This is a genomic window from Bacteroides sp. 1001136B_160425_E2 (assembly GCF_015559655.1).
Taxonomy (GTDB): Bacteria; Bacteroidota; Bacteroidia; order Bacteroidales; family Bacteroidaceae; genus Bacteroides; species Bacteroides luhongzhouii.
Genome location: NZ_JADMQH010000014.1, coordinates 1 through 174,111, shown reverse-complemented (window position 1 = coordinate 174,111; position 174,111 = coordinate 1). Strand labels below are relative to the sequence as shown.

The 174,111-nt window shown below is 43.0% G+C and carries 138 protein-coding genes, 4 tRNA genes and 3 pseudogenes; 82 read left to right on the top strand and 63 right to left on the bottom strand.

Annotation, left to right across the window (positions count from 1 at the left end; genetic code table 11):
* The coding region (locus I2I04_RS15435) for a transposase (protein ID WP_195655395.1) at positions 1 to 1,157 on the top strand (1,157 nt) is incomplete at its 5' end.
* Positions 1,158 to 1,429: 272 nt separating this feature from the next.
* On the opposite strand, the gene I2I04_RS15430 is transcribed toward I2I04_RS15435, so the two are convergent.
* Entirely contained in the window at positions 1,430 to 2,197 is a 768-nt protein-coding gene (locus I2I04_RS15430) for a LuxR C-terminal-related transcriptional regulator (RefSeq protein WP_195655394.1), read from the bottom strand.
* Between the two features lie 146 nt (positions 2,198 to 2,343).
* On the opposite strand from I2I04_RS15430, the gene I2I04_RS15425 reads away from it, so the two are divergent.
* The 3 genes from I2I04_RS15425 (at position 2,344) to I2I04_RS15415 (ending at position 3,988) form a co-directional block, all read left to right on the top strand.
* Positions 2,344 to 2,835 (top strand): hypothetical protein, encoded by a 492-nt coding sequence (locus I2I04_RS15425; protein WP_143260065.1) that lies wholly within the window; start codon positions 2,344 to 2,346, stop codon positions 2,833 to 2,835.
* Positions 2,836 to 2,866: 31 nt separating this feature from the next.
* Complete coding sequence (locus I2I04_RS15420; protein WP_143260064.1) at positions 2,867 to 3,508, top strand: RteC domain-containing protein; 642 nt, start codon at positions 2,867 to 2,869, stop codon at positions 3,506 to 3,508.
* A gap of 156 nt (positions 3,509 to 3,664) precedes the next feature.
* Entirely contained in the window at positions 3,665 to 3,988 is a 324-nt protein-coding gene (locus I2I04_RS15415; protein ID WP_143260063.1) for a helix-turn-helix domain-containing protein, read from the top strand.
* A 68-nt stretch (positions 3,989 to 4,056) separates the two neighbouring features.
* Here I2I04_RS15415 and mobA read toward each other — a convergent pair whose 3' ends face one another.
* A complete protein-coding gene (gene mobA, locus I2I04_RS15410; RefSeq protein WP_143260062.1) occupies positions 4,057 to 4,506 on the bottom strand; it encodes a conjugal transfer protein MobA in 450 nt (149 codons plus the stop codon).
* A 491-nt stretch (positions 4,507 to 4,997) separates the two neighbouring features.
* On the opposite strand from mobA, the gene I2I04_RS15405 reads away from it, so the two are divergent.
* The 6 genes and pseudogenes from I2I04_RS15405 (at position 4,998) to I2I04_RS15380 (ending at position 7,943) form a co-directional block, all read left to right on the top strand.
* The gene (locus I2I04_RS15405; RefSeq protein WP_008777164.1) at positions 4,998 to 5,297 is read left to right on the top strand and encodes a DUF3408 domain-containing protein; all 300 of its coding nucleotides are present in this window, start codon (positions 4,998 to 5,000) and stop codon (positions 5,295 to 5,297) included.
* Positions 5,294 to 5,611, top strand: coding sequence for a helix-turn-helix domain-containing protein (locus I2I04_RS15400; RefSeq protein WP_143260061.1), 318 nt, complete (start codon positions 5,294 to 5,296; stop codon positions 5,609 to 5,611). The genes I2I04_RS15405 and I2I04_RS15400 overlap by 4 nt, the downstream gene beginning before the upstream one ends.
* A gap of 10 nt (positions 5,612 to 5,621) precedes the next feature.
* Positions 5,622 to 5,918, top strand: a pseudogene (locus tag I2I04_RS15395) (DUF3876 domain-containing protein); the annotation flags it as partial.
* Between the two features lie 42 nt (positions 5,919 to 5,960).
* Positions 5,961 to 6,253, top strand: a pseudogene (locus I2I04_RS15390) (helix-turn-helix domain-containing protein).
* A 587-nt stretch (positions 6,254 to 6,840) separates the two neighbouring features.
* The gene (locus I2I04_RS15385; protein WP_102408099.1) at positions 6,841 to 7,071 is read left to right on the top strand and encodes a hypothetical protein; all 231 of its coding nucleotides are present in this window, start codon (positions 6,841 to 6,843) and stop codon (positions 7,069 to 7,071) included.
* 23 nt (positions 7,072 to 7,094) lie between these two features.
* Positions 7,095 to 7,943, top strand: coding sequence for a reverse transcriptase family protein (locus I2I04_RS15380; protein WP_152288010.1), 849 nt, complete (start codon positions 7,095 to 7,097; stop codon positions 7,941 to 7,943).
* Positions 7,944 to 7,951: 8 nt separating this feature from the next.
* On the opposite strand, the gene I2I04_RS15375 is transcribed toward I2I04_RS15380, so the two are convergent.
* A complete protein-coding gene (locus I2I04_RS15375) occupies positions 7,952 to 9,175 on the bottom strand; it encodes a site-specific integrase (RefSeq protein ID WP_195655393.1) in 1,224 nt (407 codons plus the stop codon).
* Between the two features lie 243 nt (positions 9,176 to 9,418).
* Positions 9,419 to 9,492 (bottom strand) — tRNA-Asp (locus tag I2I04_RS15370).
* A gap of 158 nt (positions 9,493 to 9,650) precedes the next feature.
* Here I2I04_RS15370 and I2I04_RS15365 point away from each other — a divergent pair.
* Positions 9,651 to 10,967 (top strand): pyridoxal phosphate-dependent aminotransferase, encoded by a 1,317-nt coding sequence (locus I2I04_RS15365; protein ID WP_143257608.1) that lies wholly within the window; start codon positions 9,651 to 9,653, stop codon positions 10,965 to 10,967.
* Between the two features lie 94 nt (positions 10,968 to 11,061).
* Positions 11,062 to 11,652, top strand: coding sequence for a YqgE/AlgH family protein (locus I2I04_RS15360; protein WP_143257607.1), 591 nt, complete (start codon positions 11,062 to 11,064; stop codon positions 11,650 to 11,652).
* A 4-nt stretch (positions 11,653 to 11,656) separates the two neighbouring features.
* Here I2I04_RS15360 and I2I04_RS15355 read toward each other — a convergent pair whose 3' ends face one another.
* The 3 genes from I2I04_RS15355 to recR are packed head-to-tail and all read right to left on the bottom strand — an operon-like array spanning position 11,657 to position 13,292.
* Positions 11,657 to 12,193 carry a GNAT family N-acetyltransferase gene (locus I2I04_RS15355; RefSeq protein ID WP_195470497.1) on the bottom strand — a complete coding sequence of 179 codons (537 nt, stop codon included), beginning with the start codon at positions 12,191 to 12,193 and terminating at the stop codon, positions 11,657 to 11,659.
* Positions 12,190 to 12,648 (bottom strand): hypothetical protein, encoded by a 459-nt coding sequence (locus I2I04_RS15350; RefSeq protein ID WP_195655392.1) that lies wholly within the window; start codon positions 12,646 to 12,648, stop codon positions 12,190 to 12,192. The genes I2I04_RS15355 and I2I04_RS15350 overlap by 4 nt, the downstream gene beginning before the upstream one ends.
* A gap of 26 nt (positions 12,649 to 12,674) precedes the next feature.
* Positions 12,675 to 13,292: a recombination mediator RecR gene (gene recR / locus I2I04_RS15345; RefSeq protein ID WP_143257604.1), complete on the bottom strand. Its 618-nt coding sequence runs from the start codon at positions 13,290 to 13,292 to the stop codon at positions 12,675 to 12,677.
* A 91-nt stretch (positions 13,293 to 13,383) separates the two neighbouring features.
* On the opposite strand from recR, the gene I2I04_RS15340 reads away from it, so the two are divergent.
* The 7 genes from I2I04_RS15340 to I2I04_RS15310 all read left to right on the top strand — a co-directional run bounded on the left by I2I04_RS15340 (position 13,384) and on the right by I2I04_RS15310 (position 21,252).
* A complete protein-coding gene (locus tag I2I04_RS15340) occupies positions 13,384 to 14,838 on the top strand; it encodes a sodium:solute symporter (protein WP_195655391.1) in 1,455 nt (484 codons plus the stop codon).
* 124 nt (positions 14,839 to 14,962) lie between these two features.
* Positions 14,963 to 15,568: a ribosome biogenesis GTP-binding protein YihA/YsxC gene (yihA, locus tag I2I04_RS15335; RefSeq protein WP_143257602.1), complete on the top strand. Its 606-nt coding sequence runs from the start codon at positions 14,963 to 14,965 to the stop codon at positions 15,566 to 15,568.
* A 13-nt stretch (positions 15,569 to 15,581) separates the two neighbouring features.
* Positions 15,582 to 16,181, top strand: a complete 600-nt coding sequence (locus tag I2I04_RS15330; protein ID WP_143257601.1) for a DUF4923 family protein — start codon at positions 15,582 to 15,584, stop codon at positions 16,179 to 16,181.
* Between the two features lie 98 nt (positions 16,182 to 16,279).
* Complete coding sequence (locus I2I04_RS15325; protein ID WP_143257600.1) at positions 16,280 to 16,675, top strand: DUF1573 domain-containing protein; 396 nt, start codon at positions 16,280 to 16,282, stop codon at positions 16,673 to 16,675.
* A gap of 105 nt (positions 16,676 to 16,780) precedes the next feature.
* Positions 16,781 to 18,769 carry an OPT family oligopeptide transporter gene (locus I2I04_RS15320; RefSeq protein WP_143257599.1) on the top strand — a complete coding sequence of 663 codons (1,989 nt, stop codon included), beginning with the start codon at positions 16,781 to 16,783 and terminating at the stop codon, positions 18,767 to 18,769.
* A 6-nt stretch (positions 18,770 to 18,775) separates the two neighbouring features.
* Positions 18,776 to 20,332 carry an N-acetylmuramoyl-L-alanine amidase-like domain-containing protein gene (locus I2I04_RS15315; protein WP_195655390.1) on the top strand — a complete coding sequence of 519 codons (1,557 nt, stop codon included), beginning with the start codon at positions 18,776 to 18,778 and terminating at the stop codon, positions 20,330 to 20,332.
* A 2-nt stretch (positions 20,333 to 20,334) separates the two neighbouring features.
* Positions 20,335 to 21,252 (top strand): PorV/PorQ family protein, encoded by a 918-nt coding sequence (locus I2I04_RS15310; protein WP_195655389.1) that lies wholly within the window; start codon positions 20,335 to 20,337, stop codon positions 21,250 to 21,252.
* Here I2I04_RS15310 and lipB read toward each other — a convergent pair.
* The gene (gene lipB, locus I2I04_RS15305; protein WP_143257596.1) at positions 21,209 to 21,892 is read right to left on the bottom strand and encodes a lipoyl(octanoyl) transferase LipB; all 684 of its coding nucleotides are present in this window, start codon (positions 21,890 to 21,892) and stop codon (positions 21,209 to 21,211) included. The two genes, I2I04_RS15310 and lipB, sit on opposite strands and share 44 nt — an antisense overlap.
* Before the next feature lie 66 nt (positions 21,893 to 21,958).
* On the opposite strand from lipB, the gene I2I04_RS15300 reads away from it, so the two are divergent.
* Positions 21,959 to 22,798: a helix-turn-helix domain-containing protein gene (locus I2I04_RS15300; protein WP_074636520.1), complete on the top strand. Its 840-nt coding sequence runs from the start codon at positions 21,959 to 21,961 to the stop codon at positions 22,796 to 22,798.
* A 130-nt stretch (positions 22,799 to 22,928) separates the two neighbouring features.
* Here the strand turns inward: I2I04_RS15300 and I2I04_RS15295 are convergent, their stop codons facing one another.
* From I2I04_RS15295 to I2I04_RS15280, 4 genes are all read right to left on the bottom strand, one after another.
* Positions 22,929 to 25,139, bottom strand: coding sequence for a heavy metal translocating P-type ATPase (locus I2I04_RS15295; protein WP_195655388.1), 2,211 nt, complete (start codon positions 25,137 to 25,139; stop codon positions 22,929 to 22,931).
* Positions 25,140 to 25,237: 98 nt separating this feature from the next.
* Positions 25,238 to 25,561 carry a heavy-metal-associated domain-containing protein gene (locus I2I04_RS15290; RefSeq protein ID WP_195470502.1) on the bottom strand — a complete coding sequence of 108 codons (324 nt, stop codon included), beginning with the start codon at positions 25,559 to 25,561 and terminating at the stop codon, positions 25,238 to 25,240.
* A 72-nt stretch (positions 25,562 to 25,633) separates the two neighbouring features.
* Positions 25,634 to 27,856, bottom strand: a complete 2,223-nt coding sequence (locus I2I04_RS15285; protein ID WP_195470503.1) for a TonB-dependent receptor — start codon at positions 27,854 to 27,856, stop codon at positions 25,634 to 25,636.
* 124 nt (positions 27,857 to 27,980) lie between these two features.
* Positions 27,981 to 28,379 (bottom strand): hypothetical protein, encoded by a 399-nt coding sequence (locus tag I2I04_RS15280; RefSeq protein WP_195470504.1) that lies wholly within the window; start codon positions 28,377 to 28,379, stop codon positions 27,981 to 27,983.
* A 285-nt stretch (positions 28,380 to 28,664) separates the two neighbouring features.
* Here I2I04_RS15280 and I2I04_RS15275 point away from each other — a divergent pair, with 285 nt between their 5' ends.
* The 6 genes from I2I04_RS15275 to gcvP all read left to right on the top strand — a co-directional run bounded on the left by I2I04_RS15275 (position 28,665) and on the right by gcvP (position 35,435).
* Complete coding sequence (locus I2I04_RS15275; RefSeq protein ID WP_195655387.1) at positions 28,665 to 29,750, top strand: metallophosphoesterase; 1,086 nt, start codon at positions 28,665 to 28,667, stop codon at positions 29,748 to 29,750.
* 73 nt (positions 29,751 to 29,823) lie between these two features.
* The gene (locus I2I04_RS15270; protein ID WP_143257590.1) at positions 29,824 to 30,057 is read left to right on the top strand and encodes a YecH family metal-binding protein; all 234 of its coding nucleotides are present in this window, start codon (positions 29,824 to 29,826) and stop codon (positions 30,055 to 30,057) included.
* 144 nt (positions 30,058 to 30,201) lie between these two features.
* A complete protein-coding gene (locus tag I2I04_RS15265) occupies positions 30,202 to 31,053 on the top strand; it encodes an RsiV family protein (protein ID WP_195655386.1) in 852 nt (283 codons plus the stop codon).
* Positions 31,054 to 31,167: 114 nt separating this feature from the next.
* The gene (gene rsmG / locus I2I04_RS15260) at positions 31,168 to 31,788 is read left to right on the top strand and encodes a 16S rRNA (guanine(527)-N(7))-methyltransferase RsmG (protein WP_143257588.1); all 621 of its coding nucleotides are present in this window, start codon (positions 31,168 to 31,170) and stop codon (positions 31,786 to 31,788) included.
* Between the two features lie 43 nt (positions 31,789 to 31,831).
* Positions 31,832 to 32,470, top strand: coding sequence for an MBL fold metallo-hydrolase (locus I2I04_RS15255; protein WP_004311627.1), 639 nt, complete (start codon positions 31,832 to 31,834; stop codon positions 32,468 to 32,470).
* Positions 32,471 to 32,585: 115 nt separating this feature from the next.
* Positions 32,586 to 35,435 (top strand): aminomethyl-transferring glycine dehydrogenase, encoded by a 2,850-nt coding sequence (gene gcvP / locus I2I04_RS15250; RefSeq protein ID WP_195655385.1) that lies wholly within the window; start codon positions 32,586 to 32,588, stop codon positions 35,433 to 35,435.
* Between the two features lie 212 nt (positions 35,436 to 35,647).
* On the opposite strand, the gene I2I04_RS15245 is transcribed toward gcvP, so the two are convergent.
* The 16 genes from I2I04_RS15245 to I2I04_RS15170 all read right to left on the bottom strand — a co-directional run bounded on the left by I2I04_RS15245 (position 35,648) and on the right by I2I04_RS15170 (position 52,216).
* Positions 35,648 to 36,217 (bottom strand): nitroreductase family protein, encoded by a 570-nt coding sequence (locus I2I04_RS15245; protein ID WP_195655384.1) that lies wholly within the window; start codon positions 36,215 to 36,217, stop codon positions 35,648 to 35,650.
* A gap of 59 nt (positions 36,218 to 36,276) precedes the next feature.
* The gene (locus I2I04_RS15240; RefSeq protein WP_143257585.1) at positions 36,277 to 37,362 is read right to left on the bottom strand and encodes an HpaII family restriction endonuclease; all 1,086 of its coding nucleotides are present in this window, start codon (positions 37,360 to 37,362) and stop codon (positions 36,277 to 36,279) included.
* 72 nt (positions 37,363 to 37,434) lie between these two features.
* A complete protein-coding gene (locus I2I04_RS15235) occupies positions 37,435 to 38,238 on the bottom strand; it encodes a C39 family peptidase (protein WP_185911476.1) in 804 nt (267 codons plus the stop codon).
* Positions 38,239 to 38,258: 20 nt separating this feature from the next.
* Positions 38,259 to 38,876, bottom strand: coding sequence for an IMPACT family protein (locus I2I04_RS15230; RefSeq protein WP_143257584.1), 618 nt, complete (start codon positions 38,874 to 38,876; stop codon positions 38,259 to 38,261).
* Between the two features lie 284 nt (positions 38,877 to 39,160).
* Complete coding sequence (locus I2I04_RS15225) at positions 39,161 to 40,408, bottom strand: DUF1015 domain-containing protein (RefSeq protein ID WP_143257583.1); 1,248 nt, start codon at positions 40,406 to 40,408, stop codon at positions 39,161 to 39,163.
* 185 nt (positions 40,409 to 40,593) lie between these two features.
* A complete protein-coding gene (locus I2I04_RS15220; RefSeq protein WP_195655383.1) occupies positions 40,594 to 41,514 on the bottom strand; it encodes an NAD(P)-dependent oxidoreductase in 921 nt (306 codons plus the stop codon).
* Between the two features lie 99 nt (positions 41,515 to 41,613).
* On the bottom strand, positions 41,614 to 42,681 hold the full coding sequence (gene serC / locus I2I04_RS15215) for a 3-phosphoserine/phosphohydroxythreonine transaminase (RefSeq protein WP_143257581.1): 1,068 nt from the start codon (positions 42,679 to 42,681) through the stop codon (positions 41,614 to 41,616).
* Between the two features lie 205 nt (positions 42,682 to 42,886).
* Entirely contained in the window at positions 42,887 to 44,221 is a 1,335-nt protein-coding gene (locus tag I2I04_RS15210; RefSeq protein ID WP_143257580.1) for a DEAD/DEAH box helicase, read from the bottom strand.
* A gap of 46 nt (positions 44,222 to 44,267) precedes the next feature.
* Positions 44,268 to 44,447: a hypothetical protein gene (locus tag I2I04_RS15205; protein WP_074557187.1), complete on the bottom strand. Its 180-nt coding sequence runs from the start codon at positions 44,445 to 44,447 to the stop codon at positions 44,268 to 44,270.
* A 250-nt stretch (positions 44,448 to 44,697) separates the two neighbouring features.
* Positions 44,698 to 45,972 carry an NADH:ubiquinone reductase (Na(+)-transporting) subunit F gene (gene nqrF, locus I2I04_RS15200; RefSeq protein WP_143257578.1) on the bottom strand — a complete coding sequence of 425 codons (1,275 nt, stop codon included), beginning with the start codon at positions 45,970 to 45,972 and terminating at the stop codon, positions 44,698 to 44,700.
* 17 nt (positions 45,973 to 45,989) lie between these two features.
* Positions 45,990 to 46,616 carry an NADH:ubiquinone reductase (Na(+)-transporting) subunit E gene (gene nqrE, locus I2I04_RS15195; RefSeq protein ID WP_143257577.1) on the bottom strand — a complete coding sequence of 209 codons (627 nt, stop codon included), beginning with the start codon at positions 46,614 to 46,616 and terminating at the stop codon, positions 45,990 to 45,992.
* A gap of 20 nt (positions 46,617 to 46,636) precedes the next feature.
* The gene (locus tag I2I04_RS15190) at positions 46,637 to 47,278 is read right to left on the bottom strand and encodes an NADH:ubiquinone reductase (Na(+)-transporting) subunit D (protein WP_143257576.1); all 642 of its coding nucleotides are present in this window, start codon (positions 47,276 to 47,278) and stop codon (positions 46,637 to 46,639) included.
* An 18-nt stretch (positions 47,279 to 47,296) separates the two neighbouring features.
* Positions 47,297 to 47,971 carry a Na(+)-translocating NADH-quinone reductase subunit C gene (locus I2I04_RS15185; protein WP_143257575.1) on the bottom strand — a complete coding sequence of 225 codons (675 nt, stop codon included), beginning with the start codon at positions 47,969 to 47,971 and terminating at the stop codon, positions 47,297 to 47,299.
* 13 nt (positions 47,972 to 47,984) lie between these two features.
* Positions 47,985 to 49,157 (bottom strand): NADH:ubiquinone reductase (Na(+)-transporting) subunit B, encoded by a 1,173-nt coding sequence (locus tag I2I04_RS15180; RefSeq protein ID WP_195470510.1) that lies wholly within the window; start codon positions 49,155 to 49,157, stop codon positions 47,985 to 47,987.
* 133 nt (positions 49,158 to 49,290) lie between these two features.
* A complete protein-coding gene (locus tag I2I04_RS15175) occupies positions 49,291 to 50,640 on the bottom strand; it encodes a Na(+)-translocating NADH-quinone reductase subunit A (RefSeq protein ID WP_143257573.1) in 1,350 nt (449 codons plus the stop codon).
* Positions 50,641 to 50,821: 181 nt separating this feature from the next.
* Positions 50,822 to 52,216, bottom strand: coding sequence for a C1 family peptidase (locus I2I04_RS15170; RefSeq protein ID WP_195470511.1), 1,395 nt, complete (start codon positions 52,214 to 52,216; stop codon positions 50,822 to 50,824).
* A gap of 213 nt (positions 52,217 to 52,429) precedes the next feature.
* Between I2I04_RS15170 and I2I04_RS15165 the strand changes: the two genes are divergently transcribed.
* The 19 genes and pseudogenes from I2I04_RS15165 to I2I04_RS15080 all read left to right on the top strand — a co-directional run bounded on the left by I2I04_RS15165 (position 52,430) and on the right by I2I04_RS15080 (position 75,859).
* The gene (locus tag I2I04_RS15165) at positions 52,430 to 53,701 is read left to right on the top strand and encodes a BamA/TamA family outer membrane protein (protein WP_195655382.1); all 1,272 of its coding nucleotides are present in this window, start codon (positions 52,430 to 52,432) and stop codon (positions 53,699 to 53,701) included.
* A 137-nt stretch (positions 53,702 to 53,838) separates the two neighbouring features.
* Complete coding sequence (locus I2I04_RS15160) at positions 53,839 to 54,585, top strand: TolC family protein (RefSeq protein WP_195470513.1); 747 nt, start codon at positions 53,839 to 53,841, stop codon at positions 54,583 to 54,585.
* A gap of 12 nt (positions 54,586 to 54,597) precedes the next feature.
* On the top strand, positions 54,598 to 56,823 hold the full coding sequence (locus I2I04_RS15155) for a GumC family protein (protein WP_195655381.1): 2,226 nt from the start codon (positions 54,598 to 54,600) through the stop codon (positions 56,821 to 56,823).
* Complete coding sequence (locus I2I04_RS15150; RefSeq protein ID WP_195655380.1) at positions 56,813 to 58,141, top strand: O-antigen ligase family protein; 1,329 nt, start codon at positions 56,813 to 56,815, stop codon at positions 58,139 to 58,141. The genes I2I04_RS15155 and I2I04_RS15150 overlap by 11 nt, the downstream gene beginning before the upstream one ends.
* Entirely contained in the window at positions 58,131 to 59,048 is a 918-nt protein-coding gene (locus I2I04_RS15145; protein ID WP_195470516.1) for a glycosyltransferase family 2 protein, read from the top strand. The genes I2I04_RS15150 and I2I04_RS15145 overlap by 11 nt, the downstream gene beginning before the upstream one ends.
* Positions 59,049 to 59,061: 13 nt before the next feature.
* Complete coding sequence (locus tag I2I04_RS15140; RefSeq protein WP_195655379.1) at positions 59,062 to 60,255, top strand: glycosyltransferase; 1,194 nt, start codon at positions 59,062 to 59,064, stop codon at positions 60,253 to 60,255.
* A 79-nt stretch (positions 60,256 to 60,334) separates the two neighbouring features.
* A pseudogene (locus I2I04_RS23280) lies at positions 60,335 to 60,490 on the top strand (glycosyltransferase family 1 protein); the annotation flags it as partial.
* Between the two features lie 658 nt (positions 60,491 to 61,148).
* Entirely contained in the window at positions 61,149 to 61,406 is a 258-nt protein-coding gene (locus I2I04_RS15135) for a hypothetical protein (protein WP_195655378.1), read from the top strand.
* 65 nt (positions 61,407 to 61,471) lie between these two features.
* Positions 61,472 to 62,590, top strand: a complete 1,119-nt coding sequence (locus tag I2I04_RS15130) for a glycosyltransferase family 1 protein (RefSeq protein ID WP_195655377.1) — start codon at positions 61,472 to 61,474, stop codon at positions 62,588 to 62,590.
* Between the two features lie 35 nt (positions 62,591 to 62,625).
* On the top strand, positions 62,626 to 63,573 hold the full coding sequence (locus I2I04_RS15125) for a glycosyltransferase family 2 protein (RefSeq protein ID WP_195470519.1): 948 nt from the start codon (positions 62,626 to 62,628) through the stop codon (positions 63,571 to 63,573).
* Between the two features lie 17 nt (positions 63,574 to 63,590).
* A complete protein-coding gene (locus tag I2I04_RS15120) occupies positions 63,591 to 65,045 on the top strand; it encodes a lipopolysaccharide biosynthesis protein (protein WP_195655376.1) in 1,455 nt (484 codons plus the stop codon).
* A gap of 2 nt (positions 65,046 to 65,047) precedes the next feature.
* On the top strand, positions 65,048 to 65,959 hold the full coding sequence (locus I2I04_RS15115; protein WP_195655375.1) for an SP_1767 family glycosyltransferase: 912 nt from the start codon (positions 65,048 to 65,050) through the stop codon (positions 65,957 to 65,959).
* 66 nt (positions 65,960 to 66,025) lie between these two features.
* Positions 66,026 to 67,150: a glycosyltransferase family 1 protein gene (locus I2I04_RS15110; RefSeq protein WP_195655397.1), complete on the top strand. Its 1,125-nt coding sequence runs from the start codon at positions 66,026 to 66,028 to the stop codon at positions 67,148 to 67,150.
* 69 nt (positions 67,151 to 67,219) lie between these two features.
* Positions 67,220 to 68,377, top strand: a complete 1,158-nt coding sequence (locus I2I04_RS15105) for a glycosyltransferase family 4 protein (RefSeq protein WP_117683744.1) — start codon at positions 67,220 to 67,222, stop codon at positions 68,375 to 68,377.
* A gap of 11 nt (positions 68,378 to 68,388) precedes the next feature.
* Positions 68,389 to 69,243: a glycosyltransferase family 2 protein gene (locus tag I2I04_RS15100; protein ID WP_195655374.1), complete on the top strand. Its 855-nt coding sequence runs from the start codon at positions 68,389 to 68,391 to the stop codon at positions 69,241 to 69,243.
* Between the two features lie 4 nt (positions 69,244 to 69,247).
* Positions 69,248 to 70,675 (top strand): hypothetical protein, encoded by a 1,428-nt coding sequence (locus I2I04_RS15095; RefSeq protein ID WP_195655373.1) that lies wholly within the window; start codon positions 69,248 to 69,250, stop codon positions 70,673 to 70,675.
* Positions 70,676 to 70,739: 64 nt separating this feature from the next.
* On the top strand, positions 70,740 to 71,954 hold the full coding sequence (locus I2I04_RS15090) for a glycosyltransferase family 2 protein (protein WP_195655372.1): 1,215 nt from the start codon (positions 70,740 to 70,742) through the stop codon (positions 71,952 to 71,954).
* Between the two features lie 71 nt (positions 71,955 to 72,025).
* Entirely contained in the window at positions 72,026 to 74,695 is a 2,670-nt protein-coding gene (locus I2I04_RS15085; RefSeq protein WP_195655371.1) for an ATP-binding protein, read from the top strand.
* A 63-nt stretch (positions 74,696 to 74,758) separates the two neighbouring features.
* Entirely contained in the window at positions 74,759 to 75,859 is a 1,101-nt protein-coding gene (locus tag I2I04_RS15080) for an endonuclease/exonuclease/phosphatase family protein (RefSeq protein WP_195655370.1), read from the top strand.
* A 192-nt stretch (positions 75,860 to 76,051) separates the two neighbouring features.
* Here the strand turns inward: I2I04_RS15080 and I2I04_RS15075 are convergent, their stop codons facing one another.
* A complete protein-coding gene (locus I2I04_RS15075; protein ID WP_195655369.1) occupies positions 76,052 to 79,357 on the bottom strand; it encodes a carboxypeptidase regulatory-like domain-containing protein in 3,306 nt (1,101 codons plus the stop codon).
* A 216-nt stretch (positions 79,358 to 79,573) separates the two neighbouring features.
* Complete coding sequence (gene ettA, locus I2I04_RS15070) at positions 79,574 to 81,265, bottom strand: energy-dependent translational throttle protein EttA (protein ID WP_004311592.1); 1,692 nt, start codon at positions 81,263 to 81,265, stop codon at positions 79,574 to 79,576.
* 120 nt (positions 81,266 to 81,385) lie between these two features.
* Here ettA and I2I04_RS15065 point away from each other — a divergent pair.
* Positions 81,386 to 81,458: transfer RNA gene (locus I2I04_RS15065), tRNA-Lys, on the top strand.
* Between the two features lie 73 nt (positions 81,459 to 81,531).
* Here I2I04_RS15065 and I2I04_RS15060 read toward each other — a convergent pair.
* Complete coding sequence (locus I2I04_RS15060; protein WP_195655368.1) at positions 81,532 to 83,403, bottom strand: PAS domain-containing sensor histidine kinase; 1,872 nt, start codon at positions 83,401 to 83,403, stop codon at positions 81,532 to 81,534.
* Between the two features lie 191 nt (positions 83,404 to 83,594).
* A complete protein-coding gene (locus tag I2I04_RS15055) occupies positions 83,595 to 84,980 on the bottom strand; it encodes a GDSL-type esterase/lipase family protein (RefSeq protein WP_195655367.1) in 1,386 nt (461 codons plus the stop codon).
* 91 nt (positions 84,981 to 85,071) lie between these two features.
* On the opposite strand from I2I04_RS15055, the gene I2I04_RS15050 reads away from it, so the two are divergent.
* The 3 genes from I2I04_RS15050 (at position 85,072) to mtgA (ending at position 88,025) form a co-directional block, all read left to right on the top strand.
* Positions 85,072 to 86,424 carry an MATE family efflux transporter gene (locus I2I04_RS15050; protein WP_143257553.1) on the top strand — a complete coding sequence of 451 codons (1,353 nt, stop codon included), beginning with the start codon at positions 85,072 to 85,074 and terminating at the stop codon, positions 86,422 to 86,424.
* Positions 86,425 to 86,587: 163 nt separating this feature from the next.
* Entirely contained in the window at positions 86,588 to 87,304 is a 717-nt protein-coding gene (locus tag I2I04_RS15045) for an OmpA family protein (protein ID WP_185911474.1), read from the top strand.
* Positions 87,282 to 88,025: a monofunctional biosynthetic peptidoglycan transglycosylase gene (gene mtgA, locus I2I04_RS15040; protein ID WP_143257552.1), complete on the top strand. Its 744-nt coding sequence runs from the start codon at positions 87,282 to 87,284 to the stop codon at positions 88,023 to 88,025. The genes I2I04_RS15045 and mtgA overlap by 23 nt, the downstream gene beginning before the upstream one ends.
* Positions 88,026 to 88,138: 113 nt before the next feature.
* Here the strand turns inward: mtgA and I2I04_RS15035 are convergent, their stop codons facing one another.
* The gene (locus tag I2I04_RS15035; protein WP_143257551.1) at positions 88,139 to 88,642 is read right to left on the bottom strand and encodes an RNA polymerase sigma factor; all 504 of its coding nucleotides are present in this window, start codon (positions 88,640 to 88,642) and stop codon (positions 88,139 to 88,141) included.
* A gap of 240 nt (positions 88,643 to 88,882) precedes the next feature.
* Between I2I04_RS15035 and I2I04_RS15030 the strand changes: the two genes are divergently transcribed.
* The 3 genes from I2I04_RS15030 to I2I04_RS15020 all read left to right on the top strand — a co-directional run bounded on the left by I2I04_RS15030 (position 88,883) and on the right by I2I04_RS15020 (position 91,131).
* Positions 88,883 to 89,443 carry a LemA family protein gene (locus tag I2I04_RS15030; RefSeq protein WP_143257550.1) on the top strand — a complete coding sequence of 187 codons (561 nt, stop codon included), beginning with the start codon at positions 88,883 to 88,885 and terminating at the stop codon, positions 89,441 to 89,443.
* Between the two features lie 45 nt (positions 89,444 to 89,488).
* Positions 89,489 to 90,451 (top strand): M48 family metallopeptidase, encoded by a 963-nt coding sequence (locus I2I04_RS15025; protein WP_143257549.1) that lies wholly within the window; start codon positions 89,489 to 89,491, stop codon positions 90,449 to 90,451.
* Positions 90,452 to 90,633: 182 nt separating this feature from the next.
* A complete protein-coding gene (locus tag I2I04_RS15020) occupies positions 90,634 to 91,131 on the top strand; it encodes a DUF4251 domain-containing protein (RefSeq protein ID WP_143257548.1) in 498 nt (165 codons plus the stop codon).
* A 124-nt stretch (positions 91,132 to 91,255) separates the two neighbouring features.
* Here I2I04_RS15020 and I2I04_RS15015 read toward each other — a convergent pair whose 3' ends face one another.
* Entirely contained in the window at positions 91,256 to 91,879 is a 624-nt protein-coding gene (locus tag I2I04_RS15015; protein ID WP_128858696.1) for a trimeric intracellular cation channel family protein, read from the bottom strand.
* Positions 91,880 to 91,971: 92 nt separating this feature from the next.
* Here I2I04_RS15015 and wecB point away from each other — a divergent pair, with 92 nt between their 5' ends.
* The 4 genes from wecB (at position 91,972) to I2I04_RS14995 (ending at position 98,374) form a co-directional block, all read left to right on the top strand.
* Entirely contained in the window at positions 91,972 to 93,057 is a 1,086-nt protein-coding gene (gene wecB / locus I2I04_RS15010) for a non-hydrolyzing UDP-N-acetylglucosamine 2-epimerase (protein ID WP_143257547.1), read from the top strand.
* 366 nt (positions 93,058 to 93,423) lie between these two features.
* Positions 93,424 to 96,000, top strand: coding sequence for a DUF5686 and carboxypeptidase-like regulatory domain-containing protein (locus tag I2I04_RS15005; RefSeq protein WP_195655366.1), 2,577 nt, complete (start codon positions 93,424 to 93,426; stop codon positions 95,998 to 96,000).
* 6 nt (positions 96,001 to 96,006) lie between these two features.
* Entirely contained in the window at positions 96,007 to 97,278 is a 1,272-nt protein-coding gene (locus tag I2I04_RS15000; protein ID WP_143257545.1) for a replication-associated recombination protein A, read from the top strand.
* 139 nt (positions 97,279 to 97,417) lie between these two features.
* Positions 97,418 to 98,374: a D-2-hydroxyacid dehydrogenase gene (locus tag I2I04_RS14995; RefSeq protein WP_143257544.1), complete on the top strand. Its 957-nt coding sequence runs from the start codon at positions 97,418 to 97,420 to the stop codon at positions 98,372 to 98,374.
* Between the two features lie 276 nt (positions 98,375 to 98,650).
* Here the strand turns inward: I2I04_RS14995 and cydB are convergent, their stop codons facing one another.
* From cydB to I2I04_RS14980, 3 genes are read right to left on the bottom strand one after another with little or no spacing between them, the layout of a single operon-like run.
* Positions 98,651 to 99,793 carry a cytochrome d ubiquinol oxidase subunit II gene (cydB, locus tag I2I04_RS14990; protein WP_195655365.1) on the bottom strand — a complete coding sequence of 381 codons (1,143 nt, stop codon included), beginning with the start codon at positions 99,791 to 99,793 and terminating at the stop codon, positions 98,651 to 98,653.
* Positions 99,794 to 99,826: 33 nt separating this feature from the next.
* Positions 99,827 to 101,374, bottom strand: a complete 1,548-nt coding sequence (locus I2I04_RS14985; RefSeq protein ID WP_143257542.1) for a cytochrome ubiquinol oxidase subunit I — start codon at positions 101,372 to 101,374, stop codon at positions 99,827 to 99,829.
* A 20-nt stretch (positions 101,375 to 101,394) separates the two neighbouring features.
* A complete protein-coding gene (locus I2I04_RS14980) occupies positions 101,395 to 101,631 on the bottom strand; it encodes a DUF4492 domain-containing protein (protein WP_143257541.1) in 237 nt (78 codons plus the stop codon).
* 218 nt (positions 101,632 to 101,849) lie between these two features.
* On the opposite strand from I2I04_RS14980, the gene I2I04_RS14975 reads away from it, so the two are divergent.
* The 7 genes from I2I04_RS14975 to I2I04_RS14945 all read left to right on the top strand — a co-directional run bounded on the left by I2I04_RS14975 (position 101,850) and on the right by I2I04_RS14945 (position 109,079).
* Positions 101,850 to 103,247, top strand: a complete 1,398-nt coding sequence (locus I2I04_RS14975; protein ID WP_195655364.1) for a TolC family protein — start codon at positions 101,850 to 101,852, stop codon at positions 103,245 to 103,247.
* 47 nt (positions 103,248 to 103,294) lie between these two features.
* Positions 103,295 to 104,518: an efflux RND transporter periplasmic adaptor subunit gene (locus I2I04_RS14970; protein WP_195655363.1), complete on the top strand. Its 1,224-nt coding sequence runs from the start codon at positions 103,295 to 103,297 to the stop codon at positions 104,516 to 104,518.
* A 48-nt stretch (positions 104,519 to 104,566) separates the two neighbouring features.
* The gene (locus I2I04_RS14965; RefSeq protein ID WP_195655396.1) at positions 104,567 to 105,310 is read left to right on the top strand and encodes an ABC transporter ATP-binding protein; all 744 of its coding nucleotides are present in this window, start codon (positions 104,567 to 104,569) and stop codon (positions 105,308 to 105,310) included.
* 177 nt (positions 105,311 to 105,487) lie between these two features.
* A complete protein-coding gene (locus I2I04_RS14960; RefSeq protein ID WP_195655362.1) occupies positions 105,488 to 106,708 on the top strand; it encodes an ABC transporter permease in 1,221 nt (406 codons plus the stop codon).
* Between the two features lie 38 nt (positions 106,709 to 106,746).
* Positions 106,747 to 107,808 (top strand): sensor histidine kinase, encoded by a 1,062-nt coding sequence (locus tag I2I04_RS14955; RefSeq protein WP_195655361.1) that lies wholly within the window; start codon positions 106,747 to 106,749, stop codon positions 107,806 to 107,808.
* Between the two features lie 96 nt (positions 107,809 to 107,904).
* On the top strand, positions 107,905 to 108,603 hold the full coding sequence (locus tag I2I04_RS14950; RefSeq protein WP_004313366.1) for a LytR/AlgR family response regulator transcription factor: 699 nt from the start codon (positions 107,905 to 107,907) through the stop codon (positions 108,601 to 108,603).
* 263 nt (positions 108,604 to 108,866) lie between these two features.
* Complete coding sequence (locus I2I04_RS14945) at positions 108,867 to 109,079, top strand: hypothetical protein (protein ID WP_087323879.1); 213 nt, start codon at positions 108,867 to 108,869, stop codon at positions 109,077 to 109,079.
* 35 nt (positions 109,080 to 109,114) lie between these two features.
* Here I2I04_RS14945 and I2I04_RS14940 read toward each other — a convergent pair whose 3' ends face one another.
* From I2I04_RS14940 to gnd, 4 genes are all read right to left on the bottom strand, one after another.
* Positions 109,115 to 110,065: a Dyp-type peroxidase gene (locus I2I04_RS14940; RefSeq protein ID WP_087318372.1), complete on the bottom strand. Its 951-nt coding sequence runs from the start codon at positions 110,063 to 110,065 to the stop codon at positions 109,115 to 109,117.
* Between the two features lie 40 nt (positions 110,066 to 110,105).
* Positions 110,106 to 110,837 carry a 6-phosphogluconolactonase gene (gene pgl, locus I2I04_RS14935; RefSeq protein ID WP_185911472.1) on the bottom strand — a complete coding sequence of 244 codons (732 nt, stop codon included), beginning with the start codon at positions 110,835 to 110,837 and terminating at the stop codon, positions 110,106 to 110,108.
* The gene (gene zwf, locus I2I04_RS14930) at positions 110,834 to 112,330 is read right to left on the bottom strand and encodes a glucose-6-phosphate dehydrogenase (RefSeq protein ID WP_143257537.1); all 1,497 of its coding nucleotides are present in this window, start codon (positions 112,328 to 112,330) and stop codon (positions 110,834 to 110,836) included. The genes pgl and zwf overlap by 4 nt, the downstream gene beginning before the upstream one ends.
* 148 nt (positions 112,331 to 112,478) lie before the next feature.
* Positions 112,479 to 113,954: a decarboxylating NADP(+)-dependent phosphogluconate dehydrogenase gene (gene gnd / locus I2I04_RS14925; RefSeq protein WP_143257536.1), complete on the bottom strand. Its 1,476-nt coding sequence runs from the start codon at positions 113,952 to 113,954 to the stop codon at positions 112,479 to 112,481.
* 109 nt (positions 113,955 to 114,063) lie between these two features.
* Between gnd and I2I04_RS14920 the strand changes: the two genes are divergently transcribed.
* The 6 genes from I2I04_RS14920 (at position 114,064) to I2I04_RS14895 (ending at position 121,200) form a co-directional block, all read left to right on the top strand.
* Positions 114,064 to 115,233 (top strand): dicarboxylate/amino acid:cation symporter, encoded by a 1,170-nt coding sequence (locus tag I2I04_RS14920; protein WP_143257535.1) that lies wholly within the window; start codon positions 114,064 to 114,066, stop codon positions 115,231 to 115,233.
* Between the two features lie 93 nt (positions 115,234 to 115,326).
* Positions 115,327 to 116,397, top strand: coding sequence for a GDP-mannose 4,6-dehydratase (gene gmd, locus I2I04_RS14915; protein WP_143257534.1), 1,071 nt, complete (start codon positions 115,327 to 115,329; stop codon positions 116,395 to 116,397).
* A 100-nt stretch (positions 116,398 to 116,497) separates the two neighbouring features.
* Positions 116,498 to 117,568 carry a GDP-L-fucose synthase family protein gene (locus I2I04_RS14910; protein WP_143257533.1) on the top strand — a complete coding sequence of 357 codons (1,071 nt, stop codon included), beginning with the start codon at positions 116,498 to 116,500 and terminating at the stop codon, positions 117,566 to 117,568.
* A gap of 301 nt (positions 117,569 to 117,869) precedes the next feature.
* Entirely contained in the window at positions 117,870 to 119,528 is a 1,659-nt protein-coding gene (locus I2I04_RS14905; RefSeq protein ID WP_195655360.1) for an AMP-binding protein, read from the top strand.
* 52 nt (positions 119,529 to 119,580) lie between these two features.
* Positions 119,581 to 120,729 carry an LA_2272 family surface repeat-containing protein gene (locus I2I04_RS14900; RefSeq protein WP_195655359.1) on the top strand — a complete coding sequence of 383 codons (1,149 nt, stop codon included), beginning with the start codon at positions 119,581 to 119,583 and terminating at the stop codon, positions 120,727 to 120,729.
* Positions 120,730 to 120,753: 24 nt separating this feature from the next.
* Positions 120,754 to 121,200: a GNAT family N-acetyltransferase gene (locus I2I04_RS14895; RefSeq protein WP_195655358.1), complete on the top strand. Its 447-nt coding sequence runs from the start codon at positions 120,754 to 120,756 to the stop codon at positions 121,198 to 121,200.
* A 119-nt stretch (positions 121,201 to 121,319) separates the two neighbouring features.
* On the opposite strand, the gene I2I04_RS14890 is transcribed toward I2I04_RS14895, so the two are convergent.
* The 3 genes from I2I04_RS14890 to I2I04_RS14880 form a co-directional block, all read right to left on the bottom strand.
* Positions 121,320 to 123,314, bottom strand: coding sequence for a fructose-1,6-bisphosphatase (locus I2I04_RS14890; RefSeq protein WP_143257529.1), 1,995 nt, complete (start codon positions 123,312 to 123,314; stop codon positions 121,320 to 121,322).
* A 51-nt stretch (positions 123,315 to 123,365) separates the two neighbouring features.
* Positions 123,366 to 125,030, bottom strand: coding sequence for a putative transporter (locus tag I2I04_RS14885; RefSeq protein ID WP_195655357.1), 1,665 nt, complete (start codon positions 125,028 to 125,030; stop codon positions 123,366 to 123,368).
* Positions 125,031 to 125,292: 262 nt separating this feature from the next.
* Positions 125,293 to 125,736 (bottom strand): hypothetical protein, encoded by a 444-nt coding sequence (locus tag I2I04_RS14880; RefSeq protein ID WP_143257527.1) that lies wholly within the window; start codon positions 125,734 to 125,736, stop codon positions 125,293 to 125,295.
* 214 nt (positions 125,737 to 125,950) lie between these two features.
* Between I2I04_RS14880 and I2I04_RS14875 the strand changes: the two genes are divergently transcribed.
* From I2I04_RS14875 to I2I04_RS14860, 4 genes are all read left to right on the top strand, one after another.
* The gene (locus I2I04_RS14875) at positions 125,951 to 127,525 is read left to right on the top strand and encodes an AAA family ATPase (RefSeq protein ID WP_195655356.1); all 1,575 of its coding nucleotides are present in this window, start codon (positions 125,951 to 125,953) and stop codon (positions 127,523 to 127,525) included.
* Complete coding sequence (locus I2I04_RS14870; RefSeq protein WP_185911471.1) at positions 127,500 to 128,927, top strand: hypothetical protein; 1,428 nt, start codon at positions 127,500 to 127,502, stop codon at positions 128,925 to 128,927. Before I2I04_RS14875 ends, I2I04_RS14870 begins: the two co-directional genes overlap by 26 nt.
* Positions 128,928 to 129,357: 430 nt before the next feature.
* A tRNA-Ser gene (locus tag I2I04_RS14865) sits at positions 129,358 to 129,444 on the top strand.
* Positions 129,445 to 129,510: 66 nt separating this feature from the next.
* A tRNA-Glu gene (locus tag I2I04_RS14860) sits at positions 129,511 to 129,582 on the top strand.
* A gap of 27 nt (positions 129,583 to 129,609) precedes the next feature.
* Here the strand turns inward: I2I04_RS14860 and I2I04_RS14855 are convergent.
* Positions 129,610 to 130,431 carry a DUF3845 domain-containing protein gene (locus I2I04_RS14855; protein ID WP_195470540.1) on the bottom strand — a complete coding sequence of 274 codons (822 nt, stop codon included), beginning with the start codon at positions 130,429 to 130,431 and terminating at the stop codon, positions 129,610 to 129,612.
* 15 nt (positions 130,432 to 130,446) lie between these two features.
* Between I2I04_RS14855 and I2I04_RS14850 the strand changes: the two genes are divergently transcribed.
* Positions 130,447 to 131,031, top strand: coding sequence for a Crp/Fnr family transcriptional regulator (locus I2I04_RS14850; protein WP_143257494.1), 585 nt, complete (start codon positions 130,447 to 130,449; stop codon positions 131,029 to 131,031).
* 2 nt (positions 131,032 to 131,033) lie between these two features.
* On the opposite strand, the gene I2I04_RS14845 is transcribed toward I2I04_RS14850, so the two are convergent.
* The 3 genes from I2I04_RS14845 to I2I04_RS14835 all read right to left on the bottom strand — a co-directional run bounded on the left by I2I04_RS14845 (position 131,034) and on the right by I2I04_RS14835 (position 135,705).
* Positions 131,034 to 131,936, bottom strand: coding sequence for a helix-turn-helix domain-containing protein (locus I2I04_RS14845; RefSeq protein ID WP_195655355.1), 903 nt, complete (start codon positions 131,934 to 131,936; stop codon positions 131,034 to 131,036).
* Between the two features lie 95 nt (positions 131,937 to 132,031).
* Complete coding sequence (locus I2I04_RS14840) at positions 132,032 to 133,774, bottom strand: bifunctional metallophosphatase/5'-nucleotidase (protein ID WP_195655354.1); 1,743 nt, start codon at positions 133,772 to 133,774, stop codon at positions 132,032 to 132,034.
* Positions 133,771 to 135,705 carry a sensor histidine kinase gene (locus I2I04_RS14835; protein ID WP_195655353.1) on the bottom strand — a complete coding sequence of 645 codons (1,935 nt, stop codon included), beginning with the start codon at positions 135,703 to 135,705 and terminating at the stop codon, positions 133,771 to 133,773. The genes I2I04_RS14840 and I2I04_RS14835 overlap by 4 nt, the downstream gene beginning before the upstream one ends.
* Positions 135,706 to 135,823: 118 nt before the next feature.
* On the opposite strand from I2I04_RS14835, the gene I2I04_RS14830 reads away from it, so the two are divergent.
* Positions 135,824 to 137,956 carry a Tex family protein gene (locus I2I04_RS14830; protein WP_195655352.1) on the top strand — a complete coding sequence of 711 codons (2,133 nt, stop codon included), beginning with the start codon at positions 135,824 to 135,826 and terminating at the stop codon, positions 137,954 to 137,956.
* On the opposite strand, the gene I2I04_RS14825 is transcribed toward I2I04_RS14830, so the two are convergent.
* Positions 137,928 to 138,824, bottom strand: coding sequence for a CPBP family intramembrane glutamic endopeptidase (locus I2I04_RS14825; protein WP_143257489.1), 897 nt, complete (start codon positions 138,822 to 138,824; stop codon positions 137,928 to 137,930). The genes I2I04_RS14830 and I2I04_RS14825 overlap by 29 nt on opposite strands.
* A 103-nt stretch (positions 138,825 to 138,927) precedes the next feature.
* Here I2I04_RS14825 and I2I04_RS14820 point away from each other — a divergent pair, with 103 nt between their 5' ends.
* Positions 138,928 to 139,977, top strand: coding sequence for a leucine-rich repeat protein (locus I2I04_RS14820; RefSeq protein ID WP_143257488.1), 1,050 nt, complete (start codon positions 138,928 to 138,930; stop codon positions 139,975 to 139,977).
* A gap of 621 nt (positions 139,978 to 140,598) precedes the next feature.
* On the opposite strand, the gene I2I04_RS14815 is transcribed toward I2I04_RS14820, so the two are convergent.
* From I2I04_RS14815 to I2I04_RS14790, 6 genes are all read right to left on the bottom strand, one after another.
* Complete coding sequence (locus I2I04_RS14815; protein ID WP_195655351.1) at positions 140,599 to 140,823, bottom strand: hypothetical protein; 225 nt, start codon at positions 140,821 to 140,823, stop codon at positions 140,599 to 140,601.
* Positions 140,824 to 140,988: 165 nt separating this feature from the next.
* Positions 140,989 to 145,359 carry an RHS repeat-associated core domain-containing protein gene (locus I2I04_RS14810; RefSeq protein ID WP_229126999.1) on the bottom strand — a complete coding sequence of 1,457 codons (4,371 nt, stop codon included), beginning with the start codon at positions 145,357 to 145,359 and terminating at the stop codon, positions 140,989 to 140,991.
* A 10-nt stretch (positions 145,360 to 145,369) separates the two neighbouring features.
* Positions 145,370 to 148,393 (bottom strand): hypothetical protein, encoded by a 3,024-nt coding sequence (locus I2I04_RS14805; protein ID WP_195655350.1) that lies wholly within the window; start codon positions 148,391 to 148,393, stop codon positions 145,370 to 145,372.
* Positions 148,394 to 148,488: 95 nt separating this feature from the next.
* The gene (locus I2I04_RS14800; protein WP_151874894.1) at positions 148,489 to 148,590 is read right to left on the bottom strand and encodes a smalltalk protein; all 102 of its coding nucleotides are present in this window, start codon (positions 148,588 to 148,590) and stop codon (positions 148,489 to 148,491) included.
* Between the two features lie 149 nt (positions 148,591 to 148,739).
* Positions 148,740 to 149,198: an N-acetylmuramoyl-L-alanine amidase gene (locus I2I04_RS14795; protein WP_195655349.1), complete on the bottom strand. Its 459-nt coding sequence runs from the start codon at positions 149,196 to 149,198 to the stop codon at positions 148,740 to 148,742.
* Positions 149,199 to 149,248: 50 nt separating this feature from the next.
* The gene (locus tag I2I04_RS14790; RefSeq protein WP_008022053.1) at positions 149,249 to 149,761 is read right to left on the bottom strand and encodes an HU family DNA-binding protein; all 513 of its coding nucleotides are present in this window, start codon (positions 149,759 to 149,761) and stop codon (positions 149,249 to 149,251) included.
* A gap of 295 nt (positions 149,762 to 150,056) precedes the next feature.
* Between I2I04_RS14790 and I2I04_RS14785 the strand changes: the two genes are divergently transcribed.
* A complete protein-coding gene (locus I2I04_RS14785) occupies positions 150,057 to 150,302 on the top strand; it encodes a DUF4248 domain-containing protein (protein WP_143257486.1) in 246 nt (81 codons plus the stop codon).
* Between the two features lie 464 nt (positions 150,303 to 150,766).
* On the opposite strand, the gene I2I04_RS14780 is transcribed toward I2I04_RS14785, so the two are convergent.
* On the bottom strand, positions 150,767 to 150,991 hold the full coding sequence (locus I2I04_RS14780; RefSeq protein ID WP_120068281.1) for a hypothetical protein: 225 nt from the start codon (positions 150,989 to 150,991) through the stop codon (positions 150,767 to 150,769).
* 283 nt (positions 150,992 to 151,274) lie between these two features.
* On the opposite strand from I2I04_RS14780, the gene I2I04_RS14775 reads away from it, so the two are divergent.
* Positions 151,275 to 153,467 carry a VapE domain-containing protein gene (locus I2I04_RS14775; protein WP_195655348.1) on the top strand — a complete coding sequence of 731 codons (2,193 nt, stop codon included), beginning with the start codon at positions 151,275 to 151,277 and terminating at the stop codon, positions 153,465 to 153,467.
* 115 nt (positions 153,468 to 153,582) lie between these two features.
* Positions 153,583 to 155,331, top strand: a complete 1,749-nt coding sequence (locus tag I2I04_RS14770) for an ATP-binding protein (protein ID WP_195655347.1) — start codon at positions 153,583 to 153,585, stop codon at positions 155,329 to 155,331.
* An 83-nt stretch (positions 155,332 to 155,414) separates the two neighbouring features.
* Here I2I04_RS14770 and I2I04_RS14765 read toward each other — a convergent pair whose 3' ends face one another.
* Complete coding sequence (locus tag I2I04_RS14765; RefSeq protein WP_143257483.1) at positions 155,415 to 157,037, bottom strand: ABC-F family ATP-binding cassette domain-containing protein; 1,623 nt, start codon at positions 157,035 to 157,037, stop codon at positions 155,415 to 155,417.
* A 291-nt stretch (positions 157,038 to 157,328) separates the two neighbouring features.
* On the opposite strand from I2I04_RS14765, the gene I2I04_RS14760 reads away from it, so the two are divergent.
* The 3 genes from I2I04_RS14760 (at position 157,329) to I2I04_RS14750 (ending at position 160,478) form a co-directional block, all read left to right on the top strand.
* A complete protein-coding gene (locus tag I2I04_RS14760) occupies positions 157,329 to 157,910 on the top strand; it encodes a nucleotide exchange factor GrpE (protein WP_143257482.1) in 582 nt (193 codons plus the stop codon).
* Between the two features lie 108 nt (positions 157,911 to 158,018).
* The gene (gene dnaJ, locus I2I04_RS14755; protein WP_122138192.1) at positions 158,019 to 159,206 is read left to right on the top strand and encodes a molecular chaperone DnaJ; all 1,188 of its coding nucleotides are present in this window, start codon (positions 158,019 to 158,021) and stop codon (positions 159,204 to 159,206) included.
* Between the two features lie 132 nt (positions 159,207 to 159,338).
* Positions 159,339 to 160,478, top strand: a complete 1,140-nt coding sequence (locus tag I2I04_RS14750) for a DNA alkylation repair protein (RefSeq protein ID WP_195655346.1) — start codon at positions 159,339 to 159,341, stop codon at positions 160,476 to 160,478.
* A 9-nt stretch (positions 160,479 to 160,487) separates the two neighbouring features.
* On the opposite strand, the gene I2I04_RS14745 is transcribed toward I2I04_RS14750, so the two are convergent.
* From I2I04_RS14745 to I2I04_RS14720, 6 genes are all read right to left on the bottom strand, one after another.
* The gene (locus tag I2I04_RS14745; protein WP_195655345.1) at positions 160,488 to 162,146 is read right to left on the bottom strand and encodes a RagB/SusD family nutrient uptake outer membrane protein; all 1,659 of its coding nucleotides are present in this window, start codon (positions 162,144 to 162,146) and stop codon (positions 160,488 to 160,490) included.
* Positions 162,146 to 164,890 carry a SusC/RagA family TonB-linked outer membrane protein gene (locus I2I04_RS14740; protein ID WP_195655344.1) on the bottom strand — a complete coding sequence of 915 codons (2,745 nt, stop codon included), beginning with the start codon at positions 164,888 to 164,890 and terminating at the stop codon, positions 162,146 to 162,148. The genes I2I04_RS14745 and I2I04_RS14740 overlap by 1 nt, the downstream gene beginning before the upstream one ends.
* Before the next feature lie 97 nt (positions 164,891 to 164,987).
* Entirely contained in the window at positions 164,988 to 167,063 is a 2,076-nt protein-coding gene (locus I2I04_RS14735; RefSeq protein WP_195655343.1) for a family 20 glycosylhydrolase, read from the bottom strand.
* Positions 167,063 to 169,387, bottom strand: a complete 2,325-nt coding sequence (locus I2I04_RS14730; protein WP_143257476.1) for a family 20 glycosylhydrolase — start codon at positions 169,385 to 169,387, stop codon at positions 167,063 to 167,065. The genes I2I04_RS14735 and I2I04_RS14730 overlap by 1 nt, the downstream gene beginning before the upstream one ends.
* 34 nt (positions 169,388 to 169,421) lie before the next feature.
* Positions 169,422 to 172,034, bottom strand: coding sequence for a beta-mannosidase (locus I2I04_RS14725; protein WP_195655342.1), 2,613 nt, complete (start codon positions 172,032 to 172,034; stop codon positions 169,422 to 169,424).
* Positions 172,035 to 172,322: 288 nt separating this feature from the next.
* Complete coding sequence (locus I2I04_RS14720; protein ID WP_195655341.1) at positions 172,323 to 173,954, bottom strand: sialidase family protein; 1,632 nt, start codon at positions 173,952 to 173,954, stop codon at positions 172,323 to 172,325.
* Positions 173,955 to 174,111 lie beyond the last annotated feature (157 nt).

Below are 174,111 nucleotides of genomic sequence, written 5' to 3'. Positions count from 1 at the left end.
AAATAGCCTTGATGGTCCTGAAGTCCTATACCAACTTTTCAGATTCACAACTGATTGAACATTTAAACGGTAATATTCATTACCAGTTATTTTGTGGTGTTCAGATTGATCCGCTTCATCCACTGACCAATCCTAAAATCGTCAGTGCAATTCGTCAGGAACTAGCGGAACGCCTTGATATTGAGTCCCTCCAGCCTATTCTGGCTGACCATTGGAAACCTTATCTTGAGAACCTTCATGTCTGTATGACCGATGCCACCTGTTATGAAAGCCATCTGCGTTTCCCTACTGATGTCAAACTCTTATGGGAAGGTATTGTATGGCTTCATCGTCATCTGTGCAAACATTGCCGGACATTGTACATACAACGTCCCCGTAATAAATATCTTGATGTAAGCCGTGCCTATCTTGCTTACAGTAAACTGCGTAAACGCAGGAAATCACAGACTCGTATGATTACACGCAGGTTACTTCAGTTATTGGAAAAGTTGCTTGACCAGCTGGAGCAGCTTCATTCATCCTATAGGAACAGGCTTACACTATCCTCTGATTACCAAAGACGTTTCTCGGTCATACAGACAGTCCTTGAGCAAGGGAAGAATTTATTTGCAGGCAAAAAAGTGTCCAACCGTATCGTGAGTATCGACCGGCATTACCTTCGCCCCATTATCAGAGGCAAGGAAACCAAATCCGTTGAATTCGGAGCCAAAGTCAACAATATACAGATAGACGGAATCTCCTTTATAGAACATATCTCCTTTAAGGCTTTTAACGAAGGAGTACGTTTGAAAGACTGTATTCATCTGCACCGACAACTGACCGGGGTTAGGGTCAGGGCGCTTGCGGCGGATTCAATCTATGCCAATAATGCCAACCGGAAATTTTGTACAAAATATCATATAAGTACTTCCTTTAAGCGTAAGGGCAGAGCTGCCAAAGATGAGCCGCTTCGTAAGATCTTACGGTCGGAACTCAGCCGTGAAAGAGCTACCCGCCTGGAAGGAAGTTTTGGAACGCAGAAACAACATTACTCACTGGCCAGGATAAAAGCTAGAAACAGGAAAACGGAAGTACTTTGGATTTTCTTTGGGATACATACAGCCAATGCGGTATGTATGATAGAAAAGGTCGAAAAGAAAAAAAGAAAGGCAGCATAATCTGACTAAAATAACAGGAAAAACAGGAGAGGTTTTAACTTCCCCTGAAAAAGACATGTACATAATGCATGGGTGGGAAGGAAAAAACAAGAATATGTAAACAATATTCTACAAAAAAGATAGAAGACTGGGAGAGTTGAACGAAAAAATCAAGAGAAAAGCTCACGTAAAGCAAAGCTTTTCTCTTGATTTTTTAGAAAGAGGAACATTTACTGAATATCCCTAAATAATCAGATTATGACAAAACTTGTCTTTTCATTTCATAAATACTCTTATTTATTAAACAAACCTAATCTTTGAGCAAAATTTACAGCCTCAATCGAATTATTAGCTTTTAGCTTTTGCAATATATTCTGTCTATGGCTATTTATGGTATTTATACTAACTTTCAAAGTATTTGCTATCTCTTTACTTAACAAGCCTTGCTTCATCAAACGCAAAACCTCCAACTCTCTATTTGTTAAAGGTTCATCCAATGTATCAGATAAATCTATAAAAATCTGTTCTCCAGTTTTAAAGTTATATAGGTGGCTTTTAATAATTTCTGATTCATGGCTTGCGTCAACATCAATAACTGACAACATAAGCCAAATATTGCCTGATTTATCTAACTCAACAATCTGTTCCTGCTCTATTATACGGATATACTCACCTCGTAGATTCCTCACCCGCATTTCATGAATGGCTTTATAGTTCATTTTTTCTTCATTGGAGAACGAACTCAATATCGAATAGATTTTCTTTCTTACAAGTAATCCGTAGTATATATCATCCGGATGTATAACCTCTACTACTGGCTGATGCCCGTCTATAAACAATCTATGGGAATCAAGCCCATATAATTCAGGAATATTATCAGAAACAAATACGAATTTTTTTGTGTAGCAATCAAACGCCAACACTATACTATGCGTAACTTCCGAGAGTTTTTTCCAGTCTTTTTTCCTTTCTTCGAGAATGGAATAATCTACCTCATCAAGTAGTATGTTTGATGTTGGAAGTAAGTTTATTATTTGCTTCTCAATTTCCTCAATTTTCATATTTTAAAACATCTGATTATTAGATATTTGCACGTTATCTCATTATAAATAACTATTGCCTTTAGAGTCTATTGCTTCTATCTTTGCACAAAGATAATGAAATCAGTATAAGATAAATAGATATTTAATATTTTAATTTATGTAGTATGATAAAGAAAATTTGTTTAATGACACGTAACGGAAAAGAGGTTGTAGGACGTAGAGTAGTTGTTACTTCTGAGTTTGAAGCTAACAGGGAAAATATTTGGTGTAAAATTCAGGATATTGATACCTTAAGAGAAATTTGCAAGCCAAAAGCCAGTTTTGTATCTTATGATAATACTTCTCCTACTTGGAAAGAAGGAAAATCCTTTTGCTTTAAAATGTTCCTACATGGATTTATTCCAGTAGGAAAACATACAATAAACGTAATCAAAATGGATAAAAGCACAGGAGAGATAGTAACAAATGAGTATAATAAAAAAGTAACTATATGGAATCATTATATCAACATGGAAGAAATTTCTCCTAATGTAACAAGATATACAGATATGGTCGATTTATATGCAGGAGGTTTAACTGCTCTTGCCGCTTGGTGGACGCTTAAATTTTATAAACATAGGCAGAGAAAATGGCAGAAGATAGCAAGAAACTTATAAAACAATTACAATTTGTCTTCTAAGAAAGATTATGCCAAAATGGGATTTAACAGAAAAGCAAATATATAAATTGCTAAAGCATCCTTGCCAAAAGGAAAAATCTGTGATAGAAGAAATAACTTCTGCATATCTTGAATTTGTTGAAGATTTATTCGATTATCTCAATAAAGAGCATGATAATAAAATACGTATCAGGCAATTAAATATGAGTTATATAGATTTCGGAACAATAAAAGCATTAGATGAAACTTCTCCTACTGAAAATAGTAAACTGAAAATTATATATCTTGATAAACTCTTGTCTTTAATAAATATGGAACAAGAACTAATCTATCGCCAAATGGAATATCCAAAATTTTTCATCAATATAGAATCTGATTGGAAATCTCCATTCTACTTAAACAATGAGGTTATTAAAATCGTAGATATAATGGAATTGGTTTGTGGTATTTTTTATATCAGAGATGGAATAGTTCGGATTGATAACAAAGACATCTTTTTAAGCGATATTGCCCGGATTTTTGAAAAGATGTTCAACATTAATTTTGGAGATATATACAAAAAAGAAATTGCGGTTATCAAAAGGAAACCTACTAAAATAACAGAATTTTTAGATAGCTTAAAAGTTGCTATTCTAAAAAAGAGCAGAGATAGTGGTTATAACCATTTATAAAAATGAATTTTCTGTTATATTGATAATCAACATGCTACGAATGATTTATGGGGGATTAGGTGTACCATTCCCCCATTTTCTTTGCTTCCCTTTTCCGAACTTTGCTTCATCAATCGATTGGTAAGCATTAGTGTATAACCTGAAAAATGAAGCAATATGTATGTAGATAGTTACGAGTTCAAAGACTGGATGCAAAAGCTACTTGATAAACTGGAAGAAGTCGGCAAAGATGTAAAGAGTTTGCAAACCAACCCAAAAGTAATGCCGAATGACAAACTTTTGGATAATCAGGATTTATGCCTGCTGTTCAAAGTCAGTACCCGGACATTACAGAGATTAAGAAGCAAAAAACTGCTGCCCTTTATGATGATTAGCGGAAAAGCCTACTACCGGGCTTCCGATGTGCGTGAGTTCATAAAGGAACGGTTCGATGTGGGCACGCTCCGAAAGTTCGAGAAAGAACACAGAACGAATAAGTAAGAGTGAAATTCATCCCGGAGCTGTACACGTGGCAGTTTCGGGATGTTTTTCTTTTGGCAAGTCTGTATTTACTTCCCTGATGATATTGTTCCCTCTTCCCTATAAGATGCTTCAAACTGTTTGGTAAGCGCAATAATCTGCTGGTTCGTCTTTACCAGTTCAACAGTGTATCGTTCCAGTTTGTAAAGCAAGGCAAGTGCTTTCTTTTCCGCAAAATTGGAATGGAGTTCTTTCACCGTTTGGTTATACAGTATGCCTATGCTCCTGAATTGTGAAAACAATTGGGAGAGTTGGATGTAATAATCTACCTTGCTTTTATCAATTCTAAGCACCTTAAACGATTTCCCGAAAATACAGTTCTTAATGAAATGCGCCTTTACCTTGTAGCCTGATTGGTCGTAAAAGGCTAAGAACTTAGCGTTCTCCACATCGTCTAAATTAAGAGAATAGCGGTGTGTTCGTGGGTCAAGTTTAGGCTTGCGCCCACCTTTGTTAAATGGCTTCTTTTTCTGTTCCATAATGATAATTATTTACTGGTTTTACGACTTTGGAGTAAAACCAACCACCTTAAAAGGTGGCAAGGTTTTGAGGCACAAAAAGCGAAGCGCGGGCCTCAAAACACAACTTGCTGTTCTCATGTGATAACAAAAATCTTCCCTATAGTCAGATTGCAAAAGCAAGCGGTTTGGCTTTATCCTCTGTCTGTTTATCAGTTGCAAAATTACAGACAGTAATTCCCTCCCGAAATATAGGCGGTTGCGCCAAATTGTAACATAAACAGACAAAGTAACCCCATTTTTAAAAGCGTTTGTTTTTACCTCTTTCTTTGCTGAAAAATGATTGAGTGGTGGCAATATATAAGACAGTAAAACAAGGTCTGAATATAGTTTTAAACCATGTTTGAAAGCTATTTAAAGATAAAGGGACATAGTTATAAAACTGGCTTGCATTTTTTCAATCAGTATCGGGAATCAATCATCTTATTTATAAATCATTAAAAATTAAATGTATGGAAGAAGTAAAACAATCATTACAGGAAACAGCAAGTAAGGAACGGGAAAGTTATAAATCGGTGTTCCTTAAAAAACGGTCGGTTTGCAACCGTCAAAGCGTGTACATAAGCGGAGAGATACAAAAACGTATCGTTCAGATTGTAGGCGTGATTACAAACAAACAAGTAAGCATCGGAAATTTCATTGATAACGTACTGGAAGAACATTTAGGTGCGCATAATGATGTCCTTTCGGCTCTCTACCGGGAAGAAATACAAAAAGGAATATTCAACCAGCCAAAAGAGAAAGACGTATGAATATTGTAACTATTGAGGAACAGACTTTTAAACAAGTATGTGGGAGGTTCTCCGGTTTCGTCAGTCAGGTGGAACGGATTTGTAAAGAGAATACCCACCAGCCGGAGAAATGGTTGTCAGGTCGTGAAGTGTGCGCCTTGCTCGGTATCAGCATCCGAAGTTTGCAGAACTACCGGGACAGTGGCAAATTGGGTTACTCCCAAATCGGTAATAAACTGTACTATAAATCTGCCGATATTGAAAGACTGATTGCAGAATGTACGATAAACGATGTTTTAGGAAGGAAAAACAGCTATATATCAACCAACAAATAAGTATCGCCTTATGAAAAGAAAACAAGATGTCAATTCAGAAGCAAATCAATCTTTCACCCTACCGGCTATTGTCGGCACATGGGAAAGTCTAAATCTTCATCCTACGGTAATGATATACCAAAGTGGGAAAAAGTATCTCCTTTCGATGCTTCATGTATCGGATAACGGACAGGCGCAACCCGCTACTTACGAGATACAGAAAGAAGATAGCCGTTACTTTATTGTTTCAGCCTTTAAGCGGCTTTATATCGATTATGACAAGGCAAAAGACAGCCTTTTCATTTCTTACTATGGCGATTACCTGCGTATATACCAATCATTCAAGCTAACTATAAATGAATATGTCAATATGGAACTGATAAACAGCAATAGTGAACTAATAAACGAGTTCTTTCAATCTATGGATAGAATGTTAGACGGCATCAGCCGACTGGCAAAGGAAAGCAGACCGCATTTGAACGGTGATAAGTTTCTAAGCAACCAAGAAGCGTCCAAATATCTGAAAGTAAGCATCCGTATCCTGCAAGAATGGAGAGATACGGGCGTTATCCCTTACATTCAGATAAAAGGCAAAATAATCTATCGCCAAAGCGATATAGAACGGCTTTTGCAGACCTACTAAACAAGGAACGGCAGGAATAGCTTATTACCCTAAAACACATTTTTTCCGAAACTGACTAAGAACATTAACTCTATCAGTGTAGTAGTCCGTCTGTGCAAGCCTTTGGAAGAAAATACTACCCGGAGCGGAGCGCAGGTGTGGAGATTTTCTTTCAAACCCGTAGGGCTTGGGCTTGAACGGACGGAATACGGAGCTTACCTTTGTTAATGTTTTATTCAGCTTGGGAAAATTACATAGCATTTTTCTTTGGTAATACTATTTTATTCTATACTTTTGCAAAGTATTCGTTCTTTGAAAGAATGTGGAAGAAGGTACAATTGAACCAATAGTACTACAAAATTAAAGTGATTTATCACACCAATATGGTTTTATGGGACGAGCATCTGTGTTCATCTATATTAATGATAAACATCAGAGATAGCGGTCTATCCATTTATAGTTTGTTGGCATTCTATATAGGGATTCCTCACTTGTAAATCGTCTCTACGTCTGTTAGGACATGAAAATAGAGAGCAAAAGAAGGTAATGTATATAGTATTATTGGTTATTAGTAATATTGATTGAGGACATGGCGATATTGCCATATAATCATTTAATATTATATATCATGAAAAAGGTTATACCTTCAAAAGGAGGAAAAATAAAAACCTCCCATTGCTCTTCGAAGATAGGAAGAATGACAAAAAAAATAGATGAGTTTTCTCAACTATTAAAGTCTATTCAAAAATGTGGAAGCACCTTATATCTACTTTTTAAAAGTTTGTTTAAGGTAATTCCAGTTATTTCAAAAATATACAGTTTTTTGAAAACCGTTTTTGATATTCTATCGGCTCTCTAATTTCTTTTATACATTTTAGTAGGATGATTACAACCGAAAAGCATTTGCTATATATACTAAAAGTTTCTCGTCAACAATTGGATTCAATTATAGAGAATATAGATAAATATTACTCTACATGGGAAAAGCCTAAATTGAATAAAGACACCAATGAACCTTTATATAATTCTGATGGAACAATAAAAAAACGCACAATTAACTCCACTAATAAAGATTTGAAAGTTATACAAAAAAGATTGTATAACTATTTACTTTTAAAAACAACTCTTCCTAATTATTTTTTTGGAGGTATTCCTAAGAAGGATAATATTCTTAACGCTAAATATCATCAAGGTAATAAATATGTATTTACTACAGACTTGAAATCCTTTTTTCCTTCCATTAATCATAAAATGGTGTTTTATATGTTTTTAAAATTAGGATGCACCCCTGAAATTGCAAGAACTTTAACTAAACTTACTACACATAATTATCAAGTTCCACAAGGTGTTCCAACATCAACATTAATAGCTAATTTGGTATTCAAGCCTGTTGGCGATAGAATACAGGCATTAGCAAAAGAGAATAATATTAAATTTTCAATATTTGTTGATGATATAACAATGTCTTCTTCTATAGATTTCCATAAAAAAATCCCTGAAATATTATCTATTATAACTACTTCAGGATATAAAATTAGTCATTCTAAAACTTTTTATAAAACAAAAAATCCAATAGTTACTGGTGTAATATGTCAAAACAATAAACTTAAAATACCACAATCATATAATAAAAGAATAAAGCGAATCAAGGCGGACATTCAAAACAATGAACAAGCATTCTTAAAGATAAAAGGACTAACTATGTATCGTCAAAGAATAAAGCAAGCATAATTCTTTTTCTATTTAAAATTCTTCTCCACATTCAACATATCACGCATAATAGAGCTATCTAAAACTTTTGCATAATGCTGTGTCATTCTGATATTGGAATGTCCCAAAATCTTAGAGACATTTTCCATTGACACATCATTGGCGAGAAAAACAACGGTAGCCGCAGTATGCCGGGCAACATGTGTAGTTAAGCGTTTGGTAATGCCGCATAAATCAGCGATTTCTTTTAAGTAGGCATTCATGCGCTGATTACTGATTACGGGTAAAAGCACACCTTTCTTTATACACTCTGCATTATCTTCATATTTCCCCAATATCCTTTGGGGAATGGATAAAACGGGAATGTTGCACATCTGATTGGTTTTCTGCCGTGCCTTGCGTATCCACAAAGCACCGTTATTGTCTTTTATCAGGTGCTCACGGCTTAACTGCTGCACATCAACGAAAGCAAGTGCGGTAAAACAGCAAAAGACAAAAATATCCCTTACCTGCTCCAAACGTTTGATAGTAAATTCTTTGTTCATCAAAACATCCAATTCTTCACGTGAAAGGAACTCTACATTAACTTCTTCCTGCTTGAAGTGGATGCCGTAAAACGGGTCTTTCTTTATCCAGTCGTTAGCCAAAGCAATACGAACAACTTTTTTCAAGTTCTTCAAATGCTTCAATGCGGAATTATTTTGACAATGCTTATCCGTTTTCAGCCAAAAATCAAAATCACGAATAAATTGCCCATCCAGTTCTGCCAGCATTATATCATCACGGTGGTAGCAACTACGGATATATTCTTTCAAGCGGTTTATTGAAGTATCAAACTTGGTAACTGTGCTTTCCGTATATTCTTTGCCAATCAGGGCACGACATTTTTCGTTATGCTCTGCATACACTTCCAGCAAGGTGCGCTGTACCTTGTCCCGCCCGTAGAAACAATCCTTTATAATATCGGCTGTTATCGGTTTGTTGTCTATCTCCAATTCACGGTGTATCTGCAATACTTTAGCACGAACCGTATTGATATAGTGGTTTAGTTCGGTGGCTACACGGTCTTTTCCTTTGGAACATTCCTTTTTCTGATTCCATAAGTCTATGGGAATACTCCGTTTAATCATAACTTCGGCTACTCGCTTGTTTACGGTGATGCGCATACAAACAGGAGCTTCACCGTTTTTCAGAAGTTTTGATTTCTTAATGATGAACAATACGCTTAGTGTGTTTCTTTTCACTGCTCCCATAATTCTTTGATTTTTAAGTGGTACAAAATTAGTTTGCTACACTCAAAAACCAGCTACGCAAAAAGCTGACAATCAAAGACAAAAGCGTCAATTCGTGGGAGCAAAAACGGCTTTCAAAAAGTCCCACGGATAAGCCACGTGAGAACTGCCTGAAACCGCTGTTTTTTGCCTAAGCGAGGAAAAAGAAAAAGCTCTGAAATTCTTGAATTTCAGAGCTTTGCTTTAATTTACTATTTGCTTTCGCGGTGCGTACGGGACTCGAACCCGTGACCCCATGCGTGACAGGCATGTATTCTAACCAACTGAACTAACGCACCAGAACTTCAATTTATTAATCTGCATCTCTCTCGATTGCGGATGCAAAGGTAGATATTTTTTTGAGATCTGCAATAGCTTCAGTATCTTTTTTCTGAAAAAGTGGGTTTATTAAGAATTATCGTGTACATTTGCAGATACTAATAAAATAGAAAATAGAATGAAAAATACACCAATTGAACGACATCTGATTGATGAAACTATAAATGAGTTTCAAATTGTCGATTTTTCAAAAGCTACCATTCGAGAAGTGAAAGCTATTGCTTCGAAAGCAGAAGCTACATCGGGAGTTGAATTTATTAAAATGGAAATGGGCGTTCCGGGGCTTCCTCCTTCCGCAGTAGGTGTGAAAGCAGAGATTGAAGCATTACAAAATGGCATTGCCAGCCTATACCCCGATATCAACGGATTGCCGGAATTGAAAAAAGAGGCTTCCAACTTTATCAAAGCATTTATCAATGTAGATTTAGGCCCGGAAGGTTGTGTACCTGTCACCGGCTCCATGCAGGGAACATTCGCTTCATTCCTTACTTGCAGTCAATGTGACGAAAAGAAAGATACGATTTTATTCATCGATCCCGGATTCCCGGTACAGAAACAACAGTTGGTAGTAATGGGACAAAAGTTCGAAACGTTTGATGTATATGACTACCGCGGAGACAAACTGAAAGAAAAACTGGAAAGCTATCTGAAAAAAGGAAATATATCAGCTATCATTTATTCGAATCCAAATAACCCCAGCTGGATTTGCCTGAAAGAGGAGGAATTGCAGATTATCGGTGAATTAGCAACGCAATATGATGTAATTGTTTTGGAAGACTTGGCTTATTTCGCGATGGACTTCCGCCAAGATTTGAGTAAACCATACCACCCCCCCTTCCAGCCATCAGTAGCCCATTATACAGATAATTATGTATTACTGATTTCCGGATCGAAAGCATTCAGTTATGCCGGACAGCGTATTGGCGTGAGCTGTATCTCTGATAAATTATACCACCGAAGCTATCCGGGACTGACCAAACGATATGGCGGCGGTACTTTTGGAACAGTTTTCATTCATCGCGTACTTTATGCACTTTCATCGGGAACCAGTCATTCCGCACAATTCGCCATGGCTGCCATGCTGAAAGCTGCCAACAAAGGACAATATAACTTCCTCAACGAGGTGAAGATCTATGGTGAAAGAGCGCAAAAATTGAAAGAAATCTTCCTCCGGCACGGTTTCCACCTAGTATATGACAACGACTTGGGAGACCCGATTGCGGACGGATTCTATTTTACCATCGGATATCCTGGAATGACCAGCGGCGAACTGGCCAAAGAACTGATGTACTACGGAGTGAGCGCGATTTCATTGGTTACAACAGGCAGCCATCAAGAAGGGTTGCGCGCGTGTACCTCTTTTATTAAAGATCATCAATATGCGCAATTGGATGAAAGAATGAAACTATTTGCTGAAAATCATCCGATAACCTGATTATTTGACATAAGATATTCATAAAAGCCATTCTTAAAATGAAAAAAAACGGAAAGAACGATTGTTATTCCGTTTTTTTTCTTACTTTAGTGGCATGAATATCGACTCTGACATATTTAAGATTCAATCGAATAATGTGTTACCATCAAGAGGAAGGATTTTAATATCTGAACCTTTTCTGCGTGACGCAACGTTTGGCAGATCCGTAATTTTACTGGTCGATCATACGGACGAAGGAAGTATGGGATTGGTTATCAACAAACAACTACCATTATTTCTGAATGATATCATTATGGAATTTAAATATCTGGACGAGATTCCTCTATACAAAGGTGGACCTATTGCCACTGATACTTTATTTTATCTCCATACACTATCAGACATCCCTGGCTCTATCTCTATCAGCAAAGGACTTTATCTGAATGGAGATTTTGATGAAATAAAAAAATATATATTACAAGGGAATAAAATCAGCGAATGTATCCGTTTCTTCTTGGGATATTCCGGATGGGACAGCGAACAGTTGAGCAATGAAATCAGAGAAAACACATGGTTGGTGTCTGAAGAAGAGAAATCATATCTGATGAAAAACAATATCAAGGATATGTGGCGGACTGCTTTAGAGAAGCTAGGCAGCAAGTACGAAACGTGGTCACGCTTCCCACAAGTGCCTACTCTCAACTAATATTTTATTTCTTAGGATTCAAACATTGGAGGAGCAATGCATCTTTGTAGCAACCCTCCACTTGCAGCCAATTTTTTAATAATCCGCATTGAACGAAGCCACAAGATGTGAACAGTTTTACACAAACTTCATTATCTGTCGTGACATGCGCATAAAGCTGACTTAAAGACAGAAAATCAAAAGCGTATTCACAAAGAAGTTTCAATGCGTCGGTAGCACAACCTTGTTGCCGATAATCCTTATGGATAGCAATTCCTACTTCTCCCCGCGAATGAAGGGGAACGAAATCCGTAATATCAATCGTACCAAGTATACACTGGTCAGATTTACGTACAATCATCAGACGTAATTGCTTATCCGCAAACACATCACACTGTGAACCTTCAATATATTGGCGCAACACATAACGGGAGTAAGGAACCGTAAAGTTACTGATGTCCCACATGGAAGGGTCATTTTCCATCTCATACATTATATCCATATCTTCCGGCTCGACCGCACGAAGATAGATACGCTCGTTCATCAAGAAAGACTGTCTCATAGCTTTTCATCTTTTGCAATGTGAAGCTCATTACGCAATCTTTTCTCGCTAGGCAGGCAGAAAAGCGACGCTGTCAGGCCAATTAGCATACAGAGATTACCCGTACTACTCAACGTCAGATAGTAACACAAAAGGTTCACCACAATAGCTACTTCAAGCATTCCCAAGCGTACAATATTCCATTGCACATATCGCTTCAAGGCAAGCGTAATAGTCATGTGATCTATCTTTTTCTTAAGCACCAAGCTAAATAATTTGAGAGAAAGAGGCACACACAAAGCAGTGAGCAAAATGCCGACTGTCTCAAAATAGTAGATAGCCGGCGCATTATCTACCAAACCTCCTACAGGAAAGAGTTCAAACTCTCCTGCCCCAAACAAAAATGCCGGGAGTACCCAAAAGAAAACATAACTGATATTCAAATTTCTAACAGCTCGTTTTATCTGTTCTTCCATGTTCGTTCTTAAATGATTAATAATGATTATACAATTCCGGTAAAAAGCGTCCGGTTCACAATACTGCGTCCTAAAGTCACTTCATCAGCATATTCAAGTTCATCACCAACCGATATACCACGGGCTATCACACTTAGTTTAACCCCTAGTTTATCTAACTTGCGATAGATATAGAAGTTGGTAGTATCACCCTCCATCGTGGTACTCAATGCCAAAATAACTTCTTTGATTCCACCTTCAGCCACCCGCTGTACCAAACTTTCAATTTGAAGGTCACTCGGTCCGACTCCATCCATTGGAGAAATAACTCCGCCCAAAACATGATAAAGCCCGCGATACTGCTGGGTTGCCTCTACCGCCATTACATCACGAATATTTTCCACCACACAGACAGTGGAAGCATCCCGTTGCGGATTAGCACAAATCTGGCAAGTTTCAGTATCGGATATATTATGACACACTTTGCAGTATTTCACTTCACGCTTCAACGTTATGATAGAATTTCCGAAAGCTTCCACAGTAGCCGTATCCTGACGAAGCAGATGCAGAACAAGCCTCATAGCCGTCTTACGCCCGATACCCGGAAGTTTGGAAAATTCGCCGACTGCTTTTTCAAGCAGTATAGAAGGATATTGTTGATTCATAGATAATAATTGCTGTTCTATCGATAAAACCTTGCAAAGATACAGATTATTGTTTTTAATACCTACAAAAATTGCTACCTTTGCATCTGTTATGATGATACTAGTCACTATTCTTTGCTACTTCGCAGTATTATTACTAATAGCCCATATCACTGGACGTAAGGGCGGATCGAATGCAGCGTTCTTCAAGGGAGAAAATCAATCACCTTGGTATATAGTCTCTTTTGGAATGATTGGCGCCTCTATTTCCGGAGTCACTTTCGTCTCTGTACCGGGAATGGTGCGCGGAATGGATATGACCTATATGCAAACAGTACTCGGGTTTTTCTTCGGATACATGGTCGTAGCCCACATTTTACTTCCTTTATATTATAAGTTGAATCTGACAAGTATCTACGGTTATCTCGGCACCCGTATCGGAGTGCGTGCCTATCAAACCGGTTCCTTTTTCTTTCTGCTGTCACGTATGTTGGGAACCGCAGCCAAACTTTATCTGGTATGCCTTATTCTCCATACTTATGTATTTCAGGAAATGCACGTTCCCTTTTGGCTGATTGCTGTCGGTTCGGTTGCATTGGTATGGATATATACTCATAAAAGCGGAATAAAGACCATCGTATGGACAGATACCTTACAAACATTTTGCCTGATTGCCGCCCTGATTTTTATCATCTATTTTACGATCCAAAGATTAGACCTTAACTTCAGTGGCATTGTCCAAACAATCCAAAACAGTGAACACAGCCGTATTTTTGTATTTGACGACTGGGTATCCCGGCAGAACTTCTTCAAACAATTCTTCAGTGGTATCTTCATCGTAATCGTAATGACCGGCCTGGATCAGGATATGATGCAAAAGAATCTTTCTTGCCGTAACCTCCGGGAAGCACAAAAAAACATGTACTGCTATGGTTTCTCATTCATTCCACTAAATTTCCTTTTTCTATGTTTGGGAATTCTATTGATAGCACTAGCAGGACAAATGCAACTCGAACTGCCAGCTATGAATGATGATATACTGCCCATGTTTGCAACCCAAGGTTATCTGGGACAATCCGTATTGATACTTTTTACAATCGGCATTATCGCAGCAGCTTTCAGCAACTCGGATTCCTCCCTGACAGCCATGACAACCAGTGTATGCGTAGATCTGCTGAATACGGAAAAAGATACAGAAGAAGTGGCACGTCGCAAAAGAGACAAAGTACATTTATCGTTATCAGTCTTATTGGCATTCTTCATCTGTCTGGTAGAGATACTTAATAATAAGAGCGTTATTGATGCCATATATATCATCGCCTCCTACACATACGGCCCCCTGCTCGGAATGTTTGCTTTCGGGCTTTTTACACGTAGGCAAACGACCGACCGATGGGTTCCTCTCATAGCCATCCTTTCACCACTGCTCTGCTATCTTGCCGACTGGTGGATTGGAAAAGAAACCGGATATAAATTCGGTTATGAATTGCTAATGTTAAATGGAACGCTTACCTTTGCGGGGTTAATCTGTATGTCTAAAAAAGGGAAAACGCTGAAAGTACCATAGAAACAAGTACTCCGAAGTTTATAATAAATAATGGCAGAGTTTATTATAAACTGCGCAATAGTTTATTATAAACAATGAGCAAGTTTATTATAAACAATTTTACAAAGAAATAAATGACAAGAAAATGGAAATAACAAGTGCTGAATTTGTGATTAGCAATACGGACGTGAAGAAATGCCCGTCCGGTATTTTTCCTGAATATGCCTTTATAGGACGTTCGAACGTGGGAAAATCAAGTCTTATCAATATGTTGACTGGTCGTAAAGGTCTGGCCATGACCTCCTCCACTCCGGGAAAAACGATGTTAATCAACCACTTCCTTATCAATAAGAATTGGTACCTCGTCGACCTTCCGGGATATGGCTACGCCCGACGCGGACAAAAAGGAAAAGACCAGATACGTACCATAATTGAAGACTACATTCTGGAACGAGAGCAAATGACCAACCTCTTTGTCCTGATAGACAGCCGGCTGGAACCCCAAAAAATAGACCTCGAGTTTATGGAATGGCTGGGCGAGAACGGTATCCCCTTCTCTATCATCTTTACCAAAGCCGATAAACTCAAAGGTGGACGTTTAAAAATGAATATCAATGCCTATTTACGTGAGTTGAGCAAACAATGGGAAGAGCTCCCTCCTCACTTCATTTCTTCCTCGGAAGACCGCACAGGACGTATTGACATACTCAACTACATAGAAAATATAAACAAGGATCTCAATATTAAATGAAAGAAGAATGAAAATGAAAAAGAGTTTTTTATCTATTGCCTTTATGGCAGTATTTATGCTAACGGCGACTAACAGCCAGGCGCAATCGTGGTCCGACTTACTTAATAAGGACAACATTTCAAAAGTAGTAAATGCCATCACTGGAGCCACCGAATCAATCGACATGACCGGAACATGGAACTACAAAGGTTCGGCGGTAGAGTTCGAATCGGATAACTTACTAATGAAAGCAGGCGGAGCTGCCGCAGCTACTATGGCTGAAAGCAAACTGAACGAACAATTAAGCAAAATTGGTATTAAAGATGGCCAAATGAGCTTCACTTTCAATGCCGACAGTACTTTCACCAGCACAGTGGGCAAGAAAACATTGAAAGGCACTTATTCCTACAATGCTTCAACCAAACAAGTTGATTTGAAGTATTTGAAACTTCTGAATCTGCACGCTAAAGTAAATTGCAGTTCCAGCTCACTGGAGTTGTTGTTCAACTCGGACAAACTGTTGAAACTAATGGCTTTCATCGGCAGCAAAAGCAGTAGTACCGCACTGAAAACAGTCAGTTCACTGGCCGAAAATTACGATGGAATGATGCTGGGATTCCAACTCTCAAAATAGCAAAAGAGAATCGTTTAATACTATTTCGCACTCCATAAAGTATATTTTAGGGGAAAAAGCATTATCTTTGGCATTTGTAATCAAAAAGAGAAGGAAAAATGAAAAAGATACTTTTTTTAATGACCCTGTTAGTAATGGGCGTAAGCTTTACATTTGCGCAAACAAATGCAGATATCAAGTTTGACAAAACGACTCACGATTTCGGTAAGTTTTCTGAAAACAGCCCGGTTGTCAGTTGCACATTTACCTTTACTAATATAGGTGATGCCCCTCTGGTGATCCATCAGGCTGTAGCCTCTTGCGGATGTACAGTACCCGAATATACAAAGGAGCCCATCATGCCGGGTAAAAAAGGAACAATCAAGGTGACTTATAACGGAACAGGCAAATATCCGGGACATTTCAAGAAATCAATCACCTTGCGTACCAACGCCAAAACAGAGATGGTAAGATTGTATATTGAGGGCGATATGACAGCAAAAGATGCAAAGTAGGAGAAAATAGACTATTACATAAAGGAGAATCTTTCGGTTCTCCTTTTTTTTTGTTTACTTTGAGGACGGAAATGTAAATTGACACATTAGCAAATTATAAAAACTATGAAACAAGAAGAAGACAAATTCACCGGATTACCCGAGAATGCGTTCAGAGAGTTGAAACCCGGAGAAGTGTACAACCCGTTGATGGGTCCCTCAAAAAATTATCCGGAAGTTAATATCTGGTCAGTAACATGGGGTATTGCCATGGCAATCCTTTTCTCAGCCGCCGCTGCCTATCTAGGATTGAAGGTCGGACAGGTATTTGAAGCAGCTATTCCAATTGCGATCATTGCCGTAGGGGTTTCCGGAGCTGCCAAAAGAAAAAATGCGTTGGGAGAAAATGTGATTATCCAGTCTATCGGAGCTTGTTCCGGAGTAATCGTTGCCGGAGCTATCTTCACCCTCCCCGCTCTTTATATTCTCCAAGCTAAATATCCCGAGATGACAGTTACTTTCATGCAGGTATTCATCAGCTCTTTATTGGGTGGCGTATTGGGTATTCTATTCCTTATTCCTTTCCGTAAATACTTCGTCAGCGACATGCATGGAAAATATCCTTTCCCTGAAGCAACAGCCACGACACAAGTGTTGATCTCCGGAGAAAAAGGCGGCAGCCAGGCTAAACCGTTATTGATGGCAGGTATGATCGGCGGATTATATGACTTCATCGTAGCAACATTCGGATGGTGGAACGAGAACTTTACTACCCGTGTTTGCAGTGCCGGAGAAATGCTGGCAGAAAAGGCGAAGTTGGTATTCAAGGTAAACACCGGTGCTGCTGTGCTTGGTTTGGGATATATCGTCGGACTGAAATATGCTTCCATCATTTGTGCCGGTTCACTGGCTGTGTGGTGGATTATCATTCCGGGAATGTCTGCTATCTGGGGAGACAGTGTACTGAATGCCTGGAATCCGGAAATTACCTCTACCGTAGGAATGATGAGTCCGGAAGAAATATTCAAATATTATGCTAAGAGTATCGGTATTGGTGGTATCGCTATGGCAGGTGTGATCGGTATTATGCGTTCCTGGAGCATCATTAAAAGTGCTGTCGGACTGGCAGCAAAAGAGATGGGCGGTAAAGGGAATGTAGAGAAAAGCATTATCCGTACCCAACGGGATCTTTCAATGAAGATTATTGCCATCGGTTCCATCATCACACTGATATTAATTGTATTATTCTTCTACCTCGATGTCATGCAAGGAAATTTGTTGCATACATTGGTAGCCATTGTTCTGGTTGCCGGCATCTCTTTCCTGTTCACCACAGTAGCAGCTAATGCCATTGCGATTGTTGGTACTAATCCTGTTTCGGGAATGACATTGATGACGCTGATTTTGGCTTCCGTAGTGATGGTAGCCGTCGGACTGAAAGGTCCTTCAGGCATGGTTGCCGCATTGGTAATGGGTGGCGTAGTATGTACCGCACTGTCGATGGCAGGAGGTTTTATCACCGATTTGAAGATTGGTTACTGGCTCGGAAGTACGCCTGCCAAACAGGAAACATGGAAGTTCTTGGGAACGATCGTATCAGCTGCAACAGTAGGCGGTGTAATGATTATCCTGAATAAAACATACGGATTTACAAGTGGCGCACTGGCTGCTCCGCAAGCAAATGCGATGGCGGCCGTTATCGAACCGCTAATGAGTGGTGTAGGTGCACCCTGGTTGTTATATGGCATTGGTGCTGTCTTAGCAATTATTCTGACTCTTTGTAAAATTCCTGCATTAGCTTTTGCATTGGGTATGTTTATTCCATTAGAACTGAATGTGCCGCTGGTAGTGGGTGGAGCAGTGAATTGGTTTGTTACAACGCGCAGCAAAGATGCAACTCTGAATACGGAAAGAGGTGAAAAAGGAACTTTACTGGCATCCGGTTTCATTGCCGGAGGTGCATTGATGGGAGTAATCAGTGCCGCGATGCGCTTTGGTGGAATCAATCTGGTTAATGAGACATGGTTGAACAATACTTGGTCAGAAGTGTTGGCATTAGGAGCATATGCATTATTGATTCTTTACTTTATAAAGGCTTCAATGAAAATTAAATAAATAATTATGAGGAGACTATTATCCATTATAGTATCGCTTGTAACTGCCATATCATTTGCGCAGCAACCCGTCGAGCTACCCTTGTGGCCCGACGGCGCTCCCAACTCCAGTGGACTAACCGGAGAAGAGCAGGAAACGCGTCCTCATTTTGTCACTAATGTCACGCATCCCACCATGACGGTCTACCACCCGGAAAAGCCGAATGGAATGGCTATTATCATGTGCCCCGGAGGCGGTTATCGTGGTCTAGGTATGGATGGAGAGGGGTATGATATGGCTCCCTGGTTCTGCGGACAAGGTATTACCTATATTGTATTAAAATACCGGATGCCGAACGGACATTGGGAAGTCCCCGTATCAGACGCCGAACAAGCCATTCGCATGGTACGTCAACATGCCAAAGAATGGAATGTCAATCCTTATAAGGTAGGATTAATGGGAGCCTCTGCGGGAGGACATTTAACTGCTACACTCGCCACTCACTATAATTCGGAAACACGTCCGGACTTTCAGATATTACTTTATCCAGTGGTTACGATGATGCAAATTACCCGTGGAAATACAAGAACTGCATTGCTTGGCAAAAATCCCACAATGGAACAAATACAGAAGTTTTCTGCCGAATTGCAAGTAACTCCCGATACTCCACAAGCATTTATCGCTCTTACCTCCGACGACCCTTCCGTAGCACCTTATCACGGAGTGAACTATTACCTCGCTTTACAAAAAAACAAGGTTCCGGCAACTCTCCATGTTTATCCTACCGGAGGACATGGCTGGGGATTTCAGGACCATTTTAAATATAAGCAACAATGGACACAAGAATTGGAAAAATGGTTGCGCGACGGTGTTGCATTCCCGGAAAATCCCGAGCCCATGTTACGAATCGGGAAATCATACCTGGGAACTAAATACGTGGCTAACACATTAGACCAAGACGGAGAAGAATCATTAATAATCCAGACTAATGCCGTAGATTGCCTCACTTTCGTAGAATATACGCTAGCACAAGCATTGGGCTCTTCCTTTGCTGACAATCTGCAAAAAATACGTTATCGAGACGGCATCATCAACGGATATCCTTCCCGGTTGCATTATACTTCCGAATGGATTGAGAACGGGATCCGCCATGGATTCCTCACCGATATTACTGCCCAAAACAGTGCACATACTCAAAAATTATCTCTTTCGTATATGTCTACCCATCCCAAGCAATATAAAAAATTGGCTGATTCGCCAGAAAATGTACGACAAATGGCCGAATATGAAAAAGCAATCTCCGGAAAAGTCGTACATTGGTTACCGAAAAGCGAACTGCCGGAAACGGGATTGCCCTGGATCATGAATGGAGATATCATTGCTATCACAACGAAGATGCCTGGACTGGACATCTCTCATGTGGGAATAGCAGAATATAAAAATGGGAAACTGCACCTGCTGCACGCTTCTTCTACATTGGGGAAAGTAGTTGTCAGCCACGAACCTCTCAATCACATGCTAAACAACAATAAATCGTGGACAGGCATACGTGTTGTCCGGATGTCTCACTCTAAAAATAACTGATTATGAAACGAGTAAAACATTTCCTTCTCGCCTCGTGCTTATTCCCCACTTTGCTGGGAGCACAAAAAATGGCAAGCGCCTACTTTCTGGAACTTACTCCGGACGCCCAATCGGCAGGTATGGCAGGTACAGGATTAGCTACCACCGATAACGGTAGTACAGCTATTTTTCATAATGCTTCTACCATCGCTTTCTCACAAGAAGTGATGGGTGCAAGTTATTCATTTGCTAAAATCAACAAAGATTATGCGTTACATAGCGCCTCCCTTTTCTACCGGATCGGAAGGGAAGGCATACATGGATTTGCTGTAGGTTTCCGGCATTTCAAAGATCCCAAAGTGTTCGATTACCGTCCTCATGCATGGGACTTAGAAGCTGCTTATTTCAGAAATATAGCCAAAAATCTGTCTCTTTCATTAACCTTCAGATACCTGCAAGCCAAAGCCGCAGAAGGTGCAGACAGCAAGAATAGCGTTTGTCTGGACTTCGGCGCGACCTACTATCGCAATATGGCTATATTGAACGAAATGGCTTCCTGGAGCATTGGTTTCCAAGCTGCCAACTTAGGCAAGAAGCTGGACGGACAAAAGTTGCCCGCCAGATTAGGATTGGGAGGTACAATCGACCTGCCATTCAGCATAGAAAATCGTTTGCAGGTTGCGCTCGACTTCAACTATCTGCTCCCCTCTGAAATCCGTCATCTCCAGGCTGGCGTAGGAGCCGAATATAATTTCCTGAAATATGGTGTTGTCCGTGCAGGATACCATTTTGGAGACAAAGACAAAGGGGTAGGCAACTATGGCACTCTAGGTTGCGGAATAAACTTCTGGCCAATACGTGCAGACTTCTCTTATGCCTTGGCTGATAAGGATTGCTTTATGCACCGCACCTGGCAACTGGGAGTTGGAATAGTTTTCTAAGCTCCTCTTCGAGGCGTTGCTTCACTTCGTTCATAGACACATCATGCTTTAATTCCTGACGAAGAGAAGTAACGCCTTTATCTATAAATCCGCAGGGGTGGATATAACTGAAATAACGTAAATCGGTATTCACATTCAAAGCCAGTCCATGCATCGTGACATAATGACTGCTTCTCACTCCGATAGCACAAATCTTACGCGCACGAGGCGTATCACCTTCCAACCAGACACCTGTCGCTTTCTCCAAACGACCAGCTTCAATACCATAAGAAGCACATACCCGAATCACCGCTTCTTCCAGCAAATGAACGTACTCTTTCAATCCTAACTGAAACTCTTCAAGGTTCAATATTGGATAGCATACCAGTTGCCCGGGACCATGATAAGTAATATCCCCTCCCCGATCAATATGATAAAGAGTAGCATCAATTGCTTTCAGTTGTTCATCACTCAACAACATATTATTTTCTTTCCCGCTACGTCCTAAAGTATAAACGTGGGGATGTTCACACATCACAATACGGTTTTCATAACTCTCGCCCTGAACTTTTGCCTGGACAATGTTATCAAACCATTCCGTCTGCCGTTGCCATGCTTCGGCATATGGTATTAAACTCCAATCAATAAAAACAGTTTTCATGAAAACAAAGGTAAGAAATAAAAAGAAAATGTGTACATTTGTTGGCCCAATATAACAAACACAACTATGAAAATGGACTTTCCACAGGTAGACTTGCCTACCGAAGTATTAGCATGGACGAATGTAACGGAAGACATTCTCAATATTTACAAGCAATCTTGCAGGTTGCAGGCATGTATTGTTGCCATCTGTACCGAAGGTTCGATGAAAGCCTCTATCAATCTGCTTGATTATGAAATTCGCCCCAATGACCTGATTACATTGTTACCGGGAACAATCATTCAGTTTCGGGAGAGAACAGAAAAGGTATGTCTTTGTTTTGCCGGTTTCTCTGCCCATTGTGCCGGACGAATCAATCTGATGAAGAATATTGGTAACGCATATCCCAAACTGATAGAACAGCCGGTGGTTCCTCTTAATGAAGAAGTAGCCAGTTATCTGAAAGATTATTTTGCTCTATTATCACGGGCCAGTTGCAATGAGAACTTCGAAATGGATTCTGAATTGGTTGAATTGTCTCTTCAGACCATCCTGACAAGCATACGACTGATATATCATAAATTTCCGGGCGAAAACAGTAGTTCGAACCGCAAAAAGGAAATCTGCCGGGAACTGATTCAGGCCATCACCGAAAATTATAAAAATGAGCGTCGTGCACAGTTCTACGCAGATAAATTAGGTATATCTCTTCAACATCTAAGCACGACTGTGAGACAAGTGACAGGTAAAAGTGTATTGGATACCATTGCTTATATTGTTATCATGGATGCTAAAGCCAAACTAAAAGGTACCAATATGACTATCCAAGAGATAGCATATTCTCTAAACTTCCCCAGCGCCTCTTTCTTTGGCAAGTATTTCAGACGATATGTAGGAATGACGCCATTGGAATTTAGAAATAGATAATTTTTACGAAGAGTGATAGAAAACATAAATGGTGAGTTGCAAAACAATGAACGGTGAATAAATTGCGTATTATCCGCAAAGTATTCACCGTCTATTATTTACAGTTCGCTATTTTTTTACAGTTGCTTACTCATTTTCGTCCCAAGCTCAAGGAATTGAGTACTACACTCACACTGGAGAACGCCATTGCAGCACTTGCCAGCATCGGATTCAATAACAAGCCATTCAACGGGAACAAGATACCAGCAGCAATAGGAATACCAATCAGGTTATAAATAAACGCCCAAAAAAGATTCTGATGAATCAGTTTGACCGTCTGCTTTGACAGTTGGAAGGCTTTAGGAAGCAGTAATAAGTCCGATGTCATCAAAGTCACCATAGCCACGTCCATAGCAATATCAGTTCCTTTTCCCATGGCAATGCTGACATCAGCCAACGCCAACGCCTGCGAATCATTGATACCATCGCCCACCATAGCAACCTTCTTTCCCTGCATTTGAAGCTCACGTACAAATTCGGCCTTGTCGTCCGGTAGAGCGTCGGCAACAAAACGCTCTATTCCTAAACGGGAAGAAACGGCTAATGCAGTCCGTTGCCCGTCACCCGTCAGCATACAGATGTCAATCCCTTGACGTTTCAGTTCCTTCACCGCTTCGGCAGAAGTAGCCTTTATCGGATCGGAAACAGCAATGATAGCCAACAACTCGTTTTCACGTCCAAAGTAAATGATGCCGTTACCGTCCGATTCATAGTGAACCAGCATTTCAGCCATCACATCGCTTACTGTCGCACTGAAATCTTTCAGGAGTTTATGACTGCCTACCCAATAAGTATGTCCCTCATAAGAGACTTTGATTCCTTTTCCCGTAATGCTTTCAAAGCTATCCAATACGGCAGGTTTTATTTTTTCCTCGTCCTGAAGCGCAGAGACAATAGCACCGGCAAGCGGATGCTCTGATTTCATTTCCGCAGCTAAAAGTACATCTTTGAAATGTGACTCCTGCGACTGCGCCCATAACCATCCGGTAGCCGTAGGATGGCCTTCGGTCAGTGTTCCCGTTTTATCCAGTACAACGACATCCACTTTGCGCATTTGTTCCAAAGCCACTGCATCTTTAATCAAAATATGCTGGCTGGCAGCTTTACCTATACCCACCATCAACGCAGTAGGTGTAGCAAGCCCCAAAGCACATGGACAAGCAATGACAAGAACAGATACAGCTGACAAAATACCATAAGAGATATATTCACTACCACCGATAGTAACCCACAATACAAATGTCAGAATGGCAATGCCTAACACTACAGGTACAAAAATTCCCGTAATACGATCAACAATGCGTTGCACGGGAGCTTTGCTGCCCTGTGCTTCCTGCACCATAGAGATGATACGGGCAAGCACTGTTTCACTGCCTACCTGTGCGGCACGAATGATAAATGAGCCACGCTGGTTGATCATTCCTGCCAATACTTTATCACCTTTCTTCTTTTCTACCGGAACCGGTTCACCGCTAATCATACTCTCATCGACATACGAGTCGCCTTCGGAAAGCTGACCGTCCACAGGAATTTGCTCTCCCGGACGTACAACCACCAAATCACCTACCTGAAGTTTCTCAATCAAAATCTCCTCCTCCACTCCATTGCGCAGAACGCGAGCCACTTTTGGCTGCATTCCCATCAACTTACGAATGGCTGTCGAGGTATTTCCTTTGGCACGTTCCTCCATCAACTTTCCGGTGAGAACGAAAGCGATAATCACCGCAGAAGCCTCATAATAGACATGCGGTTCCAATCCGCGGTCATACCAGAATTCGGGGAAGAAAGTGTTGAACAGACTGAACAGAAAAGCAATAGAAGTACTAAGTGCAACCAAAGTATCCATATTGCTCCGTCCCAATTTAGCCTGTTTCCAGGCTCCGGTGAAGAAACCACCTCCGAAAAAGACCATGACAGGGATAGCAAATACCATTTGAATCTCATTAGAGTATGGTACATGCATCAGTATCATGGAATATACCAATAACGGTACAACCAAAATCCACGCACCAATCACCTTCCACTTCAAACGAATGTAACGCTTATGCTGTTCCTCTTCCCGGCGTTCTTCTTTGTGGGCTTCTTCCACAATCAGATCATAACCTGCTGCAAGCACAGCCGCACGAATTTCTCCGGGGGTCAGCTGATCTTTCTCATAAGAAACGGTCAATGTATTGGTAGCAAAATTAACGGAAGCCTCAATGACTCCCGGCAATTTTTTTACTGTTTTTTCTACATTATTGGCACATCCTGCACAATGCATATTAAGCACAGGAAATACCTTTTTTGTTGTGTTACCCATATAATTATTGTTTACGGCCCTCCCCTCCTCTCGAAAAAGAAGTTGGGGAAGAACCATTGTTTGTTTATAGAAACAAGCTAATACAGGTATTTGTTCAATTACTTCTTATCAGTCTTCTGATCGTCTTTCTTTGTTTCTTTTACAAATTCGGCTTCATAACTGAACTTATTAAATCCTGCCTGCAACTTCTTTACATTTGTTTTTTCAGCATCATACGTAATGGTTACCATTTTCGTTTTTACTTCGGTCGAAATATCCTTCAACCCTTTCTCAAAACGCATATTGTCCTTTACTTTCTTTTCGCATTTCTCACAGTGCATCTGCGGCACTTTAAATACAACGACACGAATATCTTTTGCCAATACAGCTGTTACACTCAAAAGAGCCACCACGCAAGTGGCTATCCATCTTTTTGTTCTCATTTTTCTTATCAGTTTAAAATTAATATTCTTTCTTTATTATGCGATCGTTTCTTCGCCCGCTATTTCCTGTATTTACTCACTATTTCTAGCTAAGTTAAAACGTATTCCGATATATCCTTTTGCTCCGTGCACCGGTCCCCAAATCATGGTAGAATCAAAATTGTTCCCCCAGGGATTTGCTGCATCGATAATCGGATTCTTTTGTTTGAAATTTGTCAGGTTCTCGCCTCCTACGTAGATAGACCAACGACGGAAGTAACGGGTCACCTGCAAGCTCAACTGCTCAAAACTACCATAACGACGTTCCCAAGACAACTGTCCGTCTCCCAAGTCATAAGGAGTAGGCATCCTACCGCCACCATTCAGTTGTAGCGTAGCGTCGAACTGCCAAATTCCTAGCGGAGTCTGGTAAGAAGCCGTAAGTAATCCTTTGTATTTGCTCGTCAGCGGTTTCTCCATTCGTTCACCTTTGTAGGTCGTTTTTGCATCCGTGAGCCGGTAAGCACCTGTCAGAGTGAACCCTTTGAAGAAAGGATAACTTGCTTCCACCTGGAACACATGCGAATAAGAACGTCCATCCAAATTGTAGAAAGCTACTTCGTGAGGGTTGCTATCCATATCCACTATCACTTGTTTCAAGAAATCCGTATAATAGTATTCCGCATTCACATTCAGCGTTTTGCCGAATATAGGGATATAAGTAGAGACGCTGGCACCATAATTCCATGCTTCTTCCATATCCAGGTTCTTTGCAATTTCCACCTTACGGCTACTGGAAAGCAAGTAGTTATTTTCCGCCAACACATGATTGGTACGATATCCTTTTCCGGCAGAAAGACGGAAATTCACATAATCATTCGGATTGTATTTAAGATGTGCACGCGGAGTCACGAAGAAACCATGTTCATTACTGTAATCGCCACGCAGACCGGCCATTATCATCCATTTATCATTCAAGTTCAACGTATATTGCACGTAAGCACCGGGAACAGCTTCCTTTTCAAAGGCTTTGAGAGGATTGTCCGTAGTATTTTCCAAACGATAATGTTGGTCATAAGCGTCATAATTAAAGCTCAATCCTGCGGAGAAACTATTTTGCGAATTAAATTCTGTTTCAAACATCAGCGAAGCATAGACGTTGGTTTGATCCACATTATACAGTTTGCGCCCATACGTAGCATCCTGATTGTGTAAAGTGGTGGAAAGAATCAAAGCCAGGTTTGTATTCTTCTCCTTATTAAAGATATAGGCGTTCTTGGTGAAGAATTCATAGCGTTCTGTATCGATCCCTACTTTATACAGATCACCGGAGTGCATTGCCCCTCCGTGATTAGCCTGCCCGCTGGTACGTGTTTCAGAAAGAGCTTTAATACCTGCCTGGAAAACATAATGGTCGCCCATATATGCCCATCGGTTCCACACATTATACTGTTCCACCTGTGGAATATCCACAAATCCGTCATCGTTACCATCATGCGCCTTGGTCTCATTTTCGTAATGCGCTAGCAGAGAAGTACTCCATCGTTTGGAAAGTTTCAATGTAGCGTCCGCATTGGCTTCATACCGGTTGGTAGTGCTTGCAAAAAGATTGGCAGACACCCAATCAGCTTCCGGCAACTGCGGTTTCTTAAATTCTACGTTTATCTGTCCTGTAATGGCTTCATAACCATTCTTCACCGAAGATGTTCCTTTGGAGACCTGTATACTCTGCATCCATGGGCCGGGAACATATCCCAATCCATAAGGAGCGGCGGCTCCCCTATAATTCGGAATGTTTTCCGTCAACATCTGCACATAGGTGCCGGACAGCCCCAACAATTTAATTTGTTTGGCTCCTGTTGCCGCATCGGAATAACTCACATCTACTGAAGGGTTCGTCACAAAACTTTCACCTAGGTTACAACAAGCAGCTCTACTCAATTCGGCACTACTTATCATGTCTTCATTCATCACGCTGCTACGCAATTTCATCGTTCCCAGTTTCCGAGTGACAATATTCACCTCATTCAGCTCCACTCCATCACGAAGCACAATATCCAATTGCTGATTTCTACTGCTCACATGAATCGTGTCGTTCTGAAAACCAATAAAACTGACAATCAGCATATGGCTTTTGGAAGGTTTAGTGATAGAAAAACTACCATCTTCCTTGGTTGTCACTCCTTGTCCTGTATTCATCCAGAACACATTGGCACCCGGAATAGCCTCCCCGGTACTATCTTTCACTGTTCCCCGTACTTGCGCATATGTATTGCCGGCAAATAACAGGAACAGGCCTATTATCATATATTTCATTCTTTCTAAAGTTACTTTCGAGATACAAAATTAATTCATTTCTCATGCAACTTAGTTGCATTCAGTGTTGCTTTACTTTCATGTTCTATAGAAAGCAAAGGATTAAATAAGAAAGAAATAATGGCTAAATAATGTAAGTGGAATATAACGCCAGCATCTGCCTTGAGCAGAGAGGTGGCGGAGAGGTCAGACTATCATATTCTACTGGTTTATCCGCATAGGTCGGAGTCAACAGATAGCAGAAATGCTCACATAAAAGATCGACTGCCAAAACTGATACGGTCAATTCGGTAGTATGTTTCATCAGGTCGAGCTTATAAATAGTAGCCGTACAACCTTTTTCTTTGCAGTTTTTCTTTGAATCGCAAGTATGAGACTTTTTACACTTCGGACAGCCTGTATCACAGCAGCTCTGCACTATCTCACAACGGGCACAGCAATAACGTACAATAGAAACCCCGCCTCCTGAATAGATAATCAGGAGAGAAAGGATTAGTGCTGTTATGTAGGCTAGTCTTTTCATTTCAGAGGACAAAGATAAGAATAAAAACAGATTTTCCTATCTATTTTCGTAATTAAGATTCAATCATCATTCAAAACTATAGATTTACATGCATTTCTTACCGGTTATTTTCCCGGTAACCTCATATTCATCAACAGTAGATTGAATACCAATTTATTGCAGGCATATTTCCGGTCCATTATTTGGCTATTTTAGAGTCATATCAGCACTATTAACTCTTTTTACTCAACAATAAAACCTATCTTTGCCCCGAATAAATTTACTGTTTTTTTTTAAGTAAACGCTATGCTTACATATCTACTCCTCATTATCACTCTTTATCTGGCAGGGAATGTCTACATATTTATCAGAGCGGCGCAGACTCTGAAAGTAAAACCGCTTGGAGTAAAAATACTCTTAACCGTTTTATTCTGGATCTGTGCCTTATCTTTATTCGGCACGATGTTGGCCCGCAATCTGGAGATGTCTGTCTTTATCTCCCATTCAATGTACATCATTGGAACAAGTTGGCTGATATTTACCCTATATATGGCATTGTTCCTGCTGTTGTTTGATATCTTGAAATTATTCAAAGTTGTCTGCAAGTATCGGTTCTATCTATCTTTAGTGTTCACGTTGGGATTACTGGGATATGGGATGTACAACTATTATCATCCGGAAATCAATGTTGTCAGTATTTTAACTAATAAACAGAACGGAGATACTTCCCACGCAGTTAAAATCGTTGCCATAAGTGATGTTCATCTGGGAAACGGTACAGGGAAAGCTTCACTGAAGAAGTATGTGGAAATGATAAATGCACAGCATCCCGACTTGATACTGATTAGTGGCGATTTGATTGATAACAGTGTTGTACCTCTTTATACAGAGAATATGGCAGAAGAACTGGCCGAGTTGAAAGCTCCTATGGGGATCTATATGGTTCTTGGTAATCACGAATATATTAGCGGAATCGATGAAAGTATCCGATATATAAAGAATACTCCAATACAACTTTTGCGCGATTCAGTAGTGACACTCCCCAACGGCATACAACTGGTAGGACGCGATGACCGACACAACCGTAAACGCAGTTCCCTGCAAGAATTGATGGCGAACGTCGATAAAATCAAACCTATCATCTTGCTGGATCATCAGCCCTTTAACCTGAAAGAAACAGAAGCGGCCGGCATCGACCTGCAATTCAGCGGACACACACATCACGGACAGATATGGCCTATCAACTGGATGACCGATTATATATTCGAGCAAAGTCACGGTTACCGCCAATGGGGAAACAGCCATGTGTACGTTTCCTCCGGATTGTCTCTTTGGGGACCGCCTTTCAGAATAGGAACACATAGTGAAATGGTTGTTTTCAACTTCCAATGAATATTATGCAGTTTTGTCACATATGTTACAGTTTCTAAGAAATCTCTGCCCTATCTTTGCAGAAAAAAAGATTATGGAACAATTACATGCTCATGAAGTCCTCCACATGATGGAAGGAAACAGCTATTCGGAATCATCATTGCGGGAAGCAATCATTAAAAAGTTTGGTTCACAGCAACGCTTTTATGCCTGCTCGGCAGAAGACATGGACGTAGATACCCTCATCGAATTTCTGAAAATGAAAGGGAAATTTATGCCTGCTGAAGATGGATTCACCGTAGATATCACTAAAGTATGCAAGCATTGATGAGCGGATGCTATCCGGCAATCCTGTTTTAGAGGATAAATAGCTGCAAATTTTTCTGTTTTTATTAGCCCGATTCACGAATTTCATCTATATTTGTCAATAGTGAATGATAAAACAAATGTTGAATTTACAGAAAAAACGGGTATGAAAAAACAATATGTCAGTCTGCTTGCAATTATACTTTCGGTAAGCGGCTTTTTGTTTTCTTGTCATGACAAGATGAACAAAAACACAGGTGCGTTACAGTTTGACAGCATTCAAGTGAATGAGACAGCACACCTCTTCAGCGATACAGCCAAACCGGCTTGCAATATTATTATTAATTTTGCTTATCCGGTCAAGTCATCAGATGATATGCTGAAAGACAGTTTGAATGCTTATTTCATTTCGGCCTGCTTCGGTGATAAATACATCGGCGAAAAGCCGGAAGAAGTTGTAAAGCAATACACTGAGAATTATATCAGCGAATACCGCCGCGACCTTGAGCCGATGTATACCGAGGATGAGAAAGACAAGGAAGACGAATCTTCCATCGGTGCTTGGTATTCTTATTATAAAGGTATAGAAAGCCACGTGCAACTGTATGATAAAGACCTGCTTGTATATCGTATCGACTATAACGAATATACCGGAGGCGCGCATGGCATTTACATGGCAACTTTCCTGAACATAGATCTCACCTTGATGCGTCCGCTCCGTCTCAATGATATTTTTGTCGGAGACTACAAAGACGCATTGACCGACCTGATCTGGAACCAGCTCATGGCGGACAACAAAGTGACGACTCACGAAGCATTGGAAGATATGGGATATGCTTCCACCGGGGACATCGCTCCGACAGAAAATTTCTATCTAAGCAAAGAAGGAGTCACCTTTTATTATAATGTATACGATATCACTCCTTATTCTATGGGCCCTGTAAAGGTAACAATCCCATTTTCTATGATGGAGCATTTACTAGGCAGTAACCCGATTCTGGGAGAACTGAAAAATTAAATTTCATAAAAAACTGAACACCAATGAATATCCTATTGTTATCACTCCCGTGTGACAGAATTAGGATATTCATCCACTTATATCATTCAAAACTTATAACTCAAAACTCAAACAGTGGAAATCATACTGAAATATTTTCCTGATCTGACGGAAGAACAGCGCAAACAGTTTGCTGCTCTATACGACCTCTACACTGACTGGAATTCAAAAATCAACGTAATCTCCCGCAAGGACATCGAGAATTTATATGAGCACCACGTGCTCCATTCGTTAGGCATTGCCAAAGTAATCCAATTCCGTCCCGGAACCAGCATTATGGACCTGGGTACAGGAGGAGGTTTCCCCGGCATTCCTTTAGCCATCTTATTTCCCGAAGTAACATTTCACCTCGTGGACAGTATCGGCAAAAAAGTACGTGTAGCAACCGAAGTGGCAAACGCTATCGGACTGAAAAATGTAACATTCCGCCATGCCCGCGCAGAAGAGGAAAAAAGAACGTTCGACTTTGTTGTCAGCCGTGCTGTAATGCCTTTGGCGGATTTGATTAAGATTATCAAAAAGAATATCTCTTCGAAACAACAGAATGCATTACCCAACGGACTGATTTGTCTCAAAGGTGGCGAATTGGAGCATGAAACGATGCCGTTCAAGCATAAAACGGTCATTCATAACTTGAGCGATAATTTCGAAGAAGAGTTCTTTCAAACTAAGAAAGTGGTATATGTTCCGATTTAAACAAGACTATATGTTCTGATAGATGATAAATCATAAAGAAACCATGAAAATAAAGAGATTTGAATTTAATATGTTTCCCGTAAACTGCTACGTATTATGGGATGATACTAAAGAAGCAGTCGTAATTGATCCCGGCTGTTTTTATGAAGAGGAAAAGCAGGCTCTAAAAAAGTTCATTCTTACCAATGAACTGAATGTGAAGCATCTGCTGAATACTCACTTGCACTTGGATCATATTTTCGGAAATCCGTTCATGCTGAAAGAATTCGGATTATCGGCAGAAGCAAATAAAGCGGATGAGTACTGGATTGACGAAGCTCCGAAACAAAGCAGAATGTTTGGTTTTCAGTTGCAGGAAGAACCTGTGCCACTGGGCAAATACCTGCACGACGGAGATATTATCACTTTCGGACATACCAAACTGGAAGCGATACACGTGCCCGGACATTCACCCGGTAGCTTGGTATACTATTGCAAGGAAGACAATTGCATGTTCTCCGGCGACGTCCTGTTTCAGGGCAGCATTGGCCGTGCCGATCTCACAGGAGGCAACTTTGATGAACTGATAGAGCACATTTGCAGCCGTCTGTTTGTTCTCCCCAACGAAACTGTCGTTTACCCCGGACACGGTGCTCCTACGACGATCGGAATGGAGAAAGCTGAAAACCCATTTTTTAGATAATAAAAAATAAGTATTAGGTATCAAGTATTAATTATTACCGAAGCTAACGGGCAATTCCCCCTACGATACTTAATTCCTGATACTTAATACTTGATACTTAATACTTGAAATTATTATGAAAACCGATTTGTTAGCTAGCCGTCACATCGGCATCAATGAACAAGACACAGCCATCATGCTCCGCAAAATTGGCGTGAACTCACTGGACGAACTGATTGATAAAACAATTCCCGCCAATATACGGCTGAAAGAGCCACTGTCATTGCCTAGTCCGCTGACGGAATACGAATTTGGAAAACACATCGCCGAACTGGCAAATAAAAATAAACTATATACTACGTATATCGGTTTGGGATGGTACAACACGATTACCCCGGCTGTTATCCAACGGAATGTATTCGAAAACCCGGTATGGTACACTTCTTACACTCCTTATCAGACAGAAGTGTCGCAAGGACGCCTAGAGGCTTTGATGAATTTCCAGACAGCCGTGTGTGACCTTACTGCTATGCCGCTCGCCAACTGTTCACTTTTGGACGAAGCAACTGCCGCTGCCGAAGCTGTAAGCATGATGTATGCCTTACGTTCCCGTGCGCAACAGAAAGCCAATGCAAACGTAGTTTTTGTAGACGAAAATATCTTTCCACAGACATTGACTGTTATGACTACACGCGCCGTGCCGCAAGGCATCGAACTGCGTGTTGGTAAATATAAAGATTTTGAACCTTCATCGGAAGTGTTTGCCTGCATTCTGCAATACCCGAACTCGAATGGAAACGCTGAGGACTATTCCGAATTTACAGAAAAAGCTCATGCCGCAGATTGCAAAGTAGCTGTCGCCGCAGATATTTTAAGTCTTGCCTTACTGACTCCTCCGGGAGAATGGGGAGCAGATATTGTATTCGGAACCACACAACGTTTGGGTACTCCAATGTTCTATGGTGGTCCGTCGGCTGCTTTCTTTGCTACCAGAGACGAATACAAACGGAATATGCCGGGACGAATCATCGGATGGTCTAAAGATAAATATGGCAAACTCTGCTATCGGATGGCTTTGCAGACACGTGAACAGCATATCAAGCGGGAAAAAGCAACTTCAAACATTTGTACCGCGCAGGCATTATTAGCTACTATGGCAGGCTTTTACGCTGTTTATCACGGTCAGGAGGGTATCACAACAATTGCGTCGCGCATCCACAGTATTACTGTATTTCTTGAAAAGCAGCTGAAGAAATGTGGATATACACAAGTCAACGCTCAATATTTTGACACTTTACGTTTTGAGTTGCCCGAACACGTTTCGGCACAACAAATCCGTACAATAGCGCTTAGTAAAGAAGTAAATCTGCGTTATTATGAGAATGGCAATGTAGGTTTCAGCATTGATGAAACAACAGATGTGGCAGCCGCCAATGTATTGCTATCTATCTTTGCCATCGCTGCCGGAAAAGATTATCAGAAAGTAGACGATATTCCGGAAAAAAACAATATCGACAAGGCTTTGAAACGTACAACTCCTTTCCTGACGCACGAAGTATTCAGCAAGTACCACACGGAAACAGAGATGATGCGTTATATCAAACGTTTGGATCGCAAAGATATTTCTCTTGCACAATCGATGATTTCTCTCGGTTCATGTACCATGAAGCTGAATGCAGCTGCGGAAATGTTGCCTTTAAGTCGTCCTGAATTTATGAGTATGCACCCACTGGTTCCGGAAGATCAGGCAGAAGGATATCGGGAATTAATCAAGAATTTAAGTGAAGATCTGAAAGTTATCACCGGATTTGCAGGAGTCAGCCTGCAACCAAATTCGGGGGCTGCGGGGGAATATGCAGGGCTTCGTGTGATTCGTGCTTATCTCGAAAGTATCGGTCAGGGACATCGGAACAAAGTCCTGATTCCGGCTTCAGCCCACGGAACAAATCCTGCGTCAGCTATACAGGCAGGATTTGTGACTGTCACCTGTGCATGCGACAAACAAGGAAACGTAGAAATGGATGACCTGCGTGCTAAGGCTGAAGAAAATAAGGATGAATTGGCAGCACTGATGATCACTTACCCTTCTACACATGGTATCTTCGAAACAGAAATAAAGGAAATTTGCGACATCATTCATGCCTGTGGCGCACAAGTATATATGGATGGAGCCAATATGAATGCCCAAGTGGGATTGACCAATCCGGGATTCATCGGTGCGGATGTCTGCCACTTGAATCTTCATAAAACATTCGCCTCCCCTCATGGTGGCGGAGGTCCGGGAGTCGGTCCTATCTGTGTGGCCGAACATCTGGTTCCTTTCCTTCCCGGACATGGAATCTTCGGTAATTCACAGAATCAAGTATCAGCTGCCCCATTTGGTAGTGCAGGTATTTTGCCTATCACGTACGGATATATCCGTATGATGGGTGCAGAAGGATTAACGCAGGCAACTAAGATTGCAATCTTAAATGCTAATTATCTGGCTATTTGTCTGAAAGATACGTATGGAGTTGTTTATCGGGGAGCCAATGGTTTCGTAGGACACGAGATGATTCTGGAGTGTCGGGAAATACATGAAGAAACAAGTATCTCGGAAAATGATATTGCCAAACGTTTGATGGATTATGGTTATCATGCTCCTACCCTCTCTTTCCCTGTTCACGGTACGTTGATGATTGAACCGACAGAAAGCGAGAGTTTGGCAGAACTGGACAATTTTGTAGATGTCATGCTGAATATCTGGAAGGAGATTCAGGAAGTGAAAAATGGCGAAGCAGATAAGGATGATAATGTATTGATTAATGCTCCGCATCCGGAATACGAAATTGTTAGTGATCGTTGGGAACATTCGTACACACGTGAGAAAGCGGCTTATCCGATAGAAAGTGTACGTGATAACAAATTCTGGGTCAATGTAGCTCGTGTAGACAACACGCTGGGAGACCGTAAGTTACTACCAACTCGTTATGGTACGTTTGAATAAAAGTGATTTATTGGAGAAATCAATTCATTAGAAAGGATAAAGAAGCATCTCTATAAGAAATAATCCCGGGACTCACACTCATTGAGCCCCGGGATCAATCAGCCAAGGGCTGAATAAACAGAAGCCCTGGAGATACATCAACTATCTCCAAGGCTCAAATTTCGTGATATGGAATGTAAATCCCAATAAATATATATATCTGAATTTTATTTCTACTTGACAATGGTTACTGTATCAGCTTTCACCTTTTTCTCTTTCATTGAAATCTTCGAATCAGCATATCCCAAAGCTACGCAACCATAGACTTTATGATTGGCAGGAACACCTAAAGAGGTAATATACTCACGAACTTCAGGATCATCACATGTTGTACCCAACTGGTTGATCCAGCAAGAGCCGATTCCTAAAGAATGAGCAGCCAGAAACATATTTTCTATTGCACAAGCACAATCCATCCCAGCCCACCATTGAGTAGGTTCATTAGATACAATCACCAAAGTCGGAGCATGATAATAACAACAATAAGTCTTGCTATGTCCACGCTCTTGTAAACGGGAATCATCGCTTTTTGCAAAAGCCCCTTTAATGTGCTCATTCAGTTCTGTCAATTTATCAACATTCTGAATAGCTGTAAAATGCCATGTTTCCAAATGCATTCCACTTGGTGCATAAGTTGCAGCTTCCAGAATAGCCTGCAAATCTTCTTCTGAAACTTGCTGACTAGTATAAGCCCGTACACTACGCCGTGCTTTAATGTTCTCTAAAACTTCATTCGTTTTCATGGATAACAAGTTTTTATATAAGTATGTCAAAGATTGCCGCATCAGTACCTTGTAGTTCTCTATCTTTTAACTAATCCAATCTTTGCGTTCAGTTTAAAATAATAGATTCCATTTTCTCTCTCCAAAAATCCGTACTTATCTTTCTCCAAAGCCCCTTTTTCCAAACGAGTATTTTGAAACAAAAAATCCTCCATCACTTGTTTTTCTGATTTATGATAACAGAGTACCTCTCCACTTCCGCCCACCAACAGAATCCCTTCCACAGCCGAATCCAATCCATTATAGATCTTTGCCGGACGCATTCCTAAAGCTAACGCCATCAAGAATTGCTTCATCTTGAACTCATAAAACTTGTGCTTGTTTATCAGTTCGTCTTTTATTTTCAATGGATTCATTTGTTTGACTATTTCCGTCAGATCGCTAATGCGGGAGATACCATCCAAATGCATAATACGGACCATTTCTGTCAATACACGTGGAAAATGCAAATCAATCATCAGAAGATTGCTACGGAATACCCGGTCGGCTACATCAGAATATTTGAGTACACCACCCAAACGCTCGATCATCATCATTCGCTCAGCAACTTCATTCGGAGATTCAGGCAAAGCATTGATTTTATTCACTGTGGGAGTGGCAAATTTGACTCCACTCTGTTCCAGTTTTAGATTTGCAGCACGTCCTCCGTCCAGTAACGGATTCATTACACCCAACCGTGAACGGACATTAAAACCTCTCAACGGGGCTTCCGGATGCCAAAATGCAATGGAGAAATCGGTACGATCTTCTGTTTTTGCTTCCAAATCGAAAATGGCAGCTTCGTCTAAAAACGCTTCTACTCCTTCCGGAGAGGTTACATCATTTTCCGAAGAAGTTTTCACAGCCTGCAATATCAGATCTGCTACAATACCAAAATCCTCACGAGGCATCGATTTTACCCCGCTCTCTCCCACTATACGGATCGTATCTTCTTCAATATAATATTGACGTGTCCCGTCATGTTCTTCGCGTTGAATCATTGCAACAGGCCAGAATCTTTCTCCCGCCTTTGCTTCTGCTGTGCCTAACACTACTTTCCCGTCTGCCAGGAGACGAAAGAAAGAATAGAGTTCGCACCATTCTTTTTTGGTTGCTTCAAATGCCATATGTCTTTATTTTACTAATGGTTCTTTTTATCCTAATTTTACTAAGAAATTTCTATCTTCACCATGAGTTGCTTACTGATTGATAACCTGCGGTAAGGTTGCAGACGACACAATAGGAGGAACTATATGAGTCACCTCTTCCAATGGAGGAAGCTTGCCTATTTGTGCAAACAGAGAGTTTCGAATCCATTCTCTGGGAGTAACTATGATAAATCGTCCTGTCCAACAACCATCAAAATAGGAAGGATTGCCCGGCTGTTTCTTTATAGGATAACAGATATTTTCTCCTTTACTCCGCATCTCCGGCGAACGCCCGGGATCATTTACCCACACATGTTTATCATCAATACCACGAAGCACCATCCAGTGCCCTCTCGGACCGGGACGCAAACCACGAACAGCTCCTGTATATCTCACATTGACAAGCACAGGTATACCACGATCAATATAATCTTTTAATACCCGGTAATCTTTCTGCTGAAAATGTTCGGCACTTATCATGTTTTCATAATAACGTGTCAAAGAATCAATTTCAAAAGAATAGTATCCTCCCTGCCCTATCGATGTACGACGACGGAAGGGAGCACGTTTTTTCAGAAAGTAGTTGCGTTGATATTCAATCAATTTCTTTTCTGCATCCTGAGCTGTACGTTGTGTATCGGTCGTCATACCCTTGAAGTAATCAAATACCATTAGCGAAGAAGCCAGAGAGCAATGCGAATAAGGACATCCCGTGATTTTCTGCGAATACCACGGAACAGGAATATTATTAGGAGCGAGCTTTTGAGTCTCCTGTGCTTGTACTTGCGTCTGAACGCTTATCAAAGCAAAGAAGCTTAAAAACAGATTGAAAATTATATGATATTTATTTCTCATGCAATATTTAAATATCTTACTTACAATACATTCTCATCATCAAGAATCCGCGCTGTCTCCACCTTTTCCAAACGGGCACGCAACTTAGGCATCATCGAACGACGAATACGTAACGTCATACTACAATCCATCTCATACGACTGATTGAGAATTTCAGGTTCCTCTTCTTTCACAATGCGCATTACGTCATTCATGAAGGGATATTCAAACATTACCGTCACGTCTTCATCTACCGTTTTTTCTATAATTGTAGCAGCAGCAATAGCTTCAGCAGCGGCAGCCTTATAAGCCACGATCAATCCGCTTGTCCCTAACTTGATTCCTCCAAAATAACGGACTACTATAATCAGGATATTCGTCAGTTCATTTGAGTTTATCTGTCCGAGAATGGGTTTTCCCGCTGTTCCGGAAGGTTCTCCATTGTCATTGGCACGGAAATCCTTTCGTGCAGCTCCCAACATATAGGCATAACATACGTGTCGTGCGTCATAATACTTCTTCTGATACGTTTCAAGATGTATTTTTATTTCATCGAGAGTACGCACAGGAAGGGCGATAGCAATAAACTTGCTTCGTTTTTCCGTATAAATACCTTCGGAAGGTTCAATGATGGTTTTATAAGTATCTTCAGCAGTCATACTGCAAAGATACGGCTTTAATAAGAAAAGTCAATCTATCGTTTGGAAATATTAATGTTCCATTTACCGATGAGATGTAGTTGGGAATATAAAATCTTTGTTGACAGATTTTCATCTACAAGATAGTGACGCTATCCTATAAAAATAGTGACGGTATACCACAAAGATACCGTCACTATCCCGGGCATATACCGTCACTATTTTTTTTATCTTAATCGGGTGTTACATTGATTGATATAGCTCACATCAACAACGTCTTTTTTGCATCATCCGATAGATGTTTCCTAATCCAATTTATGAATTACCAAGCCCGAACGAAGTTTCGGTTCAAACCAAGTAGTCTTCGGTGGCATAATATTACCTGTATCTGCAATATCCATCAATTGTTTCATAGATACGGGATAAAGAGCCAGAGCCACTTTCATTTCACCGCTATCCACACGCTTCTTGAGCTCTCCCAATCCACGGATACCACCAACAAAATCAATTCGTTTGTCCGAACGTAAATCCTTTATGCCCAAAACTTCATCCAGAATCAGGTTGGATGAGATGGTAACATCAAGCACACCAATAGGATCATTGTCATTGTATGTACCAGTTTTGGCTGTCAGACTGTACCATTTGCCCCCCAAATAGAGTGAGAAGTTATGTAATCCGGATGGTTTATAGATATCCGCACCTTTCTCTTCCACTATAAAGTTTTTATCAAGTGCAGCCAGGAATTGTTCGGGAGTCAAACCATTGAGATCTTTCACTACACGGTTATAATCGATGATGGTTAACTGGTTGGCTGGGAAACAAACAGCCATGAAGTAATTATATTCTTCATCACCACGATGATTCGGATTTTGCTTTGCTTTCTCTGCTCCCACCAGTGCAGCAGCGGCAGAACGGTGATGTCCGTCGGCAATATAAAGAGCCGGCATTTTAGCAAATTCGGCAGTAATGGTAGCAATATCCTCATCTTGATCGACAACCCAGAAAGTATGTCCAAAGCCATCACCCGGAGCGATGAAGTCATAAACAGGCTTGCTTGTCGTATACTTCTTGATAATAACATCCAGTTTCTCATTATCCGGATAAGCAAAGAAAACAGGTTCGATGTTAGCGTTGTTCACACGGACATGCTTCATACGGTCTTCTTCCTTGTCACGACGGGTAAGCTCATGTTTTTTGATAATCCCATTCATATAATCGGGAACGTATGCGCCAACTACCAATCCGTATTGTGTTTTCCCGTTCATCGTTTGGGCATAGATATAATAATTTTCCTTATTATCCTGCACCAACCAACCTTTGTCCTGGAACAGTTGGAAATTCTCGGCAGCTTTAGCATACACCTGTTCGTCGTGTTCATCCGTACCGACAGGGAAATCTATTTCCGGTTTAATAATATGATAAAGGGACTTTTCGTTACCTTCCGCTTCTGTGCGGGCTTCTTCTGAATTCAATACATCATAAGGACGTGAAGCGACCTGTTCTACTAGGTCTTGTGGAGGACGAATGCCCTTGAAAGGTTTAATTATTGCCATGATATTAGTATTTAATACGTAAAAAATTAAAGCCACAGACTTATTGAAAATCTGTGGCTCAAATATACTACTTATTTCTAAAAAAGACATTCTGTGACGGACTGTTTTTATTCAGATACAATCATAGTTGTTCTGGAGGAACGGTTATTGTTATTCTGAAAGGTCCGACTGGCTTCTTCAGAATTTTATTTGTTTACTCTGAATTTCTCGCAACCATCTTTCAGGAAGCCTACAATTTGTTGAGCGGCAGCAATACCGGCATTGATATTTGCTTCAGCAGTTTGGGCCCCCATCTTCTTTGGAGTTGAGAAATAACGTTCGGCAAACTTCTCTGCAAATTCTGCATTAGCAACAGGCATAATATCTGTGATATATTTGAAGTCTGCACGCTCTTCCATTAATTTAATCAGTTCCGCTTCATTGATAACTTCCTTACGGGCAGTGTTTACCAACATAGCACCTTTCGGCATATCTTTCAACAGAGCATAATTGATAGAGTTCTTTGTCTCAGCAGTTGCCGGAATATGAAGAGATACCACCTGGCAAGTCTTATACAGTTCTTCTGCCGAATCAAGTGCTTTCACACCATCTTTTTCGATTGCTTCTTTCGGGCAGAATGCGTCGTAAGCATACACTTCCATTCCGAAACCTTTGGCAACACGGGCTACATTACGACCTACGTTTCCATAAGCATGAATACCCAGTTTCTTGCCCATCAGTTCTGTACCGGAAGTTCCGTTATAGAAATTACGAACAGCATATACCATCATACCCAAAGCGAGTTCGGCAACAGCATTAGAGTTCTGTCCCGGAGTGTTCATGACACATACGTTGTGAGCAGTGGCAGCAGCCAGGTCAACGTTGTCATATCCTGCACCGGCACGTACTACGATTTTCAATTCTTTGGCAGCATCAAGCACCTCTGCATCAATAATATCGCTACGGATAATAATAGCATTAGCATCTTTCACTGCATCCAGCAATTGAGCCTTTTCTGTATATTTCTCAAGTAAAGCAAGCTCAAATCCGGCCGCTTCTATTTCTTTACGGATACCGTCTACTGCAACTTTTGCAAACGGTTTGTCAGTAGCTATAAGTACTTTCATAATCTAATTCTGTTTATAAAGACTCACCACAGATTACCCAGAGCCTCACAGAATTTAAAAAGTCTGCGTTCGTCTGTGTAATCTGTGGTGAAAATATTATTAATGAAGTTTTTCAAATTCCTGCATGCAGTCGATCAAAGCTTGTACGCTTTCTTTCGGCAAAGCATTGTAGCAAGATGCACGGAAACCACCTACAGAACGGTGTCCCTTGATACCTACCATACCTCTTTCAGTAGCAAACTTCATGAAGTCAGCTTCAAGGTCTTTGTATTCGGGAGCCATCACGAAACAGATGTTCATGCGTGAACGATCTTCTTCGGCAGCAGTACCCACGAACATCTTGTTACGGTCGATTTCAGCATACAACATATCCGCTTTTTCAATGGCACGACGTTCCATTTCTTTCACACCACCTTGTGCTTTGATCCAGCGAAGGTTCAACAATGCAGCATAGATAGGCACTACCGGAGGAGTATTGAACATAGAACCGTTATCAATGTGCGTCTGATAGTTCAGCATTGACGGAATGTAACGAGAAACCTTGCCTACAGCGTCATTCTTAACGATAACGAATGTAACACCTGCAGGAGCCAGATTCTTTTGCGCACCACCATAAATACAGATATATTTAGAAACGTCAACCGGACGTGAGAAAATATCAGAAGACATATCGGCAACCATCGGAACCGGAGAATCGAGGTCTTTCTTCAATTCTGTACCGTAAATTGTGTTGTTAGTAGTGATGTGGAAATAATCTGCATCTGTCGGGATTGTGTAATCTTTTGGGATATAAGTATATGTAGCTTCGGCAGAGGAAGCAACTTCTACAACTTCGCCAAACCCTTTAGCCTCTTTCATTGCTTTCTTAGCCCACACACCTGTGTTCAAGTAAGCAGCCTTTTTCTCCAAGAAGTTAAAAGGAACCATGCAGAACTCCAGACTAGCACCTCCACCCAGGAACAGTACCGAATAACCTTCGGGGATATTGAGTAATTCCTTGAATAATGCCACTGCTTCGTCAACCACAGGTTGGAAGTCTTTGGCGCGGTGGCTGATTTCCATCAAAGAGAGACCAGAGCCGTTGAAATCTAAAATAGCCTTCGCTGTATCCTCTATCACCTCACGCGGAAGAATGGAAGGTCCTGCATTGAAATTATGCTTTTTCATTTGAAGTTTGTTTTTGGTTTAACAATTTCGTTACTTTTGTCTTTTGACCTTGCGAATTTACGAATTTATTCCCACCGCACAAATCTTTCCTTATAAAAATACTGTTCTAAAGCAGATTTTCCTTTCTTTTTATTGGTTTATACAGGATATATACACCATATTGTTATCTATAGATGTCAAGTAAGGTATCTTACAGCAAAGATTTTTACTTCGCTTCTTCAATAATAGTCTTCATTCCTTTTATTTTCTCTCCTTGAATCAGATTCAGGAGTTGCTTCACCTTAGCCCGACGAACGGCAACAAAAGCATAATGCTCTTTGACATCAATCGCTCCGACATCTTCACGAGCCAGATTTCCTTTTTTATATAAGAATCCAGCAATATCAATCCGGCTAAGTTTTTCCTTCTTTCCTTTACCTATATATATAGTAGTCCAGACCGATTTCGGAGGACGGGGAGGGTTTTCAGGCAACACCACTGCTTCCATTTCTTCCGGGATATAAGGAGGAAGTTTCTCTTCGGCATGAAGAATCAGATAAGACGTTCCGGTAGCGTCCCAACGTGCTGTTCGTCCGTTGCGGTGTGTAAAGGCTTCTTCATTGACCGGCAAATGATAATGGATGATATGTCCAACTTCCGGAATATCCAGTCCACGGGCAGCCAGATCGGTAGAAATCAATACATGACAACTCCCATTACGGAATTTGTAGAGCGCACGTTCTCGGTCCGGCTGTTCCATACCGCCATGAAAACGTTCTGCGAGTAGTTTTTTATCTGCCAATAACTGATGCACACGGTCCACCGCATCCCGATGATTACAAAACACAATGCTCGAACTACTCCCCAATGTACAAAGCAGGTTATATAAAGTATCAATCTTATCTTTGGAGGGCGAAAGCACCTTCATCAATTTCAAGCGCGACTCTTGTTCTTCAGAAGCGTCCGAAAGGAAGTCCAACTTAACCGTGCGGTTCAGTCCCGTAAATTCGGGAATCTCTTCTGCATCGGTAGCTGAAAGCAACATACGTTTTTTTAATCCCGGAAGCTGGGTGATAATCTCTGCCATTTCATCGTGGAAACCAAACTCCAACGACTTGTCGAACTCGTCGATAATTAAAGTTTCAATGGTTTCAGGATTGAAATTTCCTTTCGACAAATGGTCGGTAATACGTCCCGGGGTACCGATGATGATAGCAGGATGATTGCCTAATATACTTTTCTTTTCTTCGGCGATGGGATGCCCGCCGTAACAACAGCAGGTTTTCCAGGAAGTCCCCATTGCTTTGAATACAGAGTCTATCTGTAAGGCAAGCTCACGCGAAGGAACAAGAATCAAGACCTGTACGCTGTCATCGTTCGGTTTTAGGGTAAGGAGTAAAGGTAACAAATAGGCCAATGTCTTGCCCGATCCTGTCGGTGACAACAGTATAACGTCTTTTCTGCCGGTAGCTTGTTCAAGTGATGCTTCCTGCATCGGATTCAGCTCTTCAATCTTCAAATTGCGGAGAGCCGACTGTATAATTTCATTTTTCTCTAACATGGGGGCAAAGATACAAAAAGGAAAGAGTACGAAGATAAAAATACAATCAAACTTTAGCCATGCCGGTCAATATATAATAACCTTTCAGGTTATTCTCTTTCATGTAAATAGTTACTTCTGCCCTACAAGCTGTCACTAAGGCATATCCCGTTAAATTTGAACTCATAGCTTTGACAAATGAATACTCTGTATCATTGTGGATGAAAGATATACGATGATATTCCATAACCTATTGTGGTTTAATAATTCTATTGTGTAGCCAAATATACGAATATAATAGATAAGTATGGATAAAAAAGGAGCACTATCTTTCAAACAGGCATAAAATAGATACAAGACATAGCGGAAAGACATTATGAGATCACACCAAAAAGAAGCGGGAAATCGAAGAAGCATTGCTGCTTTTCAGATTTCCCGCTCTGTCTTTATGTAACCTTTCCGGTCATTTTCCCAACCGGTTTGTTCTCTTCTGCAAATTATCCTCCGAAGTTGTCGAACATCAGATTCTGTGCCGGAACACCAAGATCGTCGAGCATCTTCTCAACGGCCTTCGACATCGGGCCAGGACCACACATGTAGTATTCAATATCTTCAGGAGCTTCGTGATTCTTCAGGTAAGTTTCGTAAATTACGTTGTGAACGAATCCCGGAGTGTACTTCACGCCTGCGGCATCAGCAGCAGGGTCCGGACGGTCAAGAGCCAAATGGAAGGTGAAGTTCGGGAAGTCTCTTTCAATTTGTAGGAAATCTTCCAGATAGAACACTTCGTTCAGCGCACGGGCACCATAGAAGTAAGACATCTTACGGTCAGTAGTATGCAATGTCTTGGTCAAGTGCATGATTTGCGCACGCAATGGAGCCATACCGGCACCACCACCAATCCACATCATTTCCTTCTTAGAATCGAAGATTGGGTGGAAGTCTCCGTAAGGGCCACTCATTATTACTTTGTCACCCGGTTTCAGGGTAAAGATATAAGAAGAAGCGATACCCGGCATTACATCCATAAATCCAGGACCTTGCTCTTTCGGTTTGAATGGCGGAGTAGCGATACGTACTGTCAACATGATACGGTCACCTTCGGCAGGATAGTTGGCCATAGAGTAAGCACGGATTGTTTCCTCGTCGTTCTTACATTTCAGACCCAGCAAACCGAATTTCTCCCATGCAGGAAGATATTCATCACCAATCAGACTCTTATCAATGTCCTTATCATAATCCATTGAGAATTTAGGAATCTTAATCTGTGCGTAAGAACCCGGGATGAAGTCCATGTGTTCGCCTTTAGGCAGAGCAACGATGAACTCTTTAATAAATGTAGCCACGTTCTTGTTGGAGATTACTTCGCACTCCCATTCTTTCACGCCCAAGATAGATTCGTCGATCTTGATAGCCATATCATTTTTCACTTTCACCTGACAGCCCAGACGCCAGTGGTCTTGTTGCTGTTTACGGCTGAAGTGAGGAACTTCAGAAGGCAGGATTTCTCCACCACCTTCGAGTACCTGGCATTTGCACTGTCCGCAAGAACCTTTACCACCACAAGCTGATGACAGGAATACTCCGTTTACAGACAGCGTATTAAGCAAAGTAGAACCGGAAGCCACTTCCAATTCCTTTTCGCCGTTGATTGTCAGTTTTACGTCTCCTGATGGTACCAGGAAATTCTTGGCAACCAACAAGATTACAACAAGCAACAGAATAACCACAAGGAATACCCCAATGCTCGCTAATATTAAATTCATATCCATTGTCTTATTCCTTTCTTTTAGATGTTCAAACCAGAGAAACACATAAATGCGATTGCCATCAGACCTACTGTGATAAATGTGATACCTAAGCCCTTCAACGGAGCAGGTACATCAGAGTAAGCCATTTTCTCGCGGATAGCAGCCAGACCTACGATAGCCAGCAACCAACCGATACCGGAACCCAACGCATAAGAAAGAGCATCCCATACATCACCGATGTATTTCGGGTCGCTCGGACCAAGGTTGATACGTTGTTGCATAAACAGAGAAGCACCCATGATAGCACAGTTAACAGCAATCAACGGCAGGAAGATACCCAACGAAGCGTACAATGAGGGGCTGAAACGTTCTACTACCATTTCCACCAACTGCACAATACCGGCAATAACGGCTATGAAAAGAATAAAACTCAAGAAGCTAAGGTCAACACCTTCAATGATAGCATTGGCAGCCAGCACCTTGGTTTGCAACAGATAGTTGACCGGAAGTGTCACCAGTAACACAAAAGTTACCGCGATACCCAGCCCTACAGCGGTCTTCACATTCTTCGAAACAGCCAGGTATGAACACATACCCAAGAAGAATGCGAATATCATGTTGTCCACAAAGATAGAGCGGACGAATAAACTTAATAAATGTTCCATAATTCAGAAATCAGAAATAATTAATTACTTTCTTCTTGCAATTCTTTGTGACGTGCACGTTGATACCAGATGATGCAAGCTACGATAATCAATGCCATCGGTGGCATTAACATCAAACCGTTGTTTACGTATCCAATATTCTGGATAGGTTCGTAATTCAGAATATTGAAACCCAGCAATGTTCCCGAACCAAACAGTTCACGGAAGAAAGCAACGATAATCAAAATCTTGGCATATCCCAAACCATTGCCCAAACCATCAAGGAAAGACTCCCAAGGACCGTTCTGCATGGCAAATGCTTCCAGACGTCCCATCAGGATACAGTTGGTGATAATCAAACCTACATATACAGATAGCTGAACACTTACATCATAAGCATACGCTTTCAAAACTTCACTTACAATAGTTACCAAAGCAGCTACCACTACCAGCTGAACGATGATACGGATGCGGTTAGGAATGGTCTTGCGCAACATTGAAATTACTACATTAGCAAATGCAGTAATTACCGTTACTGAAAGTCCCATTACAATAGCCGGCTCCAGCTTTGCAGTAACAGCAAGTGCAGAACAGATACCGAGCACCTGTACGGTTACCGGATTGTCTATTCCTAACGGAGCAGAGAATACTTCTTTATTTCTCTTTGAAAACAGTTGTCCCATATTCTTTTCTTCTCCTTATTATTTAGTTAAAAAACTCATGTAACTACCCAGACAAGCTTTTAGCATAGCGTCTACACCAACAGAAGTGATTGTACCGCCCGAAATACCGTCCACCTGATATTCAGGTTTCTCTACCTTGCCGTTCTTCACAACTCCCAAAGCGATAGAACCATTTTCCAAAGTCTTCTTACCTACAAACTCATTCTGAAAATGATCAGTTGCAATTTCAGCACCCAGACCCGGAGTTTCACTGGCGTGTGAGAAATAAGTACCGTAAACGGTATCTTTATCTTCGTTCAGCGCAACATATCCCCAGATAGCGCCCCAAAGACCGGCACCGTAAACAGGGACTACATATTTAGTCTGACCGTCCACTTCACATACAAACACGTGCAGACGTTGTTGTTCTTTTGCTTCTTTTTCGTAGTTGGTAGCAAATTCGCCCGTGTTTTCGGTCAGCGTACCGTCTACGTTCATCAGCATATCCCCTTTCACATATTTTTGATATTCAGCATCCGCATCTTTCACATTCTTAATGTTCAATGCAGCGAGGATTTGTTTCTTAGTGTCCAACTGCACATTCTTGTCTTGTGTAGATTTCAATGAAGAACTAACGAATGCCAGCAGGAATGCAACGATAATAACCATTACCGAAGCATAAATGATAGTATAACTATTACTATTCGTATTCATTTTCTTTCGGTATTTATTGGTTAGACTTGATAGTGCGTTTCTCGCGACGGCTGATATTGCTCTGTACTACACAGTAATCGATCAGCGGAGCGAAGATATTCATCAGCAGGATGGCAAGCATCATACCTTCCGGATAACCCGGATTCAGTACGCGGATAACGATAGCCATCACACCGATCAGGAATCCGAAGATATATTTACCTCTTTCTGTACGTGCGGAAGTCACAGGGTCAGTAGCCATAAATACGGCACCAAAGCAGAAACCACCAAGAACGAGGTGTTCATACCAAGGCATTTGAGCCATTGTGTTGTTTTCCATGCCGATTGAGTTGAATACCCATGCCATGAATGCACCACCGACGAATACGGAAATCATTGTCTTCCAGCTCGCAACACCTGTCCAAAGCAGGATAACGGCACCAATCAGGATGGCGATTACGCTGGTTTCACCGATAGAACCCGGAATCAAACCTGTAATCATATCCATGTTGAATGCAGGCACACTGCCTGATGTAGCAGCTTGTCCCAGCGGAGTGGCAACGGTGAGTCCGTCTACACTTTGTCCCAAACCGAAGATGCTGTCGCCAGACACCCAAACGGCATCACCGGACATCTTGGTCGGGTATGCGAAGAACAGGAATGCACGAGTAATCAACGCAACGTTGAATACGTTCATACCTGTACCACCGAATACTTCTTTTGCAAAGATTACAGAGAATGCAGTAGCTACGGCAAGAATCCACAACGGACAGTCTACCGGAACGATCATCGGGATCAGGATACCGGAAACGAGGAATCCTTCCTGGATTTCTTCTTTCTTCCATTGAGCTACGACGAACTCAATGCCAAGACCTACTACATAAGATACGATTATTTTAGGCAATACTGCCAGGAATCCGTAGATAAACATTTCGATGAAGCTGCCAGTAGCGCCTGTGTGAGTGAAATGCTGGTAACCTACGTTGTACATACCGAACAGCAAAGCCGGTACTAACGAAATAACCACAATCGACATGATGCGCTTGCTATCGATTGCGTCATGTATGTGCGTTCCCGTTTTCGCAGTCTTGCTGGGCACGAACAGGAATGTTTCGAAGCCGTCAAACACCGACTGGAATGCGTGGAATTTGCCGCCCTCCTCAAAGTTCGGCTTTATCTTATCGAGATAATTTCTTAACGCTTTCATTTATTTAATTGAAAATTGAAAGTTGAAGGTTGAAAATTGGCTGTGCTGGATTTATGCTGTATTCACAGAGAGCCGTTTCGCAAGATTTCAACTATCGCTTATTTTAATTTTTATTATTTAATCTCTTATTCGATTACGCCATTTCTGAACGGAGCATATCGAGTCCGGCACGAACGATGCGTTGCAGTTCCATCTTTGAAGAGCAGACGAATTCGCAAAGGGCGAAATCTTCGGGAGCAACTTCATAGATGCCGAGTGCTTCCATACGGTCGATATCACCGGCGATAATTGCTTTAATCAGATATTCGGGTAGAATGTCCATTGGGAATACTCTATCGTATTCACCCGACATAATCATGTGACGTTCGCCACCTTTGATACGGGCATCCAACGTATATTCCTTCTTACCCATCAACCAGCTGAAATAAGAATGGTTGGCACTGAACTGGTTGAAGCGTGGCATGATCCATCCAAGCATTTCATGAATGTCGTCACCTTCGGGGATAACAGTCAGTTGGCTATGGAATGCGCCCAAGAATCCGTTCGGGGATACTTGCTTTCCTGTCAGCACGTTACCGCTGATGTAGCGTAAGTCTTTGTCTTTTGTTACATTGCCTGCAAACACGTTAGTGAGCAATGCGCCTACCTGTAGTTTGCAGTATGCAGGTTTCAACACTTCGGAACCTGTCACAGCTACTGTACGGGTGAAATCTACATGGCCTGTATTGAAGAGGCGACCGATGAAGATTACGGCTTGCGGATCAATAGTCCATACCGTTTCGCCCTTGGATACGGGATCGAGGTGGTTGATCTGAACGCCTACATTACCGGCAGGGTTCGGCCCGTCGAATGCGGTGATTGTAACGTTTTTAGCTTGTGTCAGTGCGGCAGCGTTCTGTTTCACACTGATATTCAGGTAAGTTTTTGCCAGTTTGGCAAGAGCATCAAGTCCTGTCTGGAAGTTTACTTCCTCGCCTTTGAGGGCGAACTCAAAATCCGGAGCCAACGGATTGGTATCGAATGCGGAAACGAAGATTCCTTTCGGAGTTACCGTCGGGTCTGCAATGATGTCATAGGGACGCTGTTTGATAAACGCGAAAAGTCCGGCTTCCAACAAAGCGGATTTCACAGCTTCAGCATCCATCGAAGCAACATTCTTTTTCCCAAAATCCTCATAGTCCTGCTCTGCGGCAGCTTCCACTACGATGTTCAATACCTTACGACGAGCACCACGTTCTACACTCGTCACCACGCCGCTCACCGGCGAAACAAATTTCACTTCAGGATGATACTTGTCGATAAACAAGGGTCCACCAGCCATTACATATTCCTGTTCTTTCACGACTACCTTTGGCGTCACTCCAGGAAAGTCATCGGGTACGAGTGCGTAGAACCCCGGTTCTTTTACTGTTGCGTACGTCTCAGCAGCTTTACCTTTCAGGTTTATGTCAAGGCCTTTACGTAACTTTATTACATTTGCCATGCTAGATAAAATAATGGTTTCATAAATTTGCCGCAAAAGTAATAAATAAGATTGGGATTCGGGAGGAAAAAAGAAAGGAATTACGGATATATTTCCGTAATTCCTTTCGTGTTCGCACACACATCTTCTTTCTTTTATCCCGTAATCGTCTTTCTTTTGTTTCAAGACAAAAGAAAAAGAACTATTCAGCAAACATAGGATCCCAGGCTGGAAGACGGATTGGTTTCTGCTTCAATACATCTAAAACTTTTTTCGATGTGTATTTTGTTTCTACCACTAATCGAAACATATATTCGTTAAACCAGTCGTCCGTCATGATGAGATAACCCTGATAACCGGCAGCCGGTCCCCAGCTATTTTCAACCATCCATTTCGTCGGTTTTCCATTTTTATCAAGATCAACGGCCATAAGTGTCATGGCGTGGCTGGAGCCACTGGCAAAGGTTTGGATACGTTGTTTCTTATCCATATTAAAAGAAGTACCCATGAGAGATTCATAGTCGTAGTTTTTGACATCCAGCAGGCCACGGTCAGAGTTTAAGAATTTGCCTACATCACAGGAGAAATACATCATGGTGCTGTCTTTGAGAGAGGCGATAGCCATTTCCTTGATATCTTCGATGGGGAGATTGACATACGTCCAGTTTTTACCGTCATAGCGATGGCGATCATAGTCTATTTCATAACATTTGTAATATTCACGGCTAGGGTCGTTCATTAACATGACGTAGCTGTCAATTAGTTTTTCGTCGCCATACTTCTTCAGGAAAGAAAGTGGAGTATAAGTCTCAGTAGATACAGGTTTCCCCTGGGCATTGTATTCGGTCCAGGTGAATTCTGTGGGAGGTACACCAAGATTCAGAACCAACATACGGTAGATGGTACTCAACATTTCAGTCTTCGTTTTCTCAAGAGCGACGGGCTTAGCGCCTTTAGCAGCGAGATCACGGAGTTGGAGACCCTGTTCACGGAGTTTCAAGGCAATCAGACCTGCCATGCGGGAAGTATTTTCGCTGCTGTTGGTTTCGGGCATAATATCTTTGGGAACAAGTCCGTATTTACTTACGATGTCAGCTACGCCAGTGAATGTGCCACCGTCACTCAAGGGGTTACGGAAGAGCCACTCCACCATTTTATCATCCATTGGTTTGCTGCTGGTGTCGATGATGCCTTGTAGAAAGAGGTTGGCTTTCTCCAGTTGGTCGAAGAAGAAAGGATAAGTCTGTGAAAATTCAAAGGAGCCGAGGTTATGCTTGGAGATCGCTTTGGCACGCATCACGTTCAGACCTGTGAAAAGCCAGCATCGACCGGAAGATTTCTGGTCGGTGATACCTTTAGAAGACACTTTGATGGAAAAATGCGTATCCATGCCTTTCAGGTTGTCCTGGTTGAGAGCCAGTTTACGGATGTCATTGCTTCCGATAGCGTTTCGGATAGCCTTGTCAGCGGGAGTGTTTGTATAACTCTGTTTGATTTGTTGCATCATGGAGTCGCTGATGCCGCCTTTTAGTTCTTGCGCTTGTGTAGAATAAGAAAAAGCACAGAAAACAAAAAATGATAAAATCTGTTTATTCATTAGATATAAATAATTAATTAATAGCCCATGATGATATACTAATAAATATTGTTTGGTGTATGGGATTAAATCATGCAGTTTTATTTATCAGCATATCGAAAAACATCTTATTCTGCAAAAATACGATTCTTTTTTAGATTTATTATCTAAGAACATCAAAACTAATCGGAATAAAATAGTTTTCTTTGCAGTCAAATTCCTCAGAGAGAAATTATGAAGAAATATATAATAGGAATATTGATGATGCTTCCATCCATCAATATGATGTCAGCTGCGACTGATAATACGGCAGTAAAAAGCGATGAACTGCAAATGTCTACAACTTCTATCAGTGATACTACTCCTACAGATATGGAAGGCATCCCGTCAGACACCATTCCTGCCCTTTCAAAACGTGAGTTGCGTCGTCAGCGTGTAGCAAAGCGTAATTTACACTATAACATATTGGGTGGTCCCAGCTATACGCCGGATTTTGGTTTGCTGGTGGGCGGTAGCGCACTGATGACGTTTCGGATGAATCCGAGTGATACCACTCAGCGGCGTTCAGTAGTGCCAATGTCCATTGCATTGATTTTTAAGGGCGGCCTGAACCTGATGACGAAGCCACAACTCTTCTTTAAAGGCGACCGTTTCCGTATCTTCGGAACCTTCTCTTATAAAAATACAATCGAGAATTTTTATGGCATCGGGTATTCCACCAATAAAGATTATGAACGTGGAGAAGACACCAGCGAGTACCGTTATAGCGGTATTCAAGTCAATCCATGGTTCTTGTTCCGTTTGGGTGAAAGTAATGTCTTTGCTGGTCCCCAAGTCGATTTGAACTATGACAAGATTACTAAACCAGCTGCCGGGATGGTCAATGAGCCCTCATACATAGCAGCAGGAGGTACGGAACACGGATACAAAAATTTCAGTTCGGGACTCGGTTTCCTACTGACATATGACACACGTGATATTCCCGCCAATGCTTATAGCGGAACTTACCTTGACTTCCGGGGAATGATGTATAATAAAACATTCGGAAGTGACAATAATTTCTACCGTTTGGAAATAGATTATCGCCAATACAAAACAGTAGGTCGTCGTAAAGTCATAGCCTGGACAGTGCAGAGTAAAAACGCATTTGGGAACGTTCCACTAACGAAATATGTACTTAGCGGAACCCCTTTCGATCTTCGCGGTTACTACATGGGACAGTTTCGCGACAAGTCCTCACATGTAATGATGGCCGAATACCGTCAGATGATAAATACAGACAAAAGCACCTGGGTGAAGAAGATGTTGAGTCATGTGGGATATGTGGCATGGGGAGGATGCGGATTTATGGGTCCTACTCCGGGCAAGATAGAAGGCGTACTTCCGAATCTCGGATTAGGGTTACGCATTGAAGTCCAACCCCGTATGAATGTACGCCTTGATTTCGGCAGAGACATGGTGAACAAGCAGAATTTGTTCTATTTCAACATGACAGAAGCCTTTTGACGCCATTTACGCGACAAATTGTGCACAATTTACAAGAAAGATTGTAAAATAGATAATAAAAGACTGCACATAAATGAAATTAATCCTTATATTTGCGCAAGCTATAACACAGCAAGAGCAAATAATAGGATTTTTTTATGAAGCAATTTATATACTTTTTTTCGGGGCTATTACTTCTATTCGTCTCTACAACCCGTGTAGTTGCACAAGAAGTGTCTGACTATTCTCAACTAAGTAAAGAAGATTATAGTAGAATAGTTCTCCCTCCACTATCTGTTTTATTCGAAAACGCTAAAAACAGCCCCGTTTATGAGATGGCAGACGTAAAGGCGACGATAGAGCGCAAATTACTCAAAAAAGAAAAATGGTCATTTCTGGGTTTCTTCAGTTTACGGGGAAGTTATCAATACGGAATGTTCGGCAATGAGTCCACCTATACGGACGTAGCTGTTGCCCCTTACCTCACCTACTCCACCCAAGCACAAAACGGCTACACTGTAGGAGCTGGTTTAAGTATTCCACTAGATGATCTGTTCGACCTCAAAGGACGTGTCAGCCGGCAAAGGCTTACACTCCGAAGTGCAGAACTGGAACGAGAAGTGAAGTACGACGAAATCAAAAAGAATATTATTGAAATGTATGCAATGGCTACCTCGCAAATGAAAGTTCTTCAGATGAGAAGCGAGAGTTTGGTGCTTGCCAATGTGCAATATGAAATATCTGAAAAGAATTTCGCAAACGGAACGATAGAGTCTACAGAGTTGGCTGCCGACAAAGAAAGACAATCCTCCGCTCGTGAAGCATACGAGAAAAGCAAGTTTGAACTGACAAAAAGTTTAATGATACTTGAGGTTATTTCACGCACTCCTATCATACGAAAATAAAAAAAACAAGATATGAATTTCATCATTTCCATTATACGCACTCTCTTTCGCCACCGCTGGTTGATACTGGTTGGGACCTCTATCTTCACATTGCTCGTTTTCTACTACACACGCCACATGCGAGGTGGATATGATGTAAAAGCAACACTTTATACAGGAGTAGCCTCGGGATATAATTTGGAAAGCGACAAGCGTACAGACTGGGCAACAGTGCAAAACTCCATGGATAATCTGATAAGTATCATGCAAGCCGAGAGTACTCTTAAAAGAGTATTTTTGCGATTATTCGCTCGTGTACTTATCCAAGGAAATCCAGACCATGAGAATGACGGAATTACCCCATCCTGTTACAGTTACACCTATAACCATTTAAAAAACAGTCCGCATGGACCCGAAATATTAAAGTTGATCGATAAATCAAGTGAAGAGAAAACAGTAGCCAATTTTGAGTCATATATGCGCCCCAAAAAGGGTAACTATATCTATGAAATGTTCTACTACAATCACCCCTTCTACAGCTACAATGCTTTAAAAAACATCAGAGTGCAACGTCGGCTTACAAGTGATTTGTTGGACATCAGCTATACTTCCGGTGATCCTGGCATTGCCTACAACACAGTAAGTATCCTGATGGATGAATTCGTAGAAGAATACCGCCGCATCCGCTACGGAGAAACAGACAAAGTAATCAAATACTTTGAGGAAGAGTTGCAACGCATCGGAAAGAAGCTAAATTCAGAAGAAGATGACCTGACTAAATACAACGTACAAAAACGAATCATCAACTATCTTGACGAAACGAAAGAAATAGCAGCCATCAGTAAAGAATTCGAGCTGCGGGAACAGGATGCACTTTTTGCATATAACAGCACAAAATCGATGCTTGAGGAGCTGGAAAAGCACATGGACAACAATGCCAAGCAAATGCTCAAGAATATGGAATTCATGGATAAGCTAAGAGAAGCGTCCAATATCACCAGCAAAATTTCGGAAGTAGAAGCCATGAGTGATCCAAAGCAAAAAAATGAAGAATCCCTGACAGGTGACAAGAGGCGATTGGGCGAACTAAAACAAGAACTGAATGATTTAACGAATTCCTACGTAGGTCACAAATATACCAAAGAGGGTGCCAGCCGTATCAATATTATCGACCAATGGCTGGAACAGACCTTACTATATGAAAAAGCCAAAGCTGAACTGTTAGTCGTGCAGGACGCCCGCCGGGAATTAAACGACCGTTATGTGTTTTTCGCCCCTGTAGGTACCACCATCAAGCAAAAAGAACGCTCCATCAATTTCACGGAACGCAGTTACCTGACTGTGTTGCAGAGTTATAACGAAGCCTTGTTGAGAAAGAAAAATCTGGAAATGACTTCTGCCACATTAAAAGTACTCAATGAGCCTACCTATCCAATTGGATCTAATTCAACTAACCGCAAGCAGATTGTTATTGCTGCTTGTGTGGGTAGCTTTTTGATAATCATTGCTATCTTATTACTGATCGAACTCCTTGACAGGACATTGCGTGATGCAAACCGGACCAAACGCGTGACTGGATTTAAAGTGATAGGAGCCATTCCCAACCCGTCTTCCGCCCGTTATGGAGGATTGACAAAAACGTATGTTCAACTTTCAGTCAAAGAGTTGAGCAACTCCCTGCTCAGTTTCCTGACCAAACGAAAATCACCCGGGGTATTTATTATCAACCTGTTCAGCACCAGTGAAAACTCCGGTGAGGAAATCATCGGAAATCTGATCTGCGGATATATGCAAAGTCGTATGCTAAATACAAGGTTCATCATGTATGGAGAGGACTTTAACACCGAATCCACTCAATATTTGCTTGCAAAAAGCATCACAGACTTTTATACCTTGCAAGGAGAAGACATACTGATCGTTGCCTATCCGCCATTGTCGAAAAGCAATATACCAACCGCTCTGCTACACGACGCTAATGCCAACATTCTGGTAAGCCCGGCCGACCGCGGATGGAAAACGATTGACAAGCAGCTTTGTGAGCAACTTATAACACAGATGGGCCAAACGGATGTTCCGTTCCGTGTATGTCTGACTAATGCCAACCGCGATGCGACAGAAGATTTCACAGGTCAGCTCCCCCCCTACACCTTGTTGCGTAGAATCAGCTATCGTTTTAGCCAACTGTCGCTTACAGAAAGAAATAAATTCAATCTAAGAGGAAAAGCAAAAGAGACAGAGGAAGAAGAAGATGACGAATAATAGGATAGGAACTTTCCATGTCCTGCTAGCTCTACAATTCGCATTGATAGCAGCAGGTATGTTAGTAAGTATCAAGGTAGGACTATTCTCAATGGTAATCATCTTGCTATTTACCACTATCTCTTTGGTACAACTCAACAATGACGAACAAACAAACTGGAAACCGGGACAAAACATAATGACCTATATGTTTACAGTCTGGTTATGTTTCTATCTTCTGGAGATTCTAAACCCCAACAATGTGCAGGAGGCATGGAATATCAACCTGACACCTTATGCACTTATACCTTTAATATGTGCTTTTGTCGTCCCGCTCGTTATCCGTACCCAAAAAGACATTGAGCTCTTGCTGATTGTGTGGTCAGTGTTTGTTCTTATTTTTACAATAAAAGGTTACTGGCAGAAGAATTACGGATTTAACTCCAAAGAACTCTATTTCTTACATGTACTGGGCGGATGGCGTACACACATCATCTGGTCCGGCATCCGCTACTTCTCCTGTTTCTCTGATGCAGCCAATTATGGAGTACACGCAGCCATGTCAGCTGTCGTTTTTTCCATCTCCGCCTTTTTCGTAAAATCCAAATGGTTGCGTATTTATTTCATCCTCATTGCCGCCGGCGGACTTTACGGAATGGGAATATCAGGAACCCGAGCAGCCATGGGAGTTGTCATGGGAGGAGTGTTGATGATAACCATCATCGCCAAAAACTGGAAAGCATTACTGGCGGGAATCTTTGTATCAGTCTCTATATTTTGCTTTTTCTACTTTACGAACATAGGAAACGGCAATCAATATATCTATAAAATGCGCTCTTCTTTCCACCCGTCCGAAGATGCTTCATACCTTGTCCGTGTTGAAAACCGACAAAGGATGAAAGAACTGATGGAAAAAAAACCGTTAGGTTACGGCATCGGACTCTCCAAAGCCGGCAACTTCGATTCGAAGGAACGGATGCCCTACCCTCCCGACTCATGGCTAATCAGCGTATGGGTGGAAACGGGAATTGTCGGACTAATACTCTACCTCTCCATACATAGTATTCTTTTCGCCTGGTGCTCATGGATACTTATGTTTAAAGTACGCAATAAAAGCCTGCGGGGGCTAATAGCGGCATGGCTGTGTATGAATACCGGATTCTTTATCGCCACTTACGTCAACGATATCATGCAGTACCCAAACCAGCTACCTGTTTACATCGGTTTTGCACTCTGTTTTGCAGCTCCACATATTGACAAGCGTATGAGTGAAAAAAGTGAAGAAAAAGAGCAACATCTATTCAATAACGAAAGCAACAGAGACAAGGATGACAACTAATATTCCAGATATATCATTTATTACAATTTGTTATAATGGGTTCAAAGACACCTGCGAACTGATAGAATCGCTACACAAAAAATTGAAGTCTGTGAGCTATGAAATCATAGTCGTAGACAATGCTTCGCGCGAAGATGAAGCAACAAAAATACGCGAATTATACCCAACGGTTATCAGCATCCGCAGCAATGAAAACGGAGGTTTTTCCGGTGGCAACAATATCGGAATCCGCATTGCAAAGGGCAAATACATCTTCCTCATCAATAATGATACATATATCGAGTCCGACGAAGTCGCCTGTTTGGTAGAACGCCTGGAAAGCCGTCCGGAAATCGGAGGTGTATCGCCGAAAATACGTTTCGCCTTTCCACCACAACACATACAGTTTGCAGGATTTACTCCTCTGACAAAGATAACGTTGCGCAACAATATACTGGGTTTCGACTGTCCGGACGACGGCAGTTACGACACGCCCCATCCCACCCCCTATCTGCATGGGGCAGCTATGATAATTAAGCGTGAAGTGATTGAAAAGGTAGGAATGATGCCGGAAATTTTCTTCCTTTATTATGAAGAATTGGACTGGAGTACAAGCATGACTCGTGCCGGCTATGAACTATGGTATGAGCCCCGCTGCACTGTTTTTCATAAAGAAAGCCAGAGCACCGGACAACTAAGTAAACTGCGCACCTATTTCCTGACACGGAATCGCCTGCTCTATGCCCGGCGCAATATGAAAGGCATGGAACGATGGATGTCCGTACTCTATCAGAGCACCGTCGCTGCCGGGAAAAACAGTCTGTCATTTGCGTTCAAAGGCCGTTTCGACCTGTTTTGTGCTGTCTATTATGGAGTCTGCTCAGGCCTATTCATGTCCTCGTCAAACAAAAACAGTAAAAACGCATAAAACCCTAGATACTATGAACATCATTGACTGGATTCTCTACATTCCCCTCGCGTTATGCGTATGCTACCTATTGCTATACGCTATTGCCTCCAAATTTTACCGGGCTCCCCAATATCCTGAAGCCCGTATGCTTCGACGCATCGCCGTGCTCTTTCCTGCTTACAAGGAAGACCGTGTAATTCTCGCCTCTGTAGAGAGCTTTCTTAAGCAAGATTATCCGAAAGAGCTCTATGATATCGTAGTCATTTCCGATCAGATGCAACCGGAAACAAACGAAGCGCTGCAAGCCCTTCCCATCCGTCTGTTAACGGCAAATTACACGGAAAGTTCGAAAGCCAAAGCAATGACACTGGCAATGGATTCCATTGATACGGACGCATACAACATTGTAGTCATCATGGATGCCGACAATATGACAACGCCCGACTTTCTGTCCACAATCAACCGCGTTTTTGATAGTGGCATAAAATCTGCACAGGCCCACCGGACAGGAAAGAATCTAAACACAGACATTTCCGTTCTCGACAGTATCAGTGAAGAAATAAACAATGGTTTCTTCCGTAGCGGTCATAATGCCGTAGGGCTTTCTGCCGGACTATCAGGTTCGGGAATGGCTTTTGAAGCAAAATGGTTTCGCCAGCAGGTGAAATATCTCCGGACAGCAGGTGAAGACAAAGAATTGGAAGCCATGCTTTTACAACAACGCATCTATACAGTTTATCTGCCCGACTTGCTTGTTTTTGATGAGAAAACACAAAAGAAAGAAGCCATCAGCAACCAGCGCAAACGCTGGATAGCCGCACAATTTGGCGCTCTTCGTACTTCGTTGCCACATTTACCCAAAGCACTTTTACAAGGGAATATAGACTATTGCAATAAGATATTCCAATGGATGCTCCCTCCACGGCTGGTTCAATTGGCAGGAGTCTTTGGACTGACGTTCGTTTTTACCGTTACCGGCATTATATTAAGTTTGTACAATGGCGGCCACGAATGGATGATAGCAATAAAATGGTGGATATTGTCAACGGCACAAGTAGCGGCCATGACACTACCTATATCGGGCGATAAATTATTCACCAAGCAGGTAGGAAAAGCCATTCTAAAAGTTCCGATGCTTGCAGTCACTATGATAGGTAACTTATTCAAATTAAAAGGAGCCAATAAAAAATTCATCCATACAGAACATGGTGAACACCATAAATAAATATCAAATATAACAGGAATTAATAATTAAGAAAATCGCTATTGAAGTTCAACGAATCTTCCGCACCAACAAACATGGTATGGATTTCGTTGCTCTTGAAAGTATTCGGGAATTGCAAAAAAATGACCATGCAAACGAATATTTCATTTTCGTTACTCCAAGTGAAGACAGATGCTTGGAAGAATCGGAGAATGTACATATTATCGAACTAAAATGCCCCACTTACCCACTTTGGAATGTAAACGGATTCTTGATGTTTTACATTTACCTGAAGAGCAACTGGTAGCCGTATACAATTGGCCTCAATAAATACTACATGGTAAAAAAATATCTATCATGCTATCATTCATTTTAATAGTCATCTTACTATCAGTATAATACATATGATAGATAGCTTCTAAAAAATGTATCTATCATACTTTTATTACAAAAAACGGGCATCTATCACACCTATACTGCGTCCATTTTAGTATAGTATTAGGTGAGAATACCCATTTAAAGGCATAAGGATGCACACTTTATAGGATGATAATCTGTATTTGACAGCCTAATAATCTATTGAGAGCGTTAGTTTTTCTATAGTTCACATGTGCAGGCTGTACAGCACACACATGTAAACCGTACAGCCCACACATGCAGGATGTATAGCCCACATATGTGGGCTATAAACTTATCGCCATTACAGTTGGATTATTAAGCCACAATAATCGGATTTACATGGCTTCATTGCGACAAAAACAAGCTATCTTACACCTATATGGCCCTTATACTGCTATTTGTCAATGATAGACAACTTGTTTTTACTGGTAAAAGCATGATAGATACATTTTTTAGAAGCTATCTATCATATGTATTATACTGATAGTAAGATGACTATTAAAATGAATGATACTATGATAGATATTTTTTTTCACTTTGTAGTATTAGCTGAATGTTTTTCTGTGTTATTCAACCTCGTAGATTCTAGTGAATTACTCAACCATAATCCGAGCCAGTTACTCTTCCTGCAACAGTCTAATGACGTGGAAGAACTGAACAGAAGACGCCGGCAAAGAGAGAGCACACTCCTGAAATACGGGAAGCTTGGTGCGACTAAGAAGAATGGTTCACCCAAAAGGCCAATCAAGAAAAAGAAGATCAAAAAAAGATAGGTATTTTCATATCTTTTAGTACCTTTGTAGCATAGCTTAGCTGATTCAAAATCAAAGAAAAAAACATGAATGAAAGTGAAGACACAGACAATCCATCGGTAAAAGCACTCATCGTTTTTAGAGAAAACGGGGATATGGACAATCTGTTCGTACCCATCTTGTGCGATGCGATCAGGATGGCTGGTATTGACGTTCGATGTTCCACTAAAGATTTCTGGGAATCGGACACGATGTATGACATTATACATTTCCAATGGCCGGAAGAAGCAGTAGGCCGGACGTGCAACGATCCCGACATCATCCGGCTCCTGGAAGAACGAATTCGTTTTTTTCGTTCCGGAGGAGCGCGTTTCGTCTACACAAGGCATAACCTCCTCCCTCATAATGCAAATGAAATCATCAGACAGGCTTACGATATTATCGAATCGCAAAGTGACATGATCGTACACATGGGACGTTTCAGCCGGGACGAATTTCTCGCCAAGCATCCCGATAGCCACAATGCCATTATCCCACACCATATTTACCAGTATACGTACAAAGAAGATATCAGTGTAGAACGTGCGCGCCAGTATCTCAATCTGTCTCAAGAAGCATTCATTGTCACCGCCTTCGGTAAATTCCGCAACCGTGAAGAGATACGCATGGTGCTCGGAGCTTTCCGCACATGGGACGAGGAACGCAAGTTGCTATTGGCTCCACGCCTCTACCCTTTTTCGAGACGTTACAACTACGGCAAGAATTTTCTCAAACGATGGATTTCAAGAGCCGGCTACTATCTGCTCATGCCGCTGCTCAACCGGATATATAAACTACAAGGAGGAGCCAGCGACGAACTGATAGACGAGTGTGATTTACCTTATTATATGACAGCCTCGGACGTCATATTCATTCAGCGGAAAGATGTACTAAACTCTGCAAATATTCCTCTCGCTTTTCTCTTTCACAAAATAGCCATAGGGCCTAATGTTGGTAATATCGGTGAATTATTAAAAAGCACAGGCAACCCCACTTTCTCTCCGTACAATAAAACTGATATTGTACGGGCACTGAAAGAAGCCCGACAATTATCTGCTTTTGGAAAGGGAGAAACGAATTACACATACGCTTTGGAAAATATGCGTATAGACAAAGTGGGCAAGCAATATGCCAAACTCTACAAAGAGTTGCCAAACAAGTTGTGACACTACCATTAGCAGCTTATCAGATTACAGAAAATATGGAAAATAACAAGATAAAAGTCAGCGTTGTCATTCCCGTTTACAACACCGAAAAATACGTTCGGGAAGCAATAGAAAGTATCATACACCAAAGTCTGAAAGAACTGGAAATAATCATTATCAATGATGGGTCGACAGATGGAAGTCCTGAAATTTTAAAAGAAATAAGTAACACAGACCATCGCATACAAGTTTATACACAAACCAATCAGGGACAATCAACAGCACGCAACTTTGGCATTAGCCATGCTCGCGGCAAATACATTTATTTCATGGACAGCGACGATCTTCTGGAAGAAGATGCCCTGGAAGTCTGTTACCTAAAATGCGAAGAAATGCAACTTGATTTTGTATTTTTCGACGCACAAAGCTTTTATGAAAATAATATTAAAAATGTCCCCTCTTTGAATTATAGACGCACCGGCAAATTGGAGGAAAAAGTTTATAATGGCAGTGAAGCTCTCAAATTGCAATTACAAAACAAAGAATACACACCTTCACCCTGCTTGAACCTAATCCGTAAAGGATTTTTAGAAAAAATCTATTTGCAATTTTATCCCGGCATTGTGCATGAAGATCAATTATTCACCACCTTATTATACCTACAAGCCACAAGAACAGCCTGCATTAAGCGGACATTCTTTCAACGGCGTATGAGACAAAATTCAATTATGACTTGCCAATTCGCCTACCGAAACATTGAAGGATATCTTGTCGTAACACAGGAGATGCTCAAATTCAAAAAACAGACTGCAAAAAATGAAGACAAGGAAATTATTGACTTATATTTATCGCAGATGCTCAATGCTGTCATGTGGCAAGCACATTCACTCCGATTGCCGGAGCGAATCAAACTTGCGTGGTTGTGTGTACACAAGTATAAGAAATACGTATCAGCAAGAACAATAGGGGCACTACTTTTCAAATCCCTACTCGTTAATCATTAAAACAAGAACAAACAGCAATGACAAACAATATCAAAAAACAACTCTTTTCAGGAGTATTCTACACTGCGCTAGCCAAATACAGCGGCGTCCTCATCTCTCTTGTCGTGGCAGGAATACTGGCCCGCCTGCTATCGCCGGACGACTTCGGAATCGTAGCCGTCGCCACTGTCATCATCGCCTTCTTCAACCTTCTTACCGACATGGGAGTGTCTCCCGCCATCATACAGCACAAATCGCTCACCAAAGATGATTTGTCGGACATTTTTTCATTCACTATATGGACAGGCATCGGAATCAGCGTCTTATTTTTCGCTTCTTCGTGGTTCATTGCCGGTTATTACCAGAGCGATACCCTGCGAACTTTATGCCAACTGCTGTCCGTCAACCTCTTTTTTGCCTCTGCCACCATCGTACCGGGAGCACTATTTTACCGGAACAAAGAATTTAAATTCATAGCCATCCGCAGCTTCGTTATCCAAATTTCCGCAGGAGCCGCCGCCGTGACTGCCGCCCTTTGCGGAGCAGGATTGTACGCATTGATTATCAATCCTATTGCATCCAGCGTATTAATATTCGTTATATCTTTTCAGCGATACCCCCAACGGCTGCGTTTCACCCTCGGATTAACGGTGCTTCGGAAGATATTTTCCTATTCCGCCTATCAATTCCTGTTCAACGTCATCAACTATTTCAGCCGGAATCTGGATAAACTACTGATTGGCAAATACATGAGTATGTCCGATTTGGGATATTACGAAAAATCATACCGTCTGATGATGCTGCCTTTGCAAAATATCACACAGGTCATCACTCCGGTTATGCACCCCATCTTCAGTGATTTCCAGAATGATAAAGGAAAACTGTTAAGCTCTTACGAACGCATTGTCCGTTTTCTCGCCTTCATCGGCCTGCCGCTTAGCGTATTGCTTTTCTTCACGGCAGAAGAAGTGACAATCATTATTTTCGGTCATCAATGGATGCCGTCCGTACCCGTGTTCCGGATCCTGTCGCTCTCCGTAGGAATTCAGATCATACTCTCCTCGTCCGGTTCCATCTTTCAGGCGGCAGGCGATACACGGAGCTTATTTGTATGCGGAGTGTTTTCGTCTGTGCTCAACGTGACAGGCATACTGCTCGGAATCTTCTATTTCGGAACGCTGACAGCAGTGGCTAGTTGCATTGTGGTGACGTTCACCATCAACTTTATACAGTGTTACTGGCAAATGTACCGGATAACCTTCCGTCGAAGTGCGTGGCCATTCATTCGTCAGCTTATTTCTCCGTTCATCATTAGCATTTTGATAGCATTAGCCCTCATTCCCATGCAGTATGCACTGGAAGGGATGAATATTTTTGTGACAATTATAGCCAAAAGTATCGTTAGTTTTATTATCTTTGGCATTTATATACAAATGACGCATGAGTATGACATTATCGGCAAAGTGCGGTCGTTAAGAATAAAAAATCTATAGCTATGAATATACGAAACATGATCATAACGCTACGTTATAAAATAAGATATGGCAGCACTGTGGAATGGTACAATTTCTGGTACATCGTCTTGCGGAAAAAGGGAAAAATCATGCCGCAAGTAGCTTCCATTGACGAAACGATATGCAAAATTATCGACGACCGTTGTTCTGTCAGCCGATTTGGCGATGGCGAAGTGTTGCTCACCAGTCCGGAAAAGGAAATCCGCTTCCAGAAAGGCGATCCGCTACTAGCCAAGAGACTGACCGAAGTGCTACAAAGCCACGAGGAAGGACATATTGTCTGTATCTCCGACGCATTTCGCGATTTGTATCGCTACAATCGCAAAAGCCGCCGCTTTTGGAGAACTCATTTTTATCTGTACGGTTCGTGCTGGGACCGTCTGCTGGTAGCGGGACGAAAATATTATAATACATTCGTCACGCGTCCTTATATGGATTTTGCCCGCAAAGAAGATTCCGCCCGATGGTTTCGCGACATGAAAGGTATTTGGGAGAACCGGGACATCGTCTTCATCGAAGGAGAGAAAAGCCGGCTCGGAGTGGGCAATGATCTTTTCGACAATGCCCGGAGCATCCGACGTATTCTTTGCCCGCCCAAAGACGCATTCGAACGCATGGAAGACATCAAGCGTGAGGCCTGCAAAGTGGAAAAAGGAGCATTGTTTCTCATCGCCCTCGGTCCCACGGCCACTGTATTGGCATACGATTTGTTTAAAGCTGGTTATCAGGCCATTGATGTCGGTCATGTAGACGTTGAGTATGAATGGTGGCGGATGGGAGCCCATAAAAAAGTGAAACTGGAACGAAAATATGTAAACGAAACCGCTATAGGCAGCGAAGTGGCTGATGCCGGAGAAGAATACCGGAAACAAATCATCGCCCAAATCGTTTGAAAAAGAAAAAACAGTTTGAGAAAAAGAAAACAGAATAAACAATCATTGAATACAGAAAAAAAACGAATGAAAGCCCTTTTCCTTATATTTCACGGCTTCAATGAGGCCAACGGAATCAGTAAGAAAATACGTTATCAGGTAAAAGCTCTCAAAGAATGTGGAGTGGATGTTCGCTTGTGTCACTACGATGTTACCCCTTATGGTGAACGGCGTTGGATGGTGAATGACGAAGTGATTGCCGATTTTGGCACAGGCTTTGCTGCAAAGGTATGGAGACGTGTCTATTACTCGCCTATCATTGACTATGCACGCCGTGAAGGAATCGACTTTGTATACATGCGCTCTTTTCACAACGCCAGTCCTTTCACCCTTCGACTGGTGAAGTTATTGAAACGTACAGGCGCAAAAGTAGTGATGGAAATACCCACATATCCTTACGATCAGGAGTATATCACCCGTTCTTCAAAATTTCACCTTGCCATCGACCGTTGTTTCCGCAAGAAACTTGCAAAAAGTCTGGATAATATCATCACCTTCTCCAATGCGAAAAATATCTTTGGCGGACACACCATACGTATCTCAAATGGTATTGATTTTGAAGAGATTCCAATGAGGAAACATCAAAATGACACCACAAAAGAGCTACACCTGATCGGAGTGGCGGAAGTGCACTACTGGCACGGGTTCGACCGTCTCGTACGAGGATTGGCGGACTATTACCGTAACAATCCGGAATATAAAGTCTACTTTCATATTGTAGGTCCACTATCCGGCGAACGGGAACGGGCAGAGATTCTACCTGTCATCCGTGATAATCATCTGGAACCTTATGTTCTTCTGCACGGTCCTTTACATGGCGACGAACTGGATGCCATGTTCGAAAAAGCCGACTTCGCCATCGGTAGTCTGGGACGACATCGTAGCGGAATTACATCCATCAAAACACTTAAGAATCGAGAATATGCCGCACGAGGGTTTGCCTTCACTTACTCGGAAACAGATGAGGACTTCGATTTTACTCCCTATGTATGGAAAGTACAGCCCGATGAATCTCCGATTGATATTCAAGAATTGATTAACTTCCGTAACACCTTAAAAATGACACCTGCAGAGATACGCGAATCAGTCCGCCCTCTGTCATGGAAAACTCAAATGCAGAAAGTCATTGACAAGGCAGGAGCCTCCATCTAAATTTTGTATAGGCGTCCCGATTACGAAATATATACCATTGCAAAAAAACAAACTAAAAAACGCTCAATCATGAAAATTGCATATTACTTACCTTCACTTTATGCACCCGGTGGCTTAGAACGAATCGTCACATTCAAAGCAAACTATCTGGCCGAACATTGCGAAGGTTATGAAGTGTATATCATCACGTCGGAACAACGGGACAGACAAATTCATTTTGCTCTTTCGCCCAAAGTGAAGCATATAGACCTCGGCATATCATTTGATTGGCCGTTCAACCAATCGCCGATCAGCAAATTACTGAAGTACCCCTTCCGTTTTTATAAATTCCGCAAACGTTTCACACGTCTGCTGATGGATATACGGCCGGACATCACACTCTCAACCATACGACGGGAAATGAAGTTTATCCACTCCATCGCCGACGGGAGCAAAAAGGTCGGCGAATTCCATGTAACGCGCCACTCCTACGGTACAAGTAAAGGAGGGTACTTCGGGGGTATTCTACAAAAGAAATGGGAAAAAGAGTTGCTGAAAAATTTAAAGCAATTGGATAAGTTTGTCGTCCTCACGCATGAAGAGACTGCTTTTTGGCCCGAACTAAATAATATCTGTGTAATCCCCAACCCTATCATTACACAAACAGAGCGTTTCTCAACATGCAGCGCACATCAAGTCATTGCTGCAGGAAGATACGTTCCACAAAAAGGATTCGATTTATTGATAGAAGCTTGGAGCATCATCTCTAAAAAATATCCGACATGGACATTGCGCATTTATGGAGATGGAGTGTTAAGAGACTCTTTCCAACAAAGAATTGACGAACTGGCGATGACGGATTCATGCATACTGGAACACACTGTGTCTAATATCGTAGATAAATATTGCGAAAGTTCGATTTTTGTTCTTTCATCCCGCTTTGAGGGATTCGGAATGGTTATTACCGAAGCAATGGCATGTGGCGTACCACCTGTTTCTTTCGACTGTCCTTGCGGACCGAAAGACATTATCGATGACGGAAAAGACGGTCTGCTGGTTGAAAATGAAAACATAGAAAAATTGGCGGAGAAAATCGCCTATCTGATAGAGAATGAGAACATTCGAATGGATATGGGGCGGCAGGCTCGTATAAACGCCCAACGCTTTCAAATGGAAAATATTGTAAAACAGTGGAAACGATTGTTTGAGGAACTGTCCGCCAACAGTCAACAGTCGCAAAAATCATAAATCAAAAGCCCATGAAATGGTATTCTAAGTATTTACAGGTATATGAGAAACCTTTTGCGGAAGCTCCGCAAACCGTTATTGAGGAAGTACGCCGCAATCTGGCCGGATTGCAGAGTAACGAACCGCTTGTCACTGTATCACTCATCGGCTACAATGAGGAGAAACATCTGCTTGCCTGCCTTTGGTCATTGAGCGAGATGAAATGCAAATATCCCGTAGAAATCATTGGGGTAGACAACGAATCAAAAGACCGCACAGCAGAGATTTACGAAGCCTGCGGAGTGACTTATTTTACAGAAACACAACATAGTTGCGGCTTCGCACGCCTCTGCGGACTGAATCAGGCTCGTGGAAAATATCATATCAACATTGATTCTGACACGATGTACCCGCCAAAGTATGTGGAAACAATAGTAGACGCACTCAAAAAGCCGGGTATAGTGGCGGCCAGTTCGCTTTGGAGTTATATTCCTGACAAAGATCATTCGTGGCTGGGACTGAAAATTTATGAGTCTACACGCGATTTGCATTTATGGTTACAGTCTTTCAAACGTCCCGAATTGAGCGTGCGCGGACTGGTATTTGCTTACCGGACGGAGTATGCACGGAAAACAGGAATCCGCACGGATATTATCCGTGGTGAAGACGGGTATCTGGCTCTGCAACTCAAACAATTCGGGAAAATCGCATTTGTACGGAAAAGACGTGCGCGTGCCGTAACCGGATATGGCACGGTGGGAGCTGATGGAAGTTTGTTTAATAGTTTTAAGGTACGTGTCATCAGCAGGATGAAAGAAATAGGAGGACTTTTCACAAAGAAAAAGGAATATAAGGATGAGGAGAGTAATCTCGTAAAAAAGAAATAAAAATATGCGAATCACAAGAACCATTAATAGTATTATAGTTTTATTCTTGTACATCACAACCATCAGTTGTATAAAGAATAAAAACCTTTATGATGATAGTCTTGCGGAAAAAAAAGTGATTAGTAACCCGGAATTTCTTTATCCATATATAAATGAACCAATCAGCCATACAGCAGAAATCACGATTCATATAAAAGAGGGAGTACGACAGCCCACTCTGTCGGATGCTGTAATCCCACCACTAAAATATAATAAATCATGGTTATTTATGCTCACCCAGGATGACTGTAGGCATGCAGCCTTTTGCTACACTTGGGCAGCTATTAATGGAAAACCATTGTCAAAAAAATCATTCTACGATCTACCGCATCTACAAACAAACGACCTACCCTCCGATTGCTATTATCTTGGAAAAACTCTGGGAAGTACAGATGGAGCAGAAAATGAAGTACGGTTCTCATTCGCAACAACTCTTGCGCCTGAAGAAAAATGGATGGACAATGTCACAACCATAAATAAAAAAGACAATGGCTTTCATGAACAAAACGGACTAGTATGGGGAAACGTCAAAGAAATGCTAAACTTTGGTATAGGCATTGCCTTCCACGACGTAATGGCAACGGATATAAATAATCCAAACGATATCCTGGCACATTATGAAATAGCACAGAATATCATTCTTAATCGCCTGGGACGAGGATGTAAAATGCTAGCAGAGCCAAACGGAAATAAAAATTATGTGGAAGCAGCTCACAACTACCCTGTTATCAAAACGTTTACACTGCAAACTGGAGGCGAAAGAATACACCCGTTTGAGGAAATGTTAAATTTAGAAAATAAGTTAATTGAGAGAATATTTTTCAATAACCATGATGAGATAAAAGAAAAAATTGTAAACGAATTGTCGTACCCTTGCGAGCAGCGTGAGATAATATATGCCGGTGTACATGGAACAGATACCAGTTGGGCGGAATTTCTGTTATGGCTCAACGATACCTACGGACAAGATGGGGATGATTCTATGTGGATGCCCAATCAAGAGGAATATTATGAATATAATTACTATCAGGTACATGGTACAACGGAAGTGAACTATGAGAATGAGCACACTATCAAACTGACAGTTCATTTACCCGGGCAAGAGTATTTCTATTATCCCTCTGTAACAGTCAATCTATCCGGTATCAAGAAAGAAGATATCAAACAAATATCATCCAATGATGAAGTTACTGGTTTATCCTTTGCAAACTATGAAAACGGTATCATGTTAAATATAGACTGCCGGAAATACCTGGCAGAACACGCCGAGAATTTCGTGAAACGGTATGAAACGAATCCGACAAGTGTTTCTGCCAAAGCGGATGCACTCTATTTTGTAAATATGCTAAAAGACTCGGATAAAAAGACGGAGTTGAAGAAACGAGTTGAATAAATTCAAATACGAGGCTAAAAAGAGATGAATGTAAATTATACAAGAAAAATAAGCATATACAGCTATGAACGAAACCATTACCCTCTGCCTTGAAATTATTTTCTGGCTTGCCCTATTCATTGTGTTCTACACCTATCTGGGCTACGGAATTGTGCTCTACGTTCTCGTCAAGTTGAAAGAACTTTTCGTGAAACCTGTGAAGCGTTCGTTGCCGGCATCGGACGCGGGTTTGCCGGAAGTTACCCTCTTCATTACGGCATTCAATGAAGAAGATGTTGTAGACGAGAAGATGAAAAACAGTCTTGAACTGGACTACCCTGCGGACAAACTGCATATCGTATGGGTGACAGACGGAAGCGACGACGGTACGAACGAACGACTGCAAACCCGTTGGCAGGAGAAAGCGACCGTATATTTCCAACCGCTCCGGCAAGGTAAGACGGCTGCAATGACACGTGGAATGACGTTGGTGGACACTCCGCTCGTTGTTTTTACGGATGCCAACACGATGGTGAACCGGGAGGCCATACGAGAAATCGTGCTTGCTTTCCAAGACCCGAAAGTGGGCTGCGTAGCTGGCGAAAAAAGGATCGCCGTACAGACCAAAGACGGAGCTGCTGCCGGTGGTGAAGGTATTTACTGGAAATACGAATCAACACTGAAAGCACTTGACGCCCGCCTCTACTCTGCCGTAGGAGCAGCAGGCGAACTGTTTGCCGTGCGTCGTGAACTATTCGAAGCAATGGAACCGGACACGTTACTCGATGATTTTATTCTTTCGCTCCGGATCACCATGAAAGGTTACACCATTGCTTATTGCACCAATGCTTACGCCATCGAAAGCGGTTCGGCAGATATGCGCGAAGAAGAAAAGCGGAAAGTGCGCATCGCTGCCGGAGGATTGCAGTCTATCTGGCGACTTCGTCCGTTGCTGAATCCTTTCCGCTACGGGATACTTAGCTTTCAATATACGTCTCACCGGGTATTGCGATGGTCTATTACTCCGTTCCTGTTGTTCGCTCTCTTCCCGCTGAATATTGCGATTCTGCTATTAGGCGGTTCCGCGATATTCTACGGAGTGCTGCTTGCCATGCAGGTTCTTTTTTACGGATTGGGATATTGGGGATATTATCTATCCACCAAACAGATAAAAAACAAGTTGCTTTTTATCCCCTACTATTTCCTATTTATGAATATCAATGTGCTGAAAGGCATCCGTTATCTGAAAAAGAAAAAAGGAAGCGGAGCCTGGGAAAAGGCGAAGCGCGCTGAAAAGTAAGAACAAATGCCAAAATCTTTTGTTATCCTTATATAAGATATAAGTCTCTATTATCTAATAAAAAAACAGACATGGACAGGATATTGCATGATGCGAATAACGCACAAAGAATATTGAAAATGACAGCAGACACGATGCTATTGGTTGACCGGCACGGCGTCTGCGTAGACATTGAGCCACATTGTGATCTATGGTTTCTTCAAGAGGATATACTTTTAGGAAAAAATATATTTGAGCTTTTACCAGAATATACGAGGGAGAGAGTGATGCCCATCTTTCAAATTGTACTTGAAGAACAGCGAAATATCAGCAAGAACTTCAAATTGGTGCTGAAAGACGAAACTTTTTACTTCAAATGCCTCATGTTCCCTTATGACGGTATGGTGCTTTGCCAATATCGCGACATCACGCAAAGAAGCAACGTAAAAAGACGGCTGGAACAGGCGAATCTCACCCTACGGGCCATCCAGAAGGTAGCCCAGATAGGACAATGGACGTACAATACGAACCAAAATGTTTTTCAGTATCTTGGATATACAGGTGTCTTGTGCGAAGAAAGTGTGCAGAACCTTGCCATTGAGAAATATGTGGAACTGATTGTAGAGGAAGACCGTCAGAGTTTTATGGAATGGTGTCAAATAAACGAGAAAGAACTCAACATGAAGAGCATCAGCTACCGTGTCCGCCTGAACGGAGAAATTTTCTATATGCGTATCCAGACGTATCTGCGTGAACAGTGCTCCGATGGTAGTTTCAACATCGAAGGCTATATCCAGAACATCACGGACATACAGCATCGCAGAAATGACATCAACACACTGACTCATGCCATCAACAACGCGAAAGAGAGTATCTTTGCCGCCAGACCCGATGGTACGATCATCTTCGCCAACCGTCGTTTCCTGCACAATCATGGTATTTCAGAAAACGAAGACATCAGTCAATTAAAGATTTACAATGTCGCTGCAGATATGCCTACGCAAGAGGCTTGGAACGAACGTTGTAAAGATGTCATACACGGTGGCAGCAGCAACTTTGTGGCTCATCATCCATCGAAAATCAATAAAGGTATATTGGCTTATGAAGGTACGATGTACAACGTGACCAATGATTCCGGAGAAGAAAGTTACTGGTCGTTTGCCCATGATATTTCCGAGAGGATTCGATACGAAGCCCAAATCAAACGGCTCAACCAAATCATGGATACGACCATCAATAATCTCCCTGCCGGGATTGTAGTGAAGGAAATCAACAACGACTTCCGATACATTTACCGGAATCGGGAGGCCTACAACCGCGATCTTTACAAGAACGACCCTGTCGGCAAGAACGACTTCGATTTCTACCCGCCTATCGTAGCCGAAAAGAAGAGACAAGAGGATATTCAGGTGGCTACCACCGGAAAAGGTCTGCACTGGACTGCTGAAGGAAAGGACAGAAACGGAAACATGATTATCCTCGACAAACGGAAAATCCGGGTGGACGGCGACGAATTGTCTTCGCCTATCATCGTCAGCATCGAATGGGACATCACGGAACTGGAAATAATAAAACGGGAAATTCAGTCGTCGAAAGAGAAAGCGGAAATGTCTGATAGTCTGAAATCGGCCTTCCTCGCAAATATGAGTCATGAAATACGTACGCCGCTGAATGCTATTGTAGGTTTCTCGCATCTCATTGCCGAAAGTGACGATGCGGAGGAACGGAAGACATACTATAACATCGTAAACGCGAACAACGAACGTCTCTTGCAACTTATCAACGAGATTCTCGACCTCTCAAAGATTGAATCGGGAACCATCGAATTTTCCTTCGGACCGGCTAGTCTCCATAATCTCTGCCGGGAAGTGCACGATGCTCATATATTCCGTACTCCGCAGGGAGTAAGCCTTGTCTATGAATCTTCGGACGAGAGTCTGGTGATTGAAACGGACAAGAACCGGGTGTTCCAGGTGATTTCAAATCTGATTGGGAATGCTGTCAAGTTTACGAAGGAAGGAAGCATCAGTTATGGTTACAAACTGGCGGACAATCAGATTGTATTCCACGTAACGGATACTGGAACAGGGATTGAACCGGAGAAAGTGGGACGTGTGTTCGAGCGTTTTGCAAAGCTGAATAATCATGCGCAGGGCACAGGGTTGGGATTATCTATCTGTAAGTCTATTATCGAACGGCTCGGTGGAAAGATTTCTGTCAACTCCGAATTTGGCAAGGGGACGACGTTTACATTTACTTTACCGTATACGATCGCAAATCCGGCAAATGCAGATTCTTCAAAGAAAGAAAATGGTGAAGGGAACAGTAAAGAGATTAAATCTGCCGGCAAAGCTACTGATTTGAGTGTTGACAGTTCTGCAAATACTCGACACGCCTGTATTTTGGTTGCCGAAGATACGGACAGTAACTTCGACTTATTGGAGGCCATTCTAGGTAAAGATCATCGGCTTATACGTGCGCATGACGGAATGGAAGCTGTCACGATATTCGATGAGGTGAAGCCCGATTTGATCCTGATGGATATCAAAATGCCGAATCTGGACGGACTGGAAGCTACGAAAATCATCCGTGAACTGTCTGCCACCGTTCCTATCATTGCTCAAAGTGCCTTTGCCTATGAACAGGACCGGAAAGCGGCTGAGGAAGCGGGATGCAATGATTTTATAGCTAAACCGATAGCGGATGATAAGCTAAAGGTAATGATTCGCAAATGGTTGTCTTCTTCTTCGCAAAAAGCTTAGTCCTTCGAAGAAGGATAGCAAACGTATATTATAGTGATATAATCAGCAAATAATTTAGATTAGATGAAAGCCTTTTACAGACTGTTTTATTACATATCCATCGTGCTGACCAGTATTTTGGCAGGAGTTACCATTGCGGGTGCTTTCGTAGGCAATGCCGCACCGGATAGTTTCAAATTTATGCCTTTCATCGGTTTGATACTGCCGATACTTTTATTGGCTAATCTTGCTTCTGCCATCTACTGGACGATTCGTTGGCGGTGCTGGATTTTCATCCCTCTGATTGCTATATTCAGCAATTGGGGGTATATGAGTTGTGTATTACAATCGCCTTTTTTCAGTCCGGCTTCGGCACCGATGATTAAAATGAATGCATATACTCCGGGAGTGTTGACGGTTGTTACTTACAACGTCAATGCCTTCAACCACGAGCATACCGGCTACTCATGCAAGGAAATTGCTTCTTACATGAGAAGTCAGCAAGCGGACATTCTCTGTTTTCAGGAATTTGGCATTAACGATGAGTTTGGAGTAGACAGCGTATGTGCAGCTCTCTCTGATTGGCCGTATCATTATATTCCTTCTTCGCCCGAAGGGGAGAATCTGTTGCAACTGGCTGTTTTCAGCCGATATCCTGTCAAGGAGGAGCATTTTATCATCTATCCTGATTCGAAAAATTGCAGTCTTGCATGTGATATTGAAATCAATGGTCACACCATCCGCCTGTTCAATAATCATCTCCAAACAACGGAGGTAAGTCAGAACAAGCGCAAACTGGAAAAGGGACTTCGTACGGATGATTCTCAAAGGGTGGAACGTGCTGCTTTGGGATTGATTGACGGATTACATGAGAATTTCCGGAAACGTGCCGTACAAGCTAATACTCTAAAGCAACTGATAGCTGCCTCCCCCTATCCTACTATCATCTGCGGTGACTTTAACTCTCTGCCGTCTTCATATGTTTATCATACTGTAAAAGGTGATAAGTTGCAGGATGGCTTTCAGACGGGTGGACATGGATATATGTATACTTTCAAGTACTTCAAGCATCTGTTGAGAATCGACTATATCCTCCATTCACCGGAGCTGAATAGTACGGATTACTTCTCGCCGGATCTTAATTATAGCGATCATAATCCGGTGGTGATGAGGGTGAAGTTGTAAAATTCCTTATTATGGTCCTTACAACCATTATTTAACCTAAACAAGGGATTATTTCTATTTTTATTTATCTCTCTATATTCATAATGGCCAATTTATAAATCCCAACTATATACAATTCCATTTTTATACCCACAAAAAAGCCGGACAACTCAAAGTCATCCGGCTTTCTTATATTATAAGATTAACTTTCGATTAATTAAAGATGTAGCGTACACTAAATTGTACTGAATAAGTAGACTTAAAGCTTTGGAAATCACGATAAGTACTCGTCAGCTTCTCACCAGCATTCTTATTCATTGTAAATTCTCCATCTTTATATTGCAGTAAGCTAGAACTAATTACTTGCTTATAAAGTCCCCAACTGTTATTTAACAAGTTAGGAAGATTTTTGATATCAACTCCTACTTGCAGCAAGTTGCGTTTGCCCCCAACATTCAAATAGAAATCCTGATTCAATTTAAAATCAACCTGATGATGCCAAGGCATAACAGCTCCACCTCTTTCTGCATATTTACCTTTGCGATTCTTCAGATACTTATCTTGGTTAATATAATTCCAAAAATCATCTCTTTGTTGTGTAGCAGGATAAGAAGCAGCATCACTAAACTTCCAGTTATCCAATTCTTCACGCGTTGCAGGAATATACAATAAGCTATTTGCACCCGCATCACCAACAACATTACCAGAGAAAGTATATGAGTAGCGGCTATATCCCCACGAACCAGAATACCCCATCTGCATTCCTTCATACAATAAAGAAACACTAGTAGCAAAATGCTTACCATATTCTTTTTTATAACCAATTGTAGCCAATATACGGTCAGGAGCTACATAAGTACCATAACCCAATTCGTGTTCATTAATACCATTTACTGAATAAGTATTAGTCTTATAGGCTGAAGTTACTTGGTCACCAATTCCATCACTATATGAACGAGACTTTGAATGTGTATAAGCAAATGATAAATCTAAACCAAAATCAAAGTTCTTACGTAATTGAGCTGAAATTGAATAGTAATAAGCACCTTTTTTCCAGTTCTCTAAAAGATAAACATTCTGACCTTTGTTATATATCTTATAAGTATCACGAACATCATTTGGAGAAAGAGTCAATTTTGCATCTTGTAGCTCATAACCACGATTAGTTATCACAACGGGATTATAATCACGGCTATAAATACCCTCTAATGTAAAATTAATATCACCTGGCAATCTCATATCAAGGGCTAATGAAGTCTTCCAAGTAGAAGGCATCTTCAAATCTTTATCAATAATGGTAGGGTCTTTAGGAAGCTCTACTTTTGAATGTGTCTGACCGCCATAAAGGTCTTTCAATATCTCATCACGATTTGCATGGAAGCCTGGTTTGTATTGAGCAGTAGCAGCATCTGTATAATAATAAGTAGTTTGTCCCACGCCTGAATTTCCCACAGCAGAAATCAACCATACGAAAGGCATACGTCCTACAAACAGACCTGTACCACCACGAAGTACATACTTACGATCTCCGGTTATATCCCAGTTAAAGCCAACACGCGGAGAAACAGATACTTTTGCACCCGGAAGTTGATCTGTAGAATAATGCTGACCACCAAAATCTAATTTGGCAAACTCTTCATTATTATTATTCTTTAAAGAAGGATAAGTCGGCAATTCAAAACGAAGTCCACCTGTTACCTTAAAATTTTCTGAAACAGAAATCTCATCCTGCAAATACAAAGAATATTGTTGAAATTTCAATTCTGCAAGGAATTGAGACATATCAGGTGAATTTGAGTGAGTTATAGCAAAAGCCTGCGGAGTTCTATCATTTACAAAATCATCCCAAGTTGAATAGACATAGTAGCCAGCACCTCCTAGCATATAACCATTAATAGCTTTCGTATGTTCATATTGGAAACCAGCCATAAACTTATTAATACCCACATTCCAGTTGAACTCATCTGTAATAGTAAACACTTTTGTCTGACGTAGATTACCTGCTGTGAAAAGGTCAGCACCAAAATTAGCATATACGGCACCGTCTTGCAAAATATCAACTGTTGGGAAAAGAGGACCATCAAATGAACGAGGCTCATCTTGATAAGAATATGCAAAACGTAACATATTATTCATTGCTCCTTGAGCCATACGCGAGTTCCATTCACCTGCAACAGAAGTAAAGTCACGCACTTGATAGTAGTTGGAATTCGAGAAACTCAAGGCATATTTAGAAGTACGTCCCTGTCCTTTGGCAATGTCACCAACAGGCTTACCATCTATAACTTCATTAGATTTACCTCCTGGATAAAGATCTGATGAATACAATGGATTGGTTGAACTAGTAGGGAAGTTAGAATCTTTAGTATGCGTTCTGGTAAAGCGGAAACTAACCTTATTATCTTGATTGGCATTCCAATCAACACGTGCCATAATACGATAAGCAGGAGTATCCGTTGAATAGCCATTATACTTCCCTGGATTAAAGTCATACTTATTTATTAAGAAATTGCTTATAGCATCCATGTCACTTTGAAGAGGACGATGTACATTTCCACTGCTATAGCTCTGTCCTAGGGCAGTACGTGGGAGATAACTTGATCCCGCAGTTACATTATCCTCATATTCTCCATTCACAAAAAAGAACAACTTATCTTTTATAATCGGACCACCAAAGCTTGCACCATAAGTATAATATTGAGCTTTAGAACGTAAAAGTTCATAATCATCAACCTTGCTTCCTTTTAAATTCTCATTATTAAAATACATATAGGCAGTTCCACGGAATTGATTATCTCCCGAACGAGTTACCGCATTAATTGCACCTCCTGTAAAACCACTCTGACGCACATCAAATGGAGTTACAGCAACTGTAACTTGTTCCAAAGCATCCAAAGAAATGGGAGATCCGTTAGCCGGAAGATTACCTCCCAACCCGAATGTATTATTAAAAGCAGCACCATCAACTGTTACAAATGACTGACGATAGTTACCACCACCTACTGCAAAACCGTTACCAACATCAGCACCTTGCGGAGAAAGACGCATAATATCACTAATGCTACGAGAAATAGTTGGAGTATTACTAATCATATCACGATTAGCATTCATAATAGCACCAGCTCTATCAGACTTCATGTTACTCTCTTTAGAAGCAGTCACCACTACTTCGTCCAATAGTTCAGAACTCTCTTTCAAAGAAACATTTAAAACATAATTCTCTCCCAGTAAAAGATTAATTCCCTTGTAAATTGCTGTCTGATAACCAACATAAGAAATTTCTACTTTGTAAGGACCACCGGTACGCATACCTTGCAGATTAAATTGACCGCTAACGTTAGTCACTGTACCATAACGAGTACCTGATGGTTCGTGAACCGCAACGATTGTTGCTCCAATGATTGGTTCATCTTGTGCGGTCACTTTACCACTCATAGTGGCTGTAGTAACCTGCGCGCTCATCGTGACGGTAATAAACAACATTACTAGCACTAAAAAAGATCGCATTCTCTTTAACATAAATGTAGTTGATTAGTTAATATAAATTGTTTGCTTTTAAAAACTGTGCACAAATATAATTAATAATATTTAGAACTACATTACGATTATACTACAATTTTTTAAGAGAGATAAACGTTTCGCCCTGTTATAAAATGATAAAGGCTCCACAATATTTGCGGAGCCTTTTATTTTGAAACAGAAAGCATTAGAAATGCTTCGATCTATTACTTTACGCTAGTCAGTCATTAACTTTCTATAACGAACTCGTTTTGGTTCTTCATTTCCCAAACGTTTCATCTTGTTTTCTTCGTATTCTGAATAAGAACCTTCGAAGTAGAATACATTGGAGTCTCCTTCAAAAGCAAGGATGTGTGTACAGATACGGTCGAGGAACCAACGGTCGTGCGAGATAACTACTGCACAGCCGGCGAAATCTTCCAGACCTTCTTCCAAAGCACGCAGTGTGTTTACGTCGATATCATTGGTAGGCTCATCGAGCAACAGCACATTACCTTCTTCTTTCAAAGCCATCGCCAAGTGTAAGCGGTTTCTTTCACCACCGGACAATACGCCGCAGAGCTTTTCCTGATCGCCTCCGGAGAAATTGAAACGGGAAAGGTATGCACGCGCATTCACATCACGTCCACCCATACGGATCAACTCATTACCACCGGAAATTACCTGATATACGCTCTTATTCGGATCAATATCCCTGTGCTGCTGGTCTACATATGCCACCTTTACAGTCTCTCCTACTTCAAATTCTCCTTTATCCACTGTTTCCAATCCCATAATCAGGCGGAACAATGTTGTCTTTCCCGCACCATTAGGACCAATCACACCGACAATACCATTAGGAGGAAGCATAAAGTTCAAATCATCAAACAACAATTTATCACCGTATGCTTTAGCCACATGTTTGGCTTCAATGACCTTATTACCCAGACGGGGACCATTCGGAATAAAGATTTCAAGTTTCTCTTCTTTCTCCTTCACGTCCTCATTCAGCAATTTGTCATAAGAGTTAAGACGTGCCTTACCTTTCGCCTGACGGGCTTTCGGGGCCATGCGTACCCATTCCAACTCACGTTCCAGTGTTTTACGACGCTTGCTGGCGGTCTTTTCTTCCATTTCCATACGTTTGGTCTTCTGTTCCAGCCAGGAAGAGTAGTTACCTTTCCAAGGAATACCTTCACCACGATCCAGTTCAAGAATCCATCCGGCAACATGATCGAGGAAGTAACGGTCGTGCGTCACAGCAATAACCGTACCTTCATATTGTTGTAAATGTTGTTCCAACCAATCGATAGACTCTGCATCCAAGTGGTTGGTAGGTTCGTCCAGCAAAAGTACATCCGGTTTCTGTAACAGCAAACGGCAAAGAGCTACCCGGCGTCGTTCACCTCCGGAGAGATTTTCTACCGGCTGATCTTCAGGCGGACAACGGAGAGCATCCATCGCACGCTCCAACTTGCTATCCAGATTCCATGCATCAGTTGCATCAATGATATCTTGCAATTCACCTTGGCGGGCAAAGAGAGCATCCATCTTATCCTGATCCTCATAATACTCCGGCAAACCGAATTTCTGATTGATTTCTTCGTATTCTGTCAGTGCGTCAACAATGGGTTGCACACCTTCCATCACTACTTCTTTTACTGTCTTTGTGTTGTCTAAATAAGGTTCCTGTGCCAAATACCCCACGGAATATCCCGGAGAAAACACGACTTCTCCCTGAAAGGATTTCTCCAAACCGGCGATGATCTTCAGCAACGTTGATTTACCGGAACCGTTCAAACCGATAATACCGATTTTCGCTCCATAGAAAAACGACAGGTAAATGTCTTTCAGCACATTCTTATTAGGAGTGAAAGCTTTGCTTACTCCCACCATCGAGAAGATAATTTTTTTATCGTCAGCAGCCATATGTATGATTATATATTGTTGATAATGGCACAAAGATAAGAAAAATGTTTGAATTCTTTTGGAGTTATAAAAAAATGTTCTACCTTTGCACCCGCATTCGAAAGAAAGCACTGAAGGATTGATTCGCTAGCTCAGCAGGTAGAGCACAACACTTTTAATGTTGGGGTCCTGGGTTCGAGCCCCAGGCGGATCACAAAAAACAAAATTAATCCCTTGATAATCAATCGTTATCAAGGGATTTTTCTTTTAATTTTCTTCACATATACTTATTCAACAAACATAGAGCGACACGGCAGTTCGATTATAAAAGTGGTACCTATCCCCAGTTGGGAATCGACTAATATCCGCCCGTTCATCTTCTCAACAATCAGTTTGCAGATAGATAAACCCAAACCGGCCCCTTGAGCAAAGGAGTCCAACTTCTCAAACCTTTCGAATATCTTTTTAAGCATATTCTGCGGGATACCCCGACCAGTATCTTTAACTCCGATTCTGACAAACTGATGGTCTACCTCATAGAAGACTTCCACGTGTCCGGTGGTAGTGTTCTTTAAGGCATTCGAAAGGAAATTACTCAATATTTGTTTGGTACGCAATCTATCCAATTCTGCCAGAGAATCATGTGACGGATAGTGGGTCAAAAGCTCAACGCCGGACGGTACTTGATGAACATACTCCGCTACACTCTCGTCAAGAAGCTCGGTAAGATTGACCCAATCCGGATGTAATTCCAAATAACCGGATTCTATCTTAGAAAGATCAATCACATTATTTATCAGATTCAATAACAGTTTGTTGTTATGACCGATCAGAGAATTATAAAGTTCCTTTTCCGCCGCACTTTCCGTAGTAGCCAACAGACTTGAAAAACCGATAATGGCATTTAAAGGGGTACGGATTTCGTGACTCATATTAGCCAGGAATGCAGACTTTAACCGATCGGACGCTTCAGCTTTATCACGTGCCTTGACAAGCATTTCTTCTGTCCTTTTCAGTTCTGTGATATCATAATTGATGCTGATTATTTCGATAATCTGGTCTTGCGGGGCATATTTCTTTACTAACAGATTGACATACGTCCATGTGCATGTGCCATCCTCTCTAAGGATACGCATCTCTTTGCCAAGTTTGGTAGTAAGTCCCTTTCGTGCGTCATCCAAAAAACGAATCAATAAGGCACGGTCATCGGGATGGAAATGCCGGTATGTACCAAAGATGTCGCACAATGGAGTTTCATCCGCTTCACCCACATTGCTGTACCAGCTTTTTTGAGCATAGCCGTGTCCACTCAAAACATTGAAGTGAGCATAACCGACCTTGGCATAATCACCGACCAGTTCAAAGAACTCCTCAAACTCCTGAATTTTATTATAGGCTACAGCTGTCTCTGTCTTATCCACATTAATCAACAGATAGTTTATCGGCTGGTGTTCGCTATCATATAATGTAGTCACTTTAGTCACCAAATCAATCGTACCTCCTTTTTTCTTATTCCGATAATACGATCCGACTTTCGAAAAATCATAACGGAAAGTAAAGTCGGCATCTTCATTCTTCTTCAGCCGCTCTTTCATCTCTTTCGGAAAAATGGGATTCTCGAAAATATTGATACCCAAGATGTCTTCTTTCTTCTCTACATGAAATATCTCCAATTCTTTATCGTTCAAATCCACCAATGCCCCATCCATATTATATAGTTCGATACCAATAGGCAAATGCTTGAAAATGTTATATAAGAGACGTTCACTATGCTGCAAGGCCTGATAAGCAGATGCCATATTGGGAGCATCCTGTACTTCGGCTATACCATAAACAATTTCATTTCCGTCTTCGTCCGTTTCTCGAGAGCAAATCTTACTGCGTATCCAGACAGCTCCTTTCACCGTATCCAGCAAATATACCACTTCCGGTCTTTGATGCACACTGAAAGAATGAACAGTCGTAGGATGCTGCTCCTCTTTCAGAATACGTTTATTGAAGTCTTCAAAACTGATAACTCCGGTCTGATCCAGACCTAATAACTCAATTATAAAGTCAGAACATTCATAACTTGCAGTTGATAAATTGGCTTTCCACCATCCCATGTTAGCGTTAGCCATCAACTGCGAGAAAAAGGTAAAATCTTGTAGTCTATTCATAACGCTATTTATCATTTTATTATTTTTTCGGGCGCAAAAATACAGATTACCCACAAACTGCATTTACAGAAAGATACTTTTTAGCATATTATAAGAAGATTATTCGTCATTAAACTAAAAAATTTCCGGTTGAAACAATCTCTTTTTGAGAAAGTTTCAACCGGAAATTCTGTGGTTATCGCGTTTCTGTTTTACTTTTTCAAAGACTGATAAACAGCTTTCGCCATCACTTTGGCGCCTTCTTCATTCGGGTGAATCTTATCCGGAAACAGTTCGGACTTTCCGTCCATTGCCGTATGAAGATCGATGACAGACAAGTTATTTTTCTTGGCAACCTTCTTTATCATCGGAATGATTTCTTTAGAAATAATGTCGTCATTGATATTATCTCCGGTCTGATAAGCTTTAGAAGGATAGCAGAGATAAATCTTTGGTTGGGCAGGCAACGCTTTGAAAGCATCTACCATCGTTTGCAGATCTTTCGTGAAGTCTGACTTATACTTCCAATTGAATGATTTACTGTCATTCGTACCCAATTTAATAACAACGATATTGGGATTGAAAGCCAACGCATCCTGATATGCCTTTTCATTCATATAAGGATGATCGCCCTTGTTCAGCAGAGTACGGGCACTGACTCCGAAATTCTTTACCCAATAAGCCTCTCCCAGCATACGGCTCAACACAGCCGGATAACTGTCACGTTCACGATTCTTGATGCGTGCTCCATACGTAATACTATTTCCAATGCAAGCCACACGGATAGCATCTTTATGAGGCACTTTGAAACTACGGAGCCAAGACGTCAGTTCGTCCAACATTTCATTCTTATAGAGGAAACCCTCGCGAATTCCCCATCCATGTCCGCCGGAAGGGTAAATATGAAGTACTGAAGGAACATTGTTCTTGTTCAGCGCCAAATAATAATTAACTCCATTAGCAGGCGGAACAACTTTATCATCATCACTATATACGATAAAAGCACGTGGTGTATCTTTCGTCACTTGCTTTTCATTTGAATATTCAAGTTCCAAATCAGCAGAAGCATCTTTTCCCAAAAGGTTGTCGTGAGAGCCCCTATGGGTATATGATTTATCCATCGTAATCACAGGATAGAAAAGAATCTGAAAGTTCGGACGAAGTTCGGGCTTGGCATGAGTGGCAATGGTAGAAGCCAGATGTCCACCGGCAGAAGAGCCCATGATACCAATGTCATTCGGGTTCAAATTCCAGACATCGGCACTGTCACGCACAACTTTCATTGCTGCTTCAGCATCCGAAATGGGTAATGTACGATCACCATTCGGCATCCGGTATTTTAGCACAATCAGTGCAATACCTTGCTTATTAAAGTAGGGTGCCCAATCACAGCCTTCGTGTTCGAAGGCCAAATGTGAATATCCACCCCCCGGACATGCGACCACAGCACGCCCCGTTGCCAGTTCCGGCGCAGGAAGGAATACGCGAAGCGAAGGTTGTTCAATATCAAAAGGTTTCGGAGCATTTTGCGCTACCACTCGTGAACCTGCTAAAAAGAGAAGTAACAGGAGAAAAATAGTAGAAAATTTCTGTTTCATAGTATCTATATACTTTGATTAATGAATAATTAGATGTGCGAAGATAGTAATTTTGCGTATCTTTGCACCCCATTTTGATTAGAAAAATTATATGCAAGGAATAAAGAATCTGACACAAGGCCCTATCAACCGTCAACTGTTTAATCTGGCAATGCCGATCATGGCAACGTCGTTTATTCAAATGGCATATAGTCTCACAGATATGGCGTGGGTAGGACGACTGGGAAGTGAAGCCGTAGCTGCCATCGGTTCTGTCGGAATCCTGACCTGGATGTCCGGTTCTATCTCCTTATTAAATAAGGTGGGATCTGAAGTGAGCGTCGGACAATCCATCGGTGCACAAAGCCAGGAAGATGCCCGCAGTTTCGCGTCCCATAACATCACGATTGCTTTGATTATTTCCATCTGTTGGGGCACACTCCTTTTTATATTTGCAGAACCCATCATACGGATCTACGAACTTGAGGAACATATTACGGCCAGTGCCATCCAATATCTGCGGATTGTATCGACCGGATTACCTTTCGTTTTCCTTTCCGCCGCCTTCACCGGAATTTATAATGCGGCAGGACGCAGCAAAGTCCCGTTCTTTATCAGTGGCACAGGATTGATACTGAATATCATTCTGGACCCACTCTTCATTTTCGGTTTCGGACTGGGAACCAACGGTGCGGCATACGCTACCTGGATTGCAGAAGCAAGTGTTTTCCTGATTTTCGTCTATCAGTTGCGTTGCCGGGATGCTCTGCTTGGCGGTTTCCCTTTCTTCACGCGGCTAAAGAAAAAATATACGCGGAGAATCTTTAAACTGGGATTACCCGTGGCTACTTTGAATACACTGTTTGCTTTCGTCAATATGTTCCTTTGCCGCACTGCCTCGGAACAGGGCGGGCACATCGGTCTTATGACTTTCACCACCGGAGGACAAATCGAAGCAATCACCTGGAACACTTCGCAGGGATTCTCCACCGCACTAAGTGCCTTCATCGCCCAAAACTACGCCGCCGGACGAATTGAACGGGTACTTAAAGCTTGGTATACGACTCTATGGATGACGGGAATCTTCGGAACATTCTGTACATTGCTATTCGTGTTCTTCGGGAATGAAGTTTTTGCCATATTCGTCCCCGAACAGGCGGCCTACGAAGCCGGAGGTGTGTTCCTCCGTATCGACGGATATTCCCAGCTCTTCATGATGCTCGAAATCACCATGCAGGGAGTATTCTACGGCATCGGGCGCACCATCCCTCCTGCCATCATCAGCATCAGTTGCAACTATATGCGTATTCCGCTTGCCATCCTGTTTGTACGGATGGGCATGGGAGTGGAAGGAATCTGGTGGGCAGTCTGCGTCACCACGGTTGCCAAAGGGTTAATTCTTTTGAGTTGGTTCATTATTATCAAAAAGAAGCGCTTAAGTATCCCTTCAACGACAAAAGGATAGTTATCATTTCCCTTTATTAACAAACAAAGGGGTTCGTCCGAGTTATTTTAACTTAAAATGTACACGCTTGCCAAATAATATGTATCTTTGCATTGTTATTTATAATGCGAAGCAATTCGTATACAAAACATTTTTTATAAACCAATTAAAAAACATCAACATTATGAACAAGATGAAATTTATGGTTCTCTTCATGAGTATTGCCATGATATTTGGTAGCTGTGGAAGTATGAACAACACTGGTAAAGGTGCTGCTATCGGTGGTGGTTCGGGCGCTGCACTAGGTGCAATCCTGGGAGGTGTTATCGGTAAAGGTAAAGGCGCTGCTATCGGTGCTGCTATTGGTACGGCAGTAGGTGCAGGCACAGGTGCTCTTATCGGTAAGAAGATGGACAAAGCTGCAGCAGAAGCAAAACAAATTGAAGGCGCACAAGTAGAACAGATAACAGACAACAACGGATTGCAAGCCGTGAAAGTAACATTCGACTCGGGTATTCTTTTCACTACCGGCAACGCAAATCTAAGTGCTGCTGCTAAATCTGCTTTAAGCAAGTTTGCCAACAATGTGCTCAACCAGAACCGGGATATGGACGTGTCTATCTACGGATATACCGACAACCAGGGCTGGAAGAACAGCACTGCTGCACAAAGCCAGCAAAAGAATCTGAACTTATCACAAGAACGTGCACAGAGTGTGTCCAGTTACTTGTTGAGTTGCGGTGTTTCCACCAATCAGATCAAGGGTGTACAGGGAATGGGTGAAAGCGATCCCGTTGCAAGCAATGACACTGCTGCCGGTCGCGAACAAAACCGTCGTGTAGAAGTATACATGTACGCAAGTGAGCAAATGATTAGAGATGCACAAGCAGCCACTCATTAAAAAATTACTGCGCTATACGCGCAACCTGCTGATTTTCTTCTTTGCATCAACGCTACTGGCAGTGATTATTTATCGTTTCATGCCGGTTTATGTAACTCCGTTGATGGTTATCCGAAGCGTTCAGCAAGTTTTTTCAGGAGATAAACCCACGTGGAAGCACACGTGGGTTTCTTTTGATAAGATATCTCCCAACCTGCCGATGGCGGTCATAGCCTCCGAAGACAACCGTTTTGCCGAACACAACGGATTCGACCTCGTAGAAATCAAGAAAGCGATGAAAGAGAACGAAACACGCAAACGGAAACGGGGAGCAAGCACCATCAGTCAGCAGACAGCCAAGAATGTGTTCTTATGGCCGCAATCTTCGTGGATACGCAAAGGACTCGAAGTCTACTTTACGTTTCTCATCGAACTATTCTGGTCGAAAGAGCGAATCATGGAAGTCTATCTCAACTCTATAGAAATGGGAAATGGCATCTACGGCGCACAAGCAACCGCAAAAAACAAATTCGGAACAACAGCCGCCAAGCTGACCCGGGGACAATGCGCACTCATCGCTGCCACCCTACCCAACCCGATACGATTTAACTCGGCAAAACCTTCGTCATACATACTAAAACGACAAAGTCAGATATTACGGCTGATGAATCTGGTTCCTAAATTTCCACCGGAAAAGAAGGCCGTTGAAAAGAAAAAAAGCAAAAAGAAGAAAAGCAAATAACAAGGAGGAATTTACGATCGTAAATAAAGCCAGCGATAAAAAAGAAAGGAGCAATGAGATAGATTCTCATTGCTCCTTCTGCTAATAAGCTTGTTTGTATGCGTTATCCTTATTTATACAAAATCTTTCAATTCCTGTTGTAAACGTTGGCGTGTGAAGAATATGCGGCTCTTCACGGTGCCTAATGGTAATCCTAATTTCTCTGCGATTTCCCGGTATTTAAAACCTGATACGTGCATAGAGAAAGGAATCTTATACTCCCGGGGGAGTGCGTTGACGATGCGGTGCATTTCTTTCAGGTCGTAAGCACCTTCCGTACTTTCAAATCCTGAATCTTGTGGCAGATTTAAGTGATAATAATTATCGGTTTGATCAACAAAAGTTTGATCGCGTACTACTTTGCGGTAGTTATTAATAAAGATGTTACGCATGATAGTGTACATCCATCCTTTGAAATTTGTGTCCGGTACATATTTTTCCTCATTATCTAATGCTTTTAAAGATGTTTCCTGCAATAAATCATTTGCTTCTTCACGGTTGGCCGTTAATTTATAAGCAAAACGAAGCAACTCTTCCTGTACTCCAATTAAATCTTTTCTAAAACTTAAACTTTTCATACTTTAATGGTTTTATGGTTAATATTCGTTTTTTCTCGTCATTTGCAAGTTTAAAGGTATTTTGTGTATCCAGTAGGGGAAAATTCGTCATTTCTTGGGGGTCAATTCTATCAAATGACAGTATTCAGGTGCTTTCTGATAGTTTTTAGGTGGTATTAGCGAAATTTATCCCCTACTGCTTGGTTAAAAGAACCAAATAGATTACTTTTGATTTTATATTATTAAATAAAACAAAAAACTATGACCATACTTATTATTGTAGGGATTATTGTATTGCTAGGAATCATCTTTGCTTCCATGTACAACTCATTAGTGAAATTGAGAAACAATCGTGAAAACGCGTTCGCCGACATCGATGTTCAGTTGAAGCAACGTCATGATCTCATTCCCCAACTGGTAGACACCGTGAAAGGATATGCCGCACACGAAAAGGAAACGCTCGACCGAGTGATTCAGGCACGTAACGGTGCAGTCAGCGCAAAAACAATCGACGATAAGATAGCTGCCGAAAACCAGTTAAGCTCTGCTCTTGCAGGATTGAAAATCACTCTCGAGGCTTATCCCGATTTGAAGGCTAATCAGAATTTCTTGCAATTACAGGAAGAAATTGCCGACGTAGAGAATAAACTGGCTGCTGTGCGCCGCTACTTCAACTCGGCAACCAAAGAATATAATAACGCTGTGCAGACATTCCCGTCGAATATAGTAGCAGGAATGACCGGATTCCAAAGAGAGATCATGTTCGACCTGGGGAAGAACGAACGTGCGAATCTGGATCAGGCACCTAAAATTAGTTTCTAAACTCTTTATTCACACCGTCCACTCAATTACAAAAGTTGAACACGCATGCAATACGTCGGAATCCAAACACAGCAGAGCCGGAATAATCTGCGCTCTGCATTTCTATTATTCCTGTTTCCCTGTCTTGTGGCAGCACTCCTCTATCTATCCTGCTACCTGTTGGTTCTTTTTGGATACGGAAAGAGTATGGAAATAGAAATAATGCCAATGGTCAATCATTTCTTCCTCTCTTCATTGCCATACACCATGGGGATCGTAATCATCTGGTTTCTGATTGCCTACTGGGCCAACACAAACATTATCAATTCTGCCACCGGCTCCAAGCCGCTGGATCGTATAAAGAATAAGCGCGTTTACAACCTGGTGGAAAACCTATGTATGTCTCAAGGCATGAAGATGCCGAAAATCAATATCATCTATGACAGTTCTCTGAATGCATTTGCAAGCGGCATCAACGAGCGCACATACACTGTTACCCTCTCGGAAGGTATCATCAAAAAACTGAATGATGAAGAACTGGAAGCAGTGATTGCGCATGAGCTAAGCCATATCCGCAACCGTGACGTGCGTTTGCTGATTATATCCATCGTCTTTGTCGGTATCTTCTCCATGCTGACAGAAATCACCTTGTATACCATTACTCACATACGTGTACGCAGCAACAGCAAAGGTAGTGGCGGCATTTTTCTTTTCATTCTAGTCGCTTTAGTGATAGCTGCCATCGGTTATCTTTTCTCAAGCCTGATGCGTTTTGCCATTTCACGCAAACGCGAATATATGGCAGACGCAGGGTCGGCAGAAATGACGAAGAATCCGCTGGCACTGGCCAGCGCTCTCCGCAAAATATCGGCAGATCCTGCCATCGAGGCAGTAGAGAGGAAAGACGTGGCGCAATTATTTATACAGAATCCTAAAAAGAAATCGAAAAGTATATTCAGCGGAATCAACGGATTGTTTGCCACTCATCCTCCCATTGAAAAACGAATTGAAATACTGGAACAGTTCTAAAAGCCTGTTCTAACTTTCTTCCTAAGAGTTTCTATTCAAAAGTTGATTATGCCCTTAATTGGTCTAAACTTATAAATAACAGGGATTTCTGTTTAATTTTCATTAAAGGAAACAGAACTATCCCTGTCTTTTTCTTATATTTGGTTGTTATACATATATACATCAACCTAAATACAACTGATATGAGAACGAAGAAACAAATCTTTATGCTGTTACTAGCCTTGCTAGTGGGCATCCCTACCCTTTCGGCTCAAAGTAAAAAAGAAAAGAAAGAACAGAAGAAAGAAGCCGTAAAGAAGCTGATTGAATCTGAAAACTACAAGATAGATGTCAACACCGCCATGCCGATGCGCGGACGCTCCGTCCCTTTGACATCTTCCTACTCACTGGAAATCAGAAACGATTCGGTCATTTCTTATCTGCCTTATTATGGACGGGCTTACAGCATCCCCTATGGCGGAGGCGACGGGCTTAATTTTAAAGCTGTGCTCAAAGAATACAGTATGGAAATGGATAAGAAAGGAAATGCGGTCATCAAGTTTATCGCACGCAATCCCGAAGACAGGTATGAATACAGAGTCAAAGTCTTCCCCAATGGTTCGGCAAGCATCGATGTCAATATGCAAAACCGTCAGTCCATTAGTTTTCAGGGGGAACTGTATATAAAGGAAGAGAAGTAAGAAACAAAAAACAAGTAAGAAGAACGGGCTAAATAATTTTATGATATAAACTATTAAGATAATATACTTATTAGCTATCCGATAGAAACAAGATGAACACATTCACTCGGGCAGTATCGTTTTTTTATTCTTCCGGCTCTTCACCACCTTTTAATATAGGTAGGCAGATGTGATATTTTACAGCTAAGATGCGAGTCAGAAACACGGCTGATCCGCCAACCAACTGGCAGACGTAGGACTCCATACCTGCGAGATCGCAAATCCAATATGCAATACCGCCTACGACGCAAGCCATTGCGTAAATCTCTTTTCGGAAGATGAGAGGTATTTCATTGATAAACACGTCACGAATCACTCCACCGGCCGCTCCCGTAATGCTACCCATGATAATCGCCACCCAAAAAGGATAACCCAAAGCAATACTCTTGCCTACACCTACCACGGTAAACAGTGCCAGACCGATGGTATCGAAAATGAAGAAAGTATTATTGAGCCGGATGAGCCAGCGTCCGAAACAGATGACCCATAACAAAGCCAGTCCTGTACAAATCAGATAGATAGGGTCAGTCATCCATCCCGGTGTCACGTCGAGCAGTACATCACGGATAGTACCACCGCCGATAGCCGTAGCAAGTCCTACCACATAAGCGCCGAACCAGTCGAAACGTTTCGCCGAAGCTAGCCGGATACCACTAATAGCAAAGGCAAATGTGCCTATAAAATCAAGAATTTGAACGAATGTGGGCATATATTTGTTATTTTGTATGCAAAGTAACGAATAAATTCCGTAAGAAAATGTACTTTTGCTTCACGAATTAAACCGAATAAGGTAGAAACAATATGAAAATAACAATTGTTGCGGGGGCACGCCCCAATTTTATGAAGATAGCTCCCATTACACGCGCTATTGAAGCCGCACGGGCGCTGGGTAAAAGTATCTCTTACCGACTGGTTTATACAGGGAGGAAAGATGATACAAGTCTGGATGCTTCTCTCTTTTCGGATCTCGATATGAAAGCTCCCGATGTTTATCTGGGAGTGGAAAGCAGTAATCCAACGACTTTGACAGCCGGAATCATGGTAGCCTTCGAACAGGAACTGACGGAGAATCCGGCACACGTAGTCCTTGTGGTAGACGACCTGACCGCAACCATGAGTTGTGCCATCGTTGCCAAGAAACAAGGTATCAAGGTAGCGCATCTCGTAGCCGGAACCCGCTCTTTCGATATGAAAATGCCGAAAGAAGTCAACCGTATGATTACAGACGGACTATCCGACTATCTGTTCACAGCCGGCATGGTTGCCAACCGCAACCTGAACCAAACGGGAACGGAAAGCGAAAACGTATATTATGTAGGCAACATTCTGATTGATGCCATCCGCTACAACCGGAACCGCTTGCTCAAACCGATATGGTTCTCCGTCCTGGGACTGCAAGAAGGAAATTATCTCCTATTTACTCTCAACCGCCGTGTATTACTTGGCAATAAGGAGAATCTACGTCAGCTGATGAAAACAATCATCGACAAGTCTGCCGGTATGCCTATCGTCGCACCGCTGCACACCTACGTGCGCAACGCCATCAAAGACTTGGACATCGAAGCCCCGAATCTCCATATTATGCCGCCACAGAACTACCTGTTCTTCGGTTATCTGATAAACAAGGCGAAAGGAATCATAACAGATTCGGGAAACGTAGCCGAAGAAGCGACATTCCTGGGTATTCCTTGTATCACGCTCAACACGTATGCCGAACATCCGGAAACGTGGCGCACGGGAACCAACGAACTTGTCGGAGAAGATCCTGCCCTACTTGCCAAAACAATGGATACGTTGATGCACGGTGAGTGGAAACGCGGCGAACTTCCCGAACGTTGGGACGGACGTACCGCAGAGCGTATTGTACAGATACTTACGAGCAAATAACATTTACCCGGCATGTTCCATTCCGTTTCCCGGCATGGGACTGTTAGTTTCACGCCTTGAAACTAATAGTTTCACACCGGGAAACAAAGTGTTTCACACCGAGAAACCAACAGTTTCATGCCGGGAAACAAAAAGTTTCAAGGGTCGAAACAAAAAGTGTCCTACAACGGGATCAAAGGTTTCAAATGTCGGAACCGGGAGAACGAAGTGCCGAAACTGCCTTATCAAAAGGATTAACAGAGGGATGTTCCTTGGATTATCGGACGATATATGCTTGTAAATAACCAAAAACGATGGGTAAAAAAAGTTATATATTCTGTTATCCTTAGAGTTATTTGTTAACTTTGCAGCCCTACTACGAACGTTATGATACAACGATATAACAAAATACTTATACTGTTCTTACTCGTATTGGTAGCTTCCAATGCTTTTGCGCAGCAAATTAAAGGGGTAGTCACTGATTCAGTTACCCACGAGCCATTGATGTATATTTCTGTTTACTACCAGGAAAAGAGAGATATGGGTACCATCACCAATATTGACGGAGAATACAGTCTTGAAGCCCGCAGAAACGGAGGAACACTGGTGTTCTCCGCTGTAGGTTATATCAGTAAAACGGTTCGGGTTGGTTCCAACAATCAGACAGTGAACGTTAAGTTAGCTCCGGACAATGTGCTTCTGAACGAGGTTGTCGTGAAACCTCAAAAGGAGAAATATTCCCGCAAAAACAATCCGGCAGTGGAATTCATGAAGAAGGTAATCGAACACAAAAAGGCACAAGTCCTCGAAGTGAACGAGTACTATCAGTACGACAAGTACGAGAAGATGAAAATGTCTATCAACGACCTCACACCGGAAAAGCTCGAAAAAGGTATCTACAAGAAATATTCATTTTTAAGAGATCAGGTGGAAGTGTCGGAAACAACCAATAAGTTGATTCTCCCTATTTCCGTACAGGAAACGTCGTCGCAAACCATCTACCGCAAAAATCCCGAAAACAAGAAAACGATTATCAAGGGCAAGAACTCCAATGGTATAGAAGAATTCTTCTCTACAGGAGATATGCTCGGCACCGTACTGAAAGACGTATTTGCCGACATCAATATCTACGATGATGATATCCGGTTGCTCCAGCAGCGTTTCGTTAGTCCGATCGGTAACAATGCCATCTCATTTTATAAATATTATCTGATGGATACATTGATGGTAGACAAACGCGAATGTGTCCACCTCACTTTTGTTCCGCAAAACTCGCAAGACTTCGGATTCACCGGACATCTGTATGTATTGAACGATTCTACTTATGCCGTTCAAAAATGTACGATGAACCTGCCTAAAAAGACCGGAGTCAACTTTGTCAACCGCATGGACATCACGCAACAGTATGAGCAACTGCCCAACGGCAACTGGGTATTGGCGGATGATGACATGACCGTAGACCTTTCCTGGAATTCCAACAAAACAGCGGGTGGATTGCAGGTGGAACGAACCACGAAATATAGTAATTATAAATTTGATCCTATCGAACAACGACTGTTCCGGTTGAAAGGCAGCGTGATAAAAGAAGCGGATATGCTCTCGAAAAGCGATGAGTATTGGGCGAGTGTCCGTCAAGTACCATTGACAAAGAAAGAAAGTTCGATGGACATATTCGTCAACCGTCTCGAACAGATTCCGGGATTCAAATACATCATCTTCGGAGCGAAAGCGCTGATTGAAAATTTTGTGGAGACAGGAAGCAAAGGACATCCGAGCAAAGTGGACATCGGTCCTATCAACACCATGATTTCGAGCAATTACATTGACGGTACCCGTTTCCGGTTGAGCGGTATGACTACGGCTCATTTCGACAAGCACTGGTTCTTGAGCGGATACGGAGCATACGGTCTGAAAGACGAACGCTGGAAATATAGCGGAACGGTGACCTATTCGTTCAACAAACGCGATTATGTGGTCTGGGAATTCCCGAAACATTATCTTTCGGCCACGTACAGTTATGACGTAATGTCTCCGATGGACAAATTCCTGTTCACGGATAAAGATAATATCTTCCTGTCGGTCAAGACAACGACAGTAGACCAAATGTCGTATATGCGCGACGCCACCATCAATTATGAGCTCGAAACGCTGACCGGATTCGGAGTGAAAGCCATGTTGCGACACCGTAACGACGAGCCTACCGGCAAACTGGAATATTTGCGCAATGATGCCGCACAAACCCGTGTGCACGATGTCACGACTTCCGAAGCTAGTCTGACGCTGCGCTATGCGCCGGGCGAATCATTTGTCAACTCCAAACAACGCCGCGTGCCTGTGTCGCTGGACGCTCCTATCTTTACGCTCACTCATGCTATGGGTTTCAAAGGCGTATTGGGTGGGGATTACAACTTTAACCGTACGGAAGCAAGTGTGTGGAAACGTTTCTGGCTCCCGGCTTCTTGGGGAAAGATTGATTGCAGCGTGAAAGCAGGCGCAGAATGGAACACGGTTCCTTTCCCGTTGTTAATCCTGCCGGAGGCCAACTTGTCCTACATCACCCAGCGCGAAACATTCAACTTGATCAATAACATGGAATTCCTGAACGACCGTTATGCTTCCATGTCATTATCATACGACATGAATGGAAAACTCTTCAACCGTATTCCTCTCATCAAGAACCTGAAATGGAGGGAAATGTTCCGTGTACGTGCTTTGTGGGGGACATTGACAGACAAGAATAATCCGTTCAAGAGCAACAATCCCGATTTGTTCCGTTTCCCGACACGCGACGGTAAGTTCACCAGTTTCGTGATGGACCCGAAAGTGCCGTATGTCGAAGCAAGTGTAGGTATCTACAACATTTTCAAGTTGCTGCACGTCGAATATGTACATCGTTTCACTTATCGTGATAATCCGGGTATCAACAAAAACGGTATCCGCTTCATGGTATTAATGGTATTCTAAAAAATTATGCAACCACTAGCAGAACGGTTACGGCCAAAAACTTTGGATGATTATATCGGTCAGAAACATTTAGTTGGACCGGGGGCTATCTTGCGGAAGATGATTGACGCAGGACGCATCTCTTCGTTTATTCTCTGGGGACCTCCCGGAGTGGGTAAAACAACCCTTGCGCAAATCATTGCCAACAAACTGGAAACTCCTTTCTATACGTTAAGTGCCGTAACTTCCGGTGTGAAGGATGTGCGCGAAGTAATAGAACGTGCCAAAAGCAACCGTTTCTTTTCACAGTCCAGCCCGATTCTGTTTATCGATGAAATCCATCGGTTCAGCAAGTCGCAACAGGATTCTCTGTTGGGAGCGGTAGAGAACGGAACAGTCACGCTGATTGGCGCAACAACGGAGAATCCGTCGTTTGAGGTCATCCGCCCTCTCCTGTCCCGTTGCCAGCTTTATGTGCTCAAATCTTTGGAGAAGGAAGACTTATTGGAACTTCTGCAACGTGCCATCACTACGGATTCCGTATTGAAGGAGCGCAAAATTGAATTGAAAGAAACAACGGCTATGCTGCGCTTCTCCGGTGGAGACGCCCGCAAGCTGCTTAATATATTGGAACTCGTTGTTCAATCGGAAACGGAAGAGACTGTCGTCATCACCGATGAAATGGTGACCGAACGGTTGCAACAGAATCCGCTGGCATACGACAAGGATGGGGAAATGCATTATGACATTATCTCCGCTTTCATCAAGTCTATTCGTGGCAGCGATCCCGATGGAGCGATCTACTGGCTTGCCCGTATGGTGGAAGGAGGCGAAGATCCTGCTTTCATTGCCCGCCGACTGGTGATTTCGGCTGCCGAGGACATTGGTTTGGCAAACCCGAACGCACTGCTTCTCGCTAACGCCTGCTTTGATACATTGATGAAAATCGGCTGGCCCGAAGGACGGATTCCTTTAGCTGAAACAACGATTTACCTGGCTACCAGTCCGAAAAGTAATTCGGCATACAGTGCGATCAATGACGCACTGGAGTTAGTCCGTTCAACCGGCAATCTGCCTGTCCCCTTACATCTGCGCAATGCTCCGACTAAACTGATGAAGCAATTGGGCTACGGACAGGAATATAAATATGCACACAGCTATGAAGGTAACTTTGTCAAACAGCAATTCCTTCCGGACGAACTGAAAGACAAACGGATATGGCAACCGCAAAACAATCCGGCAGAGCAGAAGCATACCGAACGGATGATACAGTTGTGGGGAGACAAATTTAAAAAATGAGATATTTTAGGCACGGGTTACACTGATGCTTTATGCAAAGCATATCTAAAGAAAACGTGAAATCCGTGTAATCCATGCCTAAAATATCAATATATTGTTAGGGAAACACGTATAACTTATTATTAATATTGAAATTGAAATGAAGATTGTAGTTTTAGACGGCTATGCCGCCAATCCCGGAGATTTATCCTGGGAAGGTATGAAAGTTCTTGGAGAATGTACAATTTATGATCGTACAGCTCCGGAAGAGGTATTAGAACGTGCAGCCGGTGCAGAAGCAATTCTGACTAACAAGGTAATCATCAATGCAGACCACATGGCTGCACTGCCCGAACTGAAATATATCGGTGTATTGGCTACCGGATACAACGTGGTAGACACAGCTGCTGCCAAAGAACGGGGAATCGTCGTTACTAATATCCCTTCATACAGCACCGCTTCCGTTGCTCAAATGGTATTTGCACATATCCTGAACATCACTCAACAAGTGCAACACCACTCTGAAGAAGTGCACAAAGGTCGTTGGACAAACAACAAGGATTTCTGTTTTTGGGATACTCCGTTGATGGAACTTCGGGAAAAGAAAATCGGTCTGGTAGGACTGGGAAACACCGGATATACCACAGCACGTGTTGCTATCGGTTTCGGTATGCAAGTGTACGCATTGACTTCTAAATCTCACTTCCAGTTGCCACCGGAAATCAAGAAGATGGATTTGGATCAATTGTTCAAAGAATGCGATATTATCAGTTTGCACTGCCCGCTTACCCCGGAGACACGCGAAATGGTTAATGCACGCCGTCTTGCTATGATGAAGCCGACAGCCATCTTAATCAATACCGGTCGCGGACCGCTTATCAACGAACAAGATCTTGCAGATGCTTTGAATAGCGGTAAGATTTATGCAGCCGGCGTAGACGTGCTTTCTACCGAACCGCCTTGTGCCGACAATCCATTGCTGACAGCGAAGAACTGCTACATCACTCCGCACATTGCCTGGGCAACCATAGAGGCTCGCGAACGTCTGATGAATATTGCAATCAGTAACCTTCAGGCTTACATTTCTGGCAAACCGGAAAATGTAGTCAATAAATAATTAGCATTAGTGTTATTCATAATGAGGGTGTCATAATGCCCAAATTGAAAGATTTACCTCTGTCACAGTTCAATGTGTGGCAGAGGTATTTTTCTAAAGAAATGTGTTTTGACACACTGCTGAGTATAATATATAAAAAACTCCCCTTATTTCATCTCTCTACCATGACTTAGAGTGATGTTAAACAAGGGGAGTTTATTTGTTCCGACAAGAATCTCTATTTCAAAATTCTATATGGACAAAGTATGAGTGTATAGTAGTGTATGGACAAAGTTATTAGTATGAGTGTCCTCCTTCATCCATCTCTTTCTCGGTAATCTTATGCCGGTCGATACTACGCCAAGCGTAGAAAATATAAGCAATCACGAACAGAACAAGAATGGAAACATAAGCCATTGTCTTCAGTGTAAATTCACTGGAGCAGCTATTGGCTAATGTCAATGAGCTTTGCAGGTCAGTGTATGACGGATAATAGGCAGTATTGTTATATCCTGCTACCAATAGCAAAGACAAAACAGTCAGTACTGTACCGATTCCTGTAAACCAGATACCTTTATCAAAGGTCTTTTTAAGCAATGTCTTTCCGATACCGAAAAGAACCAGTACCACCCCAATCAGGAATAAAGCCAGCACTATCGGCATTTCGATAAAGTTAGTGAGATACTTGTATGGCTGCATGTAAATCTCCTGTGTTTCCGGATTAACGGCAAAGCCTTCGGACACCAATGTACGAATGACAAATGACAAAAAGAATACAAGGAACAAGACTGTGTTATTGCGTACTGCACGACGACATTTATCGTTCAGCTCTTTATCATCAATATTATTAATGAAATAGAGTGATCCCAATACACGTGCAAGGAAGAAAACAGCCAATCCGAGAATTACGTTCCAGATATTCGTCAACGCATCCAATCCGTGCCAGCCATTTCCCCAATGACTGATTACCGGCATAATGGTATCTGTCATGTTAGCCTTATTAATATAAAAATCAGAACCGGTGAAGAAAGTAGCCACCGCCCCGCCAAGTAACACAGGACCTACTACCCCATTAATCACCAAGAAAGTCTGATATGTCTTTCTGCCTAACAGATTTCCTGCCTTACTCTGAAACTCATAACTGACAGCCTGCAATACAAAACTGAAAAGTATAATCATCCAAAGCCAATAAGCACCACCGAAACTGGTACTGTAAAACAACGGGAAAGAAGCAAAGAAAGCCCCTCCAAACGTCACCAATGTAGTAAACGTAAACTCCCACTTACGCCCGGTAGAATTCACCATCATCTTACGATGCTCTTCGGTTTTACCCAGACAGAACAATAATGAATTACCTCCCTGCACAAACAATAAGAACACGAGTATGGCTCCCAGCAAGGAAACGACAAGCCACCAATATTGTTGCAAAAATATATACATAAGTTTCAAGTATTAAGTAATAAGTATTAAGTATTATGCGTCCGGTCCTTTCTTGATAGCTTTCACCATAATTCCGACACCTGCAATCAGCATCACTGTAAACAGGAACAGGAAGATAAAGAACGTGGTTTGCACGGAGCTTACATCCAGTTTGGAGATAGCAGCCATCGTAGGCAACATATCGCGGATAGCCCACGGCTGACGACCACATTCGGCCACCACCCATCCGGCTTGACCGGCGATATAACCCAAAGGAATTGTCAGTAGAGCAATCCAGTGCATCCAGCGCATCTTACTCAAATCCCTTTTATAGATAAAGAAAAGAACGACCATAAAGAACAGGATGAAATATCCGCCCAAGATTACCATTATACGGAATGCATAGAAGTTGAGAGGAACATTCGGAACCAGTTGGTTCACATCTTTGATATATCCGTAGCCGAAATAGGGAATATTTTCCTGCAATACATTATATGCAATCTTCGCATCCTCCTCGTGTCCTGCACTTTTTGCAGCACGATAGGCAGCCAACGCACCGATAGCCGTTTTACCACGTTCTATCTTCTCTGCAGCGGAGAGAGCCTTCGATCCGTCTTTCAACTGATAACCGCCTTCGATGATATTCGTAATGCCCGGAACGTAGCCGTCCACATTACGCTCGGCAAGGAAAGAAAGCATACTCGGGATTTCAAAACGGAAGAGGAAAGGATCTTTCCCATCGTTGTAAGTCTTCTTTTCAGGGTTCAATACCCCTATTCCGACCAAACCGACATTGGTGCCACCTTCATACAGACCTTCCACAGCAGCCAGTTTCATCGGTTGTGTCTGGGCAATCTGATAACCGGAACCATCACCCGTCCAAACAGAAAGCAAGGATGCCACCAATCCGAAGATCGCACCAATCTTAATGCTGGCCAGCGCAAACTCACGATTGCGTTTCTTCAGCAAGTACCAACAACTGATACCGACTACAAAAATAGCACCCAACACCCAGCCGGACAATACCGTATGGAAGAACTTATTGACCGCTACAGGTGAAGTAGCCACCGCCCAAAAATCGACCATCTCATTACGGACAGTGTCAGGATTGAATTCCATGCCTACCGGATGCTGCATCCATGCGTTGGCAACGAGAATCCACCAGGCGGAAATCGTAGCTCCCAATCCTGTCAGCCAAGTGGAAGCCAAGTGGAAACGTTTACTTACCTTCTCCCATCCGAAGAACATGACCGCGATAAACGTAGCTTCCATGAAGAATGCCAAAATACCTTCAATAGCCAACGGAGCACCGAAGATATCGCCTACAAACCACGAATAATTGCTCCAGTTCGTACCGAACTCAAACTCCAGAATCAACCCCGTTGCCACACCGATGGCAAAGTTTATACCGAAAAGTTTCATCCAAAACTGGGCAGTCTTTTTCCAAAATTCATTGCCTGTTTTATAATACAACGTCTCCATGATTCCCATCACCACTGCCAGTCCGAGTGTGAGGGGAACAAAAATCCAGTGGTACATGGCTGTCATCGCAAATTGGGCTCTCGACCAATCGATCAGCGAGGTGTCAATACTTTCAATCATAATCCTATGTAGTTTAAGAGTTAAAAATCAGTAGATTTATCAGGGATGGCACGTTCTATCAGTTCATTTCCCACGTATGTACCTTTATCGGCATCGGTGGGGTGATCACCGAGGAAATTAGGGAAAAAGAACATTTTGAGGATGAAGAACATGACGAACAATTTCAGCAATATAATAACCCATAGGGTGCGCCCTAAGGTCATACTACGGAAGCCCTCCAAATAGAAGTTCCAGATCGTAAGCAGTGTATTCTTCATATGTTTACGTTATAATTTGTAATGAGTACAAATATACATTTTTTATAATTAAAACAAACAAGTAGTCAAAAAAGTTGCAAGATTTGTCGTGTTTTTCTTCAAAAAACTACCTATCGACAGAAAAAAATCATTTAACGGCGAAATAACGTCATCCGTCTATCGTTTTTGCGGCATATATAATATGTACGTACCTTCGCTAACAGTAAATCAATAGAAGTATGAATATGATAAATGTAAGAAGATTGACAGTGATGACATTTCTTGGAGCAGGTATGCTGTCCGGCATATCTGCCCAGGTTTCTCCGCTGCAAGTCGATACGCTGAAAGAAACGAAGATTCCGGTTCAATGGGATTTGCAGTCATGCATCGACTATGCAAAGGAGCAGAACATCACGATTCGGAAAAACCGGATAACTGCGGCCAGCACGCAGATTGATGTGAAGACAGCTAAAGCTGCCTTGTTCCCCAGTCTTTCGTTTTCTAGCAGCCAACAGGTGGTGAATCGTCCGTACCAGGAGACGAGTAGCCGGGTGAGCGGTAGCGAAATTATCAGTAGCAACAGCAAAACGAGCTACAACGGTAATTATGGATTGAATGCTTCATGGACTCTATATAATGGTAATAAACGGCTGAAGACCATCCAACAGGAAAAGTTGAACAATCAGATGGCCGAGCTGGATGTGGCGACTTCCGAAAATAATATTCAGGAATCCATCGCCCAAGTGTATATCCAGATTCTTTATGCAGCCGAATCTGTCAGAGTAAACGAAAACACCCTGCAAGTTTCCATTGCGCAGCGCGACCGCGGACAGGAACTTCTGAATGCCGGAAGTATTGCCAAAAGTGACCTCGCACAACTGGAAGCACAGGTGAGTACGGACCGATACCAACTTGTCACCGCGCAAGCCACTCTTGAAGATTACAAATTGCAACTGAAACAACTGCTCGAACTGGATGGGGAGAATGAAATGAACATCTACCTCCCTGCCCTGTCCGACGAAAATGTGCTGGCTCCGCTGCCTACTAAAAAAGATGTGTACATCAGCGCATTAAGCCTTCGTCCGGAGATTGAAGCGAGCAAACTGAATGTAGAGGCTTCCGAACTGGGTATCGATATTGCCAAATCGAGCTATTTCCCTACCATCAGTCTTAGCGCAGGAATCGGGACTAACCATACCAGCGGTAGCGACTTCACCTTCGGAGAACAAGTGAAGAACGGATGGAACAACTCTATCGGACTGTCTGTCAGTGTGCCTATCTTCAATAACCGTCAAACGAAAAGTGCCGTACAAAAAGCTAAATTGCAGTACGAAACAAGTATGCTTTCCTTGCTGGACGAACAAAAGGCACTGTACAAAACCATTGAAAGCCTTTGGCTGGATGCCAACAGCGCACAGCAGCGTTATGCAGCCGCAAACGAAAAGCTGAAAAGTACACAAATCAGCTATGAGTTGATTAGCGAACAGTTTAATCTGGGAATGAAGAATACCGTAGAACTCCTTACTGAAAAGAACAACTTGCTGCAAGCACAGCAGGAACAGCTTCAGGCTAAATATATGGCCATACTGAATACACAGTTGCTGAAATTCTATCAGGGAGATCAATTAGTTCTATAAAGAATATAAAAACAGCATTATAAATTTAGTAAAAGCATAATAAACGAATGAAAACGAAAAAGATTATTCTAATCGCCGTAGCAGTCGTTGTGGCTGTAGGAGCAGGAATATGGCTCTTTACCGGTTCACCCGCCAAACATAAGGTGACGTATGTCACCGCTACTGTCAGTAAAGGTGATATTTCAAATTCGGTGACTGCTACCGGAACGATCGAACCGGTGACGGAAGTAGAAGTCGGTACGCAGGTTTCCGGTATCATCGACAAGATTCACGTAGATTACAATTCGGTAGTAACCAAAGGGCAACTTATTGCTGAAATGGACCGCATCACGCTGCAAAGCGAATTGGCATTACAGCAAGCTACTTATGACGGTGCAAAAGCCGAATACGAATATCAAGAGAAGAACTACCAACGCAGCAAAGGACTACACGAGAAATCGCTCATCAGCGATACGGATTACGAACAGGCCCTCTATAACTATCAGAAAGCAAAAAGCAACTATGACAGCAGCAAAGCTTCTTTAGCGAAAGCAGAACGCAACCTGTCCTATGCTACAATAACTTCACCCATCGATGGTGTAGTAATCAGCCGTGACGTGGAAGAAGGTCAGACCGTCGCTTCCGGATTCGAAACCCCAACTCTTTTCACCATCGCTGCCGACTTGACAAAGATGCAAGTGATAGCTGATGTAGACGAAGCTGATATAGGTGGTATTGAAGAAGGACAGCGTGCCAGTTTTACGGTAGATGCTTATCCGAATGACATATTTGAAGGAGTGGTTACACAGATTCGTCTGGGAGATGCAAATAGCACCAGCAGTACGAGTTCCAGCACCAGCACGGTAGTCACATACGAAGTAGTAATCTCTGCACACAATCCGGACTTGAAACTAAAACCACGTCTGACCGCCAACATAACCATTTATATTCTTGATAAAAAAGGTGTACTATCCGTTCCAAACAAAGCCTTGCGTTTCAATCCGGAAGAACCGTTAATCGGCAAGAATGACATTGTGAAAGACTGCGAAGGCGAACATAAAGTATGGACACGTGAAGGAACCACATTCACGGCTCATCCGGTAAAAATCGGAATCAGCAACGGTATATCCACAGAGATTGTCAGCGGTATTTCCGAAGGGACAAAGGTAGTGACCGAAGCTACTATAGGCGCAATGCCCGGCGAAAACGTAGCGGCTGAAGGAAATCAGGAAGGTGGCGGAGAAAGAAGTCCGTTTATGCCCAGCCGTCCGGGTGAAAAGAAGAAAAAATAATTATTCAATGTGCCAATCCGTTATTGGCATATTAGCACATTATTGATGATGAAAAAAGTAATTGAAATACAGAATATCAAACGTAACTTTCAGGTAGGCGACGAGACCGTTCACGCATTGCGGGGCGTTTCGTTCAACATCAATGAAGGGGAGTTTGTCACCATCATGGGGACTTCCGGTTCGGGAAAATCCACGCTGCTTAATATATTAGGCTGTCTGGACACCCCGACCAGCGGAGAGTATCTGCTCGATGATATCCCTGTACGTACGATGAGCAAGCCTCAACGTGCGGTACTAAGAAACCGGAAGATTGGGTTCGTGTTCCAAAGTTACAACCTGTTGCCTAAAACAACGGCTGTTGAAAATGTAGAACTACCGCTGATGTATAACTCTGCCGTCAGTGCTTCCGAACGTCGTCGTCGCGCTATCGAATCTTTACAGGCCGTAGGATTGGGGGATCGTTTGGAACACAAATCCAACCAGATGTCCGGCGGACAGATGCAACGGGTGGCTATTGCACGTGCATTGGTTAACAACCCCGCAGTGATTCTTGCCGACGAAGCGACCGGAAACCTCGATAGCCGTACCTCTTTTGAGATACTCGTACTGTTTCAGAAACTTCATGCAGAGGGACGTACGATTATCTTTGTGACACATAATCCCGAACTTTCGCAATATAGCAGCCGGAATATCCGTCTGCGTGACGGCCAGGTTATCGAGGATACTGCCAATCCGAAAATTCTGTCTGCCGCCGAAGCGCTCGCTACATTGCCGAAAAACAACGAGGATTAATTAATGTGATAAGGAGTAATGAAGTTATAAGAAGCAATTCATGTGATAAGAAACAATGAAGTTATAAGATGATATGCTTAGAGCATCACGCCAACATTTTACAGTCTCATAACTTTATAACCTTATAATAGCCTTATACCTTCAGAACCCCATTAATAACTCCATAACTTTATAAACATGAATGGAACTAATTTATTTAAGATAGCTCTCCGGGCATTGGCGAACAATAAGCTGCGTGCTTTTCTAACCATGCTCGGTATCATTATCGGTGTTGCTTCCGTCATCACGATGCTGGCTATCGGACAAGGTTCGAAGAAAAACATCCAGCAGCAGATTTCCGAGATGGGATCGAACATGATTATGATTCATCCGGGAGCCGATATGCGTGGAGGTGTCCGGCAGGACCCGTCTGCGATGCAGACCTTGAAGCTGGCCGACTACGAGGCCTTACGCGACGAGACAAGTTTTCTGTCTGCCATCAGTCCCAATGTTTCGTCATCGGGACAGCTCATTGCCGGTAACAACAACTATCCGGCTTCGGTGAACGGTGTCGGAACAGAATATCTCGATATTCGCCAGCTGACTGTTGAGAACGGAGAGATGTTTACAGAAGCCGACATACAGAGTTCGGCCAAAGTGTGCGTGATTGGAAAGACCATAGTAGACAATCTTTTTCCGGACGGAAGTGATCCGGTTGGTAAGATTATCCGTTTCAGCAAGATACCCTTCCGTGTGGTAGGAGTGCTCAAAGCAAAAGGGTACAACTCCATGGGACAAGACCAGGATGCCGTAGTGCTTGCGCCATACACCACCGTGATGAAACGTCTGCTTGCCGTTACGTATTTACAAGGAGTGTTTGCCTCTGCCCTCACCGAGGATATGACGGACTATGCAACTGACGAAATCAGTACAATCCTCCGCCGCAACCATAAACTGAAGGCTTCGGATGACGATGACTTCACCATCCGTACCCAACAGGAATTGAGTACGATGCTCAACTCAACCACCGATTTGATGACCACGCTGCTTGCTTGCATCGCAGGTATTTCGCTGGTAGTAGGTGGCATCGGAATTATGAACATCATGTATGTATCCGTTACGGAGCGCACCCGTGAAATCGGTCTGCGTATGTCTGTCGGTGCACGCGGGGTCGACATTCTAAGTCAATTCCTCATCGAAGCCATCATGATTAGCATCACGGGAGGTATCATCGGAGTGCTTATCGGCTGCGGAGCCAGCTGGATTGTCAAAAGCGTAGCGCATTGGCCTATCTATATCCAGCCGTGGAGTGTATTCCTCTCCTTCGCAGTATGTACCGTTACAGGAGTCTTCTTCGGATGGTATCCGGCTAAGAAAGCAGCAGATTTAGATCCGATAGAAGCCATCAGATACGAATAATATGGATAATTACCAATAAAAGAATTATCTTTGTCTTTATGAAACAAACCTTTACATCCGCACGTCGTCCCCTGGAAGTACTGATACACATTATCAGCTGGGGGATTATGTTCGGTTTCCCGTTCTTCTTCGTCGAACGTGGGAACGGGAACATTAACTGGATGGCTTATATGCGCCATCTTGCCGTACCACTCTCTTTCATGATTGTGTTCTACGTGAATTATTTCATTCTCGTGCCCCGTTATCTTTTCCAGGGTCAGGCCAAAAGATATGTGGTCTACAACATTATCTTTTTATGCGCCATCGGCGTGTTGCTTCATCTTTGGCAAAGCCTGACGTTCGATCCGTCATTCGTCCCCAAACGTAAAAGGCCGGGGATGCCTCCGGGATGGTTGTTTTTCCTTAGGGATATGTTGAGCCTCGTATTCACTATCGGACTAAGTGCCGCTATCCGTATGAGTGCCCGATGGACACAGAATGAAGCTGCCCGCAAAGAGGCGGAACGGAACCGTGCGGAAGCGGAACTGAAGAACCTGCGGAACCAACTGAATCCTCACTTTCTACTGAATACGCTGAATAATATCTATGCACTGATTGCGTTTGATTCGGACAAAGCGCAACAAGCCGTTCAGGAGTTGAGCAAACTGCTTCGTTATGTGTTATATGATAACCAGCAGACATACGTTCCTCTCTGTAAGGAGGTCGATTTTATCCGCAATTACATCGAACTGATGCGCATCCGTCTGTCCGCCAACGTGCAGATGATTACTAAATTCGATATTCAGCCCGACAGTCAGACGCTTATCGCCCCGCTTATCTTTATCTCTTTGATAGAGAACGCTTTCAAGCATGGCATCTCTCCTACTGAATCGAGTTTCATCAGTATTCATCTTTCGGAGAATGCCAACGAAGTGATGTGTGAAATCCGCAATAGCAATCATCCTAAGACAGTGGAGGATAAGAGTGGTTCGGGCGTGGGACTGGAACAAGTCAGGCGCCGGTTGGAGATTCTTTATCCCGGAGCTTATACGTGGTCGAAAGGTGTCTCAAAAGATGAAAAGGTATACGAATCGAGATTGAGTATCAAGATTAGAGAGTAGAAAGAAAAACGTTCAGTATAAAACGTTAAATACAAATATTTAGTATAAAGCGTCAAGTACAATATTTGGGATATAAAACTTTAGATATAAAATAGTATGATGTTACGTTGCGCAATCGTTGACGATGAGCCTTTAGCTCTTAGCTTGTTAGAGAGTTATGTGAATAAGACTCCGTTCCTGCAACTTGCAGGAAAGTATTCCAGCGCGGTTCAGGCGATGAAAGAATTGCCGGGCGAAGAGGTCGACCTCCTGTTTCTGGACATTCAGATGCCGGAGCTTAACGGTCTGGAGTTCTCGAAGATGGTAGATCCGCATACCCGTATTGTGTTTACTACCGCTTTCGGACAGTATGCCATCGACGGTTATCGTGTCAATGCACTTGATTACCTGCTGAAACCGATCTCATACGTTGATTTCCTGCAAGCTGCCAACAAAGCTCTCCAATGGTTCGAACTCGTGCAGAAACCGGAAGAGATAGACAGTATCTTTGTGAAAAGTGACTACAAACTGGTACAAGTGGACTTGAAGAAAATCATGTATATCGAAGGACTGAAAGATTACATTAAAATATATACGGAAGACGCTCCCAAGCCTATCCTGTCACTGATGAGTATGAAAGCCATGGAAGAGCTCTTGCCATCCAGTCGTTTCATACGTGTGCACCGCTCATTCATCGTACAAAAAGATAAAATACGTGTGATTGACCGCGGACGTATCGTGTTTGACAAGACATACATTCCTATCAGCGATAGTTATAAGCAAGTTTTTCAGACTTTTCTTGACGAAAGGAGCTGATTATTCTTTATTTTATCGGTAAAAAAGTGATTTTTGTCGATTATAGTTTGCCAAAATCCGTTTTATAGCTACCTTTGCAAAGAACAGAAAGGGATTGTGAAATTCCAAGAATAGAATAGTTTAGTTAAGTCTAGTTTAGTTTTTGTGTTGATAGCTCCCTCGTCGGCGGACGAACTAGGGAGCTATTTTTATATATTACAAGAATATTATTGCACAAAATATACATATTTTCCATAACTTTGCAGCGATAAAGTCTCACACAAATGGAATATAGCGTAGAAGAACTAAAAAATGCATTAATTGAGAGATGCGAAAAAGAGGGTATTCTATATGCAACAGTGGCAATGGATAGACGTACCAAAGAGATGATTCTTCCTGATACTTTAGAAGGAGCCCTGAAACATCCGGAATACTTTGTATGTACTTGTAAGAGAGTGAAAGATCAATATATAGTGGAGGAGATTACCAAAGTGTAATCCTCCTCCAATCTTTTATTCTTATTTTTCTTTTTTTATTCGCCCAATTCTCCCAGCAAATCGTAGGAAGGAGCAAAAAAAAGCGTTCCTGTTACGGCTGTGCTGAAGTCAAGCAAACGGTCGGTATTTCCTACCGGATTGCCGATGAACATACTTTCCAACATCTGCCGGGTCGTACTGAACGTACTTGCATAACCGATGAAGTATGTGCCATATTCTCCCTTAGATGTATTGGCAAACGGCATGTTGGCACGCACAATTTTCAGGTCATCACCAATATTGGTGACGGCATTATGCGCATTTTGAGGTTTCTCCTCATCAGACAGTTCGACATCGTTAAACTTACGACGCCCGATCACTTTCTCCTGTTCCTCCACAGGCAGAGCGTTCCACGCAACCATATCGTGAATGTACTTCTGGACAAAAACATAACTTCCTCCTGCAAAATCAGCATCCTCCTCTCCTACCACCGCAAAATGATAAGGATTCTCATCAACTGCCGGATTCTCTGTTCCGTCTACAAAGCCGATAATGGCCTTGCCGTCCATATACCTGAAACCGTGAGTTTCGTCGACAGGTTCAACTACGCCTTGGAGCTTCTCGTCAATGATGGAAGCAAACTCAAAACACAATCCCATCTGTTTTGCACGGATATGAAACAAGATGTCGCCCGGAGTAGAGACTGCCGTGTGCTTTCCGCCTTTTATCTCTTCGAAAGTGTTCAGTTCTTTAGGCTTCCCCTTTTCCGGGAAAAGACGGCTCCAGGCATCGGCGCCAAAGCCCATCGTGCAACTGAACATCAGTTCGGGGAAACGATTGCGCATACTGCGAATCATGGCCGAGAAATTAGCACATACATCTTTCACTTTATCAAGAGTTTCGGGAGTATCTTTTAGAGTATAAACAATAAAAATGACATTTTCACCTTGTTTCCCGGCTACGTCCTGCGGGATATTACCTCCAAATGAATTTTGATAAGGATTCATATTTTTCTTTTTTTCTGTTAGTTTCGTCAACGAAACCGTTTTAGTTCATCTTTTTATTACTATCGTCAATGTATGTGGCAGCCGCTTTATCCACAAACAGCTCTACATTCTGCGCATGATGAGCTATATAGGCTGCGGGCCCAGTGTCTCCCGAATGGTAGATTTCTTCTACTACATCGGCTTTATTTTTTCCGATAATCAGGAAAATGACATAGCGGGCATTCAGAATGGGGTATCCCGTCATTGCAATGCGCTTCTGCCCGTTACGAGGATGCGCACTGACTACATAAATAGAGTTTGAAGTCAGCAAATCTTCTTGTCCGGGAAAGATGGAAGACGTGTGTCCGTCGTCTCCGGCTCCCAGCAGTACAATATCGAATTCGGGCCAGCCACGCTTCAGCGGCACTTGCTGCCGGACTAACTCCGAATAGCGAACCGCTTCTTTCGCAGGCTTCGCCTCTCCACGAATACGGAATACATTTTCATACAGAATGGGAGTCAACCCCAAAAGGAGGTTGCGCATCATTCCGTAATTACTGTCCGAATTATCGGGAGGCACACAGCGTTCATCTACCCAGTAAATCCGCATACGGTCCCACGGGGTAATTTCCATATATTCATTCGCCCATAAATCGAACATCAGAGCAGGTGTGTTACCACCGCTGACTGCAATATTGAACACTCTGTCCGGCTCTTCATTCATGATTTCCACCAAGCGGAGTATCAATGTTCGTGAAGTTTCAATAGATGAGGGAAAAACTGATAGTTTCATAATTCACAATATTGATCTGTATTCGTCAAATTCTTACAAGGATTCGTCCAGTCGGCCCCATGTTCGTGCATCATTGCTTCGCTTTCCAGAGGTCCCCACGTACCTGCGGGATAACCGTAGAGAGGTGCGTCGGGGTTGTCTTTCCAATAGCGGAGTACCGGATCGAAAAACTTCCATGAGGCTTCTACTGCGTCACTTCGAGTAAATAAAGTCGGATCGCCCTGGATGCAGTCGTCTATCAGACGGGCATAAGCGTCTCCACTGGGTACGCCGCCCAACTGCGCGTAACTGAAATCCATCGTCACCTGGCGCACTTCAAAACCTGCACCGGGGACTTTCATTCCGATTTTGAGCACTATTCCTTCATTCGGTTGCAAACGAAGAATCAATTTATTAGCCCGCGGACAGTTGCCACCGGCACAATGAAACATCTGATGAGGTGTCTCACGGAAATGAACGACGATTTCCGTTACTTTCGTCGGCATTTGTTTACCTGTACGAATGTAGAACGGAACGCCACTCCAGCGCCAGTTGCTAATGCCCAGTTTCATGGCAATATAAGTATCCGTGCGCGAATCGGGAGCTACTCCTTTTTCTTCACGGTATCCTTTTTTATTGCCGGAGGCTGTATATTGTCCACGAACGATATGTTCGTTCAAATCCACTTCATTCAACGGAGTGAGAGATTCGTAGACTTTCACCACTTCGTTACGGAAATTGTCGGCATTGAAAACAGCGGGCGGTTCCATAGCCGTAAGGGCTACGAGCTGTATCAGGTGATTCTGCACCATGTCCCGCAGCGCACCTGCCGTTTCATAGAATCCGCCACGTTGTTCGATACCCAGATTTTCTACGGCTGTGATTTCTACGTAGTCGATATAGTTACGGTTCCAGAGAGGTTCAAAGATGCCGTTGGCAAAACGGAAAGCCAGTACATTCTGGGCCGTTTCCTTACCGAGAAAATGGTCGATACGGTAAATTTGATGCTCATTGAAAACAGAGGCATACGTTTTATTCAGTTCACGTGCCGATTCGAGATCATAACCGAAAGGTTTCTCGACGATGATACGTGAATGAGGGGTGTTGAGTCCGGCAGCTTTCAGGTACAAGGGCACTACTCCGTACAGCGACGGCGGAGTGGCCAGGTAAAACAACAGATTGTCCGGGTCTACCTCGCCGGTCAAGTCGACCAGACGTTGGCGGAGTTGCGGGTAACCTTCTTCTTTTGCCGGATCCATCGGTAAATAGTAGAGATGGGAGACAAACGAAGCCATCAAAGCTGTGTCCTGTTCTTCGGACTTTACGAACTGTTGCAGTTCTTCTAATATATAGGAACGGTAGTTATCGTCAGAGTAGACCGTACGCCCGATACCCAATATAGAGTACTCTCCGGTCAACCGCTTTTCACGGTAGAGGGAGTAAAGAGCGGGCATCAGCTTACGCTTGGTCAGATCACCCGACGCACCGAAGATTATCATTGCAAAGTTATCCATTTTTCAAGAGTTGTTTTAATTTCTGTTTTGAGATGGTAAATGATAAATTTACCAGCGTAGCGCTGGAGCAAGGTTTCCCTGCGGGATGTTCTCATTTTAGGCACGTGCCTAAAAAATTCCCATTTATCATTTCAAAGCTGTTTTCTATTTAAACATTATATGTACCCGATTTCGTATCTCCTCCGTGACCTGTCCAGTTCTCGTGGAAGAACTGTCCACGCAACTCGTCTTTGCGCTCGAAAGTGTGCGCGCCGAAATAATCGCGTTGTGCCTGCACAAGGTTGGCGGGCAGATCGGCAGACGTGAGCGAATAGAAGTAGTTCAGGGCAGAAGAGAAAGCAGGAACAGGAAGTTCTTCTTTCATGGCTTCCGCTACCAGACTTTTCCATCCGGGAAGCAACGTTTTCATTTCTTCTTTAAAATAAGGAGCCAACAACAAGTGTTTAGGCTTGTCGGTGGCTTCGAAGGCGGCAGCAATATCGTTCAGGAATATACTGCGGATGATGCATCCCCCACGCCACATACGGGCAATGGAAGCCAGGTCGAGATGCCAGTCGAAAGCGTCGGAAGCACGTTGCAACACGGCGAATCCTTGGGCATAAGAGACGAGTTTGGAAGCATAAAGAGCAGAAAATATATTCTTTACGAGTTCCACCTTATTATATATAGGTTGTGTATGTTGACACTGATATTGTCTGGAAGCCAGATGACGCAAGTCTTTCTGCGCAGAAAGACTTCGTTCGAATACCGCTGTGGCAATCAGTCCTAACGGCATACCGAGCTCCATAGCGTTGATGACCGACCATTTGCCGGTTCCTTTCTGTCCGGCCGCATCCAGGATTTTATCAATAAGATAACCTCCGGATTTGTCTTTATGCCGCAGAATGTTGGCGGTGATTTCGATCAGATAGCTGCGCAGTTTACCTTCGTTCCAACGGGCAAAGACATCAGCCATTTCCTCATTGGTCAGATCCAACAACTTTTTCATCACCCAATAGGCTTCGGCAATCAATTGCATATCACCATATTCGATACCGTTGTGGATCATCTTCACAAAATGACCCGATCCGGCAGGCCCCACCCATTGACAACAAGGAGTGCCGTCCGGTGCTTTTGCCGCAATGCTTTGAAGGATCGGTTTCACTTCCGGCCATGCTTTCTCCGAACCGCCGGGCATGATAGAAGCTCCATTCAAGGCTCCTTCCTCACCGCCGGACACTCCGCTACCAACGAAAAGAAATCCTTTCGACTCCGCCAGTTTGACGCGGCGGTTGGTATCTTCGTAATTGGAGTTACCACCATCAATAAGAATGTCTCCCGGTGAAAGCAACGGGAAAAGCTGATCCATCAGTTCATCAACCGGACTTCCGGCACGAACCATCATCATTATCTTACGGGGAATAGCTATCGAATCTACAAATGCTTTTATATCTGTGAATCCTTCGACGTTTTTACCTTTTGCGCGGCCATTCATGAAGCGCTCTACCACTCCTTCCTCTACTCCGGGAACTGTACGGTTATAAACCGATACGTGCCACCCCTTACTCTCCATGTTTAAAGCAAGATTCTCGCCCATCACAGCCAAGCCGATAAGTCCGATATCTGTTTTATTCTGATTTGCCATAACTTGTATATTTTGAATATTCGTTATCTTAGTAACAGTTGAAAAGGACATTTGTTCGCAATATTTTAGATTAAAATATTATTTTTGTGGTCTACAAATAAAATCAAGGATGAAGAAGATCAAAATCGGTTTGTTGGCACGCATCGTTATTGCCATCATTTTGGGCATTGCCATCGGTACTTTTTTCCCGGCTCCGCTAGTACGAATATTCGTTACTTTCAATGGCATTTTCAGTGAGTTTCTCAATTTCTCTATCCCACTGATTATCGTCGGACTGGTGACGGTGGCTATTGCCGACATCGGAAAAGGTGCAGGAAAAATGTTGCTCGTGACGGCTCTGATTGCTTATTTCGCCACCCTGTTTTCGGGATTCCTCTCCTACTTCACAGGAATCACCGTGTTTCCGTCACTCATCGAACCGGGAGCACCGCTTGAAGAAGTGAGCGAAGCACAAGGCATCCTCCCCTACTTCTCCGTCTCCATCCCACCGCTGATGAACGTAATGACGGCCTTGGTACTGGCTTTCACCTTGGGCTTGGGACTGGCGTCACTGAACAGCAACGCATTGAAAAACGTGGCACGGGATTTTCAGGAAATTATCGTACGAATGATTAGCGCAGTCATTCTGCCTTTGCTGCCGCTATATATCTTTGGCATATTCCTCAACATGACACATTCGGGACAAGTATATTCCATCCTGATGGTGTTTATTAAAATTATCGGAGTCATCTTTGTTCTTCATATCTTCCTGTTGGTTTTTCAGTATTCCATCGCGGCACTGTTTGTACATAAAAACCCGTTTAAATTACTTAGCAAAATGCTGCCGGCTTACTTCACGGCATTGGGCACACAATCTTCGGCAGCCACCATTCCCGTAACGCTGGAACAGAGCAAAAAGAACGGGGTATCTGCCGAAGTGGCCGGTTTCGTGATTCCGCTCTGCGCCACCATTCATCTGTCGGGCAGCACACTGAAAATCGTAGCCTGCGCACTGGCATTGATGATGATGCAGGGAATGCCGTTCGACTTCCCATTGTTTGCCGGATTTATCTTTATGCTGGGCATCACAATGGTAGCCGCTCCGGGAGTTCCGGGCGGAGCTATCATGGCCTCTCTGGGAATTCTTCAATCCATGCTCGGCTTCGACGAATCGGCACAGGCTTTGATGATTGCGCTTTACATCGCAATGGACAGTTTCGGCACAGCCTGCAACGTGACAGGAGACGGAGCTATCGCTTTGATTATCGACAAAATAATGAGAAAAAACCATGCTGAATGACTGTGCTGAAAAATAATTGAGTAGTAGCTTGGCTGGCTCACAAAAAATGCCGACATTTGCACCCACATTTTCAATTATATTAAATAATAGCGTATGAAAAAAGCCCTAATTTCAGGCATCACCGGGCAGGATGGTTCTTATCTTGCCGAATTTCTATTGCAAAAAGGTTACGAAGTACACGGTATACTCCGTCGTTCTTCTTCGTTCAATACAGGACGTATTGAACATTTGTATTTTGACGAGTGGGTGCGCGACATGAAACAGAAACGTACGATCAATCTGCATTATGGGGATATGACAGATTCTAGTTCGTTAATTCGTATTATTCAACAGGTGCAACCGGATGAAATCTACAACCTCGCAGCTCAAAGCCACGTGAAAGTTTCATTCGACGTTCCGGAATACACGGCCGAAGCGGATGCTATCGGTACGTTGCGTATGCTCGAAGCTGTACGCATCCTGGGACTGGAAAAGAAAACCCGCATCTATCAGGCTTCTACTTCCGAATTGTTCGGTAAGGTGCAGGAAGTTCCACAAAAAGAGACAACTCCATTCTATCCCCGTTCTCCGTATGGGGTAGCCAAACAATATGGTTTCTGGATTACTAAAAACTACCGCGAAAGCTATGGTATGTTTGCCGTAAACGGAATCTTGTTCAATCACGAGAGTGAACGCCGTGGCGAGACATTCGTTACCCGTAAAATTTCGCTTGCTGCCGCACGTATCGCACAGGGCGAACAGGACAAACTGTATCTGGGTAATCTGGATGCACGTCGCGACTGGGGATATGCCAAGGATTACATCGAATGTATGTGGCTGATCCTGCAACATGACGTTCCCGAAGATTTCGTAATTGCCACTGGAGAAATGCACACAGTGCGCGAATTCGCAACGCTGGCATTCAAGGAAGCAGGCATCGAACTTCGTTGGGAAGGCGAAGGCGTGAATGAAAAAGGTATCGACGTAGCTACCGGAAAGTCTTTGGTAGAGGTTGATCCTAAATATTTCCGTCCGTCAGAGGTGGAACAACTGCTGGGTGATCCGACTAAAGCAAAAACATTGTTGGGATGGAATCCATGCAAAACATCATTCGAAGAACTGGTAAGTATCATGGTTCGCCACGATATGGAAAAAGTGAAGCGAATGATTGCTACCAAACATTAAATGAATTTCATTTCACCACAAAGGACGCAGAGGACACGGAGGTTTTTATTTTTTCCTCTGTGCCCTCCGTTTCCTCTGTGGTGAACTAATAAAAGATAGAATGGAAAAGAATGCAAAGATATATGTAGCAGGACACCGCGGACTTGTGGGATCTGCTATCTGGAAGAATTTGCAGGATAAAGGATATACAAATCTGATAGGCCGCACACACAAAGAACTTGACCTGCTGGATGGCATGGCGGTCCGTAAATTCTTCGATGAAGAACAGCCGGAATATGTATTCCTTGCCGCTGCCTTTGTAGGTGGTATCATGGCGAACAGCATCTACCGTGCCGACTTTATATATAAGAATCTGCAAATTCAACAGAATATCATCGGAGAGAGTTTCCGTCACAACGTGAAAAAGTTGCTCTTCCTCGGTAGTACGTGTATTTATCCACGCGATGCCGAACAGCCGATGAAGGAGGATGTATTGCTTACTTCACCGTTGGAATATACCAACGAGCCGTATGCGATCGCTAAAATTGCCGGACTGAAAATGTGCGAGAGCTTCAACCTGCAATATGGAACGAACTACATCGCCGTGATGCCGACAAACCTTTACGGACCGAATGATAATTTCGATTTGGAACGCAGCCATGTATTGCCTGCCATGATTCGCAAGATTCATTTGGCACACTGTCTGAAAGAAGGAAACTGGGAAGCTGTACGCAAGGATATGAACCTGCGTCCGGTGGAAGGCGTCAACGGCGACAGCTCGAAAGAGGACATTCTGGCTATTCTGAAAAAATACGGAATCAGCGAAACAGAAGTCACTCTTTGGGGGACGGGGACTCCTCTCCGCGAATTCCTCTGGAGCGAAGAAATGGCGGATGCCAGTGTCTTCGTTATGGAGCATGTGGACTTCAAAGATACCTATAAAGAAGGTAGCAAGGATATCCGCAACTGCCATATCAACATCGGAACCGGCAAGGAAATCACCATCCGTCAACTGGCTGAACGGATCGTTGAAACAGTAGGTTATCAAGGTAAACTGACCTTCGACAGCAGCAAACCGGACGGCACAATGCGCAAGCTAACCGATCCTTCAAAACTGCATGCATTGGGCTGGCACCACAAAATTGAAATCGAGGAAGGCGTACAGAGAATGTACGAATGGTACTTGAAATAAGAAATGAAGTTACTGTAAATATGCTATTAGCTGAATTATTTTTGCTAATAGCATATTTTTTTTAGCTATAATGATAATTAAATTAGCTATAATGATAATTTGTTTTGCTATAATGATAATTTGTTCAGCTATCAAGCATCATTTATTCAACCATAAGCATCATCCATCGTACTAATAACGTATCGTCCACAGATTCTCTCCCACTACTCTCCCTCCATTTCCAAAAAATCTTCACTCTTAATTCTTCATTCTTAATATAATTGCTATATTTGCACAATTTAATACCAAATGTGCAAAAACAATGGAACAAAGTTTTATAGCCTATATTGAGAATAGTATCAAGAATAATTGGGACCTGGATGCCCTGACCGATTATAAAGGTGCAACTTTACAGTATAAAGACGTAGCTCGCAAAATCGAAAAACTCCATATCATCTTTGAAGAAAGCGGAATCCGCAAAGGAGACAAGATTGCCGTTTGTGGAAGAAACAGCTCTCACTGGGGAGTTACTTTCCTTGCCACACTGACGTATGGAGCCGTTATTGTACCTATTCTTCATGAATTTAAAGCAGATAATGTGCATAATATCGTCAACCACTCCGAAGCCAAGTTACTGCTTGTTGGAGATATGGTATGGGAAAACCTGAACGAAGCGGCAATGCCGCTACTGGAAGGTATCCTGATGATGAACGACTTCACCCTGCTAGTGTCACGCAGCGAACGACTCACGTATGCACGCGAACATCTGAACGAAATGTTCGGCAAAAAATATCCGAAGAATTTCCGTAAAGAGCATGTCGCTTATCATAAAGACGAACCGGAAGAACTGGCAGTTATCAATTATACTTCGGGAACAACGAGTTATTCTAAAGGAGTAATGCTCCCCTACCGCAGTCTGTGGTCGAATACCAAATTTGCTTTTGAAGTATTGGAACTGAAAGCCGGAGATAAAATCGTTTCCATGCTTCCTATGGCACACATGTACGGATTGGCTTTTGAATTCCTTTATGAGTTCTCCGTAGGTTGTCACATCTACTTCCTCACCCGTATGCCAAGCCCTAAGATTATCTTCCAGGCTTTTGAAGAAGTGAAACCCAGTCTAATCGTTGCCGTACCACTTATCATCGAAAAAATTATCAAGAAAAGCGTACTTCCGAAGTTGGAAACTCCAGCGATGAAGATATTGCTGAAAGTGCCTATTATCAATGATAAGATAAAGGCAACAGTGCGCGAAGAGATGATTAAGGCATTCGGCGGAAACTTCAAGGCAGTCATCGTAGGAGGTGCAGCGTTCAATCAGGAAGTGGAACAGTTCTTGAAAATGATTGATTTCCCTTATACGGTTGGATATGGAATGACGGAATGTGGTCCGATTATCTGTTACGAAGATTGGAGAAAATTCAAACCGGGTTCTTGCGGAAAGGCTGTACCACGCATGGATGTACGAGTATTGTCATCTGATCCCGAAAATATCGTTGGCGAAATCGTATGTAAGGGTCCGAATGTGATGTTGGGCTATTACAAAAACGAAGAAGCCACTCAAGAAGTCATCGACAAGGATGGATGGTTGCATACCGGCGACTTGGCTTTGATGGATGAAGAAGGGAATGTTACGATCAAAGGACGCAGCAAGAACCTGTTATTAAGCTCCAGCGGACAGAATATCTATCCGGAAGAAATTGAAGATAAGTTGAACAACCTGCCATATGTGGCTGAAAGCATTATCGTTCAGCAAAACGAGAAACTTGTCGGACTTGTTTATCCCGACTTTGACGATGCGTTCGCTCACGGCCTGAAGACCGAAGACATCGAACAAGTAATGGAAGAAAACCGCGTGGCACTGAATGCTATGCTACCGGCATACAGCCAGATATCCAAGATGAAAATCTATCCGGAAGAATTTGAAAAGACACCGAAGAAGAGCATCAAACGTTACTTGTATCAAGAAGCAAAAGGCTGATAGATTGTTAGCTACATAGAGAGAGATAACTTAAACCGAAAAAGAGAAAGGAATGAAGATAAAGAAAACAATACTTACGGCAGCTATACTAATGGCTGCCGTTTCTTTACCGGCACAAAACAAGAGTGCAGGTATCAATATATCCATCTGGAAAGATATATGTACGCAACCGCATGACAGTACACAGACGACTTATGTAAACATCGGTCTCCTGTCTACAATGAACCGTTTGAACGGTGTGGGTATCAATGCATTAGGAAGCGTGGTTCATGGCGACATGAACGGAGTACAAATCACCGGATTAGCCAACTTGGCAGGGGGTACAATGCGGGGCGTTCAGCTGGCCGGTATCAGTAATATCAGCGGCGATAACACCGTAGGGCTTTCTGCTGCCGGATTGGTAAATATCACCGGCGACAGAGCACAGGGAGTAGTCATATCCGGACTAACGAGCATCGGAGGAGACAACAACTCGGGGTTAATGATCAGTGGTTTCATGAATGTGACAGGCAACATGGCTTCGGGCTTACACTTTTCCGGAGCCGCCAATATCACCGGACAGAGCTTTAGTGGTCTGATGGCTTCGGGACTTTTAAATGTAGTAGGCGAACACATGAACGGTCTGCAGATGGCAGGAATTGCCAATATAACCGCATCAAAACTGAATGGAGTACAAGTAGCATTATGCAACTACGCAACGAAAGCGCGAGGGCTTCAAATTGGTCTTGTCAATTACTACAAAGAAGATATGAAAGGTTTCCAACTTGGTTTGGTGAATGCAAATCCTGACACAAAAGTGCAAATGATGGTATACGGTGGAAACACAACGCCTGCCAATATCGGGGTACGTTTCAAGAACCAGTTGTTTTATACAATATTGGGAGTGGGTTCCATGTATCAGGGGTTGAATGATAAGTTTTCGGCCAGCGCATCCTATCGTGCCGGTCTGTCTTTCCCTCTTTACAAGGGTTTATCCATCAGCGGGGATCTCGGATTCCAGCACATCGAGGCTTTTGATAACAAAGATGAGGTCATCCCGAAACGCTTGTACGCATTGCAGGCACGTGCCAATCTGGAATATCAATTTACCGAGAAGTTCGGCATCTTTGCAACAGGTGGATATGGGTTAACCAGATTCTATAATAAATCGAGCAATTATGATAAGGGGGCTATTATCGAAGCCGGTATTGTTCTTTTCTAAACTTGCAATTAACGTGATATATATATGACTGTAATTAGAGAATACCGGGAAACTGACAAAAATGCCGTAATAGAGTTAATCAGGCAGAACACACCTGAATATTTTGCACTGGAAGAAGAAGCTGATTTCAGCAATTATCTGGATAGTGAACGTGAACTTTATTTTGTTCTTTTGCTTAACAAGGAGATTGTCGGATGTGGCGGAATAAACTTCACAGATGACAAAACCACCGGAAAAATAAGTTGGGATATCATACATCCCCATCACCAAGGCAAATCACTGGGAGCACAATTACTAAAATATAGAATTGAAAAAATAAAGTCTATTAATGGTATTCAAAAAATAACTGTTAGAACTTCACAATTAGCTTATAAATTCTACGAAAAACAGGGATTTACATTGAAAGAAATAAGAAAAGACTATTGGGCCAAGGGCTATGATATGTATAGTATGGAATACAATGGCCATTGATTTATAATAAAAAAGGGACACCCGAATGGTCCCCAAAAAGAAAATCCCCCCTTACTATAGTTGAACTGCACCCAAAAAGTTAGATACAAAACTTTAGGGGTGCAGTTCACTTTTATCTATTATACCTTTTCTTTAATCAGACCGGTACGATAAGCAACGAGCAATTTCTTCAAATCCTGTATTTGAGTTACCAGTTCTTTTCCTTTATCGGTATCTTTCACCATCATCCGTTGCGAATTGAATTCCAGGACAAAGTTAGTAGATTTGATATCAAGTCCCTCTTCGATGGCTTTCTGGCGAGACTGGAATGGTTCGTGCTGTACAAGCTGCATACCGTGAGAGTGATAAACAAGCGTATATCCCGCAATTCCCGTTTCCGGCTGATAAGCTTTTGAGAATCCGCCATCAATAACGAAAAGCTTGCCATTGGCTTTCATAGGCTGTTCTCCCTGAATCGTTTTCACAGGCACATGACCGTTGATAATATGCGAGTGAGGACCGGAAGCTCCAAACTCCGCCAAAATCTGATCGCAGACATCTTCCCGGTTGCGCAACGTATAATAATAACCTTTCTTCTCTTTATGCAATTCTTTATCTTCTACAAAGTAACGCTCAAAAGTCGCCATCTTATCCTTATCAAACAGAGGAGCTTCCGGACCACACCACATATACCAAATGTAATCCATAGCAAATTCCTTATCCTCCTCCCCTTCTTCATCGAAATACGCAGTACGAATCAGTTGATCGGCTTTATCCAGCAATTTACGCCCCCAATATTCCTTACCACGTATTTTGACATGCTTAAAGCTGCCATCCTCATTCAGAGGGACAGAAGCATGATAAAGAAGATTAGAATTTGCAACCAGATACATTCCGCCATAGGTAAACAGGCAACGCATGTGTTTCTTCAGCTTTTCACTATTCATGAATGAATAATGAATCTTTTCTACCAATTCGCGTTCTTCTTCCGTCAACCGGTAAGGATCGGCAGGATCTACGGTCGGGAAGTTGGTATCACGCAAAGCATATTCTTTTCCTTCGTATACAAAGACGCCACGTTCAAAATCAATCTTCTCCAGCAATTTGCGGTTGGTCATCCCAAACTCCGGACGGCGGTCGATGATTTCGGCTTCCAGCTTAAACTGGATAATGGTAATAGCTTTATGCATTTGAGTTATCAAGCGCAAAGTCTTCTCATTATAATGAGCGTCGGCAAAGTTCATCTTCGGCATGAAGATGGTGCAAGGATCATCGGCATACGTATCCATTGCAAAAGTAGCCAATGGAAGCAGATTGATTCCATATCCGTCTTCAAGCGTGCCCAGGTTGCCGTAGCGCATGGACATACGTATCACGTTGGCAATGCAACTATCGTTACCGGAAGCTGCACCCATCCAGAGAATATCATGATTTCCCCATTGGATATCGAAGTTATGGTAATTGCATAACGTATCCATGATGATGTGCGCGCCAGGACCACGGTCGTAAATATCGCCTACGATATGAAGAGAATCAATAGTCAGACGCTGAATCAGATTGCACATAGCGATAATGAAATCATCGGCACGCTTTGTAGTGATAATCGTGCTGACAATCACATTGATATAAGCATGCTTGTTCGGCTCGATAGACGATTCGTGCAATAATTCCTGAATAATATAAGAGAACTCGGCAGGCAGCGATTTACGAACTTTCGAACGGGTATATTTGGAAGATACATTCTGACAGACCTTCACCAGTTGGTTCAGAGTAATCAGATACCAATCATCCAGATCCTTTTCACGGGCTTTCACTAATTGAAGTTTTTCTTCGGGATAGTAAATCAACGTGCAGATTTCTTTCTTTTCAGCCTCGCGGAGAGTGTTGCCGAATATTTCATTTACTTTACGTTTTACCGCACCTGAAGCGTTTTTCAGTACGTGCTGAAAAGCTTCGTATTCTCCATGAATGTCAGTCAGGAAATGCTCTGTCCCTTTAGGTAGATTTAAGATAGCCTCCAGATTGATTATTTCCGTACTAGCATCGGCAATCGTAGGAAAACTTCGGGAAAGCAGTTGCAGATAACGAAGATCACCCACAATGCTTTCAGGAGTTATGTTACTTTGAGCAGTCATTTTATTTACTATTTTACAAATTACTAATTACGATTCAGCAATATACTATTCTCAATTCAACAAGAACATCAACAATACCTGAGCGATAATTACCCGTATGAACATACACAGCGGATAAACAGTCGCATAAGCTACGGAAGGATTGTCACCGGGGATTGTATCGTTTACATAATTCAATGCCATCGGATTTGCCATACTTCCGCACAACATACCAGATACAGAACCGAAATCAATCTTCATCATCTTGAAGGCCACGAATCCGACCAACACTGTTGGAATGATAGTCAATCCGGCTCCCAAACCAATCCATAATAAGCCTTCCGGACGGAATACGGTGTCGAAAAAGTGAGCTCCGGCATCCAGTCCCAGACAAGCAAGGTACATGGAAAGTCCCAAAGCACGCAACATCAGGTTCGCGCTGCGGGTGGTATAGGTAATCATGTGTATCCGTGGTCCAAAAGTCCCCAAAAGGATACCGACAATGATCGGTCCGCCCGCTAATCCCAACTTCACAGGGGTACTGACACCCGGAAAAGAGAAAGGAATAGCCCCCAGTGCCAAACCAAGCACGATACCGATAAACACAACAACCAAATTGGGTTCTTTCAGGCTTTTCACGGCATTTCCCAATACTTTCTCCACATTCTGGATAGCCGCAGCCTCTCCCACCACTGTCAGCCGGTCACCCAACTGAAGTATCAACCCCGGAGTAGCAAGCAGTTGCACCCCCGACCGGTAAACACGGCTGATGTTAATACCATAATGGTTTCTCAACCGGAGTGCACCGAGTTTCTTACCATTCAGTTCGGGACGGGTGACAACGATACGCTGCGAGATCAATTCGCTGTCAATCGCATTCCAGTCAATGTCCTCTTTATTCCAATCCGTATTCTCCTGTTCACCAAAAAGTACTGTCAAGGCTAAAGCGTCTTTTTCCGCAGTTATCACCAGCAAACGGTCGCCTTCTTTCAGAATCTTGTCCGAAGTCGGAATACTGACATGTCCGTCACGCCATAAACGGGATATGACAAACTTCGGGTAACTCATGCGAGCTATATCCTTGATGCTTTTATTGAAAATAGCAGGATTGTGTACTTGAAACGCTGCAATATAAGTTTTGTTCGCATCGTCTTTCTCTTTTATCTCCAAGTCTTCTTTGCGAACCAATACTTTACGGATTAATAAAACGGCAAGGATTACGCCGACTACTCCCATCGGATAGGCTACCGCACATCCTAAGGCAGGTGTACTACTGTCCATTCCCATCTGTTTCAGAGTCTGTTGCGCAGCTCCCAACGCCGGAGTGTTCGTCGTTGCCCCACAAAGGATGCCGACCATATCAGGAAGAGAGATACCCGTTGCATAACTAGCCACCACCGTCAACAATGTTCCCAACAGAACCACTCCCAGCGCCAACATATTCAGCGTTACCCCTCCTTTACGGAAAGAACTAAAAAAACCGGGGCCGACTTGTAGCCCGAGAGAATAAACGAAAATGACCAGTCCGAAACTTTCTGCGTAGTTTAACATCTGCGGATCGACCGAAAGCCCGAGATGGCCGGCCAGGATACCCGCAAAAAAAACAAAAGTGACTCCCAGGGAAACTCCCCAGAAATGCACTCTTCCCAAGCCCAAACCGATGGCAGAAATCAGTGAAAGTACCACAACAGCCTGTAAGGCAGAATGTTCGACAAATAGACTATATAACCACTCCATGTATATAAAAACTAATAGGGCGCAAAGATAAAAACTATTTAGTCCGGTTCAAAACTTTTAAGCTTTCATTTCGCGCCCTAATTATACCCTGATTCATATATCCTGAAATCTTATTGATTACCCTTTTACACTGTTACCTGTTATTTTGTTCCTAATACCTGCTATATTTCTATCCTAACAATCTTATCCTTTCTCTTTTTACCCGCATCTTGTTATCCTTCCAACGATGCTTTTTACCTATTTCTTTCAGTTTCACCTTTCATTATTTCCCTTGAAACTCTACAAAGTTATTTCGTCCATCCAGATAACCACTCAATCTGTTTCCACCGATATATACATCATCCAGGTATGAAACATCATTCGGTCCGTATGACATACGAATGGAAGTCTGCGCATAATTTTCCCAACTCCAACGGAAATTATATTCATATTGATCGACTGCTCCATTAGGATATTCCACCCGTATATAGTCAATTCCGGTACGGTCTAAAAAGAAGTCCAGTTCCTGGCGGCAATAGTTACCGTCCATGTCCCGGTAGAAACTAACCCAAGTACGGCTACATAAATCAGCCGAACGGTTATAGTACCCTGCACCATTATTATCATCATCATAGAAACTGTCTATTTCCACTTCGCAAGAGGTAAAACTTACCATCAATATAGCCATCAATGCCAAACCGAAGTATCTAAATGTGTTCGTTTTCATATTCCTTTATTTTTAATGGTTCACTAAACTATTATATATCATTTATCTTTCGATAGGACAAAAGTAGAGAATGAATTTTCCTCATGAAACTGAAAACTCCTACTTATCGGGAGGAAATTGCCTAAATCTATGGGTAAATCCCTCCGGTAAAGTCTATTTCAAAGAATTCTTGTATCTTTGCCTCCCACTAACAACACATGAAATTATCCGTCGCATGAAGTCTATCAAGTCACATATCACCCAATTGTTGAAGTCCCTCAACGAGGGAGTATTCGAAAAAGAGCATACCATCGCACTGTCTCTACTGTCTGCCATGGCAGGGGAAAGTATCTTTCTGCTGGGCCCTCCGGGAGTAGCCAAGAGTTTGGTAGCACGCAGGCTCAAACTGGCATTTAAAGACGCAAATGCTTTTGAGTATCTGATGTCCCGCTTCAGTACACCGGATGAAATATTCGGTCCCGTCTCCATCTCAAAGCTGAAAGATGAAGATACGTACGAACGCATTACAAAAGGATACCTGCCGACAGCATCGATCGTCTTTCTGGATGAAATATGGAAGGCCGGTCCTGCTATCCAAAATTCCCTTTTAACGGTAATCAATGAAAAGATATACCGCAACGGACAATTTACGGTGCGTGTACCCCTGAAAGCGTTGATTGCCGCTTCCAATGAACTGCCGGCAAAAGGTGAAGGGTTGGAAGCCTTATACGACCGTTTCCTGATCCGCCAGTTTGTCGGATGTATCGAACAGGAATATGCGTTCGATCAGATGATTTCTTCTACGCGGGAAATAGAGCCTGAAATCCCGGAAAAACTCCAGGTGAACGATGAATTATACAATCAGATACAAACTGAAAGCGAAAAAGTAGGCATCCACTATACTATCTTCGAGCTGATTCACAATATCAAACGAGAAATTGAACAATACAACACAGGACGGGATGAGAACACCCCTCCCATCTATGTATCCGACCGCCGCTGGAAGAAAATAGTAGGTCTGCTCCGCACATCAGCCTATCTGAATGAATCTCCGGGAATTCATTTCTCCGACTGCCTGTTGATGAGCGCCTGCCTGTGGGATGAAATTTCGCAGCTCCCCATTATCGAAGAAATTGTAGAACAGTCGATAGCACGAGGCATCAACACCTATCTGTTAGGAGAGAAACGGCTGGAACAAAAATTGGACACACTGAAAGAAAACATGAAGTCCGAACACAGCCTGCGTGAACTTAGCGATCCGGGAATCCAGGTAGTAGACACCTTCTATCATCGCATAGAAGGTTATCACATTGCCGGAAATCTACTCATATTTGCTTCCGATTACCAGTCTTTGAAGAAAGACAGCAACCGCTTGTTTTATATCCAGCAGGATAAATTCCGTCCGGTCAACAAGATCCTGAAAGCCTACGATTTTGTAAAAAACAGAAATATCGCGCAAAAGAATATCTATTCCCTCCGAAAAGGAAGACGGTCTGTTTTCGTCAACAATCAGGAATATCCGTTACTGTGTTATGACAATTGCGACCCTTTGCCCGCACAACAGGATGGCAGCACTCCGTTCGAATTTACATTGCAGGAAGTGATCGACTTGCTCCATCAAATGGAAGTGGAATATAAAACAATCTCCGAACGGGAAACAACATATACAAAAGAGCATCTCTTCTTAAGTTCATCACAAAAAAGCAAGATCAAGCGAATTTTAGGAGAGACTGCACATATCATAGAGAATTACCGGAACGAACTCCGCATCATCGCTCATGCCCATGAACAAGAGAACAGAGAGTATTAGGCTCAAACACCTGCAAGACATTTATTATGAGAAATTGCAGAGAATAGCCTACGATGTGTACGACGAACAACTGCACAACCTGATTATCCGTCCCGAAGAACTGGATGCGGACATTCACCGGTATTTTCGTCACACGCAACCCTCCCTGCAAGATTTCTACTCCCACTACGCGTCGCAATGGGAATACTTTCATGAAATGGATGAAGCATCAGACGCCAAGTTTCTCCAATTCCTGAAAAACAGCGCCTACCCGTTCTCTATGAAATATCACCTGGTAGACCTCAACGTAAAATACTACCTCCAGCGTTTTGACAAAATCAGCCCGCGCTCTAAAGAATGGAAAGCGTTGCGGACTCTCTTCTTCGACAAATGGCACACGTTGCTCTCGAACAACGAGTTCAACTATCAGATGGAACATATCGAGCGGCTCTGTGATGATTTCTACCGTCTTCAGCTATCACTTGCCAAAAATCTTCCGGTACGTGGCGGCTCACGCCTCGTCTGGTTACTCCGCAACCATAAACAGATAGCGGAACATATTTTAGAATACGAAGAAACGATCAAACGAAATCCCGTTATCCGTGAACTGGTAGAAATCTTGGGCAAGAAGCACCAAAGCAGCCGGAAACGTTTCAAAATGACTGCCGGTATTCATCGGGAACAAATTATATCTCATGCCACCCGAAGCGATATTGCAGGTATTTGCGAAGGAAACGACTTAAACAGCCTTCTTCCCTTAGAGTATTGCTATCTGGCCGAAAAAAGCCTGCAACCCATTTTCTTTGAGCGTTTCATTGAGAAGAGATTGCAAGTCATCGACTATCAATCACATGAAAAGCAAACCATCAACGACAAGAAAACAATAGGAAATGAAGTTTCCGAAGAAGCCGAAGGCCCTTTCATTGTTTGCCTGGACACTTCCGGTTCCATGGCAGGCGAACGGGAAAGAATCGCGAAATCCACTCTGCTTGCCATTGCCGAACTGACGGAAGTGCAACATCGGAAATGTTACGTCATCCTGTTTTCCGATGATATCGAGTGCATCGAAATCACAGATTTAGGAAGCAGTTTCGATCGCCTTGTCGATTTCTTATGCCAATCCTTTCATGGCGGAACTGATATGGAACCTGTCATCACGCATGCTTTGCGGAAGATCAGCGAAGAAGGATATATGGAAGCAGACATTATCACCGTATCGGACTTTGAGATGCGTCCTGTCGATCAACCGCTATCCCGAACCATCGAACACGCAAAAGCGAAACAGACTAAAATGTACGCTATTTCTTTAGGCGGCAAGAGTGCCGAAACCAGCTATCTGAAATTATGTGATAAATATTGGGAATATAGCATTCAAAACGCTGAAAGTCTTAATAAAAATAGAATTGAAGAATCAAACATTTAATCAATGTTATAAAACATCTCTTTTTTCTTGTTTTATTTGCAAAGTTGACAGAAGTCCGTATATTTGTACTGTGTTTTTCATAGTATTAGATTTAAGGTTAACAAAAAGATTGGCTGTCTGGGATAGATAGCCTTTTTTTATGTCCTTTTCTCACGTCAAATATACCGTCACTATCCCATCCGGATGTTTACCCTATCCCATGAAGATGCCGTCACTATAATAAACGGATAGCGTCAATATGTTTCAAGTTCCCATTCCATCGATAAAAATTAAAAGCTTTCGAAAAAAAAATTCTCCCGTTTAACATTTGAAACATAGCAGGTTATCTCATTTTACAAAAAACAGGTAAAAAAAATCTTGCTAAAAGATTTGCGTAGTCCAAAAGTTCCCCCTATATTTGCACCGCATTTGAGAGAGAATGCGGGTTCAAGGAAGTTTGGGTGAGTGGCTGAAACCACCAGTTTGCTAAACTGACGTACTCGTAAGGGTACCGGGGGTTCGAATCCCCCAGCTTCCGCAAAAAATCTCAAAATAAAAAGAGCTAAGTTTTAAAGACTTGGCTCTTTTTAATCTATCAAACTCCGGTGGGTTCGTCTAACGGTTAGGACACATGCCTCTCACGCATGCAATACGGGTTCGATTCCCGTACCCACTACAAAGAAAAAGAGGAAATGCAGTTAAACTACATTTCCTCTTTTTCTTTGTAGATCTCGAAATAAGATTCTTTATCAATTCTCAACCGGACTCTTTCTTCCCTCTTCTGCCCGGCCAGGTTTAAGAACAAGTTGAAATACAGTTGGCTGAAAGAAAGGTTGGAACGATCATAGGTTATATCAAACGTCCAAGTTCTACGGAAAGAATCGAAAGTAGCGAATGGCTGCTCACCTCCTTTACACATAAACACTTCCGGGAAAGACGTAGGCGGATAAGGCTGGAATAAGCCTGCTAGCTGGGCATACACATAGTCGATCATCCATTCGTCTCCCGTTAAAGTCAATTCCCCTTTCAAGCGGAGTTTGATTGCATAACTGGCAGTCACGTCAGACGAGGTATAAACAGGGACTTGGCTTTCTGCCGGATAGTTACCGTCTTTATATCCAAGACTCATCGTTAGTCCGGACCGGCCGACGCCATTAAACCCATCCACTTCCTGATCCGCCGACTGATTTTTCAGGTTAATCATAAACGTCAGTTTACCGAGAGTCGGGTCACCCGGATATTGCGCAAGCGTGTCTAATACATAATCTTCGGTATTATAACTTCGAGCTACCAAATCTCCCTTTCCTGCCTCCAAAGCCGGACCACCTCTTTCCACATCCACATTGCCAACCGGATAATAAATAGCATCATTATCCCTTACGCAACTACTCAAACAAAACAGCAACACTGCCAAGCCTATTATCTTATTCATGATTATCTTACCTCTTGATTTTGCGGACAAAGATACATCTTTTTTATACCACCCTTGATTTATGTCAACCGTTTTTAGTATTTTTGCACACATCAAGACAGAAAAGACATGGATACATTATTAAGAGAGACTGTAAACGCTGTTGTCAATTCCCGCTTTCCGGAGATGAGTATAGAAGGAAGACGGCAGATAGAAAGCATACTGATTCGTGAAGAATTTCCCAAAGGAGCCATAGCGCTCAACGAGGGAGAAGTAGCCCACGAACTTGTTTTTGTAGGAAAAGGTATGCTTAGGCAGTACTATTACAAAAACGGGAAAGACGTGACCGAACATTTCTCATACGAAGGATGTATCGTGATGTGCATTGAAAGTTTTCTGAGACAAGTACCCACCCGGCTAATCGTGGAAACTCTTGAACCTTCCATTATTTACTTATTCCCCCGCGACATGATACAAAAATTAGCTAGGGAGAATTGGGAAATCAACATGTTCTATCAAAAGATATTGGAATACTCTTTAATCGTATCACAGGTTAAAGCCGATTCATGGCGTTTTGAGTCCGCTCGCGAACGCTATAACCTCCTGCTCGAAACACATCCGGAAATCATCAAACGCGCGCCTCTGGCACACATCGCTTCCTATCTTTTGATGACACCGGAGACACTAAGCCGTGTACGCTCCGGTGTTCTATGATTTTAGCGGCTTTTCCGGTATTCTTTAGGAGACATACCGGTGTAATGCTTGAAATATTTCCCGAAGAAAGACTGGTTTGCAAAATTCAGCCGGTCGGCAATCTCCTGTATATTCATACTTGAAGAATTCAGGAGGGCTTTCGCTTCCAGAATCACCAACTCATCAATCCACTCTCCTACCGTTTTTCCGCTGACTTCTTTCACTACTCCCGAAAGATGCTTCGGTGTCAGACATAGTTGGTCGGCATAGTATTTTACACTGCGTTCAGACTGGTAAGACTCCACCAAAGACTCATAAAAGCGTTCGAAAATATGCTCTTTCCGGCTTTTATTCTTTATAGTAGTAGCATTTGCGGGCGCATGATTAGTGAAAATAGTACAAAGCTCGAAGAAGAATCCCTGCATCAGTCCCATTACCACTTCCTTACGGTATAAAGCCTCCTTATTTCTCATCTGTTTCCTGATAAACGCATGATACTCATTCACAATCTCCTGCTCATGCGGGGTGAGATTGAAACACGGATAATCTTTCAGATAGAAAAACAAAGAAAGCACATTTCCGATCTTGGGCAACGCCTCCAGCAAGTTCTTCGACATAGCAAAGAAAATACCTTTAAAATCGTGACTGAAATACCGCTGCTCGATAATCTGATTAGGTAATCCTACCACCATCAGTCCGGGACACAATTGAAATTCACGCAAACTAATATTAAAAGTACCAGTACCCTCCAGGCAAAGCCCTACCGTCAACACCTCCAGTTTGGTAGGCCCATTATACAACGATATAACACTCTCCGTATCGAAAAGCGCTATATCATTATCAACAACATCAATGTTGTCAGCATCTATATGTTTAGAATGAACTACCGAAGAAATACCTACTTTCGGAACACTTTGAATATCCATACTCTCTCTCTTTTTGGCGACAAATATACCAGCATTTAATCAGATATACAAGTCGATCGGGAGTATTATCGGACATAATGAACACTTTTAGATACTTATCGAACAGACCGGAACAGATATTCATAATCACGTTTGGCAGCCGGCACCGTCCACTTCTCCGGAACAAACTTCCACTGATTAAGCGCTTTCGGGTCCATCGTTCCTTTCTTTTCAATGTAATTCATCAGGTAGAAACGGAGGTCCTTATCCGTAGAGAAGATAATGCGGTCTTTCAACTTCTCCTGCGGGATACCCGCCCCTTTCGTCAGCAATTCTCCGCCGCCATTGCCACGATAAGAATTCAAGGCCACCTTATATATCTTATCCATGCGGAAAGGAGAGCCGTCCGCCATGCTTGTAATCGTTATTTTCTCACCCTGCGGTTTAGTGACATCCACCGTATAAATAATGCCCGAAGCCGAGTCGAAATTAAAGCTGTAATTCTGGAAAGACGCTCTATCCTCCGCACCTTCACGACGTTTCTCCTTGAACCAAAGCAGATGATCTTCCGGCGATTTCATCCGGTTCGTCCACAGATAATAAGACATCTCCAGAAAATCCTTAATCTCCTTTCCGGACAGAGTCATCACATACAGCATGTTCTCATACTTATATAAATTGAACATATCACTCACAAACACATCCCCCTTCTTTATTTCCGAGTCAAACGAAAGCGGAGCGGCAAAAGAGATGTCAGCACCGGTGATGTCGAGCTGCAAGGTATGTATCAGGTCGATAAAGGCAGAAGGGCCGAAGAAAGCAGGATGAGTAGAGATGCTTTCGGTAAAAGTGCCGATCTTCTTCGATACGAACTTCTGCACCGTTTCATATTGCGGAGCAAAACGCTTCATAAAATCCTCGCTGATTCCGTAAGCCTCCGTTTCCGTCAAGGCACCCTTGATGTCCTTGCTCTGCACCTTTCCATCTTTCAGTTTCAAGGTTACATCGACATTGGACAACACAATCCCATTGCTGGCCGGATCGATAATCAACACCGAGTCTCCGGCAACATTCATCACCTTCTTACATTCGCGGGCATGATCGTGCCCCATCAATACAATATCAAATCCCGGCACATTCTTCGCTACGTTGAGAGAAGCATTCTCGTTGTATTTGCCCGACATTTTGAAAGCCTCCTGTCCGGCATGAAACAAGCCGATCACCAAATCCGGGTTCTCTTTTTCACGGATAACCTTCATCCATTTGCGCGCCGTCTCCTCCATATCGTCGAAACGCAATCCTTTCCACAGATTTTCGGAGAGCCATGCAGGGATGGCAGGGGTAATCATTCCCAATACTACGATCTTCACGCCATCACGCTCCAACACTTTATATGGAGCCAGATGGGGCTTTCCCGTAGACGTATCTATGATGTTGGCCCCCAATACAGGGAAGTCACAAGTAGAGATCCAACGGTCGAAAACGGCACGCCCCGTTTCCACATCATGGTTACCCATGTTGCCGGCATCATACTTCATATAGTTCATCATTTCCGAGCAAAGATGGGGAGATACCGTATCTATATAATTATAGTAATAGGCAGTGGGCTGTCCCTGCAAGATATCACCGTTATCCAGCAATATCAGATTCTCTTTATATTGTTCGCGTTCTTTCTGCACGAAAGAATAAATCCGTGCCAGACTCCCCTTCCACTCATGGCGGGTTATAAAATTGTAAGGATAATAATTGCCATGTACGTCACTTGTTTCTACAATCTTTAGTTTTACTACCTTCTCCTGCGCCGCAACAGACAGTACGAGGCAGAGAAGCAAGCCATAAATTAATACGATTCGTTTCATTCTTTTTCTATATTTAGATTTAACGGATGAGAGAATACAAACCGTGCTCCACCGGTATAGCCAGGATCGATCCATATACTTCCTTTCCATTTGTGTACAATCAATTTACAGATAGACAATCCCAGTCCGGTACCCTGGGCATATTCATTCAGTTTTTCAAAACGCTCGAACACAAGTCCCTGTTTTTCTTTCGGGATACCGCATCCGGTGTCCGTCACCGAGAAAACAGCCATTTGCGTTTCCTCGTTCACAGATAAGTTCAATGTAATCTTACCCTGTTTCGTAAACTTGTTGGCGTTGGACAGCAGGTTAATCATCACTTGCTGCATACGCTGCACATCCGTCACCATCCGGAAAGATTCAAAAGAAGTGGTAAACAAGAACTGGTTGTCCGACGACTGCCGCGAAAAACCAACAGACGCCACCACCTGGCTGCACAATTGCACCACGTCACATTCCTCCCAAGTCAGCGTCACCCGGTTGGCCTCCAGACGTGAAAGGTCGAGAATATCGTTAATCAACCGAAGCAACAAATCCGAATTGGTTTTGATAATCTGATAATAAGACTGTTGTTCCTCCTCCGTGCTACCGCCAACGGCCAGTACATCCGAGAAGCCTACAATCGAGTTCAACGGCGTCCGTATCTCATGGCTCATATTGGCAAGGAAAGCACTCTTCAGACGGTTGGACTCTTCCGCCCTGTCTTTCGCTACGCGCAAGTCCTTCTCCGATTTCAGCAACTCATCTTTCAAACGTTTCGTACGGAAATAATAGAAGAGAGAGATGCACAAGCCGAGGACCAGGACCACAAACAAAGCACAGGCAGACCATATCTGATAAGTATATTGCTGATAGAACGAAACCGGCTGGTTGACAAGCTGCACTTTAAAAGGCAACACCGCCGGGTCCAGTCCCCACTCCTTCACCTTCCGGCTATCCAACACCGCCTTGTAGCCGATGATCGAAAGATGTTTCATCGTATCCTGCGGATGCTTATCCATCCGCACAGACTCCGAAGCCATTTCGCCACCTACTTTCCGGTAATCGGGCAACACCCCTCCTATCGCCCAATAGCCGAGACTGACCGACGAAGGAGTAAAAGCCGGGATGTTAGGAGCCGCTTCCATCATGGCATACGTAGCATTTCTCATGAAATAGCCCTCGTTCATATCCACCCGCCATGTTCCCACCAGGATCACCGTGTTCTCGGGCAGTTGTCTCAATTCCTCAACGATGGTATAAATAGAATGTTTCCGTCCATCCATCAGAATCAAATCCAGATCAGGGAATTTCTTCATTTCTTTTCGCACCAATGCTTGCATGGTCACTCCGCCATACGTATTGTCCGAGATAAAGGCAATGTGTTTCGTTTTCGGATAGAAGGCTTGAATCATCTGAATATTACCTTCTATATTATATTGATTGATAAATCCCGATTCCAATTCGGGGATATCCACATGGTCGTCGAAGATATCGACAGATTCGGGCATCCAGCTATCCAGGTTTTCCACCGTGTCCTCCGGCAATATCACCACATTGCTACTGGCCAGACTGCACATCACGGGCACCTTCACCTGCATTTCATCCCTCTGCGACAAATAAGCAGCCCATGCTTCCTGTCCTAACAAGATAATCTGCGCCGGGTGCTTTTCCCCCTGATATTTAGCAAGAATCTGCGTCATCATTTTGCTCCATAGCGGAGCTTCCGAGAAGCTTTTACAGTTCATGTTTTCGATGATGATGTCGCGCTGTCCTCCCAACTTGCTATATTCATCCATATAATCGGAAATAGTGACTGATGTTTGGTGCGCTGCCGGATTATAAGAACAGATAATCAGAATAGGTTTCTTATCGTTAGAGACAGCCAAGACCTTCGTTGACTGGAAGAGCCAAAGAAAACAGATAAAAAGATATCCAAGACGTCCCAGCATAATAATGCAGTTTTGATGTGTTAATTCATTAATTGAGTTGCAAATATAGTAAAACTTGTCGGGTTTAACAGATTTATATGTATTTTTGTCGCTCATTTACTGTCAAAAAATACAATTTATGGAATTATTTCACAAGATGATTTCCGGTTTTTTAGGCATACCGGAAAGACAAATAAGCAGTACGCTTCATCTTTTGGGCGAAGGTGCTACGATTCCTTTCATCAGCCGATACCGCAAAGAAGCTACCGGAGGGCTGGATGAGGTGCAAATAGAGCAGATCAAAGAGCAACACGATAAGTTGTGCGACATAGCCAAACGAAAAGAAACGATTCTCGGCACCATCACCGAACAGGGCAAACTGACTGCCGAACTGGAGAAACGCATCAACGACACCTGGAATCCGACGGAACTGGAAGATATATATCTCCCTTACAAACCCAAGCGGAAGACACGTGCCGAAGTGGCCCGCCAGAAAGGACTGGAGCCGCTTGCCACCATCCTGTTGTTGCAAAGGGAAAACAACCTTAGCGCCAAAGCCGCTTCCTTTGTGAAAGGTGAAGTGAAAGATGTGGAAGATGCGCTGAAAGGTGCGCGTGACATTATCGCGGAGCAGGTGAACGAAGACGAACGTGCCCGCAACGCGGTACGTAATCAGTTCGGACGCCAGGCAGAGATTACTGCAAAATTAGTCAAAGGAAAAGAGGAAGAAGCAGCGAAATACCGGGATTATTTTGATTTCTCCGAGTCACTGAAACGTTGCACGTCCCACCGTCTACTGGCCATCCGCCGGGCAGAGTCGGAAGGGTTGCTGAAAGTGTCTATCAATCCTGACGACGAAGCATGCATCGAACGTTTGGAACGCCAATTCGTACGTGGCAACAACGAATGTAGCCAGCAAGTGGGCGAAGCCACGACGGATGCTTACAAACGTTTGCTAAAGCCTTCTATCGAGACAGAATTTGCCGCCCAATCCAAAGAGAAAGCCGACGATGAAGCGATTCGCGTATTCGCCGAAAACCTCCGCCAACTTCTTCTCGCTCCGCCGTTGGGACAAAAACGGGTACTCGCCATCGACCCCGGATTCCGTACCGGATGTAAGGTTGTTTGTCTTGACGCGCAAGGCAATTTGTTGCATAATGAGAATATCTATCCGCACCCTCCGGTCAACAAGACCGGAGAGGCTGCCTCGAAACTTCGCAAGATGATCGAGGCCTACCAGATAGAAGCCATCTCCATTGGCAACGGAACGGCAAGCCGAGAGACGGAAGATTTCATCAACAGCCAGAGTTTCGACCGTCAGATACCCGTGTTTGTAGTCAGCGAACAGGGGGCTTCCATTTATTCCGCTTCCAAAATTGCTCGTGACGAGTTTCCGGATTACGACGTAACGGTGCGTGGAGCAGTCTCCATCGGTCGTCGCCTGATGGACCCGTTGGCAGAGTTGGTGAAGATAGATCCCAAGTCCATCGGCGTAGGTCAATACCAGCACGATGTAGACCAGACGAAGCTGAAGAAAGCACTCGATCAGACGGTAGAGAATTGCGTGAACCTGGTCGGGGTAAATCTCAATACGGCAAGCAGTCATTTGCTCACATATATATCCGGTTTGGGTCCTCAACTGGCACAGAACATTGTCAATTACCGGACAGAGAACGGAGCTTTCGGTTCACGGAAAGAACTGATGAAAGTGCCGCGCATGGGCGCCAAAGCTTTCGAGCAATGCGCAGGATTTCTCCGCATCCCCGGAGCTAAAAACCCGTTGGATCATACCGCCGTGCATCCGGAAAGTTACCACATCGTAGAGCAGATGGCCAAAGACCTGAAATGCACCATCGACGAGTTGATAGCCGACAAGGAACTCCGCCGGAAGATCAACATCTCCGACTACATCACTCCTACCGTCGGCCTGCCTACCTTACAGGACATTCTGCAGGAGCTCGACAAGCCGGGACGTGACCCGCGCAAGGCTATCAAAGTCTTCGAGTTCGACAAAAATGTACGCACCATAGCCGATTTGCGCGAAGGGATGATTCTTCCGGGTATTGTAGGCAATATCACCAATTTCGGGGCGTTTGTCGATATAGGAATTAAGGAGAACGGTCTTGTACACCTTTCTCAATTAGCGGAACGGTTCATTTCCGATCCGACAGAAGTGGTGTCCATTCATCAGCACGTCATGGTGAGAGTGATGAGTGTAGATTATGACCGGAAACGGGTTCAACTTAGCATGATCGGGGTACCGCAAGACTGATTGCTTCTCTTTTCTCTCCCCACCACACGATCAGAATCGTAAATACAATCATCAGTACTGTACAAATGAGCGAGCCTTCAAAACCGAAGGCTCCGCCATTCAGTACGTTTTCTTCGGGCATACGCAAAGTCAGCATACTGGTGGTGAAGTTGTTTCCGCTTACCTGATAACCAAGGATGGGGCCTTGAATCCAATTCCAGAAAAGATGAAGCGAGATAGGGAAACACAGGTTTCGTGTATATAGATAGGAAGCTCCCAGCAGCATACCTGCCAGCAACAGGTTGAGCATAGGCAGGAAAGCTATTTCGGGATTGAAGATATGCATAAAGGCGAATAACGCTGCCGAGATGAAAAGCGCCAGGAATTTATTCATGGTGGTGTGCAGCAGTCGTCCGAGAATATAGCCGCGCATCAGTATTTCTTCGAACAAGGCGACCAGCAGGTAAAACACCCACGAACCCAACAGGTCCAACGGCTTGAACTGGAAACCGATGACTTCTATTTCTCCCAAAACGAAAGAGATTCCGAAACCGAACAGATAGAGCAGGATTGCGATCAGGAAGCCATACCACAGTCCCTTGACGTGTCCTTTTAAGGAGAGCCCCAAATCAGAAAACGGACGGCGTTCGAAGCGGAGCATAGGAATGGCAGCGGTCAGAACGGCGAGCAGCATACTGGCTTCGAGAACAATGTATCCCGTCACTCCCGGATGGCGGGCTTCCACACCCAACACCAACGACAAACATCCACGGGCCAGCGTACCATACAATCCAAGAAGAATGAAAAGTATCACAATAAACAGCGGGATACAAGCCCACACAGGAAGTCTTTTGGGTTCTTTGCCCCCAGCAATGTTGTCTGCCTCCATTTTTACAATTTGTTAATCCGGCTACAAAATTAGATATAAAACATAAAAAAACATCATGTATTCTCTATTTTTCCTATATTTGTCAGAACAAATCTACAAAATTATGAAAATTAAACTACTATTGATAAGTTTCTTATTGGCCGCTAATGCGTTAGGAGCAGCCGCCCAAGTGAGTAAAACGTATTATGTGAGTAAGCCCGGCACGCTGATTTCCATGATGACTGAAGAGGAGGCCAACAGTGTCACCCATCTCACACTGACCGGAAAACTGAACGCGGAGGACTTCCGCCATCTCCGTGACGAATTTGATAATCTGAAAGTATTGGACATTTCGAACGCTGAAATCAAGATGTACAGCGGAAAAGCGGGCACTTATCCCAACGGGAAATTCTATATTTATATGCCGAACTTCATTCCTGCATACGCTTTTTCGAATGTGGTAGACGGAGTGACCAAAGGCAAAACCACTCTGGAGAAAGTGATTCTTTCGGAGAAGACGAAGAATATCGAAGATGCTGCCTTCAAAGGTTGCGAGAACCTGAAAATCTGCCAGATCCGGAAGAAGACAGCTCCCAACCTGTTGCCGGAAGCGTTGGCAGACAGCGTTACCGCTATCTTCGTCCCCCTGGGCAGCAGCGACTCTTACCGCTACAAGGACAGATGGCAGAACTTTGCGTTTATCGAGGGGGAACCGGTAGAGACTACCCTGCAAGTGGGCGCCATGGGCAAATTGGAAGAAGAGATTCTGAAAGCGGGACTGCAACCCAGAGACATCAACTTCCTGACCGTTGAAGGTAAACTGGATAACGCCGACTTCAAACTGATCCGTGATTATATGCCGAATCTCGTTTCTGTCGATATTTCCAGAACGAACGCAACGGCTATCCCCGACTTCACTTTCGCACAGAAGAAGTATCTACTGAATATGAAATTACCTCATAATCTGAAATCTATTGGACAGCGTGTGTTTAGTAACTGCGGTCGCCTTTGCGGTACGTTGGAGCTGCCGGCCAGTGTGACGGCTATCGAGTTCGGTGCTTTTATGGGATGCGATAATCTCCGCTATGTGTTGGCTACCGGAAATAAGATTACGACGCTGGGTGATAACTTGTTCGGAGAGGGAGTTCCGAGTAAGTTGGTTTATAAGAAATAAAAAAAGAATTACCCCTGATATAAATAATTAGTTAGTTATTCATATCAGGGATAAACAATCATCTTATCTAGTATGAGATTCCTTCTTTACAGCTTGCTTCTTTTTGCTAGTTTCATCCAATGAATACGCATTCGCTCTCACCGCCATCCGATATCCGAGAAATATTCCCAATAAAAGTAACATTAGATAATCAAATTAAACAGATACCCGATCTAAATAAAAAATTGCATACGCTCCAAAAACATAACAATAGACTTGCATTATTATTTTATCTGATTTCAAATAAAATGTCCGAATGATTCCTTCTGCTTTCAATGGTCGTTTAGGAGTCCGTATATAGGGAAATAAATAACTCATCATTCCGCCTATTAATGTAATCGCCCAAAAAATTAAGAATATTATCTGCACACTGGATGACAGATAAGGAATCTTATATATATATAAGGCAAAAAGATACGATATGCAATCAGGGTAATACTACCTAATAAAGCTGTTTTTTCATATATTGCTATTAAAAGATATCTCATATATTTATAGATTAAAAGTTTATTTTCCAATTATAATACTCCCCCATACGATTGGAACATATGTTTCTTTCTCTTTAGTGCTCTACCTCTTTTTTTACTCCTTACGATCTATTCTTTTTATATAACTTATTGCAGACAAAGCTACCCCACTGCCGATCCACAATCCCAATAAAAGAAAAAATAGATCTCTAAAAAACATATTATACTTGATATCTAAGCAGTAAAGAATCCCCATTCCTAACAAGTCTAAAAAAAACAAGGTAGAAAATAGACCATACACACGTTCAGATAAATAATATAATATTCTTTCTATTTTCATTTTATTTTTTTCTTTAATAGTGGTATAGCAATTAGCAAAATTAAAATCACTGATAAAAATAAGGGGCTTCTAAAAAAAGAGGGCATGTATTCATTAAAGAATATGACAAATATTATATTTATCAGACATATAGAATATACAAAATATTCCATATAAATCATGTACTTACCAATTTTTTTTAAAACTTTCATCTAATCTATTTTTTATTGGAGTTAAAATTAAACTATTATCCTTTTCCATATTAACACTTTTATAAAGTTCAATGCTTTTTCGTTGCTGCCCATCACTAGATTGAGAAGCAACAGAAGAGTCAATTAAAAAATGATCATAATAATCTTTTGCAGTCACAGCCGCCCATGTTACTCCAAGTACTATTTTCTGCCAAGTTTTCAGTTCTCTTTTCGGAGCCGGATCACCATTAGGCATCATCCCCGATACATTAGTATCAATGCTTTTTGCGACATTCGCCTGATTCCTATCCAGTTCCTCTTTGCTTTTCCTTTCTCTATTTCGCTGATGCTCATATTCCGGACTAATAGCATTCTTCGCTTGATAGTATAAAAGAGTACCAAAAGCATAAGACATCCTAGGAGTATCTGTAATTATTTGCCCTGCTTCTGCTAACTTTCCGGATGCATGTCTCATAATTTGTTGATCTGAAGGTAAATTATAACCTTGCGGATACGCTACAGGGTAATAAAAAGGAAGAGGACTATAAGGTAGTGGAATTACTATGCCTTGTCTACCATCTGGGTCTATGCGGTTTAGTGGATTGTTTAAACAATATCCATAAGGAGTTATCTCATAGTACTTATCCGCCATCGGATCCACCACATGCCATCTTCCCAATGCCGCATCATACATTCTCGCCCCATAATCATACCAATCCAGTCCGCCTTTTCTATCCAGTTCTTTCCCGTTGTACTTGTAGGGCTGAACAGAGGAAGTTGAAGCAAAGATACCGCCAAACGGATAATAATGATTCACTTCTTCCACTACTCCATCCTGCGATGCAACCACACGATTGTTACCTTGATGATCCTGTAAGTAATAATGATGCTTATTATCATTCAAAGATACGAATCCGGCATCTGTCAATAAAGTCTTGGGAGTCCCATTTTCATAGATCACATTACCACAATAATCGGTAGTAGTTGTATTTCCTGCGATACTATGTACAACACGGTGTTTTGTGCCTGCTGCATCATAAAGGTAAGAAATAGAGCTGCCATCTTCGAACTCTATACGGTCCGGTAAATTTAGGTAATTATATTGAATATTGATTATCTTTTTATTCAAATCTTTCGATAAATTACCGTTGGCGTCATAAAAGTACTCTGTATTCTGTTTTGCTCCGTCTTTAAAATCAAAATGTTCGCCAAAAGCGGAACCCGAAACAGAATCATCAACCCTTTTCAGTTGGTTGCCACTCAAGGTGACGGACAGATTATCTACTAATCCGTAACCATTGGCAGAAGTTTGTCCATATCGTTTCAATCCCAAGATATTACCATTTTTGTCATAGCCCGTTATTTGCTCATTGAAGCGGTTGACATTCAGAGAGAGATCTTCACCCTCACCGTAAGTAGCATTTTTTAGCCGGGATAACAGATCGTATTCAAAACGATAACCACGAATATCCGGGTTCGCACTGGTTTTCCAGGTCATACTACTGATATTTCCGTTATAACAAGGTGTGCCGATGCCATCTGTATAATATAGTTTCTGGGAAAATAACGGACTTTCGATAGAAGTCAGCCAGCCACGTAAGTTATAACGGTTGATTGAGGTTAGTGAATGGTTCCCGTTCACTCTTTTGACATTGGCGATGTGTCCCAACTCATCATAATTATACCTAAGAGTATCAGATACCAAGTCATTCACCAAACGAGCTTCTGTCAACAGACGTCCGGCATGATCATAAGTTTTAGTTTGGACAAGTGAGATATTTTCTACTTTGTCATTGGATGCTGTAATGTGGTCGCAGAAATCATACGCCATGTTCTGAACGTGCATCTTACCATTTATATCCGTGCTGCGTACTTGCACCGGACGTTGAAAATAATCATAATAGGTACTAGTGCAAAGCATTTGATCTGTACCGATAACCCGTGTCATCACTCCAGTCTGCAAATTCTTGCAGTTCAGTTGTTCAGAGTCGTCTCCAAATCGATGTCCATAATCATTGCTATCTATATAATCCATTGCTGCAGTGAAGCAAGAATTAGCCTTTTTATATTGATAGGTATCATAATATACCACCTTTTGGATATTCAGGCTATCCATCTTTAAATAACTGCTAAAGAGATAACCATAATGATTTTTTGGTTTATCCGGAGCAAAATCAACCGATTCAGAGAAGTTGTATGATATCAAGCCTTTATAAATACCCGTCACCACTTCTCTTCTCAATTTATCGTAAAAGATGCATTTCCATTCATTCCTGTTACGCATCGCCTCATCTCGAATTCTTAATAACTTTCCGTCCTGATCGAAACACATATCTATCCATTCCGCACCGGGAAGTTTCTTACCTCTATAATGGTTGCACTCATCATAGCGATATTGATAAGCATAAAGATCCAACGCATCTTTCTGTCCAAGCGTCTGTAAACTGCTGACTGCCATCGGTGGAAGCACAAAAGCCAGATTCCCGAAATCATCATATACTTGATAAGTATCCAGCGTATCCACACCACTGATGGTACGTAATAAAATGCTTTGTTCCAATTTATTAGTATAAGTAAGTGTAGGAAGCCCCGCTTCATCCTTTTTTTCTTCCACAATCAATTCTCCGGTTGCATAAAATCCTTTTTGCGACAGAACGGGATTATCCTTTTCTCCGCTCACCTCAAATAGCCGAACCTGCGATACTCCCGAATTTGTCTGATAAGAAACCCTTTCACTATGCCCTGTAGTATGCCAGTCTTTTCCGGGATTGTATTTCTCCGTCAATCGGTTCAGGGGCGAACCGTCATAAAAAGATTTTTCACAAGCATACTCATCATTATACAATTCAAAGATATGCTTTCTGAAATCGGATGATGAAACATAATTCTTCGAACCAGGACAAACCGCCGGAAGCCATGAACAACTATCACGATACATCCTGTCATATTCCTTTCTACTCACCAAACTGTTTAACGCGGGAGTCACACCGTATTGTATCGTTTGTTCTGTTCTACCGAACGGATCAAGGTAATTTATTTCATGAGTGGCATGCAATGGATTTTGCAGATCCGAAGAAAAAAGAGTATTGGTGGTTGCTTTAATCGTTGATATATAGTTTTTCGTATCAGACCATTTTACTGCAGACTTTTTCCCTTTCACATTTATGTATATAGTACCACTTCCCCCTTCTGTTACAAAAAAATAAGTCCCCGGAGATAACCCAAAAACATCCAGACTTGTCAAATAATCATCTTTTACTACCCGCCTAACTATGTGATGAGCTGAATCATATAAAGTGATATTGTTCAAGAAATCTTCTGTTGTGATAGATATATCCATTGCCTCTTTTATCGTAAAACGGTGATATACATAAGGTGTTAAAGAAGATTCTGCAGGAACGAACATACGTGGGCAATAAAAAGTTTTATAATACAAACTATCCGAATAACTACCTACTTCCAAAGGGTATTCCCAGTCGGTTCCTGCATTATCAACAAAACCCGTTACACGCAATCTGGGAGTCCTGTATACAGAATCCGGATAACAAACCTGGATATTAAATTCGCCCACTCCACATCTGAAATCTTTAATCTGTGGTAGAGAATCTTCATTTAACGGATATTCATTACTAGTAATCAATTGTTGAAAATAAGTTCTCATTTTCAGGACAGGACGTTTCCCCATAGTATCCAAAGGAACTACACTTATCATATTTATACTATCCAAATTAAAATTATACCATATATCTCCACTACTAAAAGTTCCAGGTTTTACTTCTCTAGAGAATTTTTTGTTGAAGTGACCTATATCTATGGAAGTGCGTTCATCAACTCCCACCGGAGATAAATAGACATTGGTTCTAAGTTCTTTGGTAGGGTTTTTCATATCAGACGTACCTTTGCTATAAAGTTCATATTCGCCAGGTTCCAAAACACCATATAACACAGGACAATAAATAGGTATTTGGGTCAAATCTTCGTCAAATTCAAGACCGAATTTTTCTTGGTTTTTAATAGTTTCTTTAACGCCAATATTGTTTTTAGCCCTATTCCTACACGAAAACCGGTCAGAGGTTGGAGGTTTATAATAAAGCTCCAGACTAGTACCATATTGAGGTTCAGTTCCCATCAGATTAGCCATAAATAAAGTAGAACGATCATGTATCGTGAACGTATAGATGGCATAATTACGGATTCTTCCATCAATGAGTTTATTGAGTGGTACATCGTGAGGATGATGAATGGCAAAATGATTATAAACATCTTCAATATGTATTTTTTTATCAACATATTGCGGGATATTCTGACTACTTGCCACTGTCAGTGTAGCAAATAAGAGCAAGAGTAATGTTAAATACTTTTTCATATCTGTCTTTTTATTTATTATAATGATATCTATTATATTCCATCAGCTGCATTTCTCCTTTTTCCCCTTTCCTGAATCTTTGCTTCAAGCGTCCTTGAACGTCATACTGAAAGAAAGACGCTTGTCCGTCTGGTTCCGAAATATATTTCAAACCTACTGATTGTTTATAATCATAGATCGTAATCTGAGCATGAGGAAGAAGGTCACGCAATTGTTCCATTTCTTTTATATGAGATCCCCTCTCTTCTGAAAGAAACTCCGGTTGTCTCCTTAAAGCTGATTTAACTTCTTCATAAGTACTTCCTTTTATTTCAGCTATCGGATATTTACCGTGATAGGACCATAGATAAATCGTAATATTACCATAAGTATCTCTAAGAGTTACAATATTTCCGTATCTATCATAGTTGTCATAAGCTTCGATACCACATCCCAAGCCTCGGAATAATTTGTCTTCCAAATCCGTATCTTCAGGCAATGATTTTATGAGCTTACTACCCCATACAGTCCTTTTCTGAACACCTACACCATCTAACGGACCATAATGAAAATATACAAAATCTACTATTTTCCGTTTTTCATCCTCCGGTTTCTTCAAGTACTTTATGATACCTATCGGTTCTTCTATTCTATTTGAACTAATTAAATTGTCAAAATAGATAGTAGATGGAAGAACAGACCATTCTCCCGGATGCACATACTTCAAATACACATGATCCCCATTACTGTTGACAGTCTCTTTTTCTGTGACAAATCCATTTGCATTATATTCATAATTGTGAAGAATTGCCACTCCATTCTCATCCGTCAGTTTTTCCTGAATCAACAGGCAGGGGACAGTAAATATTTTACTCGCCAGAAAAACTCCGGTATTGGTATCTATCGAAACTTCATAATCGGCAGTTTTATCTTCTACATTATAATGATACTCTTCCTCGGCTACTTTATGATGGCGATTATTATAAGTCTTTTTGGAGAGTATTTTTCCTCTAAATGCAGTTAGATCGTTGGGAGCATAGTTCAAAGCCTTATCCAATATCTGATAAAAGCCGAAACTTCTGCTGTTCAAATTGTCCGGTGTTTTAATGTATCCGTCTCCAAACTCCGTATTATCAGGCACATCTGCCAATGAAGAAAAATGGTAACGGCAAAAGCTTCCGTCATCGAAAGTCTCTGTAACATAACTATAACCTATCGGATATTCGGATATGTTGTTGAATCTCCCCATACAATTACTGCTGATTGAATAAACACGTAGATTTCTGTTTTCCGTATAATCATAATAGTAATAACCGTAGTTCATACTTTCTTCGGGCATACGATAGCGTGGCAGTTCATGGGTTCTTCCACTTTCCATTCCTGTCGTAGGGTCAAGATAGTTAAACGAACGTTTCCTGTCTTTTTTTATAACAGGGTCATGTAATGTCAGATGTTTAACACGTACTCCGCCCAACGGAGCATCATAAGTTACCACATTGGTATCCCAGGCAAAAGAATCAGTTCTTTTGGTCAGGTAATGTCGGTAACGGTTGTACTCATAATCGATTTTTTCTTCCCCTTTGGTGGGATAGATGATTTTTTTCAGCATTGTACAGCCGCAAACACCTGTATTGACAGCCTTTCTTTGTTCAAAATTCCCATCATAGAAAAACGTATTGGCATTGTCTATTTTTTCATAACCACCATTCCAAAAGCCCCAATGATCGACGTTTGTAGTCAATGGATCCGGCAGAGCGCTACTCATATCATAGTCAAAAGAGTAAACGGCAGGACTTTCACTCTGGTCATACAATCTGGCTTTTTTCAAGAAGAAATATCGTCCCGATGTCTGATAATCAAATTTGCACGACTTTAGAATGTTCAGGTCTTGTTTCATTGTAATCCCTGAAAGATAGATTAAATCGTTTCCATCAGAATCTCCGAAAAAATTAACAGGGAAAGTTTCGGTGGTAAAATCTATTTTTATATCCTCAACACTAATTGTCTTCAGAATAGGAACATACACTTTATCTTCCATCAAGAAATGATCTGTATCTTTATCGTTTATACTTCTTGATTCAGTAGGTTTAGTATATCCATTCTTATCAGGTTTATAGTATATCCATTGTATTCCGGTCACATAAGAATTCATAAATAAATGATATTTATTCTTTTGCAGACGACTTTGATACGAAAAATAAACTGCCTGGTTTCTTGTATCATCTTTGATAGAATTCAGATACCAGGAAGTAATCTGTACAGGTTTGCTTTTAAGTTTACCGGGATTATTGGGTACGCTGTATTCTAAACTTGAGACGTCTCCTCCAAAACTATAGAGATAGCCATCCGGAGTTGTGATGTTGATGACAGAACGTTTAGGAGCATTTACAGCACTATAATCCTGCACAGACATTTCGCTTAAATCTATCCTATATCCGCCTCCTGATATACATTTAGCATTTCCGTTATTGTCGATAATAAAGCGTCCTTTATGCTGTCCGAAATTAAAATCGAAGATATCTGGAGCCATATCATATTCAGTTTCCGGATAAGGACGGTTTTTAGTAGCATGGGGAATATTCAGTTTGAGCAGATCCTCTTTACTGTACTGCTTAAACTTTCCGTCGCGGATAGCAGCCAGCAGACCGCTTTTCTGCTCCTGGCGAACATCATCAGGATTTCCCACTACATTTCTTGTAATAGCGCCTCCTACATTCAGTATCCAGTTATTGCCTACCACCGAAGGACGCCGCCCCGGTTTGAAACCATCGGAAATATACTTGATAGACATGTTCAACTCAAAAGCCGTATCTTTGTAATCGAACAATGGGATATCCAGATCAAGCAACCCGGTATAATAGTTCACGCTAGTATTGCCATATTGCACGAATTCTGCCGTTTGCGGTGTAGAAAAACCGAGATTCTGCGGCGAAAAATAGTACCCTTGAAAATCGGTCGGAATAAATCCGGAACTGTTTTGCGCATATATATGTGTACCTGTGCCTAACAGAAGGAGCAAACACAACATTTGTTCTATAAAATTCTTCTTTCTCATTTTTTATATGATTTATCTTATGAGTAATAAAAAATAGAGAGGGTGAAATAGAAAACTTATACACCCTCTCTCAAATGAACTAACCCTCTGTATCTTTACAGATTCATCGCATTACCGCCCAATACGCCCGCTACCGCCGACGCCACTGCGATGACTACTTTCAGAATCACATCCCAAAGGGATTTTTTGACTGCCATAACCTTACACACCTCCTTTCCACACTCTTTTAATAATGGACTGACTTCAATAATCAATCACGTTTAATAATTAGTTGCTTTCAATACCCTGTTACTTTCTGAAAACCTTCCTACCTCATTTTCTCGTTATCCTATTGAGAACTAGAACTCTACGTAGTGGAAGCTCTAAACTCCGCTTTCACTTCAAAACACGGACACGCCTTAATCCATTCTTCCGGTTCAATCTCCCCGTTTCCGTTGCGATCGGGACTTAAATCCCGGTGACCACACACCCGGCTACCGGGGAAAGTCTCAAGTAATTGATGAACCAGCAGCTTGAGCACCGCCCGTTGTTCCGGTGTCCGCGTATCTGCCGGACAACCGTGGGCATCCAAACCGCCTTCGTAGCAGATACCGACACTGTTCGAGTTGAATCCTTTCACGTGCGCACCGATACGTTCAATCGGTCGGGTGAGGTGCACTGTTCCATCCTTGCGGATGTAGTAGTGATAACCTGTTCCGTTAAATCCACGCCGACGGTGTTGCATCTCCAAGTCATCCGGGGTGAGAGAACGGTCGGCACGGGTGGCGGAACAGTGAATCACGATCAAATCAATCTTTCTCATCATAGTGCCACTATTTTTCTTATCAGTTGTAAACATTATCTGCACTCTATGAATCAAGCTGCCGGATCCGGAGCTTCACCGCTACCGCCTCCACTACCTCCACCGGAGTCTCCGCCACCTTCATCACCGGGATCTTCGCCATCGGTTTTCTTTTTCTTGGGCGCGTCGAGATCCAGAAACTCGATTTTCTCACCGGCACGGGTAGATGTCAGATTGGGACGGACACTGCTCGAAGGACGGAAGTTGATATTGACCGTTTTGATGTTCTTCATCGTACACTCATCTTTCGTGTCCACGCCCCGCGTGGTAGCGGAAAGGCTGAATACACCAAAATCATGGATATTGACGGATTTACCGTCGAACAGCGCCGTACGCATCGCTTCTACGAGATTAGTCAGCACACTCTGAATGTCACCCAGCGACAGGGAACTTTTCTCTTTCATCGTGTAAGCAAGTTTATCCAAGTCTACACTCTGTCCCTGCGTCACAAGTTGCGGATGATACTTCACCACCCCATCAACCTTTCTCGGGTCTTTACGACCCATTCTTTTAAATGGTATTGCCATGATAAATTAAAAATTGAGAATTAATAATTGAAAAATAAATATTACAAATTGCGGTTACCGCAATCGATATCGAAAGAAATGAACGAGCTCTGTTTCTTTTTCTTTCGATACCTCAAAGATAGTGTATTACAGGGGAATGAAATGACGTACTTTGTCTTAGTCTGACGTACTTTGTCTTACTTTCATCCAGAATGTATTTACTTTTATTCAGAATGATTTTATTTTACTTATACACTTGGAGGACCGGGAGATTTTCCGTATATTTGGAATACGATAAAATTAATTTCCCGAAGATATGAAAGCAGAAAAAGAAGAGACGGAGGAGGAGCCGTTTGTCATACGTCCGTATTTGAAATCGGAGCTGGCACATTTATACAATCCTTATGTACCGTTAGCGTATGCCATGCGGAAAATGAGGGAGTGGATCAGAAATAACAAAGAATTATATGACGCAATGTATAGCGGAGGCGAAGGAAAAAACGACCACGCTTATAGTGCAAGGCAGGTGCGGCTCATCGTGAGGTATCTCGATGAGCCATGAATCTCTTTAAGGCAAGTGCTGATTAGCTATAACGAAAATAAAATTAGCTATAATGAAATCGAGATTAGCTATAATGAAATCAGAATTAGCTATAATGAAAACAAAAGCGGTTATGGGGGGATTCTGTCCAATATCTGTTTTATAATGCCAGCCCTGCAACTGTGCCCTGTCGATATTATGATGGGACGCGGTGTAATACATGGTATCTTGAGGACAAACAGGCTGTGTGTTTTCTTATTGAATGCTGTTAGTTTTCTTATTTAATAATGTACACGTGCGCAGGCGCGAGAGAATATTCTTTTTATATAGAAAAAGCGTGTAATTGAGGTGGAGGGGTTCCACCTCAATTACACGCTTTTTCCATCAAATAAAATATATAAAGAGAATAAACAGTATAAGTAAACGATAGGAACAAAATAAAACGTACCTTTGCGTCTTTTTAAACCAACATTTTTTAACACTAATCAAATAACACTTAAAATCATGAGAAAAAAGACATTTTTTCCGAAGGCTTCGTTTACCAGAACAAACAGGCTGTAACACTCGAAAAGGGAGAATTTCCCCAAGTATCCCAGTTTATCACGCAAATGCTTGGCACTGTCAACAATTTGTATACCAACAGAATAGAGGTAAGTCCAGGCGACCGCAAGAAGTATCTCCTTCCCTTTGTCCATCTCTGTTATGACCATGACTCTGTTTTTAACATTAAAAGCCCCAAATACTTTGCAGAGTTGTTGTTTATGACTGTTGATTTCAAGAAATCGGATGATTCGGACGAATCATTAAGCGTGGAAGAGATTGATTGCGAGATACAAAGACTAAAAAGAACGCTTCTTGAGGATTAACACGAAAGAACCGACTGTTAAAAAACTGCTTTTTGAGTACCAAAAGCAGTTTTTTTATTCTACATAAAAAGCCGTCCTTTGCAGTGTGTTAATATTGACACGACTTACATTCATATCAATAATTAAAATGGAAAATATCTCAATAACGACATACAGGGGATTATCACTCGTATCAGGAAGTATCAGTATCCGGCAAATGTTCGAATTTATCCGGGGAGATGTCTATCGCGACAGAATCCGGAGACTTCGGGAAGCAATGGATGCAGGAGAAACGGTGAAAGCAGACCACATGAAGAAGCAACTGCCCTACTGCACCATCACGGCTACTTACGCCAAGGAAAGGCTGGCTTACAGTCTGGACAAGTATCAGGACATCATCACGCTCGACTGTGACGATATGCCGGCAGAAAAGATCCCGGACTTCCGCCAACTGGTGAACGATTGCCCCGACACGCTAGGCAGCTTCGTCAGCCCCCGGATGCACGGGCTGAAGATCTTCGTCTATCTTACCGGCAATGAGGCGGAAGCCTTACGCACCGAACTGAACGCATTGGGAACCGTAGACTTCCTCACCCTCGAACGCTACCACCACCGCATGTACGCCCTGGCAAGCAGCCAATATGAAAAGCTGCTCAATACCAAAGTAGACACCAGCGGGAGCGACCCGGGACGCGGATTCTTCGTGTCGCACGATCCGGACGCTTTCCTCTCTACCGAACGACTGGAAAACGTGAAGCCGCTGACCGTAAAAGTGACACTGCCCACTGAAGAAGAATGTAAAAACAAGAAGCGCAAAAATCCGGGAAAACGATCCCCGCTCCTCCCCGTGCAGGAGAATGCGTCGCCCATCGACCTGCAAGTGCAACTCGACTTCCGCAAGGCGCTGGAGTACACCAAACGCAAAGAACGTCTCGAGATAGGCAACCGGGACAATTTCTTCTATTGTCTCGGCAATCAGTGTTACCACCGCCATATCACGGAAGAGGAATCCGTCAGTCTGGCACACAGTCATTTCGGAGACCTACCCGACTTCGACCTCGAACTGCCCTTGCACAATGCTTACCAATACACCTCAAAGACCGATCAGGCGGAAGAAGAAAGCCAACAACCGAGAATATGCCAGGTCATCAAATTTATGGACGAACACTACGAAATCAGAAGAAACGTGGTGAAAGAGCAGATCGAGTTCCGGAAAATAATACCTGGTCTCCCTAAAACAGAGCAGCCGCCTTTCAGTACACTGCGCACAAAGGATATCAACACATTCTATATCAACGCACAGATGAAGAAGATATACAGTTCGCAAGCTAATTTGAAAGCACTGGTGGACTCGGACTATGCAAAGCCGTTCAACCCGTTTATCCATTATTTCACCTCACTCCAGACATGGGACGGGAAAACAGACCACATCGGCCAACTGACAAAAACAGTGAAAGCGGCAGACCAGGCTTTTTTCGAAGACAGCTTCCGCCGCTGGCTGGTGGGAATGGTGGCATGTGCCATCGACGACGAAGTGCAAAACCACCAGTTGATGCTGCTCCACGGCGCACAGGGAAAAGGCAAGAGTACTTTTGTCCGCCATCTCCTCCCACCGGAGCTGAAGGATTATTATCGCAACGGCATGATTAGTCCCGACAACAAAGACCATCTCCTGCAAATGTCGTCCTGCCTACTCATCAATCTGGATGAGTTTGATACGCTCTCTCCCGCACGCATGCAGGAGTTGAAAAGTCTCATCACGCAAGATGTGATGAACGAACGGAAGGTTTACGACATCCAGAATTATACGTTCATCCGCCGCGCATCATTCATCGCCAGCACGAACAACCCGCACTGTCTGCCGGACATCGGCGAGAACAGGCGCATCCTGTTCAATACGTTGCTGGAAATAGATTATCACACGCCTGTCAACCATCAGGGGATATATGCACAAGCATACGCACTCTACCGGCAGGGGTTTCAATATTGGTATGAGAACCAGGAGATTACGTTTCTCAACAACCGCAATGAGGCGTTCCGCCAAAAAGATCCGGTAGAGGAGAATCTTTTCTTCTATTTCCGGGCAGCCAGCACGAACGATATTCAAGCGCAATGGTATCCTGCCTCCTACCTGCTGTCGGTATTGAGCATGAACGGGCGCACACAGGCCAACGCACAGATGAAACAAATGCTGGTCACGGTATTGGAAAACAACCATTTCCACTCACGGAAGACCTCCAACAATATCACGGAATATTGGGTGGTGGAGTATTCGGCCGAAGAGCGCAAAGAAAATTCAATACGCCCGCAGCTTCCGGTGCAGACGGGGTTGGAGTTGTAGTTTTTCCGCGAAATAGCAGATAAACGGATAAATTAGTGGCATTAAACGTGTCACATTCATCCGTTTTCCGTATATTTGCTCGATATGAATGATGAATAAAGAAAGGAATCACAATATGATGAAGCAAATACCATACGGATTGACGGATTTCGGTCGCATCCAAAAAGAAAACTATTATTATGTGGATAAGACGATGTTTATCGAAAAGATAGAAATGCAACCGTCTTATCTGTTCCTGATCCGTCCCCGGCGCTTCGGAAAAAGTCTGACGCTGGCGATGCTGGAAGCTTATTATGACGTTCGGTATGCCGACCAGTTCGACGAATTGTTCGGTCATCTGTATATCGGGCAGCATCCTACGCCGATACATAACCAGTTTCTCATCATGAGATTCAATTTCTCGGAAGTGAGTTCGAATATCAATGAGGTGGAGGAATCTTTCCGGTTGCATTGTTGCGGGAAGCTAAGACATTTTCTGCAAAAGTACGAACATATATTGGGAAAGGAAATCTGGGATGTGCTGAACGAAGAAACGCTCGAAGAGCCGGGAGCACTGCTATCCGCCATCAATTCGTATGCCACCCTCAAGGGAGACATCAAAATCTATCTCCTGATTGATGAATACGATAATTTCACGAATACCATTCTTTCTACTTACGGCACGGACTTATATCGAAAAGCGACGCATGGAGAAGGATATATCCGCAGGTTTTTCAATGTAATCAAAGCCGCCACGACGGGAATGGGTTCTGCCGTCAACCGTTTGTTCATCACAGGAGTAAGCCCGGTGACGATGGACGACGTGACAAGCGGATTCAACATCGGAACGAATATCACCACCGACCCGTGGTTTAACGACCTTGTAGGTTTCAGCGAGAAGGAATTGCGCGAGATGCTGACGTATTATAAGGAACAAGGCGCTCTTCCTATGTCGGTAGACGATGCGGTGACAATGATGAAGCCTAACTATGACAATTATTGCTTCAGTAAAAATAAATTAGCAGATTGTATGTTCAACTCGGACATGGTGCTCTACTGCATGAAGTCATTGATATTGCACGGAGTAAAACCGGACGAGATTGTAGATCCCAATATCCGTACGGACTTTAACAAGCTTACCTACCTTGTCCGTCTCGACCATGGACTGGGCGAAAATTTCTCCGTCATCAAGGAGATTGCGGAGCAAGGCGAGATAGTGACTGAGATAGTCACCCATTTCTCCGCACTGGAAATGACGGACGTGGGCAACTTCAAATCTCTGCTGTTCTATTTCGGACTGCTTTCTATCAAAGGGGTGGATATGATGGGGCGTCCCATCCTGCACATTCCCAATCTGGTGGTTCGCGAACAGCTATTCAATTTCCTGATTCAGGGGTATGCCCGTCATGAGATCTTCAAGCTCGACGTGAACCGTCTGCGCACTCTGTTTGAGAATATGTCCTTCAAAGGAGACTGGAAACCGTTGTTCGAATTTCTAGCAGAGGCCATTCGGGAGCAGAGCCGGATAAGGGAGTACATAGAAGGGGAAGCTCATATCAAAGGATTCCTCCTCGCCTATCTAAGTATGTTCCGCTATTATCAACTATATCCGGAATATGAAATGAATAAGGGTTTTGCCGATTTCTTCTTTAAGCCCAGTCCGGCGGCACCCGTATCTCCACCGTACACGTATCTATTGGAGGTGAAGTATGCGAAAGCAGGAGCATCGGAGAAAGAGATACGCGCGCTTGCCGATGATGCACGGGAACAGTTGATTCGCTATAGCAAGGATGAATGTGTGGCAGAAGCTCGTGAGAAAGGGGGATTGAAACTGGCAACAATCGTATGGCGCAGCTGGGAATTGGCGCTGATGGAAGAGGTATAATAATAGAACAACCACAGAGGACGCAGAGACTCTAATTATCTCTGAATAACAACCTCTGCGTCCTCCGTGGTGAAATAGTTTATTTACAATTTGTCCCCGTACATCTTCGCTCTCAATTCCTTGATGTGATCGGACGTGATATATTCGTCATACTCCATCATCTTGTCGATGATACCGTTCGGTGTCAGTTCGATGATGCGGTTGGCAACCGTCTGGATAAACTCGTGGTCATGAGAAGAGAAAAGGATGTTTCCCTTGTACGTCTTCAGGTTGTTGTTGAATGCCTGGATAGATTCCAAGTCCAAGTGGTTGGTCGGAGTGTCCAGAATCAGACAGTTCGCGTTGCGGAGCTGCATACGGGCAATCATACAACGCATCTTCTCACCTCCGGAGAGTACGCTTACTTTCTTCAACACCTCTTCGCCGGAGAAAAGCATACGGCCGAGGAAGCCTTTCATATATACTTCGTTTCCTTCGCCAAACTGGCTCAACCAGTCCACCAGGTTGAGGTCGGTATTGAAGAAATCGGTATTATCCAGCGGCAGGTAAGCAGTGGTGATGGTTACCCCCCAGTTGAAGGTACCGGCATCCGGCTTCATGTTTCCGTTGATGATTTCGAAGAACGCAGTCATCGCACGCGGGTTGCGCGACAGGAATACCACTTTGTCACCTTTCTCTACGTTGAAGTTGACATCGTTGAAAAGCACTACGCCTTCTTCCGTCTTCTTGCTCAATCCGGAAACTTCCAGAATCTGGTTGCCCGGCTCGCGTTCGGGAGTGAAGATGATGCCCGGATACTTACGTGAAGAAGGTTTGATCTCTTCTACGTTCAGTTTCTCCAACATCTTCTTACGGCTCGTTGTCTGCTTGCTCTTCGCTACGTTGGCGCTGAAACGGCGGATAAATTCTTCCAACTCTTTCTTCTTCTCTTCAGCCTTCGCCTTCTGGTTCTGCTGCTGACGGAGAGCCAACTGGCTGGATTCGTACCAGAAACTATAGTTACCGGCAAACATATTGATTTTTCCGTAGTCGATGTCCACGGTGTGCGTACATACAGAGTCGAGGAAGTGACGGTCGTGGCTCACTACCAATACGGTATGCTCGAAGTTGGAAAGGTACTCTTCCAACCAGGTCACTGTCTCCATATCCAAGTCATTGGTAGGCTCATCGAGCAAGAGGTTGTCCGGATTTCCGTACAATGCCTGCGCCAGCATGACACGCACTTTTTCCTTACCGCTCAGCTCACCCATCAATACATAATGCTTATCTTCTTTCACGCCCAATCCGCTCAACAGCATGGCTGCGTCGCTTTCCGCATTCCATCCGTCCAGCTCGGCAAATTTCTCTTCCAGTTCGGATACTTTCAGTCCGTCTTCGTCTGTGAAATCTTCTTTCGCATACAACACCTCGCGTTGCTTCATGATGTCCCACAACACGGTATGCCCCATCATTACGGTATCCATGACAGTATAAGAGTCCCACTTAAAGTGGTCCTGGCTCAACACCGAGAGGCGTTCGCCCGGTCCGAGCGCAATGGTACCCGTTGTCGGGTCCAGATCTCCGTAAATCGTACGAAGGAAGGTAGATTTTCCCGCACCGTTAGCACCAATAATACCATAACAATTACCACTCGTAAACTTCAGGTTTACGTCATTAAATAACACTCTTTTACCAAACTGTACCGAAACGTTCGAAACTGTAATCATCTTCTTTATTTACGATTTTATTATTTACGATTTACGATTAAAATCACTATTAGCCCATAGGGGCTGCAAAGTTAGACATTTAAAATGAATTATGAACTATCTGATATGTGCCAATCTGACATAAAAGTGTTACCTTTGCTGCGTTTTTTGGCAAAACAGCCAACTTGGCAAAGTTTTTGCAGACAAAATCAATGACATCCGGTCAGCCCGGTATGTTTTATTGGCGGTATCTTACCAATTAAGATAACGTGTGTTTTTATAATAGTAAATAATAAAATAGTAAATACCAAGATGGATCCGAAAGAAAAAAAAGTGAAGGAAGAAGAACTGAACGTTGAGGAAACTCAAAACCATGCGGAAGAACAACCGCAAAACGAACAAGCGGAGGACGCCACTCCCCTGACTCACGAAGAAGAGCTGGAAAAAGAACTGGAAAAGGCTCAAGAGGCGATTGAAGAGCAAAAGGATAAATACCTGCGCTTGTCTGCCGAGTTTGACAACTATCGGAAACGCACCATAAAGGAGAAGGCTGAACTGATTCTGAACGGTGGCGAAAAGAGCCTTAGCAGTATTCTTCCGGTGGTGGACGACTTCGAACGTGCCATCAAAACGATGGAAACGGCAACGGATGTCAATGCCGTAAAAGAAGGAGTAGAACTGATTTATAATAAATTTATGGCTGTTCTGGCACAAAACGGCGTGAAAGTTATCGAAACAAAAGACCAACCGCTGGATACTGATTATCATGAAGCCATCGCGGTAATCCCCGCACCGGAGGAAGCACAGAAAGGCAAGATTCTGGACTGTGTGCAAACGGGATATACACTGAACGACAAAGTGCTCCGCCACGCTAAAGTGGTAGTAGGAGAATGAGGAGATTTATGAATTATGATTTATGGCTGCGCTATTGGTCTGCAGAGTAAATCATAAATCAGAATTCATAAATCATAAATCTTTTCAATCATAAATCAATAAATGGGCATGGCAGAAAAAAGAGACTATTACGAAATATTGGAGGTGACGAAGACAGCCACAGTAGAAGAAATAAAGAAAGCATACCGCAAGAAAGCAATTCAGTATCACCCCGACAAGAATCCGGGCGACAAGGAGGCTGAAGAGAAATTTAAGGAGGCGGCCGAGGCATACGACGTGTTGAGCAATCCGGAGAAGCGTTCGCGTTACGATCAGTTCGGTCATGCGGGAGTGAGCGGTGCGGCAGGCAATGGCGGTCCGTTCGGTGGTTTCGGTGGCGAGGGAATGTCGATGGATGACATCTTCTCTATGTTTGGCGACATCTTCGGTGGCCGCGGCGGCGGTTTCGGGGGAGGCTTCGGAGGATTCAGCGGATTTGGCGGTGGCGGCGGTTCACAGCAACGCCGGTATCGCGGCAGTGACCTCCGTGTGAAAGTGAAGCTGACGTTAAAGGAAATCTCTACCGGAGTAGAAAAGAAATTTAAACTCAAAAAATATGTGCCGTGTGACCAGTGTCATGGCACGGGTGCCGAGGGTGACGGCGGATCGGAGACTTGCCCTACTTGTAAAGGTAGCGGCTCGGTGATTCGTAACCAACAGACCATTCTGGGCACGATGCAGACTCGCGTCACTTGTTCTACGTGTGGCGGTGAGGGAAAGATTATCAAGAATAAATGTAAGAAGTGTGGTGGCGACGGAATCATTTACGGCGAGGAAGTGGTATCGGTGAATATCCCTGCCGGAGTGGCAGAGGGGATGCAGCTCTCTATGGGCGGCAAAGGTAATGCCGGCAAGCACAACGGTGTGGCAGGCGACTTATTGATCCTCGTGGAGGAAGAACCGCATCAGGACTTGATTCGCGACGAAAATGATTTGATTTATAATCTGTTGCTTAGTTTCCCGACGGCTGCGCTGGGCGGTGCTGTGGAAATTCCGACGATTGACGGCAAAGTGAAAGTGAAGATTGATTCGGGTACCCAACCGGGTAAAGTGCTTCGTTTGCGTGGCAAGGGGTTGCCGAATGTAAACGGGTACGGTACGGGAGATTTGCTGGTCAATATCAGTATTTATGTGCCGGAAGCTCTCAACAAGGAGGAAAAGAGCACGCTCGAGAAGATGGAAGCTTCGGACAATTTCAAACCTAACACGTCGGTAAAAGAGAAGATCTTCAAGAAATTCAAGAGTTTCTTCGATTAGTCTTTTGCTATCATATATAAGGTATAAGTGGGCTGCAATCTTTTTTACGGCTCACTTCTTTTTTATAAATGAGAGATAAAGGTTTCAGCACGTAAATTAGGTTGATTTTTAACTAAACTATATATTAAAAGAATGGCAGAACCGTTTAAAAACATGTTTAACGAGCAATTTTTCGATCTGTTTACGAAAGATCTGAAACTTGTTATCGACAATTTTGATGCCCGCGAGTTTGTATCTCAAGTGATGGACGACGAATGGGAAGGCAGGGAACTTAAACAACGCTGCATGCACATTACAACGGTTCTAAGAAAGTTTTTACCGGCAGATTACAAAGAGGCGATCGCTAAGATACTTGAATTGTTGGATCATATAAAAAAGATACGGCCTGATTCCTCGGTGATAGACGACACGAAGTTTGGCCTGACTTTGGAGTATGGGGGGATTCTGGATAATTATGTCGAACAATATGGACTGGACGATTACGAAACTTCTGTCAAGGCGATAGAGAAAATCACGCAGTTCACAAGTTGCGAGTTTGTGGCCCATCCTTTTATTATCAAATATCCGGATCGAATGATGAAACAGATGTTGGTTTGGTCGAAACACGAACATTGGGGAGTCAGGCGGCTTGCGTCAGAAGGCTGTCGTCCGCGCCTTCCCTGGGCGATGGCGTTGCCGAACCTGAAAGAAAATCCTGCGCCTATCATTCCTATTTTGGAGAATCTTAAAAATGATCCGGCAAGATTTGTGCGATTGAGCGTTGCCAATAATTTAAATGATATCGCGAAAGATAATCCCGAAATCGTTATTGATTTAGCAAAGAAATGGAAGAGAGAATCGAAAGAGGTGGATTGGATTATAAAACACGGTTGCCGGACGCTCTTAAAACAAGGCAATCCGGAGGTGATGGAGTTGTTTGGCTTCAACTCTACTATCAGCAATATCTATGTGGAGGATTTCCAAATTTCAAGCCCTGAAGTGAAAGTCGGGGATTCGTTGGAGTTTAGTTTCAAACTGTTGAACAAGAACGATCAAACGACCAAGATACGACTCGAATATGGAATCTATTACCAAAAAGCAAATGGAACGTTGACGAAGAAAGTGCATAAAATCAGCGAGAAAGAATATGCGGGAAATTCAACGACGCGAATCACCCGAAAACATTCTTTCCGGGTGGTTACAACGAGGAAGCTCCATCTCGGACTTCATCAGATTGCTATGATTATCAACGGGAACGAACTTGAAAAATATGATTTTGAGTTGATTGAATGATAACTCCTGTCAGTACCCCGGATTCTGTTTCAACTTCGTATTCATCACCCGTATTTTCTCCGGTATAGGGAACACGGTAGTATATCCGTTTTCCTCATCCGGCAATTGCGGACGGCTACTGTAAGCTCTTGTAAACTTCCCGAAGCGAACCAAGTCTTGACGTCTCCAACCTTCCCAAGCCAGTTCCAACTGACGTTCGGCAAGGATATTCTCTAAAGTGGCAGGACGGGAGGAGGCATTGACGCGGCTACGGACTTCATTCAGTTCTTCATCTCCACCGACTCCGTTGCGTACTTTGGCTTCACTCTTCATCAACAGAGCATCCGCGTAGCGGAACAGTACAATGTCATTCTCCATCAATTTACCGTCTTTCGTGGCGGTGGGATCGACTTCATACTTTTTCATACGGGCTCCCGCTGTTTGTTCGTACGGGGTATCTGTGATATCCAAAGCTATTTTCCAGGGCAGATATTCCAATACAGTGCCATCATCCAGCTTGATGATGTTTCCTTTCAGGTCGTGCACCACGCCCGCAAAATAGCAAATATCAAAGCGGGGATCTTGTCCGGCTGTTTCATAACCGAAGGTTTCGAGGGCTTCAATGGTTGCGCTGGGACCGTTCTCACCGCTTAGGCCGTACGCCTTGGCATGATTGTAGTGGCGGGAGCGGAACAGATATTGCATTTGATTGGTGTACAAGGTTTTATTCATCGGGATGGTAAAGATATTCTCTACCGATGATTCATTGAAAATGGAGAAATTGGTTTCGTATTCCGGTTCCAGTTCGTTGTAGCCCAGCGTCTTTAACTGGTCACAGTAGTAGATGACTGTTTCCCAGGCATTGAGTTCGTTGCCGTTCACTGTAAACTTTATGTTTTTCCCGTCCGGACGTTGTCCGTCTGTCCAATCATTGTCCGTATAGACTTCGGAATTCAGAGCCAGTTTGGCCAATAGAAAAGTTACCACCGGACGGGTGATACGGCCATAATAAGGACCGGACTGGTTGCTGTGCGCATCGCTCAACAGCGGAGCCGCTTCCTGCAATTCTTTGAATACAAAGTCGAAAACTGTTTTCCGTTCACTCTGGACAACATCTTTCATCGCCACAGAAGAAGATTGAACCAACGGGATGCGCCCGAACAAATCCATCAGATAATAATAATACATGGCCCGCATGGCCTGCACTTCGGCACGGTATGCCGGAAGTTCCGCATCGGAATGGGTTTCGGCGAATTTGTCTATCCGCTCGAGCGATTTGTTACTTAGCATGACGACTTTATAAAGATATTCCCATGTCGCTTGGATAGCGTCATTCTCCACTCCCCAATCGTGCAGGTAAAGTCCTTGCCAGAAGCCGCCATCGTACCAGTCGCCTCCACGGGTGGGGATAATGGCCTCGTCGGAAGTGAAAGTGTTCAGGTCGTAGACTCCCCTACCCGTTCCCTGCAATCCCTGACTGTCGCTATAACCGCCTACGTAGGTATAAAGCGAAGCTACTGCATTGAGATATACTTCCGAGATCGTATTGTAGACATCATCTTCCGGTAGTTTGTCCTTCGGATTTTCCTGTAAGAACTTATCACAGGAAAATAAGCCCAAACACATTGCCAGAAAGAATCCTAACCAACTTCTATTTTTCACATATTGTTTCATACTCTCCTCCTCCATTAAAAGTTAATACTCAATCCTAAGGTGTACGTCCGTGCCAACGGATATCCCCGTTTATCGTCCACGCCCAACGTAGAGTTCACTGTGGAACTGTTTATCATGGGCGAAAGTCCCGAATAGCCGGAGATGGTTGCCAGGTTGTTGATTGTAAATGCCAGTCGCAGGGAACGGACATATTTCTTTAGTTTCTGCACCTTTTCAATCGGCACGTTCCAGCCCAGTGTCACATAGTCGAAATTGACGTAATCTCCCTTTTCCAGCCAATAGTCGGTGGCGGTCTGATCCTTGATGTTCTGTCGCGGAGCTTTTTTCATTACGTTGTAGTCGGGGAATATATTCATGTTCATATAGGTCAGGGAAGTTCCGTTGTAGATTTTATGTCCGAAGGCTCCGTTGATCTGCAAAGACAGGTCGAAGCGTTTGTAACGGAAACTGATGTTAGATCCCAGAATCGTTTTGGGTACGGCTTGTCCTGCCACGTAGCGGTCTTCTCCATCTTCAAGACTGACGCCTCCGCCATTCAGGTCGGCGATGCCATAGGTATATCCACCGTTTCCGTCGGACTCCAGTCCGGTGCTGTGAGGAAGATAGAACACGCCCAACGGTTGCCCCACCATCTGATAAACAATGTGGTTGTAGCCGCCGTGGAAGCCGGCTCCGTCGAGGCTGGCAAGACTTTTATATTCGGGAGCGGAAAGCATTTCGCCGTTATACATACCACTCAATGAAAGCAATTTGTTGCGCTGGAAGGTGATGTTGGCATTGATATTCAGCTCCATGTCCTTCGTTTTCAAAGGGGTGATACCGATGGCAATTTCCGTACCCCAGTTGCGCATGGAGCCGATATTGGCAAGCAAGGTGTTATAGGTGAAAGGGGGCACGCTTACGTTGTAAAGGTAGAGCATATCCGTGGTGCGGGAGTTGTAATAGTTGGCGGAAAGCAACAGGCGGTTGCCGAATAAAGCGATGTCGAAACCGGTATTAAAGGTATGTTTCACTTCCCATTTCAGGTCGGGATTCGTATTCCGGAGATCTCCCAAAGATACGATGGCGGAGTTTCCGACGGGGACGACACCGTTCGGCTTGACGAGACTCAGCGTTGTGTATGAGTCAATCCCGCTCTGATTACCTGCCAGACCGTAACCGATACGGAATTTCAGATTGTCTATCACGGGGAATTGCTTCATAAATTCTTCTTCACTAATCACCCATGCCGCGGACGCAGAGGGGAAAAAGCCCCATTTATGGTTGGCTCCGAATTTGGAGGAAGCATCCGTACGGGCGTTCAACGTCAGTACGTAGCGGTCAGCGTATGTATAATTGAAGCGTCCCATGAAAGATGCCAGGCGCGGTTGTTCATAGTACGAATTGGTGCCTTCCCACAAACGGAGTGCTCCTGCCTGAAGATTATTATACCCGAACTTATCGGTGCTGAAATTGCTGACTGTGGTATAATAGCCTGTGTAGGTCTCTTTCTGAAGTTCGGCAAGTGCCAGTGCGTCAAAGAAATGCTTTTTCCAGTTTTTCTTATAGGTCAGCATCATGTTTCCCAATAAGGATTCGCGCTTTTTGGTTCCTTTGTATGCCTGACCGTTCGCCCAGACGGAAGTGGGGAGGTACTGCGAATTTTCTACGATATTGTATGTGTAGGCACCGAACAGGCTTAGCTTCAGTCCTTCCATCAGATTGAAGGTGAGACGGGCGTGCGTGCTGATGTGCGAAGTGGCATCATCGTCCTGCACTTCCATCCATGCCAATGGATTGGTGATTTGACTGGCGGTCGTTATACCGTCCCAAGAATTAGTGACAGGGTCTTTATGATTGGGATAGGTAGGATTGAACGTAGCTGCCGAATAGAACGTTTTCTGATAATCAACCAGGTTGTGATTCTTCTGAATGGAACCGAACATTCCCAGTTCGCAGTTCAGGAAGCCGTCGAACATTTTCTGATTCATGTTCATATTTGAAGTGAAATTCTTCATGTCTTCATTCAGAATCACTCCCTGACGATCCATGAAACCGAGAGAAACACGATAACTGGACTCACTGGAACCGCCATAAAAGGCGATGTGATGATTCTGTTGCAGTCCTGTCTGTTCAATCTCTTTCTGGAAATCGGTATTGTTCCCTTTGTCCAGAATGGAAATGCCGCGTTCCGATGCTACACGACGGAACTCATCACCGGACAGCATTTTCAGATTCTTGTAGACGGTGGAAATTCCGAAACTACCATTGTAAGCTACCTGTGTCCTGCCGCTCATCCCTTTTTTGGTGGTGACTTCTATCACACCGGATGCACCTCGCGAACCGTATTGCGCGGTTTCGGAAGCGTCTTTCAGGATGGTAAAGCTCTCAATATCCGTAGGGTAAATGGAGGCAAGCATGCTCAAGTCGCCAAATACTCCGTCGACGATAATCAAAGGGTCGTTGCCGCTGGTCAGTGAGGTAGTTCCCCGCAGGCGTACCGCATCCAGAGCCGCCGGTCCGTTTGAGCCTCGCTGGATGGTCAACCCCGGCACACGTCCACGGATTGCTTCCAAAGGGTTCGTTATCTGGTCCTTGTTCATCTGTGTCTCCGTGATTTTCTCGACGGAACCGGACAGGGTTTTCAAACTTCCGGTGGCATATCCTACGGTAATCAATGAGTCTATGGGCGCGACGGGAATCTTCTGTGCCAACGTGCCCTCGCACGGGATTACCAGAAGAAGAAGGCTGTAGAAAATGAGTCTAGCGTGTTGTACCATATTCTTAGTTTTTAAGGTAATAATACAAATATAACAAAAAAAGAAGGAATCTGGTTGAGTAGATTCCTTCTTTAATTTCCAATAATCTCATCCGTTTTTAATTCACAATAATTTCATCCGTAAATATCCAGCCTCCGAATTCACTTCCGGCTTGTGCCTGATAGCGTACGTATCTTCCTTTGGCTTCGCCCTGCCATGAAATATCCGTAAACCGGATGGGCGTTTCTTTGCTCACTTCAAAGTGTTGTTTTCGCAACTCCGTGAAATGGGTTCCGTCATCGGAAATGGAAATCACCACAGTCTCCGGCAGGAATACTTCCGCTCCTATCACCTGCATAAAGGCGGCAGTGACAGAATGGATGGAAGTTTCTTTTTCCATATCAATCGTCACATCGAGGCGGTTGTCCGAGATGAATCCTTGCCACGAACCGTCACCATACGTCCAATCACCACGTATGCCGTCCGTCAGGGCTGTGTTTCCCTGTGCCGGATAATGGGGGCTGTAGGGTGAATTATAAATCACCTTTTTGCCCCATGCCAAATGGCTGACCGGTTGAAGCGACTCGGGACGGCTGCCGATTTCTTTTTTCAAATCGAAAGGATGGTATCCTTTCGCCTGCAAATCGGCCACTGCCGACAATGCGCGGGTATGGAAATCCGGCCATGATTTACGTTCCGGAGCCGACCAGGCTGTTTCCGCCAATGCCAGGATTCGGGGGTAAATCATATACTCCACGTGTTCGGGAGTGGAAATATATTCCACCCATAAGTTGCCCTGCACACCGTAGACCAGTTTTGCCTGTTCCGGGGTTAAGGAAGCGGGAACAGGATTGTAGGAATAGACCTTTTTCAACGGCAGGTATCCACCGATGGCTTCCGGCTGCGAGTATGGAGCATCCTGATAACTGTCCAGATAGCAATAGGCACCCGGCGTCATGATGGCATGATGCCCGGAGGTTACGGCAGCGATGCCCCCCTCTTCTCCACGCCATGACATGACGGTTGCGTTGGGCGCAATGCCTCCTTGCAGAATCTCGTCCCATCCCAACAGATGACGTCCATGATCGTTCAGGAACTTCTCAATGCGGTGTATCAGGTAGCTTTGCAGCTCGTCTACATTGGCTAGATGCTCGTCTTTCATTCTCTTCTGACATTTCGGACAGGTCTTCCAAGCCGACTTACCGGCCTCATCGCCACCGATATGAATGTATTCGGAAGGGAAAAGATCCATGACTTCGGTCAGCACATTCTCCAGAAACGTGAAGGTTTCTTCATTGCCGACACAGAAATCGGAGTTCTTGTAAGGCTCGCCCGAACAGGATAACTGCGGATAGGCTGCCAGCACTTCTTCCGAATGGGAGGGCATCTCTATCTCGGGAATCACCGTGATATAATGCTGACGGGCATATTCCAATATTTCACGGATATCGTCCTGGGTGTAATAACCGCCGGAAGCTCCGGGAGCATCAAAACGGAGGTATTTGCGTCCGCCGTTCCACCATTGCTTCCAGGTGGGATCTGTACGCCAGGCCGCAAATTCGGTCAGCAAAGGGTATTTCTTAATTTCAAGCCGCCAGCCTGCCGCATCGGTCAGATGCAGGTGCAGACGGTTGATTTTGTAATACGCCAGTGCGTCTATCTGTTTCTTTATAAACTCTTTGGTAGAAAAATGGCGGGACACGTCCAGCATCAGTCCACGATAAGCAAAACGGGGAGTGTCTTCTATCTCGACAGAGGCTATGGAATAGCTGCCTGCCCCCGAAGGTTGTGCCAACTGCAACAGGGTTTGCATACCATAGAATAATCCGGCTCCCGAAGTGGCGCGTATCAGGATTTGTTGCGGAGTGACGGAAAGAGTATAGCTTTCCGGCGATGGCAACTGGGGGTTCTTGGGGGTTATCAATAAGAGAAGCATCTGTTTCCTGTCTTTCATGCCCGCTTTCTTTAATTGAACGGGTAATGCCTTCAGGTAATTCTCCCAGAGCTTCGCTTCTCCATCTTGTAGATTTGTATAAAGTCTTGTCTTTTCTGACAGTAAAAAAAAGCCCGTCCCCCGCTCCATTTTTAATGGGACAGGTATGACGGACTGTGCCAGAATGGGATGTGCTTTCATGCACATCCCCAATATCCATAAGAAAAGACAAACTTTAGTGTATTCTTTTCTTATATTCATTAATCAATTTTGATTTCGTCTACAAATAAAAATGCGTTTTTATCTTTTCCCGCATGCCATGCCGGAAGTGATTTCTCCGGTGAAGCAATAACTCTCACGTATTGGGTAGTCACAGGGGTAAACATTAGTTGATGGTCAACGACCCCGTCTTTGTCCGTCTCTTTCATTGCCGGATATTCTCCGGAAGCAATCTTTTTGAAAGTCTTTCCATCGTCTGAAATTTCTACGGAGAGGCTTCTGGCATCAAACACCCAGTCGCCCTTCGCTACATTGGTAGAGATGGCCACACTTGAAATTTCCGTGGGTTGCTGAAGGTCGATCGTCATGTCCATGTCGTTTCCGTTGAAAGCGATCCAACGGCCTGACCGGTAGCTGCTATTTCCTTTCAAACCATCGTTTAACGTGGAAGCTCCCTTGAAGAGGTATTGTTCATTGATAGGTTGATTGGCTACAATCGGCTTCATGCTGGATTTGCTGAAATCGATCTTCTCTGTCAGTGTCTTGCTCTCACCGGTAGGACGAATGGCTTTGGCGGACAGAGTGACATTTTCTTTAATCTTCAACACTCCTTCGTAAACGGGAGAAGCAGTAGTGGGTTCTGTACCGTCCAAAGTGTAGTGAACAGGAGCATTGTCAATAGTAGACAAGGTTACGTCCATCGTTCCTTCTGCCGTATTTGGGTCAAACTCGGCTTGTACGTCGAATACGTGTTTTGCGTAGTTGTATCCTTCGGCATCATACCACTTAATCAGTTGAGGAAGACGGGACAGGAAGTTGGCATAGTTTTTCTTTTCAGGGCTGGACCACTGAATTTCACACAATGCAGCCCAACGAGGCAATACCATGTACTGCGCGTGAGGGAAGGTAGCGATGTATTCTGTCCAGAGGTTAGCTTGCACGCCCTTGATATATTTCTGTTCTTCCGGAGTCAGAGAAGCCGGCATCGGTTCGTAGCTGTACACTCTTTCCAACGGCAGATAACCACCGATACCAAACGGTTCGTTATCTACGTCTTTAGCTTGGTAATAGTCGAAATACAGGTATGTGTTCGGTGTCATGATGACATCGTGTTTCTGTTTCGCTGCTTCGATACCGCCCTTTTCACCACGCCATGACATAACAGTAGCGTTTGGAGCAAGTCCGCCTTCGAGGATTTCATCCCAACCGATGATCCGACGTCCATGGTCGTTGAGGAATTTTTCGAGCTGGTTGATAACGAAGCTCTGCAAACGTTCTTCTTTGCTATGCACATCATCCGATTTCAATCCCAGCGCCTTGATACGTGCCTGGCATTTCGGGCATTTCTCCCATCTTACTTTCGGACATTCGTCACCACCGACATGAATATATTGCGACGGGAAGATTTCAATCAGTTCGCCATATACATCTTCGAGGAATTTCAAAACTTGATCGTTTCCGGCACAAAGTACATCTTCTGATACCCCCCATTGTCTCCATACTTCGTACGGACCACCGGTACATCCCAATTCAGGATAAGCGGCAAGGGCAGCTTGCATATGTCCCGGAAGGTCGATTTCGGGAACAACGGTGATGTAACGTTCGGCTGCGTAATCTACGATTTCTTTGGCTTGTTCCTGGGTGTAGAAACCGCCGTAAGGTTTGCCGTCGTATTCGCCGGAGTTACGTCCGATCACTGTTTCCGTTCTGTTAGCACCGACTTCCGTCAGTTTCGGATATTTCTTGATTTCCAGACGCCAGCCTTGGTCGTCAGTGATATGCCAATGCATACGGTTCATGTTGTGTAAAGCCTGCATGTCGATGTAGGTCTTTATTTCGTCTACTGTGAAGAAATGACGGCTGGTATCGAAGTGTGCGCCACGATAGCCAAAGCGGGGAGCGTCATTGATTTCTACGGCAGGCATGGAAATGTCTGCGCCGACAGCCACAGGCAATGATTTGCGCAGGGACTGGATGCCATAGAATACGCCGGCCTCGGTAGGACCGGTAATCGTGATTCCGTCACCGGCAACTTTCAACTGATAGGATTCCGGATTTTCGTTTGCCGTGCCCAATGTCAGTACGATTGCATTCTTACCTTCTGTTCCGGCTTCGATAGCGAAATCTTTTCCGGTAGCGGTTTTCAGATAGTCAGCCAGGAATTGCGCGTTGCGTTGCATCTTCTCGTTTCCTTCCGGATAGAGGATTTTCACACCGCTCTTCAGGATGAAGGGATTTCCTTGAGCTGTTACAATTTCTTGTGGCATGGGGATGATCTGGTAGTTGGCTTCCTGTTGTGCCGATTGGCAAGAGGCAAAAAGTCCTGCTAGTGTCAGACATCCGGTTAACTTTAAAAGTTGTTTCATAAACTAAAAAATTAAGTGTTAAGTTATTAATAAATTAATTATAGGTATCACGAATATGTTTGATTGTCAAAAGCAGCTCCTCTCCTTTCTTTATTTGGGGAGAAGTGATGACAACTGTCTTACGCTCGCCGGGAAGGAGGTCGAAAAAGTTGTCACTGAAACGGGCTCCCTGCAAAGGGACTTCAATAAAGACGTCTTTTGCAAGAACGGGAGAAAACAGGGTCAGTTCACACACGCCCTCTTTCTGTTTTATCTTGCAGGAAACGGTTGTTTCGGGCAGAAGCAAGTCTTTCGTCTTTCTAAAGAAATGGACTGTTTCGGCAACGATATTTCCGGATTTGTCTTTCAATGTCAGTTGCATGAAGCAATGGCGCAGGTCATCCGCAAGCGGGCGCTTTGCAGGAAAAAACAAAGTGGTGAGCGAAGTGCGATATACACATTGGGAAGTGTTGGCCGGAAGAGTCAAAGAAGGAAGGACAACCGTTCTTCCGGCTTTCTTTCCTGCAAAATTCGTCAGTCTCATTTCCAGCGTCAGTTTCTCCCGGGTGTCAAGATGATCGGAAAGCAAGTAAACACACAGGTTGTCACCTTCCAGCAAAGGGTTGATATGAACGGGGGCAAATGCACGCTTTGCCTGATAATGCAAGGCTTTCCAGTTACCGTAGTAATCAATACCCGACCATGACACTACCGGCCAACTGTCATTCAATTGCCAATATAATGTACCCATACAATAGGGACGGTTGCGGCGGTGCGCTTCCAGACCGTGACGTATGCCATGTCCCTGCAATACTAGTCCGACATAGACAAAGTCTTCGAATTTTTCGGGAATGATATAGTCACGTTCCATATAGGTGCGAATCAGGGCATTGCCGATGCTGCTTTTCTGATGGGCATTCATCACCTCCGATTCGATCTGATAATCTTCTGGAGCGGCAAAGGTGGCAATAGTCTTCATCTCCGGGAAGGACTGGAAACCGAATTCGCTCATGAAACGAGGGAGGTCTGTATCCAGTGATTCGAAGGTTTTCCGGCCATACCAGACTCCCCAGTTGTGGCTGTCTCCTATCCCCCATGATTCGGGGCGTCCCCAATTGGCTAAATATGGGGAGCTGTGTATATAAAAACGGTCGGCATCCAGCTCTTTTACCTTGGCAGGAAGGAGTTGGCGGAACAGTTTGTCATAGCCCTGGAACATCTCCTGATAGATTTCCGGCGTGAATTTCTTGTCGAATCCCCAATATTTCAAGGCTTCCAGTATTTCATTATTGCCACACCACATCGCCAGGGAAGCATGATTGCGAAGGCGGCGGATGTTGTAGACGGCTTCCGCTTCTACTCTTTTCAGAAAGGTGGGATCAGACGGATAGGGAGTGCAGGCAAACATAAAGTCCTGCCATATCAGTATTCCGTTTTCATCTGCCAGGTCATAGAAACGGTCGTCTTCGTAGGTTCCGCCTCCCCACACACGAATGACATTCATGTTGGCTTCTTTGATGTCCCGGAATAAGGTTTGGTAGCGTTCGGTAGTGACGTTGGTCAACAGGGCGTCCTGGGGAATGTAGTTGGCTCCTTTGGCAAACATCGGAACGCCGTTTACTTCAAAATAGAAGGATTCTCCGTCCTGATCTTTTTCATTGACGAGGCGAACGGTGCGCAGTCCTATCCGGTGGGATTGTTGGGCTACGACTTTATCTTCTACGATTATCTGAGCGGAGAAATCATACAGGGCGGGCTTTCCCCAGCCATTCGGCATCCAACGTACCGGCGACAGCACTTCAGAAGGAATAGATATACGATTGATTCCGGGCTGTAAGGTGATTGCCTGGCTAATGCCTTTTTCTGTGTTTCCTTCAAAAGAGATATTGATTCTCACCTCTGCTTGAAGTGCTCGAGGAAGTATATTATTTATTTCTAATTCATTGGATAGTTTTGCCTGCTGGTCGGTCAGCGAGAGTTGCTTTACGTGGTAATCGCTGATAGAGGCTGCGTCATAAAAACGGATGGTCACCGGACGCCAGATACCACTGGTCACCATGCGGATTCCCCAGTCCCAACCATAACTGTAAGGGGCTTTACGGGAGAATACGCTTACATGTTTTTCATGATGGTCGTTGTCTGCCGGATAGTTGAATCCGTTAGAGTTATATTGAGGCATTGTCTGCCGGATGGGTGAATGAAAATAGATATGAAGAAGGTTTTCTCCGAGACGGAGTTGCGACTTGACAGGTATCGTATAGCCGACGAACATATTATCGGCTTTGAGCAATAATGCTCCGTTGAGGTATACATCGGCGTATGTGTCAAGACCTTCAAAGATTAATTGGGCATCGTCCCGTTTCAGTTGCTCGGAGGTAACTGTAAAAGCTGTCCGGTACTCCCAGTCTTCATTTTCCACCCACTGAATCTTTTGTTCATTGATGCCATAAAAAGGATCGGGAATTTGTTTATGATAGATAAGATCCTGATGAACAGTGCCGGGAACCTGTGCCGGTCGCCATAGCTCCGTGCCTGCCTGGGAAAATTCCCAACCTGCATTTAAAACCACAACTTCGGAATTGTCATTGCTCTGCGCATATGCCATACTACAACAGCATAGTAGTCCACATGCTATTTGAGTCTTTTTTCCGATTAAATTAATCATCATAGTGGGGGCATTAGATATTAACGGTTTCAAAGATATTACTTTTTCAGCAATTTTCACTAATAATTTAACAAAATATGTTGTTTTAGCATGAGTTGTCCAGAAAGCTCCCATAAAATCGGCTAAAGTTTCGGTTTATAATTAGTTAAATAAAGTAGTATTCGGCCTCTCAAATGTAAGCTAAAATGACGCTTTTTCATTATAATGATATTCTTTTTCATTATAACTAAATCTTGCTACCTATAAATCGTAAGCATAGATTTAAATCTTCGGACTTTCGGGACAGACTCTTTATTCCTTTATTATATCTGTCAATTTCATCGCTTGAAAGGTTATATGTGCGACGCTACTCTCATATAGTATACCAATTGTCTCTTTATCAATCATTGTCAGACAACTATATCCCCATCCTTCTGCCTCGTCGAGCATTAATTGATGTTCCGGCAACCAGGTAAGTCCTTTGTCCAGACTTGCTTTTATCGTTATATGATTACGTCCTTTGGTCGTATTCGGATTTGAAAACAGCAAGATATCTTTATTTAAGATGTTGTCTTTGGCATCTACATGAATCAGACTAGCCATACATACCGGCTCTTGAAGTGCTTTGCGTGAAGAAGGATGTTCTGTCCATGTTTTCCCCAAATCTTTCGTTATGGCAATAGCCCGGCTCCCTCCTCTATTGTCACGCATATTCAGCATCAATACTCCCGGTTCTATTTCCGCAACTTGTGCTTCCGTTGTATTGGTTCGTGCCATATTGTGCATTTTCCATGTTTTTCCCCGGTCTTTACTATACATGATTCCTGCATTCGGAACACGAGTAGAGTCTATAAATTGCGTTGGAAACACCAATGTGCCATCGCTCATCGTTATTCCACGTCCGGGACCTTGAAGGAGGAAATACCAGGATGAATCTTTCACCTGATCTGTTATATTGATAGGTTTCGACCAGTTTTTACCATCGTCCGTGCTTTTTGCCAATACCAGCTGCGCCGTATGATTCAGATCCATTCCCGGATGGGAACTCCACCAGGCGCGTTGATTACCCATGCCATGTGTCCATGCGGCAACCACCCAGATGGTATTCGTTTTAGTATCTACTAAAATAGAGGGGTCCCCTACCCCATTCTGTGCTTTAGGCAGACCACCATACTCGCCAAATGAAAGCGGAAGACGCATCTTCTCCCAACTCTTTCCTCCATCGGTGCTACGGCTCAAACCCACGTCTACATATTCCTGTAAATCGACACTGCTGTTGTATCGAACGTCATACACGCCCAACAAGGTTCCTTTATTGGTAGTCACCAACCCGGGAATACGGAAGGAGGCAGAACCGTCATTACCGGCATGACGAACACCAACTGCCATCCGATGAATTATATTCTTTGGAGAAATAGATTTACAATATAGTTCTTTCCCATCTACTTTAACAGCACGCAAATCAGAGAGTATCTTAGTGTACAAAGAGGCATTCTTTTTCATCTGCAAACTGATCCAAAAATAGTTTACACCCGGAAATAAATTGTAATTACCTTTTAATACTACTATTTCCGATGGTTTCCCCTCTGCACATTTTACCGAATAGGAAGGATTAGCCGCCAATGTCCCACCCGGACGATGGCTGGATATGTACTCTACTGGAGCAAAGCGACTTTTGTCTTTGTCCTGCAACGCCTCTGTTCCTCCATAATAGAGTTTGATTGCCTGAACATCAGTCAGATTCGTACTTTTACTAAAATCTAAAATGATTTCATCGAGCTTTTTGCTTTCTTTTGCATCCAAACGAAGATAGAACAGAACATTGTCTTGCCGCTCTATTAAAACCGGAATTTGTGTTTCATGAATAAGTACTGTGTCTGAAGCTTTTACGTCAAAAAAATATCCTAAGAAGATAAGGAAAAGTAAATAATAGATTCTTCTCATAATGGGGGTATTAGTTAGTTTAACGCGATAAAGATAAAACTTTTCTACCGTAATATTACTATGCAAACAGTAAACTTTCATTTTACCAAGTTCTGGTAGGACTAGTCAATACATTGACCACCGTTCTGGCTCTTGTCATCATCGATAAGGTGGGCCG

What these genes read in the sequence shown, in the direction of transcription:
- I2I04_RS15025 (WP_143257549.1), top strand. Translation starts at nt 89,489, where the DNA reads ATGCAATACGTCGGAATCCAAACACAGCAGAGCCGGAATAATCTGCGC.
- nqrE (WP_143257577.1), bottom strand. Translation starts at nt 46,616, where the DNA reads ATGGAACATTTATTAAGTTTATTCGTCCGCTCTATCTTTGTGGACAAC.
- I2I04_RS14960 (WP_195655362.1), top strand. Translation starts at nt 105,488, where the DNA reads ATGAATGGAACTAATTTATTTAAGATAGCTCTCCGGGCATTGGCGAAC.
- I2I04_RS15235 (WP_185911476.1), bottom strand. Translation starts at nt 38,238, where the DNA reads ATGAGAAATAAATATCATATAATTTTCAATCTGTTTTTAAGCTTCTTT.
- I2I04_RS15285 (WP_195470503.1), bottom strand. Translation starts at nt 27,856, where the DNA reads ATGAAATATATGATAATAGGCCTGTTCCTGTTATTTGCCGGCAATACA.
- I2I04_RS14900 (WP_195655359.1), top strand. Translation starts at nt 119,581, where the DNA reads ATGAAGATAAAGAAAACAATACTTACGGCAGCTATACTAATGGCTGCC.
- I2I04_RS15000 (WP_143257545.1), top strand. Translation starts at nt 96,007, where the DNA reads ATGCAACCACTAGCAGAACGGTTACGGCCAAAAACTTTGGATGATTAT.
- cydB (WP_195655365.1), bottom strand. Translation starts at nt 99,793, where the DNA reads ATGTATATATTTTTGCAACAATATTGGTGGCTTGTCGTTTCCTTGCTG.
- I2I04_RS15115 (WP_195655375.1), top strand. Translation starts at nt 65,048, where the DNA reads ATGAATATACGAAACATGATCATAACGCTACGTTATAAAATAAGATAT.
- I2I04_RS15050 (WP_143257553.1), top strand. Translation starts at nt 85,072, where the DNA reads ATGCAAGGAATAAAGAATCTGACACAAGGCCCTATCAACCGTCAACTG.
- I2I04_RS15095 (WP_195655373.1), top strand. Translation starts at nt 69,248, where the DNA reads ATGCGAATCACAAGAACCATTAATAGTATTATAGTTTTATTCTTGTAC.
- I2I04_RS14750 (WP_195655346.1), top strand. Translation starts at nt 159,339, where the DNA reads ATGGCAGAACCGTTTAAAAACATGTTTAACGAGCAATTTTTCGATCTG.
- I2I04_RS15155 (WP_195655381.1), top strand. Translation starts at nt 54,598, where the DNA reads ATGAATTTCATCATTTCCATTATACGCACTCTCTTTCGCCACCGCTGG.
- I2I04_RS15105 (WP_117683744.1), top strand. Translation starts at nt 67,220, where the DNA reads ATGAAAATTGCATATTACTTACCTTCACTTTATGCACCCGGTGGCTTA.
- I2I04_RS15240 (WP_143257585.1), bottom strand. Translation starts at nt 37,362, where the DNA reads ATGGCATTTGAAGCAACCAAAAAAGAATGGTGCGAACTCTATTCTTTC.
- I2I04_RS15145 (WP_195470516.1), top strand. Translation starts at nt 58,131, where the DNA reads ATGACAACTAATATTCCAGATATATCATTTATTACAATTTGTTATAAT.
- I2I04_RS14725 (WP_195655342.1), bottom strand. Translation starts at nt 172,034, where the DNA reads ATGATGATTAATTTAATCGGAAAAAAGACTCAAATAGCATGTGGACTA.
- zwf (WP_143257537.1), bottom strand. Translation starts at nt 112,330, where the DNA reads ATGGATAACTTTGCAATGATAATCTTCGGTGCGTCGGGTGATCTGACC.
- I2I04_RS15380 (WP_152288010.1), top strand. Translation starts at nt 7,095, where the DNA reads ATGATTACAACCGAAAAGCATTTGCTATATATACTAAAAGTTTCTCGT.
- I2I04_RS15360 (WP_143257607.1), top strand. Translation starts at nt 11,062, where the DNA reads ATGAATATCGACTCTGACATATTTAAGATTCAATCGAATAATGTGTTA.
- mobA (WP_143260062.1), bottom strand. Translation starts at nt 4,506, where the DNA reads ATGGAACAGAAAAAGAAGCCATTTAACAAAGGTGGGCGCAAGCCTAAA.
- I2I04_RS15400 (WP_143260061.1), top strand. Translation starts at nt 5,294, where the DNA reads ATGAATATTGTAACTATTGAGGAACAGACTTTTAAACAAGTATGTGGG.
- I2I04_RS15310 (WP_195655389.1), top strand. Translation starts at nt 20,335, where the DNA reads ATGAAACGAGTAAAACATTTCCTTCTCGCCTCGTGCTTATTCCCCACT.
- I2I04_RS14720 (WP_195655341.1), bottom strand. Translation starts at nt 173,954, where the DNA reads ATGAGAAGAATCTATTATTTACTTTTCCTTATCTTCTTAGGATATTTT.
- I2I04_RS15425 (WP_143260065.1), top strand. Translation starts at nt 2,344, where the DNA reads ATGATAAAGAAAATTTGTTTAATGACACGTAACGGAAAAGAGGTTGTA.
- I2I04_RS14980 (WP_143257541.1), bottom strand. Translation starts at nt 101,631, where the DNA reads ATGAAGAATACACTGCTTACGATCTGGAACTTCTATTTGGAGGGCTTC.
- I2I04_RS14885 (WP_195655357.1), bottom strand. Translation starts at nt 125,030, where the DNA reads ATGGAGTGGTTATATAGTCTATTTGTCGAACATTCTGCCTTACAGGCT.
- I2I04_RS15100 (WP_195655374.1), top strand. Translation starts at nt 68,389, where the DNA reads ATGAAATGGTATTCTAAGTATTTACAGGTATATGAGAAACCTTTTGCG.
- I2I04_RS15220 (WP_195655383.1), bottom strand. Translation starts at nt 41,514, where the DNA reads ATGAAAGTACTTATAGCTACTGACAAACCGTTTGCAAAAGTTGCAGTA.
- I2I04_RS14820 (WP_143257488.1), top strand. Translation starts at nt 138,928, where the DNA reads ATGAAAATTAAACTACTATTGATAAGTTTCTTATTGGCCGCTAATGCG.
- I2I04_RS15030 (WP_143257550.1), top strand. Translation starts at nt 88,883, where the DNA reads ATGACCATACTTATTATTGTAGGGATTATTGTATTGCTAGGAATCATC.
- I2I04_RS15385 (WP_102408099.1), top strand. Translation starts at nt 6,841, where the DNA reads ATGAAAAAGGTTATACCTTCAAAAGGAGGAAAAATAAAAACCTCCCAT.
- I2I04_RS14765 (WP_143257483.1), bottom strand. Translation starts at nt 157,037, where the DNA reads ATGATTACAGTTTCGAACGTTTCGGTACAGTTTGGTAAAAGAGTGTTA.
- I2I04_RS14965 (WP_195655396.1), top strand. Translation starts at nt 104,567, where the DNA reads ATGAAAAAAGTAATTGAAATACAGAATATCAAACGTAACTTTCAGGTA.
- I2I04_RS15005 (WP_195655366.1), top strand. Translation starts at nt 93,424, where the DNA reads ATGATACAACGATATAACAAAATACTTATACTGTTCTTACTCGTATTG.
- I2I04_RS15205 (WP_074557187.1), bottom strand. Translation starts at nt 44,447, where the DNA reads ATGGAATATCATCGTATATCTTTCATCCACAATGATACAGAGTATTCA.
- I2I04_RS15405 (WP_008777164.1), top strand. Translation starts at nt 4,998, where the DNA reads ATGGAAGAAGTAAAACAATCATTACAGGAAACAGCAAGTAAGGAACGG.
- I2I04_RS15365 (WP_143257608.1), top strand. Translation starts at nt 9,651, where the DNA reads ATGAAAAATACACCAATTGAACGACATCTGATTGATGAAACTATAAAT.
- I2I04_RS15090 (WP_195655372.1), top strand. Translation starts at nt 70,740, where the DNA reads ATGAACGAAACCATTACCCTCTGCCTTGAAATTATTTTCTGGCTTGCC.
- I2I04_RS15225 (WP_143257583.1), bottom strand. Translation starts at nt 40,408, where the DNA reads ATGGCAATAATTAAACCTTTCAAGGGCATTCGTCCTCCACAAGACCTA.
- I2I04_RS14905 (WP_195655360.1), top strand. Translation starts at nt 117,870, where the DNA reads ATGGAACAAAGTTTTATAGCCTATATTGAGAATAGTATCAAGAATAAT.
- I2I04_RS14850 (WP_143257494.1), top strand. Translation starts at nt 130,447, where the DNA reads ATGGATACATTATTAAGAGAGACTGTAAACGCTGTTGTCAATTCCCGC.
- I2I04_RS15430 (WP_195655394.1), bottom strand. Translation starts at nt 2,197, where the DNA reads ATGAAAATTGAGGAAATTGAGAAGCAAATAATAAACTTACTTCCAACA.
- I2I04_RS15160 (WP_195470513.1), top strand. Translation starts at nt 53,839, where the DNA reads ATGAAGCAATTTATATACTTTTTTTCGGGGCTATTACTTCTATTCGTC.
- I2I04_RS15325 (WP_143257600.1), top strand. Translation starts at nt 16,280, where the DNA reads ATGAAAAAGATACTTTTTTTAATGACCCTGTTAGTAATGGGCGTAAGC.
- I2I04_RS15355 (WP_195470497.1), bottom strand. Translation starts at nt 12,193, where the DNA reads ATGAGACAGTCTTTCTTGATGAACGAGCGTATCTATCTTCGTGCGGTC.
- I2I04_RS14845 (WP_195655355.1), bottom strand. Translation starts at nt 131,936, where the DNA reads ATGGATATTCAAAGTGTTCCGAAAGTAGGTATTTCTTCGGTAGTTCAT.
- I2I04_RS15150 (WP_195655380.1), top strand. Translation starts at nt 56,813, where the DNA reads ATGACGAATAATAGGATAGGAACTTTCCATGTCCTGCTAGCTCTACAA.
- I2I04_RS14945 (WP_087323879.1), top strand. Translation starts at nt 108,867, where the DNA reads ATGGAATATAGCGTAGAAGAACTAAAAAATGCATTAATTGAGAGATGC.
- nqrF (WP_143257578.1), bottom strand. Translation starts at nt 45,972, where the DNA reads ATGGATATGAATTTAATATTAGCGAGCATTGGGGTATTCCTTGTGGTT.
- I2I04_RS14975 (WP_195655364.1), top strand. Translation starts at nt 101,850, where the DNA reads ATGAATATGATAAATGTAAGAAGATTGACAGTGATGACATTTCTTGGA.
- I2I04_RS14770 (WP_195655347.1), top strand. Translation starts at nt 153,583, where the DNA reads ATGATGAAGCAAATACCATACGGATTGACGGATTTCGGTCGCATCCAA.
- recR (WP_143257604.1), bottom strand. Translation starts at nt 13,292, where the DNA reads ATGAATCAACAATATCCTTCTATACTGCTTGAAAAAGCAGTCGGCGAA.
- I2I04_RS14855 (WP_195470540.1), bottom strand. Translation starts at nt 130,431, where the DNA reads ATGTGTGCAAAAATACTAAAAACGGTTGACATAAATCAAGGGTGGTAT.
- I2I04_RS15080 (WP_195655370.1), top strand. Translation starts at nt 74,759, where the DNA reads ATGAAAGCCTTTTACAGACTGTTTTATTACATATCCATCGTGCTGACC.
- I2I04_RS14800 (WP_151874894.1), bottom strand. Translation starts at nt 148,590, where the DNA reads ATGGCAGTCAAAAAATCCCTTTGGGATGTGATTCTGAAAGTAGTCATC.
- I2I04_RS14940 (WP_087318372.1), bottom strand. Translation starts at nt 110,065, where the DNA reads ATGAATCCTTATCAAAATTCATTTGGAGGTAATATCCCGCAGGACGTA.
- I2I04_RS14875 (WP_195655356.1), top strand. Translation starts at nt 125,951, where the DNA reads ATGAAGTCTATCAAGTCACATATCACCCAATTGTTGAAGTCCCTCAAC.
- I2I04_RS15110 (WP_195655397.1), top strand. Translation starts at nt 66,026, where the DNA reads ATGAAAGCCCTTTTCCTTATATTTCACGGCTTCAATGAGGCCAACGGA.
- pgl (WP_185911472.1), bottom strand. Translation starts at nt 110,837, where the DNA reads ATGAAACTATCAGTTTTTCCCTCATCTATTGAAACTTCACGAACATTG.
- I2I04_RS15245 (WP_195655384.1), bottom strand. Translation starts at nt 36,217, where the DNA reads ATGAAAACGAATGAAGTTTTAGAGAACATTAAAGCACGGCGTAGTGTA.
- I2I04_RS15270 (WP_143257590.1), top strand. Translation starts at nt 29,824, where the DNA reads ATGGAACAATTACATGCTCATGAAGTCCTCCACATGATGGAAGGAAAC.
- I2I04_RS15295 (WP_195655388.1), bottom strand. Translation starts at nt 25,139, where the DNA reads ATGGGTAACACAACAAAAAAGGTATTTCCTGTGCTTAATATGCATTGT.
- I2I04_RS14985 (WP_143257542.1), bottom strand. Translation starts at nt 101,374, where the DNA reads ATGATTGAAAGTATTGACACCTCGCTGATCGATTGGTCGAGAGCCCAA.
- I2I04_RS14840 (WP_195655354.1), bottom strand. Translation starts at nt 133,774, where the DNA reads ATGAAACGAATCGTATTAATTTATGGCTTGCTTCTCTGCCTCGTACTG.
- lipB (WP_143257596.1), bottom strand. Translation starts at nt 21,892, where the DNA reads ATGAAAACTGTTTTTATTGATTGGAGTTTAATACCATATGCCGAAGCA.
- I2I04_RS14805 (WP_195655350.1), bottom strand. Translation starts at nt 148,393, where the DNA reads ATGAGAAAGAAGAATTTTATAGAACAAATGTTGTGTTTGCTCCTTCTG.
- I2I04_RS15265 (WP_195655386.1), top strand. Translation starts at nt 30,202, where the DNA reads ATGAAAAAACAATATGTCAGTCTGCTTGCAATTATACTTTCGGTAAGC.
- I2I04_RS14950 (WP_004313366.1), top strand. Translation starts at nt 107,905, where the DNA reads ATGATGTTACGTTGCGCAATCGTTGACGATGAGCCTTTAGCTCTTAGC.
- I2I04_RS15275 (WP_195655387.1), top strand. Translation starts at nt 28,665, where the DNA reads ATGCTTACATATCTACTCCTCATTATCACTCTTTATCTGGCAGGGAAT.
- I2I04_RS14795 (WP_195655349.1), bottom strand. Translation starts at nt 149,198, where the DNA reads ATGATGAGAAAGATTGATTTGATCGTGATTCACTGTTCCGCCACCCGT.
- I2I04_RS14775 (WP_195655348.1), top strand. Translation starts at nt 151,275, where the DNA reads ATGGAAAATATCTCAATAACGACATACAGGGGATTATCACTCGTATCA.
- I2I04_RS15375 (WP_195655393.1), bottom strand. Translation starts at nt 9,175, where the DNA reads ATGGGAGCAGTGAAAAGAAACACACTAAGCGTATTGTTCATCATTAAG.
- I2I04_RS15290 (WP_195470502.1), bottom strand. Translation starts at nt 25,561, where the DNA reads ATGAGAACAAAAAGATGGATAGCCACTTGCGTGGTGGCTCTTTTGAGT.
- I2I04_RS14895 (WP_195655358.1), top strand. Translation starts at nt 120,754, where the DNA reads ATGACTGTAATTAGAGAATACCGGGAAACTGACAAAAATGCCGTAATA.
- I2I04_RS14835 (WP_195655353.1), bottom strand. Translation starts at nt 135,705, where the DNA reads ATGCTGGGACGTCTTGGATATCTTTTTATCTGTTTTCTTTGGCTCTTC.
- I2I04_RS14970 (WP_195655363.1), top strand. Translation starts at nt 103,295, where the DNA reads ATGAAAACGAAAAAGATTATTCTAATCGCCGTAGCAGTCGTTGTGGCT.
- I2I04_RS14730 (WP_143257476.1), bottom strand. Translation starts at nt 169,387, where the DNA reads ATGAAACAACTTTTAAAGTTAACCGGATGTCTGACACTAGCAGGACTT.
- I2I04_RS14880 (WP_143257527.1), bottom strand. Translation starts at nt 125,736, where the DNA reads ATGAAAACGAACACATTTAGATACTTCGGTTTGGCATTGATGGCTATA.
- I2I04_RS15280 (WP_195470504.1), bottom strand. Translation starts at nt 28,379, where the DNA reads ATGAAAAGACTAGCCTACATAACAGCACTAATCCTTTCTCTCCTGATT.
- wecB (WP_143257547.1), top strand. Translation starts at nt 91,972, where the DNA reads ATGAAAATAACAATTGTTGCGGGGGCACGCCCCAATTTTATGAAGATA.
- I2I04_RS15015 (WP_128858696.1), bottom strand. Translation starts at nt 91,879, where the DNA reads ATGCCCACATTCGTTCAAATTCTTGATTTTATAGGCACATTTGCCTTT.
- I2I04_RS15165 (WP_195655382.1), top strand. Translation starts at nt 52,430, where the DNA reads ATGAAGAAATATATAATAGGAATATTGATGATGCTTCCATCCATCAAT.
- I2I04_RS15230 (WP_143257584.1), bottom strand. Translation starts at nt 38,876, where the DNA reads ATGACTGCTGAAGATACTTATAAAACCATCATTGAACCTTCCGAAGGT.
- serC (WP_143257581.1), bottom strand. Translation starts at nt 42,681, where the DNA reads ATGAAAAAGCATAATTTCAATGCAGGACCTTCCATTCTTCCGCGTGAG.
- I2I04_RS15190 (WP_143257576.1), bottom strand. Translation starts at nt 47,278, where the DNA reads ATGGGACAACTGTTTTCAAAGAGAAATAAAGAAGTATTCTCTGCTCCG.
- I2I04_RS14785 (WP_143257486.1), top strand. Translation starts at nt 150,057, where the DNA reads ATGAAAGCAGAAAAAGAAGAGACGGAGGAGGAGCCGTTTGTCATACGT.
- yihA (WP_143257602.1), top strand. Translation starts at nt 14,963, where the DNA reads ATGGAAATAACAAGTGCTGAATTTGTGATTAGCAATACGGACGTGAAG.
- I2I04_RS14780 (WP_120068281.1), bottom strand. Translation starts at nt 150,991, where the DNA reads ATGGTCATAACAGAGATGGACAAAGGGAAGGAGATACTTCTTGCGGTC.
- I2I04_RS15185 (WP_143257575.1), bottom strand. Translation starts at nt 47,971, where the DNA reads ATGAATACGAATAGTAATAGTTATACTATCATTTATGCTTCGGTAATG.
- I2I04_RS14890 (WP_143257529.1), bottom strand. Translation starts at nt 123,314, where the DNA reads ATGACTGCTCAAAGTAACATAACTCCTGAAAGCATTGTGGGTGATCTT.
- gnd (WP_143257536.1), bottom strand. Translation starts at nt 113,954, where the DNA reads ATGGCAAATCAGAATAAAACAGATATCGGACTTATCGGCTTGGCTGTG.
- I2I04_RS14830 (WP_195655352.1), top strand. Translation starts at nt 135,824, where the DNA reads ATGGAATTATTTCACAAGATGATTTCCGGTTTTTTAGGCATACCGGAA.
- I2I04_RS15180 (WP_195470510.1), bottom strand. Translation starts at nt 49,157, where the DNA reads ATGAAAGCGTTAAGAAATTATCTCGATAAGATAAAGCCGAACTTTGAG.
- I2I04_RS15135 (WP_195655378.1), top strand. Translation starts at nt 61,149, where the DNA reads ATGATAGATATTTTTTTTCACTTTGTAGTATTAGCTGAATGTTTTTCT.
- I2I04_RS15340 (WP_195655391.1), top strand. Translation starts at nt 13,384, where the DNA reads ATGATGATACTAGTCACTATTCTTTGCTACTTCGCAGTATTATTACTA.
- I2I04_RS15350 (WP_195655392.1), bottom strand. Translation starts at nt 12,648, where the DNA reads ATGGAAGAACAGATAAAACGAGCTGTTAGAAATTTGAATATCAGTTAT.
- I2I04_RS14745 (WP_195655345.1), bottom strand. Translation starts at nt 162,146, where the DNA reads ATGGAGGAGGAGAGTATGAAACAATATGTGAAAAATAGAAGTTGGTTA.
- I2I04_RS15085 (WP_195655371.1), top strand. Translation starts at nt 72,026, where the DNA reads ATGGACAGGATATTGCATGATGCGAATAACGCACAAAGAATATTGAAA.
- I2I04_RS14910 (WP_143257533.1), top strand. Translation starts at nt 116,498, where the DNA reads ATGGAAAAGAATGCAAAGATATATGTAGCAGGACACCGCGGACTTGTG.
- I2I04_RS14760 (WP_143257482.1), top strand. Translation starts at nt 157,329, where the DNA reads ATGGATCCGAAAGAAAAAAAAGTGAAGGAAGAAGAACTGAACGTTGAG.
- I2I04_RS15170 (WP_195470511.1), bottom strand. Translation starts at nt 52,216, where the DNA reads ATGAATAAACAGATTTTATCATTTTTTGTTTTCTGTGCTTTTTCTTAT.
- mtgA (WP_143257552.1), top strand. Translation starts at nt 87,282, where the DNA reads ATGCACAAGCAGCCACTCATTAAAAAATTACTGCGCTATACGCGCAAC.
- I2I04_RS15035 (WP_143257551.1), bottom strand. Translation starts at nt 88,642, where the DNA reads ATGAAAAGTTTAAGTTTTAGAAAAGATTTAATTGGAGTACAGGAAGAG.
- I2I04_RS15300 (WP_074636520.1), top strand. Translation starts at nt 21,959, where the DNA reads ATGAAAATGGACTTTCCACAGGTAGACTTGCCTACCGAAGTATTAGCA.
- I2I04_RS15175 (WP_143257573.1), bottom strand. Translation starts at nt 50,640, where the DNA reads ATGGCAAATGTAATAAAGTTACGTAAAGGCCTTGACATAAACCTGAAA.
- I2I04_RS14790 (WP_008022053.1), bottom strand. Translation starts at nt 149,761, where the DNA reads ATGGCAATACCATTTAAAAGAATGGGTCGTAAAGACCCGAGAAAGGTT.
- dnaJ (WP_122138192.1), top strand. Translation starts at nt 158,019, where the DNA reads ATGGCAGAAAAAAGAGACTATTACGAAATATTGGAGGTGACGAAGACA.
- I2I04_RS14955 (WP_195655361.1), top strand. Translation starts at nt 106,747, where the DNA reads ATGAAACAAACCTTTACATCCGCACGTCGTCCCCTGGAAGTACTGATA.
- I2I04_RS15330 (WP_143257601.1), top strand. Translation starts at nt 15,582, where the DNA reads ATGAAAAAGAGTTTTTTATCTATTGCCTTTATGGCAGTATTTATGCTA.
- I2I04_RS14825 (WP_143257489.1), bottom strand. Translation starts at nt 138,824, where the DNA reads ATGGAGGCAGACAACATTGCTGGGGGCAAAGAACCCAAAAGACTTCCT.
- I2I04_RS14740 (WP_195655344.1), bottom strand. Translation starts at nt 164,890, where the DNA reads ATGGTACAACACGCTAGACTCATTTTCTACAGCCTTCTTCTTCTGGTA.
- gmd (WP_143257534.1), top strand. Translation starts at nt 115,327, where the DNA reads ATGAAAAAAGCCCTAATTTCAGGCATCACCGGGCAGGATGGTTCTTAT.
- I2I04_RS15120 (WP_195655376.1), top strand. Translation starts at nt 63,591, where the DNA reads ATGACAAACAATATCAAAAAACAACTCTTTTCAGGAGTATTCTACACT.
- I2I04_RS15075 (WP_195655369.1), bottom strand. Translation starts at nt 79,357, where the DNA reads ATGTTAAAGAGAATGCGATCTTTTTTAGTGCTAGTAATGTTGTTTATT.
- I2I04_RS14920 (WP_143257535.1), top strand. Translation starts at nt 114,064, where the DNA reads ATGAAGAAGATCAAAATCGGTTTGTTGGCACGCATCGTTATTGCCATC.
- I2I04_RS15020 (WP_143257548.1), top strand. Translation starts at nt 90,634, where the DNA reads ATGAGAACGAAGAAACAAATCTTTATGCTGTTACTAGCCTTGCTAGTG.
- I2I04_RS14810 (WP_229126999.1), bottom strand. Translation starts at nt 145,359, where the DNA reads ATGAAAAAGTATTTAACATTACTCTTGCTCTTATTTGCTACACTGACA.
- I2I04_RS14870 (WP_185911471.1), top strand. Translation starts at nt 127,500, where the DNA reads ATGAACAAGAGAACAGAGAGTATTAGGCTCAAACACCTGCAAGACATT.
- I2I04_RS14815 (WP_195655351.1), bottom strand. Translation starts at nt 140,823, where the DNA reads ATGAAAATAGAAAGAATATTATATTATTTATCTGAACGTGTGTATGGT.
- I2I04_RS15420 (WP_143260064.1), top strand. Translation starts at nt 2,867, where the DNA reads ATGCCAAAATGGGATTTAACAGAAAAGCAAATATATAAATTGCTAAAG.
- I2I04_RS15045 (WP_185911474.1), top strand. Translation starts at nt 86,588, where the DNA reads ATGAACAAGATGAAATTTATGGTTCTCTTCATGAGTATTGCCATGATA.
- I2I04_RS14995 (WP_143257544.1), top strand. Translation starts at nt 97,418, where the DNA reads ATGAAGATTGTAGTTTTAGACGGCTATGCCGCCAATCCCGGAGATTTA.
- I2I04_RS15315 (WP_195655390.1), top strand. Translation starts at nt 18,776, where the DNA reads ATGAGGAGACTATTATCCATTATAGTATCGCTTGTAACTGCCATATCA.
- I2I04_RS15140 (WP_195655379.1), top strand. Translation starts at nt 59,062, where the DNA reads ATGAACATCATTGACTGGATTCTCTACATTCCCCTCGCGTTATGCGTA.
- I2I04_RS15060 (WP_195655368.1), bottom strand. Translation starts at nt 83,403, where the DNA reads ATGAATAGACTACAAGATTTTACCTTTTTCTCGCAGTTGATGGCTAAC.
- I2I04_RS15210 (WP_143257580.1), bottom strand. Translation starts at nt 44,221, where the DNA reads ATGTTAGAGAAAAATGAAATTATACAGTCGGCTCTCCGCAATTTGAAG.
- I2I04_RS15415 (WP_143260063.1), top strand. Translation starts at nt 3,665, where the DNA reads ATGTATGTAGATAGTTACGAGTTCAAAGACTGGATGCAAAAGCTACTT.
- gcvP (WP_195655385.1), top strand. Translation starts at nt 32,586, where the DNA reads ATGAAAACCGATTTGTTAGCTAGCCGTCACATCGGCATCAATGAACAA.
- I2I04_RS15055 (WP_195655367.1), bottom strand. Translation starts at nt 84,980, where the DNA reads ATGAAACAGAAATTTTCTACTATTTTTCTCCTGTTACTTCTCTTTTTA.
- I2I04_RS15130 (WP_195655377.1), top strand. Translation starts at nt 61,472, where the DNA reads ATGAATGAAAGTGAAGACACAGACAATCCATCGGTAAAAGCACTCATC.
- I2I04_RS15125 (WP_195470519.1), top strand. Translation starts at nt 62,626, where the DNA reads ATGGAAAATAACAAGATAAAAGTCAGCGTTGTCATTCCCGTTTACAAC.
- I2I04_RS15255 (WP_004311627.1), top strand. Translation starts at nt 31,832, where the DNA reads ATGAAAATAAAGAGATTTGAATTTAATATGTTTCCCGTAAACTGCTAC.
- I2I04_RS15320 (WP_143257599.1), top strand. Translation starts at nt 16,781, where the DNA reads ATGAAACAAGAAGAAGACAAATTCACCGGATTACCCGAGAATGCGTTC.
- I2I04_RS14735 (WP_195655343.1), bottom strand. Translation starts at nt 167,063, where the DNA reads ATGAATATAAGAAAAGAATACACTAAAGTTTGTCTTTTCTTATGGATA.
- ettA (WP_004311592.1), bottom strand. Translation starts at nt 81,265, where the DNA reads ATGGCTGCTGACGATAAAAAAATTATCTTCTCGATGGTGGGAGTAAGC.